This is a genomic window from Nocardioides marmorisolisilvae, assembly GCF_031656915.1.
GTDB lineage: Bacteria > Actinomycetota > Actinomycetes > Propionibacteriales > Nocardioidaceae > Marmoricola > Marmoricola terrisoli.
The window spans coordinates 1,878,954-2,105,015 of record NZ_CP134227.1; the positions used below are offsets into that span (position 1 = coordinate 1,878,954).

The window sequence follows — 226,062 nt, forward strand, 5'->3', positions numbered from 1 at the left end:
CCCCATCGGTCGAGGGGTGGGGGTGCCAAGCCACCCGAACTCATCAACCGCAGGGAGCAGCCCCGACCCGGCCTGTGGGTGACGGTCACGACCGCATGGCGCGATCACCGCACCGTCTACACAGTCGCAGTCGTCACAGACACGGGCGAGCCGATGCGCAAGCCAACCGAGCACACAACACCTGCCCGAGCACGTCGCGCAGCCAACAACCTGTACGCCCGCTACACCGAGGAGAACTGACATGGCCCGACCAACACGAGCATGGGTGCGCGCAAGCCACAGGAACAAGCTCCCAGACGGGACTACGCGAGCCCGCAAAGACTGCCGGTGGGAGGTCGTGTACCCGAACCCGGACGACCCGAAGCGCCGCAGGACCAAGGGTGGGTTTACGAGCAAGGCAGCCGCGCAGGATTGGGCCGACGAGCACATCGGCAAGGTCCGTGCTGGCGAGTGGATCGACCCGAGCAAAGGCACGATGACGTTCGGTGTGCTTGCCGATCAGTGGTTCAACTCCCAGCACTTCGACCGGGAACGGACTCGCTACAACCACAGCAAGATGTTCGAAGGCAACAACGCGCTCATGACGACGTTCCGGAACATGCCAATCGGGGACATCACGCCGACCCGAGTCAGCACCTTCATCAAGGAGACGCGACAGGTCAGGGCAGCCCAGACTGTCCGCCACCAGTTCTATGCCTTGCGGATGGTGCTGGACTACGCAGTCGCCGAGGACCTGCTGCTGGTGAACCCGGCTCGCCGTGTGGACGTGAAGCGGCTGCCCCGGCCTGCCGACATGAAGGAACACGAGCGGAAGCGCGACCGCCTCACCAACGCGGACGTTGACAGGCTCGTTGCTGTGCTCCCGGAGCTATACGACATGTACGTGCTGCTCCTCGCTGCTACCGGGATGCGTCCGGAGGAGATCAGCGGCCTGACCATTGGTGCGGTTGACACCGAGGACCACACCGTGTCTGTTCATGAGGTGGTGGTGGAGATTCGCGGTCGGATCGTTCGGGAGCCCAACACTAAGACACCCAAGAGCCGCCGCATCATCGACCTGGACCCGTACGCGGGTGAGGCGCTGGCCCGATATGTGGATGAGCACAAGCGCCGAGCCGCCAAGTGGTTCAACGAGCACCCTGAGCACGACCACCCCGGAGACGACCTGCCGCTGTTCGTCGGCACTATGACGGGCAGGCTCAACGAGAAGTCACCACTGGAACGGCTCGACTACTCAAAGCCCATCCGGCACAGCGGCTTCTACAAGCGCTACTGGCGCAAGGCGACCCGTGCCGCGGGCCTGCCTGACAGTGTGCGTGTGTACGACCTCCGCCACTTCCACGCCAGCACGCTCCTCGACTCCGGCATGTCGATCAAGGATGTGCAGGAGAGGCTTGGTCACGCCAACCCGACCATGACCATGGATCGCTACTGGCACAGTCGGACCGATGACGAGGCTCGCCGTCTGCGCATCAAGCAGGTTGCGGAAGCGATGGGCCGGACCACGCCCAAGAACGTGACGCCGCTCAATAGCAAACGCACCGGGTGACCCCAGCCGACGACCTGCCCTGCGTCACACACGACGTGGGGCAGAGTCACAGCCGGTCCCAACCCGCCGATAGGCTGACTCGGCAACCATGCCCTGGTAGCTCAGTGGATAGAGCAACTGCCTCCTAAGTAGTTGGTCGCGAGTTCGACTCTCGCCCAGGGCACTCAGTGCTCATCCGGTGGTTCGACCTTTTCCAGGTCCACTGACCAGTAGTTCTCAATCATGCGCTCGATGGTCTCCGTAGACACCCACTCGCCCGGAGGCAACGAGCGCTGGACCTTCTCCGCAATGTCTTGGTTGCGCATCACGATGGATGTGTCATTGACGATGTGGACCACGTCCTGGATCGCAGCCTCGATCCGATCCCACAACTCATCTTCGGTCACGTCGATCAATCTCCACTCTCAGTCCGGTCCGTTCCAGTCGAACTCGTGTTCATCGCACTCGCGAGCCTCACGGTCATATTCGGTGCCCATTTCGGCAGCCGTCATCTCGTCATAGTCGAGGTCGAGTCCGCACGCGTCGCAGTAGAAGTTGGCCGCATATGCGATCTGATCGATGTGTCCGCCGTGATAGATGAACTCATCGATGTCCACCTGCTCGTAGTCAAACTCCGGCTGGCCGATGTCACGCAGTTCGCATGACACGATCCCGGTCTGCTCGCATGCCGGGCACTCATACGGCTCCTCGTCGTTTGAGTAGAAGGCTCGTGTGGAGAGCGCATTCAGGACAATCGCGCGCTCGCTCGCGTCGAGTCCCGCTAGACGTGCTTCCAGACGGCTCTTGGCTGCGGCGATCTTCATCTCTAGAGCAGCACTGATCTGACTCGACTTCTCATCGAGGAGTGTGTCCACCACTGACTCCATGTCAGCCCAGAACTTGCTGCGGTCTAGTTCCAGCATCCTGATGAGCGGCTCGATGAGCCTCACCATGATCCGCGCTGACTCTCGTGCCACTTCATCCGTGGTCAAGGCCAAGTGCGCACCACCGTTGCGGGCAGTAAACAGCGCCTGGTCGGCCTGCTGTGTGTACGGAAACGAAGGGACCAGTTTGGCGCAGCGCAGACATGCTTCGTGTGCACCGATCGTCTTGATCTCATGCGGGTCGCACTTGGCGAGCATCCCCAAGCCGGTCAGGTGGAGCATCGTGTCGAGGTCACAGTTGCGGTCAGCGAGGAGCGCAGGACTCAATGACGCGAGCATTGCTTTGGCCATGTGCTCGACCGCTACCCCGGCATCAATTGCCCCACGCACCTGGCCGTGGTCGCTGGTGACGTGGATGAGTGCGGAACGTGCGTACGCAGCCGCCGACCTGCGGAACCTGCCCGAGGTCTGTTGTACGAATGTCGGAGTTGTCACGCGCGTCAGTCTCGCTTGTTCAACCCGTTAGCGCAGGCGAGTTGCGACGACCCCTCTCACGGTGTCGAGGGGTGGGGAGCCGGAATCGGACCGGACCGACCTCGCAGCCCGTGAGAGGCCCTGACACGGGCTTGTCACGAGCCCTCCCGGTCTCCCCGAGCCCGGTTCCCGCGCTCCTACGGCGCTCCTGATGGTCGGATCGGCGGAAACGATGTTTGTCGGCGCGATCCAGCGAGATACAGCCCGATCACGCGTGGATATTGGGGATTCGGTGACTCGCGGGTCTTGCCCGGATCGGACTGAATCGGGCTGGATCAACCTGCCGAGCGGACTCCTAAGCGAAAGGTCGCGAGTTCGACTCTCGCCCGGGGCACCCACCTCCTCGGAACCGGGCGAGCGGCTGCCGCGTCGAAGCGGCGTGAGGCTCGTCCACTCGCTCGTCGTGTGCACGCTCGTGCTCGCCTGCTCCGCGTGCAGCGCAAGCCCGCAGACCGCACCGCCGCGCTCGACGAGCACGCCGACCACGCGAGCATCGGCGACGACTCGGTCGGCTCCGACGACGCACGACAATCTCGTCGCGACCCAGAGGTTCTCGGCCCGACTGCTACACGCCGTCCCGATGCCGCGCGGAGCACGCGAGTGGCGGGACTCGCCGACGGCCCACTACCGGCACGGCACTGTCGGCATCGGACCGTCCGACGCCACCCTCACCCGCACCACCTGGTGGACGGTCCCGGCCTCGGCGACCTCGTTCAGCAACTGGCTGCGCGCCCATGCCCCGCATCGTCTCACCGCCGACTCCGATGGTGGATCTGTCGAGGCGGGCGGGATCTGGGAGGACGACCAGGCCTTCCGCGCGTCGGGCTCGATGACGCACACCCCCGCGTGGGTGAACTTCGCATTCATGCGGTACGGCGCTGGTCTCGTCGTGCGGGTCGACACGTTCGTGGGCGCCCGGTTCGCGCGCACCACCCTGGTGCCTGCAGACACGAACTCTGTGACCATCCGACACACGGTCCGTCACCTCGGGCCACACGCCCGGCCGCACACGACGACCCGCACCGTCACCGGGCCCGCGGCTGTCGCCCGGCTCGTCGGGATGGTCGACCATCTGCCGGGCGCGATGACCGTGCCGTTCGTCGCCTCCTGCCCGGGGGCCCTGGTGGAGGAGAGCTACCGGATGACGTTCGCCGGCCCGCACGGGAGCTATGTCGCCGCCCTCCCGAGTACGGCGTGCTGGCCCCGGCTCGTCCTGCTCCGGGACGGTCTACGGTCGTCCCCTCCCCTCGACCCGGGTCGTGTCTTCGCCCGAACGGCGGATCGCTACCTGGCGCAATTTGCTAACTCTAGTTAGGTCACCTTATGCTGATAAGCATGAGCATGACTGATCGCGAGCAGCAGATCGTCGCCCTGCTGCGCCAGGACCCGATGATCAGCTCGGCAGCCATCGCCGATCGGCTCGGCACCACCCGCGGCTCGGTGAACGTGCACCTGTCCAACTTGGGCAAGAAGGGCGTAGTCCTCGGTCGCGGCTACATCCTCGGCGAGAGCCCCGGCGTCGTCGTGATCGGTGGCGCCAACGTCGACGTGCTGGCCCGCAGCACCGCGCGTGCGCTGGCCGGCACCAGCAACCCCGGCCGGGCCTCGCTGACCCCGGGAGGCGTCGGCCGCAACGTCGCGGAGAACCTCGCCCGGCTGGGCACCCGGACCCAGCTGGTCACCGCGATCGGCCGTGACCCGATGGGCGACAACCTGCTCGCCCAGACCGCGGCCGCCGGGGTGCGCCTGGACCACGTGCACCGCACCGACCAGCCGACCGGCACCTACACCGCCGTCCTGGACACCGACGGCGAGCTCATCGTCGCGGTCTCGGACATGGGCGCGACCGCCGAGCTCGGCCCCGACTGCGTCAACGCCGCACGCGATCTGATCGCCAGCGCCGCGCTGCTGGTCCTTGACGGGAACCTCCCCCTGCCCACGCTGGCCCACGCGCTCGACCTCGCCACGGCGGCCGGGGTGCGCACGATCTTCGAGCCGGTGAGCGTCCCCAAGGCGCGACTCGCCGCGCCGTACCTCGACGTCGACCGCCCGCTGTACGCCGTCACCCCGAACCGCGACGAGCTCACCGCGTTGACCGAGCTGCCCACCCGGGGCGACCGCCAGCTGCGCGCGGCGGCCGACGACCTGCACCATCGCGGCGTGCAGCACGTCTGGGTCCGGCTCGGCGAGCGCGGGTCGATGCTCAGCACCGAAGGCGCCGAGCCGGTGTTCCTGCCGGCCCTGCCCGCCGCGCTCGAGGACGTCACCGGTGCCGGCGATGCGATGCTCGGCGCCTTCTGTCATGGGCTCCTGGATGGTCGCGACCCGGTCGACGCCGCGCGGTTCGGCCACGCCGCCGCCGCGCTCACCATCGCGAGCCCGCACACGGTCCGCGCGGACCTCACCCCACGTCTCGTCGAGTCGGCCCTCCAGGCCGGCCTCACCAACAGTCCATCCACCCGCAAGGCCAGGAGCACCGTCCGATGACACTCCCCCATCCGTCCCTCGTCCTGACCGCCGAGGTCGCCGACGCCCTGCGCGACCGCCGACCCGTGGTGGCGCTAGAGAGCACGATCATCAGCCACGGGATGCCGCACCCGCAGAACGTCGACATGGCGCGCGAGGTCGAGCAGATCATCCGCGAAGGCGGCGCGGTCCCGGCGACGATCGCGGTGCTCGACGGGCGACCGCATGTCGGCCTCTCCAGCAACGAGCTCGAGCTGCTCGGCACCGCACCGGACGTCACCAAGGCCAGCGTGCGCGACCTGCCCTACGTGATCGCCCGCGGCCTGCACGGGGCCACGACGGTCGCGGCGACGATGCGGCTCGCCTCCCTCGCCGGCATCCGTGTCTTCGTGACCGGCGGTCTCGGCGGCGTACACCGCGGCGCCCCGGAGAGCTTCGACATCAGCGCCGACCTGACCGAGCTCGGCCGAACCGACGTCGCCGTGGTGTCCGCCGGGGTCAAGAGCATCCTCGACATCGGTCTGACCCTGGAGCGGCTGGAGACCCTGAGCGTGCCGGTGCTGGCCTACGGCACCGACGAGTTCCCGGCCTTCTTCTCCCGAAGCAGCGGGCACGCCGCTCCGATGCGGGCCGACTCGCCCGCAGAGGTCGCGGCCGTGATGGCGGCCAAGTGGGACCTCGGTATCGACGGAGGCGTCGCCGTGGTCAATCCCATCCCCGAGGCCGACGAGATCCCCGCCGAGCAGATCGACGGGATCATCGCCGAGGCGCTGACCGACATGCAGGCCGCCGGCGTCCATGGCAATGAGGCCACGCCGTACCTGCTCGGCCGGATCGTCGAGATCACCGGAGGCACGAGCCTGGTCGCCAACATCGCGCTGGTGAAGCACAACGCGCGCCTGGGCACCCGGATCGCCACCGAGTACGCCGGTCTGGTCAGCTGACCGGCCCCGGAGCCAGCCAGGCCAACGCCGCGACGACGAGCGCCTCGGTGCCGGTGTCGAGGGTGGGCTGCAGGACCGGCCCGAACGCGGGCGAATGGTTCACCGGCACGTCCTGGGAGATCCGGCCGGCCTCCTCGGCGGCGCGGTAGACCTCGGGATCGACGCCGCCGATCCCCCAGTAGGTGTAGGGCACCCCGAGCGCCTCGGGCACGTCGCTGAAGTCCTCGCTCGCCGACTGGAGCGGCAGGTCCTGCGCACGGTGGCCGAAGTGAGTGTCGAACGCTGCGCGGACCAGCGCCGTGGCAGCGGCGTCGTTGTGGGTGGGCGGGAAGCGGTCGAACATCTCGAACTCCGGCTCCTGCGGGCTGCCGGAGGCCTGGCATTCGGCGGTGACGATCCGGCGGACCGCCGCGAGAATCGCCTCGCGGGTCTGCTCGCTGTAGCTGCGGATGTTGAGCTCGAGCACCGCGTGGTCGTCGATCACGTTGCTCTTGGCGCCACCGTGGATGCTGCCGACGGTGAGCACCGCCGGATCGGTGGGTGCGACCTCACGTGAGACGACGGTCTGCAGCCGGACCACGATCATCGACGCCAGCACGACCGGGTCGACCGCGGCCTGGGGCATCGAGCCGTGCGCGCCGCGGCCATGCACCGTGATCCGCATGCTGTCGGCGGCGGAGAGGACCGGCCCGGGCCGGGTGCCCACGACGCCGGAGGGCATCGGCAGCACGTGCTGGGCCAGCGCGACGTCGACATCTCCGACGAGCGCGGCCAGGCCGTCGTCCACCATCCGCCGTGCCCCGTCGCCGAGCTCCTCGGCTGGCTGGAACAGCACGACCAGCGTGCCCGCCCAGCTGTCCGTCGCCTCGGCGAGCAGGGCGGCGGCACCCACCAGGCAGGCCACATGCACGTCGTGCCCACAGGCGTGCATGACCGGGACCTCGTGGCCGTCCAGGTCGGTGGCCACCGTGGTGCTGGCGTAGGGCAGTCCGGTCTCCTCGCGCACGGGCAGCGCGTCCATGTCCGCGCGGAGCAGCACCGTCGGTCCGTCCCCGTTGCGGAGGAGCCCCACGACGCCGGTGCCGCCGATCCCCTCGCGGATGTCGAGACCGGCGGCACGCAGCCGCTCCGCCACCGCCGCGGCGGTCCGGTGCTCCTGGTGGGAGAGCTCGGGGTGCTGGTGCAGGTGCCGGTAGAGGTCCTCCTGCCACCCGCGGATGTCCGCGAGCCCGGTGAGCACGGCGCCGGCTGAAGTCCCGGTCATCAGATGTCCTCTCGAGAGGGTGGACGGGTCCGGCCGGCCCCCGCCGCGCCCGTTCGACGTCGACGGTAGCGAGCCCGGACCACGCTCGCGGGCGACCAGGCATCCGCGTCCGGCAGCACCCAACCGCGCCAGCGGGCGAGCAGGCAGAGCCCTGCGCCGACGACCAGGGCGCAGTACGACCCGGCTGTCTGGTGGTCGTGCTGGTGCAGGATCACCAGTACGCCGCTGGCCGCGATCGCACAGGTGGCGTAGAGGGTGTTCCCACCGAGCACACCGGGCACACGGCGCAGGACGACGTCACGCACCGCGCCACCGCCGACGGCCGTGATCGTGCCGAGCAGTACAGCGGGCAGCCAACCGAGCCCGACCTCGAGCGTCTTCTGGGCGCCGGCGGCCGCCCAGCAGCCGAGGGCGAGCGCGTCGACGATGGGCCAGGCTCGCTCCCAGAGCCTCCCCTCCACCCGGATCAGGAAGGCGAGCGCGGCGCCGGCGAAGGCGGTGAGGAGGTAGGCGTAGTCGGTCAGCGCGACCGGGGTGCCGTGCTGCAGCAGGGTGTCGCGGATCAGCCCGCCGCCGAGCCCGGAAAGCACGGCGAGGGTGGCGAAGCCGACAGGGTCGAGCTTCTCCTGACGGGCGATCACGCCGCCGAGCAACGCGTTGGCGAAGACGCCGGTGAGGTCGAGAGCACGGAACAGATCGGTCGTCGTTCCGGTGCTCACCATCATCGGCGGCCTACTTGACGAACGAGCAGTCGAGGACGCCGTGCTGTGTCGTACGCGTGACCGTGACCACGACGCCATTGACGGTGATCGAGCAGTCCGTGCCCGATCCGCCGTCGGCGGTCACGCGGTAGACGGTCTCACTGTGGTCGGTCGTCACGACCGTCGTCCGCCACGGCAGCCTCACCGACGGCTTGCGGGTCAGCTGTTGGGTCGCGGTGGCGGCGTACGCGACGTTCGCGGTCCCGTGGCCCGTGATCGCGTACACAACGGTGCTGGTCTTGTTGCCGGTCTGGCCCCCGCCGGGCCCCAGGTCACGGCAGCCGGCCACGCCGATCAGCACCATGGCGAGAACGGCGACGGGCAGCAGACGACGAGCCATGTCGACAGCGTAGGACTCAGTGCCCGACGACCTCGAAGGTGATCCCCGCCTTCTGCAGCCTGCCCAGCAGGTTGTCGCCCATCGCCACCGCGGTCGTCACCTGGCCGGCCGTCGGCGGATTGGCGTCGAATGCCAGGCACAGGGCCGATTCCGCCAGCATCTTGGCGGTCTCGGTGTAGCCCGGGTCGCCACCGGACACCCGGGTGCGCACCTGCTCCCCGTCTGCCTGACCGACGAAGTCGACGGTGAACCAGGACTTCGCGCGCCGTCGCTCCGACGGGCCCTGGCCGGGCTGGATCCGCTTGAGCAGTGCGTTGCGGACCGGCGGCACCTGCGCGGCCGCGGCCAGGGTCGCGGCGCCCGCCGCGCCGCCGACGGTGTAGCGCAGCGTCTTCAGGCCCGCGTAGTGGGAGTAGCGGAAGTCCGGGCCGTACGACGCCAGCGCGGCGCCCGACCGCGCGACGATGAACGGGTCGATCGTCGGCAGCGGCAGCAACCAGTAGCCCAACTGCCTGTCCCGGCCGGGCTTCCCGGCGACCGGCCGGGCCCGGCGCCCGTCCGGTCGGGGCTCTTGACGGCGACGGTCGGCCATGGCCTGGCGCATCTGCCCGGCCCGCGAGAACGCCGTCATCGCGGAGTGGAAGGTGCCGCCGGAGAAGGTCGCGTTGGAGCGCACGACGCCGCGCAGCGCGATCGGGCGGTCGTCGGGCAGCTGCTGCACCGTGAAGAAGGCCCCGAGGTCGTGCGGGATCGAGTCGAAGCCGCAGGCGTGCACCAGCCGTGCACCCGAGGCGACCGCGGTGTCGTGGTGCGCGAGGTACATCCGGTCGACGAACTCCGGCTCACCGGTCAGGTCGACGTAGTCGGTGCCCGCCTCGGCGCAGGCACGCACCAGCGGCTCGCCGTACAGCAGATAGGGCCCGACCGTGCTGATCACCACGCGCGTGGACTCCGCGAGGGCGCGCAGGGAGGTCGGGTCGCCCGCGTCGGCCTGCACCAGCGGAAGGTCGGCACAGGTCGGGTCGATGCGCGCGAGGCGCGCCCGGACCTCCTCCAGCTTGGGGATGCTTCGGCCGGCCAGCCCCCAGCGACAGCCGGCGGGCGCATGGACGGCGAGATACTCCGCCGTCAGGCCGCCGGTGAAGCCGGTTGCGCCGAGCAGGACGATGTCGAGATCGCGGTCCACCATGCCCCCATCCTCACCGTCGATCGGCTGCGGGCCAACCCCGTCTCATCGCCGGCGTCATGGCCCGTCTGATCGCCCGTCTCGTCGCAGGGGCTCCGAGCCACGGTCGCCCGACGTACGCTGGCACGCATGTGCCGCAACATCCGCACCCTGCACAACTTCGACCCTCCGGCTACCGATGAGGAGGTGCATGCCGCGGCGGTGCAGTACGTTCGCAAGGTCAGCGGCTCCACCCGGCCCTCGCAGGCCAACCAGGCCGCGTTCGACCGCGCCGTCGATGAGGTGGCCGCGGCGACCCGGACGCTGCTCGACAGCCTGCACACCGCCGCACCCCCGAAGAACCGCGAGGAGGAGGCCGCCAAGGCACGAGCCCGCGCGGCGGTGCGGTACGGCACATGAGCGTGCCTTCCGCCGACGCCGGGCTGGCAGAGGCCCTGGACCTGCTTGCCTCGCGCCGGTACGTCGTCCTCACCGGCGCGGGCATCTCCACCGACTCAGGCATCCCCGACTACCGCGGACCCCGACCGGTCGGCGCCGCGCCGGTGCGGATGCCGATGACCTACCAGGAGTTCGTCGCATCGCCGGAGAACCGGCAGCGCTACTGGGCACGCGCCCACCTGGGCTGGTCGCGGATGGGATCCGCTCGGCCCAACGCCGGGCACCACGCCCTCGCCACGCTCGATCCGGATCTGGTGGTCACCCAGAACGTCGACGGACTGCACGAGCGGGCCGGCCAGCGGTCGCTGGTGGCGCTGCACGGACGGATCAGCGACGTCGTCTGCCTGGACTGCCGCCAGGTCACTTCCCGGGTCGCGGTGCAAGAAGCGATGACCGAGGCCAACCCCGGCTGGATCGAGCGGCACCGCGGGGTGGCCGCCCGTCCCGACGGTGACGTGCTCCTCGAGCAAACCGCCGGCTTCGTCGTGCCTTCGTGCACACAGTGCGGCGGCCCGCTCAAGCCCGACGTGGTCTTCTTCGGGGAGAACGTGCCCAAGCAGCGGGTGCTTCGCTGTCAACAGGCGGTCGAGTCCGCCGAGGCGCTCCTCGTGGTCGGGTCCAGCCTGACGGTGATGTCGGGCTTCCGGTTCGTCCGGCAGGCGCACCGCGCCGGCCGACCCGTCGTGATCGTCAACCGGGGTCAGACCCGTGGTGACGCGCTCGCCACGGTCAAGCTCGAGCTCGGCTGCTCGGAGTTCCTCGAGGCGCTGCGTCCTGCTCGAGCATCGGTCACGGCAGCCGGATAGGTCAGGGCAGCGACCGGAGCCGGATCGTCGGCGGCAGCCCAGCGAGCTGCTTGAGGGTCTCGTCACCGAGCGGCGCCTCGAGGTCGATCACGGCGTAGCCCTGCTCACCGCGCGTGGCCAGCTGCTGGCTCAGCATGTTCGCGCCGGCTTCGCCGATGATCGTGACGATCTCGGCCAGAACGCCGGGGATGTTCTGGTGCAGGTGGGTGATCCGGTGCGCGCCGTCGGCGGGCGCCTGCACCTCGGGCAGGTTCACCGAGTTCGCGGTGCTCCCGGCGCGGACGTAGCTGACCAGCTTGCCGGCGACGAAGCCGCCGATCTCCTCCTGGGCCTCCTGGGTCGACCCGCCCACGTGCGGGGTGAGGATGACGTTGTCCAGGCCACGCAGCGCCGACTCGAAGGGGTCGCCCTGCTTCTTCGGCTCGACCGGGAAGACGTCCAACGCGGCGCCGGCGATGTGCCCGGACAGGATTCGCTCGCGCAGCGCGACGTCGTCGACCACCATCCCGCGCGAGGCGTTGATGAACAGCGACCGCGGCTTCATCGCGTCGAGCTGGGCGGCACCGAAGAGGCCGGCGTTGCCGGGTCGGCCGTCGACGTGCAGGCTCACGACGTCCGCCTCGGCCAGGAGCGCCTCCAGAGTCGCCATCCGGCGCGCGTTGCCGTGGGCGAGCCGGTCGGCGGTGTCGAAGTAGATCACCCGGAAGCCCAGCGCCTCGGCGACCACGGACAGCTGGGCGCCGATGTTGCCGTAGCCGACGATCCCCAGCACTCGGCCACGGACCTCGTGGGAGCCGGCGGCGGACTTGTCCCAGACTCCGGCGTGCATCTTCTGCGTCTTCTCGGTCAGCCGCCGCGCCAACGCGATGATCTCGGCGATCACCAGCTCGACGACGCTGCGCGTGTTCGAGTACGGCGCATTGAAGGCCGCGACGCCCTTGGCGGCGGTGGCAGGCAGGTCGATCTGGTTGGTGCCGATGCAGAAGGCGCCGACGGCGAGCAGATCGGAGTTCTCCACGACCTTCGCGGTCAGGTTGGTGCCGGACCGGATGCCGAGCAGCTGCACGCCCTGCAGCGCCTCGATCAGATCGTCCTCGCCCAACGCTCCGGACCGGGTCGCGACCTCGATGCCGGCGGCCGCGAAGACCTCGTGTGCGCGCGGGTGGATGTTCTCCAGGAGCAGTGCCTTCACGTCACGATGGTAGATGCCACCGCTACGCCCTCTCCCGACGTCCCAGCACTCGGGCTCAGGCTGCGGGCTCATGCTGCGGGCTCATGCTGCAGCATTCGTCGATTCTCGGCCAGGAGCCGGCGAGCTGGTCACGCGTCTGCCCACCCTGGTGGCGGCCGCATCCCACAGCCCTGGGTCCGCGTGGTGGCGGCGAGCCGCCTCACGGGTGTCCGGTCTCCGACAGCGGCGCGTGCATCGCCTGCGACAGCGGGCGGGTGTGACAGCGCTTCTCGCCGAAGTGCCCGGGGCTGTACGGCGCGCCCCTTGCCCGCACCCGGGTTTGCACTGCGTAGTCGTTGAACTGTCGGTAGAGCGTGCCGTTCTGTCGATAGGTGACCCACTCGCCCTTGATCTGCCACTTTCCCGGTCGCGCCATGTGGATGAACATGGCCAGCGCAGCACCCTTCCCGGGGCCTACCGTCTCACCGCGTACCGGCCGCAGTCGGAAGTACGTACAGGTCCCGGCTTCGCGGAACGACGGCGGCCATCGAAGAAACAGCCCGCCGACCATCTCCCCACCCGGCCCATCCATGGCGGTCTTCGCAGGGACGAAGACCGCGGTGCGGTAGACCTCGGCGGAACGCCTGCCGTAGGCGAACACTGGCTCGACGCTCACCAGGGTCAGCGACTCGTCCGACTTGTTGATGAGACTGCCCTGGGCGTCGATGTAGCGCTGGCCGAGAAGCCAGCCCTTGCCCAGACCCATCGACAGGTCGACCGGCCCGAGTGCATCGCCGGACTCAGGAGCCGCACTCCCGCAGCCCACACAGACGAGGGCCACCAGGGCAACCAGCGCAGGCCAGAGACTTCGGGGTGTCATCGTGAGCATCCGAAGCTGTAGGCGTAGACATTGCCGGACGCGTAGGGCCAGTCATCGCCATAGGCACCGAGGTAGTTGCGTCTGCAGTTGTAGTGCACGTGCCAATGGATCCTCGTGTCCCCCGAATATCCCGCGCGTGCATCGACTCCGAACCCGTGCAAGGTGAACGCCGTACCGAACCTGTGATTGTGGTGCGTGTCCTTGGTCCGGCCCTGGCCGCGACCAATCAGACTGTGGTGAAGGTCCTTCAACCGTGGGCGGGCCGCCTGTTCCCTTCTCGCTCGCAGGCCGCCGGTCCAGTGGTAGATCCGATCACGGCGGCCGATGGTGTAGTCCCAGCAGTAGCCCCGGTCGCAGATGTGCTCGGTGATCGCATAACGGTTGACCCGGTACTCCGCCTCGACGACATGGCGCCAGGGGCCATGATGAGTCGCGGTCGACGCGGAAGCGCTGCGGCTCCGCGCCTCGCTCGCCATCCCGCCCAGCTTCCACGGCCCGGAGCCGTACTCGTACGAGACTTGGGCATAGGTGTCCCTCCCCTTGCTCATCCGGAAATAGCCGGACATCCCCTTGCTGATGTAGAGCCCCGCGACCTTGACCCACCGGGTCGCCACCTGACGTGCTGCGGCGTGCGCCGAGATGCCCCGGGCCTCGGCCCGGCGTGCGGCCAGCCGGGTCTGGTCGACGATCCGATAGCTCTCGGTCATCGTGCTGCGCGCAGCGGTGCGCCGGACGATCTGGCCGCGAGGGACGTGGTAGGCCGCGGTGATCGCGACCCGTGAGGCCTTGTTGATCGGCGCCGCCAGGTGGTTGTAGCCGGCCAGGCGGCTGCCGAAGGAGACCACGTCGACATCCAGATCAACGACGTGGTCGGCATTGGTCTGCGCCTCCCTCTTGACCGTCGCGAGGCCGGCGAGGTCGAAGCCGAACCTGCCCCGGGCATCGGTGACGCCCTTGGCGACAAGCGCGGGGTGCGATCTGATTGGCGCGTTCGCGGGATCGAGATGGACCCTGACCTGGGCACCGGCCAACGGCGTGCCGCTCGGACGCACCACTGACACCCGCACCTGGTGATCCGGTGCGCCGCGGGCGTCCGACGACGCCGCTCCCGCCTGGACACCCATGAGCGCCAGAACCGCGGCCAGCACTGCGACCCCACACCTTCTCCGGACCATCGTCCGCCCCCTCTGCCGTGGCGGGGCGGCCCGATCCGCCCCGTGCGCCAGCAAGCATGCCGCGTCGGGCGGGCGGCGGGGCGGTCGTCCACAGGCACAGATTCGTGCAGTGCAGCAACCTGCGGGTGAGCTCAGACCCGGCGTACGAAGATGTGATCGGCCGCCTCTGCCAGGATCTCTGTCGTCTCCCCGGAGCTGCCCACGATGATCCCCTCTGGGCCCGCCGCCACGGTGACGACCTCGCCGGGACGGGCACCCGCGCGGCGCAGCGCCGCCATCAGGTCCTCGTCCTTCTGCATCTCCTCGCTGATCCGACGCACCCGGACCCGGGAGGGCTCTGCGAGGGCGAGCCCGCTGAGCGGCTCGACGCCCTCCATGAAGTTCTCGCCGTCGTCGTTCTCGCCGAGCTCAGACAGGCCCGGGATCGGGTTGCCGTACGGCGACTCCGTCGGATGACCGAGCAGGTCCAGGAGCCGACGCTCGACCTGCTCGCTCATCACGTGCTCCCAGCGGCAGGCCTCCTCGTGCACCTGTTCCCAGTCCATCCCGATCACGTCGACCAGCAACCGCTCGGCCAGGCGATGCTTGCGCATCACCCGGGTGGCCGCGGCCATGCCGCTGTCGGTGAGCTGCAGGTGCCGGTCGCCCTCGACGGTGAGCAGGCCGTCGCGCTCCATCCGGGCGACCGTCTGGCTGACCGTCGGACCACTCTGGTGCAGGCGCTCGGCGATGCGGGCCCGCAACGGCACGATGCCCTCCTCGACCAGCTCGTAGATGGTCCGGAGGTACATCTCAGTGGTGTCGATCAGGTCGCTCACCCGGCCATTCTTGCCCATCGACCCCACGACGATGCAGGGTGTGCGGAGTGACGACGCTCCAGATCAGCCGCCGCTTCTGCGGGCCGCCCCGCTCCGCCAACGGCGGCTACACCGCGGGATCCCTTGCCGAGGCGCTCGGCACGGACACCACCGAGGTCACCTTGCGGATGCCTCCACCGCTCGAGAGCACGATGGACGTCGAGGTCGACGGTGCCCGGGCGTCCCTCACGCACGGCCGCGCCCCGGTGGCGACCGCCACCGCGAGCGAGGTGGTCATCGATCCCGTCGAGCCGGTGTCGTACGACGACGCCGCGGCGTTCTCGGCGGCGTACCCCGGACACAGCTTCCACCCGTTCCCGACGTGCTTCGCCTGCGGGGTCGACCGTGACGACGGGCTGCGGATCTTCCCGGGTCCGGTCTCCGAGGACGAGAGGCCACGGGCCCGCGTCGCCGCCCCCTGGTGCCCGGCCGACGACGTCGACCTGGCGACGACGTGGGCGGCGCTGGACTGCGTCGGCGGGTGGGCCGGTGACCTGACCGAGCGCCTGATGGTGCTGGGCCGGATGACCGCCACCGTCGACGTCCTGCCCCGGCCCGGCGAGCCGCACGTGGTGATGGGCCGGGCGCTCGGCTCGAAGGGACGCAAGACGATGACCAGCGCGACGCTCTACGACGGCGACGGCCGGATCGTGGGCCGCGCCGCCCATGTGTGGATCGCGGTCGACCCAGCGGCCTTCCACGGGCAGACGCCTCGATGACGACGCCCGCGCCGTGGTGGCGCGACGCCGTCGTCTACGAGGTCTACGTCCGCAGCTTCGCCTCGACCGGGGACACCGGGATGGGTGACCTGCGCGGCGTCGCCGAACGACTGCCCTACCTGGTCGACCTGGGCGTGGACGCGGTCTGGCTGACGCCGTTCTACCCGTCGCCGCAGCACGACAACGGGTACGACGTGGCCGACTACCGCGACGTCGACTCCCGCTTCGGGAGCCTCGCGGACTTCGACACGCTGCTCGCGCGGGCGCACGGGCTCGGCCTGCGCGTGCTCGTCGACCTGGTGCCCAACCACACCTCGTCGGATCATCCGTGGTTCCGCGAGGCGCTGGCGGCCGGACCCGGCTCACCGGAACGGGCTCGTTACCTCTTCCGCGACAAGCCCAACAACTGGCTGTCGGTCTTCGGCGGGTCCGCCTGGCAGCGCACCGACGACGGGCAGTACTACCTGCACCTGTTCGACCGGTCACAGCCCGACTTGGACTGGACCGACGATGACGTGCACACCCTGTTCGACGAGGTCCTGCGATTCTGGCTGGACCGAGGAGTGGACGGCTTCCGTGTCGACGTCGCCCACGGCCTGCGCAAGGCCGCCGGCCTCCCTGACGCCGCGGATCCGGTTGCGGCACAGTCCGGCCTGGTCACCGGGCCCATGTGGGACCAGCCCGAGGTGCACGACATCTACCGCCGCTGGCACCGCATCCTCGGCGAGTACGACGGGGACCGGATGGCGGTGGCGGAGGCCTGGGCTGCGACGCCGGCACGGACGATGGCCTACTGCCGCCACGACGAGCTGTCGCAGTCGTTCAACTTCCACTGGCTCGAGGCGCCCTGGTCGGTCGCGGCCTTCCGTGAGGTGGTCCGCGAGACCCTGGTGGAGGTCGCGCGGGTCGATGCCTCGCCGACCTGGGTGCTGTCCAACCACGACGTCGTCCGCCATGTCACGCGGTACGGCGGCGGGGCGCGTGGCCTGGCCCGCGGGTCGGCCGCCACCCTGACCATGCTCGCGCTGCCCGGGTCGGCGTACCTCTACCAAGGCGAGGAGCTGGGCCTGGAGCAGGTCGACGTACCACCGGCGGACCGGCAGGACCCGGAGTTCCACAACGGCCGCGGGCCGGGTCGTGACGGCTGTCGGGTTCCGCTGCCCTGGTCGGGCCACGAGAGCCCGTTCGGCAATGGCACGGGTCGGCCGTGGCTGCCCCAGCCGCCCGAGTGGGCCACGCTCACGGTGGAGGCGCAGCGCAACGACCCGAGTTCGACATGGTCGTTCTACCGGCGAGCGCTGGCCGCACGCCGAGGGCTGCCGCAGGCGACGGAGGTCACGCTGGTCGACCTCGGCCCGGACGTCTTCGCGTTCCGTCGTGGGCAGGTGCTCGTCGTTCTCAACGGCGGCGACGACCCTCTGCCGATCCCTGCAGGCGAGGTGTTGATCTCCTCGGCACCGATCGAGAACGACACGCTCCCGGCGAATGCAGGCGTGTGGCTGGCGGCCCCCGCCTCCTGACCCCTCAGTCCATCGCGGCGTTGTAGCGCCCGAGCTGGACGGCCAGCTCGCGGATCTCGGCATCGGACCAGTCGGAGAGCCGCTCCTCGTACCAGCGCCGGCGCAGCCGGTCCACCTCACGGAGCCGTTCGACGGCGGCGCCGGTGGCGGTGAGGATCTGCGCCCGGCCGTCCTCGGGGTCGGGGGCCCGCTCGACGAAGCCGAACTGCTCGAGCAGCGCGACCTGGCGGCTGACCGCGCCCTTGTCGATGGCGAACACCTCGGCCAGCGCAGACGAGCGCTGCGGGCCGTTCTCGTGCAGTGACCGCAGGATGGAGTATGCCGCACTCGGTAGCTGCGGATCCACCATCCGCGCCCGGGTAGACGTCGCCCGCCGGATCCGGCGCATGATGGCGCTGAGCTCGTGCTCGAGAGCGGTGGTGGCCTCTGCGCGGTCGCGGGGCTTGGCGTTCATGTCGCCATCGTAGGGGAGGCCATGATCGCGCAGACGACCCGCAGGCGTGGCCTGGTGGCCGTCGCCGGGGGACGTGATCCCGGCGCACCTGCGGGTCGGGTGTCTGCCTGGTAGTCGCCGCGAACGACGACGCCGTTCGCTAGCGGACAGCCACCTCACGCGTCCTGAAAGAACTCATTCCTCGGACCACCTCCTTTCCCGTGTGCCACCACGGTAGGCCGCGCGACCGCAGCGCTCAACGGGTTTAGCGCGAAGAAAGCTGCCTCGTCAGACGACGGCCGCGGCGGCGAACTGGGACTGGTAGAGCCGCGCGTAGGCACCGTCCGCAGCCAGCAAGGCCTCGTGCGTGCCCTGCTCGACGATCGATCCGTGCTCCATCACCAAGATGAGGTCGGCGTCCCGGATGGTGGAGAGCCGGTGCGCGATCACGAACGAGGTCCGGTCGGTGCGAAGCGCGGCCATGGCGTGCTGCAACAACAACTCGGTGCGGGTGTCGACCGACGAGGTCGCCTCGTCGAGGATCAGGAGCTCGGGGCTGGCCAGGAACGCCCGCGCGATGGTCACCAGCTGCCGCTCACCGGCGGAGAGGTTCGATCCCTCCTCGTCGACCAGGGTGTCGTAACCGTCGGGCAGCGAGTGCACGAATCGGTCGACGAAGGTGGCCCGGGCCGCGGCGAGGATCTCCTCCTCGGTGGCGTCCGGGCGGCCATAGGCGATGTTGTCGCGAATGGTCCCCTCGAAGAGCCAGGTGTCCTGGAGCACCATCCCGATCTGGCTGCGGAGGTCGGCGCGAGGCATCGAGGTGATGTCCACGCCGTCGAGGGTGATGCGGCCCCGCCGTACGTCGTAGAAGCGCATCACCAGGTTGACCAGCGTGGTCTTGCCGGCGCCCGTCGGTCCGACGATCGCGACCGTCTGCCCGGGGCGCGCGACGAGCGAAAGGTGCTCGATCAGCGGCTCGTCGGGGTCGTAGGAGAAGGACACGTCCTCGAAGCAGACCTCGCCGTGCCGCTCCGCAGCCGGGCTGCCGGCCTCGTCGCGGCTCTCCTCCGGGGCGTCGAGCAGCTCGAAGACACGCTCGGCCGACGCGACCCCGGACTGCAGCAGGTTCGCCATCGAGGCCACCTGGGTGAGTGGCTGGGTGAACTGCCGGGAGTACTGGATGAAGGCCTGGATGTCACCCAGCGACATCGACCCGTGTGCGACCCGCAGCCCACCGACGACAGCGATCACGACGTAGTTGAGGTTCCCGACGAACATCATCACCGGCATGATGAGGCCGCTGACGAACTGGGCGCCGAAGGACGACTTGAACAAGGCCTCGTTCTCGACCTCGAAGGTGTCCTCCACCTCGTGCTGCTTGCCGAAGACCTTGACCAGGGCGTGCCCGGTGAAGGTCTCCTCGATGTGGGCGTTGAGCCGCCCGGTGCGCCGCCACTGGTCGATGAACAGGGGCTGCGAGCGCGCCATCACGGTGCGCGCCGCGATCATCGCGATCGGCACGGACACCAACGCGACCAGGGCGAGCACCCACGAGATCCAGAACATCATGCTCAACACGGCAACGACGGTGAGCAGGCTGGTCATCAGCTGGCTCATCGTCTGCTGGAGGGTCTGGCTGACGTTGTCGATGTCGTTGGTGACCCGCGAGAGCAGCTCACCGCGCGGTTGCTTGTCGAAGTAGCTCAACGGCAGCCGGTTGACCTTGTCCTCGACGTCGGCCCGCATCCGTCGGACGGTGTTCTGCACGACGTCGTTGAGCAGGTAGCCCTGCCCGAAGCTGAGCAGTGCGCCGACGGCGTACACGCCGAGCGCGAGCAACAGGACCATCGCGACGGCGTGGAAGTCGACGCCGTGGGTCAGGTGCATCGCCGAGACCAGGTCGGCCCGGGTGGAGTTGCCGGACGCCTTCAGGTGTGCCACGGCGTCGGCCTTCGAGCCGTGAGCGAGCACCTGCTTGCCGACCAGACCGCCGAAGATCAGGTCGGTCGCGCGGCCGAGGATCTTCGGCCCGAGGGCCGCGAGGGCCACCGCGCACAGCGCGAACAGCACGACGCCGATCGCCTTGGCACGGTCGGGGCGCATCCGCGCGATCAAGCGCTTGGCCGACGGCTTGAACGTGCTCGCCTTCTGGCCGACCATGCCGCCGCCCCACGGGCCGCGACCCGGCCCGCCCTGAGCCACCTGGACCCGCTCGGTCTCCTTCAGGCGGCCGCCCTGCGCGGTCGACCCTGCCTCCTGACGTCGCTCGCTCATGCCGCCTCCTCCGCGGACATCTGGGACTCGACGATCTCCCGGTACGTGGCGCAGGACTCGAGCAGCTCGTGATGGGTGCCGCTGCCGACGACCGCACCGTCCTCCACCACCAGGATCAGGTCCGCGTCGCGGATCGTCGACACGCGCTGCGCGACGATCAGCACCGTCGAGTCACGCGTCACCGGCTTGAGCGCGGCCCGCAACCGGGCGTCGGTCGCCAGGTCGAGCGCCGAGAACGAGTCGTCGAACAGGTAGATCTCCGGCCGCCGGATCAGGGCTCGTGCGATGGCCAGCCGTTGCCGCTGACCACCCGACACGTTGGTGCCGCCCTGGGCGATGTGCGCCTCCAGCCCGCCGGGCATCGCCGCGACGAAGTCGCGGGCCTGGGCGATCTCGAGCGCCTCCCACATCTCCTCCTCGGTCGCGTCGGCCTTGCCGTAGCGCAGGTTGGAGGCGACGGTCCCCGAGAAGAGGAACGCCTTCTGCGGGATCAGGCCGAGGCGGGCCCACAACGCGTCGGGGTCCAGCCGTCGTACGTCGACGCCGCCGACGTACACGGCGCCGCCGGTGACGTCGAACAGCCGCGGGACCAGGTTGACCATCGTCGACTTGCCGGCGCCGGTCGAGCCGATGATCGCGACCGTCTGTCCGGGGCGCGCCTCGAAGGTGACGTCGCGCACCACAGGGACGTCTGCTCCGGGGTAGGTCAAGCTGACCGAGTCGAAGCGCAGGGTGCCGCGCTCGGCGACGCCGGTGACCGGCTGCTCGGGCGCGACCACCGAGCTGTCGGCGTCGAGCACCTCGACGATCCGGTCCGCGCAGACCGCGGCGCGCGGGATCATCATCATCATGAAGGTGCCCATCATCACCGACATCAGGATCTGCATGATGTAGGACAGGTAGGCAGTCAGATCGCCGATCTGCATGGTGCCGGCGTCGATGCGATGCCCACCGAACCACAGCACCGCGACCGAGGACAGGTTCGCGATCACCATCACGGTCGGGAACATCGCGGCCATCCACCGCCCGGCCCGGACCGAGACGTCGGTCAGGTCGTCGTTGGCGACCCGGAACCGCTCGGTCTCCTCGGGCTCGCGTACGAAGGCCCGCACCACGCGAACGCCGGTGATCTGCTCGCGTAGCAGCCGGTTCACCTCGTCGATCCGGACCTGCATCTGGCGGAAGCTGGGCACCATGTGCGCGATCACGAACCCGATCGAGGCGGCGAGCAGCGGGACTGAGACCGCGATCAGCCAGGACAGCCCGAGGTTCACATGCATCGCCATCACGATGCCGCCGACCATCATGATCGGCGCCATCACCATGAGCGTGAAGGACATCAGCACCAGCATCTGGACCTGCTGGACGTCGTTGGTCTCGCGGGTGATCAGCGACGGTGCGCCGAAGTGCTGGACCTCGCGCTGGCTGAACATGCCGACGCGGTGGAAGATCGCCGCGCGCAGGTCACGACCGAAGCCCATCGCGGTCCGGGCCGCGCAGTAGACCGCGGCGACCGAGCAGGCGATCTGGACACACGCGACACCGAGCATCACGGCCCCGGTCCGCACGATGTAGCCGATGTCTCCGGTGACCACACCGTTGTCGATGATGTCGGCGTTCAGGCTGGGCAGGAACAGGGCCGCTACGGTGCCGACGAACTGCAGGCAGACGATCGCCACGATCCACCGGCGGTAGGTCCGCAGATAGCGGCGGACTAGCTCGATGAGCACTCAGATCCCTCCTTGGTCGGGTGCGGAGCCCTCGCGGAGCGTGCCGTGCAGCACGACGTCCACGATCTGCTCGGCGGTGAGCGGGCGCTGGTTGGAGATGTGCGGGTGGCTGCCGGAGAAGGTCAGCAGCCGCAGCAGCTGCACGACGTCCTCGACCGGAACGCGGAACCGATCGGCGTCCGGATCGAGCACCCTGCCCAGACCCTCGTTGGCGAGTCGCTTGCGCAGTTGTGGCGCGCCCATCCGGTCGGGGGGCCGGCGTACCGCCATCGCTGTCATCATCTCGAAGATCCCGATGAACCTTCGCTGGAGCAGTGCGGTGGCCTCCACGAGCCGGGCCTCCAGGGGCTCGGCCAGGTCGATCCCGGCGATCGCCTCGAGGAACGGCTCGGGATCGAACTCGGCGGCGAGCACGGCGTCGAAGAGGCCGTCCTTGGTCGGGAACACCCGGAAGATGGTGCCCTCGGCGACGCCGGCCGCCTCGGCGATCTGCCGGGTGGTGGTGTCCCGGCCGTGCTCGACGAGCAGCGGGCGCGCCGCCGCCAGGATCGCCGTACGGCGCTCGTCCGCCGGCATCGGCCGAGCACGCTCTCGGGTGGTCACGCCCGCCAGCATAAGTGAGTGAGCACTCACTCACAACGGATTTTCCCACTCTGCCGAGGCGGCGCAACGTTGCCGCCCGAACCTGCCGAGGCGGCGCAACTTTGCAAGCAGCCGCGGACGACCTGCAAATTTGCGCCGCCTCGACGTACTTCCGCTGCAAGGTTGCGCCGCCTCGACGGAGGTTCAGCGCAGCGCGGCGGCGAGGTCGCTTCCGGGGAGGACGGGAAGGCGGAGGACGGCACCGTCGGGACCGCCGACGTGGACCCGGTTGAGGCCGGGCAGGCTGGGCAGAGAGGCGGCCGAGGCACCGACCAGCTCGAGACGCAGCCGGTGACCGGCAAGGAAGCGGTTGCCGATCGGCCAGAACTCCACGTGATAGGTGCGTACGCCGAGTGGCCCGGCCGACTCCCGGACGCTGTAGTCGCCGTACGGCTGCACCAAGCGACCGGAGCTGTCGTGCAGCGACTTCGACTCGTCGACCTTCGGGAAGGCGGTGCTGAGCCGTCCCACGGTCAACGGGTGCGTGCTCCCGTCGGGGGCGACGTCGGACAGCACCGCCCAGATCGGCCCGCCGGGCGTCGTGCTCGAGAGTGGTACGTCGAGATCCGCCGGCCCGACCGTGTCCACGGCACGGGCGAACGGAGCGGTGGTGTAGGTCAGTCCGACCGACTCGGCGAGCCGCATGTCGGACAGGATCGGCAACGCGTCGGTGACCTTGTCGAACCCGGCCGCGTCGACGATCGCGGCGTTGGGAACGTCCGCGCTGGTGGGCAGCGAGGGCACCGCCGGGTAGGACTGCACGGCGATCCGGCTCGGGGGCTGCAGGCTGAGCGATCCGTCGTTGAGCGAGTGTGCGGACCCGCTCTTCGTCGGGTCGAGGTGGAGGCTGGCCCAGGTGGTCCGCGGGACCGGCCAGTCCGTGGCGTCGCGACGCACGAAGTCGCCCGCGAGGTAGGCCTTGCGATCGCCCTCGGACAGGAACATCTGCACGCGCGGGTCTGCCTGCACACCGTTGTCCACGCCACGCAGGTAGTGGTCCAGCCAGCGGCCCGCCTCGGCCACGCCATCGTCGGTGCCGGCGGGCGCGCCGTCATGCCCGCCGACCACCATCAGGTGGGCGCCGTCGCCCTTCAGCGCCTGGTACATCTGGAAGGCGCCTCGCGACTCCACGTCGAAGAACCCGTCGATGATCAGCACCGGGATGGGCTGGGCCGCGCCGCGGAAGGCCCGCTGCCGCCACCACGCGTCGAGCGTCGGGTGCAGCAGGCCCGCGTCGAGCCCCGAGGTGAACAGCCCGCGCATCACATCCAGTGAGGACGAGGGGTTGCGTTGCAACCGATCCGCACCCTGCTCGAGCGCGGGCGCACCGATCAGCGCCAGCACACCCGCGCCGGGCACGATGTTGCTGATCCCGCCGGGCACCAGCAGGTCGCGGTAGAGGTCCGACGTCCCGGACTTCATGATCGCGGCCTTCACGCACGGCAGGGGCTCGTGCATCGCGTTGTAGGCGAGGATCGCGCTGGCCGAGAACCCATTGAGGGCGAGCGCACCGTTGCTCCACGACTGGCTGCACGCCCATCGGAGCGTCTCCTGCACGTCCTGCTGCATCCGCCGGCCCATCGCGTCGAACTGCCCGTCGCTGTCGCCCGTCCCGCGGTCCTGGACCAGCAGGAAGTTGTAGTTCGGGCCGACGGTCAGGGTCTGGCTGTTGCGGCCGTACGGACTGAACTCGACCACCGTCGGGCGCGAGGTCAGCGGCGACTGCCCGGTCAGCGTCGCTGCCAGTGAGACCCCATCGGAGGTGGTGAACCGCAGGCTCTGTGAGACGGGTCCGGCGGCGCTCGCGCCGGTGGCACCGACCAACGGGAGCAGCCAGACGGGCAGCAGCGCGAGCAGGACGAGCAGACGCCTGGACCTCATCGCGTTCCTCCGATCGCCTCATCAACGACCGCGCGACGATCTCGCTACGACACGGACCGGTCCGACCGGCGGGGATCGCGGAAGGACCTCCGACACCGGTCACTCGCCGCCCCCCGCAGCGACGAGGACCCAGCCAAGGCGCTGCGCACCTCGATGAGCGACCTGAAGCGACGTCGACTCCGACGACACGACCAGCACCGTGCGCCGGAGTCGCTCAGGGCGCCAGTCGCTGCACCAGCCACTGGTCGGCCTCCTGGACGGTGGAGCGCCGGTAGACGAGCCGGTCGTGCATCCGACCCCGGCGACCCTGCCAGAACTCGACGGTGTGCGGGCTGACCACGTAGCCGCCCCAGTACGGCGGGCAGGGCACGTCGACGCCCTCGAACCGCCGCTCCGCCTCGACGTACGCCGCCTCCAGCTCGCCGCGGCCGGACACCACCGACGACTGCGCCGAGGCCCACGCGCCGAGCTGGGAGGCCCGGGGCCGGGTCGCGAAGTAGGCCTCGTCGTCGGCCCGCGAGAGTCGGGCGGCGCTCCCCTCGATCCGCACCTGCCGCTGCAGCTCGAACCAGCCGAACACCAGCGCGCACGCGGGGTCGGCGGTCAGCTCGTGCGCCTTGCGCGAGTCGTGGTTGGTGTAGAAGCGGAAGCCGATGGCGTCGTACCCCTTCAGCAGTACGGCGCGGGCGGACGGCCTGCCCCCGGAGACGGTGCTCAGCACCATCGCGTTGGGCTCGTGGACCCCACCGCGACGGGCGTCCTCGAACCAACGGTCGAACATCGTGATCGGGTCGTCGGCCAGGTCGGACTCGTCGAGCCCGCCGAGCTGGTACTCCTCGCGCATCCGGGCCAGGTCGGCGTCCATGTCGCGACCCTAGCGGCTGCTGGCACAATGCAGTCGATCACATCGACGGAGCAGCGGAACGTCCGCGGAGGAGAGACATGACCGAAGTACACGAGGGACTCGAGGGCGTCGTCGCCTTCCGGACCGAGATCGCCGAGCCCGACAAGGACGGCGGCGCGCTGCGCTACCGCGGTGTCGACATCGAGGAGATCGTCGGCCGGATCCCCTTCGAGAAGGTATGGGGTCTGCTGATCGACGGCTCCTACGAGCCGGGCATGCCTCCCGCCGAGCCGTTCCCGCTCCCGGTGCACACCGGCGACATCCGCGTCGACGTGCAGTCCGCAGTGGCCCAGCTCGCCCCGGTCTGGGGGCTGCAGCAGACCTACGACATCGACGACAGCCAGGTGCGTGAGGACCTGGGCAGGGCTGCGGTGATGGTGCTCTCTTACGTAGCCCAGGCCGCCCGTGGGATCGGCCAGCCGATGATCCCGCAGCGGCGGGTGGACGAAGCGAAGACGATCGCGGAGCGCTTCATGATCCGTTGGCAGGGCGAGCCGGACCCCCAGCACGTCAAGGCTGTCGATGCCTACTGGAGCTCCGCCGCCGAGCACGGCATGAACGCGTCGACCTTCACCGCGCGGGTGATCACCTCGACCGGCGCCGATGTCGGTGCCGCGCTGTCCGGCGCGGTGGGCGCGATGAGCGGCCCGCTGCATGGTGGCGCGCCCTCCCGGGTTCTGCACATGATCGAGGAGGTCGAGAGGACCGGCGACGCCTCGTCGTACGTCAAGGGGCTGCTGGACAACGGCGAACGGCTGATGGGGTTCGGCCACCGCGTCTACCGCGCCGAGGATCCTCGCGCACGAGTGCTTCGGCGAACGGCGCGCGAGCTCGGGGCACCCCGCTACGAGGTCGCCGAGGCACTGGAGAAGGCTGCTCTCGCCGAGCTGCGCGAGCGCCGGCCCGACCGAGTCCTGGAGACCAACGTCGAGTTCTGGGCGGCGATCGTGCTCGACTTCGCCCAAGTGCCGCCGCACATGTTCACCTCGATGTTCACCTGCGCGCGCACCGCCGGCTGGTCGGCCCATATCTTGGAGCAGAAGCGCACCGGTCGGCTGGTCCGTCCGTCGGCGCTCTACGCGGGACCCGCCGCACGTCCGGCATCCTCGGTGGACGGCTGGAACGACGCCTGGGGCATCTGACCAGGTCCGGCGTAGTCTCTCGGCATGGAGCCGTTCAGGCTTCCGACCAAGGAGCACCAATGGCCGACAAGTCGCCCCGGCAACACCTCTCCAAGAAGGCTGGGAAGTCCATCAAGGAGAAGCGCGCCGACAAGCAGGCCAAGCGGGCCGGTGCCGACGACACCGTGATCGTGCCTCCGGCCAAGCAGCGCCGGGGTCACTGACCCGACCCCGCGACGGCGCTGCGCCGCAGGTCAGCTGCGCCCGCGGCTCCGGAGCCCGGTACCGACGGCGTGGAGGTGCCGCAGCCCTGCGGCGTACGACGCCAGCGCCGCGGTCTCGGTGTAGGTGACGCCACGATCGGCACAGAACTGCCTGACGATCGGCTGCGCCAGACGCAGGTTGGGCCGCGGCATGCTCGGGAACAGGTGGTGCTCGACCTGGTAGTTGAGCCCGCCGAGCGCCGCGTCGGTGAACCAGCCACCGCGGACGTTGCGTGAGGTCAGCACCTGCCGCAGGAACGGGTCGGCTGCCTGCTCGACATCCATCACCGGCATTCCCTTGTGACCGGGCGCGAAGGACATGCCGAGGTAGACCCCCTGCAGAGCCTTCTGGAGGACGACGAAGGCGAGCACCTGCGGCCACGTCAACGTGAACACCAGCAGGGCCACGTAACCGGCCAGGTGTGCGGTCAGCAGCACCGACTCGATCGCACGCCCCTTGACCTTCGGCTTGAACATCTCCCGCACGCTGGACACGTGCAGGTTCACCGCCTCGCCGAGCAGCATCGGGAAGAACATCGCGGCCTGGTGGCGGGTCAGCCAGGCGGCCGCACCACTGCGCTGGTCGGCTTGGTCGGCGTCGAACACGAGTGCGCCCGCGCGCACATCCGGATCGGTGGCCAGGTCGTTGGGGTGGGCATGGTGGGCGTTGTGCTTGGTGACCCACCACGCGTAGCTCAGCCCGGCGAGGAGATCTCCGGAGACCAACCCGAGCGCGCGGCTCAACCGTCGGTCTCGGGTGACCTGCTGGTGCCCGACGTCATGGCCGAAGAAGCCGAACTGCACCGAGACCACGGCCAGGACGGGTGCGAGCAGAAGCAGCCACCAGGAGTCCCGCCAGACGACCATCGCCGCCACGACGAGCGCCGTCACGAGCAGATTGGCCGCGAAGACGCCCGCGTAGAACCACGGCCGCCGCCGCAGCAGGTTGCGCTCGCGCACCAGCGCGGAGAGTGCGGCGTACCCGCTGGGGGGCGCCGGTCGGGCGACAGGCGGGACGATGGGAAGCTGAACGGTCACAAGGGACTCCGAGCCAAACGAGGCGGTGCCACGTGGCGACGGAGATGCCGGATGTGGAACGTTCGAAGCCTGTCGAAGCAAACCGCGTGAAACCCCCGGCAGGCCCTGGACCTTGAGTCTACATCCCCCCTGGGCACGCCCGCCGACGTCCGCTCACGTCGGCCCGACGATGGCCGGGCGCCGACGTGTTGCCTTGGTCGCCGGGCTAGACTGAGGGCACGACTGCACGACCAGGTCACCTTGCGACGCTGGATCGGGCAGCTAGCCGAGAGACGGTGCAATGCACCCGCACCAACGGCCCTTCGATCGCCAATCAGCGTCCTTCACCGGCCGCGCCGCTCCGCAGCAGTACGGCGTCTGCGGCGGCACGCATTGATCTCCTTCATCTGGTCCCCCGGCAATCGCCTGCCCGCAGGCACCGGGGGGTCTGAGAACTACACGGTTGGCCAGGTCCGTGAGCTCAACCGCCGAGGGATCGCCGCACAGGTGGTCACGGTCGGGCTCGGCAGCGCCGACGGCAGAGACGACTTCACCGACGTCCCCTTCCGGTCCCTGGCAACCCTTGCGGCGGTCAGCGACCTGGACGGGACCGTGGTCTTCGTCAACGAGCCGCATCCGGTCGCGACCAGGCATCCGGCGTACCTGATCCTGCACAACCCTCCGCCGATCCGGGACCGCTACCGCGCGTTCGCGACCGACGGAACCCGCGACCGGGTTCTGATCGCCACCAGCCGCTACGCCGCCGCCCTGTGGTCGGACTTCCTCGACGTCGACGTGGCGACCATTCGAGTCGTTCACCCCTTCGCCGAGCCGCACTTCGCCCGAGAGCCACGCCGGGCCTCCCCGACGGGACAGACACGGATCCTGTTCGCCGGAAGGCTCAGCCCGGAGAAGGGCATCTACACCCTCCTCGAGACACTGCATGTCGACGTCATCGACCGTGACGCATCGCTCACCTTCACCGCCACGACCGCTGGCTCGGACAAGCCGCAGGGCCGCATCATCGAGAAGCTGCTCGCCGCGCACCCCGGAATCGACGTGGTGCCCGCGTGCAAGAGCCCGGCCAGGATGGCGGCGCTGATGGCTGCTCACGACGTCGTGGTGATGCCGTCGAACAGCCAGTACTGGCACGAGACCTTCGGGATCGTCGCGATCGAGGCCCAGCACGCCGGGTGTCGGGTGGTCGCGTCGAACGACGGCGGTCTGCCCGAGACCGACTGCGGCGCGGTGGTCCTGGTCGAGCCGGACAATGCCGAGGCGCTTGCTTGGGGCATTCGGGCCGCGGTCGGCCAGGGGCCGCCCACTGCAGCGGCGCGGCAGCTCGCTTCGGCGATGTACACCGTCGCCGAGTCGGTGGACACATTGCTCGACGTGCTTGCCGGCCCGCTGCCGGTCCCGCCGGCGGTCATCCTCCGTCAGCTCGAGGAGCTGGCCATGGTGCCTGCACGCGAGGCGGGCGAGCGCGCCCCTGCGTGAGGTCGGTGGTCCGGCTCAACCGCGGCGGTGCTCGCGGACCCGCCAGCCGATGACCAGCAGGACCACCGCTGCGACGAAGCCGATCGCCGCCCAGTGTCCGGCCCGGCTGGCCACCTGCTGGTACGACGAGCCCGCGACGTGGCCGAGCACCACGAACCCGGTCCCCCACACGATCCCGCCCACCGCGTTCCACTTCAGGAAGCGCAGGTAGGGCATCCGGGCGGATCCGGCGAGCGCCGGCATCACTGCCCGGAAGAACGCGGTGAACCGGCCGAGGAACACCGCGACGCCGCCTCGCCGACGCAAGAACTCACTCGCCTTCTCGATCCGCGCAGCGTGTCTGGCAAGCAGGCGGGACTCCAGCACCTTCGGGCCGACGAGGTGCCTGCCCACCTCGTAGCCCACCGTGTCGCCGATGACGGCGGCGAGCACGACGACCACGATCGCTGCGGGGAACGGAACGTGCCCGATGCTGCTGGCGACCCCGGCCACGACGGCAGCGGACTCCCCCGGGATGACGAAGCCGACGAAGACCGCGTCCTCGGCGAAGACGAGCAGGCCGCAGACGACGAGCAGCCACACCGGATCCAGGGCCAGCACATGCTCCGGGATGTGCTGGAACCAGTTGAGAAAGCCGCTCACCCGCTTGAGTCTGCCCGACCCAGGATGACGGGAGGGTGAGGACCGCCGATCAGCCCTCCGGGAGCAGTCCCGACTGGATCGCGAAGACGACCAGCTGGGCGCGGTCGCGCGCGTGCAGCTTGACCATCGCCCGCGAGACGTGGGTGCGCACGGTGTCGGGACTGACCACGAGCCGATCCGCGATCTCCTGGTTCGAGGCGCCGGTGGCCACCCAGGCGGCGATCTCCCGCTCGCGCTCGGTGAGCCGGTGGATCTCCGGATGTGCACCGACGGCCGTGCGGGTCGCACCGAAGTGCTCGATCACCCGCCGGGTGACCGACGGAGCGAGGAGCGAGCCGCCCTCGGCGACGACCCGGACGGCGTCGAGCAGGGCCGTCGGATCGGCGTCCTTGAGCAGAAAGCCGCTGGCGCCCAGCCGGAGCGCCTCGAAGACGTACTCGTCCAGCTCGAAGGTGGTCAGCATGACCACCCTGACCCCGGCCAGCGTGGGATCACCCGCGACCTCCCGCAACATCGCCAGCCCGTCGAGGCCCGGCATCCGGATGTCACTGAGCACCACGTCGGGACGCTCCCGACGCAGCAGGGCAAGGCCAGTCCGGCCATCCTCCGCCTCGCCGACGAGCTCGAGGTCGTCCTCGGCCGCGATCAGCGTGGACAGGCCCATCCGGACCAGGGGCTGGTCGTCGATGACCGCGACCCGGATCATGCCGCCACCACCGGCAGCCGAGCCTCCACCGTGAACCCGCTGCTGCCCGGTCCGACGGCCAGGGTTCCGCCCAGGGCTCCGACACGCCGCCGCATGCCACTGATCCCCATGCCCTCGACCACCTCCCCACCTTGCCCGTCATCGGCGACGGTGACCACCAGCTGACCGGAGCCGGCCAGCACGCTCACCCGTGCCCGGTCGGCGCGGGCATGTCGCAGCACGTTGGTCAGGGCCTCCTGCACGACGGCGTAGGCCGCTGCGCCGACCGTCTCGTCCACGCCCTCTGCCCGGACCTCCACGCTGACATCGAGCCCGCCGGCCCGAACTCGATCGACCAGCACGGGCAGGTCAGCGAGTCCGCGTCGAGCTGCCCGCGCCGGCGCCTCCTCCCCCGGCCGCAGCGCGGACAGCTCGGCCCGCAACGCCTCGAGCGACTCCCGGCTGGTGTCACGGATCGCCAGCAGCGAGGCCCGCGCCGACTCGACGTCCTTCTCCAGCACGTGCAGGGCGACCCCGGCCTGCATGGCGATCACCGCGAGCCCGTGGCCCACTCCGTCGTGCAGGTCCTGGGCCATCCGCAGCCGCTCCTCGGTGGCCGCACGACGGCTCCGCTCCAGGGACGCATCCCGGCGAGCCCCGATGGTGTTCCCCACGGCTGCGGCCCCGGCACCGATCGCGGCGATCGCGCAGGCTTGCCAGACCGCGGCCGACAGCGAGTACTCGGCATGCAGGCTGCGGACCAGCAGGCCGATGGTCATCAGCAGCGTCTCGACGGCCAGCGGTGGGGCCCACTCACGGGGAGCTCGGTCACGCGCGAGCACGAACCCGGTCAACGGCACGATCAAGAAGATCGGGCCGTTCGACAGGCCGACCGAGAAGTACGTCGCCGCAGCCAGCCCGCTCAGCACCACCATCGCCCACCTGTTGCGGTCGAGGAGGAGCAGGGTGAGCCCCGCGACCCCGCCGAGGACCGTGGCGCCCACCGCGTGTGCCGGGGACTGACCGTGGTTCGCGCCGGCGGACCCGACGACGAGGACGAACAGGACAGGCACCAGCCACCAGCTCAGCGGTCGTGTCATGCCAGCACCGTAGGCGAGGCGGCAGCCCGGTGCGTCCGACCGGCCGCGTAGCCGGCGTACGCAGATCTGCGCACCGAGGTGCCGCCGTACGGCGGACGCGCGAGCCAGGCGACCCGACGATCGTGGAGCCATGAACGATTTCGTGGTGGAGACCGAGGGGCTCACCAAGTGCTACGGCGACGGGGCCTCGGCCCGGCTGGCCGTCGACGCGGTGAGCATGACCGTGCGGCGCGGTGAGGTGTACGGCTTCCTGGGGCCAAACGGGGCCGGGAAGACGACCACCCTGCGGATGCTGCTGGGCCTGATCGCGCCGACGTCAGGGACCGCCCGGGTGCTCGGGTCGCCGGCGGGACAGCCGGGCGTGACCGCGCGGGTCGGGGCACTGATCGAGGGGCCGGGCTTCTTCCCCTACCTGAGCGGGCGGGAGAACCTGGTCGCGATGGCTCGCTACCGCGGCCTCGACGATCGGCTGGCCGACGGTGCGCTGGCTCGGGTCGACCTGGCCGACCGCGGCGGTGACCGGTTCAAGTCCTACTCGCTGGGCATGAAGCAGCGCCTCGGCGTCGCAGCAGCTCTGATGGGTGACCCGGAGCTGATCATCCTCGACGAGCCGACCAACGGGCTCGACCCGGCCGGGATGGCCGACATGCGCGAGCTGATCGTCGACCTGGCCGCGGCCGGCCAGACCGTGGTGCTCTCGAGCCACCTGCTCGCGGAGGTCCAGGAGATCTGCGACCGGGTCGGGGTGATCTCCCAGGGTCGGCTGCTGCGTGAGTCCACCGTCGCGGAGCTGCGCGGCATCTCCTCTCTGGTCGTGCGCGCGACCCCGCTCGAGGAGAGCCTCGCCCTGTCCATGCGGCTGGCTGGTGACCACGGTGTCGCCGTCCTCGGGGACCGGCTGCGGCTCGCACTCACCCCGGACCGGGCGCCCGACGTCGTCCGCGCCCTGGTCGCAGCCGGGATCGACGTGCACGAGGTGACCACGAGCGAACGAACCCTCGAAGAGGTGTTCTTCGAGATGACCACGACGAGCCCGGCCCGCGCCGGGGTGCAGGAGGCAGCGCGATGAGCGCGATGAGTACGACGAGCCCGCTGATCGCCAGCGTTGACGCCGAGCTCTACCGGATCCGGAAGTGGCCGGCGGTATGGGTGACCCTCGGCGCCTGGCTGCTCCTGAGCGCGCTGTTCGGCTACGTGTTCAACTATGTGGCCTACCGCACCGGGAGCAACACCTTCTCCAACGAGGGCGAGAGCGCCTCGGCCCTGCTCGGCTCGATCCTGCCGGCCGCCGTACCCCACACGCTGATCGACGGGATGCCGATGTTCGGCGGCGCGCTGATGCTGGTGCTCGGGGCGATCGTGGCCGGCAACGGCTACGGCTGGGGGACCTGGAAGACCGTCTTCACCCAGGGCCCGTCTCGACGGTCCACGGTCCTCGGTTCGCTCGGCGCGCTGACGATCTTCGTCGTCGGGGTGGTCGCGGTGACCTTCGTCTTCGACCTCGGGCTCTCGCTGCTGGTCGCGGCGAGCGAGTCCCAGGCCGTCGTCTGGCCCGGTCTCGCGGAGTCGCTGCGGTCGATGGGGGCAGGCTTCCTGGTGATCGAGATGTGGAGCCTGGTGGGGTACCTGCTCGGCACCCTCGCCCGGGGGCCTGCGCTGTCGGTCGGCCTGGGCCTGCTGTGGGCGCTGGTGATCGAGAACCTGCTCCGCGGAGTCGGGACGATGCTGCACTGGGTCGCGGTGATCACCCACTTCCTCCCCGGTACGGCGGCCGGATCGCTGGTCGGCTCTATCGTGGGCGTGGGTGGCCCGGACAGCACGCCCGGCGTCGTCGGGGCGATCTCCGGGGAGCGCGGCGCGTGGACGCTGGCGGCGTACCTGGTGCTGCTGCCCGTCGCGATCCTCTCCCTGGTCCGGCGCCGCGACGTGGCCTAGCGTTGCTCAGCCGAGGGCGGCGCCGCAGGAGTCACAGAACTTCGCGGCGCCGTCGTTCTCGACCCCGCACTGTGCGCACGTCCGCTGCTCGGCGCCGATCCCGAGCACTCCGGTGCCGTCGGTGAGGTAGCCCGCGGACTGCTTGACCACCGGGGCAGCCTCCCCCATGGCGAAACGTGCCGCGGCACCGAAGAAGCCCGCCTGGAGGCACCAGGCCGCCGGCGCGAACAGGATCACCCCCACGAACAGCATCCAGAACCTGTGCGGCGTCGAGTCCAGGGAGCTCGGGCTCATCGCCGCGAAGAAGTCGACGAGGCCCATGATGAAGAAGACCACCGAGACGACCAGCAGCACGGCGCCGACCAGCCGCAGGGTGTTCCGGACCCCGCGCTGGTGCACGAGACCGGGCCCGGGGCCTGGGACATCACTCATGGTGGACTCTCCGGAGATGCGAGGACGGGGGCTGCCAGAATAGGTGCCGGCAGCAGGACTACCTGCCAGACCGGCCAGAAGGTTGCCTTCGAAAGGTTGTGGCTCGTGAGCGACATCGTCATCCCCGCCGACCTCAAGCCCACGGACGGGCGCTTCGGGGCCGGTCCGTCGAAGATCCCGACCGGTGCGCTGGCAGCCCTCGCCGCGACCGGCACGTCGCTGATGGGCACCTCGCACCGGCAGGCCCCGGTCCGCGACCTGGTCGGCCGGGTGCGTGAGGGGTTGTCCTCGCTCTTCGACCTGCCCGACGGCTACCAGGTGGTCATGGGCAACGGCGGGGCGACGGCGTTCTGGGACATCGCCACCTTCGGGCTGATCAGGGAGCGCAGCCAGCACCTGACCTTCGGCGAGTTCTCCTCGAAGTTCGCCAAGGCGGCCGCCACGGCGCCGCACCTGGCGGATCCGACGGTCATCGCCGCGGACCCGGGCTCGCTCCCGGAGCCCAAGGCGGAGGACGGCGTCGATGTCTACGCCTGGCCGCACAACGAGACGTCCACCGCGGTGATGGCGCCGGTGCGAAGGCCGGACGGGGTGGCGGCAGGCGACGCCCTGGTCCTGGTGGATGCGACGTCGGCCGCCGGTGGGCTGCCGGTCTCGATGCCGGAGTGCGACGTCTACTACTTCGCGCCGCAGAAGTGCTTCGCCTCCGACGGCGGGCTGTGGGTGGCGCTGATGTCGCCGGCCGCCCTCGAGCGAGCGGCCTCGATCGCCGCCTCCGGTCGGTGGATCCCGGCGTTCTTCGACCTGACCACCGCGATCGACAACGCCGGGAAGAACCAGACCTACAACACCCCCTCGGTGGCCACCCTCTTCCTGATGGCCGAGCAGCTGGACTGGATGAACGGCCAGGGCGGCTTGGACGCCATGGTCGCCCGCACCACGGCGTCCTCCCGGGCGCTCTACGGCTGGGCCGAGGAGACGTCGTACACCACGCCGTACGTCGTCGAGCCCGAGCACCGCTCGCTGGTGATCGGCACGATCGACTTCGACGACGCGATCAGCGCCGATACGGTCGCGGCCACGCTGCGGGCCAACGGCATCGTCGACACCGAGCCCTACCGCAAGCTGGGTCGCAACCAGCTGCGGATCGCGATGTACCCGGCGATCGATCCGGCCGACATCGAGGCCCTCACCCGCTGCATCGACTTCGTGGTCGAGCGGCTCGGGTGAGGACTTTCCCAGGTTGAGAACCCAAAGTCCCTCTTCACCCAGCAGAGTCGGTGTGTGAAGAGGGACCTTCCTGGGTGAGGTCGTCGCCGTCGGCGGATCCTGCACTCCCCGCCGGGGACAGTCGCGCCACGATCGCGTCGTACATCGACCGACCGAAGGCCACCAGCCGGGCCTCCTCGACCCCGGTGTCGGCCGCACTCAGGGTCTCCACCGCGGCAGCGACCGCGTCCTCGCGCGGCCAGCCGTAGACGCCGGCGGAGATCAGTGGGAAGGCGACGGTCCGGGCGCCCAGCTCGTCGGCGACCCGCAGCGCGTTGGCGTAGCAGGACGTCAGCAGCGACCGGTCGCGTTGGCCGGCGGTGTGGTTGGGCCCGACGACGTGGATCACCCATCGCGCAGGCAGCTCGCCTGCCGTGGTCCAGCCCGCCTGACCGGTCGGCAGACCGTCGGGGAACCGGGCGATGCAGTCGTCCAGGATCGCCGGGCCGCCCGCGGCGTGGATGGCGCCGTCGACGCCGCCGCCGCCACGCATCGCCGAGTTGGCGGCGTTCACCACCGCGTCGACCTGTTGCTCGGTGATGTCGCCCTGGACGCAGGTGATCCTCATGCCGGCAGCGTACGACGAGGCGTCGAGGTGGCCCCGGGTCACGACTCAGGGCTTCGGGTCGGCCGGCTGCTCGAGCAGATCGGCCAACTTGGGCCGCAGGTGCCACTGCGCGACCAGCTCGTCGTACTCATCGCGGACGCCGGAGGCGCCGGTCCGCACCGCGCGGAGAAGGGTGTTGCGCGGGGTGTGCCGGCTCGGCACGAACTCGATCACCTCGACGCGATAGCCCTCGGCCCGCAGCAGCGCGGCGCGCAATGCGTCGGTCAGGGTGTCGGCCAACCGTTCGCGCAGGATGCCGTCGCGGACCAGCAGGGAGTACGGCGCCGGGGCCCCGCGGTTCCGGAGCTGGGCTGCGACGTCGTGGTGGCAGCAGGGCGCCGCCAGCACGACCGTCGCGTCCCAGTCGACCGCCCGGGCGAGCGCATCATCGGTCGCGGTGTCACAGGCGTGCAGAGCCAGCACCACGTCGGGCGGCTGGGCGAGGGTGACCCCGTCGATGGTGCCGACCACGAACTCGATGCGCTCACCGACGCCCAGACGCTCGGCCACCTCGCTGTTGTGCCTGCGCGCCTGCTCCTTGACGTCCACCCCGACCAGCCGTGCGGGCAGGTCGCGCTCGTCCAGCCAGGCCTGGGCCGCGAAGGTGAGGTAGGCGTTGCCGCAGCCGAGGTCCACCACCTGCCATGGATCGGCCGTGGTCGGCGTCCGCAGCCGGCCGCCCGACATCGCATCGTCCAGGGCGGCGGCGAGGGCGCGCAGGAACTCATCGACCTGGCGGTACTTCGCCTGCCGACTCGGCCGCACCTTGCCCGCCGCGTCGCTGATGTCGAGCTCGCGGAGCACGGGGTGGTCCGGCCGGAGCAGGCGCTCCTTGTCCCGGTCGTGCGACCGGTCGGGGGCCGCCGCCCCGTCGGTCCGGACGGTGGCGTGGGTCAGCGCGCGGCCCTTCTTGGTGACCCGCAGCTGGTATGTCGACACATCGGTCTCCACGTGCCAGTTGCCGAACGGCTCTGCCAGCAGGTCGTCGACCGCGGTGGCAGCGTCCTCGTGGTTGGTGGTGAACGCCTGGGTCTCGTCGTACGCCGTGACCTGCAGGCGGCGCCCGGCCTTCAGGTCGACGTACCGCATCTCGACCCGCCGCCAGCGGGGCTGTTCTCCGCGCCGCCGGCCGGACGCGACTGCACGCACCAGCGCGGCGTCATCGAGGAGGAAGCCTCGGATGCCGTCGAGGGCGTTGGTGAGCGAGGGGTCCATCGGAGTCACTTCAGCAGGGCGGCGATCAGGACGATCAGCAGCAGCCCCGCCAAGGCGCACGGAATCAGCAGGCGGCGGTAGCGGGGATGCACGTGGCGAGCCTAGCGACTGGGCGTTCGGCCGCGCAGCGCCGATCGCGGCGCCTCACGCGGCCATGACGGTGTCGGTGGTCTCCTCGGTGGACGTGCGTGGCCGGCCGAGCCACGGGCTGCCGGTGAGACCTCGGAACACCACCGCGGCGAGGACGATGCCCGCCAGCGACATCAGCCCGCCTCCGATCAGCGTCCAACGCGCGCCGAAGGTGGCACCGACCCAGCCGACGATCGGGGCGCCGATGGGTGTGCCGCCCATCACCAGCATCATGTAGAGCGCCATCACCCGACCGCGCATCGAGGGGCTCGTGCCCAGCTGGACCGTGGTGTTGGCGGAGTTCAGCATCGTCAGGATGCAGAAGCCGAGCACGGGCGTGGTCACGGCGAACATGAGATAGCTCGGCATCAGCCCGAGGGCGATCTCGACCAGCGCGAAGGCGATCCCCGCGATGATCACGTAGTGCGGGCGTGGCTTGGCCACCCGACGAGCGCCCAAGAGCGCACCGGTCAGCGAGCCGACGGCCAGGGTGGTGCCGAGGATGCCGTACTCCCCCGGCCCCTTGTGGAACACCTGGGTGGCCATCAGCGCCGAGGTCATCTGAAAGTTCATCCCGAAGGTGCCCGCGAAGAAGCCTGCCGTCAGGATCATCGAGAGGTCCGGCCGGCTGCGCACGTAGCGGAAGCCGTCCCGGATCATTCCCTTGCCGCGTGGCGCCCGGGGGTTCTCGAAGAGCTCGTGGTCACGCATCAGCCCCAGCGCGCCGATGACAGCGAGGTAGCTGACCGCGTTGAGCAGGATCACCAGCCCGGTGGCACGCAGCGCATGCGCATCCACCACGCGGCTGGTCTGGATCGCTCCGCCGAGCGCGGCGATCAGGAAGCCGGCGATCGCCGGTCCCATCACCCGGGCGAGGTTGAACGAGGCGGAGTTCAGGCCGACCGCGTTGGTCAGGTCGTCGGGTCCGACCATCTCGCTGACGAACGACTGCCGGGCCGGCGCGTCGAAGGCCGATCCGATCCCGAAGCTGAACGCGACCGCATAGACCATCCACGCCTCGACCACGCCGGTGATCGCCAGCATGGCAAGGACGAAGGACCAGCACGCCATCCACGCCTGGGTCAGCTGGAGCAGGCGGCGCTTGGACATCCGGTCGGCGACCAGCCCGGCGTACGGCGAGAGGAGCAGCACCGGCAGGAACTGCAGCCCGGTGGTGATGCCCAGTGATGTGCTCGCCTGGGCATGGCTGCCGCCGTGCAGCTGCAGGACCAGCCAGTCCTGGCCGATGCGCTGGATCCAGGTACCGGTATTGGAGACGACGCTGCCGCTGGCGTAGAGGCGGTAGTTGCGGACGCGGAGGGCGCGGAAGGTCGGGCTCAAGCGGTCGCCAACCCCTGCAGGATCGGCGCGGCCGCGCGCAGCACGGCACGTTCGTCGGCAGTGAGCTCGGTGAGGCGCTGGGCGAGCCAGGCGTCGCGGCGCGCGCGGTCGGCACGGAGGGTGTCCCGGCCGTGCTCGGAGAGACGGACCAGGATCTGCCGACCGTCGGTCTCGTGCGGCCGCCTCTCGACGTACCCACCCTCCTCGAGGCAGTTCACCGTGCGCGTCATGCTCGGCGGCTGCACCCGCTCCTGCCGGGCGAGGTCACCGATCGTCAGCTCGTCGTTGTGGCGGGCCAGGCAGCCCAGGACCGACATCGCCGGGATGCTCAGCTCGTTGTCGGGGTGTCGCTCGTTGGTCAACCGTCGGCGCAGCCGCATCACGGCCAGCCGCAGCTCCGAGGCCAGCCCCGCGTCCGTCCTCGCCACCTTCTCGTACGTCGGCATGTCTTTAGCCTACCTCATTACCTTGGCTAACCAATTGCGCTGTGACAGAAGGAACAGCAGGAGCAGCAGGAGCAGCGGGAGCAGCGGGCCGGCCGGCGTCGACGCCGAGGCGGCGCAAAGTTGCCGCCAGGACGCGCCGAGGCGGCTGAACTTTGCAAACGGTGTGCAAACTTCAGCCGCCTCGGCCCGATCTCAGCGCAAAGTTGCGCCGCCTCGGCGAGATCCCCGCGGAGTCAGGTGAGCCAGGAGGTGATCGGGTTGATCGCGAAGTAGACCACGAACAGGGCCGCGATCACCCACAGCAGCGGGTGCACCTGGGCGCCCTTCGCGCGGACGATCTTGATCAGCACGTAGCTGACGAAGCCGGCACCGATGCCGACCGTGATCGAGTAGGTGAACGGCATCAGCGCGATGGTGAGGAACGCCGGTATGGCGATCTCGAGGTCGTCCCAGCTGATCCCCTTGACCTGCTGCATCATCAAGAACCCGACGAGCACGAGGGCGGGCACGGCCGCCTCGCTCGGGATCACGTTGACCACCGTCGCGAAGGGCATCGCGAGCAGGAACAGCACTCCGGTCACCACGGGCGCGAGGCCGGTCCGGGCCCCTTCCCCCACGCCGGAGGCCGACTCGATGAACGCGGTGTTGGATGACACGCCCCCAAGCCCACCGGCACTGGCCGCGAGCGCGTCGACGATCAGGATGTTCCGCGAGCGTGGCGGCATCCCCTCTTCGTCAAGCAGCCCGGCCTCGGCGCCGATGGCCGTCATGGTGCCGAGCAGGTCGAAGAAGTCGGCCAGGACGAGCGTGAAAAGGAGCAGCACCGCGGTCACCACGCCCGCCGACTGGAACGAGCCGAGAAGGTTGAAGTGGCCGAGGGTGCCCAGGTCGGGCGTGCTGAAGATCTGTTCTGGCAGCTTGGGCACGTTCAGGCCCCAGCCGCCCGGGTTGTGGGCGGACTTGACGCCCTGATGACCGATCGCCTCGACGATGATCGCGACGATCGTGGTGGCCACGATCGAGATCAGGATCGCGCCCTTGACCCGGCGTACCCACAGGACCACCACCAGGGCCAGTCCGATCAGGAAGACGAAGACCGGCCAGCCGGACAGCGTGCCGGTGGTGCCGAGTTGGACCGGCGTGCCTGCGCCGGCGCCGACGAACCCGGCGTCGGCGAAGCCGATCAGCGCGATGAAGAGGCCGATGCCTACCGAGATCGCGATCTTCAGCTGACCCGGTACGGCGCGGAACACCGCCGTCCGGAAGCCGGTCAGCACCAGGACCAGGATGATCAGGCCCTCGATGACGACCAGGCCCATCGCGTCGGCCCAGGTCATCTTGCTGGCGACCGAGTAGGCGATGAAGGCGTTGAGTCCCAGACCTGCGGCGATGGACAGCGGGAAGTTCGCCACCAGCCCCATCACGATCGACATCACGCCCGCCACAAGCGCCGTGCCCGCGGCGATCATGGCGAAGTTGCCGTGGTCGGACCCGAGGAAGTGTCCCGAGTGGTCCCTGACCCCACTCAGGATGATCGGGTTGAGCACGATGATGTAGGCCATCGTGAAGAACGTGACGACACCGCCACGGATCTCCCGGGCGACGGTCGAGCCACGCTCGCTGATCTTGAAGAACTTGTCCACGGGCGCATCCTTCCAAAGCCTCGGCCTCCCGGGCGGCGACTCGACCGGAGTGAGACGCAGTAGATTTGTCGGGTGCCACCGGACCTGGACGGGCTGGGCCAGCCCGACGACTACGAGATCGGCAACCGCCACTACATCGTGGCCGATGTCGAGCCCCTGGACGTCGACGGCGTACGCACCCTCCAGGTCGGTACGGCGATCTGGGCGCTGGCGTTCCTGCTGCTGCTGCCCTTCTACGGACGGCTCCACGAGGACGGCCACCTCTGGTGGCTGTGGACCTGCGCGGCGGGGTTCGGCCTGGGCGTCCTCGGCTGGGACCACTGCCGTCGACGGCGCAATGCCCGGCGCGCCGCCGACGGCTGAGGCCGGCTCAGCGCCCGGGCGCCGGCTCGAACGCTGCCGCGTCCCCGTAGATCCGGTAGAGCCGGAAGTAGCGGGCGTACGCCGGCGCGCAGTACCCGTCGATCACCCGGTAGGCCTTGGCGCCCGCGAGCACCTGGCCGCGCATCCCGGGCTGGTCGACCATGCCCCCGAAGAACTTCCGCATCCCGGCCACCAGTGACGCGCGCTCCTCGCGAGACATCTGCTGCCACTCGAGGCATCGTGCCGTGCGCACGGTCGCCGCGGGAGCCGGCACCACGTGGGCGACCGACTGCAGGTCCGACGAGCTGCTTCCGCAGCCGCCGAGGACGAGCAGCGGCGCGAGTCCGAGCACTGCCACCGCGAGGCGCAGCATCTGTCCGCACCTCATCGCACGACCTCCTCGAGCGCCGCCCTCTTCAACACGTCCGGACAGTCCTTGCCGGCCAGCACGCCGTACACGGCGCACGCCGCGCTGGCGGCCGCCGGGTTGTGCACCAGCGCAGGCTGACTCGCTGCGAGCAGCACACGTCCGGATGACCCCGGCCTCGGCGGCGTGGTGAACCAGGGACACAGCCCGGCGTCGTAGCCGCTGGCGGTCAGCGCCCCGAAGCACCCGAGCAGCTCGGCCTCGTTGGTGCTCCCGGTGCCCATGCTCGGCAGCAGGCCGCAGTCGGGCAGCAGCGCGGGCGACGTGGTGACCTTGGTGCCCTTGGCCGCGTGGTTGTCGTACCAGCAGTTGCCGGTGTTGGTCGGGAAGTCGTCCCACCAGAAGTCGGTCCCGTTCGGGCGCACCCGTCCGCTCGGGGAGACGCCCATGGTGTTGCCGTGGAAGACGTTGTCGTAGGAGGTCGAGAACTTCGTCGGGTCGCAGCCGGGCACCGGGATGTTGCTGCCGATGACCGGGCCGCACACCGTCGCGTCCGGCACTGCGAACAGCATCACCCCGCGCCGCCAGTTGTTCCAGAAGTGGTTGTCGCGGATCACGTTGTGGTTGCCGCCGGCGATCCACAATCCGGTCCCCACCGGCTCGGGCTGAGCCGGATGGATGGGCGAGCCCTTCACGTAGGGGTTGAAGTTGTTGGAGTAGAAGTTGTTGTGGTCGATCAGGTCACCGGACTGCGGGAAGCCTGGGTGCCCTGCGGCGGTGAACACGTCGGTGGTGAAGCCGAGGGTGTTGTCGTAGAAGTTGTTGTGGTCGATGTGCGTCGCGCTCCCATCGGTGCCGGAGTAGCCGGCGAGGTTGTGGTGGGAGTCGCAGCGGGTGATCCGCTGGCTATACCGGGCCTTGGGATACCACGTCTTGTCGCGGCCGGTGTTCGTCTTGGCTCCGGCGCCCGGGTAGACGCCGGAGTCACCGCTGCCGGCGGCATCACAGTTGCGGATCAGGCCGTGGTCGCCGACGAAGGTGAGGACGCCGTACTCGCCGCCGGCGTAGGTCTTGAACCGCTCGAGCAGGTAGCCGTCCGCCTCGATCACGTAGATGTCGTGCTCGGCGGCGTGCCGCACGGTGAGGTTGCGCAGCACGAAGCCGTCGGCCCGGTCCGCCCGGATGCCGACGTCCTTCTTCGACCCGCGCGGGAAGCCGTCGCCCGACCTGGCCCGCCCCGCCTCGACGATGACGTCGTCGGCACTGACTCCGGACCCCTCGAGCTGCAGGTTGCACCGGATGCACCTGCCGAGGTTCGGGATCCCGTGCCGGTCTCGCTTGGGCGGGTGGGGGTCCTTGCCGGGCCCGAGCGCACGGCCGATCACCGCGATCAGGTTCTGGTCGTTGGGGCAGTGGAACTGGTAGGGGTAGGACACGGCACCGCTGATGTCGCCACCCTGGTTGTCGGTGATCTCGTACTTCTTGCAGGCCGGGTCGTGGGTCAGCTTGCGCCGCGACTCGGGCTCCTTGTACAGGCCCGGCATCACGATCACCCGATCGTCGTTGTTCGACGCGGTCACCGCCGGCTGGATGTTGCGGTAGTGGCAGCGCCGGAACAGGTGTCGGTTGATCCGCAGCAGAGCGCGGGCGTGCCGGGCGCTCAGGGTCCGGTGGTCGGTCGGACGGATCGCGTAGCCGTGGGCACGGGCGTGGCGCACCGAACGACGCAGCCTCGTCATCGAGTCGGGCTTGCAGACCACCCGCACGGTGGTGTGCCGGTGCCGGGTGAGCGCGCTGGCCAGCGAGCGCGTCGCCGGGACGCGGCCGCCGGCGCACGGCGTCACCGTGCAGTCAGGCTTGGGGTCGGGCCAGTACGACGGCCGCTCGATGTGCGCGTGGGCCGCGACCGGCACCAGGAGCACGACTGCGAACGCCAGCACGACGGTCAGGACGGGACCCACCCAGGGGTGTGATCGTCGGGTCGAGGGAACCACATCGCCTCCGCACAGGCCGTGTCAACGTCCCCTCCTCGCCGCCATCATGCACCGGATCGGGGCAGCCGGGAACCCCAGTGGCGCGAGAACAGTGCTGCCGACCCCGACGCTCAAGACTGCAGGGCGGGGCGAGTCGGCTCAGAACTCCTCGAGATCGTCCCGGCTGATCGAGTCGAACACGGGGTCGGGAAGCGGCGGCGGCAGCTGCTTCTTGCGCAGCTGGGCCTCGGAGTGGGCGCCACAGCCGTGGTCCAGGGAGACCGCCCGGCCGTCATCGTTGGCGAACGCGTTCGCGCACACGCCGAACATGGTGGACATCGGGCCCGCAAGCCGGACCAGGAAGCCGCAGTTGCCGCACCGGCCGGGCGCCGACTGGGCGAGCGGCACGGCAGGGCCGGCGTCGCCGTCGTACCAGCGCTGGACGGCCTGGTCGCGCCCCTCCACCGAGAGCACCCGGCTGCGACCCAGTCCGACCTCGTCGATCAGCGCCCGGGCCTCCGCCTTGTCCAGCGGCGCCGCGCCCTCGTCCTCGGGATCGCCGGCGAAGTAGCCGGGCACGAGCCGCGGGTCGTCCTCGTCGGTGGGCAGGATGTCGCCCGCCGAGAGGTCGCCGGGCCTGATCCGCTCCCGCCACGGCACCCACGCCGGAGCGACGATCGCCTCGTCACCGGGAATCAGCACGATCTCGTCGACGGTCGGGAGGGCCTCGTCGACCTGAGCGACCGTGACGGTCCACTGCCAGCCGGGGTATCCCGCCTGGGTGCTCGCGAAGCGGTGGGTGGTGACGCCGTCCCCTTCCCGCTCGGCACCGAGGTAGTCGCCGACGACGTCGCTGCCCACCTGCTCGAGAAGGGCGGCGCGCGCGGCCACGCCCGGGTCGTGCGGGGCTTCGAGCTCGGTCTTCACGCCGCGATTGTCCCCCATGGGCGTGGGACCTGTCCTCCCAGGGTTGCCAGGTTGGCAGGATGGGCACCATGAGCGACCCGAGCACTCCCCTCCCACCGGGCGGGAGTGCCCGGTCCGGGGCTGCCAGGTTCCGTTCGGGCACCGGCCGGGGAGTGCGGGCCATCGGTCGCGGGGTACGTCGGGCCGGGTCGGCGACCGGACGGGGCGCGTCGTACACCTTCCGCCAGGCGCGCCGCGCCTCGCGTGCCGAAGGAGCCGGCGAGACCGGGCTCTACCGGCTGATCGAGATGCACGTCTTCAACACCGGCGGCGACGCCGCGGTCGCGGTCGCGCTCGCCGGCACGCTCTTCTTCGCACAGCCCGGTGAGGCTCGCGGCCACGTCGCACTGTTCCTGGGCCTGACGATGCTGCCGTTCGCCGTGGTGGCGCCGCTGCTCGGGCCGTTCCTGGACCGGTTCAGCTACGGCCGGCGCTGGGCCATCGGGGTGACCATGGCCGCGCGGGCGATCCTCTGCCTGACCATGACCGGCGCGGCGAGCCACAACTCGATCGCCCTCTATCCCGCCGCGCTCGGCTGCCTGGTCTCCTCCAAGGCGTACGGCGTGGCCCGGGCGGCATCGATCCCTCGGTTGCTGCCCGAGCGGCTGACCCTGGTGAAGGCCAACTCCCGGATCTCGCTGTCGGGCGTGATCGGTGGCGCGCTGGTCGGTGGACTGGCCGCCCTGGCCTCGACGCTCGGTGGCCCCGGGTGGGCGCTCCGGGTGGCGTTCGTGGCGTTCGCGATCGCCACCGTGCTCGCCGTACTGCTGCCACCGCAGGCTGACTCGGTCGCCGGCGAGACGCCGCAGCGGCTCCGCGACGCCCTGCGCTACAAGGTCCCGGGCCCGGTGGTCCGGGCGCTGCGGGCGAACGCCGGGCTGCGAATGCTGTCGGGCTTCTTGACCATGTTCATGGCGTTCCTGCTCCGCCAGCACCCTCTGCCGGGATGGGAGCACCACGCCAACATCTTGATGGCACTGGTCATCGGCGCGGCCGGCGTCGGCAACACCATCGGGATCGGCATCGGCAACGTCCTGCGCAACGCCGAGCCCCGCGTGGTGGTGCTGGTGGTGCTGCTCGCCGACACCGCCGCAGCGGTCGTGTGCGCGGTGCTCTACGGCCTGACCACCGCGGTCGCGCTCGGACTCACCGCTGGGATCTGCCAGGGACTGGGCAAGCTCGCCCTGGACGCCACCATCCAGCACGAGGTCCCCGAGCGCAGTCGGACCAGTGCCTTCGCCCGGTCCGAGACCCTGCTGCAGCTGAGCTGGGTGATCGGCGGGTTCATCGGGATCGCGATGCCGATGGTCCCCCGGATCGGCCTGGGCGTGCTAGCCGGCCTGATGCTCGGTTGGGCCTGCTTCGTGGTGGTGAGCGGGCGCGGACTTTCCCAGGTTCAGAACTGAAAGTCCTCCTTCACACAGGAGAGTCGGTGTGTGAAGGAGGAGCTTCCTGGGTGAAGTACGGCGGACCGGCGCGCTCGCCTCGACCGATGGGTTCTGAACCTGGGAAAAGTCAGCCCAGCCGAGCGGCCGCCGCCGCGATCCGCTCGTCGGTCGCGGTGAAGGCCACCCGGACGTGGTTCGCGCCGAGCGGGCCGTAGAAGACGCCGGGGGCGACGAGGATGCCGCGCTCGGCGAACCATGAGACCAGCGACCAGCAGTCGCGGTCGTCGCCGGACCGCGCCCACAGATAGAGCGAGCCGGCGGACTCGTCGATGACGAAACCGGCCCCCTCCAGCGCCGTACGCAGGGTCGTACGACGGGCGGCATAGCGGGCGTGCTGCTCGTCGACGTGCGTGTCGTCGTCCAGCGCGGCGATCATCGCGCGCTGCTGCGGGCCGGGCAGCTGCAGGCCGAGGTTCTTGCGGACCTCGAGCAGCTCGGCCACGACGGAGGGGTCACCGGCTACGAACGCGCAACGGTAGCCGGCCAGGTTGGAGCGCTTGGACAGTGAGTGGACGGCGAGGATCCCGTCGGTCGAGCCGTCGCAGACGTCCGGGTGCAGCACCGAGATCGGGCGATGCTCGGGGTCCCAGCCGAGCTCGATGTAGCACTCGTCGGAGACCAGCAGCACGCCGCGGTCGCGGCACCACGAAACGACCTTGCGCAGGTGCTCGACCGGCAGCACCTTGCCGGTCGGGTTGGACGGCGAGTTGATCCACAGCAGCGCGGGGCGCTCCGGCCCGATCGCGGTCAGCGAGTCGGTGGCCAGCACCCGCGCCCCGGCGAGCACCGCGCCCACCTCGTACGTCGGGTAGGCCAGCGCGGGCTGGACGACCAGATCGCCGGGACCGATCCCGAGATGGCTGGGCAACGAGGCGATCAGCTCCTTGGAGCCGATCACCGGCAGGACGGCGTCGAGGCCCAGGCCGGTCACGCCGAGCCGACGGGAGAGCCAGTCCAGGCAGGCCTGCCGGGTCTCGGGCAGGCCGATGGTCTGCGGGTATCCGGGTGAGTCCGCGGCAGCGGCCAGCGCGTGCCTGACCACCTCGGGCGTCGCGTCGACCGGGGTGCCGACCGACAGGTCGACGATCCCGTCGGGGTGGGCGCGCACTCGCTCGGCGTACTCGACCAGCCGATCCCAGGGGAACTCGGGCAGCCGGTCGGAGACCGCGGACCGGGAGGAGGTCACTCCTGGTTCTGCGGGGGGAGCTCCGCGATCATCGCGTGGTCGTGGTCGATCTCACCCAGCTTGGCGGCGCCGCCCGGCGAGCCCAGGTCGTCGAAGAAGTGCACGTTCGCGTCGTAGTACTCCTTCCACTCCGACGGGGTGTCGTCCTCGTAGAAGATCGCCTCGACCGGGCAGACCGGCTCGCACGCGCCGCAGTCGACGCACTCGTCAGGGTGGATGTAGAGCATCCGCTTGCCCTCGTAGATGCAGTCGACCGGACACTCATCGACACACGCACGGTCCTTGACATCGACACAGGGCTGGGCGATGACGTAGGTCACCAGGTCCTCCTCGGGGATGATGCGCCGGATCGGGCCGACCACACGGGCCAGCACCGCGGCAAGCCTAGTATCCCGATCGTGACGCCGGATGACGGACCCGCCAAAACGGGACAGCACGGGCTGGGCCCCCACGTCGTGGGCCAGCGTGTCGTCGTACGCCGGCTGCTGCCCGGCCAGCTCGGCCCCACCGGTGGTCCGGCGTTCACCGATGTGCTCGGGATCTGCGAGTCGTGGGCCGACGGCGTCGTCGTGGTCCGCCGCGAGGACGGCACCACGGTGCCGATCAGGATCGCCGAGATCGTCTCGGGCAAGCCGGTCCCGCCACGGCCATCGCGCTTCGCGCGGTGGTCGGCCGACGAGGTGGAGGCGCGCGCCGCGCACATCGTCCGGCCCATCGAGACGGTGCACCTCGGCGACTGGCTGCTGCGCTCGACCGGCGGCTCGACCCGTCGCGCGAACTCGTTGCTGCCCGTGGGCACACCGGACCGGCCGCTGCCCGAGGCACTCGCGGCGGTGGCACGCTTCTACGGCGAGCGCGACCGTCCCGCCTGGGCCCAGGTGGTCGCCGGCTCCGAGGTCGAGGCCAGCCTGCTCGAGCACGGCTGGCGACCCGACCCCGGGAGCGACACCCACGTCATGCTCGCCGGCACGGCCGGGCTGTCCCGACGGCTGCGCGGACACGATCGCGCCGGCGTCCGCCACCAGGGTGCGGTCGACCGGGACTGGCTGGTGGGCCGGCCGGAGGCGCTGTCCGACTACGACCGCGTGGCTGCGATGTTGGAGCTGCCCGATGCGACCTTCGCCAGCATCGAGCACGACGGCCGCCAGCTTGCGCGCGGCCGGGTCAACCTCGTCGAGGACTGGGCACTGCTGGCCGACCTCGTCGTGCAGCCTGATCATCGCCTCGAGGGGCTCGCGCACCGCATCACCGCGGCTCTGACGGACTGGGCGGGCGAGCGCGGCGCCACCGCGATGCTGCTGCAGGTGCACTCGGCGAACGAACCAGCACAGCGGCTGTACGACGGTCTCGGCTTCGAGCTGCACCACACCTACCGTTACCTGGCTCCGGCGCCCCTCGCGCAGATGTGATCGCGGAACCCCGACACCGACGAGGCGCGCACCAGCCGCGAGGACTCGGGGGTCGGGTTCACGTAGACCGACCCGGGCCGGATCTGCTCGAGGTCACGAGCGCGGAAGCTCACCTGGGCTGCCTCGGCGTCGACGCCGGACTGAACCGGAAGGGCGACGTAGGTGTGGGCGGGCCGGAGCCGGGCCGGCCGCTGCCGCGACCAGTCGGCTCCCGGATGGCCGAGGTCGAGTCGGACGGTGCCGTCCAGGTGACGGATCGCGTGCCACACCTGGTTGGCCCTCGCGGACCCGCCGGCGGTCGAGTCCCACACCGTCACGGCGTCGACGTGCCCGGTGCAGACTGCGACCATCACGACGGGGTCGCCCGAGGGTGCCATCGTGACACCCGCCGCACCGAGCGCGACGGGATCGCTGCTGCAGCCGACCAGACCGCCGACGACGGCAGCCAGCCCGGTGAGTGATACGACCGTCCTGTGTGCCCTGGGCACCATCACGTCCCTCGCCCCGACGCCCAGTTGTGGGCGAGCACCATCATGACACCATCGGAGCACCCTCAGGGCTGACTCGCGGGCCGTCCGCTACTGCACCAAGGTGTCGTCTCCGCTGCCGCCGTGCAGCCGGTCATGGCCGAGCCCGCCGGTCAGCAGGTCGGCGCCCGGCCCGCCGTACAGCCGATCGGCTCCGGGACCGCCACGGAGGTGGTCGCGGCCCGCGCCGCCGTACAACCGATCGGCTCCGGCTCCGCCGTGGAGGGCATCGCGTCCACGCCCCCCGCAGACCAGGTCGTCGCCGGCACGTCCGCGCACGACGTCGCTGCCTGCGCGCGCGGCGATCACGTCCCGGCCGTTGGTGCCGACCAGCCTGTCGTCGCCCGAGGTGCCGACGATCGTGGCGGGCCAGCCGTGGCACATCGCTGCCCGCAGTGGCGTCAGCGCATTGCCCCGGCCAACGCTGGCGCAGTTGTCCGTCGGTGGCGCCCCGGCGAAGAGCTGCTCGAGATAGGCCTCCCCGAGCACGAAGAACCGCTCACCGGCCTCGGTGTGCTTGGCACCCTGAACCACCTGGAAGTCCACCGGCACGCCCTGCCGGCAGTACTCGTGAGCGAGCGCTTCGACGTCCTTGTGGACCATCACGCCGTCGCCGGTGCCGTCAGCGTCGCCGACGAGAAGCATCATCGGCATCGGCGGGTGGCCCGGGGTGCTGCCCATCTGCAGCCGATTGATGATCCGAGCCACGGCGGGAATGCCGAGGAAGTTCTGATAGCGCGGCTTCAGCAGCCTCTGGATCGTCAGCCCGGGATACGCGCCATTGAACGAGCCGATGCACTCGTCGCTCACCTTGTTGGCCAGCGTGCGGCCGTACGCCGACTCATAGTGGCTCATCGGTACGCCGAAGGCTCGGCTCAGCGAGACCAGGACTGCAGGGATCACGCCCGACCAGTCTGCGCTGCCGTTCACGTAGGGCAGGTTGTGCGCCAGATCGACGGGGATGCCGCCGATCGCAGTGCCGATGATGTTCAGCTCCGGCGCATAGCGGGGAGCCAGCTCACTGGCCCACTCCCCCGCGATCGATCCGCCGGAATAGCCGAACAGTCCCACCTTGGTCGACGGGGCCGAGCCGAGGTAGGACTCGGTGGCGCGGATGGAGTCCAGGGTGCTCCACCCGGACTCCTGGCCGGCCACCCAGTGCAGGCCCTCGCCCTCGAAGTCCGGGACCGTGACCGCGTAGCCCTGCCCCATCAGTGAGGCCACCAGCGCCTCCTCGGCATCGGCCTCCTCGGCGTTGGCAGAGCTGCCGGGGTCGCCCCCGCGCAGTGTGTAGCTCGGGTCGCACTCGTCCCCGAGCGCATCGTAGAAGCTCAGGTAGCCCACGACCCCGCGTGCGGCGCCGGCCGGGGCGAGCACGGTGGTCACCGTCACCGCCGGGCGCCCACGCTCGTCCTGAGTGCGATAGAGCAACTGCTCGGCCGGCACGGGGGTGGCAACCTTGCCCGCGACGCTGAGCGTGATCGCACGCTTCTTGAGCACGGTGCCGCGCGACACCTGCGACAGCGGCGTCGCGCCGGTGTAGGCATAGAACGGGTCGTTGTGCGGACGCGGGATGGTCGTCGCTGCCTGCAGCAGGTCCTCAGCGTCGGCCCGTGCGCCCCGGTCGGCGCTCACCGCCGGACCGATCGAGCAGGCGAGTACGACGAGCAGCACGCAGGCCGTGAAGGCGAGCAGACGTCGTAGCGGATCCCGGCCCTGCGCTGATGTACTCATCGCCTGGCTCAACGACCTCGATCCGGCGAGGGTCACGCTGCGCGGCGCTCGGGCCGGATGCGGCTCAGCCCGACGATGCGGTCGAGGTGGACGGCGGCCTCGGCACGCAGCGGATGGTGCTCACCGGTGCGTACGTGCTCACGTACTTCTCCGGGGCGAGCCGGTTGTCGCGCTCGACGACCACTCGACGGTGCACGGTGACGATGAACCCGGGCACGCCCCTGCGCGGGACGCACGAGCGCTTGTGCGACTCCACCACCGACGGCGCGGACACCTGTCGGCGAGCGCCCACGCCGAGCGTGACTCGCCGTACCGGGGTGGACCAGATGCTCACGGTCACCCGGTCAGCACCGTGCTGCCGGGCGTCGACCAGGAGCGCACCCCGTCCCGGCTGCGGCGCGACGGTCACGTCGGTCGCCTGCATGCCCACTGGCAGCGAGTCGTCGAAGGCGCTGCTCGCGGTCCAGGACGGGATCGCGACTCCGGCCCGGAGCGCGGCAGCGAAGAGCGCCGTCCCGAGGGGTCGGCTGCTCGTGCCGAGGCGGTCGGCCAGGTGCAGCGAGTCGCCGGGACGGATCAGCACGTTCTCCAGCCGTGGCAGCAGGGCGGTGCCGCCGGTGACGGTGAAGCTGCCGACCCGCTGGCGGATCCCGAGGGCACGCACGTCCGCGGTCGTCCGGCGCGGCGCGGTGATGGCGGCGTGCAGCCGCACAACCCGGTCGTCCCCGGACCTCAGCGCCTTCGAGAACAGGCTGGCCAGCTCGTCGATGTCGTAGCTGGCGCCGTAGACCGCGGGGGTCACGTGTGGTCGCCCGTCACGGATCTCCACCGATGCGTCCCGGGGCCTGGGTCCCAGAGTCCGCATCACCGGACGCAGGTCCTGGACCAGCTCGCTGCCGTTGACCAGCGGGACCAGTCGGCCGCGCTGCGGGATCATGCTGATCGCGTCGCCGAAGAGCCGAGGCGATGCCATCACCGCGTGGCCACCGATGACCAGACGCACCGGGGCCGCCATCGCGGGTCGGGCGAACTGCGTCATCGCCCGGCGCACCTCCGCACGAGAGATGTAGGGGTGGCGCACCGCGATCGGCAGCTCGGCACGGTGGTGGTCGAAGGCCAGTCGTTGGACGATCGCCTGTGCCTTGGCGTGGTTCACCGCGAGGCCGGTGCGTCCGAAGACCGGTCGCGCGGTGCCGTCGTGGAACTCGACGGTTCCCTCGATCGCCGTCCGGCCGATCTGGCGGGTGAGGCCGTCGAGCGCGTTCGCGAAGCGCTGAGGGTCGATGTCGAAGCGTGCGGTCAGGTCCCGGCCGCCGGTGTAGAAGTCCCACAGGTCCTTGGGTGACCAACGGTCGGCGCCCGCGCCTGCGGCTGCCACCGTCCCTGCCCAGTCGGCGGCCACGCCGGCCCTCGCCGGCACGAGAGGCAGCGTGCGGTCGCCGTGCACGAAGGTGATCGGCGTCTCCAGAGCCGGGTCGAGCCTGCCGGCCAGCCGATGCACGGCAGCGTCCGCGGTCAGGCCACCGACGGGCACCCCCTCGACGGTGGTGCCCAGTGGCACCCGGTCGACCGCGTGCCGGTGCAGTGCGACGTACGCCGCGGCGGCGAGCAGCACCAGCAGCCCCAGCACCAGCCAGACGCGCCGCCGGGCGGACCTCTCACGACCGGGGTCCTCGGGAACGACCTCGTCGAAGAAGCTCACCGGCGCTACTGACCGGCGAGGCCGGCGAAGAGATCCGTCTCGAGACCGTCGTCGTTCAGCGGCCCCTGCTTGCCCTTGGCGATCCTGAAGAACTCACTGCCCCAGACCTGGCTGCCGATGTTGTTGGACAGCGCGAAGAACGGGCCGTCGACCGCGATCTGGGTGGCATGCGCCCGCATCGCCGCGAGCTTGCGGTCGACGTAGTCGCCGGCGTCGACCACCGCCGCGAGGTCAGCGTCGTCGGCGATGAACGGCGGCAGCGGACCGTCGGGGTCCATCCCCTCGAACGTCGTCGTGTCGCCGGCCTCGCGGAGCCGACGCAGCCCCTCGCGCATCCGGCTCGCGGACATCGCGCCCCAGTAGACCTTGGCGATCTCGTGGGGCTCCCCCAGGTCGCGCCGGTACGACGGCACCGCGGCCAGCGCGGCGGCGTACGTCGCCACGCGGTGCGCCTGGATGTGATCGGGGTGCCCGTAGCCGCCGAACTGGTCGTAGGTGACCAGCACCTGCGGACGCACCTCGCGGATCACCGCAACCAGGTCGTCCGCGGCCTCGGTCAGGTCGGCGTTCCAGAACGCGTTGTCGTGGATGTCGTCCGCCGGGACCGCGTGGCCGTCCTCATGCCACTTCATGCCGGAGTCGCGGTACTTCCCGAAGCCACCGAGGTAGCGGTGGTCGATGCTCTGCCCTTCCCCAGGGGCGAGCTCCTTCATCGCGTTGGTGAGCTCGATCCGACGCTGGTCGGCAAGCGTGTCGTCACGGTCCGCGGCCATGTGCGCCATCTCGGGCACCAGGATCTCGCCCATCTCGCCACCGGTGCAGGTGACCAGGGTGACCCCGACTCCCTCGGCGGCGTACCTGGCCATCGTCGCCCCCTGACCGATGCTCTCGTCGTCGGGGTGGGCGTGCACGAGCAGCAGACGCTTGTCCATGCGGCCGATCCTAGGAGATGGTGCCGTGGGTGGCCGTCACCGCCGTGGGCGGCCCACGTACCGTGACGAGGTGAGTTCGTCGAGCACGGTGCCCGTCCAGCTGCACCGCACCGAGGAGAACACCGACGAGGTCGAGCGGCTGACCGACAGGTTCGGCGGAGCGACCGGTCTCGCGTCGGTGCTGGCGTCGATGAACCGTCAGGCCAGGCGTGCCAAGGTGCCCGGGTCGCGCGTCGACTCCGGCTTCGCCTGGAACGACTCCGACCAGGCCAGCAAGCGTTGGTGGCCGCAGGGGATCAGCAGCTCGGCGGACGCCGGCACCGACGAGGACGACCGGGTGGCGGGACGCCGTCTACTGGTCACCAGCTGGTGCTCGCGGCAGCTGGCCGGCGAGAGCCACGGCAGCAGAGTCACCTTCGTCGACGTCGACACCCTCGAGTACCGACACGTGCTGCTGGTGACCCCCGAGGAGAGCTTCGGCGAGATCCGGATGAAGGCGGTGACCGTGCACGCCGGCGGCCTGGTCTGGTACGGCCCCTACCTGCACGTCGCCGGAACCCGTCGGGGCCTGCTCAGCTGCCGTCTCGACGACATCGTCGAGGTGCCGCCGGGTCCGGAGTCGTTCGGGCACCGCTTCGTGCTGCCGGTCCGATTCGGCTACCGCGCCACCGCCGACGACGGTGTCGAGAAGCTGCGCTACAGCTTCGTCTCCCTCGACCGCGGCAACGCGCCGCCCGAGATGGTCGCCGGTGAGTACGGCGTCGCCGACCAGACCCGTCGACTGGCCCGGTTCGCGCTGGACCCCCGGACACACGACCTGGTCGCGGGCGCGGACGGGGCGGCGGTGCCGCTCTCCCTGGACGAGGGCGCTCCGACGAACCTCCAGGGGGCGGCGATCATCGACGGGACCTACTACCTGACCAGCAGCCGGGGACGAAGGCGGCTGGGGCGGCTGCACGTGGGAAAGCCCGGCGCACTGAAGACGATCGCCCGGGCGCTGCCGCCGGGACCCGAGGACCTCACCTACTGGCCGTCGACCGACATGCTCTGGTCGCTCAGCGAGCACCCTGGCAGGAGATTCGTGTTCTGCATGGCGCGGCAGTCACTCGCCTGAGCCGGCGCTCTCCAGGGGCCGAGGGGCGAGGGCGAGCTGGCGGGACTGGGCCACCAGCCGGTCGGCGCTGTCCCACACCTCGCAGTCCTCCTCGAAGAAGCCCCCGGCGAAGTTCCTGGTCTCATGCCGGATCCGCAGCAGCCCCGGGGCCGGCGTACAGCGCACGTGCGCGGTCAGCTCCAGGGTGGGCGCCCATCCGGGCATGCCCATCTCGAAGGTGGTCGGCGGCAGTGTGTCGACCACGGTGAGCAGCGCCACCGGGTCGATCGGTCGACCGTCGACGAGCGCGAACCAGCCTTGCAAGAAGTTGTTCCCGCTCGGCTCACCGGCCGTCCACGCCCCGCAGGCGGGATCGAGCCGCATCGCGAACCGGTCGAGCATCGGCACGAACCGCTTCATCTCCGGCGAGGCATCCGAGGTCAGCAGGCACTCCTCGACCGGCGGCAGGACGGGGGGCTTGGCGATGGTGCGGACGTCGCCGCTCATTCGCGCGAGGTCGCCGTACGTCGCCAGGGTGCTGATTCGCTCGACCTCGGCACCGTCCTGCACCTGGCTCAGGGTCGCGGTGACCGTGGAGGACCCGCGTCCGCCGCGGAGCACTCGCACCCGGACGATGCCCGGCCCCGGACGTGACGGCGAGAGGTAGTAGGCACTGATCGTGTACGGGTCGGGGTGTCCCGCGCGGTCCAGTTCGGCACGGATCCCGTTGCCGATCACCGCCAGCAGATAGCCGCCGTTCAGGCCCCCGCCGACGATCCAGCCCGCGTCGAGGTCGACGTCATACTCGCCCTCCGCGCGACGCTGCACAGCGATCGCCCGGTCGTACTCGTATGCCATGGGACAGCAGCCTATGCGTAGCCGGCAGCCGTCCCCCATGTGGTGCTGCGCGAGGTGTGATCGCTGACGACCGGGCAGTGCGTCCCGGTGAAATTGGTCGGCATGCACTGGTTGCAGTGGATGCACAGCGAGGGCGTACTGCGCTCACGGCTGATCCGGTTCACCAGGTCGGGCTCGCGCAGCAGCGCCCGTGCCATCGCGACGAATGCGAACCCCTCCCGCATCGCGGTCTCCATCCCAGCCGCGTCGACCACGCCCCCGAGCAGGATCATCGGCAGGCTCACCTCCGCGCGCACCTTCCGGGACATCTCCAAGAGGTAGAGGTCGTGGTAGGGGTACTCGCGGATGAAGCGCTTGCCCATCAGGCGTACGCCGGTGCGGATCGGCTGCGGCATCACCGCGGCGAACTCACGCACGGGAGCGTCGCCGCGGAAGAGGAACATCGGGTTGAGCAGGGATGAGCCGGCCGTCATCTCCAGTGCATCGAGGGTGCCGTCCTGCTCCAGCCAGCACGCGGTCCGGATGGACTCCTCGAGGGTGATCCCACCGCGGACGCCGTCGGTCATGTTGAGCTTGGCGATGATCGCGACCCGGTCGCCCACCTCGTCGCGGACGGCGCGCATGATCCCGCGGGCCACCTTCGCGCGGTTCGCCAGCGAGCCGCCGTACCCGTCCTTGCGGTGGTTGACCTTCGGGCTGAGGAACGCGCTGGCCAGGTAGCTGTGGCCCAGGTGGATCTCGACGGCGTCGAACCCGACCTCGACGGCACGTCGGGCGGCGTCGGCATGCGCCGCGACGATCCGCTCGAGGTCGGCACTGCTGGCGGGCCGAGTGATCCCGGCGCCCTGGTTGGGAAACGCCCAGCCGGGCCCGATGGCGGGCAGGCCGGTGCCCTTCGGGTCCGCGACCGGACCGGCGTGCCCGATCTGCGCCGACACCGCCGCGCCCTCGGCATGCACCGCCTCGGTCAGCGCACGCAGCCCCGGCATCGCTTCGTCGCGCCAGTGCACCTGGTGACCGGACGTGCGCCCCTCCGGCGAGACGGCGAGATAGGCCACGGTGGTCATCCCCACACCGCCGGCGGCGTACCTGCGGTGGAAGTCGACGAGGTCGGTGGTCACCAGTCCGTCGTGGCTGAGCCCTTCGAACGTCGCGGCCTTGATCACCCGGTTGCGTAGCCGGACCGGCCCGAGGACGGCGGGAGCGAGCGGATCTGGAACCTGTTCCATTTTCCGAAGTGTAGTGAGCGCCCCGGCGGGTATGTCCGTGCACATGGACATCACCGACGTGATCCTGCACCAGCACGCCGAGCAGCGCCGCATGTTCGCGATGCTCGACGAGGTCCCCGCCGACGACACCGAGACGCTGGCTGCGCTGTGGCGGCGGCTCGAGATCCTCCTGGAGACCCATGCGGAGGCCGAGGAGCGCTACTTCTATCCGCATCTGCTGGCGATCGGCCGCGGTGCGGCAGACGCCGACGACGCCGAGGACGAGGTCGAGGACGCGATCAAGGACCACAACGAGATCCGCGACGCGATCCGCAAGGTCCGCGACCACGACGCCGGCAGCAAGGGCTGGTGGGACGCGGTGATCGAGTCCCGGATCGCCAACAGCGACCACATGGCCGAGGAGGAGCGGCAGGACCTCGCCGACTTCCGACGGCACACCGACCTGAGGGTGCGACACGAGATCGCGGTGCAGTTCCTGCGCTACGAGTCGCTCAAGGCCGCCACCGGCGTGCCCCCGGAGGACAAGGATCCCGACCAGTACATCGAGGAGAACAGCTGACCGGCCCCTCAGGGCTCCAGCGCGGCGAGCACGTCGGCTGCCGGACCTGAGGTGGCGTGCCGGTGTCCGGTGCCGGCCCACAGGTGCAGGACATCGGGATCACCGGTGGCCGCCGCACGAGACCGGATCGGCCGGGTCAGGTGATGCACTGCCGGATAGCCGACCGGCGCCTCGTGGTCGTGCCGGTCGATGAACCCGTTGCGCAGGGCCCGTGCCGGCCGGCCGGTGAACGCCCGGGTCACCACCGTCTCGTCGTACGCCGGGTCCTGCAGCGCACTTCGGTGCGTCGCGCCGGTGCCGGCCTCGTCGGTCAACAGCAGAGCCGTCCCGACCTGGACGGCCAGGGCGCCGGCCCCGAGGACCGTGCGGACGTCGTGCGCCGTACCCACACCGCCGGCGGCGACGAGCGGAAGGCTGGTCACGGCACGCACCGACCGGACCAGATCGGGCAGGGCTAGGTCGCTGGGCGCAGCGGACTGATCGAAGCTGCCGCGGTGGCCGCCGGCCGCGGCTGACTGCACCACGAGCAGCTCGACGCCCTGTGCGTCGGCGGCCCGCGCCTCGTCGGCATCGGTGACCGTCACCGCGACCTGGGTGCCCGCCTCCTGCAGTCGATCGACCAGGCCCGTCCCCGGGAGGCCGAAGGTGAAGCTGACCCAGGGAACCGGCTCGGAGAGCAGCAGCTCGACCTTGTCCCTCCACCCGTCGTCGTCTGTCCACGGCGGCTCCGGCAGCTCGACGCCCAGCCGCTGCGCCTCAGGGCTCAGTCGCTCGCGGTAGTCGAGCACCGGGCGTCGGTCGAAGCCCCCCGGGTCCGGCACGAAGAGGTTGACCCCGAACGACTCCGTTCGGGCGCGCACCGTCTCGATGTCGACGACCAGCTGGTCAGGGGACCGGTAGCCGGCGGCCAGGAACCCGAAGGCGCCGGCGGCGGACGCAGCGACGACGAGGTCCGGCGTGCTGGGTCCGCCGGCCATCGGCGCCGCCACCAGGGGGCTGTCCGAGAGCTGCATGGGAGACACGGTGCCACGCGGCCCCCAGGGATGCCCGCCGGATCGGCGGTCATCTGCTCTCGAGTGCCTCGGTGAGGAGGGCGACCAACGCCTCGAGCTGGACGTCGAAGGAGGACGAGATCTCCTCGTCGGAGCCGTCGAGCGCACGCGCGGCCAGGCCGGCCTTGCTGTCGATCAGGTCGGCGATCTTGGTGTCGATCGTCTGTGCGGCGATGATCCGCCAGGCGGTCACCGGCTCGGACTGGCCGATCCGGTGCACGCGGTCGATCGCCTGGGTCTGCTCGGCATCGGTCCACGACAGCTCGGCGAGCACCACGTTGGAGGCGACCTGGAGGTTGATGCCCACGCCGGCAGCGGTCAGCGAGCAGACGACGATGGCGACGTCCGGGTCGTCGGTGAAGGCGTCGACGTTGCGCTGCCGTACGGCGGTGGTCTGATTGCCCCGGATCGAGGCGTAGCGGATCCCGCGCTGGGCGAAGGTCTCCTCGGCGAGGTCCATCACGTCGATGTGCTTGGCGAAGAACACCAGCTTGCCGACGTTGCGGGCCAGCTGCGCGGCGTAGTCCGCGGCCAGCTCGGCCTTCGCCTGGCCGATCCGACGCACCATGCTGAAGACGTTCTCACCACCGGAGGAGTCGCTGGTGTCGTCCAGCTCCCAGGTGGCGACCTGGCGAACCAGGTCGTGGTCGATGCCGTCGACCCTCGCGCCCGCGGACCGGGTCGCGATCGCGGTGTCGTAGCGCGCCACCAAGCGGCGCGCGAGCTCGCGCTCGGCCTCCCGGATCGAGCGGCCGACCTGGTCGTCGAGCTCGACCGGCACGTCGGCGATCCGCCGCGCGGGGATGTCCGCGGCGACGTCGACCTTGCGCCGGCGCACGATGCCGAGGTCGATCACACTGGTCCGGGCCGCGGCGTAGAAGCCGGGGTCGAGCGGGGTCAGCCCGTTGTCCTCCAGCGCGTCCATCAGCTCGGCGCGCGGCGCCTTGTCGTTGATCCAGCCCAAGAACTGCCAGATCGCTCGGAAGTCCTCGATGTCGTTGATCAGCGGGGTGCCGGTGAGCGCCATCAGCAGTGGTCGGGCGGTGCGATGCTGGATCCGCTCGGACAGCTGGAGCACGTGCTGGGAGCGCTTGGAGGTCTTGTTCTTGATGAAGTGCGCCTCGTCGACGACCATGCCGCGGAAGCCGAGGTCACCGAGCCAGCCGACGTGCCGGTCCAGCACCTCGTAGTTGACGATGATGATGTCGGCGAACCCGTCGATGTCCTCGCCGTCACCGTGGATGACCGTCGCGGTGCGCTTGGGCGTCCACAGCTCGGCCTCATGCGCCCAGTTGGTCTTGACCACGTTGGGTGCGACCACCAGCAGCGGGTAGGCGTCGGCTGCCCGGGCTGCGAGGAGCGCCTGGGCGGTCTTTCCCAGACCGGGCTCGTCGGCGAGCAGGAAGGTCCGGTGGCCCTCCGCTGCGGCCGCGACGACCTGGGCCTGGTGACGCATCAGCTCCCGACCGCCAGGCGTCTGCAGGGACTCGGGCTCCGGCAGGGGCATGCAGGAGGAGGCGCCGCCGTACTCGAAGGCACGGAAGAGCGGGCCGAGCAGCTCCCAGGTGGCCAGCATCCGCGGACCTGTTCGAGGCTTGCGAGCGGCGCTGAAGTCCGGCACCAGGAAGGGGTTCGCGAGCTGACGCGAGATCACCGACTGCGGCACCACCTTGCGCTCGGTGCTGGTCGGCTGCGCCTCCTGGACGACGACCTCCTCCGGGGGCGGATCGATGCCGGCGGCGGTGAGCATCTCGCGCTTGAGTGACCGCGCGGAGTCGGAGACCACGGCGTCCTCGGCGAGCAGCGCGAGCAGGGACGTGTCCCGGGCGGCGGTCTTGGCGAGGATCGTGGCGATGCCGTCGAGGCGCTTGAGCTCGGCCGTCCGGTGGGCCTCCGAGAGGCCGGGGTCGGCCTTCACCCGGTCGCGCTCCTCACGCACGAGAAGCGCGATCACCTGGTAGCGGGTGCGCGTGGAGCGCTCGACACGGCCACGCTCGACCGCCGCCTCGACCTCGCGCACGGCGCGGGCGAGCACAGGGATGATCCCCACGTCGTCCGCGTTGCGTGTGCGCCGTCGGTTCGAGGTGGCGGTGCGGGTTGCACCCCCGTGCTGCTGCTGGCCTCGTCTGGCCAATGTGTCCTCCTACGGACTTGTCCGGCGGTACGCCGTCACGGCTGTGCGAGCACCGAAGCCGCCCGACGGCCGGAACGTCGACGATGCGACTGACATCGCCGCCCCACTGGCCCGCACGAACGTGCGAGAGCCGGACGCCATCGCACTCGCACCGTGCCCGAACGAGTCGGATCCGCCGGTGAGGGCGGTCGGTGCTGAGTTCATCATAACGCCCGACCGGGGGCTCGTCCCACATTGCGACTTGACTCACCAAAAATGTCCGGGAACGGCAGCACGTGCCTCATCTAAGGATGTCCGCGTAGCGCGAGCGGTTCCCTGGCCTGGTGAACAGGGAGTTGTCGATGGCGACGCGGCATGAGATCACCAAGAAGTTCGCTCGTGAGTACGCCCGTGCGAACAGGGCCGAGAAGGGCGCGATGCTCGATGCGCTGGTCGAGACGACCGGGTGGACCCGCGATCACGCCCGGCGTGCGATCCGTGTGGCAGCAGCGCGCAAGGGCGCAGCCCGTGATGTCCAGCGCAGACCACGGCCGAAGAAGTACTCCTATGACGCCCTGATCGTGCTCCAGGAGGTCTGGCGGCTATCGGGCCAGCCGTCGGGCAAGTACCTGGCCGCGGTCATGGACGACACCCTCGAACGCCTGGTCCGGTTCGGTGAGCTCGGTAAGGTCGCTCCGCGCGTCAGACCCGAAGTACTCGACGAGCTGCGCTCGATGTCCGCAGCGACGATCGACCGCTACCTCAAGCCCCACAAGGACGCCGCCTACCCGAGCGCGCTCTCGGGCACCAAGCCCTCCCACATCCTGCGCTCCTCGATCCCGACGCGCACAAGCATGGACGAGCCGATCACGGTGCCTGGGTTCTTGGAGCTGGACACCGTCGCGCACTGCGGGCACACCCTCAAGGGGGAGTTCCTGCGCACCTTGACCGCGACGGACCCGCTCACCGGGTGGACGATGCTGCGCAGCATCCGCAACAACGCGTTCCTGCACGTCCACGGCGCCCTGGAGTGGATCACCGCGCAAGCACCAGTGCCAGTGGCCGGGGTGGACTTCGACAACGGCAGCGAGTTCATCAACTGGGGCGTGATCGCCTGGTGCGACGACCACGACATCCCTGTCACCCGCGCCCGTCCCTACCAGCACAACGACAACGCCCACGTCGAGCAGCGCAACGGCGACTGGGTCCGCAAGCACGCCTTCCGCTACCGCTACGAGACCGAAGCCGAACTGGCGCTACTCAACGACCTGTGGGCCCTCGTCATGGCCCGCAAGAACCACCTGCTGCCCTGCGTCAAGGCGACCGGGTGGACAACCACGAAAGCGGGCCGCAAGAAGCGCATCTACGACCCGCCACGCACCCCTTACCAGCGGCTGCTCGACGCCGGCGTCCTCGACGAAAAGATCCGAAGCAGGCTCGAGACCGAGCACGCCGCACTGAACCCGGCCAAGGTCACCAGAGCGATCAACAAGATCCAGAACCAACTCATCGACCTCGCCGCCGCCCGCACCCGAGGCACCCGCCCCGCAGCCTGACCTACGCGGACATTTCACGTGAGGCAACCGATGAACCCACGCGGACATCTTGACGTGAGGCAAGACGCATTGTGCAGGTCAGGCGCGGGAGTCGCCAGCCCTCCCCGGTGCGGCTCAGCCCCTCGCAGCCCGCCACCCGTCGATCCGCTGGGCCACCAAGCCCGCGACGAGACCGAGCAGCCCCCCGACGCATCCAGCCGGCACACCCACCTCGAACACCGCCGCCCACGCCGTCGGCGGATAGGCGCGCAGTCCGAGGACCAGTCCGACGACGCAGCCGACAAGGCCGACGGCGACCGTGCCCACGACGCACCACCGCACCGGCCTCGGCAGCGCCGCCACGTTCCGGCCGAGCGAGGTCATCCCCCACTATCGCAGAGGGCACAGCGTCCGTCCCGGTGACACGGGGGCCGGCGCCGTGCCGCCGATCGCCTACCCTCGGCCAGTGCCCGAACTGCAGTTGTTGCGTGCCGACCATGGCCCGGCGATCTTGGCGTTCGAGAGGGCGAACCGGGCCTACTTCGCCGCGTCGATCTCCGACCGCGGCGACGACTACTTCTCGCACTTCGCCGAACACCACGAGGCACGGCTGGCCGAGCAGGAGGCCGGGACCGGCGCATACTACGTGCTCGTCGCCGATGACGGATCGGTGCTCGGCCGGTTCAACCTGATCATCGACGAGGACGGGATCGCCACGGTGGGCTACCGCGTCGCGGAGGCCGTCGCCGGCCGCGGCGTCGCGACCGCGACCGTGCGTGAGCTCTGCGCGCTCGCCGCGGCCCGCCACGGGATCCGCATCCTCCGGGCCGCAACCTCCCACGCCAATGTGGCCTCCCAGCGCGTGCTGCTCAACGCCGGCTTCGTCGTGACTGGTCCGGCCGGGCCCGACGACCTGGGCGGGAAGCAGGGCATCTGGCTCCAGCGGGACCTGGCTCCCGCCATCGCCGATCGGTGACCGGGCGCCTGGCGCGAAGCCGTCAGGAGCCCGACGCCTCGACGTGGTCCGCAAGGTTCTGCAGCGACGAGGCCATGCCGCCCTCGTGATCCTCGGCCGAGATGCCCGCCGGGACGCCGTCGGCACACACCTCCACCCGGGCGCCGCCCTCAGCCGGCTGGACGCTCCAGGTCATCGTCATCGTGCCGGCGAGTTCGGGGTCGTCGCTGACGAAGTCGACGGCCTGGACGACACGCTCCCCCTGCCGGACGTCGATGAATCGGACGTCGACCACGTCGGTGCCCCCGGCCGTCTTCCCGATCGCCTGCGGATCGTCGTACTCCAGAACCATCCGGTAGGAGCCGCCGGGCCGAGCGTCGAAGTGCTCGAGCCGGCCCGTCATCCCGGCGGGCGGCAACCACCGCTCCAGTGCATCGCGGTCGACGAGTGCGGCGAAGACGCGCGCGGGGTCTGCGTGCACGATCCGGGAGGCGCGATCGACCCTGACCGATGCGGCCTCCGACCCGGTCATGGCGCTCCTCTCGTCCAGGCCCCAGCATGGCAGCGCGAGTGGGCGCCCGGAGCCGACGTGTGGGGTGATCGCGATCGAGCCGGCCAACGGCACGCCGACGAAAACCAGATGCACCGCCGCGGAGGGTGGCGTTGGATCGCCCCATGGCGATCACGCTGGAGGTCGCGGAGCCGAACGCCCTCGACGAGATCGTCGAGGCGGTGGCGTGCTGGCAGCACGACGGCGCGCCGGTCCAGATCCATCCGGGCGACCTTGGCTGGCAGTGGCGGCTGGGCGCCGAGGAGCTGGCCCGGTCCCTGCGGGTGTGGCGTCGTGACGGGCAGGTCCTCGCCGTCGGAATGGCGGACGACGCGGTGATTCGGATGGCTCTTGCGCCCGGTGTCGACCACGACGCCGCGTTCGCCGCCCGGTTGGTGGCCGACCTGTCTGAGCCGGCGCGGGGCGCGCGTCGAGTCTCCGGGACGGTCGAGGCCCGGTTCGGTGCGGCGTTCCGGGAGCTTTTGCGGGCCAATGGCTGGATCGCCGACGAGCCGTGGACGCCGCTGTGTCGTGACCTCACCGCACCGGTGGAGGGCTGCGGCCTGAGGATCGAGGTGGTCGACGAGCACCGCGCGCCGGACCGGGTCGCGGTGCACCGGGCGGTGTTCCCGAACACCACGTTCACCCTGGAACGCTGGCACACGATGGCCGCGGCCCCGCCGTACCGCCGGGCCCGATGCCTGGTGGCGTACGACGCCCACGACGCTGCGGTCGCCATCGTGACCGTGTGGTCGGCCGGGCGCGGCCGCCCGGGCCTGCTCGAGCCGCTGGGTGTCCATCGCGACCACCGCGGCCGCGGGCACGGCACCGCCATCGGCCTCGCAGCGGCCGCAGCGCTGCAGGAGCTGGGTTCATCCACGGCGACGGTGTGCACACCGAGCGCCAACGTCGCGGGCGTGGCGGCGTACGTCTCGGCGGGTTTCGAGAGGCTCCCGGACGTCACCGACTTCCGTCCGCCAGGATGACGGGCCCGCAAGGCAACCCGTGCCGGCGGCCATGGATATCACCCCAGCGCGATCGCGTGAGCCTGCAGAGTCGTGAGCCAGCACAGTCAGGTGAGCGATCGCCTGTCCAAGGCTGCGCGTTGCCGGCGGACGGGACACACGCACACATCGCGACCGCTGAGCGGGTGGTCGGGACAGTGCCTCCTCCGAGGGATAGCGTCGAAGCCATGTACACTCCGCCGTTCAACCGTGAGGATGACGAGGCCGAGCTCCGCCGGTTCGTGGCTCACGTGCGGGCCGGATGGGTGATCACCAGCCGCCCGGACAACGCCCCGTCTGCCACGTATCTGCCCATCATGTGGCGAGACGACAGGGTCATTGCCCACTTCGCCAAGGCGAACCCGCATTGGCGAGAGATCCAAGACGAGATGCCGGCACTCGTCATCGTCACCGGCCCTGACGCCTACGTGACGCCCACGTGGTATGCCGCCAAGGCCGAGCACGGCAGAGTCGTACCCACGTGGAACTACAGCGCGGTCCATCTCACCGGTCAGGCCCGCACGCATCACGACCCTGAGTGGCTGCGCCATGCGGTCGAGGACCTGACCGAGGAGCACGAGCGCTTCCGCGACGAGCCCTGGGGCATCACCGACGCTCCAGCCTCATATATCGAGGGCCAGCTGCTCGGGATCGTGGGTCTCGAAATCTCTGTCACGAGAGTCGAGGGGAAGGCGAAGCTGAGCCAGAACCGCTCGCTGGCCGACCGTGCGGGTGTGGTCGCGGGGCTGCGTCACAGCACGCGGCCGGGCGAACAGGAGGTCGCCGAGCAGATGGCAGGGACGCTCGAAGACACCTGAGCTGCGTGCGACAACGAGCTCATCCGTGGCTCTCGCCGCCCGCCGCGACCTCGCGCATCCGCGAGAACGAATCGCCGATACAGCTGGTCAGCGGGCGCGCGGTCGTCGCAGTGGCCCACTGCGCCACGGCGGCCTGGAACGCCACGAATGCCATTCCGGTGGCGAGCTCCGCGGTCGGCCCATCGACGCCACGGCGTCCCAGCGCCTCCGCCGTCGCAGCGACAACCAGCTGCTGTTTCCTCAACCCGCGCTCCTGCAGGGCAGGCTCACCACTCACGATCTCCCGCCATCGACGCATCCACTCCCGACGGGGCTCGAAGGCCTTCTCAGCAGCCGCCTTGAGTGCGTGCTCGAGCGTGGCCATCGCGGAGAGCTCGGGCGGCGCAGCACCGATGAGCTCGGCGAACAGCGTCACCAGCCCATCCTCACCCGCGAACAGCACCTCGCGCTTGTCGGCGAAATACCGGAAGAAGGTACGAGTCGTGACCCCGGCACGCGCGGCGATCTGCGGGACGGTCGTCTCAGCGAAGCCGTGCTGCGCGAACAGCTCGATCGCGGCACGCTCCAGGCGCCCGCTCGCATCCGGATCCCACCTCGCCATGCCTCCAGCCTAACTGATGATGACACGCCGTGTCATCGCGTGGTACCGTCATGACATGGCGTGTCATCACAGGAGGAGAGCAGCATGACCGACGATGTCTGGATACTGGGTGCCACCGGCAGAACCGGCGAGGGAATCGCCCGGCAGCTGACCGAACGCGGGATCGAGCCCGTGCTTGTCGGACGCAGCCGCACAAAGCTGGAGGCACTGTCGCGGACGCCGGGCTCACGAATCGTCGTCGCCGAGACACCCACCCAGATGGCAGCAGCGATCCGCCGCGAGCGTCCAGCCGTCGTCGTCAACACCGTCGGCCCGTTCCGACAGACCGCCGATGAGCTCGCCGGTGCTGCCCTGTCGGTAGGGCACTACCTCGACCTGGCGAATGACCTGCCCACGATCTTGGCGCACCGTCAGCGCGATGCCGCGGCTCGACGAGCCGAAAGGACCATCGTCACGGGTGCGGGATTTGGCGTCACGGCGACCGAGAGCGTCCTCACGTGGATCACAGCCGAACGTTCCGCGCCGCGGAAGGTGCGAGTCGACATGATCCCGTCCTTCGCACTCACAGCCGGTCGCGTCGGGGAAGCCCTCGCCGGATCGCTGCTCGACGGCATCCCCGACACGCCAGGAGGCGGCCGGTTCCAGGGCCGCATCATCTCCGGGGCAGAGCTCGCGGGTGCGCCCCTGGCTGGCAGCCCGATGTCGCTGGTCACACCCGACGGCGACATGATGACAACTGCTGTGATGCCGCTGGGCGAGCTGCTGGCTGCCCAGAGGGCTTCCGGTGCCCCGTACGTCGAATCAGCCTCGAGCGAAGCGCCGTCCGGCGTCACCCGGGTTGCCGTGCGAGGCGTGCTGCCATTGATGCACCTGGCACCTCTGCGCCGCTTCGCGGTCCGACTGCTTGCGGGCGTCAAGACTCCCGAGCGCCCAGCCCCGCGACGCCACTCGTGGGCACATGCGTTCGCCGAGTGGCCGGACGGCATGTCGGCGGCCACGAGAAACTGCCCGGAGACGGCCACGAAGCTGCCCGGTGGCGGACATGAGAACTGCCCACTGACGGTCATGGGATCTGCCCGACACGACGTCGTCTGCCTCACCGGTTCCCACGGTTGAGGCCCCTCCTCAGGTGCGGTTGGCGGTGCTGATGCGCCGTTCGCCCCTGAGGAGGGACATGTGAAGTCTGCCGAGGAGATCATGGAAATCTTGGATGCCTACGACCTGACTGGGTCGTTTCGTGATGCCGGTGAGTTGGCCGGCTGTTCGCACCACACGGTGAAGCACTACGTGGACCGCCGCGCTGCCGGCGGGGAGCTGGACCAGACCGCAGCCCGGCTGCAGTTGATCGATGAGTACCTGCCCAAGGTCGAGGAGTGGGTCGAGCGGTCGTTCGGGAAGGTCCGTGCCGATGTCGCCCACGAGAAGCTCGTGGCGTTGGGCTACAAGGGTTCGGAACGCACCACACGCCGCGCGGTCGCTAAAGTCAAGGCGTCCTATCGCTCTGGTCGGGTGCGGGTGCACCGGCCCTGGGTCACCGAGCCGGGGATGTGGCTGCAGTACGACTACGGCGACGGCCCGGTCGTCGACGGCGTCAAGACGGTGCTGTTCGTGGCGTGGCTGGCGTGGTCGCGGTTCCGGGTCGTGCTGCCGTTGCGTGACAAGACGATGCCGTCCGTGTTCGCCGCGCTGGACGTCACGTTCCGCCGACTCGGTGGAGTGCCGACCTACGTGCTGACCGACAACGAGAAGACCGTCACGGTCGAGCACATCGCCGGGATCCCGGTCAGGAACCAGCAGTTGGTCACCTTCGCCGAGCACTACTCGGTCGTGGTGCACACCTGTGTGCCCGCGGATCCGGCGTCCAAGGGCGGCACCGAGGCGTCGGTGAAGATCAGCAAGGCCGACCTCGTCCCCAAGGACACCAACCTGCGGGAGGAGTACGCGAGTTTCGCTGAGCTCGAGGCGGCCTGCGAGGCGTTCTGCGAGAAGGTCAACACCCGTGCCCACCGGACGACGAAGCGGCCGCCGATCGAGATGCTCGCCGAGGAACGAGCTCGGCTGCACCCCGTTCCGGCGCGAGCGCACACGGTCGCGTTCGGCACCACCCGCATGGTGCCGGCGAACACCCCGATGGTGATGTTCGAGTCCGGCCAGTACTCGGTCCCACACACCCTGCTCGGTGCAACAGTGTGGGTCCGCACCCACGGGGTCGGTGAGGACGAGTGGGTCGTCATCGTTCATGTCGGCGACGACGGTCCGATCGAGGTCGCCCGCCACCGTCGCGCCACGCCGGGAACGCCGAAGATCGATGACGGGCACTTCCCGCCCCAGCCGTCCGGCCCGCTGGACCGCCAGCCCCGAGCGAAGAACGCCGCGGAGTCGGAGTTCCTCGACCTGGGTGAGGGGGCCCGGCTGTGGTTGGTCGAGGCGGCTGCCGCGGGCACGCCGCGGATGCGGGTCAAGATGACCGAGGCGCTCGCGTTGGCCAAGTTGTTCGACCCCGTCGAGGTCGACTGGGCACTGGGCCACGCCGCGGTCCATGGCCGGTTCGCCGAGGCCGACCTCTCTTCGATCCTGGACCACCACGCCCGGCAGCCCGGCACAGGTGAGCATCGTGCCAGCGAGGACTCCTCGCTGACCCAGGGCACCGCCGCGTGGGCACGGCTCGGCCAGCGGTCCACCGCGGACGGCGACGGCGAGGTGACCCGATGACGACGAGGAGCCCCATCAGCACCGCGCCGCCGTTGCCGGTCGAGTTGGAGGAGCTGCTGCGCAAGCTGCGGCTGCCGCACATCCGTCGCCACGCGCCCGAGGTGGTCGCGACCGCGAAGGCCCAACGCTGGGAGCCCGCCGAGGTCCTCAAGGCCCTGTTCGCTGAGGAGGTCGCCGGCCGGGAACGCTCCGCCTTGGCCACGAGGCGGGCGGCCGCAGGGTTCCCGACCGGCAAGACGTTCGATGCGTGGCAGCCCGAGATCTCCTCGATCCCGGCCCCGACCCAGCAGGCGCTGCGGACCTTGGAGTGGGTCCACCGGCGAGAGAACCTCGTGGTCTGCGGGCCATCCGGGACCGGGAAGACGTTCCTGCTCGAAGCGCTCGGACAACAAGCCGTCGAGCAGGGACTCAAGGTCGCCTGGTTCACCCTGGAAGACCTCGGCGTCCTGCTGCGCCGGCACCGTGCGGACGACACCGTCACCAAGGCCATCGCCCGAATCCTGCGGGCCGACCTGGTCATCGTCGATGACATCGGGCTCCTGGCCGTCGCCGCCGACGCCGCCGAAGGCCTCTACCGCCTCGTCGACGCCGCCTATGAGAAGCGCTCGGTCGCGATCAGCTCGAACCTGCACCCGTCCGGGTTCGACGAGCTCATGCCCAAGACGCTGGCCACCGCCACAGTCGACCGGCTGCTCCACCACGCCCACGTCTGCCAGACCAGCGGCGACAGCGTGCGCCTGACCCAGGCACTCGCCGGCCAGGGGGTGAGCCCGTTGAGCTGAGCACCCCGGTCGGTGGTGGCCACCGCCCCCTTGGGCAGATCCCGTGGCCACCACCGGGCAGTTCTCGTGGCCGTCAGCGGGCAGGTTTCATGTCCGCCCCTGGGCAGTTCCTACTGTCCCTTGACAACGGCACAACTCGCGAAGGTTGGCTGCGCTTCGGAGATGCGAACGACGTGACCGCCTCCTTGGCTGCCGAAGTGGCGTCGCGGCTGGCCGCCGGCCGCGGCAGACCCGGCGTCTACACGCCCGCCGAGTTGTTCGGAACAGACCTCGCGGAGTCCTGCGGCGGCGTCTACTCACTCGTCACCGAGGACTCCTGACCAGCTGGCCGGACCGGCCAGGCGTGCTCATGCGGACCTCAGCGGCGTGATGGCCTCAATCTGCTCGGATACACGATCCTCAGCGGTTGTCCAGGTCGTGTTGGGTCTGCAGGTTGGGCCAGAACCGCGGACCCCACCTGCCGAGGCTTGCGGAGCGCGACACGCTCAGTTCGCGAATCCAGCGAGCGCATCCGCTCGCGCCGCCACAGCGCTAGACAGTGAAGCGGAACGATCACGCGGGATATCGGTGGTTGTTGGTCATCGCCGGTTGAGCCGGAAAACACGGTCTGACCTACGCAAACGCGTTCGCGAGACCGTTGGACGTCGTCGGCGATCGCCGGCCTCGGCTGGACTTCTTGCGGACTATTTGCGGACCGCTGGCCCTCAGTCATCGCCGTCCAGGTCGAGGATCTCGTTGGCGACCTCGGATGGGAAAAGCGTCGACCAGATGATCTCGCCCGAGCCAGGGTTCATCTCGGCCAGGGGTGACGGTTCGGGCTGCCAGTCTTCAGCCGCAACTCCGGGCACACAGTCGAGCAGCAACGCGAACATCCGCGGGTCCGGCACTCCCTCTGCAATGATGGCCAGGTAGGCCTCGTGCCCGTTCTCTGCCCGGACGAGTGCCTTGATCCGATGGTCCCGGAACTCGGCGACCGCGAGCTGGCCCCTCTTCAGCGACATCGCGACGAGCCGGATCACCATCCGCTTCATCTCGCGCCGCCACGCGACGGCCTGCTCTGCAGCGAGGCGCTTCCAGTCCCACTCGCCCGGGAGCAGGTGATCCGAGGAGACGGTCCTTCCCGTCGTGCACTCCCGCTGCACCGTGGCGTAGAAGTCGCGCTGGGCGCTGTCCGCTTGGCGCCTGCCAGCGGCGCCGATCCACCACGCCCCTCGGCTCGGGCGGACCCATTCCGGGATGTCAGTGCCGCGGAGTTCGGTCACGGCGGCGCGATGGTCTCTGGTCTTGACCTTGAACCAGACGCGGTCGGTGAGCGCGACGACGCGCTCCGCTCCGCCTGCGGCCCGCTGTTCAGGGACCGCCTGGGCGCTAACGATGACCGGCTGGTCGATCTCTTCCAGGCAGACCCCGAGGTCCGGCGGCTCGAGCCCAAGATCACCGAGGCAGCGCTTCGTTGGGCGTACGCCGACCGGTTCCGAGATCATGCGGCGAATCTAGTGGCCGGGTCCGACGCTCCAACGGACGGCGATGTGTCGGCTACTTGGGCAGGCCGCCGAGGTCGTCGAGCTCTTCGGCGCTGAGGCCGGTCATGAGCGACACAGCAGCGGCGTCAGTGCCGTTGAGTTGGCCGAGTGCAGCCTTGATGCCGGCGTTGATCTCGTCGCGGTGGGCATCGATGTACTCACGCACGGCAGCATCGACGACGTCCTTCTTCGAGCGGGACATGAAGTGAGCTGCATGCGAGACGAGTTCGTCGGTTGCAGCGTCGACCTTGATAGGGGCCGTAGCGGTAGCCATGGCAGGGAAGCTCCTTGACCTGAGGTGCCGGGTTTGAACCTCAGGTACCAAAGTACCAACCGACACAAGTTCCGGTCTACTTCGAATAGGGTTCGGCGACCTGCGAAGACACGAACTCGGGCAACGTCATCCACGGAACGCCCACACTTATGCAGGCGTCGGGGATCCTGGGCTTCCGGTCGCTGTTTGCCGGTGTCTCTTGGGTGACGACGGTGCCGCCACGAGCAAGGGCGAGGCCGACGACGAACGGGTCGGCTGAGTTCCGGTTCGCGCCGTGCTGGGCCATCAGCCGTGGGCAGGCCGCCAGCACCTCCTTGGTGCCCTTCTGGATGTCGTGCGCCAGTGCCACGAACAGCCCTCGGTGGACACGGATCCACTTCGCGACATCGTCGTCCTTCCTCCGGATCTCCCTCTTGACCTCGTCGACGGCGAGGATCATTCCGTCGTCGATCAACTGGCCGATCCTGTCCCAGAGGGCCTCGAAGGTCGGCAGCCGGTAGAGGTCGCGACGGCCGTTGATGAACGCGCTGGTGTCGAAGGAGTAGAACGGAAACGGTAGGAGACCCGGTTCAGTCACAGCCTGGCCTTCTCAGCCAGGCGGGAGATCTGGTTGACCTTGACGTCGCGGTAGGCCGCGGCGGTCGTCGAGTCGATGACGTTCCGGCTGTGAGCGTTGGTGACGGTCCGGACATAGCCCCTGCCGAGGTCACGAGCCTTGGTCACGTAGAAGTTGCCGCCACTGGACCGGTTGCCGCGCAGGTCGCGCTCGGAACGGCCCTCACGGAAGTCGCGGTAGAACTCGATCGGGACGCGGTCGAGGGTCACCAGGCGACGCAGGAACGATTCGACGCTCACGCCGAACGGTCGGGCCGCGTCGATCAACTCCTGCATGCTCCACTCGTGGCCCGGCGGCCGTTTGGCGACCAACGTGTTGTCGAGGACGTCCGCTGCGGGCATCAGGATCTCGGCGGCGAGAGCCATCTGACCTCCGGAAGCGTCTCGATTCACACGTTGAAGCGGAACCTGTCCCGCGTGAACGGTAGGAGATGGTGAGAGTTGGCACTAGGCGATCTACCTGCGGTTATGCGGATCATGACGTTGGCGGCAATCGATTCGCTACGAATGTAGCGGGGCATTCCTGGGGCAAACGCCCCAGTTCATCGTGACTGAGAAGCGATCACCCCGACCGGCATCAACCGTGACCGTCACCCCGGTGCGCACGCGCCTGCTGGCCTTCACCACTCTGGAGCTGGACCGCATAGGAAACGAAACGCATCCAGGCCCGCGACGTTGCCCCCTCCCACACGCCGATCCGCCATCGGATCACTGTGGCACCGATCGGGCGACCGTGGCATAATTGACTTATGGATGCCATGTTGACGCTGGGACAGCAAGGGCGGCTGGTGATCCCCGCCGAGGTTCGCAGCGCTTTGGGACTTTCCACTGGAGAGCAGTTGCACCTACGGATCGTCGGTCACAGCCTTGTCCTCGAGCGCCAGCAGGACGCCGCCGCGGAGCTTCGAGGTCTGGCCTCCGGGGTGCCGAGGACACGGTCACTTGTCAATGAGCTTCTCCATGAACGCCGCCTCGCAGCTGCTGCCGGCGAATGACGGTTCTGGACGCCTCGGCGGTGTTGGCCCTCGTCCACGACGAACCCGGCGCGGAGATCGTCGCAGAGGCGCTGCCGTCTGCATCGTTGGGAGCGGCGAACCTTGCCGAGGTGATCGGCAAGCTGATTGATGCCGAGGTTGAGGTCGGCCACGTCCGGGGGCTGCTCACCGCCGCAGGTGTGGTCATCGAACCCGTCACCGAAGCAGACGCAGAGCTGGCAGGTGCGATGCGGTCGCTCGACGGAGGCAAACTTCTGTCCCTGGGCGATCGCTGCTGCTTGGCGCTGACTGCACGCAGCTCGCCTGCCGACGTGCTGACCGCCGACCGCGCTTGGGCAGATCTGGACCTGCCAGTGCGGGTACGCCTGATCCGGTAGGCGATCCTGCTGTGGTCTAGCGACAGCGAGGATCGCGGCAGATCTGGTTGGCCACAGCGCACGCCATCTGTTCGTCGCCCGCATGATCGCGCAGTCTGCGAGTCATGTAACGCAAACGGTCCGCATGGGTGACAGGCCAACGATCATCGCCGAAACCGCGGACAAAGCCGCCACCCCGATCAGAGTCAGACCCTCGTCGAACAGGGTCAGCGCTAGCCCGCCGAGGACGGCGCCGAGTGCTCCCGCCGAACGGTTCGCCGAGCGTCTCGTGGCATTCGCCCGGCCGAGCAATCGATCGGGAGTGACCATCTGCCAATAGCCCGTGTCGTTGGCGTTCTCGACGCCCATCGCGAGGCCCTGGAGCACTAACGCTCCGCCAAGCAGCACCACACCGTTTGGTACGTGGGGTGCCGCGGCGACCAAGATCCATGCAACCGGGTGGATCGATCGCGTCGCGATGATCGCCGGTCCGGTGCCGAGACGGCGTCCGACCATGAGCGCGACGGTTGCGCCGACGAGGCTGGCGACCCCACTGGACGCGACCAGCAGTCCGAAAACCAACCCCGACAGACCCATCTGGCGCAGTACGACGACTGTGAGCGCCGTGAACCCTGCCGCGTTGGCGACGAACCAGACGTGGGTCGACACTGCCAATGGAGCCAGGGTGGGGTGCCGGTAGGTCCATCGCACCCCCTCACTGATCTCGCGTCGTAGGCGCCGCTCACCGGCGTGGTCGGGAGGTGACTCGTCAACGCGAAGTCCGGTGTTCAGCACGGCATCCACGAGATAGCTGACCGCATCGACCGCGATGGCGACGGGCGCACCGAGCAGACCCACCAGGCCGCCACCGAGTGCAGGGCCGAGGGTCTGCGCCGCAGCGTCGCTCTGGTCGAGCCGGGCGTTGGCCACGACCAGTCGATCGCGAGGGACCAGGTGCGGCAGCAGCGACTGCGTGGCAGCGAATGCGAAGACCGAGAACGCGCCAAACGCCAACAGCAGCACGACGAGCGTCCATACCTCCAGCGCCCCGAATGCCCACAGCACCGGTAACGCCCCCCAGCGTGGTCGCCCGTCCGAGGCTGCTCCACACCAGGATCCGCTGCCGCCGCCAGCGATCGGCGTAGACGCCGGCAACGAGTCCAAGGACCGCGTAGGGCACGAACTGGGCGGCGTTGACGACACCAACGGAGAACGACGATGCGTGCAGTTTCTGGATGACCAGGACCGGCATTGCCACAGTCGTGACCGAGGTGCCGAACGAACTGATCGTCGCGGCCGCCCAGTAGCGGCCGAACGGGGCGTCCGCCACTGTCATCTCCTGCCGCCGGTGGTTGGCTCTCATCCCATCACAGTCATTGACAGCACCGGGCTCCGGTGCGCTGCGAGTCGACCCGCCATCAGCCTGAGGTGACGTCCCGCAAGGCGAACGACGTACGGGGACGTCGCATCCAGTTCGCTGACGTCCGGCTGGAACGCCCGAAGTTTCCGGAAGGGGATCCGCTTGCGGCAACTGACCAAATCGGCGCAGCAGGGGCGTGCAGGTGCTGGCTTGGCTCAACGGCCTACTGGTTGGCCTTCACCGCTGAGACGACCACGAAGGGCGGCAAGTGTTGCAGCAGTGCAGCGTGTGGCGGTGCGTCGGAATCTGCAAGGGCCTCGGAGGGCAACGTGGGTTCTTCGATGCGTTCGAACCAGAGACCGTGCCGGCGGAGCGCATTCAAGTAGTCGCTGAGGCGCCGGTGAAAGTCAGTGGCCACGGGCCTTGGAACCGGTCGAATCTGGATGTAGTTGCTGATGCACAGTCGGCCTTCGCTTCGCCACTCGTTGTGGGCAGCGCTAACGATGGGATGGTCGATCGAGAAGATCAACCGCCCTCCGGGACGAAGCGCGCTCGCGCAGACCTCGAACGCCGACTCCCAGTCGTCGATCGACAACAGCACCATATTGGCCACGACGGCGTCGAACTGGCGGTCAAGCCGCGCGGTGGTCAGGTCCGCCTGGATCAACTCGATCCCCTGCTGCAATTGCTCTTCCATACGAACGGAGTGACCGAAGAGCGGTTCGGCCGGCTCGATCGACGTCACCAGTGCGCCCCGGCGCGCCAACAGTCGGCTCACCCTGAAGGCCATGTCACTCGCGGCACGCGACGCGACGTTTAGGGATCTCGAGTTGCGGAAGGTTCGGCCCTCCCACGTCGAGGCCTGGGTGAAAGAGATGTCCATGAGGGGCCTCGCCCCCGGGACAGTCAAGACTCGGTTCGTCAACGTCCGATCCGTATTCCGGGCCGCGATCCGCGACAAGGTGATCGCCGGCGACCCGACCACCGGCATCCGGCTCCCCGCCAGCGCAAGCGTGAAGCCTCGATGGAGATACCGACACCGGCACAGGTGCGGACGATCATCGATGCCGCCGATGAGCGGTTCGTTGCGTTCATCGCTGTCTGTGCGTTCGCGGGGCTGCGGCTCGGCGAGGCCGCCGCCTTGAAGCTCGATGACGTCGACTTCCTGCGTCGTCATCTCCGCGTCCGGCGTCAGGCCCAACGCGCAGGGGCCGGCAAGGTGGAGATCCGACTCCCGAAGTACGGGTCCGAGCGTGACGTTCCGCCCCCAGATGACCTGTTAGCGGTACTTTCGCGCCACCTCGAGCTCGGCCATCGCGGCGACTGGTTGTTCGCAGGCGGCGAGGAGAACCCGCCGCACCAGAACACGATCGGCTACTGGTGGCGCAAGACACTCGTCGCGGCAGGCCAAGAAGGCATCCGTCTGCACGATCTCCGGCACTTCTACGCTTCTGGACTGATCGCAGCCGGGTGTGACGTCGTGACCGTCCAGCGGGCACTCGGGCACGCGAAGGCGAGCACCACCTTGGAGACGTACAGCCATCTCTGGCCCTCTGCTGAGGACAAGACCAGGAAGGCCGCGGCCACGCTCGCCCAGGAGGTCCTGGCCCCTGGCGGGGGCAAGAACGGGGCAACAGGAGACAATTAGGCGTCTGAACTGGGCTTTCACACGTTGAAGCGGAACTCCACGACGTCACCGTCGGCCATCACGTAGTCCTTGCCCTCCATCCGGACCCGGCCAGCCTCTTTGGCCTTCTGCATGGAGCCGGCGGCGACCAGATCGTCGAAGGAGACGATCTCAGCCTTGATGAAGCCCTTCTGGAAGTCGGTGTGGATCACGCCGGCGGCCTCGGGGGCGGTCGCGCCCTTGCGGATGGTCCAGGCGCGGGACTCCTTGGGGCCCGCGGTCAGATAGGTCTGCAGCCCGAGGGTCTCGAAGCCGACGCGGGCAAGCACGTCCAGGCCGGGCTCGTCGACGCCCATCTCGTGAAGCATCTCCCGCGCCTCGTCCTCGTCGTCCAGCTCGACCAGCTCGGACTCGAACTTGGCGTCGAGGAAGATCGCCTCCGCCGGCGCGACGATGTCGCGCATCCGCTGCTTGAGCTCCTCGTCGGCCAGCTCGTCGGCGTCGCAGTTGAAGACGTAGAGGTACGGCTTCGCGGTGAGCAGCGAGAGCTCCCGGATCAGGTCCCGGTCGATCGACGTAGCGATGATCGGCGTACCGGCCTCCAACGTCTCCTTGGCCTCGCGTACGGCGGCCGCCTTGGCCTGCGTCTCCTTCTTGATCTTCGCCTCCTTCTCCAGCCGGGGAAGCGCATTGTCGACCGTCTGCAGGTCGGCGAGGATCATCTCGGTCTGGATCGTGGAGATGTCCGAGGCTGGGTCGACCTTGCCGTCGACGTGGGTGACGTCCTCGTCGCGGAACACCCGGGTCACCTGGCAGATCGCGGCGGACTCGCGGATATGGGCGAGGAACTTGTTGCCCAGGCCCTCGCCCTTGGATGCGCCGGCGACGATGCCGGCGATGTCGACGAACTCGACGGTCGCCGGGATCACCTTCGCGGACCCGAAGATGCCGGCGAGGGTGGTGAGCCGCTCGTCGGGGACGCCGACGACGCCGACGTTCGGCTCGATCGTCGCGAACGGGTAGTTCGCTGCGAGCACGTCGTTCTTGGTCAGGGCGTTGAAGAGCGTCGACTTGCCCGCATTGGGGAGTCCCACGATTCCGATGGTGAGGGCCACGTGGGCGAAGTCTAGGTGCCGCAGGCGACCGCGCTCGAACCGGCCGCCCGCTCAGGCCGGGATGCCGGCCCGCCCCGGGTCGAGGGAGCCCAGCTGCGACTCGGACTCGACCAGGCCCTCATCGCTGGGGGCCTCACCGGACCCAAAGACGCGCTGCTCCTGGCGAGCGCGGAGGTCGAGGTGGGCACGGGCCGGGACGTCGTACCCGTAGCGGGCCTGGGCCTCGCGCGGCGTCATCGTGACCTGCGAGCGGGCCGGGATGCCCAACAGCGGTACGGCGGCGATCGGCACCGTCGACGGAGAGATGATCCGCATGATGGTCAGTTGCACCCGCGGCAGCCGGTGCACGACGCGGTACGCCGGCCGCGACAGTACGGTGACCACCCAGTCGACGATCCGGGGCTGGCGCAGTCCGAACATTCGACGCATCCACCCGGGATAGGTCGCGATCGTCTGCATCCGCACGGCGCGCGCGAGCAGCCGACCGGCGGGCCGCTGCCACCACGGCATGTCCTCGGGGAAGATCACGTCACCGCGCAGCAAAAACGCCGTCATGGACTGGGCTGCCTCGGAGCCCGCCAGCCGCGGCCGCCACTGCTCGAAGTAGGCACGGACCTCCTCGCGGCTGCGCGGCACGTCGGCGGGGTCGATCGTCTGCAGCTCGGCCGACCGCGCGCACTCGAGCCAGTACTGCGCCTCCTCCTCGGGCGGGAGCGGTCCCGGCCCGAACCTCTCGTAGCAGTAGAGGATCGAGTGCCACGCGGTCATGTGGATCCACAGCTGCGAGTCCGACGCGTTCGCGTCGTACCGCCGGCCGGTCACCGGATCCGTGCCGATCGCCTTCGAGTGCACCTTGACCAGGACGTCCGCGGCCTTGGCCGTGGTCGCGGTGTCACCGAAGACCATCAGGGCGAAGTAGCGCAGGGTGCGGTCGTAGCGCGAGCGCGGACGCTCCCGGACTCCCCCCGACGCCTCGACCGCCGCGATCAGGTGCGGGTCGAGCTCCTCGACGGTCACCGAGCGCTGGAAGCCGGTGAGCACCGAGGTCGGGTAGCCCCAGACCTTCCACGTGACCGATCCGGGCCCGAAGAACCCGTTGTCGGCGGGCGCCTCGAACTGCTCGGCGGACCTGCGTCGGACCTTCGCCATGACGTCACTTCCTACAGTCGTGTAGTAATGTGAGAGCGAATCTACACATGTGTAGTAATCTTGGGAAGTGCCCACCTCGACGAGCCCGGCCCGGCGCCCCTACGCCAAGCGGATGCCGTTGGAGGAGCGTCGCGAGCAACTCCTCGACGCCGCGATCCGGCTGATCGCCCGCGACGGGTACGACGCCGTCTCTGTCGACGCGATCGCCCGCGAGGCCGGTGTCACCCGGCCGGTGGTCTATGCGGCGTACGGCGGCCTCGGCACGCTGCTGCACACCCTCCTCGACCGATCGCAGCAGCGCGCCCTCGCCCAGCTCGACGAGGTGCTCTCGACGGGCACCGACCTCGCCGACCCCGAGGCGCTCCTCGTCGACGTGGTGCGTGGGCTGATCGCGATGGTGCAGCGCGATCCCGACCTATGGCGCCCCATCCTCGCCGCGCCGAGCGGGACGCCGCGCGAGGTCCGCGAGCGGGTGGAGGCGGACCGGGAGCGGATCCGCGCCCGGATCGCCCAACTGGTCGACCTCGGGACGGCCGTCTGGGGCGGTCCGGTCGTCGACAGCGAGGTGGTCTCCCACCTGCTGCTGGCCACCGCCGAGCACTTCGGCCGGATCCTGCTCGACGAGCCGCAGCGCTTCGAGCCCGAGCGCATCATCGAGGCGGTGCGACTGCTGGTGGTGGGGCTGCGGCCGCGCCGGGTCAGAGGAGTCAGATGACCCGTCGGCCGCTGCGGATCCGCCAGCGCACCTCGGCCATCGCGACGCGGGCGGGCAGCCGACGCATCGCCCGCGGCATCCGCGGGTAGACGGCGCGAACGATCCTCCAGACGAGGTCGTAGCGGCGCTGGTCGCGGGCCGACCAGGTGAACCCGAGGACGTCGCGGGCATGCGGCGACAGGTTGCCGCGCGTGATCAGGCTCATCAGCGGGAGCACCGGCCGCACGAGCCACGTGGCCTCCCTGGTGGAGAGCAGGCCGGCGGCGTAGCGGCGGATCTGCTCGTCGGAGCGGAAGCCGGCCTCCTTCCGAGCCCACCACTGCTCGAACTCGGCGCGGGTCGGCGGCCACATGTCCTCGCGCACCTGCAGCGCCGTGCCGTAGATCCAGCCCTCGCGGTAGAGCCGCTCCGCGGTGTCAGGGTCCAGCGGGCCGAAGACCTTCTCGTACATCTGCAGGCCCACCTCAGCGAGCGTGGCGGCCACCCACAGCTGGAGCTCTGGGTCGAAGGCCGAGTAGCCCTCACCGCGGATCGGCACGTGCGCCCGGTTGACCATCCGGGCGATCGCCTGCCTCTCGGCGTCCGTGCCCAGGCCCATCACGTAGACGTAGCTCAGCGTGGTCCGCAGCCTGTCGAAGGGACGATCCATCGTCGTGGAGTGCTCGGCGACCCCCTTGCCGACTCCCCACTCCGCGAGCTGGAGCATCACCGCCGACCCGGAGCCGAGCAGCAGCGCCGGCTCGTGCAGCAGGTCAGCGATGCCGAGCCGCCCCCGCGCCGGGTCGGGAGCAGCCTGGGGCGCGGGCTCGGTCGTCGCGGTCATTGCGACATTGAAACAGTCTTTGTTGCAATCGTGCAATACTTCGCGGATGCAGGAGCACCCGGTCGAGGCGATCCTGGACGCCGCCCGCGACCAGTTCGTCGCCGCCGGCGTACGCCGCAGCAGTGCCGACGACATCGCCCGGCGGGCAGGGGTCAACCGGGCCACGATCTATCGCCGGGTCGGCACCAAGGAGGAGATCGTCCGCGCGACGTACGTCCACGAGGCGCAGCGGGTGCTGGCCGCGATCGAGCAGGCGATCGGGCCGGTGCCCGACCCGGGGCCGGCGTCCGCTGACTTCGACGCCGCCGAGTACGTCGCCGCCTTCTTCACCGTCACCATCACCGCGTTGCGCGAGAACAAGCTGCTGCGGCAGCTGCTCGACGTCGACCCCGACGAGACCCTGGCCGGGCTGACCCTGCGCGCCGGCGACGTGATCGCGCTGGCCAGCACGCTCGCCGCGGATCGGATGCGCCGGCTGCGGGCGTACGTCGGCAACACCCACGTCGACGACATCGACGACCTCGCCGGCACCTTCGCCCGGATCGCCCAGTCGCTGCTGCTCACCCCGGACGCACCACCACGGCTGACCACCGAGGCCAGCATGCGCGACTACGCCCGCCGGGTGATCGCACCGATGGTGCTGGGCCGGTAGTCGTCGCCGATACCCTCGCCGAATGCGCATCGCGACCTGGAACGTCAACTCGCTCCGCTCCCGGATCGGACGCGTCGAGGAGTTCCTGCAGCGCCAGGACGTCGACGTGCTGGCCGTCCAGGAGACCAAGGCCCGCGACGATCAGCTCCCGCTGATGGGTCTCCAGTCGCTGGGCTACGAGGTCGCTGCCAGCGGGTTCAACCAATGGAACGGCGTGGCGCTGATCAGCAGGGTCGGCCTCGAGGGGGTCACCGCCGGCTTCGAGGGGGCACCGGGCTGGGGCGACCCGCTGGTGACCGAGGCCAGGGCGATCGGTGCGCGCTGCGCCGGCGTACTCCTGTGGTCGCTGTACGTGCCCAACGGCCGCAAGCCCGACGACCCGCACTACGTCTACAAGCTCGACTGGCTGGGGCGGCTGCGCGAGGCGGCCGCAGGCTGGCTCGACGGGCCGACCGCACTGGTCGGCGACTGGAACGTCGCGCCCCACGACGACGACGTCTTCGACATCACCCGGTTCGCGAAGTCGACCCACGTCACCCCTCCCGAGCGCGCCGCCGTGCAGCGCTTCCTCGACGACGGGTACGTCGACGTCGTCCGCCCGCACACCCCCGGGCCCGAGGGGTTCACCTACTGGGACTACTACCGGCAGAGGTTCGAGCGGAACCGCGGCATGCGCATCGACCTAGTGCTCGGCTCGCCCGCGTTGGCCGAGCGGGTGACGGGCGCGTTCGTCGACCGTGACGAGCGCGACCCGAGCCGAGGCGCCGGCAGCCCCTCGGACCACGCACCGGTCGTCGTCGACCTGGCCGACTGAGGCTCACGCTTTCCTGACCCTGGGGACTACCGTGAGGTTGTGAGGGAGGACGACGACCGACACTGGCTGGCCGGGACCATCTACTTCAACCGCGACGATCCGCGCATCTTGGTGCCCAAGAAGCTCGGACTCGGGATCGGCCGCACCCTGAACCTCGGCCACCCCGTGTCGTGGCTGTTTCTCGCAGCGGTCTGCGTGTTCGTCGTTGTCATGGCGGTCACCGGAAACCGCTGACAACCAGTGGTTGACATGGCAACCCCAGGTTGTCATCCTCGTATCCATGACGAACTCGCCGGACCATATGGCGATAATCGAGCAGATCAAGGACGTGCGCGCGCAGGCTATCGAGCACGCCCGGCAGGCCCGACGACTCTCAGCGATGCGGCGCGACCTGATGCAGAGCCTCCTCGATGACGGCTTCTCGCAGGCCGACATCGCCCGAGAGCTGGGAGTCTCGCGCCAAGCCATCCAGAAGATGATGTCCGTGGGGTGACCCGCCTGCGCGCTGTTGTCGCTGGGACCACTACGGGCAGAGGTTCGAGCGGAACCGCGGCACGCGTGTCGGCTGGCCGACGAGACGGAGCCGAGAGCGGCGACCTCAGCAGACCCCGAGGCCGCGCAGCCAGTCGACGACCACGCCGGCGAGCTGGGGGCCCTGGTCCTCCTGCAGGAAGTGGGCGGCGCCGGTGATCGTGGTGTGCGGCTGGCCCGCGGCACCGGGAACCTGCCCGGTGAACAGCGCGTCGGCACCGCGGGTGATCGGGTCGCCATCGCTGAACGCGCACAGGAAGGGCTTGTCGAACCTCCGCAGCACCTCCCAGGCAGCCGCCGCGGGCGCGGCCGCGACGTCGTCCGGCTCCTGGGGGATCAGGTCTGGCATCGCCTGAGGGCCGGCCTTGAAGGTGACGTCGGGGAACGGCGCGTCGTACGCCGCGACCACCTCGGGAGCCAGCTCGGTGCCGGAGCCGAACTGCACCAGCAGCCCGACCGGCAGGTCCTCGGTGCGCACCACGAAGTCACGGAAGCTCCACCACTCCTCGCCCAACCGGTAGCTGCCGTCGGGGAGGCCGGTGTTGGCCGCGACGACGCGCGCGAACCGGTCCGGGTGCTCGCCGACCAGCCGCAGCCCGAGGAGGCCACCCCAGTCCTGGCAGACCAGCGTCACCTCGCGCAGGTCGAGGTCGTCGAACAGCGCGGAGCGCAGCCATTCGACGTGGCGGGCGTAGGTGTGATCGTCGACCGCGGCGGGCTTGTCGCTGCGGCCGAATCCGACCAGGTCGGGAGCGACCACGCGCAGGCCGGCGTCGAGGAACACCGGGATCATCCGACGGTAGAGGTAGGACCACGACGGCTCGCCGTGCAGCAGCAGCACGACCGGCGCGTCCCGTGGCCCCTCGTCCACGGCGGCGACGCGCAACCCGTCGGACGTGGTGAGGTACGTCGGCTGGTAGGGCCAGTCCGGTAGGTCGGCGAATCGCTCGTCCGGGGTCCGCAGGATGTCCATCCGGGGACCGTACCGCTGCCGACGGGCTCCGGGTCCCGATCAATGTCGGTGGCTCGTGCCAGCCTGACCGCATGGAGATCCTGCTGCTCGTCCTGGGTGTCGCGATCGGCGTCGTGGTCGGCCTGGTCCTGGGCCTGCTGCTCGGCCAGCGGTCCGGTCGAGACGCCGGGCTGGTCGGCGCCCTGTCGGCGCGCGGCGAGGACCAGGCCGTGATCCGCGATGGGCTCGACCGCCTCGACGAGCGAATGCGCGACCTGGAGCACCAGCGGGTCTCCTGGCAGAGCCAGCTGCGCCAACAGGTCGACGACGTGCGCCACACCACCGACTCTCTGCGGCGCGAGACCGGGGCCCTCGCGACCGCGCTGCGGCGACCACACGTGCGCGGGCAGTGGGGCGAGCTGCACCTGCGCCGCTGCGTGGAGGCGGCGGGCATGGTCGCGCACTGCGACTTCGAGGAGCAGGTGCACCTCGTCGGCAGCGAGCGCTCCCTGCGTCCCGACCTGGTCGTGCGTCTCGCCGGCGGCCGGTCGGTCGTGGTGGACGCCAAGACCCCCCTCGAGGCCTACCTCGACGCCTTGAGCGCACCCGACGACGAGCAGGTCGTGCCGCTGCAGCGGCACGCGCGACAGGTGCGCAACCACGTCGACGCGCTGTCGTCCAAGGCCTACTGGTCCGCGCTGCCGAGCACCCCCGAGTTCGTGGTGATGTTCGTGCCCTCGGAGTCCTGCCTGTCCGCCGCTCTCGGTGCCGACCCGACCCTCATCGAGTACGCCGCGACCCACAAGGTGGTGCTGGCCTCTCCGACGACCCTGATCGCGCTGCTGCGCACGGTCGCGCACGGCTGGACGACCGAGACCGTGCTGCAGTCGACCCGGGAGATCCACGAGCTCGGTCGCGAGCTGCACGACCGGCTGTCCACGATGGGCGGCCACTTCGCCCGCCTCGGCAAGGCGCTGTCCGGCGCGGTCGACGCCTACAACGGCACGGTCGGCTCCTTGGAGTCCCGAGTGCTCGTCACCGCCCGCCAGTTCGAGGACATCGGAGTCACGGACGCCCCGCTGTCGCCCGTCCCCCCGGTCGATCGCGCCGCCCGGCCGCTCACCGCCATCGAGCTGTGCGAACACCGCCGGTAGCCTGCGGCAATGACCGACTGCATCTTCTGCAAGATCATCGCCGGCGACTTGCCCGCCACCAAGGTCATCGAGGACGAGCAGACCCTGGCCTTCATGGACATCAACCCCGGCAGCCACGGCCACGCCCTGGTGATCCCCAAGGCCCACTCCAAGGATCTCACCGCGATCGGTCCCGATGACCTCGCCGCGTGCCTCTCGACGGCCCAGGAGCTGGCCCGGCGGGCGATGGAGAACCTCGGCGCCGACGGGGTCAACCTGATCAACTGCTGCGGGGCGGCTGCCTGGCAGACGGTCTTCCACTTCCACCTGCACGTGGTTCCCCGGTACGCCGACGGTCCGCATCGCGACGGACTCCAGCTGCCCTGGGTGCCCGCGCCCGGCGACCCCGGCGAGATCGCCGACGCCGCACGCGCCCTGTCCAACGGCGACTGACCCGTGGCGCGGTGCGGCGTGGCGCCCACCGCCACGCCGTGACCGCCCTACCGTGGAGACGTGAACGCACCCACGTTGTGGGAGGAGGGGCGGTGGTCCGGTAGCCGGGTCACCCGCTTCTCGGTGCTGCTGTGTGTCCTGCTCGCCGGGCTCGACCTCCTGGTCACCCAGCGGATCAGTCTCGTCTTCGACATCGGCTTCGCGCTGGTCTGCCTGCTGGCGGCGCTCGCCGTTCGCCCCCAGGACTTCTTCCGGGTGGGCGTGCTGCCTCCGCTGCTCCTCCTGGGCTGTGCCGTGGTGCTGTCCCTGGTGGCTCGTGGCGCCGTGGCCGACCAGGGCAATGGCTATGTCCAGGGCGTCATCTCCGCGCTGGCGCACAGTGCCTCGGGCCTGATGGCCGGCTACGTGCTCGTCCTGCTCGTCCTTGCCATCCGGCACCACGTCATCGGGCGCCGTGCGCTGGCCGGATCGTCGCCCGGGTCAGATCACTCGAACCGCGAAGCGTCACCCGCGCCGTACCGGGTGATCTCGGGAGCGCCGCCGGAGAAGTCGACGACCGTGGTCGGCGACGGCACCACGTCGCCGGCGTCGATCACCGCGTCCAACCAGTGATCCAGCTCCTCCTTGATCAGCCAGCCCTCGGTCATCGGCTCCTGCTCGCCGGGGAGGATCAGCGTCGATGACAGCAACGGCTCGCCGAGCTGCTCCAGCATGGCCCGCACGACCCGGTGCTCGGGGATCCGCACACCGACCGTGCGCTTCTTCGGGTGCATCAGCCTCCTGGGCACCTCGGCGGTCGCCGGCAGGATGAAGGTGTACGGGCCGGGCGTGGCGGCCTTGATCGCGCGGAACGCGGCGTTGTCGATGTGCACCAGCTGACCGAGTTGGGCGAAGTCCCGGCACACCAGGGTGAAGTGGTGCTTGTCGTCGAGGTCGCGGACCCGCCTGATCCGGTCGAGCCCCTCCCGGTTGCCGAGCTGGATGCCCAGCGCGTAGCCCGAGTCGGTGGGGTAGGCGATCAGCTTGTCGTCGCGGAGCATCGCGACGACCTGGTCGATGGCGCGCGGCTGCGGGTCGACGGGATGGACGTCGAAGTACCGCGCCACGGCCGTCAGGCCCGGTCGGCGGCCTGGGCGGCCGCACGCATGTCGCGCCGCAGCTCCGGGGGCAGCGCGAAGATCAACGACTCCTCGGCGGTGTGCACGGCGCGTGCATCGGGGTAGCCGCGGTCGGCGAGGAAGCCGAGCACGCCGTCGACCAGGTCGTCGGGCACCGACGCCCCAGAGGTCACGCTCACGTTGCGTACGCCGTCGAGCCACTCCTCGCGGATCTCGGCGGCGTCATCGACGCGGTACGCCGCTCCGGCACCGGCCTCCAGCGCCACCTCGGCCAGCCGCACCGAGTTCGAGGAGTTCGCCGACCCGACGACGATCACCAGGTCCGCGTCGGTGCTGATCTCCTTGATCGCGGACTGGCGGTTCTGGGTGGCGTAGCAGATGTCGTCGCTGGGCGGGTCCAGCAGATGCGGGAACCGGGCCCGGATCGCGTCGACCGTGGCCATCGTCTCGTCGACCGACAAGGTGGTCTGGGAGAGCCAGGCCACCTTCTCGGGGTCGCGCACGACGATGCCCGGCACGTCCTCGGGACCCTGCACCAGCTGGATGTGGTCGGGCGCCTCACCCGACGTCCCCTCCACCTCCTCGTGCCCGGCGTGGCCGATCAGCAGGATGTCGTAGTCGTCGCCGGCGAATCGCTTCGCCTCGTGGTGGACCTTGGTGACCAACGGGCAGGTCGCGTCGATGGTCTTCAGGCCGCGGGCCTTCGCCTGCTCGTGCACCACCGGCGAGACGCCGTGGGCGGAGAACACGACCGTCTGCCCCTCGGGAACCTCGTCGAGCTCCTCCACGAAGACCGCGCCGCGGGACTCCAGACCGGCCACGACATGCTTGTTGTGCACGATCTGCTTGCGCACGTAGACGGGCGCGCCGTACAGCTCCAGGGCCTTCTCCACCGTGATGACCGCACGGTCCACGCCCGCGCAGTACCCGCGCGGCGCGGCCAGGAGCACGGCGCGATCGGCCTCCTCGGGGCTGAGGACGGCCGGGGTGCCCAGGTCGGTGGTCATGGGCCCAAGTCTAGGTGCCGCCCTCCACGTCGACCCCGGGTCCCGGCAAGACGCCGCCCCCGGTCGATCGACACACGGGCGGCCAGGACTCGCCGCCGCCGGGGCGACGGGCTACACGGCCTGTCGGCCGGCGCGTCTACAGTCACATCTCGTGGCACTCGAGACCTCCCCCGAGCACCCCGCTCCGGTCCGCCAGATCAACCAGGCGATCGGGGGCTGGGTCGAGCGACTGGGTGCCGTCTGGGTGGAGGGCCAGCTCACCCAAGTGTCCCGACGCGGCGGCAGTGGCACGGTCTTCATGACCCTGCGCGACAAGCTGGCCGATATCTCGGTCACCCTCACCTGCCCACGCGCGGTGGTCGACTCGCTGCCCACAGCGCTGGCGGACGGCGCGCAGATCGTGGTCCACGCAAAGCCGTCGTTCTACCCGAACCGCGGCACCCTCTCGCTCGCCGTGCGCGAGATCCGGCTGGTCGGCGAGGGCGAGCTGCTCGCCCGGCTGGAGCGCCGCCGCCGGCTGCTGGCCGAGGAGGGTCTCTTCGCCGCCGCACTCAAACGGCCGCTCCCGTTCCTTCCGGCCGCGGTCGGCCTGGTCACCGCGCACGCGTCCGCGGCCGAGCGGGACGTGCTCGAGAACGCCCGCCGGCGCTGGCCGGGCGTCCGGTTCGAGGTGAAGTACGCCGCGATGCAGGGGGTGAACTGCGCTCGCGAGGTGATGGAGGCACTCGCCGCCCTCGACCGGGACCAGCGCGTGGACGTCGTCATCGTCGCCCGGGGCGGCGGGTCGGTCGAGGACCTGCTGCCGTTCTCCGACGAGGCGCTCATCCGGTGCGTGCACTCCATGACGACGCCCGTGGTCTCGGCGATCGGCCACGAGCAGGACACCCCGATCCTGGACCTCGTCGCCGACCTCCGTGCCTCCACGCCGACCGACGCGGCCAAGCGGGTCGTCCCAGACGTGGCGGAGGAGGCCCAGCGCGTCGCTCAGGCCCGGGAGCGGATCAGGCACGCCCTCCGCACCCGCGTGGACCGCGAGCGCGCCGCCCTCGACCAGCTGCGCAGCCGACCCGTGCTGGCCGACCCCCGCACCGGCCTGCTCGACCGCACGGCCGAGGTCGGCGCGCTGCGCGACCGCGCCCGTCGCTGCGTCGAGCACCGGCTCGACCGCGCCAACGACGACCTCAGTCACCAGCTCGCACGCGTCCGCGCGCTCTCCCCGCTGGCCACGCTGCGGCGCGGCTACGCGGTCCTCTCCGACGCGGACGGCCGGGCGCTGTCCAGCGTCGAGGCGGTCGCGGCCGGCCAGACCATCCACGTGCGCCTGGCCGACGGCCGGATCGGCGCCACCACCACGAGCGTCGAGCCGGTGCCGCTCGTCGTACCCGATCAGCAGGAGGACCTCGATGAGTGAGCAGGACCTGTCCTACGAGGAGGCCCGCGACCAGCTGATCGAGGTGGTGCGCACCCTGGAGCAGGGCGGCACCAGCCTCGCGGAGTCGCTCGCGCTGTGGGAGAAGGGCGAGGAGCTGGCCCGGACCTGCCAGACCGCGCTCGACGGCGCCCGCGCCCGCCTCGACGAGGTGCTCGGCGCCGAGCCGGAGAACTGACGGCGCGGGAGATCAGCGCAGCGAGGCGGCGTACGAGCGGACCTGCGCGGGTGCGGCCGAGCCGACCACGAGCAGGGTCTCGGGGTAGGTGCCCTTCGGCGCCTTCAGGTGCCGCACCACGGCGTAGTCGCCGCCCGAGTCGGTCCAGGTCTGCCAGCGCACGCCGTGGATGGTCACCGGCTTCCCGTGCTGCGCATTCGGGTCGACGTACTGGTGCACCATCGAGCCGACCGAGGCGATGCCCTCCTCGATCCCGACGTACTCGTTGCCGGAGGTGAGCACGCCCAGATGCCAGTGCGGGCTCACGCCCGCGGTGTACGACGCGCTGGTCGCGCGCCACCCCTTCGGCATCGGGGTCGGTACGACGATCTGCAGCCGACCGTCGGTGCGGCCGGCCCGGACCCATCCCGAGTAGTCGACCGTCGGCGTCCGAACGCCCTCGTTGTCACGGTTGAGCGCCCGCCATGCGACGAACGCACCGATGACCGCGAGCACGACCAGCATCGCGCCGACCATGCTGGACACGGGCAGCTCGTAGCGGTTCGGCTTCGCGGGTTCGGGCATGCGCCCAGTCTGCCAACACCCCTGCGGCCGTCCGCCCGTAGGCTCACGTCGTGCTCGCCGACCTGGTGCCCCTGATCGCACTGGTCGTGCTCCTCGCGGTGGCCTACGCGCATCCTCGGGGCTGGGTCGAGGCGGGCGCAGGGCTGCTGGCCGCCGGCGCGACCGTCGCCACCGGCATCCTCCCCCGGGCTCCGCTCGAGTCCGAGCTGCGCCACCTCGCCCCGGTGGTGGGCTTCCTGGTCGCGATCCTCGTGGTGGCGAACTCGTGCCGGGTCAACGGCGTCTTCGCCGCCGTCGGCGCCCGGGTCGGCGCTGCGGGCGACCGGGACCGGATGCTGCTGCTGGTCTTCGTCACGGCGACGGCGGTCACGGTCGCGCTCAGTCTGGACGCCACGGTCGTGCTGCTCACCCCGGTGGTGCTGGCCGCGACCACCACCCGCTTCGTCGCCGCCGAGCTCGCCTGTGTGCGGCTGGCCAACTCCGCCTCGCTGCTGGTCCCGGTCGCCAACCTGACCAACCTGCTGGCGATGGCGCAACTGCACCTGACCTTCGGTCGGTTCGCGGTGCTGATGGCGCCGTCCTGGCTGGTCGTGCTGGCCATCGAGTACGCCGCGCTCCGGACACGACACCGGGCCGCGACCCGAGCGGAGCAGCCGGCGGCCCCGGGCCGGACGCCGCTGGCCCGGTTCCCGGTGGCCGTCGTGGCTCTGATGCTGGCGGGCTTCGTGGTCACCTCGCCGCTGCACGTCGCCCCGGCGTGGGTGGCCGCCGTCGCCGCCGTCGTCCTGTTCGTCCACGATCTGGTTCGGGGACGTGGCGGCGCCGGGTCCGCGATGCGCAGTGCGCAGGTGCCGTTCGCGGTCTACGTGCTCTGCCTCGGCGTGGTGGTGGCGGGGCTCGGCGCGGGCTGGTTCGGAGACGTGCTCGGGCACCTGGTGCCCGGCCGCAACGACCTCGTCGGGCTGCTCCTTGTCGCGGCGCTCGGGGCAGTGCTGGCCAACGTGGTGAACAACCTGCCGGCCACGCTGCTGCTGGTTCCGCTGGTCGCGCCGTTGGGTACGACGGCCCTGCTGGCGCTGCTGATCGGCATCAACGTGGGGTCCACACTGACCTGGACGGGCTCGCTGGCCAACCTGCTGTGGCGCCGTACCCTCGTCGCGGAGCGGGTGAGGGTGCCGAGCCGCGAGTTCCACGCGACTGCCTGGCTGACCAGCCCGCCCGCGATCGTCGCCGGTGTCGTCGTGCTCGCCGGCTGGAGCAGGCTGATCTCCTGAGCGGCGCCCCCGTGAGCCCGATACGATCGGGCACATGTCCGAGAGCCTGCTGCCTGATTCACTCGCCGTCGACCGGGCTGCGCCGGACCGGAACCTGGCCCTCGAGCTGGTCCGGGTGACCGAGGCCGCCGCGATGGCGGCCGGTCGCTGGGTCGGCCGGGGCGACAAGAACGGCGCCGACGGGGTCGCCGTGAACGCGATGAGGGTGATGATCGCGACCGTCGGGATGCGCGGCACCGTGGTGATCGGCGAGGGCGAGAAGGACCACGCCCCGATGCTGTTCAACGGCGAGGAGGTCGGCGACGGCACCGGCCCCGAGTGCGACGTCGCGGTGGACCCGATCGACGGCACGACCCTCACGGCCAAGGGGATGGCCAACGCCGTCTCGGTGCTCGCCGTGTCCCCCCGGGGCTCGATGTACGACCCCTCTGCGGTCTTCTATATGGAGAAGCTGGTCACCGGGCCCGAGGCCGCCGATGTGGTCGACATCCGCAACCCCATCGGGGAGAACATCCACAACGTCGCCAAGGCCAAGGGCACCCGTCCCGAGGACGTCACCGTGGTCCTCCTCGACCGGCCGCGGCACGCGCAGATGGCCGAGGAGATCCGCGCGACGGGGGCACGGATCAAGTTCATCACCGATGGCGACGTCGCCGGCGCGATCATGGCCGCGCGGCCCGACACCGGCATCGATCTGCTGCTCGGCGTGGGCGGCACCCCCGAGGGCATCATCGCTGCATGCGCGATGAAGTGCCTCGACGGCGTCATCCAGGGACGGCTGTGGCCCACCGACGACGACGAGCGCCAGCGCGCGATCGATGCCGGCCACGATCTCGACCGGGTGCTCGCCACCGACGACCTGGTCTCCGGCGACGACTGCTTCTTCGTCGCCACCGGGATCACCGACGGCGAGCTGATGAAGGGCGTGCGCTACAAGCCGCGGGGCGCCGAGACCCACTCCCTGGTGATGCGCTCGCGCAGCGGGACGATCCGCGCGATCCACTCCGACCACAAGCTCGAGAAGCTGTCCGCCTACTCCCACGTCGACTTCGAGCACTGAGCCGGCCGGCGTCGTGATCGTCGTCGTCGGCGAGTCCCTGATCGACGTCGTCGTCGACCCCGATGGCGACGTCCACGAGGCGGTGGGCGGCTCAGCACTCAACGTCGCCGTCGGTCTGGGCAGGCTCGACACCCCCACGGTGCTGATCACCCAGCTCGGCAACGACGACCGCGGCGGGCGGATCATCGAGCACGCCACGACCAGCGGCGTCGAGCTGGTGGTGGCGCCCGCGTCCCACACGGCCACTGCGGCGGCCCGGCTCGACGAGCACGGCGGCGCCGTCTACGAGTTCGACCTGGTGTGGAACCTGCCCACCCAGGAGCTCCCGGCGTGCGACGCGTTGCACGTGGGCGCCCTCGGGGCTCTGCTCGAGCCGGGGCGGACGACCGTGCTCGACCTGGTCGACCAGGCCTACGCCCGTGGCGTACCGGTCAGCTACGACCCCAACGTGCGGGAGGCCCTGATCGAGGACCGCGACCTGGTCTGGCGCGATGTCGAGGCGCTCGCCGACCGCTCCAGCGTGGTGAAACTCAGCGACCAGGACGTCGAGGTGCTCCACCCCGGCGCCGACCCGGCCGACATCGCCCGCTCACTGCTCCGTGGCGAGCGCACCGATCTGGTGCTGCTGACCCGAGGTGCCAACGGCTCCACGGCGTACGTCGAAGGCCTCGAGGTGACCGTCCCCGCGCCCCCCACGGAGGTCGTGGACACGGTGGGCGCCGGTGACTCGTTCGTGGCGGCGACGCTGACGGTGCTGCTCGAGACCAGCGCCCTGGGCAGCTACGGCGCCGGACTCCCCCGCAGCGAGCAGGAGCTGCGCCGGCTGCTGGCCGCGGCCGGCACCGCGGCGTCCCTCACCTGCGAGCGGCGAGGGGCACAGCCCCCGACGCGTCCGGAGCTTCCTGCCGACTGGCCCTGACCAGCGCGGCGTCCCGCAGCGCCCGGAGCACCTCGTCCATCACCCGCGGGTCGACGGCCATCCCGCAATGGCTGCTGGTCACCTCGACGTGCGTCGCGAGGGGGTCGAGGCAGGCCCGCCAGTCGACGATCCCGTCGCGTCGGGAGTGGATGGCGGTGAAGGCGATGTCCGGGTCCAGCGGTGCCTGTGACTCCTCGAAGCTGAGCCGTGCGCACTCCCCGCTGGTGCAGTCCTCGGCCATCAGGCCACCGAAGCCGGCACGAGTCAGCCTGTTGAGGACGCCGACGTTGAACACCAGGAGCTCGTGCACGGCGGCGGGCGCCAGCACCGGACTCCCCATGGTGACGATCCCGTCGATGAGATCCGGCCGACGTGCCGCCAGCCCCCGAGCGAGCATGCCACCCAGGCTGTGTCCGACCACGGTGACCTTGCGTCCGCGCCGCATCGCGATCGCCTCGACACGCCGCTCGAGCCGATCGGCGGCCTCGCGGGTGCACCCGACGTTCACGTGGATCTCGGAGCGGAACGTGCGGAAGCTCTCGGCCCGCAGGAACCGCGACATCGCTCGCAGCGTCCAGTCGCCGGCCATGAATCCCGGCACCAGCAGCACCGGGTCGACGGCCGCCCGACGGTGCGGACCGGCGTACGGCCGGGCAGTCCGCCGGCGACGGTCCGTTCGGGCTCGCCGTACCATCCGGAGGCCCTCAGCCACCACGCTGCCCTCGCGGGACAGCGCGACCAGGCCGCGCGGGCCTTCATATCCGTCAGGCTGCAGGAATGCGCCGAGTGCCGGGCTCACCGGGCGAACGTAGCGGTTCCGCACCCCCGTGGCCCGGATTTCGCGTTCAACTTCCATAGACTGCACGTGCCCGATCCGCTGTGAAAGGACACCTCCCGTGGCCCCATCCCGGCCCTCATCGAAGGACGTCGTCGTCTCCGAGGAGCTCCGCGCGCCCGTGGCGACGGGCATCGAGCTGTGCTACCAGACGTACGGCGTCCCCACCGATGACCCGCTGCTGCTGGTGATGGGGCTCAGCGCGCCGATGACCTGGTGGGACGACAGGCTGTGCCGGCTGCTGGCCGGAAGCGGCTTCTACGTGGTGCGCTTCGACAACCGTGACACCGGGCGTTCGGGACGAGGCGAGGGCCGGGTCACCCGCGCCGACCTGGTCAAGGCCTTCCTCGGCCTGCCCGGCCGACCGCCGTATCCGCTGAGCGCGATGGCCGATGACGCTGTCGGCCTGCTGGACCACCTCGGCATCGACCGTGCCCATGTGGTCGGTGCGTCGATGGGCGGGATGATCGTGCAGACCATGGCGATCGAGCATCCGGACCGGGTGGCCAGCATGGTGTCGATCATGTCCACCACGGGACGTCGGACCGTCGGCTGGCAGCACCCGGCACTGCTCCCCCGGATGATCGCCCCGCGTGCCCGCAGCCGCGAGGCCTACATCGAGAACGCGCTGGCGATGGGGACGCTGATCGGCTCACCGGGATACCCCGAGGACCCTGAGGAGGCGAGCGCCCGCGCGGGCGAGACGTTCGACCGTGGGGTCAGCGCCAGCGGCGTGCTGCGGCAGATGGTCGCGATCCTGCGGCAGCCGAACCGCAGCCGCGCACTGCGCTCGGTGCGGGTCCCGGCCGCGGTCATCCACGGGAGTGCCGACCGGATGGTGCACGTTTCCGGCGGGCGCGCGACCGCCGCGGCCATCCCGGAGGCGGAGCTGGTGGTGCTCGACGGGATGGGGCACGACCTCCCCCCGGCCCTGTACGACACCTACGTCGAGGTGATCCGGCGCACCGCGGACCGCGCGCGGGCCTGACGAGGCCCAGCGAGGGCTCAGCGAAGAGCCGCCGATCGATCCGGTCGGGTCAGGCGATCCGCCGGTCCAGCAGCCAGCTCACCACGTCGACCGCCTGCGCCTCGGTCCAGGCCGTGTCGGCGGGATGGGCGACGTTCTTCCGACCGTCCTTGCTCAGGAACCGATAGACCCGCTTGGGGATCTGAGCCTTGTCGGGCACCACCGGAGCACCCTCGAGGATGAACCGCTCGCGCTGCCGGCCGTCGAGGAAGAAGACCTCGTCGGAGTGCTGGACGTCATAGGTGAGCACCTTGCCGGTGCGCCAGTTGTGCGGCGGCGGTTGGTCGGCGGGAACCTTCTTGCGGTAGACGCCGAAGTACTTCCACAGCTCGTCGACGACCTGCGGCCGACCGGTGAGGGTGAGCCAGTTCGAGGGGCCGGCGTACAGCCGCCGGTAGGCGCGCAACTGCGGCACGGTGTCCCGCTGGGGGTCGACCGTGATGGTCAGGAACTCGACCCGCGAGGAGTCGCTGGCGGCGGCCACGCGTCGCGCCGTGTGCACCACCGAGGCCGTGTCCAGCGGACAGGTCTCCTGGCAGAGCGTCATCGAGTCGGAGATGACCAGGACCTTGCCGGCGAAGTCCGACAGGTGCCGAACACGACCGGCGGAGTCCCGCAACGGCAGGTCCAGGATCGCCTTCGGGATGGCGCCGTCGAGGGCAGTGCCGACGTTGGGTCCGGGCGCGGGCACCGGGGAGGATCCGCACCCACTGGCGACCAGCAGCAGGGCGAGCACGGCCACGGCGAGCGCAGGACGTCGGAAACGGGGAAGTCTCACGGCTCTCGACGTTAGCCCACGGCCCGCCCCGGCTGGTCGGCGGCGTCGGCCACCGCGTACCTTCGGTACGTGGACGACATGCCCTCCATGACCGGACTTCCGCCGTTCGGCTGGCACGCCGTGCTGACCAGCTGGCACCTGCGACCGGGCTGGCTGGTCGCCGGTCTGATCCTCCTCGTGGTGTACGGCGCCGCCGTACGCGCCGCCCGTCGACGTGGCCGGCCGGTCCACCCGGTGCGGGCGGTGTGCTGGGTCGTCGGCGTGGTGCTGATGGTGCTCACGGTCAGCTCCGCCTTCGACATCTACGCGATGTCGGTCTTCTGGGTGCACATGATCGAGCACCTGCTGCTGATCATGTTGGTGCCTGCCTTCCTGGTGCTGGGAAGCCCGCTCGCCACGATCGGCGCCGCTCTTGGCGACGGCGCCCGGGCGCGCTACCTCGCTGCCCTCCGGTCGTCCCCGGTCGCGGGGCTGACCAGCCCGCTCACCGGCCTGGCCGTATACACGATGGTGATCGTCGGCACCCACCTGACCTCCTTCATGGACCAGATGGTGATGCACACCTGGCTGATGAGCGCCGAGCAGATCCTCTACGTCGTGGCGGGCTGGCTGCTGATGCTCACCCTGATCGGCGGGGAGCCGATCCGCTGGGAGCTGCCCTACCTCTTCCGGATCGGGCTGATCCTGGTCGGGATGACCCCGGACACCATCGTCGGCATCGTGCTGATGCAGACCGAGTCCAACCCGTGGCCGATGATGTTCAGCATGCATCCGGCGTGGGCGCCGGATCCCATCTCCGACGTGCAGACCGGTGGCGCGCTGATGTGGGCCGCCGGCGACGGACTGATGATGTGCCTGGCCCTCGGTGTGATGGTGGCGCTGCTCTCGGGCGACGGCCGACGGGCGCAGTTCCTGGGCCCGTGGCTGGAGAACGTCCGGCGCAGCACGCTCGCCGAGCACGTGGCCAGCGGCGGCGGCGAGCAGGTCGCGGCCGACATCGATCCCGACGGCGAGGACGCCCTGGCGGCGTACAACCGGATGCTCGGCCGGCTCAACGACCACGGCTGACGGGCCTCCTCCACACCGTCCCACGGGGTGCCAGCGCACCGCGATTTCCACGCCGGACTCCCGCCGCGCGATACCGAACTGGCCCCGTTCCGTCAAGCCTTGCGGAATTCCGGGATCAGTGGAGTATGTGATGCAGCACACGTTGGGAGGAGCGCATGTCACCTCAGGAGCCTCACCCGTCACGCCGGATCCGTAGGACGCTCGCGGTCGCTGCGGCGCTGGCCATGGCGGGAGGTGTTCTCACCGCGTGTGGCGGAAGCTCCGGCAAGCCGACCCTGACGTGGTACATCAACCCGGACCCGAGCCAGCCGGCGAACTTCAAGGGCCCGTTCGGTCAGGCCGGCATCGCCGCGCGTTGCAGCACGTCCAAGTACACGATCCAGGTGCAGGAGCTGCCCGGGGACGCCACCCAGCAGCGCATCCAGTTGGCCCGGCGCCTGGCGGCCGGCGACACCGGCATCGACCTGATGAGCCTCGACCCGGTCTTCACCGGCGAGTTCGCCAATGCCGGGTTCCTGGCCCCGCTGCCCGACTCGCTGCAGTCGAGCCTGAAGTCGGTGACGCTGCCTGGAGCGGTCAGCGGCGCCACCTGGGGCGGCCGGCTCGCGGTCGCACCGCTGTGGGCGAACACCCAGCTGCTGTGGTACCGCAAGTCGTTCGCCCAGAAGGCCGGCCTCGACATGAGCAAGCCGGTGACCTGGGACCAGATCATCAAGGCCGCCAGCCAGAACGGCGGCACGGTCGGGGTGCAGGCCAACAAGTACGAGGGCTACTCGGTCTGGATCAACGCGCTGGTCGCCGGGGCCGGCGGCTCGATCATCCAGAACGCCGCGAAGGGCGACAACGCCACGATCACGATCGACTCCACCGCCGGCAAGCAGGCGGCCGCGGTGATCGACGAGCTGTCCCACTCCAAGGCGGCCGAGGGTGACCTCTCGGTGTCCAACGAGGGCACCGTGCTCGGCCCGTTCGCCACGCCGCAGGGAGCGTTCCAGGTCAACTGGACGTTCATCTACGCCAACTACAAGGCAGACAAGGCGACGTTCAACGACCTCGGCTGGACGCGCTACCCGGAGACCGTCGCCGGCAAGCCGTCCCGACCGCCGCTGGGTGGGATCAACATCGGCATCAACAAGGCCACCACCCACCGCGCCGACGCGTACGCCGCCACCCGGTGCATCACCTCGGAGGCCAATCAGGTGCGCTATGCGATCGAGACCGGGAACATGCCGGCGCGGACCTCGGCGTACAACGCGCCGGATCTTCGCAAGGCCTACCCGGCCAATCTGCTGGCAGCGTTCCGGAGCAGCCTGCAGGCAGCAGCGCCACGGCCGGTGTCGCCGTACTGGAGCGACATCTCCAGCGCCATCCAGTCGACCTGGCACCCACCGACATCGGTGAACTCCTCCACCCCCCAGAAGTCGGCGAGCTTCATCTCCGACGTGCTCAAGGGAAGGAAGCTGCTATGACGACCATGGTGGCCACCGCTCAGGTGAAGGCCAAGGCCAGTGACCGGACCATCGCGGAGAATCGGCTCGGGCTGAAGCTGGTCGCACCCGCGGTCGTGGTCATGGTGCTGGTGACCGCGTGGCCGATGATCCAGGCGCTCTACCTGTCGCTGTTCAAGTACCGGCTGACAGTGCCGGACGACCGTGCCTTCACCGGCCTGGGCAACTACGCGACGATCCTGAGCGACTCGCTGTTCTGGAAGGACACGCTGAACACCATCATCATCATGATCGTCACCGTGGCGATCGAGCTGGTGATCGGGTTCGCCTTCGCGATGGTGATGCACCGCATCGTCTTCGCGCGAGGCCTGATGCGCACCGCGATCCTGATCCCCTACGGGATCATCACGGTCGTCTCGGCCTTCGCGTGGCAGTTCGCGTTCAGCCTCAACAACGGGTTCGTGGACGGCTGGTTCCACTGGTTGCCCTGGATCGGCACCGACACCAACTGGTACGGCGACCACTGGCACGCGATGTTCGCGATCATGGTCTCCGAGATCTGGAAGACCACCCCGTTCATGTCGCTGCTGCTGCTCGCGGGGCTCTCGCAGGTCAGCGAGGACATGATCGAGGCCGCCAAGGTCGACGGAGCCACCTGGACCCAGCGCCTGGTGAAGGTGATCCTGCCGAACATGCGTGCGGCGATCATGGTCGCCGTGCTGTTCCGGGCCCTGGACGCCTACCGGATCTTCGACAACATCTTCATCATGACCAAGGGCGCGCAGGACACTGAGTCCTCGTCGTTCCTGACCTACAGACAGGTGATCGAGCAGTTCCAGCTCGGCATGGGCTCGGCGCTGTCGGTGCTGCTGTTCTTGTCGGTGCTGCTGATCGCGTTCATCCTCGTCAAGCTGTTCAAGGTCGATCTGGCCGCGGCCCGAGGGGAGGCCTGATGGCCGGCAAAGGCAACGCCTCGAAGATGGGGCCGGGCCACTGGCTCGGGTTCGTGCTGATCCTGGTGTGGTGTCTGCTGCCCGTGGTGTGGATCCTGATGGTGTCGCTGAAGCCGGTCGCGGAGACCACGACCGGGAGTCCGCAGTTCCTGCCGAAGACGTGGACGATCCAGAACTACAAGGACATCTTGAAGAACCACGACTTCCTGCACGCCCTGGGCAACTCGTTCGGCATCGCGATCATCGCGACTCTGCTCGCGGTCATCTTCGCCACCCTGGCGGCGTACGCCATCGCGCGGCTCGAGTTCAAGGGCAAGCGGGTAGTGCTCTCGATCGCACTCGCGATCGCGATGTTCCCGGTCGTCTCGCTGGTCGGCCCGCTGTTCGACATGTGGCGCGTCGCCCACCTCTTCAACACCTGGCCGGGGCTGATCATCCCCTACCTGACGTTCACGCTGCCGCTGGCGATCTGGACCCTGTCGGCGTTCTTCCGCGAGATCCCGTGGGAGATGGAGCAGGCGGCCCAGGTGGACGGCGCCACCTCATGGCAGGCGTTCCGCAAGGTGATCGTGCCGTTGGCGGCGCCCGGCGTGTTCACCGCGGCGATCCTGACCTTCTTCTTCGCCTGGAACGAGTTCGTGCTCGCCATCTCGCTCACGTCCACGACCGCAGCGCGCACCGTTCCCGCCCAGATGTCGTTCTTCGTCGGGTCCGACCCGTTCAACCCGCCGTACTCACAGCTGGCCGCTGCCGCCGTCGTCGTGACGGTTCCGGTGGTCATCATCGTCCTGTTGTTCCAGCGCAAGATCGTCGCCGGTCTGACCTCCGGCGCAGTGAAGGGTTGATTCGCCATGGCAGCAATCGACATGAAGAACATCGTCAAGAAGTACGGCGACGGCTTCCCGGCCGTGAACGACGTGAGCATCGACGTCGAGGACGGGGAGTTCATGATCCTCGTCGGGCCGTCCGGCTGCGGCAAGTCGACCCTGCTGCGGATGATCGTCGGCCTCGAGGACATCACCTCGGGCGACATGATGATCGGCGACAAGCGGGTCAACGACCTCGCCCCCCGCGACCGGAACCTCGCGATGGTCTTCCAGAACTACGCGCTCTACCCGCACCTGACCGTCTACGAGAACATCGCCTTCCCGCTGCGCCTGCAGGGCCACATCCCTGAGGCGGAGATCGACGCCAAGGTACGGGAGGCCAGCCGGACCCTGGAGCTCGACGAGCACCTGGAGCGCAAGCCGGGCAACCTCTCCGGCGGCCAGCGCCAGCGGGTGGCGATGGGCCGGGCGATCGTCCGCAACGCCGACGCGTTCCTCTTCGACGAGCCGCTGTCCAACCTCGACGCCAAGCTGCGCGGCCAGATGCGCACCGAGATCTCACGGCTGCAACGACGGCTGGGCATCACCACCGTCTATGTCACCCACGACCAGACCGAGGCGATGACCCTCGGAGACCGGGTCGCGGTGCTCAAGCGTGGCGTGCTCCAGCAGCTGGCCACGCCGCGCGAGCTCTACACCCAGCCGGTCAACCTGTTCGTGGCCGGTTTCATCGGGTCTCCCCCGATGAACTTCCTGCCGGCGACCGTCGAGGGCACCTCGGTCAAGCTGCCCTTCGGCACCGTCACCATCCCGCAGGCGAAGGCGGAGAAGGCCCAGGACCGGGGCCTGCTGATCGCCGGGATCCGTCCCGAGCACTTCGAGGACGCCTCGGTCGTCGACCCGCAGAAGTCGTCCTCGGGCTCGGCCTTCGAGGCGACGGTGGACGTCGTGGAGTGGCTCGGCAACGAGGCCTACGCCTACATCCCCTTCGAGGCCCCTCCCGAGGTCCAGCAACAGCTCGACCAGCTCGAGAAGGATCTCGACGGCGAGGCGATGCGCACCCAGCTGGTCGTGTCGCTGGACGGCAGCAGCCAGATCCAGAAGGGCGAGGAGGCGAAGATCTGGATGGACGCCGCCAAGATGCACCTCTTCGACCCGGGCACCGGCGAGAACCTCACCGTCGGGCTCTGAGCCGGGCCGGCCGGGCTCAGCCTGAATCCACCGGTCGGTTGAGGGCTCCGCGGCGCGTCTGAACCAAGAGGGTGCTCTTGACCTGCACGATCACGGTTACCACGCCGATGAACGTTCAGAGTCAAAGGAGCACCCTCTTGGTGTCGAAGTCTTGCACGCTCGATCGTGTCGATGTCCGTGCTGATGATGAGAACGGCGTGTCTGATGCCGGTCTGCTGGTCGCGGCCACGCTGGGGCAGCGACTTGGGCTGCCTGAGTTGTTGCGCGAGCGGGTCACGGTGCCCGGAAGCGTGGGCGCCAATGCTGATGAGAAATGCCTGACCGTGATCCACTCCCTGCTCGCCGGCGCAGACTGCATCGACGACCTCGACGCGCTGCGTGCCGGGTCGACCGGTGCGGTGCTGGGTCATCGGGTCGCGGCGCCCTCGACGGTGGGCTCGTTCCTACGTGCCTTCGGGTTCAACCACGCCCGCCAACTCGACGCCGTCTCACGTGAGCTGCTCGCCCGATCGGTCACGGCCGGGGCGCATCGCGGCATCGCTGAATCGGTCACCGTCGATATCGACTCGACGCTGTGTGAGACCTACGGACTGGGCAAGGACGGCGCCAGGGAGGTGATGCGCACCGGCCGCCGCGGCTATCACCCACTGCTGGCGGTCATCGCCGGCACCGGCGACGTCGCTCACGCCCGGCTGCGGCGGGGCCGGTCCAACGACGCCACCGCGGCGCCGGTGTTCATCAAGGAGACCATCTCTCGGCTGCGCGGTGCTGGCGCAGCCGGGGAGGTTGTGCTCCGCGCCGACTCCGGGTTCTACATGCACGGCGTGGTGGCGGCCTGTCGGGCCGCTGACGTCCGGTTCTCGGTGACTGCTCGGATGATCGGACGGCTGCGCGGCGCGATCGAAGCGATCCCCGAGCAGGCCTGGACGCCGATCGACTACTTCCTGCCCGGTGCCGGGGTCGCCGAGATCAGCTGGACACCCTTCACCCAAGACGGCCGCGGCCACGACCGGACCGATGCGGTCCCGGTGCGGCTAATCGTGCGCCGCACCCCGCCCACCGACGCACTGGCCAGAAACCGCGGCCAGGACCCGCTGTTCCCGATCTTCGACTACCACCCGATCATCACCGACCGGCCCGGCCAGATGCTCGAGCTCGAGGCCGACCACCGTCGCCACGCCGAAGTTGAGCTGACCATCCGCGACCTCAAATACGACATGGGCATGAGCCACTTCCCGACCAAGAGCTTCGGTGGCAACGCCGCCTGGCTGATCCTCAACACCATCGCCCACAACCTCACCCGATGGACCACCCGGCTCGGCCTGGAGCTTGGACATGTGATGACCAAGAAGATCCGCCGACGCATCTACAACGTCACCGGCCGCCTGGTCCGCACCGGACGACGCGTGATCCTCCGCCTTCCTCGCCGCTGGCCATGGGCCCGCCAGATCACCGCCGCCCTCGAACGACTCCGAGCCATCCCGGCCGCCAGCGGCTGACCAGAGCGAAACCGCCCCGACGACCCGAGGAACAGGAGAAGCCGGCAGACCGGCAGAACAACCGCGCCCTCAACACCAACCACGACGACAGCCTGCCGATTCAGCACACGAAAGCTGAATCCGCATCCCCATCGGTGGATTCAGGCTCAGCCGACCAGCCGCTCCCCCGTCGTGCCGTCGAAGACGTGCACGTCGACAGGGTCGGTGCTGACGTGCACCACATCGCCCTTGCCGACGACATTGCGACCGGACACGCGGATGGTGAGCGCCCGCGGCGTCCCCTCGACGTCGCTGGTGCCGTAGAGGAAGGCGTCCGCACCGAGATCCTCGACCACCGAGACCGTGACCGGGATCGCGGCCGGGTCGGCGGGGACGATCCGCCAGGCCTCGGGACGCACACCGATGGTGACCGGGCCGGTGTGCGCGGTCCGCAGCGGGAGGACACGGCTGCCCAGCCGCAGCTCGCCGTCAGCCGCCGTACCCTCCAGCAGGTTCATCTGCGGCGAGCCGATGAAGCCGGCCACGAAGACGTTGACCGGGCGGTCGTAGAGGTTCAGCGGAGTGTCGACCTGCTGGAGCACGCCGTCCTTCATCACCGCGACCCGATCGCCCATGGTCATCGCCTCGACCTGGTCGTGCGTGACGTAGACGGTCGTGATGCCGAGGTCGGTCTGCAGCTTCGCGATGTCGGTGCGGGTCTGGACCCGCATCTTCGCGTCGAGGTTGGACAGCGGCTCGTCCATGCAGAACACCTGCGGCGCCCGCACGATCGCCCGGCCCATCGCCACCCGCTGCCGCTGGCCGCCGGAGAGCGCCTTGGGCTTGCGCTGGAGGTAGTCGGTGAGGCCGAGCATCTCGGCCGCCTCGCTGACCCGGGCCTTGCGCTCGGCCGCGGGAGCGCCGGCGAGCTTGAGCGCGAAGCCCATGTTCTCCTCAACCGTCATGTGCGGGTAGAGGGCGTAGTTCTGGAACACCATCGCGATGTCGCGGTCCTTGGGGGCGAGGTCGGTGACATCGCGGTCCCCGATCAGGATCCGGCCCTCATCGACCTCCTCGAGGCCGGCGAGCATCCGCAGGGTCGTGGACTTCCCGCAGCCGGACGGTCCCACGAGGACCATGAACTCGCCGTCCTTGATCTCCAGCTCCAGCCCGGCGACGGCTGGAGCGTCGGCGCCGGGATACCAGCGTTGGGCGCGGTCGAACGTGATCGATGACATGGTGCTTCCTCGCCTTCACCGGCAGGTACGTGCCGGACGATCCGTAGTGAAGTGACGGGGGTCACAGTAGCCCACCTCGGCGCGAGCGGCCGGCTCGCGCGATCGTCAGCGCCGGTGCTTGCGGGCGACGCTGACTCCGCCCCAGAAGGCGAATCCGCGCACCCGCACCGTCGGCGAGTCCGCCGTCAGCTCGAGCGGGATGCGCGAGGTCGGTCCGCTGAAGCCGCCCATGATCCCGGTGCCCTCGATCACCACGTTGGTGCCGGGATTCACCACGATCTCGGCGCCACCCATCACCACGTGCAGGTCGACGACCACCTCGCGTGCGGAGAACTGAGCGTCGCGCATGTCGATCTGGGTGCCACCCATCACCGCCACCACGGACATCTGCGCGGGGACCACCCATCGGCCGCCCCGGTCGAAGCCACCAAGGATCGCCAGGTGCCGCTCGCTGGAGGCTGCGGCGCCGGACGGCACCGGGTCGGTGGACCCGGACGACTGCGTAGGCAGGTCGCCGGTGATCGGGACCAGCTCGGCGTACGTCTTGGCGGCGTACGTCGCCTCCAGCCGCTCATCGAGCTCGGTCAGGTCGATGCGCCCGTCCCCGGCCGCCACTCGGAGCAGCTCGGCCACCCGGTTCCGGTCCGCATCCGAGATGCGCTGTTGCGACGGCTCCAACGGCTCCAGGGGTCCGGCCATGGTCGACAGACTATGTCCACTCACGGTGGACTAACCTGCCGTCGTGAACGACGAGCCGGAATTCCGCTACTCCGACCTGCTGCCCATCGGTGCCGACGAGACGCCGTACCGGCTGATCACCACCGAGGGCGTGTCCACCTTCGAGGCCGGCGGGCGCACGTTCCTGCAGGTCGAGCCCTCAGCGATCCAACGGCTCACCGCGGAGGCGATGCACGACATCGCGCACTACCTGCGTCCCGCCCACCTCGCGCAGCTGCGGCGCATCATCGACGACCCCGAGGCGTCGGGCAACGACCGCTTCGTGGCGCTCGACCTGCTCAAGAACGTCAACATCTCCGCCGGCGGCGTGCTGCCGATGTGCCAGGACACCGGCACCGCGATCGTGATGGGCAAGAAGTCCGAGGGAGTGGTCACCGGCGTCGAGGACGGCGAGTGGATCAGCCGGGGCGTGTACGACGCCTACACCAAGCTCAACCTGCGCTACTCCCAGATGGCGCCGCTGACCACCTTCGAGGAGAAGAACACCGGCACCAACCTGCCCGCGCAGATCGAGATCTACTCGACCCCGACCAGCGGCGACCCGTCCTACAAGTTCCTGTTCATGGCCAAGGGCGGAGGGTCGGCGAACAAGTCCTTCCTCTACCAGGAGACCAAGGCCGTGCTGAACCCCGTGCGGCTGCTGGAGTTCCTCGACGAGAAGATCCGCTCGCTCGGCACGGCCGCGTGCCCGCCGTACCACCTGGCGGTCGTGATCGGCGGGACCTCGGCGGAGTTCGCTCTGAAGACGGCGAAGTACGCCTCGGCGCACTACCTCGACTCGCTGCCGAACTCCGGATCCCTTGCCGCGCACGGGTTCCGCGACGTCGAGCTGGAGGAGAAGGTCTTCGAGCTGACCCAGTCGTTCGGGATCGGCGCGCAGTTCGGGGGCAAGTACTTCTGCCACGACGTCCGGGTCGTCCGGCTGCCCCGGCACGGCGCCTCCTGCCCGGTGGCGATCGCCGTCTCGTGCTCCGCGGACCGGCAGGCGCTCGGGAAGATCACGGCCGAGGGCGTCTTCCTCGAGCAGCTCGAGACCGACCCGGCGCAGTACATGCCCGACGCCGGCCTGGCGCACGAGATCTCCGGCGGCGAGGTCGTCTCGATCGACCTCAACCGGCCGATGCCCGAGATCCTCGCCGAGCTGTCCAAGCATCCGGTCAAGACCCGGCTCTCGCTGACCGGTCCGCTCGTCGTCGCCCGTGACATCGCGCACGCCAAGATCAAGGAGCGGCTGGACGCCGGCGAGGAGATGCCGGCGTACCTCAAGGACCACCCGGTCTACTACGCCGGGCCCGCCAAGACGCCCGACGGGATGGCCTCCGGCTCCTTCGGCCCGACCACGGCCGGGCGGATGGACTCCTACGTGGGTCAGTTCCAGGCCGCCGGCGGGTCGATGGTGATGCTGGCGAAGGGCAACCGGTCCAAGCAGGTCACCGAGGCGTGTGCCGAGCACGGCGGCTTCTACCTCGGCTCGATCGGGGGGCCGGCCGCGCGGCTGGCCCAGGACTGCATCAGGTCGGTCGAGGTGCTGGAGTACCCCGAGCTCGGCATGGAGGCGATCTGGAGGATCGAGGTCGAGGACTTCCCCGCCTTCATCGTCGTCGACGACAAGGGCAACGACTTCTTCACCGACCCCGCAGGGTCGGTCACCGTCCCGCTGAGCTCACTGGCCCCTGCCGGCCTGCGGGTGCGCTCGGCGGAGTGACCCCGTACCGCCCGCGCCGCAAGACCCGAGAGGCCCGGGAGGCCCACCAGCCATGGAGTACGTCGAGATAGCCCGCGCGACCAGCTCGCGGGGCGACGTACTGCTCCGCGAGCGTCGTACGCCGGGGGCACCGGCCGTGCTCGAGCTTCGGGTCAACGGGGTCTTCGTGATGGACACCCGCGAGACCGGGAGCGAGCGGGCGCTCGCCACCGAGTCGCTCGCCCTGGTTGCGGACCCGCGCAACGTCCTCGTCGGGGGTCTCGGGCTGGGCTTCACCGCACGCGAGGTGCTGGCCGACCGACGCGTCGAGCGGCTGGTGGTGGTCGAGATCGAGGAGCCCCTGATCGAGTGGATGCGCGACGGCACCGTCCCCGGCGGGCCCGAGCTGCTGGCCGACAGACGGCTGCGCATCGTGCCCGGCGACATCCGGCTGCTGGTCGAGGAGATCGTCACCACGGCCTACGACCTGGTGCTGTTGGACGTGGACAACGGCCCCGGCTACCTGGTGCACGACACGAACGCCGAGGTCTACCGGCCCGGCTTCCTCCAGCGGGTCCGCGGGCTGCTCGCCCCGGACGGCGTGCTGGTCGTGTGGTCGGCCGCGCAGGCGCCGGACCTCGAGGCCGCCATGCGAGCGACATTCGGGAGTTGCCGCCGGCAGGCGCACCCGGTCCGGCTGGGCGAGCGGGACGAGGACTACTTCCTCTACCTCTCGCGCGGCGGAACCGCCGCTGGGTAACGTCGAGGCCATGAGTGAGCATGAGGGCAGTCCCGGGACAGGCTTCCGGATCGAGCACGACAGCATGGGCGAGGTCCGGGTGCCCGAGGGCGCCCTCTGGCGCGCACAGACCCAGCGGGCCGTGGAGAACTTTCCGATCTCCGGGAGCACCATCGAGCCGGCCCTGGTCGTGGCGATGGCCCGCGTCAAGAAGGCGGCGGCGCACACCAACGTCGACCTCGGCGTCCTCGACGAGGCCAGAGGCGCGGCGATCGTGCACGCGGCTGACGAGGTCATCGCCGGCGAGCATCGCGACGCGTTCCCGGTCGATGTGTTCCAGACGGGCTCGGGCACCAGCTCGAACATGAACATGAACGAGGTGCTGGCCACTCTGGCCAGCCGTGCCGGGACCGACGTACATCCCAATGACCACGTCAACGCGAGCCAGTCCAGCAACGACACCTTCCCCACCAGCATCCATGTCGCGGCCGCCGAGTCGACCACGACCGACCTCGTCCCGGCCGTGGAGCACCTCGGCGAGGCCTTCGGCCGCAAGGCGGAGGAGTTCGCCGGCCTGGTGAAGTCCGGTCGCACCCACCTGATGGACGCCACCCCGGTGATGCTCGGCCAGGAGTTCGGCGGCTACGCGGCGATCTGCCGGATGGCGGTCGAGCGGCTGCAGGCCAGCTTGCCGAGGGTGCTGGAGCTCCCGCTGGGCGGCACCGCCGTCGGCACCGGCATCAACACCCCGCCGGGCTTCGCCGCGCAGGTGATCGAGGAGCTCGGTCGCGACACCGGCCTGCCCTTCACCGAGGCACGCGACCACTTCGAGGCCCAGGGCGGCCAGGACGCGCTCGTGGAGCTGTCCGGGCAGCTGCGCACCATCGCCGTCGGGCTCACGAAGGCCTGCAACGACCTGCGCTGGATGAGCTCCGGGCCGACGGCGGGGCTCGCCGAGATCCACCTGCCCGACCTGCAGCCGGGATCGAGCATCATGCCCGGGAAGGTCAACCCGGTGCTCCCCGAGGCCACGCTGATGGTCTGCGCGCAGGTCATCGGCAACGATGCGGCCGTCACGGTCGCCGGCGCCAGCGGCAACTTCGAGCTCAACGTGATGATGCCGGTCCTCGCCCGCAACCTGCTCGAGTCGATCCGGCTCCTGGCCAGCGCGACCCGCGTCCTCGCCGACCGATGCGTCGACGGCATCACCGCGGACGCCGACCGGATGCGGGGGTACGCCGAGTCCTCGCCCTCGGTCGTCACCCCGCTGAACAAGTACATCGGCTACGAGGAGGCTGCGAAGGTCGCCAAGGCGGCGATGAAGGAGGGGAGGACCATCCGGGAGCAGGTGCTGGCCCTGGGGTACGTCGACCGGGGTGATCTGACCGAGCAGCAGCTCGACGATGCCCTCGACGTCGAGAGCATGACCCACCCCTGAGCGCGCGAGACGACACCGTGCACACCCGGGCCGGGGTCCGGCTGACCGTCCTCGCCGTCGCGACCGCGATCGTGGCCGGACTGGCGTTGGTGCTGTGGGGCTCGATGAGCGGTCCGGTGCGGGTGACCACCCACGCACGGCCGCCGGGGGTCCACACGCCGAGCCCCTCTCCGCAGCCGAGTCCCACGGCCGCACCCACGACGCAACGTCAGCGTCCCACGCCGGCCACCGGGCCGAACCTGCACTGGGTCGGCGAGTCCCTCGCGGTGGTCTTCGGGATCGGCCTCTGCGTGCTCGCTCTGCGGCTCCTGCGACTGCTCCTCGACGCGGCGCCCCGCCGGCTGCCGCGGCCCGAGGAGGGGGACTTCGACGTCCCGCCGCCCGGCGTGGACGACGCCGCGGTCCGCGCCGGCCTGACCGACCAGCACGCCGCTCAGCTGGCCGCCCTCGCCGACCTCCCGGCGCGCAACGGGATCGTGCAGGCCTGGGTGCTCTTCGAGCAGGCGGCGGCACACGCGGGCGCTGGCCGAAGACCGACCGAGACCTCGGCCGAGTTCGTGGTGCGGTTGTTGCACCTCCTCGACGTCGACCCGGGCCCGGTCGGGCGACTCCGCGGGCTCTACGTCGAGGCGCGCTTCTCCGCCCACCCCCTCGGTGACCGGCACCGCGACGAGGCGGCGGCCGCACTCGACGCCATCCACCGCGAGCTCGGCGCGCTCGGGCCGGCGGTGTCGCGATGAGCCGGCTGGCCGCCCTCGGGATCGCTGCCGTGGTCGCGGTGGCGCTCGACGTGATCCTCGTCCTGCGCGGCGGTGACCTGGTGGTGGCGACCGTCGCCGTGTTCGCCGGCGTCGCCGTCGTCGCGGTCGTTCTCGACGTCACGAGCCAGTCGCCCGCGGGATGGATCCGGCCGAGCGGGCCCGCACCGACCGAGGCTGCGCCCGACCCGGGCCTGTCGGCCCTGCGTCGGCTGATCGACGACAACCAGAGCGCCAAGCTGCCCGACGACCGGCTGCGCCAGCGGCTGCTCCACCTGGTCCGGGCCCGGCACCGTCCCGACCGACCGCTGGACGACGTGCTGACCCGGCTCGACGAACGCGACCACCCGGTCCGCCTCACCCCGGCCCAGCTGGCTGGGATCATCGACAGAATCGAGAAGCTGTGACCACGACGTACGACGTTCCCACGACTGCTGCGCGTGCCGGTCAGGTCCTCGACCAGGTCGGCACCGCGGTGATCGGCAAGGCGGCGTCCCTGCGGCTGGTGCTGGCCGGCATCCTCGCTGGCGGACACGTCCTGCTCGAGGACTTCCCCGGACTGGGCAAGACACTGGCCGCGCGCTCGTTCGCGCAGAGCCTCGGCCTCGACTTCACCCGTGCCCAGTTCACCCCGGACCTGCTGCCCGCCGACCTGACCGGCTCCTTCGTCTACGACCAGGGCCGGCACGAGTTCGAGTTCCGCAAGGGGCCGGTCTTCACCGGGCTGCTGCTCGCCGACGAGATCAACCGGACGCCACCGAAGACCCAGGCCGCCCTGCTCGAGGCGATGCAGGAGAGGCAGGTGACGGTGGAGGGCACGACCTTCCCGCTCGCTGCGCCGTTCCACGTGCTGGCCACCGCCAACCCGATCGAGTACGAAGGCACCTACCCGCTCCCCGAGGCCCAGCTCGACCGGTTCCTGCTCCGGGTGGGCTTCGGCTACCCGACCGCCGCCCAGGAGGACGACGTCCTCGCCGCTCGCCTGGCGCGCCGCCGCGAGCAGATCGATCTGCGCGCGGTCACCGACGCCGACGGCCTGCTGGCGATGCAGGCCTGCGTCGAGACGGTCGAGGTCGACCCGACCGTGCGGGAGTACTGCGTCTCGCTCGCCCACGCGACCCGGCAGCACGCCGACGTCCTCACCGGCGCCTCCCCGCGCGGGTCGCTCGCGCTGGTGTTGACCGCTCGGGCGCTGGCAGTGATCGCCGGGCGCGACTTCGTCCTGCCCGAGGACGTGAAGGCCGTCGCAACGGCGGTGCTCGCGCACCGGCTCACCCTGCGCCCGGAGCTCTGGATGTCCACGGTGACCACGGCCTCGGTGATCGACGACGTCCTCGGCCAGATCGCGACCCCACCGGCAGTCCGCGGCGTCCGGGAGGCCGAGGGGCTCGGGACGCCCGGATGACGGGCTGGCAACCCACCCCGGCGCTGCTGCGCGGATGCGCGGTGATGCTGGCGGCCCCGCTCATCGGGGTGCTGATCGGACGCCCGGCCCTCGTCGTCCTGGCGGTCCCCTTCGTCGTGCTCACCGCCGCCGGGTTGTGGCACCGGCCGCTCAGCAACCCCGGCGTCACCAGCCGGCTCCGACGCCGCACCGTCCGCGAGGGCGAGACCAGCGTGGTGGAGACGACAGTCGGCGGACTCGACGCGGACGCCATCGGCTGGCTGGTCCTGCCGGTCCGGTACGTCGTCCCTCGCACCGGCGGGGCAGCGACCACCCTGGCTGCGACCGGCCCGACGATGCAGCTCCATACGGACCTGCGCGCGCTCCGGTGGGGCCGGCACGAGGTCGGCGGCGGCCAGCTGGCCGTGACCAGCCGCTGGGGCGGGTTCCGCTGGGGTCCCGACCTGGTGGCGACGTCGCGGCTGGTCGTGCTCCCCCAGGCCGCTCCGTTCGACTCCACCGCCGAGGCACCGCACCCGGTTGGCCTCGTGGGCGCGAACCGGTCACGGCACCAGGGCGACGGCCGAGAGTTCGCCTCGATCCGGGAGTTCGTGTCGGGCGACCGGCTGCGCCGGATCCACTGGCGGACCTCCCTGCGCACCGGCACGCTGCACGTGGTCACCACCACCGTGGAGCAGGACAGCGCCGTGCTGCTCCTCGTGGACGCGATGGCCGACCTGGGCCACAGCGGAGGCATCGACGGCCAACAGAGCAGTCTCGACGTGACGATGCGCGCCGCCGGCGCCCTGGCCGAGCACCATCTCCGCATCGGCGACCGGGTCGGTCTCCGGGTGATCGCTCGCAGCGGCCAGATCATCGCGCCGCGGGCCGGGATGCGTCAGCACCGTCTCATCCTCGAGTCCCTCACCCAGGTCGAGCCCGGACGACCCGACCATTTCGACGCGGCCCGGATCCAGCTCGGCCTGTCCGCGGGCACGGTCGTGCTCGTACTCTCGCCGCTGCTCGCACCCGAGGTCGGCGCGACCCTGGTGGCGCTGTCGCGCAGCGGACTGCCGGTGGTGGCGATCGACACCTCGCCGCCCGGACTCGACGAGGTGGGCGACTCCGCCCGGCTGAGCACGGCGGCCCTGGCCTGGCGGCTGCGTCTCCTGGAGCGCGAGGTGCAGCTGCGCGGGATCGTCGCCACGGGCACACCGGTGGTGCGCTGGCAGGGTCCTGGGACGCTGGACGAGGTGCTCCGCCGACTCGGCCGGCGTGCGCGGATGCCGCGAGTGGCGACCCGATGAGCGCGCCGCGCAGGGCCCCGATGCGAGGGCGGGTGCGGACGTGGCCAAGGGAGCAGCTGCTCCTGCGAGCGGGCCTGCTCCTCGCCGCGGCCCTGGGCCTGCTGGCCGGCCGCCTCGGGGGCGGCAGCACCCCGACGTGGCTGCTGGTCGCGGCAGGGCTCACAGCGCTGACCGCGGCCTGCTGGCCCGACTCTCTCGCCGTGCTGGTGCTGCTGGGCGAGCTCGCCGTGCCGTGGCTGGGCTCGCGAGCTACGGCGACCAGCGCCTGGGTGCTCCTCGGTACGGCGGCCCTGCTGGGCGTCCATCTCGCGGCACTGGCCGCCACCCAGGGGCCGCCCACCGCCCGGATCGACCACGCCCTGCTCTGGCGCTGGGCCGCCCGCGGGCTGATGCTGTGGTCGACCGCGGTCCCGGCCTGGCTGCTGGCGCGCCTCGCCGGGTCACCCGCCCGACGGCTGGCCACCGACGGTCAGGCCGCGCCGTACGCCGGTCTCGCCGGGCTGGTGGTGATCGCAGTGGCGGCGTTCTGGCTCTTCGGCCGGTTCAGCACGGTACGGCGCCCTGGGCGCGCGAGGTCCTGACCCGGCCTGACCCGGGCGCGGAGGCGCGGCTCACCGACCCACCATCGACCCAGCGCCGGAGAACCGCCGGCGGAGCCGCAGCGCGACGTACACGAGCCCGACCAGTGCCGGCACCTCGATGAGCGGGCCGACGACCCCCGCCAGCGCTTGGCCGGAGGTCACCCCGAAGACCCCGATCGCCACGGCGATCGCGAGCTCGAAGTTGTTGCCTGCGGCGGTGAACGCCAGCGTGGTGGTGCGTTCGTAGGACATCCCGATCGCCCTGCCGAGCGCGAACGATCCGCCCCACATCACCGCGAAGTAGGCCAGCAGCGGTAGCGCGATCCGGGCGACGTCGAGCGGCCGGCGGGTGATCGCGTCGCCCTGCAGCGCGAACAGGATCACGACCGTGAAGAGCAGTCCGTAGAGCGCCAGCGGGCCGATGCGCGGCAACAGCCGGGTCTCGTACCCGTCCCGCCCCATCGCGCTCTCACCGGTGACGCGGGTGAGGAACCCCGCGACGAGTGGGATGCCCAGGAACACCAGCACAGATCTGGCGATCCCCCACACCGAGACGTGCAGGCCGGCGCCGGTGGCAAGACCCAGCCAACCCGGCAGCACCTGCAGGTAGAACCAGCCGAGACCGGCGAAGGCCACGATCTGGAAGACCGAGTTGATCGCCACCAGGATGGCGGCCGCCTCGCGGTCCCCGCAGGCCAGGTCGTTCCAGACCAGCACCATCGCGATGCAACGGGCCAGGCCCACGATGATCAGCCCGGTCCGGTAGGCAGGCAGGTCCGGGAGCATCAGCCAGGCGAGCGCGAACATCACCGCCGGTCCGATGACCCAGTTCAGCACCACCGAGCTGAGCAGGAGCCGCCGGTCGGCGGAGACGTGGCCGAGCTCGTCGTAGCGCACCTTGGCGAGGACGGGATACATCATCACCAGCAGGCCCACAGCGATCGGCAGCGAGACCGAGCCGACCTCCACCGTCGACAGCGCGTCGTCGAGCCCGGGCACGAGACGACCGAGCAGGAGCCCGAGCGCCATCGCGGCGAGGATCCAGACCGGCAGGAACCGATCCAGGGTGGAGAGCCGCCGGAGGACGGCGGTGTCCTCCGGCGCCCGGCTGGTCTCGCGGGTGTCGGTCATCAGCAGGTGGCCCCGGCAGCGAAGAGCGCGCTCATCGCCTGCATCGCCTCCGGCCTGGCCTGGTAGTAGACCCAGGTGCCCCGCTTCTCCCGGTCCAGCAGACCCGCCTCGTGCAGCACCTTGAGGTGGTGGCTGATGGTGGGCTGGGAGAGGTCGAAGGCCGGGATGAGATCACAGACGCAGGCCTCGCCACCCTCGTGGGAGAGCACGATGGACATCAGCCGCAGCCGCACAGGGTCCGCGACCGCCTTGAGCAACGGGGCGACGGTCTCGGCCTGCTGGCTCGTCATGGGCTGGCGTGCCAGCGGGGCACAGCAAGCCAGAGCGGCATCGCCAGTGACGACGGGAAGCGCAGAGGATTTCGACACACATAAATATTGACAGACATCAATCTGTGCGGCAACCTTCGATATAGATCACCATCAATATCTCCGGACCGCGTCCGGACCTCACGGAAGGGACCCGTCATGTCTCGTGTGCAACTGGCACTCCGCGTCGCCGACCTCGACGCCTCGATCGCCTTCTACTCCCGACTCTTCGCCACCACCCCGGCCAAGCGTCGACCCGGCTATGCCAACTTCGCGATCGCGGAGCCGCCGCTGAAGCTCGTGCTGCTCGAGGGCGAGCCGGGCCAGGAGACCCGGATGGACCACCTCGGCGTCGAGGTCGAGAGCACCGGCCTGGTGTCCGCGGCCACCGAGCGGCTCGCCGCCGCCGGGCTCGCCACCAGGGTGGAGGACGACACCAGCTGCTGCTATGCCGTGCAGGACAAGGTGTGGGTCACCGGCCCGGGCAACGAGCCCTGGGAGGTCTACACCGTCACCGGGGACGTCCGCCCCGACCTCGAGGGCCTCAGCGACCTCGGGCTCTCCGAGGTCGCCGGCGACGGCACCTGCTGCCGCAGCGCCACGACGACGGACGCGGACGTCACCGCCCAGCCGGCCTGCTGCTGACGTCGGCCAGCGCCCGGCGGCATCGCAGCCCGACGCGGGAGAGTCAGTACCAGCCGTGGGCGCGCTTGAAGGCCCATGCCGAGCACGCCGAGCCGTAGCGATCCCGGATGTAGCCGAGACCCCAGCGGATCTGGGTCTCCGCGCTGTTCTGCCAGTTGGCGCCGGCCGAGGCCATCTTCGAGCCGGGCAGGGCCTGCGGGATCCCGTACGCCGACGAGCTGGGGTTGGCCGCATGGACGTTCCAGCCGGACTCCTGGGACCAGATCGAGTCGAGGCAGCTGAACTGCGAGGAGGACATGCCGTACTGCGGCATCAGGGTCCGAGCCAGGGTCTGCGGGTCGGACGTGCTCAGGTCCTCAGAGCTCGTGTGCGCCACGCCGGAGGCGTTCGACAGCGCCCGCTCCTTGAGCTTGTCGGCGGCGGCACGCCGATCGTCGGAGGAACGGGAGGCGCTCTGCTCGCGAGCAGCGAGGTCGGCTGCGGAAAGGTGGTGGGTGGTTCCCGAAGCGGTCAGGGCCGCGGCCGCGCCGTCGATGGGACCGTTGCTGGTCACTACTCCGGTGGACACCGCGATGCCGGTCGCGGCGACGGCCACCCCGGAGAACACGGCAGCGTTCTTCACACCCTGACGGGTCGCGGCATGGGTCTTGACCGGTGCGCCCCGGTGCTTCGGGGCGTACTTGGTTTTGGGCACAGCTAAAGACTCTCGGGTCGACGACGGGGGGCGTCGGGCACGCGGGCTACACGTGGGGAAGAGGCTCCACCATGTCGGAAACCGGAGCAGCGCGCAACTCGAACGCAGGAATCTGTGGGCGGCGACACACGGGTTCGCGGGCGCCGGCCCACCTCCCGCCGCTCACATCGTGACGTGCTCGAGCATCTCGGTGACCAGGGCCGCGATCGGCGAGCGCTCGGACCGGGTCAGCGTCACGTGCGCGAAGAGGGGGTGCCCCTTGAGCCGGTCGACCACCGCGACCACCCCGTCGTGACGACCGACGCGCAGGTTGTCGCGCTGCGCCACATCGTGGGTGAGCACCACCTTGGAGTTGGCGCCCATCCGCGACAGCACGGTCAACAACACGTTGCGCTCGAGCGACTGGGCCTCGTCGACGATCACGAACGCGTCGTGCAGCGAACGCCCGCGGATGTGGGTCAGTGGCAGCACCTCCAGCATGCCGCGGTCGAGCACCTCGTCGACGACGTCGGAGGTCGTGATCGCGCCGAGGGTGTCGAACACCGCCTGCCCCCACGGCGACATCTTCTCCGACTCGCTGCCCGGGAGGTAGCCCAGCTCCTGCCCGCCGACCGCGAACAGCGGTCGGAAGACCACGACCTTCTTGTGCTGACGGCGCTCGAGGACGGTCTCCAGCCCGGCGCACAGCGCCAGCGCGGACTTGCCGGTGCCGGCACGGCCCCCCAGCGAGACGATCCCGACCTCGGGATCCAGCAGCAGGTCCAGGGCGATCCGCTGCTCGGCGGAGCGACCGTGAATCCCAAAGACCTCGCGGTCCCCGCGTACGAGGTGGACCCGCTTGTCCGGGCCCACCCGACCCAGGGCGCTCCCCCGCTCCGACATCAGCACCAGACCGGTGTGGCACGGCAGCTCGCGTGCCTCGTCGAGGTCGAGCACCTGGTCGTCGTACAGCTCGTCGAGGTCGGCGCCGGCGAGGTCGAGCTCGGCCATCCCGGACCAGCCGGAGTCGGAGTCGTGCACCTGCTCACCGCGATACTCCGCGGCGTCCAGGCCGACGGCCGACGCCTTGATCCGCAGCGGCAGGTCCTTGGAGACCAGGGTGACCCGGTGGCCCTCATCGGCCAGGTTGCGGGCCACGGCGAGGATGCGCGTGTCGTTGTCGCCGAGCCGGAACCCGGAGGGGAGCGCAGCGGCGTCGGTGTGGTTGAGCTCGACCCGGAGGGTGCCCCCGCTGTCCCCGATCGGCACCGGTTGGTCGAGGCGACCGTTGGCCACCCGCAGCTCGTCGAGCATCCGCAGCGCGGACCGGGCGAAGTAGCCCAGCTCGGGGTGGTGTCGCTTGCCCTCGAGCTCGGTGATGACGACCACCGGGAGCACCACCTCGTGCTCGTCGAACCGGCGCAGTGCGGCCGGGTCGGCGAGCAGCACCGAGGTGTCGAGGACATAGGTACGGCGGGCCGGGTCGGGCGTGGTGGACCGGGTGCGGCGCGTCGTACCGGGGGCGGGCTTGGCTGTGACCACGGGGGTTCCCCTTACACAGACCGGCACGCGCACTCAGCGCCCCGGTCCTAGCTCTTGCGCTCGGACCGGGATCCATCCCGGAGGCCTGAGTGCCGACCTCCGGCTGGGCGTCGATAGTGATCTCTCACCGATCTCCTGTTTCCCCGGGTCGGCGAGCTTCCCCGCTCGCCAACAGTGGAAACGTACGACGCAGCGCGCACCGAATGCTGCTCCGACACGCCCGTCAGCGGGGGCTCAGGTGCGGCGGGCCGGTTGGCTCAGGTCCCGTGCCGACGCTCTCGCTGCGCGTAGGCGCGGACCGCGCGCAAGAAGTCGACGCGGCGGAAGTCGGGCCAGTAGGCCTCGCAGAAGTAGAACTCGCTCTGCGCGCTCTGCCAGAGCAGGAAGCCGCCCAGCCGCTGTTCGCCGGAGGTGCGGATCACCAGATCGGGATCGGGCTGGCCACGGGTGTAGAGGTGCTCGGCGATGTGGTCGACGTCGATCACCTCAGCCAGCTCCTCGATCGTCATCCCCTGGCTGGCGCGCTCGTGGAGCAGGGACCGGACCGCGTCGGCGATCTCCCGGCGGCCGCCGTACCCGACGGCGACGTTGACGATCATGCCGTCGACCTCGCGAGTGGCCTCCTCGGCCGCCTTCAGGCGCGCGGCGAGGTCGTCGGGCAGCAGGTCCAGCGCACCCACCGGGTGCAGCCGCCAGCGGCGCTGCTCGGCGAGGGTCTCGACGGCGTCGGCGATGATCCCGAGCAGCGAGTCGACCTCCTCGGCGGCCCGATTGAGGTTGTCGGTGGAGAGCAGCCAGAGCGTGACGACCTCGACCCCGACCTCCTCGCACCAGCCGAGCAGCGGCTCGATGTTCGCGGCTCCGGCGCGGTGGCCGTGCGCGGTGTCGGCGCCCACGGCGCGGGCCCAGCGACGGTTGCCGTCCAGCATCACACCGATGTGCTTGGGGAGCTGGCCCTCCGGGAGCCGGCGTACGACGCGGGCCTCGTAGGCCGGATAGAGCACCCGCCTGAGTCCACGTTTGAGGTCCACCACGGGGATCGACTCTACCGCCCGATGTGATCCGAGACGCGAAAACACCCGCTGTCTCCGCCAGTCACGTAAGTTGGCAGGGTGGCCGATCTTCCGAACCGCTTCGACGCCGCCGTCGACCGCGCGGTCGACACGGCCGGCCGCGCCCGCGAGAGGGCAAGCGGGGTCGTCAGCTACACGTTCGCCGAGGTGAAGCCCAAGCTGCGTGGCTGGATGCACGCCGGCACCGTCCCGCTGGCGCTGGCCGCGTTCATCGTGCTGATCGTGCTCTCCCCCACCGAGGGCACCAAGATCGGGTCCGCGGTGTACGCCGGCAGCGCCCTGCTGCTGTTCACCGTCTCGTCGGTCTACCACCGGGGCAGCTGGTCACCGCGGATGTGGGCGTTCCTGCGGCGCTTCGACCACGCGAACATCTTCGTGCTGATCGCCGGGTCCTACACGCCGTTCGCGATCTTGTTCCTGCACGGCGGCGCCCGGCTCACCCTGCTGGCGATCGTGTGGGGTGCCGCGCTCGCAGGGGTGTTCTTCCGGGTGTTCTGGACCGACGCGCCGCGCTGGCTCTACGTGCCGATGTACGTCGCCCTGGGGTGGGCGGCGGTGTTCTTCATCCCGAACTTCATCGACGGCGCCCACCGGTTCACTGCCGGGGTGGCCGTCGCAGTGCTGGTGCTGGTCGCGACCGGCGGAGTGCTCTACACCCTGGGCGGGGTCGTCTACGGCCTGCGGCGCCCGGACCCGTGGCCGCGCTGGTTCGGCTTCCACGAGGTCTTCCACAGCTTCACGATCGCGGCGTTCGTCTGCCACTACGTCGCCGTGTCGCTCGCGACCTACCAACTGCGCTGACGCTGCCGCCGGGGCGCCAACGCGAACGCGACGAGCTCGTCGTCAGGATGAGCACGAGCGCCCACCACCACACCTCCTCGCCATCCTCACTCCCTCTAATACTACAGCCGCACTTATTTTGGCCGTGATCGGTGTGTCGCCTGTGTGAGACTGGTGTTCGCCGGCATGTTGCTGGTGTGACTGGTGAGGTTTGTGTGTCTGAGGTCGAGGAGTGGGCGGCGGGGCTTGCGGAGGTGCATGCCCGGATCGCGCCGCGGTTCGCGCGCTCGGAGCCGCGTGAGCGGGTGTTGGCCTATGTGCGGGGGTTGTTGGCGCCGTTGGAGAAGAAGAACTCCTGGACGCTGGCCGAGTCTGCAGGTGAGGCGATCCCCGACGGGATGCAGCGATTGTTGGCCTATGCCGATTGGGACGCCGACGCGGTGCGCGACGATGTGCGTGACTACGTGGTCGAGCACCTCGCCCCTGCGCCTGGCGACCCTGCTGGGGTGCTGGTGGTTGATGAGACTGGCTTCTTGAAGAAGGGCACGAAGTCCGCGGGGGTGGCGCGGATGTACTCCGGCACTGCGGGACGAATCGAGAACTGCCAGATCGGCGTCTTCCTCGGCTATGCCACTGGTCCTGGCCAGGGATCCGCACGGACGTTCTTGGACCGTGAGCTCTACCTGCCCAAGGCCTGGGCCGAGGATGCTGCCCGACGCGCTGAGGCGCATATCGGGGACGAGGTGGAGTTCGCGACCAAGCCGGAGCTGGCGATGCGGATGATCGGGCGCGCGATCGACGCCGGGGTGCCGGCTGGGTGGGTCACCGGCGATGAGGTCTATGGCCAGCACTACCGATTGCGCGCGATGCTTGAAGAACGTCAGATGCCTTACGTGATGGCGGTTCCGGTGAACCAGCGCGTCATCGCCGCCGTCGACGACGGTGACGGACCGAAAGTGCGTGAACTGCGCGCCGATGCGCTGGCCGCGATGCTTCCCGCCCAGGCGTGGAAGAAGATCTCCGCCGGGCGCGGCGCCAAGGGTCCGCGCCTGTATCACTGGGCCCGGGCGCCGATCCGCCCCCTGGAGGACAGCCCCAGCTACTGGTTGCTGGCCCGCCGCAGCCTGACCGACCCCGATGATGTCGCCTACTACCTGTGCTTCGGGCCCGAACGCACCCCATTGCGTGAACTGGTCCGGGTGGCCGGTGCCCGCTGGGCGATCGAGGAGACGTTCCAAACAGCCAAGGGCCAAGTCGGCCTCGACCAGTACCAGGTACGCCGCTACGACTCCTGGTATCGGCACATCACCTTGGCGATGCTCGCGCACGCCTTCTTGACCATCACCACCGCCCAGACCAACACCGCCGCCGGCGGCGGAAAAAGGGGGACCTCCGGCCGGTCGAGGAACTGATCCCCCTCACCGTGCCCGAAGTCAGACGGCTCCTCGCTGCCCTGATCTGGCAGCGCCAGCCAGACACCACCGTCGTCCTGGACTGGTCACGCTGGCGACGCCGCCACCAAGCCCGCGCCCGACGATGCCACTACGCCAGGCGCAGCGCTGTTCCCTAAGTGCGGCTGTAGTACTAGAAGGCTTGGTCCGGCGGAGCCGGAATTTCGGGTCAAGTCTCAGGCTGCGAGTCCAGATTCCTTCGTGAGTTGGTCGAGGGCGTGCTGGTAGGTGCGGCTCGCGGCCTGTAGGGGGTGGGGTTCGGGTCCGGCGAGTTGGGCCATGCCGGTGCGCAGCAGTCGGTCATGGGCGCGGGTGAGGAACAGGGCGTGCTCGATTCCGGTGTCGGTGACTTGGTAGTGGTTGCTGTGCGCACGACGGACGATGAGTCCGTGGACGCGGAGTCTGCGCAGGTCGTAGGTCATTTGCCCTGCCGACATGACGGTGCCGAGCAGTTGCCCAACGAGGTCGCGCAGGTCGCGGTTGGTGAACCCGTCGGGTAGCAGCCGGAATACCAGGAGGGCGTGCAGCAACGCCATCGCGCGGGTATCGGCGAACTTCAGCCCGGCGACCCGGGCCCCGGTCTCGGTGGTGACCGGGTCGTTGAGCGTGGTGAAGACCTGTTGTCCTCGGGCCGGGTCGTGGCTGAGTCGTTGGACGTCGAGCAGACGCCTGTTGGCGGTGAAGCCGATCTCGCACAGGGCGGGCAGATTGGTCAGTCGTTTCCGGATGTCGAAGTCGTAGGTGTTGTTGATCGTGGTCTCGGTGCGCAGCGCTCTCCCTTCCTTGTGGTACTGCTTGATGGTGGTCGCCTTGTAGTCCACGTGCAGGCTGGGAGTCACGCCTTGGGTGATCACTCGAGTCCGGAACCGTCCTGGCGTCTGGTGCTTCTTCCCGGCGTGGATGCGGCGGTTGAAGACCAACCCGACCTGGTCGGGGCGGCCCAGGTCGAGGTTGTCGCGGATGACTTGTTCGAAGAAGATCCGCCCGCTCACGGGCCGGTCCAGCATCTGGGTCAGCGAGAACTCCGCCTGCAGGATCGAGATGTCGTAGCGGTAGCCGGCCGCCCGGTCCGCCTTCGAGTAGGGGTGTGGCACCTTGGCCAGCCACTTGCGCAGCAGCGCATCGATCTGGTCGGGGCCCAGACTGGCGCAGATTGCCTGAACGGTGGCGACATCGGCGGGGTCATCGAAGGAGGCAAACGCGTTGTCCAACGCGGTGAACCCGATCCCCGCCTTCGCGGCCTGTCGCTTGGCCCACTCGTTGCCGTTGATGCACAACCGGGCGTTGTAGGGAAAGTAGGAACAGAACTTGAGGAAGAACGGCCCGAAGTCGGCATCGACGGCGTAGACGTAGAAGTGGTTGACCATCCCGGTGGTCTTCACGATCCACGGATACGCCCGCCCCTCGACGTTGCGGCGCTTCTCGGTGCGAAACAGCGACGTCTTCTCCTGCGCACGGCCGATGAACAACACTCCCTCGGTGTGCCCGGCTGCTTCGAACCGCGCCAGACGCTCGTGCATGATGTCGTCCTTGCGTTGGCCCTTGACGAAGTCGACCCACGGCACGCCCTGGTCCACCGCGAAGCGGCGCATCTGTTTGCTGAACGCATCGGTGATCTTGCTCAGCGGCGCGGTCGAGGCGACCGGAAGCCCGAGCTGGCGCTGCACATAGCCCACCAGTCCGGCCGCGTACTGCAACTGCGGAACGTAGACGTTGAGATACATCCGATCGATGCACTCGACCTCAAAGACGGTGTGCTCGGAAACGACATCGGACACGGTGCGCGGTAGCGTCATGAGAAGGCTCCGGTCAGGCGGGACGGCTCACCTTGAGCCAACCACCGCCAAGCAGGCGGTCACAACACGGGCCCCCGGGCACCGTCAACCCGCCGACCGGAGCCGCCAGCACCACCCCGGGACACCACGCACGGCTCGTCGGGCTGGGGCGATGCCCCGTTAGTACTACAGCCGCACTTATTTTGGCCGTGATCGGTGTGTCGCCTGTGTGAGACTGGTGTTCGCCGGCATGTTGCTGGTGTGACTGGTGAGGTTTGTGTGTCTGAGGTCGAGGAGTGGGCGGCGGGGCTTGCGGAGGTGCATGCCCGGATCGCGCCGCGGTTCGCGCGCTCGGAGCCGCGTGAGCGGGTGTTGGCCTATGTGCGGGGGTTGTTGGCGCCGTTGGAGAAGAAGAACTCCTGGACGCTGGCCGAGTCTGCAGGTGAGGCGATCCCCGACGGGATGCAGCGATTGTTGGCCTATGCCGATTGGGACGCCGACGCGGTGCGCGACGATGTGCGTGACTACGTGGTCGAGCACCTCGCCCCTGCGCCTGGCGACCCTGCTGGGGTGCTGGTGGTTGATGAGACTGGCTTCTTGAAGAAGGGCACGAAGTCCGCGGGGGTGGCGCGGATGTACTCCGGCACTGCGGGACGAATCGAGAACTGCCAGATCGGCGTCTTCCTCGGCTATGCCACTGGTCCTGGCCAGGGATCCGCACGGACGTTCTTGGACCGTGAGCTCTACCTGCCCAAGGCCTGGGCCGAGGATGCTGCCCGACGCGCTGAGGCGCATATCGGGGACGAGGTGGAGTTCGCGACCAAGCCGGAGCTGGCGATGCGGATGATCGGGCGCGCGATCGACGCCGGGGTGCCGGCTGGGTGGGTCACCGGCGATGAGGTCTATGGCCAGCACTACCGATTGCGCGCGATGCTTGAAGAACGTCAGATGCCTTACGTGATGGCGGTTCCGGTGAACCAGCGCGTCATCGCCGCCGTCGACGACGGTGACGGACCGAAAGTGCGTGAACTGCGCGCCGATGCGCTGGCCGCGATGCTTCCCGCCCAGGCGTGGAAGAAGATCTCCGCCGGGCGCGGCGCCAAGGGTCCGCGCCTGTATCACTGGGCCCGGGCGCCGATCCGCCCCCTGGAGGACAGCCCCAGCTACTGGTTGCTGGCCCGCCGCAGCCTGACCGACCCCGATGATGTCGCCTACTACCTGTGCTTCGGGCCCGAACGCACCCCATTGCGTGAACTGGTCCGGGTGGCCGGTGCCCGCTGGGCGATCGAGGAGACGTTCCAAACAGCCAAGGGCCAAGTCGGCCTCGACCAGTACCAGGTACGCCGCTACGACTCCTGGTATCGGCACATCACCTTGGCGATGCTCGCGCACGCCTTCTTGACCATCACCACCGCCCAGACCAACACCGCCGCCGGCGGCGGAAAAAGGGGGACCTCCGGCCGGTCGAGGAACTGATCCCCCTCACCGTGCCCGAAGTCAGACGGCTCCTCGCTGCCCTGATCTGGCAGCGCCAGCCAGACACCACCGTCGTCCTGGACTGGTCACGCTGGCGACGCCGCCACCAAGCCCGCGCCCGACGATGCCACTACGCCAGGCGCAGCGCTGTTCCCTAAGTGCGGCTGTAGTACTAACGGGGCCGGCACCTCATCGGTTGGCCCTTCCGCAAACTAGAACGAGTTCCTAAGGTGTCGGGCATGGCACCCGGATCCGCTGACCACGATCTTCCCGTCCACGGCAGCTGCGATCCGGCGTTCGAGCCGCTGCGCGAGCTCCTCGCCCGCAACCTCGCCACCGGCAGCGACATCGGCGCCTCGCTCGCCGTGGTCCGCGACGGCGAGACCGTCGTCGACCTGTGGGGCGGCCGGGCCCGGGACGACCAGGAGTGGCAGCACGACACCATCGTGCAGGTCTGGTCCGTCACCAAGGTGATGGCGGCGCTGACCACGCTGATCCTGGCCGACCGTGGCGAGATCGACCTCGACGCGCCGGTCTCGTCGTACTGGACCGACTTCCGCGACTCCCGGGTCCTGGTGCGGCACCTGCTCGGGCACACCTCAGGGATGGCCGGCTGGACCGAGACCCTGGACATGGACGGCCTGCTCGACCTCGAGCGCAGCGAGAAGATGCTTGCCGAGCAGGAGCCGTGGTGGGAGCCGGGCACGGTTTCGGGATATCACATGATCTGCTACGGCCACCTGCTCGACGGGCTGGTGCGCGGCGCGACGGGGCGAACCCTCTCCGAGCAGTTCCGCGATCTGGTGGCCGGTCCGCTCGGCGCCGATTTCCACCTGGGAGTCCCGGAGGCCGACCTGGGGCGCTGCGCCGACCTGGTCCCCCCGCCACCGGGAGGGATCGACTTCTCGGCGCTGCCACCGGACAACCTGCTGCTGCGCACGCTGGTCAACCCCGTGCTCGACATCGGCGGCTTCTGCAACACCGCGCCGTGGCGCCGGGTCTCGATCGCCGGTGCCAACGGTCACGGCAACGCGCGGTCGATGGCACGCATCCAGTCCGTGGTCTCCCACGGCGGTGAGATCGACGGCGTCCGCCTGCTCTCGCCGTCGATGGTCGAGCGGATCTTCGACGTGCAGGCCGACGGCACCGACCTGGTGCTGATGGTGCCGGTCCGGTTCGGCACCGGCTACGCGCTGTCGCAGCCCGCATCGGCCCCCGCCGTACCGGAGGGCCGGGTGTGCTGGTGGACGGGGTACGGCGGCGCCATCGTGGTCAACGACCTCGACCGCAAGGTGACCGTGGCCTATGCGATGAACAAGCTCGACCAGCACTTCACCTCCTCGCCGCGCACCGACGAATACCTGCGCACCGCCTTCGGCTGCGTGGAGGCGTCGTGAACGCTCCGCTCGTGTGCCTGATCGGCGCCGGCTGCTCGGGCATCACCACCGCCAAGCGGTTGAAGGAGTACGACGTCGCCTACGACCAGTTCGAGCTGTCCGACGACGTGGGCGGCAACTGGTACTACGGCAACCCCAACGGGCGCTCGTCGGTCTACCAGTCGCTGCACATCGACACCTCGACCACCCGGCTGCAGTTCGAGGACTTCCCGGCGCCCGAGGAGTGGCCGGACTTTCCCCACCACAGCCTGGTGCACGAGTACTTCCGGGACTACACCGACCACTTCGGGCTGCGTGACCACATCAGCTTCGGCACCGGTGTCGAGCACGCCGTACGACGGCCCGACGCGACCTGGGACGTCACCCTCTCCACCGGAGAGACCCGGCACTACGCCGACCTGGTGGTCGCGAACGGGCACCACTGGAGCCCGCGCCTGCCCGACTACCCCGGCCACTTCGACGGCATGCTCATGCACAGCCACGACTACCTGTCCCCGTTCGAGCCGGTCGACCTGCGCGGCAAGACCGTGATCGTCGTGGGGATGGGCAACTCCGCGATGGACATCGCCAGCGAGCTCTCCTCGGCCTGGATGGCCGAGAAGCTCTACGTCTCGGCGCGGCGCGGCGTCTGGGTGCTGCCGAAGTATCGCAACGGTCAGCCTGCCGACAAGGTGATGGCGCCGCCGGACATCCCTCGCGAGGAGGGCCTGAAGGCCTCGCGAGCGCTGATCCGTGAGCTGGTCGGCAACATGGCCGACTACGGTCTGCCCGAGCCCGACCACGAGCCGCTCTCCGCGCATCCGTCGGTCAGCGCCGACTTCCTGACCAAGGCGGGCTCCGGCGACATCCACATGCTCCCGGCGATCGCCCGGCTCGACGGTCGCACCGTGCATCTGGTCGACGGCGACGAGGTCCAGGCGGACGTGATCATCTGCGCGACCGGCTATCGGATGGAGTTCCCGTTCTTCGACCCCGGCGAGGTCGACCTCCACCCCGACGCCGAGCACCGCTACCCGCTGTTCAAGCGGATGATCAAGCCGGGCGTCGAGCACCTCTTCTTCATGGGTCTGGCCCAGTCGTCCCCCACGATCGTCAACCTCGCCGAGCAGCAGTCCAAGCTGCTGGCCAAGCTGCTCGTCGGCGACTACGTGTTGCCGTCGGTCGAGGAGCAGGAGCAGATCATGCGCGCCGACGAGGCCGACCACCTCGGGCAGTATTACGCGGTCCCGCGGCACACCATCCAGATCGACTTCGGCCGCTATTGCCTGGACCTGCACCAGGAGATCGCCGCCGGGGAGGAACGCGCCAGGGCGATGTCAGTCGCCCAGTAGCCCGCGCAGCTCGTCCGGCTCGGTGACCGGGCGCTGACAGACCAGGTTGCGACACACATACGCCGCTGCGCGGCCGTCCACCAGCGTGCGGCCCTCGAGCAGCGGGATCGTCGGGTCGACCGCGTCGGGGTGTACGACGAGGCTGACTGCGCCGATCGTGTTGCGGGCGATCCGGGCCAGCGGGTCGCCCTCGCCGTCCTCGGTGACCACGACGAGCTCGGCCGGCCCGTCGAGCATCTCCTCGGCGGCGGCCAGCGACCACCCGGCGAACCTCGGAGCCCGCTCGGCGAGGGCCCGGACCGCACCCAGGGCCCGCTCCGCCGCAGCGCGGTGCCGGGCCGAGCCGGTGAGTGCGGCGTACCTCGCCAGCGCACGCACCATCGCCGAGTGACCGCTCGGACTCGCGTTGTCGGACGGATCGCGCGGACGCGCGACGAGCGCCTCGGCGTCGTCGGCGGTGTCGAAGAAGCCGCCGTCATCGGCAGCGAAGTGCTCCAGAGCGACGTCGAGCAGCGCACCGGCCCGCTCGAGCCATCGCTGGTCGGCGGTCGCCTCGAGCAGGGCGAGGAAGCCGTCGGCGACGCACGCATAGTCCTCGAGCACACCCTGTGGCTCCCCCACCGTCCCGTCCCGCGAGACCCTGCGCAGCCGGCCATCGACCCAGTGCAGCCGCCAGAGCAGATCCGCGGCCCGTTCGGCGGCCTCGATCAGACCGTGGTTCTCCAGCACGAGCCCGGCGCGCACCAGGCCGGAGATGGCCAGCCCGTTCCAGGCTGCGACGACCTTGTCGTCGCGGGCTGGCCGGGTGCGCCGACTGCGGGCACGGGCGAGCCTGTCCCTCAGGGTGAACCAACGAGAGAGCTCGGTCGCAGCCGGATCGGCGCGCAGCTGCAGGGTCGACCTCCCGTGCTCGAAGGTCCCGGGCTCCGTGGCGCCGAGCAGCTCGGCGACCCAGCGACCGTCGTCCCCGCCCAGCACGTCAACGAGCTCGCCGGGCGTCCAGATGTAGAAGGTGCCCTCGGCGCCGTCGGAGTCCGCGTCCAGCGCCGAGGCGAGGCCGCCCTGGTCGGTGAGCAGCTCGGTCAGCAGGAAGTCGGCGGTCTCCTCCACGACCCGCCGGGCGAGGTCGTCGCCGGAGACGGCGTACCAGTCGGCGTACACACCGAGCAGCTGGGCGTTGTCATAGAGCATCTTCTCGAAGTGCGGCACCACCCAGCGCGCGTCGACGGAGTAGCGAGCGAACCCACCGCCGAGCTGGTCGTACATCCCGCCGCGGGCCATCGCGGTGCAGGTCTTGTCGATCATGTCCTTCGCTTCGGCTCCTGAGCGCGACGAAGGTCCGGTGCGCGCCAGGTGCCGCTGCAGGAACGCCAGCACCATGCTCGGCGGGAACTTGGGCGCGCCGCCAAAGCCACCGTTCGTCGCGTCGAACTCGCGAGCCAGCGTGTCCACCGCGCCGGCGAGCAGGTCCTCGTCGAACGCGCCAGACTGCAGCGACGCCTCCTTGCGAAGGAAGTCGCGGATCTTGTCCCCGCTGGACCGCACCTCGTCGCGGCGGTTGGTCCAGGCGTCGGTGATCGCCTCGAGCAGCTGACGGAAGCTCGGCTGGCCGTGTCGCGGCTGGTCGGGGAAGTAGGTGCCCGCGAAGAACGGGGTGCCGTCGTGGTCGAGCACACAGGTCATCGGCCAGCCGCCGTTGCCGGTCATCGCGACGGTCGCCTGCATGTAGACCGCGTCCACGTCGGGCCGCTCCTCGCGGTCGACCTTGATGGCCACGAAGTGCTCGTTGAGGTAGGCCGCGGTCGCGTTGTCCTCGAACGACTCGTGCGCCATGACGTGGCACCAGTGGCAGGCGGCGTACCCGACGGACAGGAGAATCGGTGTATCCCGACGCTTCGCCTCGGCGAACGCGTCAGGCCCCCACTCCCACCAATCCACCGGATTAGCTGCATGTTGGAGCAAATATGGGCTCGTCGCGGAGGCCAGTCGATTGGCCAATTCTGTCACTCCTACCAGTGGCACGTGTATCACTCTTCGATCAAGTGATACACGAGAGTGATACACGAGATCGGCGTATGGTGGTTTCCCCAGCGTAGGAGGTCTCGTGGCGAAGCGAACTCAGCCGACCCTGCTCGCGCAGGGCAAGCTGCGCACTGCGCGCGGCAGCCAGCGGCCGTGGCGAGTCCGGCTGTATGCCCCGACGGTGGGCACCAACAAGTTCCAGGTGATGTTCCGCGCCCCCGCCGGCGACGGCGAGCCGTGGAAGCGGGTGCTTCGACGGGCAGCGTCGGAGGAGGAGGCGCGCGCGATCTTCGCCCAGGCCGAGGCGGCGCTGGACACGGAATCAGCGACGCCCGTGGGTGCCGATGTCCGGGCCTCCCGAACGATCCGGATGCTCGGCGAGGAGTACCTCAAGGAGTCGATCGCGCGCGGCAAGCAGCCGCGGACGATGGAGGGACGCGAGTCCCGGCTCAACGCCCACATCCTGCCCACCATCGGCGAGGTGCCGGTCACGAAGTGGCGCGTCGAGCACAGCCGCAAGGTCATGGAGAAGGGATCAAAGACGCTCTTCTCGCAGCGCGGCCGCGAGGACCTGCGCGGCCAGCTCGCGGCGATGCGCAAGCTCGCCTGGCGACTCGGCTGGCTCGACCGCTCGATCGACCCGCTCGACGGCCTGGAGATCGGGCGCGCCAACGTCCTGCACGGAGCGACGGCCCAGTATGTCGACCCGCGCCTGCGTCCCGAGACCCGCCAGGTTCGGGCGATGGCCGCGGCGGCCGACAAGCTGTGCGGCCCCGAGGGCACCGATCCGCTGATGACCCGGCTGCCGTTGTTCGGCACCAAGATCCGCGTGGCCGGCTTCGGTGGCCTTCGCCTCGGCGAGCAGAACGGGCTGCGCGCGATAGACGTCTTCTTCCAGGAGGGCTACGTCCACGTGAACGGCGCCTGGATCACCCCGCGCAAGGCCGCGGGCTTCCGTGGCCCGGTGAAGAACCACACCCTCCACGAGGTCCCTCTCCCCCGGTCCTTGATGCGCGACGAGCTCCTCCCCCGCGTCGCCGTGCTGCTGGGCCTGCCGGCGGATGCCGCCCTGCAGCGTGTGCTCAACGTCCAGGAGGAGGAGCGCCAGCGGCGGGCTTCACTCGCGCAGCGCGAGAAGGACCGCAACCTCGCCTGGTGGAACTATCCCATCCCGCCGGAGGACGAGCAGTGGCTCTTCGTCGACACCGTCACTGGTCTGCCCGTCAAGCCCGAGATGCACAACGATCGCTGGCACCGAGTCCGCGCATGGGTCGACGAGAACGACCCCGACAACGCCTGGCCGCGCACGATCGTCTACCGCAACCTCCGCCACCACGCCGCGACGAAGTGGTTCCACGAGGAGCTCGGCGAGCCCTGGGAGGTCGTCGCCCAGTACCTTGGCGACAAGCTCACGACGGTGCTCAATCACTATGTCCGTGCCGGCGAGGACGCCCTCCGCGACTCGGTTGGGAAGCTCGCCAAACTGTGAACAAGACTGATGAGCAGGTTGGGGCTGATCGACGACATCTGAGGGGACATGGCCTCCGACCCGTGCTTATGCGGATCACATGCACTCGGGGACACATCTGGGCCACAACGCAGCAGGCCCTCGATCCTCGGATCCGGGGCCCGTTCGAAACTCCATCAACCCGTGATGCGTGCTTGAGAACACTTCTTCAGCGAATGACGCCGTGGTTCCGTAGTCTCCAAGTGTGTATGTCGCAGAGAAACTGGGCACTCCTCCTGGGTCAGTTGCTGCCAGCCTGGCTGCAAGAGCGCATGCTGGCCGTTTGACGATCTACGCGGGTGCTGGGCTCTCCCAAGGTGAGCCGACTCTTCTACCCGGGGCAGCGGGCTTGGCTGAGCTGATTGCAGCCAGGTTGGAGGGCATAGTCGACTTTGACGGAGTCAAGCGGTACGACCTGCTCGCGGTCGCCGACACGGTCGCGGCGCAACCTTTCGGAGCAAAGTTGCTCTGCGAGACTGCGCTCGAGGTCGCGGATTTCGTGAACGCGCCATACAACTATGCACACGAAGTAGCTGCGATGCTCCTGTGTGAGGGCGCCGCGACCATCCTCGAAACCAATTACGACGATTGCATCGAGCGGGCTGCGCAGCCGGAGCGACCGCCAGTCGCCCGGAATGCGGACGAGCTCCTGAATGGGCCATCAGGGCCACTGCTCAAGGCGCACGGATGCGCCACATTGCGAACCACGATGCTGTTGACAACAGCGCAGTTGGCGAGCGTCGACCTCTGGGCGAGCGCTACCGTGACCGCGCGGCTCGCCCAAGACACGGTGGTCTTTGTCGGAATCGGCAGTGTTGCAGATTACGGGCTCTCCTGACGTACCTGTGGGTGCCTGAGCGCGCCTGAACGAGCCACACGCCGCTTCCTGTCTAGGTTTCTGAGCTGTCTAGGAACAGGAACCAGGTGCACAGGAGAGCGGCGTGCGTGATGTCAGCCTATGGCGGGGCGTGTTCGGGGTCGAGAAGACGGTGATCGAGCGGGTCGAGTTCGACGAGGACGACCAGGTGCTGGTCGCCTACGTGCGGCCGACCAAGCGGCAGCGTGGCCGCTGCGGGCGTTGTCGGCGACGCTGTCCGGGTTATGACGCCGGTGCGGGCAGGAGGCGTTGGCGGGCGCTGGACCTGGGCACGATGGTCGCGATGGTCGAGGCTGACGCGCCGCGGGTGACCTGCCGGGCCCATGGCGTGGTGGTCGCCCACGTGCCCTGGGCCCGCCACGACGCCGGCCACACGCTGAGCTTCGATGATCAGGTGGCATGGCTGGCCACCCAGGCCTCGAAGTCATGCGTGGTCGAGCTGATGCGGATCGCCTGGCGCACCGTGGGTTCGATCATCTCCCGGGTCTGGGCCGACATCGAGACCCAGCACGACCGCTTCGCCGGGCTGCGGCGCATCGGGATCGACGAGATCAGCTACAAGCGCGGGCACAAGTACTTGATGGTCGTCGTCGACCACGACCAGCGGCGACTGGTCTGGGCCGCACCGGGACGCAACAGCGCCACCGTCGCTGAGTTCTTCGATCTCCTCGGCGAAGAACGCTGCAAGCTGATCACCCACGTCTCGGCTGATGGGGCCGACTTCATCGACACCATCGTCGCCGGGCGGTGCCCGAACGCGGTCCGGGTGGCCGATCCGTTCCACATCGTCAAATGGGCGACCGAGGCGCTCGATGAGGTCCGGCGTGAGGCGTGGAACGACGCCCGCAAGCAGGCCAGAACCGAACCCAAGCGGCCGCGTGGACGTCCTCGCGCCGACGCACCGCCGCGACCGGGCAGCGAACGGGCCAAGTCGTTGAAGGGAGCCCGCTACTCGTTGTGGAAGAACCCCGAAGATCTCACCGAGAACCAGCAGACCAAGCTGGCTTGGATCGCGGCCACCGATCCGCGGTTGTATCGCGCCTATCTGCTCAAAGAAGGCCTGCGGCTGGTCTTCCGACTACCCCACGCGGCAGCCGCCGAGGCCCTGGACCGGTGGATCAGCTGGGCGCGACGCTGCCGGATCCCGGCGTTCGTGAAACTGCAGAAGAGCATCGTCAAGCACCGTTCCCGGATCCTCGCCGCGATCGAGCACAACCTGTCCAACGGGCTGATCGAGTCGACCAACACCAAGATCCGGCTGCTGACCAGGATGGCGTTCGGGTTCCACTCCGCCGAGGCATTGATCGCGCTGGCGATGCTCACCCTCGGCGGGCACCGACCCGCCCTCCCGGGCCGCAACTAACCCACAGATCAGTCAGGAGGGCCAGATTACGTTCGATCTTCGATCGAAGAGGTCTTGAGGGTGACGGGGGTCGATCACCTCCTTTTGGTGGGGCCAGCACTCGACGAATGGGACACGAATCCAGACTTGGACTGGCGCAAACTGCTTCCAGACCTTCCCGCGGACCACCGCGATTCATCTACCGCTGAGGTGTTCTGCGATGCACTGTTGCGTGCCTACCTGCTTCGCATCCGTAACGAGTTGCGGGACTTAGTCGCTGGCCTTGATCCCGTTCACCCACAGCGTGCTGGCCTGACTTCGCTCATCGATGCCTTCGAAGACCAGGCCGCCATTCCAGTCATGCGCTGGCTAAGGCGAGCGTGCTGGCGTCTGGGCGTCGGCCAGAGCGCAGCGACGCTATCGTCGGCGACCGTCGGGCTTGTCGCCCTGGCCGCACTGATTGGCAACACTTGGAATATCTCAGGGCTGGGTCCGTGCTGGCTCTCAGTGACGCCGCGGACTCCTGCCGGGAGCGATCAGGTCGTACATCTGCTTCCTCTATTCGCGGCCGAGCCAAAAGCAGGAACTGCCGTGATGAGGGAGATCGAACGACGCATACAAGTCGCTCGGACGGACGGCACGATCTCGAGCGATTCGACAATCATCGCCGTGTGTTCAGGTCACGTCGGCTCGCTTGGATCACAGGAGTTGCCTGTGTCTCGAGATGCTGACCTCGACGCCGTCCTGCGGCTAGTGACTGCGTCCGCTGCAGCGGACATGCCCGTAAGCGTGGTCGACGAATTCGGCAGTGACCACCTGATCGACGGAACAACCGCTCGAGGCGTAGTCGCGATAAGTGCTGCCACCGTGGGGATAGTCGAGTGAGCGATAGTTCGGGCGCAATCGGCACGGACTCGGGACTGCTCGAGTTGGCGGAGATGGTCTTGCGCGACGCTGGCTACGAACTCACCAGTGATGCAGCGGACGACGAACCCGTGCTCTTGGCAGAGAATCATGACAACGTCGCGGTCGTCACCGCACCAATCACTCTCGAGCGGCTGCTCGACGCGGATTCGTCCCTCACACGATTCCTGGTCGAGCGCCTCGCCACAACTGATCCAGGCAGGAAGCGTTGGGACGCATATGTGGTGTTCCTATGCGCTCAGCCAGGCACCCCGAATCAGACAGAAACGCTCTCTGGAGTGTCGAACAACTTGAGGAAGGTCCGTCGTCTGCTCAGAGTTGGAGTCGAGCCCACGACGGCGGGGGTATCTCGTGCGCTGCGGCCGCTCTTACCGCTGCCCACACTCTCGAGGCCCACCGCTATTGCAGATCCGCTCCAAGAACTTGAGAGCTTCTTACTCGCCGACGGGATCGAACCGGAGGTCTTGCATGCAGCGCTGACGGACTTCCTCATCGGAGGCCCCTATCGAGCTCGGGAAGTGGGCGAGGACCAGGACTGGGACAATGACTCTGAGGATGACCCATGGCAGATCTGAGCGATAGCGGGGGCATGTCTCCTCGAGGACGGATCCTGTCGCTGACAGTTACCAACTTCCGTGGCTTCAACGAACCCATCAAGTTCAACTTCGACGCTTCTGCCGTGCTGCTACGCGGCCCAAATGGAAGCGGAAAGACCAGTCTCTTCGACTCCATCCAATGGCTGCTGACGGCCGATCTACCGCGCCTCGGCTTGTATCGCATGCGGAAAGCCGACCTGTACTTGACCAACGCGTTCTTCGGAAATGGTCCGGCCTCGGTGGAGGCGACTTTCAGGATCGGCGCAGAGTTCGTGAGCGTGAAGCGCAGAGGTGATGCGAGAGGCTCAGTGCTCGAGTTCGAAAGCCCGTCCGGCCGACTTGAAGGTGATGCCGCCGTCACCGAACTGCAGCGAGTACTGGCCCCGGGCGCCCTTCCACTTGACGAAGTACTGCACACGAGCGGCCTCTTGCAACAGGACGACCTTAGACAGATGCTTCAAACCAAGCCCGACGCTAGGTACAGGCAGCTGATGCGCTTGCTCGGGCTTGAGATCCTCGATCAGTTCGAGCGATCCGTGCGGGCCCGCCGGAATGACGCTCGAGATCGTGCGAAGGCCGGCGCCGTCGAAGTCGACCTCCTGAGGAAGGAACGGGACAGCGTCGCGGAGCAACTCGCCACCGCCGAAGCGCAGGTTCAGAGAGTCACTGAGCCGATCGCATTGCGGGCTGTTGTCGAAACCACGCTGGCTCAATACCCGCGCACTATCGAACTAGCGTCGAACCATCCTGAGGAACTATCTGAACGTCAGGTACCTGCAGATCTCGCACGCCTTCGGTCAACGGCTGAGCGTACGCTGCAATCGGTCACTGGCCTTCCACGAGCACTCCCGCCGAGCGGCCAAAATGAACTGATTCGGGTCGACTCATTGATCGAGCAAGCCGAAGCCAGAGCTCTCGTGGCCAAACAGGCTGTTGCACAAGCCGAGTCGTTACGCAACGCAGTCGTGGCCGCGACCGATGCGCTTGGCCGACTCACGGCAGCAGCATTGCCGCTGCTCCCGACGGACGATGCAGCCTCGCCCTGCCCGGTGTGCTTGACCCTAATTGATCCGAATGCGGTCCGGCATGCGCTAGAAGCACGCTCGGCCAACTCCGATGCATTTGCGCAAGCAGAAGCAAGCCTGGCTAGGGCCACTGCCGAACGCGACGTCAGTGAGCATGAGCTATCTGAGGCGCGGACAACCAAGTCCGATCTACTTCAAAACGAGCAAGCTCGCGCGAATGTAGTACGTCGATTCGAAGATGCGCGCAGAGGTTTCGAGGATCTCGAGACTGGGATGCTTTTCCGCGCCCGACCTGAAGGAGACCTTCCTGGCGTCACGCTAGAGACGACGGAGCTTGCCTATGCCGAGGCAGTATCAACACTAACTGCGCACAATGAGTGGTTAACGAGTGTTCGCAACGCCTGCGACGCGATGAACTCGGCATTGTCAGACTGGAGCCAACGGCTGGCGGCTAGCCGACTTGCTACGGAGCGCTCCAATGCCGTCCCACGTTTGCGAGAAACGTTGAGCCTGTGTCAGACGCGCCTTGACGCGACGTCGCATGCAAGTGAACAGGCGCGACGGGAGGCTACCAACGCAGTCGGGCTACACGAGGCAACGAAGGCCGCCAACGAAGACATCTTCCGCAGCCGGTTTGCGGCCCTGGAGCCCCTAATGAATGATGTGTACTCGCGGCTAGATCCTCACCCCGCATTCAAGAACCTGAGTTTCAGCATCGAATCATTTCGTTCGAAGGGCACAGCAACTGCCACCGTGACGGACACGGAGCGAAATATCACGGTGAACCCCATGCTGGTGTTCTCCTCAGCTCAAGCGAACATAGTTGTCCTGTCGGCCTTCCTCGCTCTCGGGTGGGCAGCCGGCACCTCGAGTCTGCCGTTCGTGCTCCTCGACGACCCTCTGCAGGCCATGGACGACGTGAACGTCCTTGGCTTCGCAGACCTCGCTCGGCACCTTCGACGCGAGCGTCAAATCGTGATTGCCACGCACGAAGCACGGTTCGCTGAACTACTCGAGCGAAAATTGTCGGGCCGGCAGCCGGGCGAGGACCTAATCGTCCACGACTTCGTCGGATGGAGTCGTAGCGGTCCCGAGGTCGAAACCAGAAGCATTCCGATTTCAGAACTCGCTGGATTGCCCGTGCTCTCCGCGTGAGGAGGAGGCCATTGCAAGCAAGACCGCCTCGTTGACCGGTGAACTTTGTGGGGGTCTGCCAGAGTCTTGATACCTCACGAGCGTGCGCGGAGGGTCTGGGAGTCCGGGTCGTAAACATAGTCGACGATCCCGCCGGAGACGATTAACTCAATCGCCTGGTCGATCACCGTGAGCGGCACAACGAACCACTCCGATGGGTCGTAGTTGCGGCCCTTACGGTCGATCTGCGTGATCTCGAGCCTGACCTCGGCGAACACCCGATGAAGCAGGTTCTCCAGCGCCGAGATCTTCAGGTTGTACGCGCGATAATCCACGACGATCTTGACCGGGGCCATCAGGTAGGTCGGTTGCTTGGCCGCGTTGGCGACCCGCGTCTCCACTGGCCCGCGCGAGAAGCCGATCTTGTAGAGATCCTTCAACCCGGCGATCTGAGGATCGTCGCTCAGCGTGCGAAGTACGTAGATGTGGCCGCTGACCTCGTCGTCGGTGAGGATCTCGGTCATCTGGGCCTGCGTGACGATCTGGCCGTCCTCGTCGCTGAGGCGGATCGCCAGCGACTGGCGATACATGGACGACTCGGTGCCGTTCTCGAAGATGCAGCGCAGCCGTTCACGCTTGTTCTCGCGCACAGTCGACTTCTTGTACTCGGTATCGCCAACCTCAGCGATGAAGAGCATCACGCCGTTGAGCACGAAGAACGCACCCGGGATGATGTGCCCGAGGCCGGGATACGGAAGAAGCTTGCTCGTGCCCTCGCGAAGTTCTGCATGCTTCTGTTTGAACAGCGGATCGAACTGCTCGAAGTCGTCAGCGGGCTTCCGACGGGCCGCGTCACCTGTGTCGAACTGCTGACGCCGTACGGGCAAGCCGGAGACATCCAGCAGCCCAGACTCGTCGCCGAGCAGGTCGAAATCGTCGCCCTCCAACAGATCGTCGATCGAGCTCGGCGCTTCGGGCACGTCCAGAAGCCCGAACTCATCGAGATGCTTCAGCGCGGCGATCTTCTCCTCGTTGGCGAGGATCCCGTCGAGGCGGGCGCCGAGTTTGCGTTCGGCGATCTCGCGGGTCTGCGAATCCGGGACGCGACCATGTGCGCGCCGGAACTCCACGATCTGCAGGAACGCGCGCTCAAGCCGGTCACTCGAGGTGATCTTCTTCGGCTTCTCCGGCGCATCCAGCAGGCCGTCAACATCAGATTCGAGCAAGACCTCGATGCTGGAGGGGTAGACGAAGTCGACCTGCCCGACGTCGTCGGCGCTGCTCATGCCTCATCCTCCATCTGCGCGGCCCTCTGCTCGGCGAGGTGTTGCTGCTTGCGCCTTTGCAGGTACAGCAGCGCCTCGGCATACCGTTTCTCCGTCGGGTCCTCGGTACGCACGTCGGGCTTCCGTCCGTTGACCTTGGCCCAGGCCTGGATCTTCGGGAACAGGGCGAAGGCTTCCTCGTCCGTAAACTCGACCCGTGTCGCGGTGATCGCATCGGAGATGATCCGCAGCACCGAGGGCGTGACCGACTTTGACATGACCTCGAAAGCGCGCTGGAACGGATTGACTGAGTCAATGAGGTTGATGTTGATGTCGTCGATGTTGACGAACTTCTCGGCCATCTTGATGAACCGCTTGTCGCCGACCTCGCGGACCTCTCCGTTTTTGATCACCGAGTCCACGACGACCTGCTGCCGCAGTTCCTCGACCTGCGACTCATCCAAGTCGGGGTACCGCTCGCGGATGATCTTCGGGATCAGCACCTTGTTGGTCGTCTCGGGATCCACCGATCCTGCCGCGGCCCGCGCGAACGTGTCATCTTGCAGGATCGTCGCCTTCAGATCGTTGAGGTCGGTCTCCACGATCTGCTTGACGCGGTCCGACGACGGCTCCTTGAAACCTTTGATCTTGATGACACCCGGCGCCTTCGGGTCATCATCGTCACCGGTGCGCTTGGTCTTGAACGTGAAGTTCTGCGCCAACACCTGCTCCATCAGCAGCGACGCGGTGATGGCCTTGAGCATGTTGTTCACCGACACCTTCACCTCGCCCTGCGAAGCGTCAGGCTCGGCGATCAGGTTGGTGAACTGAGCGTGCTCCTTGCCGGGACTGTCCCGGGTGACGCGACCGATGATCTGGATGACCTCGGTGAGGGACGCTCGGTAGCCAACCGTGAGGGCGTGCTCGGCGAAGGGCCAGTCGAAGCCCTCCTTCGCCATACCGAGCGCGAGGATGACGTCCACGGCGTCGCTGTCCTTGGAGGCGAAGGTAGAGAGGTAGTGCAGGATGTCGGCACGCTTCTTCTGTTCGGTGTCGTCGACGAGATCGGCGACTCGAACGATCGCCCCGTTGTCGGCCCGGCGGATGCTGATGATCCCGGTGTCGGGGTCGGTGGACTCGACGTGGCCGATCGAGTCAATGATGAAGCCGACCTCTTCGATCTTGTCCTTCGTGGACTCTCCCGAGTTCACGTTGGGGATGTGGATGATCGTCTTCTTGTCCAGGTCGAACACCTCGCCGATCGCGTCGGTGTAGCGGCCCTGGTAGAAGTGGTGGCCGATGCCGAGCGACTTCAGATGCTCATAGCCGTTGAGCTGGTCGTAGTAGTTGAAGGTGACCGGCGTGAACCGTGCCTCGTCCTCGGCGGACAACACTGGCACCGAGTCGCCGCGGAAGTATGAGCCCGTCATCGCGACGATGTGGACATCGGAGCCGTTCATCACCTCCCGAAGCAGGGCACCGAGGCGGTTGGCTTCGGTGTCGGCGGAGACATGGTGGAACTCGTCAATCGCAAGTACGGTGCCGTTGAACGCCTCCGGGGCGAGCTTCTCGAACGCAAACCTCAGGGTCGCGTGCGTGCAGATCAAGCTCGCGTCGGGACCTTCAAGGAACTCAACGAAAGCTCCGACTTTGCCCTGCGAGGAGCCGGGGTCGCACAGGTTGTGCTCGGACTTGACCTCCCAGTCAGCAAAGAAGCCGAATTTGGTCAGGCTGGTCGAGGAGAACGATGCGCCGATCGAACGCTCGGGGACCGCGACGATGACCTTCTTGCGGCCCTGGTTGTAGAGCTTGTCCAGAGCGACAAACATCAGCGCACGGGACTTGCCCGAGGCCGGCGGCGCCTTGACCAGAAGATGCTGGGCATCGCGCTGGGCGAAGACGCGCTGCTGCATCTCGCGCATCCCCAAGGCGTCGATCTTGACCGACGCCCCGGTCTGGGCGTAGGTCACGTCCACGACGTTGAGCAGCTTGTTCACTTCTTCGTCCCCTTCGAGGCCTCGGCCGCGGTCATCGCCTCATACATAGCGAACAGGTCCGACAACCTCTGCTCGTCGGTCTCGTAGCCGCGCCTGGAGTAGATCGAGTCGACTAGCGCATCCACCTCAGCATGGACTGCACGTAGGTCGGCCGGCATCCACTCCGGGTCGTACAACTCAGCGAGAGTCCGCTCGCAGTGGTATTCCCTGACGTCGAGCACCCGCAGAGCCGCGATCGTGAGCTTCTCCTTCACCGCATCTGACAGTGGCGGAACTGGGAAGTTGTTGTAGACGATCGTGTTTGAGTACTGATAGTTGATGCGCATCCGTCCCGACACCGCGTTGACCCACGTCATATGCATTTGCGATGTCAACACGGCGAACAGCCACGGCGCGGCGTCGTAGATAGCGAAGCCCTTGTTTGAGATCACCGTCTCGGGGTCCAGGTAGCCAATGGGGATGTACCTCCTGAGGCCGGAGGAGATACTCGGCACGACGATCGACTCAGTTGGCCGGTATCGAATCTCGCCGAATCGATGTGGGGTCTCGGCGAGTTTCCTCGTGGCCAGTCGTTCGCTCTGCTCGCGATGCCGCCTCACTCGTTCGACCCGGTCAGCGATCGGCCCAATGCGACAGGCGTCGGACGCCTCGGCATCGTCAATCCAGAGAGCGAAGCGATCCTCGCCTGCGATGAATTCGCTGGCGCCTAGGAAGCGCTTCACGTAGGCCTCGGCTCCCGAGTCCGAAGCGATCAGCCGCTCGCGTTCCACCTCCGTGAGTACGAGCGCTCCGCCATCATTGGGCATGCTCCCGAAAGACATGGCCGGCAGTTGCGACAGCGGCTTCTTGCGGGCCATCACGAAGACGTTCGCGCCGTCAGCGAGATAGCCGTTGATGTTGGCGGCAGCAATCTGCAAACCGTCGTCGTAGATGTACTTCGGCTCGTCCCCCGCGTTACGCAGGCCGATAACGGCGACGGTGACGTCAGCATTCTTCTTGGCGTTGTTGTCCCACTGGAACCCCGGGTAGGCGAACCCGATCTCAAGTCCCTTGTCAAAGATCATGGGGAAGAGCAGGCCAACGTGTTCGCCTTGAGAGACGGTCTTAGTGGTCACGAACGCGAGCGCGGCCCTCGTGCCCTCGATGTAATCCGCCCCCTTCACGAACCACAGTGAGATGTAGTTCAGGTTCTTTGAGTGCGGGCGATCGCCAAAAACGAAGGCGTAGTCCGCCTTCTGGTCCGGCGTCTGGCGCTTTGACCCGTAATACGGAGGGTTGCCGATGAGATAGATCTCCTCGTCTCCGCCGTTAGGGCACACCGCTTCCCAGTTGATCCGGGAGGCGTTCCCCTCACAAATCTGGCCAGTCTCCTTGAGCGGGATCAGTGGGATCGAGAGGTTGAACTTCTCCTTGAACTCCGCGTTCATCTGGTGCTTCGCGATCCATAGCGAGAGGATCGCGACCTCGACCGCAAAGTCGTCAAGTTCGATGCCGTAGAAGTTCTCGATGCTGATCTTCGACTCGGCGTAGAGGACCTGGTGGTTGACGTCGATCTCGGCGAGCCGCTCGAGGATCGCGTGCTCAAGGCGTCGCAGCTCCTTGTAGGCGATGACCAGGAAGTTCCCTGAGCCACAGGCAGGGTCGAAGACCTTGATCGCGCTGATGCGCTCCAGAAGCGCCTCGAGCTTTCGCCGCGAGTCGTAGGCCGCATCGAACTCGTCTCTTAGGCCATTGAGGAACAGAGGCTCGATGGTCTTAAGGATGTTTGGGACCGACGTGTAATGCTGACCGAGGTCGGACCGCTCCCCGGGGGCGACGATCGCCTGAAACATTGAGCCGAAGATATCGGGGTTGATCTCGCGCCAGATCAAGGTTCCGGACTCGATCAGGAGCTCGCGAGCCTTCTTCGTGAATCTCGGGACCGTGTGCTCGGCCGCGATCGTGAACAGCCGTCCGTTGACGTAGGGGAACTCTCGAAGGTGCTGTGGCTTGTCACCGGCGTGAGGAGTGTCCAGCGCCTTGAAGAGATCGGTCAGGAAGTCAGCGACGTCGGACCCGTCGGCCTGGGTGTGACTGCCGATCGCATTGGTGAACTGGTTCTCACCAAAGATGCCGGTGTCCTCGGCGAAGAAGCAGAACAACAGCCGGGTAAAGAAGACGTTGAGCGAGTGCCTCCCGAAGGGGTTGCCGAGGATTTCAGGGTTCGCGGCGAGCAGCTCGTCGAAGAGCTTGCCCATCCGCTCCGCAGCCTTGACGTCGGCGTGCGCCTCAGCGACGTACTGCGCCTTCTCCATGCCTGCCCAGGGCAGGAAGAACGTGAAGTGCTGGTCAATGTCGGCGATCGGCACCATCAGGTTCTCGCCGGTCTTCGTGTCGACCGCGAGCAGCTCTGAGTAGTCGGTGACGATGACGAAGCGCGGGCGGTAGCGCACGACCGTTGGCGCGGTCCGCAGTTCGTCGATGACGGCCAGCGGGTCGCCCGTCGTCTCCTTGAAGTAGACGACGTTCTTCTGTGCAACCTCTGTTGCCGGGTCGTCGGCAACGTTGAGCGACCCGTTGCGCAGGCGCGTGACGTTGCCCTGCGAGCGGCCGTAGGCGAGAAGCAACTCGAGGATGAACTCGCGGCTATACGACGGCCGCCCGCCGAGCGGAGCGACCCGCTCCTCGACGGCCTTCAGATTGAGCTTCACTATCGAATCTTCTCAGTCGTCGATCGGGTCGGAGTGGTCACCAGCGCACAGCGGTCTGTTGATGCCGATCCTGCCAGCAGGAGCCGACTCATCGCCGGAGTTTCTACCCCACCCAGCCTTGGGATGCCCCCTCCCCTTCTGCCTCTCGCCTCTCGCCTTCCACAACACCCCGTCCCTCAACACTCACTGACAACCATCAACGGCTCCCAGATCCACCCTCCAGATCACCCTTCTCACCCTCCTCAACAAGCGGCACGCATGCTACGAAAGTAGGGATACCTGACCGGCCGAAAACCGGTCCTGACCTGCGGGTTTGCGGTTGTCGATGGTTGTTGGCGGAGGCGAGTTCGGTGCATGGCGGGATGAAGATTTACCGCGGAGCGGCAGCCGCTGCTCGGCACTACGTCGAGGCCGATCGCTCTCGCGCGGACGACTACTACCTCGCCGAAGGAAGCGGGATCGCGATGCGGTTCGTCGCACAGCGCGACGCCGTCGCTAACGCCGTCGTCCTCGAGCGGCGACAGGACATGGACGGCGAGGCCTACGAGCAGTGGGTCGCCGGCTACGACGTCGAGACGGGTGCGGCGAAGGGGCGGCTGCTGAAGGACGAGCATGCGGTGCGGTTCGTCGAGGTCACTGTCAACGGGCCGAAGACCTGGTCGCTCGCGGCTGCGCTGCATCCCGAGATCGCCGACGCCTACGACGCCGCGCAGATGGCGGCCGCCGAGGAGATCATCGGCTGGCTCGCAGCGCACGCGACGACGCGAGTCGGGCCGCGCGGCAGGCAGGTGCAGGTTCCGGTGGAGCAGATCGAGGCGGCCGTCGTACGCCACTTCACGTCACGGGCGGGCGACCCCCACAGACACCTTCATCTCCAGATCAACTCGCGGGTCTTGGTTTCGACAGGCTCAACCAGCGGGGTGGCGTGGCGAGGGCTGCACACCGTGGGCGTCCGCGACAGTCTCGAGGCGATCAACGGGATCGGGCACGCGGCGGTGATGACCAATCCGGAGTTCCGCGCCGCGCTCGCGGACCATGGCTACGACCTGGATCCAGAGACCGGCGAGGCCACCCAGCTGGCCGGCTACATCGGAGCGTTCAGCTCGCGGTCGCGGCAGATCGAGGCGAACGTCGATCGGTACGAGGCGGAATGGCGACGGGATCACCCCGGCGAGGAGCCCGGGCCTGAGATCAAGCAGGGATGGGACCGCCGCGCATGGGCCGACGCGCGGCCCGACAAGGTCGAGCCGGTCTCCGGCGCCGACCTCCGCATCCGCTGGATCGAGGAGCTGCTCGAGCTCGGCTTCCGGTCTCCCACCCGGCGCGCCAAGCCCGGTCGGACCCAGGTCGGCTCACTGGACCGCGACGCCATCGCCGAGCGAGCCGTCGATCGACTCGGCGCCCACCGCTCCGCGTGGAATGCGGCCGACATCCGTGGCGAGGTCGAGAAGCTGATCGCCGCCTCCGACGTGGTCGCGCGAAGCGGCGTACGTCGAGAGCTCGCCGAGGACATCACCGCACGCGCCGTGTCCGCGTGCGTGCCGTTGGTGGGGCGCGACGACGTACCCGAGCATGTTCGGGCCCTCTCCTCGCCGCAGGTGATCGCGGTCGAGCAGGACCTCATCGCCCAGATCCTCCGCGGCGACCGGCGCGAGAGGATCAGCGTTGTCGAGGGTGCCGCGGGCGCCGGCAAGACCCGTCGGCTCGCCGCTACGCGCGAGCAGGTCGAGGCGCGCGGCGGGCGGATGGTCGTGGTGACGCCGACCCGCAAGGCCGCACAGGTCGCAGCTGGGGAGGTCGGCGCCGAGACGAGCTCGGTCGCCAAGCTGCTGCACGAGCACGGCTTCCGGTGGGACGACGAGGGCCACTGGACTCACAGCCCGGCCGCAGCGACCGCGCACCAGCTGGATCGCCGCACGCTGCTCGTCGTCGACGAGGCGGGCATTCTCGACCAGGACAGCGCCCGCGCCCTGCTGGCCCTGGCGAACGAGGGAGGCGCGTCGGTCGCGCTCGTTGGCGACCGACACCAACTGCCCGCGGTCGGTCGCGGCGGCGTACTCGATCTCGCCGCGCGCTACGTACCCGACCGATGCATCGAGTACGGCGGCGTCCACCGCTTCACCGACCCCACTTACGCCGAGCTGTCGCTGAAGATGCGCTCGGGAGAGCGGCCGGGCGAGGTCTTCGATGCGCTGGTGGAGCGCGGCGAGATCGTCGTCCATGCCAGCGATGTCGAGCGGCAGAACGTCCTGTCGGTGAAGGCATCGCTGGGCGACCTGGTCGTGGCCGACACCCGCGAGGAGGTGTCCCGCATCAACCTGCTCGCTCATCGCGTGCGCGTCGACATCGGGCAGGCGACCGACGGCGTCACCACACGCGCCGGTGAGCGAATCGGCGCCGGCGACACCATCGCCACCCGGAAAAACGACTCCGCGATCGACGTCGCAAACCGCGAGCCGTGGAAGGTGATGTCGGCCGGTTCCGACGGGCTGGTTGTCGCGGGCGAGTCCGGGCAACGGGTGCTGCCGCCTGCCTATGTGCGCGAGCACGTCGAGCTCGCCTACGCCACCACGGCGTACGGAGCCCAAGGCTCCACCGTCGATGTCAGCAACGTGCTCATCGGCGACCACACCGGCGCTGCCTCGGCGTACGTCGGGATGACCCGTGGCCGAGAGCGCAACGTAGCCCACCTGGTCGCGGAGTCGGTTGACGATGCGCGCCGGCAGTGGATCGAGGTCTTCAGCCGCGACCGCGCCGACCTCGGACCCGCACATGCGCGGATCCTCGCCGGCGAGGCGATCGAGCGATACGGACCGAAGGCGCGACGGCGTCGGCCGGCGCCGCCTGTCGCACGGCATCCCTTCCCCGAACCGGTGTATCGCCCGCCGTCACGCAGTGGCCCCGGGCTGAGTCTCTAGTCAGGCTCCGGAGGTCGCGGATCGAACCGAGTGCGTCGCTGTTTCCGCAGCTTGGGCGGTGGATGCGGAGGAGGCTTGGGCAGAGGTTCAAGCCTCCGGTTCCGCGCCATCGTCGTGAGCATCGCGTCCCCGCCGAGGTGGTAGATGTTCGCCTTGATCGGCTCCCGCCCGATTCTGATCGGCCACTTCCATGCATCGCGGACGGGATCGGGGAGGTCGAGCTCGTCCCACAGGTCGAGGAGCAGCGCTCCATCCATCCAGCGGATCATCTGCTCGGGCCGCCCACGACGGATCAGTTGCTCGTAGGCGCCCTTGCGCTGCTCACGGTCGCGCATGTCCCACTCGGTCTGCGCGGTACGACCGATGGCGTCGTACATCTCCAACGTCGCAAAGCAGTCGGACATCTCGACGCGCCACAGGATGTTCGGCGTCCAGAAGGGAACGATCCCGGTCGGATGGCGCTCCTTCCAGTCGATGTGCACCCGCAGGTTGAGGTCGAAGCCCACCGCCTCGAGGACCCGCGAGGCGACCTTGAGCGACGGCGACTTCAACCCTCGCTCGTACGCCGACAGGGTCGCCTGCGACGTACCCGAGATCTGAGCGAGCTGGACCTGCGTCAGGCCCCTTGCCCGGCGCGCCGTCCTGAGCAGGAACGAGCGGTCCATCGACCCACGATATGTCCGATCGAACGTATTTAACCCTCCGATTGGCACGGCTCGCGCACCTGACGATTGTCCGCAACTCTTGCGGGCCTTCGCCTTCCAGGAGGAACCATGCACAGCAACACGAACGACGTCCCGTTCCACGCCCGTCACGAGGACGAGCTGCTGACCCTCGACGACGTCGCCGAGATCCTGACGACCTCACCGAACACCGTCCGCTGGTGGCGCCAGATGGGCACCGGGCCCGAGTTCTTCAAGATCGGCCGGCGGCTCTACACGACCGTCGGCGACCTGCGCGCCTGGATCCGCTCACAGCGGCTCGCGTCCAAGCCAGCACTCCCCCGGCCGAAGGCGGTGTGACGGAGATGGATGACCCGCGCAACGTCTTCATGTCCGCGCACGACGTGCTCGAGCGTTACGGCTGGGGCAAGACGAAGGGCTACCAGAACCTCAAGAACCGCGATCTCGTGCCGCCGCCGGTGATGACACATCCGGATCGCTGGCGGCTCGATCAGCTGCTCGCGTGGGAGGAGAAGCGGATTGCCCTGGCCGAAGCTGCGCTGGAGACGCTCGTTGCGCCCGAACGGGAGGAGGTGAAGCTCGTGGAGATGCTCCCCCAACCCAAGCGACGGTCGCACTCAGCGTGAGGCGGCGATGCTGTCGATGAAGTTCTGTACACGGCCGACGGCTTGGCCCACGTCCGCAGCGAGCCCGATCTGTTCGAGACCTTCGAGTGCTCGGACGTAGATCGCCTCCCATCCGGGTTGGGCCGCCAGCGTCGGTGGCCAGCCGTGCTTGCCCCGGGCCTCGAATACCGCACGGCAGGCCGACTCCGTCTCGGCGAGCGGGTCATCGACCGTGAGCGCTTCGAGCAGTTGAAGATCGACCAGGTCGCGGGCTCGGTCGTTGGTACGCGGTGGCTCGACGGGCTCGCTGCTGGCGTGGATCTTCTGCGCGATCTGCCAGGGCGTTGTCATACAGGGGACCGCGACCGCGGACGGCAGACCGACGAGCGCCAGCGCATCGGACTCGACCATGTCGTGCGCCTCGGCGTTGCCCGCCTCGGTGGGCGAGATCTCGATCGGGACGGAGACGAACGGCTTGCCCCGGTAGGCCAGCTTTGCCGTCAGGCGGTGCGGCGTGCCCACCAGCCCGGGCACCTCGAAAGGCACTGGAGTCGTGAAGGTCGCGGTGAACCCTTCCCAGCCATCGGCGCCGACGTCAACGAGTCGCTCGTAGGCCGTTTCGATGTCACCGCGAAGGACCGCGTCGAGATCCTTCGACGTACGCGACTCGGGGATGCCGCGCCGCAGCTCGAGCGAGGCTCCGCCCTTCACCAACAGGATCGGCGCGCCGCGGTCATCCGCTGCGAGATTCATGAACTGCGCGACGACGAGGACTCCGACGTGCTGCTGTAGTCGCCCGAAGACGACGCCCTCCCGCTTCGCCGCCGCAGTGAGTCGGTCCCGCAGTGCGCGCAGGTTCGACGGCGAGGAGTCGTAGCGTGCCGTCATCCGTCCGTCCTTCCCGAGATGTGGTGGAGGTCGATCTCGCCGCGAAGCGCCTCGACCTCGCGAGGACGAACCACCCCCCCGGCCGCAGCTTGGTCAATCGCCCGACGGAGCTGCGCCGGGTCGACGCCGGCACCGAGACAGTCGCGGATGGTACGCACGACGGTCGTCACCGGCAGGTCGTCCTTCTCCGTCACGTCTGCGTCGGAAAGCAGTCGACGATGCAATCGATACAGGTCACCACCGGCCGCCCGTGGATGGTTGTCGCGTGGGACGGTCAGATGGATCCGCGACGGGTTGACATCCGACAGACCGTGCAGCACCAGCGCCGACTCATGAGAGACCACTCCCCGGCCCAGGGTCCAGGCAACCGCCTCCGCCAGTTCGTCATGCTCAGTCCTCGGCAGAACCGGCACGCGATAGACACCCCGCGCCACGCGCTCCAGGCGACCCCGGGCCGCCATCAGCCGGAGCTGGGTAGGGTCGATCCCGAGATCGCGAGCATCACGGGTCGTCACGTACCCGTGTTGCTCAATGGCTCGCTCAAGAACCTGGTCTCGGATGGTCATGTGCTAGAGCGTATCAAATTGATACGGAATAGCCCACACCGCTTTCAGTCACCCAACTCGCTTCCCCGCCAGGATGTCGGCCTGCTCGGCCATGCGATCGATGCCGCCGTACGCGTCGATGATCACCTGGTTGCGAGCAACGACCGTGACGCCGTCAAGATCGACGCGCCCGATCTCACTCACACCGTCGAACGGAATGAGGGTGACCCGCGTCCCGAACGACCCGGGCTCCTTTCGCACGAGGCCGGCCGCCTCGGCTGCACGCGCGATATCCCTCACGTAGAGCACCGGCCAAGCCTCACCGGCGCTCGATCGGTACAGGTTTGCACCGGCGTCACCAGTCAATGCATAGTCGATCCCGGACCTGCTGAAGGAGTCGGCGATGTCGCATGAGGACGCACCAGCCTCGAAGTCCACCGACCCAGCGCGTCGGGTCAGCCTGGCGGCGCGTCCCGCGCGGAAGAGCAGGTCCGCTTCCTTGCCCGCGGCGACCCGACCAGTGCCGTCCACGAGTCCGATCCGCGACCACCGCTGGCGCCACACGTCAACACCAGGCGTTACTGCGACGCCGAGCCCTGGGTCGAGCGCGAGACGCGCGGTTGCGATCGCATCCACATCCGCGAGGCCGGTGAAGCCGATCGGCTCCCCCAAGACCGTCAGGATCTCCTGTGCCAGATCGAAGGAAGGGCTGACCGCACCGGACTCGATCCGCGTGACCGTGGTCGGGGCAACGTCGACCAGCGCCGCAACCTGACGCGCACTCAGCCCGTTCACGCGGCGCAGTGTCGAGATGCGCTCTGCCAGGTCCACATCCACCAGTCTACGAAGCTGTTGCAAATTCGCAACAGGTTAAGAATCGGCTGGAAAGCTAACATGTCTTCGCGACGTGTCAGGTCACCGAACACGTCGAGATCGGCTGCCACAGGGTCACCAGTGATGGGCCCGAGTGATACACGAGAGTGATACACGAGGCCCCGGAATCGGCGTCAAACGGCGGCGCCATACGAAACAGGGCTAGACGCGAAACCCCTTCTGACCTGCGGTTTCGCGGATTTCCGTCGACAGCCGTTGAAGGTTAAACCTCGTGGCACCAGTGGCAGGCGGCGTACCCGACGGACAGGAGAATCGGTGTATCCCGACGCTTCGCCTCGGCGAACGCGTCAGGCCCCCACTCCCACCAATCCACCGGATTTTGGGCGTGCTGGAGCAGATACGGGCTTGTCGCGCTGGCGAGCCGGTTGGCCATTTCCCATGACTCCTGACGACTGCGTACGTGCATCACTGTTCCGTGACGCACAGGAGTGGTACCCGAACCTGAGGTATCAGGGATACCAGCCGGAATGAGGCGGCTCGTCAGGGGGCTGGGTGCTTCGCCGAGTTGGCCTGCATCTTGCGCATCGCGGCCTCGCCCAGGTCGACGCCGACGACGTCCGCAAGCCGCACCAGATAGAGCAGCACATCGGACAGCTCCTCACCGAGCCGCGAGCGCAACGGTTCCTTCTCGGCCAACGCGACGACGTCGCCGGCCGGGAGCCATTGCAGCAGCTCGGTTAGTTCGCCGACCTCGCCCACGAGGGCCAGCGCCAGAGACTTGGGATCGTGGAACCGCTCCCAGTCGCGATCGTGGGTGAACTTCCGCATCGCGTCGCGCAGTGAATCCAACGAGGTCATGACGGCACCCTCGCAAATACCAGGCCCTCGAGCAGCGCCTGGGTCTCCGGATCGGTGGAGAAGATCGTGGTCCCGCGCATGCCCCGGGTCAGCAACACCTTGTAGGTGTTGCGCACCGCCCGGTCGAACTCGTCGGCGGTCCCACGCTTGGCTTGGGTGTCGAAGCTCCGCTCCGGGTGCGACTCCCACCGGTCCCCACGCCAGACGAAGTCGGCGCCCATGATCACGCCCGCGTAGTCGTACTCGAAGCCTTGCGCGGTGTAGACACAACCGACCTGCTCGAAACCGGCGGGGTCGGACGCCCAGTAGGGCGTGCCCGGGGCCCCTGCATGCGATGTGTCCTTCTTGTTGTTCCACGGTCGCGACCAGTCCCCAATCACGACGTCTGGAACGAGCCCGCCTCCAACGATCGGGTCACTCCACTTCCAGGTGTATCCGGCGGCGATGCGGGCGCCGAATCCCTGATCGACGAGGTCACGAAGCCGCTGCTCCATCAGGGAGGGTGTCGGCGCCACGGCGACCGCAAAGTTCGCGTCACCCTCCCACACAGTCGGGCCACCCGGCGCGAGCCCGAGCAGCCGCAGCACCCACTCCTCGTAGGCACGACTGCCCCCGCAGCGGAACTGGGCATCCAAGTCGACCACCACCGAGGAGACCCCGGCCGCCGAAGCAGCGGCACGGATGTCCGCCACCGTGCCGATCTCGCCCGGCCTGACCACCTGGTGCTGGTCGAGCAGGAACACCGGGACCCGAGCGGCATCGATCAGCTCGGCGACCTGCTGCTTACCTGTCCTCAACGCAGCCCTCGTATACCGATTGGCCGAGGTCTCGCGAAGCCGGTGCGCCTCGTCGAGGATGAGCACCTCGAGACCGTTCGGGTCGGCGCCGCCGAACTGGTTGAAGTACTTGAACATCGACCGCACCCGTCTGTCCCGCGCCCCCGCCACCTTGCGCAACGTCGAGGTGAACGCTTTCGAACCGGTCGCGTGCAGGACCGAACGCCCTTGGCGCGACAACTCGCCCAGCAACGACAGGGCTATCACGCTCTTGCCGGAGCCTGGGCCACCCGTGATCACTACGACCTCTTTGGTGTTGGCGGTCCGCGCCCGCTCCACCGCGCGCATCACCATGGAGTACGCCGCCTGCTGCTGGTCGAGCAACACGAACTGCTCGCGCCGTTGCACCTCATCCGCAGCCAGAGTGAGCAGCTGCTTGCTGGGCTTGACCGCGCTTCCAAGGAGCAGATCCGCTGCATCCACACCGCTGGCCGGTGCCAGCCGCGACCGCAGGTAGTCGTGGAACTGCCCCCGGCGCTGCCCGGTGAACAACCGGCCCTGGTCGTCCTCGGGCATCAGCCAAAGTGCCGCCACGTCCTGGTCGGTCGCATTGTGAAGGTAGGCGACTCCAGCAATCTGCTCCGGGTCCTGGGACAGGGTGGCCACGTAGTCAGTGAGGTAGCGGCAATACCCACGCACCTGCTCAACCGGATGCAGGCGCGTGCCCTGCCCCTCGAACTCGACCAGGTCATCCGATCCATCGAGCAGGAGGGCGCGACTCCACTGCTTGAGCTCCACCACGACGTACGACGGCCCACCTGTCACCGGATGTGTCCCGCAGAGGATCGCGTCCGCCCGCTTGCTGGTCAGTGGCAGCTGGTACTCCACCAGCACCTCGACCTCGCCCAGTCCGGCGTCGTGCAGGTCATCCGCCAGCACGGTCAGGCTCCGCTCCCACGAGCGCTGCTCAGCCGGTGCAGGCGAACGCCCCAGCTGGTGGCGGTACTGCTCGGTCAGCACGTTGACCAGCCTGTCAGCCCCCAAGGCAGAACGCAGCGACTGCGCAGACGCGCGATACAGCGGCACGAACACCCCAGGAAGACATGAATGACTTCCCGCACGGGTGGAGGCTTGTCAGAAGACGCGCGCTGTCGGGCCGTTGCGGATTACGAGAACAGCGTACGGCGATGCAGGAGGGGTCGTGCGCGATTGCGCGAGTACTCCCTAGGCCGCGTAGAGCAGTTTCGGTAGTCCCCGCCGGCGCAGCATTGACAGGCGGTGAAGTGACACTGCCCCGCTGTCGCGGCGTAACGGGTCACCGATGCCTGCGGCCGACCCCGTCATGTGAATGCGGGCGACGTCTCCGAGCCTGAACGCCGATCACCACCAGGACCACCACGATCGTCAGGAGCGTGGAGTAGTGGTTGATCCGGTGGACCACGTCCACGGCGGGCTGGCCGATGGCGTAGCCCAGTCCGACGCTTGGGCCGATCCAGAGCAGCGTGCCGACCACATCCAGCGCCAGGAAGGTCCGCAAGCGCATCCCAGACAGGCCCGAGGCGGCGTAGATCAGCACCGTCGGCACCGGTAGGTAGTAGGCCAGCACGACCGCCGCCGGCCCGAACCGTTCGGCCGTCCGCTCGAGCCGGGCCGAACGCGCCTTGCGTCTCGCGACACCACTCGGCGACGACGCGCGGCCCAGGAAGATGTGCAGCGCGCGGTCACCCCACCGCCGTCCTGCCCACCAGAAGACCCAGTCGAACATCATCGAGGCGGGCACTCCGGCGACCACCGCGAACCACAGCGGCAGTTCGCCCAGCCGGCTGTGCGCCCCGACCGTCACTTCGGCCAAGGTCGACCCGCTGATGATCTCGAGCAGCAGTGGGTGCGACCCGATCAGCGCGGGGACGAGCGGCCACAATGCGAGCGAGTACGCGAGGGACAGGCCGATCAGCAGCGCGATCACGATGTCTGCCCGTCTTGCGGTGCCACCCCACGGCGCGGGCACCCGCCTCGGTCCCCGCGGCTCCAGCCCATCCGTCGCAAGTGTCATCGGGTCGATTGTCCCACCGCCGTGGCCACTCCCTCGCCTCGCCAGGTCGGGTGCCCAACGGGGTCGGACGCACCGGTGGCGCTGGGCTGCGAACTGCCTACTGAACCGTTGCCGGGGCACGTACGTGTTCATCTATGAGGCACCCGTTCGGGGTTCTCGTCACCAGATATGAGGTTCCACATGTCATCGACCTTTGTAGGCAAATTGGTCCTGGGCACAGCAGCAGCCGCCGCCGTCGTGACCCTCGCCACCGGGTGTTCCAGTTCAGCCTCCAACCCCCCGACGCACAGCGGTACCCACAGCGGCACGCACAGCGGCACGCCCAGCGGCACATCCAGCAGCAGCCCGGCCCCGGGAGGCGGCGGCCCGGCGTTCTGACGACAGCCGGACAGGATCCCAGGGCCGGAAGGTGGTGCAGAAGATGGTGCAGGAGAGCTATGGCACAGCGGTGCCGACACAGGTTGTGACGAAGCCTCACGCAGCGGTCCGAGCAGGCACGAGGACGGCGCGGCTTCGCGTGTCGTCCGTCGTCTATCTCCCCGCCCTGTTGATCCCGGCGGTCGCGCTGCTCCTGGTGGGGGTCGGCTGGGCGACCCGGTGGGGTGGGGCGGACTTCGCCAGTTCGATGACGAGCCTCCGCGCCGAGACGATCGGCCCGCTCGCGTCAGCGCTGATCGTGCTGTTCCTCATCACTGAGCGGGTGCGCCCGGCCCAGTCGCGACCGTTCGCGGCCCGTGGCCACCGTCATGACGTGCTGTTTGCCGTGCTCAACGTCGTCTTCGTCGTCCCGATGGTGACCGCGCTGACTCTTGCGTTTGCCGATGTGGCACGCCGGCTGGCGCCTTGGGTGGTCCTTCCCAGATTCGGTGTGGTGCCGCGGTGGGTCGTGATCCTGGTGATCCTGATCGCGATGGACTTCTGTAACTGGCTGGTGCACCTGGCCAATCACCGGGTGCGAATGTTGTGGCGCTTCCACGAGCTTCATCACTCGCAAGAGGACATGAATGTCCTCACGGTCTTCCGAACACATCCACTCATCCACGTTTCGTATGTGCTTGCTGTGGTCCCGGCGCTGGTGCTGCTGGCCAATGGGGAACTGCCGACTCTGCTGCTCGTCGTGTACGGCGGCTCGGTCGCATTCGCCCACTCCAACACCAACCTGAGCTTTGGGCCGCTGGACCGAGTGTTCGTCAGCCCGAACTACCACCGAATCCACCACAGGAGCAGTGGTCCCCAAGACGTGAACCTCGGGTTCGCGCTGACGATCTGGGATCAGCTCACCCACCGTGCGGTGTTTCCCACCCCCGAGACCATCGGGGCCGACACGGGGCTGGCGCAGCGCCCCCTCCGGGTCGAACAGCAGGGACCTCGTGCGGATCACCTCAAGGTCTTCGCCGCCCAACTCCTCGGACCGTTCCGGCCGATGAACGAGCCCGTCAGGCTCGCGTCCGTCAAGGAAGCCGCGCCGAAGACGCCGAAGACACCGACGGAGCCGAGAGCGGCGAACGAGTCGTCCGAGGCACGGTGGTGAGCGTGGCCGCGCCCCAGCGCCGTACGCACTGGACGCGTCTGCTGCTCGGCACCGCATCAACCGGGCCGGCGGTGGACCTCGCGCTCCTGGTGGTGCGCGTCGTCCTCGCCTGGATCTTCATCGCCTATGGTGCCGCGAAGCTGTTCGGCGCGTTTCCCGGCTCGGGTCCGCACGGCATCCAGCAGACCGCGAGCTACATGTCCCAGGGGGCGCATCTTCGACCGGGCGAGCTCTTTGCCGTTCTGGCCGGACTGATCGAGTTCGGCGGTGGAATCGCGATGGCGCTCGGCCTCTGCACGCGTCTTGCCGGGTTGGCGTTGTTCGGGGACATGGTCATGGCGATGATCACCGTGACCTGGGCGACCGGACTCAACCCGGTCGCCTCCGGGCCGGGGTACCAGCTGAACCTGGCGCTCGCCGGGTTGGCACTCGCCGCAGCGCTGATCGGCGCCGGTCGATTCAGCATCGACGCTCTGATCGACCGCGCATGCGCTCGGCGACCAGACCTCACGTCGGCCGGCGCTGGGTCCAGAAGCTGACCCCGGCCCCATTCGCGGACCGGCGAAGCAGGTGTACGGCATCGGGTACGGATCGGTCTGCCGCACAGATGGCTGGCTCCCGGTTGCCGCGCCGGCCGCCCGCGAGCGGCCTTGGCAGCAGTCGCATGCGGCGACCACAGACCGGCGCGGCCGACCAGGAGAGCACCGTCAGCGGATCTCGGCACCCAAGGCGAGATCGAAGCCGGCGCCGTTGCGGGCCAGGCCCATCAGCAGGATCCCGGCCCACTCAAGGACATGAGTCATCTCGGGCCCACCAGCGTCGAGGGGCCGCAGGTCCAAGCTCTGCAGAAACGCCGCAACACGTGACCTCGCCTCGGCGCTACCGCCTGCGAAGAGTGCGTCCAGGGGCACATCTTGAGCAAGGACGTGGCCGAAGATCGAGTTCAGCGCCTTCACGACCTGTGTTCCCTCCGGCGCGGCGGCGGCGAGCTGTTGGGACACCGAGCTGCCTGGGGTCGTCGCGAGGCCGGTGGCGTCGGCGTTGAACGGGTTGGTGATGTCGATGAGGATCTTGCCGGCGAGCGCATCGCCGTAGTGGGTGACCACGTCAACCGCGCTCGCATAGAGGACGGCGACGATGACGATGTCACCCGCCGGCCTTGCGCCGAAGGTGCCGACGGTGGCTCCATTCCCGATCTGCTGGGCAAGGGCCTGAGCCTTCGCGGCGTCACGGCTCATGAGCTCAACGGTGTGGCCGTGCTTCGCCGCCCGGGTGCCGATGGCAGTGGCCATGTTGCCCGAGCCGATGATGCTGATGGCGGTCATGATGAAGGTCCCTTCGTGGTGGCCGGGTGAGGGCCTAGGTGAGGCACTCTCCGGTCGTGGCGTCATCCATAACCGGAGGGGAGCCTCATATTATTCCGGAGGGGCCCCTCATGTGGCAGAGGAACTCTCGAGCCCCGCGCCTGCAGCGACCCGTGAGCGGCGCCAGAAACGGAGGCCGCCCTCATCATCGTCGGTAGGCTGACGACGTGGGCGATGTCGAGCAGATGCGTAGGCCCCTGCGCCGCGATGCCCGGGAGCGCCGCGACAAGCTCATCGATGCGGCCCAGCTCGAGTTCGCCGCGCGCGGTGTGGATGCCTCCTTGGAGAAGATCGCACGTGATGCCGGCGTCGCCATCGGCACGCTGTATCGCCACTTCCCGACACGCTTGGACCTGCTCATGGCCGCCTTCGAGCCGCGGCTCCAGGAGTTTCTGGACGGAGCCAACAAGGCGCTGGAGATGGCCGATCCGTGGGAAGGGTTCGTCTGCTACCTGGAGAACCTGTTCGCGGTGCAGGCAGGTGACCGAGGCTTCAACGACTTCCTCTCCCGCCGGTTTCCTGGCAACGCCGAGACCGAACACATCCACGACCGCGTCTGCCAACAGATCGAGGACGTGCTCACCCGAGCCCAAGAGGCCGGCGAGGCCCGCCTCGACATCACCCAGGCCGACATCGTCAATCTGATCTGGTCCAACGGCCGGATCATCGACGCCACCAGCGCCACGGCGCCCACGGCCTGGCGACGTCAGCTCTACCTCATGCTCGACGCCTACCGGGCTGAGCGGGCACATCAGATCCCCGAACCGCCGATGACGGACGAGCAGCTCTACGACGCCATGGTCCATCTCAGCGAGGCGAAGTAAGGCTCAGGCCACACGTGCGACATGCGGAGACTCGACTCCACCAGTCCACCGGTCAACCACCGCCGGTGCGGACCTGCGCAACCAACCGCGCCGGCGCCTGCAGGCAGTAAGAATCGGTGAGCAGCTCGGCGAGCTCCTCCCAGTCCGTGCTCGTGTCGAGGATCAAACCGACCACATTGCCGCCCCAGCCGGCCTTGAAGTACGGCGGGCCCAGGTGCCGGAACGCCATCACCTCGTCGGGCTCGGCACGGAACACGATCCGGAACAGCTGGTCCTCACCGCCGAACGCGTGCGCCACCGTGGACCTGGCCACGCGCCAGCGCACACCGACCCAGGCGTCTTCCTCATGGACCTCCGGGAACGCCTCGAGCAGGCCGCGGAGGCGACGGACCCACTCCACCGGGACGTCGGGGCGCTGCGTCATTGCAGCAGTCTGCCCCCGGGCACCGACAACGACGAGGCCGACCTCAGATCGTCGTACGGCGGGGCCTCTTGTCCGAGGGGTCGTACTTGCCCTCGTCCTCGGCCCTCTGCGCCTTCTTGAGCTGCTTGCTCAGGCTCCACCCGAGAAAGGCGACCGCGAGAGCAAGTCCGATGAAGAGGGCGAACGCGCCCCAGCCAGCCTTCACGTCGTTGGGCTTGGGGGTCTTGTCGACCAGGCCGATCAACAACAGGGCGAACTGTGCGTACATGTCACCCATTGTCTCAGGTTTCCAGCTCGGCGTGACCCCGGATCCCCGCAAACAGGTCGTTCTCGGGAATCTGGGTCTCGACCAACGAGCGGGCGAGTTCGAAGTCCTCGGTCGGCCAGACCTGCTGCTGGAGCTCGCGGGGTACGGCGAACCAGTGCCCGTCGGGGTCGATCTGGGTGGCGTGGGCCAGCAGGGCCTGGTCTCGGACACCGAAGTAGTCGGCACAGGGCACCCGCGTGGTGATCCGGGCGTCGTGGGCCGGGTCGGGCTTCCAGTCCTTGAGCCGTTCGGCCCACGGCGACTCCAGGCCGTGCTCGAGCATCGCGTCGTGCAGCGCCTGGGTCCGCGGCCGGTTGAAGCCGTGGTGGTAGTAGAGCTTCAGCGGCTGCCACGGCTCGCCCGCATCGGGATAGCGGGCGGAATCGCCGGCCGCCTCGAAGGCGGCCACGGTCACCCGATGGCACTGCACATGATCGGGGTGCGGGTAGCCGCCGTTCTCGTCGTACGTCGTCACCACGTGCGGCCGGAACGCCCGCATCAACCGCACCAGGGGCGCTGCTGCCTCCTCCACCGGCACCAGCGCGAAGCAGCCCTCGGGTGGCGGCGGCAGCGGATCACCCTCCGGCCAGCCCGAGTCGACGAAGCCGAGCCAGTCCTGGCGCACGCCGAGGATGTCGCGGGCCCGCTCCATCTCCTGGCGCCGGATCTCGCTGATGTTCGCGAGCACGTCGGGCCGGTCCATCTTGGGATTGAGGATCGAGCCGCGCTCCCCGCCGGTGCAGGTGACCACGTGGACGTCGACCCCCTGGGCGACGTACATCGCCGTCGAAGCGGCTCCCTTGCTGGACTCGTCGTCCGGGTGCGCGTGCACGTGCATCAGGCGGAGCATGGGGGCCATCCTAGGGTCCGGGCCGCAGCCCTAGAGTTGCAGCGTGACGGACCTGATGAGCGACCGGTACGGCCATGGCCGGGTGAAGCGTTGGCCCGTCGTCTTCGGGGCTGTGCTGGGGCTGGCCGGGCTCGGCTGGCTGGTCTGGGCGGTCTGGGGGCAGAGCACCCCGGAGGTCACCTCCGAGGCGGTGTCCTTCGCCGTACCTGACGCTCATCACGCGCGGGCGACCATCAACGTGCACCTCGCCAACAGTGACGTCCGGGCCACCTGCCTGCTCCGTGCGACCGCGTTCGACCACACGATCGTCGGCGAGCTGCACTTCCGCGTGCCGAGCGATCGAGGCACGGACTTCAAGGTCACCAAGACGCTGCGAACCGAACGGCGGGCGACTACCGTGGAGTCGATCGGATGCACGGCACCCGGGCAGCGTCACCCACGCTGATTTGGGTACCGGCCTGTCCCGGTTGCTAGACTTGTCCACTTGCCCGTCCGGCTGGTCGAGACCTCCCACCGGATCAAGGAACCCCCCCGTACCACAGGAGTTGCGCACATGACTCAGCACACCGGGTCCGAGAAGATCTGGCTCACCCAGGCGAAGTACGACGAGCTCAAGGCCGAACTCGAGCACCTGCAGGGGCCTGGTCGCGCGGCCATCGTCCAGCGCGTGAGCGATGCCCGGGACGAGGGTGACCTGAAGGAGAACGGCGGCTACCACGCCGCGCGCGAGGAGCTCGGCAAGTGCGACGGCCGGATCGTGCAGCTCAAGGACATCCTCACCCGCGCCGAGGTCGGCGAGACGCCGCCCGACGACGGTGTGGTCGAGCCCGGCATGAAGGTGACCTACCGCTTCGCCGGCGACGACGACGAGGAGACCTTCCTGCTCGGTGCCCGGGAGATGGGCGGCGAGGACATCGAGGTGTTCTCTCCCCAGTCCCCGCTCGGCTCGGCGATCATGGGTGCCACGGTCGGCGACACCGTCGAGTACGAGGCCCCCAATGGCAAGACCCTCAAGGTCGAGATCGTCAACGCGGTGCCGTACAGCGACTGAGCGACGGCTCGTCGCCCACTTCCCACAGCAAGGTCACTCTTCACACACCGACTCTCCTGTGTGAACAGCACCGTTGGGTTCTGAACCTGGGAAAGGTCAGCCCGGCTGCTCGACGCGGTAGCCGTGCTCGCGGAGGCGGGCGACGACGGTCTCGGCGTGGTCGGTGCCGCGGGTCTCGAGCTGCAGCAGCACCTCGACCTCGTCGACGCTGAGGGTGGTCGAGAGCCGTTCGTGGACCACCTCGAGGACGTTCGCGCCGGCGTCCGCCAGCTCGACGAGGAGCCGGGCAAGCCCACCTGGACGGTCGGGAATGCGCACGCGCAGCTGCAGGTAGCGGCCGGCCGAGGCCATGCCGTGCCGGATCAGCTTGCCCAGCAGCAGCGGGTCCACGTTGCCGCCGGAGAGGACGGCGACGGCGGGCAGTCGCAGCGTGGCCGCATGGTCGAGTACGGCGGCCACGGCGACGGCGCCCGCGGGCTCGACCACGAGCTTGGCACGCTCGAGGAGCAGCACCAGCGCCCGTGAGATGGACTCCTCCGAGACCGTCACCACCTCATCGACGTACTCTGCGATCGAGCGGAACGGCACCTCGCCGGGCCGGCCGACCGCGATCCCGTCGGCCATGGTGTTCATCGTGGCCAGCGCGACCGGATGGCCCTGCGCCAGTGAGGCGGGGTACGCCGCTGCCTGCTCGGCCTGGACGCCCACCACGCGGACGTCTGGCCGCAGCTCCTTGACCGCGGTGGCGATCCCGGCGATCAGGCCACCTCCGCCGGTTGGGACCAGCACGGTCGCGGCCTGCGGGGCCTGCTCGATGATCTCCAGTCCGCAGGTGCCCTGGCCGGCGACGATGTCCGGGTGGTCGAAGGGATGGATCAGCACCGCTCCGGTGCGGTCGGCGAAGGCCAGCGCCTCGACGAGCGCCTCGTCGATGGTGGAGCCGTGGAAGACGACCTCGGCGCCGTACCCGCGGGTCGCGTTCAGCTTCGGGATCGGCGCGCCGTCGGGCATGAACACGGTCGCGCTGATGCCGAGCATCTGCGCCGCCAGCGCGACCCCCTGGGCGTGGTTGCCCGCGGAGGCGGCGACCACACCGCGGGCCCGCTCGTCCTCGGTGAGCCGCGACATCCGCGTGTAGGCACCGCGGATCTTGAACGACCCGGTGCGCTGCAGGTTCTCACATTTGAGCTGCACGGTCCCCTTCACGAGGGAGGAGAGCCACCGTGACTCCTCCATCGGTGTGCGGATCGCGACGCCACCGAGAAGCGTTGCGGCGGACTCGATGTCGGCGAGGGTCACCCGAGGGATCGTGGTCATGAGGGCAGCGTAGAGCCGGATCACTCCTCGGAGCCGTCGGACCCGCTCCCGGGACGTTCGACGGCCCGTTCGCCGGGATCGCGCTCCGGATCGTCCTCGAGCGACTCCTCCCCGGCGCTGTCGACCGTGACCGCGTCCAGGCGGTCGTCGGCCAGCGCCGGGTCCGGCCCCGGATCGCCCTCGGCCGCCTCATCCGGCTGCTCGCCGATGTCGGTCTCCTCGGCGAGGTACTGCACCACCGCGTTCACCGCCGCCACGAACGGCACCGCGATCAGTGCGCCCGGGATGCCCGCGATGATCACGCCGGTGGCGATCGCCACGATCACACCCAGCGGGTGGACCGAGACGAAGCGGCCCATCAGGAACGGCTGCAGCACGTGCGCCTCGACCTGCTGGACGACGACCACCCCAGCGAGCATCAGCAACGCGGTGATCGGGCCCTTGGCCACCAGCGCCACCAGGACCGCGACCGTCCCGGACAGGGTGGCGCCGATCATCGGGACGAAGGCGCCCAGGAAGACCAGCACACCGATCGCGCCGAGGAACGGCAACCCGAGCACCAGGGCCCAGATCACGATCCCGATCGCGTCAGTGGCGGCAACCAGCACCGTGGCGCGGACGAACTGGGTGAGGGAGCGATGGGCGACCTGGCCCGACGCGTCGGCACGGAGCCTGGCCGCCCTCGGGAACAGCCGCACGATCCAGGCCCAGATCACCTTGCCGTCGGCCAGGAAGAAATAGGTCGCGAACAGCACGATGAAGAAGCCGGCGACGATGTGCCCGACCGCCGTACCGATCTCGGTGACCTTGCCGGCCAGGTGCTTGCCCTCGCGGGAGACCACGTCCTGGGCGTTCTGGATGAAGTCGTTGATCTGGGAGTCGGAGGCGTTCAACGGACCGGTGCGCAGCCAGTCACGGATCTTCTCCAACCCGTCGACGACCTGGTCGGAGAGGTGCCCGATGCCGGCGCTCACCTGCTGGCCGACGAAGGCGAGGAGCAGCGCCACCGCGGAGACGCTGATCAGCACGACGATCAGAGAGCCGAGCTTGCGGGGCACGTGGACCCGCTCGAGCCATCGCACCAGCGGGGCCAGCAGCGCGGCGAGGAACAGCGCCAGGATCAGCGGCAGCACCACCAGGGCGGCGTGCCGCAGCCCCCACAGGATCATCACCAGGGCCACCGTGATCACGATGAACCGCCATGACCAGGCCGCCGCGAGGTCGACGCCGTACGGAACCTCGGCCCGGGTGAAGTTCGACGCGCCGCCCTCGATCCGCGGCTCGGCCTGGTGCCGCGTCGAGCGTGCCTCGGCCCATTGCTGGGCCAGCCGCTCGCGCAGCTTCTCCTCGCGTGCCCGCGAGCTGGCGAGCCGCTGCTCAGCCTCGGAGCGCGCCCGGGCACTGCGCTGCCGGCGTCGGGCGCGCCAGCCACCGGACAGTGCCGGTCGGGATTCCCTCACCACGGTGCACAGGCTATGCCAGCAGTCGGGCCAGTCCGGCCGCCGCGGCGGGATGGTCCCCGGCGAGCAGGCCGACCGCGACGAGCAGATGGACCCGGTCGACGACGACCCGTGGCCGCGCGGGCTGTTGCCAGCCGTCCGTCGACTCGCCGGTCGCCGCTGCCAGGATCGCCGACGCCGTGGCAGCCGAGGCGTTGCGCAACACGCCGCCGGAGCCCACCATCAGGTCGATCTCACGCAGGTCCTTGCCGCTGCGCTCGACCACGCGGCCGTCGGGGGACATCACCACCCGGGACCGGCCGACGTGCCGGCGTACCGCGAGCACGACCGCCGCTCGGGCGATCGTCTCCTCGTCGACGCGTTGGGCCTCCGTGGTCGGCAGGAAACCGGGGTCGGCGGTACGTCGCTCCCCCGCGGGCACCAGCATCGGATCGGCCAGCCCGGCGTCGATCGCGGCGGAGACGGTCGACACCGCGCTCCATCTCATCCCGAGGTCCCCCTCGACCGTGCGCGTCACCGGGGTCACCGCGACGACGTCTCGGCGCAGCTCAGCGGTCTCGGGATCGAGACGGACCACCGAGTGGACGTCGGTGGTCGCGCCGCCCACGTCCACCACCGCGACGCCAGTGCCCAGGTCGAGCGCCTCGGCGAGCACCTCGACCCCGGTGAGCACCACGTCCGGCGTCGCTCCGCGGACCATCGACACGAACTCGGGCCGGGCACTGAGCTGCTTGCCGCCGATCACGTGCGCCAGGAACATCTCCCGCACGGCGGACCGGGCAGGCTCCGGGTCGAGCTCACCGATGCGCGGCAGCACGTTGCCGGTCAGTACGACGGGCAGACCGGCGTCGGTCAGCGTCGCGCTGACCTGCTCCCGCGCCGCGGCATTGCCGGCGACCACCACGGGCCCGCGCCAGCTTCCCGCAGCGAGCTCGGCCGCGTTCTCGAGCAGCGGGGCGGCGTTGCCCCCGTCGGTCCCGCCGGTCAGCAGGACCACATCCGGGCGGGCCTCGGCGGCGAGCTCCTGCCACGACCCGGGCGGGTGCGGGTGACTGAGCACGCCCACGACGATGCCCCCGCTCGACAGCGCCACTCGACGTCCGGCCTCCGCAGTGACCAGCTCCTCCTGACCGACCACAACGATCCGCAGCCCACCACCGGCCGACGAGCAGGCCCGTTGCTCGGCCGCGTCCACGTCGGGGTGGTCGGCACGCAGGGCGGCAACGCAGCCGTCGTACCCGTCCATCAGATCGGTGTCGATGGTGGTCCGGTGGGTGGCCGTGCCCAGCAGTCCCCCGCCGTCCACGTCGACGAGAAGCGCCTTGGTGAAGGTCGAGCCGAAGTCGACGCAGAGGACGAGCTCAGCCACCCAACGCCCGCTCGAGGTCGGCGAGGAGGTCGTCCGCGGTCTCGATGCCGACACTGAGCCGGATCAGGTCGGCGGGCACCTCGAGGTCGGTCCCGGCGACCGACGCATGGGTCATCCGGGCCGGATGCTCGATCAGCGACTCGACGCCGCCGAGCGACTCGCCGAGGGTGAAGACGTCGGCGCGCTCGCAGACCTGGAGCGCCTGGGCCTCGCCGCCGTTGACCCGGAAGGAGACGATCCCGCCGAAGCGCCGCATCTGACGGGCGGCGGTCTGATGGCCGGGGTGGGTCTCGAGACCGGGGTAGATCACCTGCCCGACCGATGGGTGGGCGCTGAGGAAGTCGACCACCCGCTCGGCGTTGTCGCAGTGCCGGTCCATCCGCACGCCCAGCGTCTTCAGCCCACGGAGCACCAGCCACGCATCGAACGGACCCGCCACCGCGCCCATCGAGTTCTGGTGGAAGGCGACCTTCTCGGCCAACTCGAGATCACGGACCACGAGGGCGCCGCCGACCACGTCGGAGTGGCCGCCGCAGTACTTCGTGGTGGAGTGCACCACCACGTCCGCGCCGAGCGTGAGCGGCTGCTGGAGGTACGGCGAGGCGAAGGTGTTGTCGACCACCAGCAGCGCCCCGGCGTCGTGGGCGGCGGCGGCCAGGGCCTCGATGTCCCCGATGTTGAGCAGCGGGTTCGTCGGCGTCTCCAGCCAGACGAACCGGGTCGTCCCGGGCCTGATCGCCGCGCGCACCGCGTCGACGTCGGACACCGGCGCCGAGGAGTGCTCGACGCCCCAGCGCAGGGCCACCTTGTCGAACAGCCGGAAGGTGCCGCCGTACGCGTCATCGGGGATGACCACATGGTCACCGGGCGCGCAGACGGTGCGGATCAGGGTGTCCTCGGCCGCCAGCCCGGAGGCGAAGGCGAAGGCGCGCTCCCCCTCCTCGAGCGCGGCCAGGTTCCCCTCCAGCGCGGTGCGGGTCGGGTTGGCCGATCGGCTGTACTCGTAGCCGCCCCGCAGGCCGCCGACACCGTCCTGCTTATAGGTGCTGGTCGCGAAGATGGGCGGGATCACCGCCCCCGTGGTGGGGTCGGGCTCGTAGCCGGCATGGATCGCACGCGTCTCGAAGCCGGCCTTGTTCGCCTGTTCCCGGGTGCTCACGCGGGGTCGCCGTTCCCTGGTGCGGAGGACCGCAACGGAGCAGCAGGACGTCGTGGGGTGCTCATGACCCCGACCCTATGCGCCGACGCGGAGCAAAGCAGGCCCTGCTCCGCGCGGCCCGTAGCCGCAGCCGACGCTGCTCGTTGCGGCTTCCATGAGACTGCTCAAGGTCCTGCTCGTCCTCAGCGTGCTGATCGTGCTCGCCTGCGCTCCGGCACACGCGACCGCGACGGGTCCCGGCGGCGGACCCGGCAACCCCCTGGGGACGCTGGTCACGCCAGAGCTGACCGACCCGGTGATCGCGGCGCTGCCCGCGCTGCCGACGCCGTACCGGCCCTATCGCAGCAGCATCTGCCGCAGCGCGAAGCCGGCGTGCATCGATCGGGTGATCACCACGATGCAGCGGCGCCTGCAGCCGCTGGCCCGCTCGTGCAGCCACGACGCGATCTTCGCCCTCGCCTACCTGCGCGTCACACAGAACGTCAAGAACGCCACCGATCACGGCTACTTCGCCGACCGGCGCTGGCTGACCCGGCTCGACGCGGTCTTCGCGCACATGTACTTCCGCACGATGGACCGCTATCGCGACGGCCGGGGCGTGCCGCCGGCTTGGAAGGTCGCACTCGACGCCTCGCACGACCGCCAGATGAACGGACTGGGCGACTTCATGCTCAACATGAACGCGCACATCAACAACGACTTCCCCCGGGCGCTCGTGGTCGACGGTCTCACCGCGAAGGACGGCACCAGCCACAAGCCGGACCACAACGCCTACAACGACCGCCTCGACACCCTCTACGGGCCGGTGTTCGGCGAGGAGGCGCGTCGGTTCGACCCGACGTTCAACACCTACGACGTCCCTCCGTTCACACTGACCGCGGCCGGCACGATCATGCGGCTGTGGCGGGAGGCGGTCTGGCGCAACGCCGAGATGCTCGCGGACGCCAGGACGCCGCAGCAGAGGGCGATGGTCGGCCACTACATCGACCAGTACGCCGCCACCCAGGCCCGGATGATCAAGGCGATGCCGATCTTCCGCAGCACCGACCACTCGAAGGCGCGCGACGCCTACTGCGCCACCCACCGGTAGTGCGTCAGCCGCGGTCCGGACCGACGCCCGACCGCTCCGTCCACGATCGGCCGAACCGGTCGCCGGCGCGATCGCTTGCGCGGCCGGAGAGAATGGAACCGTGCTCTTCAACCGCTCCAAGACCCAGTTGCCCTCCGCCGACGACGCGCTGCCCGGCCGGGACGCTCCCGCCTTCCCGCTGCCCGACAGGCACGTGGTGCTGGACGCGCCGGTGATGACCGACGAGGTGCCCGCGGGTCTCGAGGTCGCGCTGTTCGGCCTGGGCTGCTTCTGGGGCGCCGAGGAGATCTTCTGGCAGGTCCCCGGCGTCTGGTCGACCTCGGTCGGGTACGCCGGCGGGCTCACCCCGCACCCGACCTACGAAGAGGTCTGCACCGGGCGCACCGGTCACACCGAGGCCGTCCGGGTGGTCTACGACCCGACGAAGGTCTCCTACGAGGACCTGGTGGTGACCTTCTTCGAGGTGCACGACCCGACCCAGGGGATGCGTCAGGGCAACGACCTCGGCACGCAGTACCGCTCGGCGATCTACTACACCGACCCGGCGCAGGAGAAGGTCGCACGCTCGGTGATCGAGCGCTACCAGCCCGAGCTGACCCGGCGCGGATACGGCCCAATCACCACCGAGGTGGCCCCCGCACCGACGTACTACTACGCCGAGCCCGCGCACCAGCAGTACCTGGCGAGGAACCCGTTCGGGTACCGCTGCCACGCCGCCACGGACGTCCCGGTCCCCCGCTGACGGCCCCGATCGGGGCCTGCGCATCGCAGGGAACCGTCGGCGCTGGGATGCGGCGGTGTGAATTGCCTCCCCTTGGGCACCTGCACGCCGCGGTCAACGGCGACCGCCTTGGGAAGGGAGAGGAACTCGCATGATCATCCTCGGTGTCATCCTCTTGATCCTGGGAGCGGTGTTCAACATCGCGATCCTGTGGACCATCGGCATCATCCTCGTGATCATCGGAGCCGTGCTCTGGATCCTCGGCACGATGGGGAGGGCAGTGGGTCCGCGCCGCCACTACTGGTGAGGTGTAGGAACGACCACGCACACGATGCACCGGCCGGCCGTGTCACACAGACACGCCGGCCGGTGTCACCATGTCGAACCCCCGAGAACCTGGACACACGAGGAGGAGCGAGATGAGTGCGAAGGTCTACGACAGCGCGCAGGCGCGTCGGTCCGCGGTGCGGGTGCCGCTCGACACCGGTGACTCGCTGATCGGCAAGATGATGAGCTGGTACTCGCGTCGTACCTATGGCGACGTCCTCGACAACGGCCTGGCCATGCTGCACAACCGGCCGGTGCTCTGGTCGGTGCTGAGGTTCGAGAAGGGCGTCGCGAAGTGGAAGCGCCTCGACCCGGACCTCAAGACGCTCGCCCAGATGGCCGCCGCGGCCATGATCGGCTGCAGCTGGTGCATGGACTTCGGCTACTTCGCTGCGCACAGTGCCGGGCTGGACACCAGCAAGCTCGAGGAGGTGCCGCGCTGGCGCGACTCCGACGTCTTCACCGCACAGGAGCGCCGGGTCCTGGAGTACACCGAGGCGGTGACGTCCACCCCGCCCACGGTGACCGACGAGATGGCCGAGTCGCTGCGCTCCGAGTTGGGCAATGATGCCTTCGTGGAGCTGACCATGATGATCGCGGTCGAGAACGAGCGGTCCCGGTTCAACAGCGCGCTGGGGCTGACCAGCCAGGGCTTCAAGGAGCACTGCGAGCTCCGGCGGTGAGCACCGACCCGTTCACCGAGCACCGCGGCCTGCTGTTCACCGTCGCCTACGAGATGCTCGGCAGCGCGGCCGACGCCGAGGACGTCCTCCAGGACTCGTGGCTGCGCTGGGACGCGGTCGACCAGGACCAGGTGCGCGACCCGCGGGCCTACCTGGTCCGGATCGTCACCCGCCAGTCCCTCAACCGGCTGCGCACCCTGCAGCGCCAGCGGGAGACGTATGTCGGACCGTGGCTGCCCGAGCCCCTCGTCACCGCGCCGGACGTCTTGGAGGACATCGAGCTCGCCGACTCGGTGTCGTTCGCGATGCTGCTCGTCCTGGAGACGCTGACCCCCCTGGAGCGAGCGGTGTTCGTGCTGCGCGACGTCTTCGGCTTCGAGTACGACGAGATCGCGACCGCGACCGACCGCAGTCCCGCAGCGGTCCGCCAGCTCGCCAGCCGCGCCCGCAACCATGTGCAGGCGCGGCGGCCCCGAGTGACTCCTGCCGAAGATGTCCGCGAGGTCACCGAGCGGTTCCTGGCCGCCTCCGTGACCGGTGAGATCCAGCCGCTGCTGGACCTGCTGGCCCCGGACGTCGTGCTGCTCAGCGACGGCGGCGGCAAGAAGCAGGCCGCGCTGCGACCGTTGCACGGCGCCGAGAAGGTCGCGCGGTGGCTGATCGGCGTGATGCGCAAGGAGGCGGGCAAGGAGTTCGACTTCGCCTGGACCACGGCCAACGGGCGTCCGGCGATGCTGCTCTACGCCAACGGCGAGCTGGACTCGATCGGCACGGTGCACGCCGTCGACGGCAAGATCACCGAGGTCTACCTGGTCCGCAACCCCGACAAGCTCGCTGGCCTCGAGCTGCTCCGCGAGGTGCGCCGCTGACGGCGGGTCGCCGGATCAGTCGTCGCGGTCACGGACGTAGGCCCCGAAGCCAGGCAGCGTGAACCGCACCAGGCCATGCCCGACCGGCTCGATCACGCCCTTCTCGATCAGCCGGTCGCGCGGGACGCTGATCGACCGCGACTCCATGCCCATCCCCTCGGCGATCGCCGCCCGGGTCACGTTGCCGGTGCCCGAGCCGGCCGCCTCGGCCTGCGCCATCGCCAGGAGCAGGGCCTGCTCGGCCCGGGTCGCCGAGTTCCACCGCGCCCGGTGCATCGCCTCGATCTGCCGGCGAGCGGCCGGGATGCCACGCCGTACGTCGACCAGCGTGAGCCGGCCGCCCGGTTCGGGACCCGCCGCCGTCCACGTCGTGCTGCCCAGCAGCTGGAGGAAGTACGGGTGTCCCCGCGCCTCGTCGACCACCGCGCCCAGCGCCGCTGCCGTCCATCCGACCTCGAGCGCGTCGGCCGGGTCGGCCAGGGCGGCTCGGGCGTCCGAGGGAGCGAGCAGGTCCAGCGGCACGAAGGAGCTGCGCTCACCGAAGGTGGCTGCGCGGGTCAGCGCCTCGGGGGTGACCGGAAGCCCGGCCGTCACCACCGCGAGCGGGTTGTCCTCACGGTCACCGTCGAGGTTCTGGAAGGCGTTGAGCAGGATCGACATCTCGTCGGCGGACGCGGCGTGGAGCTCGTCGACGAACAGCACCAGGCCGGCGCCGCCGCGGTTGCGCACCCGCACCGCGGTGTCGTGGAGGAGGTCCTCAAGGGCGCCGATCGGTGCCGAGCCCGGGTCGGGTGCCGGCCGGTCGCCCGACGCGAGGGTCGCGCTCACCTTCACCGGGACGCCGGGGACGCCGAGCTCGAGCGTGATCCGGTCGAGGAAGGAGCGCCACCGACGGGCCTCGTTGCGGGGCACCACGTCGGCGCGTTGCAGGCTCCGCTCCACGGCCCGCAGCAGCTCGGGCAGGAAGGTCCGCGACCGCGAGCAGGAGATCCAGGCGGTCAGGCATCCCTGCGCCTGCGCCTGGCGCTGGGCCGTGCGCAGCAGCGAGGTCTTGCCCACCCCGCGAGGCGCGTGGAAGACCAGCAGCGGGCCGCCGATCTCACCGTACTGCGCGACGCGTGCGATCTGGCTGCGAATCGTGTCCAGCTCGACGGCTCGCCCGGCCAGCACGCGCGGCACCTGCCCGGGCGTGTAGGGGTTGGGCAGCGCAGCCATCCGGCTCCTGACGGGATAGGTTGAGATACTTGGACGAAGTATAACAACGTATCCACCCGCGCCGGACTCACCCCTCGCGGAGCCACGGGATCATCCCGCCGGCGAGCACCATCGCGATCTGCCGCTCGGAGAGTCGGTGCCGAACGGCGTAGACCTCGTCACGGGTCTCGTTGCGCACGGTGAGCTCTGGACCCGAGGCAACGGCCTCGCGGACCTCGTCGAGGACGAGAACGTCCCCCTGCTGGATCCGGTCGTGGTCCGCGGGATCGACGAACTCCAAGGCGAGCACGCCGAAGTTCGCCAGGTTCTGCCAGTGGATCCGGGCGTACGACGCCGCGAGCACCAGCCTGAGCCCCAAGTGGCGCGGGGCGAGCGCCGCGTGCTCCCGCGACGAGCCCTGGCCGTAGTTCGAGCCGCCCACGATGGCGTGTCCGTCGCCGGCGGCTGCCCGGCCGGCGTACTCCGGGTCGACGTCGGTGAAGGTGAACTCCGCGAGCCGCGGGATGTTGCTGCGGAACGGCAGCACGCGGGCCCCGGCGGGCAGGATCTCGTCGGTGGAGACGTCGTCGCCCACGACGAGCTCCACCCGCAGCTCGAGGCGGTCGGGCAGCGGGTCGAAGTCGGGCAGCGAGGAGATGTTCGCGCCCTTGACCAGAGTCACCCTGCTGGCTTCGTCCGGTGGCAACGGCGGCTCGAGCATCGATGTGTTCACGCTGGCGACCGCCGGCAGTGCCAGGGCCGGGTAGTCGATGCCGAGCAGGTCGGGCAGTTCGCGGGGGTCGGTGATCCTGCCGGTCAGGGCGGCCGCAGCGGCGGTCTCCGGCGAGCACAGGAAGACCGAGTCGTCGGCGGTGCCCGAGCGGCCCGGGAAGTTGCGCGGCATGGTGCGCAGGCTGTTGCCGGTGCTGGTCGGCGCCTGGCCCATGCCGATGCAGCCCATGCAGCCGGACTGGTGCAGCCTGGCCCCGGCTGCGATCAGGTCGAACGCGCTGCCCATCCGCATCAGGTCCTCGAGACTCTCCCGCGACGTCGGGTTCACGTCGAGCGAGACCCCGGGAGCCGTCTGCCGTCCCTTGACGATCTCGGCGACGATGGCGAAGTCGCGCAGCCCCGGGTTGGCCGACGACCCGACCACCACCTGCTCGACGGGCTTGCCCTCGACCTCGCGGACCGGCACCACGTTGCCCGGAGAGCTGGGCAGGGCGATCAGCGGCTCGACCGCGGCCAGGTCGATCGCCTCGCGTACGTCGTACTCTGCGCCGTCGTCGGCCAGCACCTCGACGAAGTCGTCGGACCGCTGCTCGGCGTCGAGGAACTCGCGCACCCGGTCGTCGGCCGGGAACACCGTCGTGGTGGCCCCCAGCTCCGCGCCCATGTTGGCGATCACGTGCCGGTCCATCGCGGTCAGCGTGTCGACTCCGGGACCGTAGTACTCGATGATCCGGTTGACCCCACCCTTGACGCCGTGGCGGCGCAGCATCTCGAGGATCACGTCCTTCGCGCTCACCCACGGCCGGAGCTCGTTGGTCAGCCGGACGCCCCAGATCTGCGGCATGGTGAGGTAGAGAGGCTCGCCGGCGATCGCCCGTGCCACCTCGAGTCCGCCGACACCGATCGCGAGCATCCCCAGCGATCCGGCAGCTGGCGTGTGGCTGTCGGAGCCGACCATCGTCCTGCCCGGCACCCCGAACCGCTGCATGTGGGTCGGGTGCGAGACACCGTTGCCCGGCTTGGAGAACCACAGCCCGAACCGCTGACACGCCGAGCGCAGGAAGGCGTGGTCCTCGGCGTTGTTGCTGTCCGCCTGGAGCAGGTTGTGGTCGACGTACTGGACGGAGACGTCGGTCTGGGCGCGCTCGAGCCCCAGCGCCTCGAGCTCGAGCATCACCAAGGTCCCGGTGGCGTCCTGGGTGAGGGTCTGGTCGATGCGCAGTGCGATCTCGTCACCCGGTACCATCTCGCCTGACACGAGGTGGTCGGCGATCAGCTTGTGGGCGACGGTGCGCGCGGCCATGCAGCCTCCTGTTGACGGACTCCCGGGAGGTACCCAGCAGCGGGACTCGCTAACTTGTGCCGCATGGCCACGTCCGCGGAGCACCAGCCGCTGCAGCCGCTGCTGACCCGCTGGGGGCGTGAGGTCGACCCGGACGCGCCGTGGCCCGAATACCCACGGCCACAAATGGTCCGCGACGTCTGGCAGAACCTCAACGGTCGCTGGGAGTACGCGTTCGGGACGGCGCCGGACCGACCCGAGCAGTGGGACGGTGAGATCGTCGTGCCGTTCTCGCCGGAGGCTCCGCTCTCGGGTGTCGGTCGGCAGCTGCGGCCCGACGAGTGGCTCTTCCAGCGACGCGTGTTCACGGCGCCGCGGCCACCGGAGGGAGGCCGGCTGCTGCTGCACTTCGGCGCCGTCGACCAGTCCTGCACGGTGTGGGTCAACGACGTCGAGGTGGGCCGACATATCGGTGGCTACCTGCCGTTCACCATCGACGTCACCGACGCCGTGACCTACGATGAGGACACGCTGGTCGTCCGGGTGCGTGACCTCTCGGAGACGGGCCCGCACGCACGCGGCAAGCAGCGCCTGGACCGCGGCACCATCTGGTACACCGCGCAGTCGGGCATCTGGCAGACCGTCTGGCTCGAGCCGGTGCCGACGCCGTACATCCGCGAGCTCACCATCACCCCCGATCTGCCCGGTGGCCGCTTCGACGTCGTCGCGCACACCAGTGACGGCAGGGAGCACCACCGGCGGGTCGTGCCTCAGCACCCCCACCCGTGGACGCCGGAGGACCCTCACCTGCACCACTTCGACCTCACCGTCGGTGACGACACCGTGCACGCGTACGGCGCGCTGCGCAGCTTCGGCGTCGGCCCGGACGAGGACGGCCGACCGCGGCTGCTGCTCAACGGTGCGCCCTACCAGCACGTCGGCGTGCTCGATCAGGGCTACTGGCCCGACGGGCTGCTGACGCCGCCGTCAGACGCGGCGATGGTGCACGACATCGCCACGATGAGGTCGCTCGGCTTCACCATGCTGCGCAAGCACGTGAAGGTCGAGCCGCTGCGCTGGTACCACCACTGCGACCGGCTCGGCATCCTGGTCTGGCAGGACATGGTCAACGGCGGCGGCCGCTACCGCCGTCTCGTCGCGGACCTGCCCGCGAGGCGACCGGTGCGCCTCTCCGACCGGCGGCACCGGCTCTTCCACCGCGACGACGCCGACGCGAGGGCGGAGTTCCGCGACGAGGTCCGACGTACCGTCACGCTGCTGCGCAACACGGCCTGCATCGCGGTGTGGGTGCTGTTCAACGAGGGCTGGGGACAGTTCGACTCCGAGGAGATCGCCGCCGAGGTGGTCGGCCTGGACACCGGCCGGCAGATCTGCCAGGTGAGTGGCTGGATCGACCAGGGCGGCGGCGACCTGCGCGCGTTCCACCGCTATGTGCGGCCGTGGCGGATGCCGCGCCCGGACCGTCGGGGGAGGGTCATCGCACTGAGCGAGTACGGCGGCCACAGCCTGCGCATCGAGGGCCACGACTGGAGCGACCGCGAGTTCGGCTACCGCCGGTTCCGGACGCCGGCCGAGCTGGCCGAGAGCTTCACCAGGCTGCACGCGGACGTCGTCGCACCGACAGTGCCACGCGGGCTTTCGGCCACCGTCTACACCCAGCTCAGCGACGTCGAGGACGAGCTCAACGGGTTGCTCACCTGGGACCGCGAGGTGCTCAAGATCCCTGCTGACACGGTGCGCGCGGCCCTGGCCCTGCTGCGACCCTCGACCTAGACCTGGACCGGGCCGCCGACGGCGTCCTCGTCATCCCCGCCTTCGGGCCGTCGGAGCACCAGCAGCGCGACGTCGTCCTCGGCGCCCTCCTGCCCGATCAGCTCCGACATCAGCAGCGCGGCCAGCTGGTCCGCGCTGTCGTCCGCCGCGGCCGCGACGACACGTCGCATGGTCCACAGGCCGGTGTCGATGTCCTGCCCGCGACGTTCGACGAGCCCGTCGGTGTAGAGGCAGATCCGAGTGCCCGGGAGCACCACCATCTCCGTGGTGCGCCGCTCGACCTCGTCGACCGTCCCCAGCGGTGGGTCCTCGCCCAGGGCCAGCAGCAGCGACGACTCGCGATGCCCCACCATCGGAGGCAGATGACCGGCGGAGGCGATCAGGGCCAGGCCGGTCCGCTTCTCATAGACGAGGTACACCGCCGTCGCCATCTGGTCGGGCTCGAACGCCCGCATCAGCTGGTCGAGCCGGTCCAGCACCCGGCCGGGATCGTCCTCGACCAGCGCGTAGGCCCGCAAGGCGCTGCGCAGCCGGCCCATCACGATGGCAGCCAGGAGACCGTGCCCGGCCACATCGCCCACCACGATGCCGAGTCGCTCCCCTGGCAGGTCGAACACGTCGTACCAGTCACCGCCGACGCCCAGCTGGCCGCCCGGGACGTACCGGGCGGCCAGCTCGAGACCCGACTGGCGGGGCAGTCCGCTGGGAAGCAGGCCGCGCTGCAGGACGCCGGCGGCCTGACGCGAGGTCCGAGCACGGAGCTGACTCACCGCGCTGGCGGCGCGCTCCGCGGCCAGCTGCAGCAGGGCCACCTCGTCGGGGCTGAACTCCCGCGGCTGCAGCGAGCCGACATGGAGCACGCCGAGGACCTCGTCGCCCACGAGCAACGGCACGCCCAGCATCGAGCGCACCCCCTTGTGGAGCAGCACCGGGTTGACCACGGTCGCCGGGCTGACCTCCGTGACGACCACGGGCTCGCGGCTGTTCGCGACCATCCCGGCGAACCCGCGCCCCACCGGGATCCGAGACCCCTGGAACACCTCCTCCTCGAGCCCGCGGGCGGCCGTCGCGAGGAGGTGCTGGCCGGAGTCGTCCATCAGCAGCACCGCGGCGGTGTCGGCGCGGAGCAGGTCGCGGACCCGGTCGAGCAGCTCGGGCAGCAGATCGTCGAGGTCGAGCTGGGTCAGCGCCAGGTCCGTGACCGCCTCGAGACGGTGCAGCTGCCCGCCGGGATCGTTGCTTGGGTCGGTCGAGGACACGGGTCTCCTCCCACGCCTTGTTGCGCCGGCCCCGGCTGCTGGAGAGCCCGCGACGCACGTTGTCGGTGACGATACTGCCGACGAGGTCCGGCCACCGGGTTTCCCTGACTCAGGGGTACCCGGGTCGGCGATCGGTCACGCAGAGCTCCATGCCAGCGGGGCCGCGCAACGTCGTCCAGCCCGCCGTACGGCGTACCTCCGTGGCACCGAGCCGCCGCAACCGGGACACCTCCGCGTCGCGATCGTCGCAGGCCAGATCGAGGTGCGCCCGGGTCGTGTCGCCGCTCTCGAGCCGCTGCAGCAGCACCCGGAGGGAGTCGCCCGAGTGCCGGGCGAGGCTCGCGAACTCGTCGTACCCCGGTGAGGGCTGCAGTTCACGGTCGAGCAGCCTCGACCAGAACATCGCCTCCTGGTCGAACAGCGCCGGCGGGATGTCGATGCAGACCTGGTCGGCCAGGCTGCTGTGCCCGTCCCAGGTGCGTGGCCGGGGCGGGCGGCGCTCGGCGCCGGTCACGGCGCAGAACGGAAGGCCGCCGGGCGAGGCCATCACGACCACGTCGGACTCGTCGACCAGGCGGGCACCCAGGGGGATCGCATGGTCACGCACCCGCGCCGGGTCATCGCTGTGCACGTCGAGGTGGACGCGCGGGCCGCCAGCACCCACGCGTTGCACCCGGAGCCAGTCGTCGGAGTCGTCCGCCACGAGGGTGGCGAACTGGCCCGAGTCGCCGCGGGTGCCAGACAGCCCGAGTCCGGTGACCGCCTGCCAGAAGGCGACACCGTCGTCGAAGCCGTCCGCGGGGAGGTCGAGGAACGCGGTCAGCCACATGCCACCGAGTCAAGCACCCGTAGGGTCGTTCTCGTGCGCATCGTGTCCCTGCTGCCCTCGACCACGGAGATCCTGTTCGCGCTCGGCGCCGGCGACGACGTCGTCGGCGTCACCTTCGAGTGCGACTTCCCACCCGAGGCCCGGCGGCGCACCATCGTGTCCACCAGCGCCATGCCCGAGGGACTGCTGCCCGAGGAGATCGATGCCTTCGTGGTCGAGGCGATGCGGCGAGGGGACGACCTCTACCACCTCGACGAGGGCGCGCTGTCCGGCCTGGACGCGGACCTCGTCGTCACCCAGGACCTGTGCGCGGTCTGCGCGGTCGACGTGTCCGTGGTCGACGACGCTCTCGCGCACCTGGGGTGTACGGCGCAGGTGCTGACCGTCGACCCCCACACCCTCGACGAGGTGCTCGCCTCCGTGCTCACCCTCGGGCAGGTCACCGGTCGGGAGCGATCGGCCGCGGCCCTCGTCGACGGGCTGCGGCGACGGATCGAGGCGGTCCGGTCGGCGGTGGCCGGCCGGCCTCGTCCCCGGTTGATGCTGCTCGAGTGGACGGATCCGCCGTACGCGCCGGGGCATTGGGTCCCGGAGATGGTCGAGCTCGCCGGCGGCGTACCCACGTTGGGGACGGCCGGGGAGAAGTCGGTCCGGGTCACCTGGGACGACGTACACGCGTCGGCGCCCGACCTGGTGGTGTGCGCGCCCTGCGGCTTCGACCTGGCCGGGTCGCTGGAGCTGGCCGGTCGGGTGCTCGACCGGCTACCTGATGTCCCGGTGTGGGCGGTGGATGCCAACGCGTCGTACGCCCGGCCGGGGCCGAGGCTGGTCGACGGGATCGAGGCACTGGCCGGCATCCTGCACCCGGGCGTGGTCGCGGCCTCGCCGATCGCCCAGCAGCTGCGCTGAGGTCACACCGCGCTCGGCAAAGTTGCGCCGCCTCGACGGGCTACGGCTGCAAAGTTGCGCCGCCTCGACGACCTCGGCGGAGCATACGGCGGGGAGACCCGACACGAGTTTGGGCCTCCCCGCCCTGCCCGTCAGCCCGGAGATGTGGAGGGACCTCCGTGTGGGCTCGATGCCCGACAACGCGGGCAGTGGCACAGGCCGGAAGGGGTTGAGGTCCCGGCTGATGCACCTGTCCAAGCGTAGGAGGGCGGCGAGGGGCTTGGCAGCGAAACGGACTTTTTGCCCGGATCGGCTCAGGCCCGGGCGAGGAAGCCGAGCAGGTCCTGACGGGTGAGCACACCGATCGGACGGCCGTCCTCCTGCACCAGCAGGGCATCGGCGTTCGCCAGGGCCGCCACCGCCTCGGCGACGGGAACGCCCGAGCCGACGGTCGGCAGCGGGTCGCTCATGTGCTCCTCCACCTGGTCGGCCAGCTTCGCGCTTCCGGCGTACAGCGCGTCGAGCAGGACCCGCTCGGAGACCGAGCCGGCCACCTCGGCCGCCATCACCGGCGGCTCCGCGCGGACGACCGGCATCTGCGAGACGCCGTACTCGCGCAGGATGTGCACGGCCTCGGCGATGGTCTCGTTGGGGTGGGTGTGCACCAGCGCCGGGATCTCCCCGCTCTTCCCGCGCAGCACCTCCCCCACGGTGCGGCCGGACGCGGCCGGGAGGAAGCCGTACTGGGCCAGCCACTCGTCGTTGAAGACCTTGGTGAGGTAGCCACGACCGGAGTCCGGCAACAGCACCACGATGACCGCGTCGTCGCCCTCCCGGGTGCCCTCGAGCTCCTTGGCCAGCTGTACCGCGGCGAAGGCGGCCATCCCCGAGGAACCACCGACGAGGAGCCCCTCCTCGCGCGCGAGCCGGCGAGTGAACGCGAAGGAGTCGGCGTCGGAGACCTCGATCACCCGGTCCGCGATGTCCCGGTCGTAGGTGTCGGGCCAGAAGTCCTCCCCCACGCCCTCGACCAGGTAGGGCCGGCCGGTGCCGCCCGAGTAGACCGATCCAGCCGGATCGGCGCCGACCACCTGGACCCCGCGCCCGCCTCGTTCGGCGCTGCGGTCCTTGAGGTAGCGACCGACCCCGGTGATCGTCCCCCCGGTGCCCATGCCGGTGACGAAATGCGTGATCCGGCCGTCGGTCTGCTCCCAGATCTCCGGCCCGGTGGTCTCGTAGTGCGAGCGTGGGTTGTTCGGGTTGGAGTACTGGTCGGGCTTCCAGGCGTTCGGCGTCTCCCGGACGAGCCGGTCGGAGACGTTGTAGTAGGAGTCGGGGTGCTCCGGGGCCACCGCGGTCGGGCAGACGACCACCTCGGCGCCGTACGCCTTCAAGACGTTGCGCTTGTCCTCGCTGACCTTGTCGGGGCACACGAAGATGCAGCGGTAGCCGCGCTGCTGGGCGACCAGGGCCAGGCCCACGCCGGTGTTCCCCGAGGTCGGCTCGACGATGGTGCCGCCGGGCTTGAGCTCGCCGGACGCTTCGGCGGCGTCGATCATCCGGACCGCGATCCGGTCCTTCACCGACCCCCCGGGGTTGAGGTACTCGACCTTGGCGAGCACGAGCGGGCCACGGTCGGCGGCCCCGGCACCCGCGTCCGGCCTCCTGTCCAGGGTCCGGTCGAGCCGGACCAGCGGGGTGTTGCCGATCAGGTCGAGCAGTGAGTTGGCATAGCGCATGGCCTCAACATAGTCGGCGCCGTCCGTAGGCTGTGCCCATGAGCAAGGCCGCCGCCGCACGTCGCCTCGCTGCTGCCGCCGTGTACGGCGGGGGCGGCCTGTCGGTGCTGGGCGCCTCGCTGTACGGCGTGCTGCGCGCCGAGGCCACCGTGGCGCGGCGAGTGATCGGCTACTTCGACGGGCGGGTGCCCGACTCCTCCGGCTGGTACGGCCGCGGCCGCCCGGGTCCGGCGATCAAGATCGCCTTCCTCGGCGACTCCTCCGCCGCCGGGTACGGCGTGCACAGCGTCGAGGAGACGCCCGGGGCGCTGATCGCCTCCGGCATTGCCTGGCACGCGGACCGCCGGGTGCACCTGCACGAGTTCTGCAAGGTGGGCGCCCAGTCCGCCGACCTGGCTGCTCAGGTCGAGGCAGCACTGGGCACCGAGCCGGACGTCGCGCTGATCCTGATCGGTGCCAACGACGTCACCCACCGGGTCCGGCCGTCGGTGTCGGTGCGGCACCTCGGCGAGGGGGTCCAGCGCCTGCACAGCGCCGGGGTCGCCGTGCTGGTCGGAACCTGTCCCGACCTGGGCACGGTCCGGCCGATCCCGCAGCCACTGCGCTCGGTCGCCCGAGCCTGGTCCCGCAGGCTCGCCGCGGCGCAGACCATCGCGGTCGTCGAGGCGGGGGGCCGCACGGTGTCGCTCGGATCCGTGCTGGGTCCCGAGTTCGCCGCCGCACCCGCGCTGCTGTTCGGGCCCGACCAGTTCCACCCGTCCGCGGCCGGCTATCGGTCGCTGGCCGCCGTACTGGTGCCATCGTTGCTGGCGCTGCTGGGTCTGGCACCCGACGACGAGGCCGAGCCCGTGGCCCTGCGCGGCGAGGGCGTGCTGCCGATCAGCTACGCGGCCGTCGAGGCGAGCAAGCACCCGGGCACCGAGCTGGGCGGCACCGAGGTCGCCGGCACCAGGCACGGCGCCGGTGGCCGATGGGTGATGCTGATGCGCCGCCGCCGGCCACGGCACGTGGACAGCGAGACGCCCGAGGAGTCCGAGGACTCCCCGGGCGTGCCCGAAGGTTCTGCCGGCTGACCCGGCGACGGTGCGCTAGTTGCCGCGCAGCGCGGCCAGGATGCGCAGCATCTCGATGTAGATCCAGACGATGGTCACGGTCAGGCCGAAGGCCGCGCGCCACGACTCTCGTTCGGGAAGGCCCGCGGCGATGCCCTTCTCGACGTAGTCGAAGTCCAGGATCAGCATCAGCACACCCAGGCCGAGACCGATGATGCTGGCCACGAAGCCCAGTCCGTGCAGACCGTTGAACCCGAAGCTGGCGTGGAAGAAGCCGAGCACGAAGTCGAGCACCACGACAGCGACGAAGCCGAACATCGCCGCGGTGACCCACTTGCGGAACTTGTCGCTGACCCGGATGTTGAAGAACTTGTACGCCGCCAGCGTGCCGCCGACCGCCGCCACGGTGCCGAGCACCGCCCCGACGACGACGCCGGGCCACATCGCCTCGAACACCTTGCTCATCGCGCCGATGAACACGCCCTCGCAGACGGCGTAGGCGAGCACCAGTGCCGGGCTGACCAGGCGCTTGAAGGAGTTCGCCATCGCCAGGCCGAAGCCGACGATGGCGCCGCCCATGGCGAGCATGTTCACGGTCTGCTGCGCGTGGGCGTCGGTGGCCACGTTGCCGGTCAGCAGCCAGGTGGCGGCGGCGGCCAGGACGACGACCAGCATGGTGAGGCCGGTCTTCTGGACCACCGAGTCGATGGTCATCGGGCCGGTGGACGCCGGCGCGTGGGTGGGCGGCGCCGCGTGCCCGGCGCCGGTCGGAGCTCCGCCGCCGACACTCCAGGTCGAGGGGTCACCGTAGCCGGCGTAGGTCTGCCCGTTGCCGGCGTAGGTCGGGTTGCCGTTGGCGTTGCGGCCGTTGAAGCCCGCTGCTCGCGCGAAGACGGGGTTGCGACTCTGCATGGTCTCCTCCTCTGGAGGCCGGAACGATCCGCCCACGGTGGCGGTCGCCTGACCACCCCGACTCTATCGGGGCGTCATCTGTGCAACGAATCCGTGGCCACGCTCGTTCCCGACGGGTACGGCTGGCTGTGCGTGGGGTGCTGGGGCGGCGCAGGAGCGGGGTTCGTGCCGGCGCCGGCCTCGGCACGCGCGAGCTGCGCGCCCACGACCAGCACACCGACCACGGCCAGCACCCGGATCCTCACGAGAACGGGAACGAGTTCTCCCCCAGATTGGTTACTGGCTTCCGACAATTCCGTCACCTTTCGGCCCGACGCACGCTGCCGCGCGCCGTACGTGCATGATCTGTCGAGTGAGTGGACCCGCAGCCGACGAGCACCCCACGGACGCCGTGCTCCCCGTGGAGGCCTTCGGGGAGGAGTTCCTCCGTCGGGTGCTGCACCTCGAGCGGGTGCTGGAGTCGATCGACCGGATCCTGGGCACCGAGTTCGCGCTCGGCCCGATAGGCGCGGGTCCGGGTCGCAAGGTCGCCCAGATCACCGCGACCGGTTCCTTCCTGCCCTGCACCGGCGAGCCCCTCGACGGCCCGGAGGTGGGCTATCGCGTGCTGGTACCGGTCGAGGTCGACTTCGACCTCGACCTGCGGGTGGACTCCCACCGCTTCCACGCCGAGGTCGTCGTGCCGCTGCGGGTGGTGATGCGGACCGTCGAGCCGCTGACGATCCTGTGGGACATCGACCCTCCGACGGCAGAGGACCTCGAGATCACCATCCGTGGCGAGACCCGGCGCTCGACGGTGCTGCAGAAGGTGTCCGGGATGGACTCGGAGCTGCGCCGGTTCCTGCTCCGGTTCGTCCAGCGCGAGCTCGAGAAGCCCCATGTCCGTCGGGCTCAGCGCATCGACGTGGCGTCGGTGATCGACGGCGCGTGGCCGCAGATCGCCGCCCAGTTCCTGCCCAACGGTCCCGAGGACCGCGCAGGCTGATCGGCTTATCCCTGGTGGGCGGAGAGGTTCGTGAAGTCCGCGGGACGATGGATGAGCTCGGCACGACTCGGAGGCCACACGAGCGCGAAGACCTTGCCGACGACGAGGTCGTCGGGCACGAACCCGCCGCCGGGATCGCCCATGTGCGCCCGTGAGTCGGCCGAGTCACCACGGTTGTCGCCCATCACCCACAGGTCGCCCTGCGGGACCCGGATGTGGAAGGCGCCGTACAGCGCGCAGGGGCGCGTCCCCTTCGGGAGATAGGAGCGCTCGTGCAGCGGGTGGCCATTGACCTCCAGGGGGCCGGCCGCACCCGGGCAGTCGACCCGGTCCCCACCGATGCCGATCACCCGCTTCACCAGGTGGCCGCCGGCGGGATAGAGACCGATCGCGGACAACGCCTCGGTCAGACTGTTCGACGGCGTGCCGTCCTCCTCGGCCGGCAGCCACCCACCCGGGTCCTTGAAGACCACGATGTCGCCACGCTGAGGCGTTCCGCTCCCCCAGTACGACGGCTTCTCCACCAGGATCCGGTCGTTCTTGATGAACTGCGGCTCCATCGACGGCGACGGGATGTAGAACGCCTGGACGAAGAACGACTTGATCACGACCGCGAGCACCAGCGCGATCACCAGCAGCAGGATGGTCTCCATCCACAACGGAAGCGGCTTCTTCTGCTTCTTCTCCCTGGCCGGCTTGCTGGGGAAGGGCGCGTCGGCATGGGTCACGCAGTGAGGCTAGCCCGCGCCGCCACGAAGCCGGCGACGGCCCACGGTCATGGGCGTCGGGAGGTGCCCCGGGTGGGGGTCGAACCCACACTGAGTCGCTTTTAAGGCGACCTCCTCTGCCGATTGGGATACCGGGGCGCTGGGCACAGTCTTGCCGATCGGGGCGCGGCCCTGGGTCACAGGTAGGTCTTGCGCGGAAAGTCCGCGTGCGCGCCGGCCAACCGGTCCAGGAACAGCAACCCGTCGCAGTGGTCGATCTCGTGCTGTCGTGCACGCGCCTCGAGGGCCTCCGCCTCGAGGGTGACGGTCTCGACTCCTCCGGGCAGCTGTCCACGGACGACGAGCCTGCTGGAGCGCCTCACGTCGCCGGTGAGGTCGGGCACGCTCATGCATCCCTCGCGGGCCTTCTCGTTCCGGGTGCCGCGGACGATCTCGGCGTTGCCGAGCACGAAGGCGCCGTGGTGGTCGCGGGCTCTCGGGTGCTGCGAGACGTCGACGCAGAAGATCCGCTGTGACGTCGCCACCAGGTCGTGCCCGAAGACGGTGATGGCGAGCTGGCTCATCCGGTCGATCCCCCCAGCTCTGCGGCGCGGCCGAGCACGGCGTCGATCATCTCCTCGGTCAGCCGGCCGGTGAAGGTGTTCTGCTGGGAGGGGTGGTAGCAGCCGAGCAGGGTGAGCGTCTGCGAGCCTCGCGACAGCGACACCTCGACGCCGTGCCCGAAGCGCGGCTTGGGCCGGGGAATCTCGAACCCGACCGCACGCAACGCCCGTAGCGCGGCGTCCCAACCGAACCCCCCGAGGCACACCACGGCGCGCACCGAGTCGACGACCAGCTCCACCTCCCGGTTCGCCCACGGCGCACAGGTGTCGCGCTCGGCCGTGGTCGGACGGTTGTCGGGCGGGGCGCACCGCACCGCAGCCAGCATCCGGGCACCCAGCAGCCGCTGACCGTCGCCGGCGTGGGTGGACGTGGGTCCGCTGGCCAGGCCGATCCGGTGCAGCGAGGCGAACAGCCAGTCGCCGGAGCGGTCGCCGGTGAAGATCCGGCCGGTCCGGTTCCCGCCGTTGGCCGCGGGAGCCAGCCCCATCACGAGTACGCCGGGCCGCGGGGCGCCCCAGCCCGCGATCGGACGGCCCCAGTAGGGCTCGCCGGCGTACGACGCCCGCTTGGTGCGTGCGACGTCCTCGCGCCACCGCACCAGCCGGGGACAGGCCGCGCAGACCGAGACCCGGGCGTCGAGCGCGTCGAGGTCGTCGATGCGGGCCAGCCGGGCCACGTCGGCCGCGGACCGTGCCACCGGCGTGGTCGCGTCGGCCGGGTCGTCCGGCCACCCGGTCCCGGGCGGCACCGGGCTGGTGAACTGCTGTCCCGTCAGCGGGTGCGGCAGCGGCGCGGCGGGCTCGTCCACGGACCGTCCACCCCCTCCGGTCACCGAGCGGTCGGCACGACGTCGAGGCGGGTCAGGGCGTCGATGACCGCGCGGACACGAGGGACCTCGTGGGTACGCAGGACGCCGGTGCCGCCGAGCGCGGCGAGCACCGCGAAGAACGACTCGGCCGTGCGGAACTCGTCCTCGAAGAGCATGAAGGCGTGCGGCAGGGCGTGGCAGACCGGCAGGCCGAGCCGGCGCAGCCGGAACGTGGAGAGGATGACCGAGGTCTGGTAGCGCAACCGCACCATCGGCTCGGTCAGGTTTCCGTAGTAGAACCCGAGCCCCGGGTCGACGGCCAGATGCTCGACCCCGCGGCGCCGGGCGAGCTCGATCCGAGGCCCGAAGTGGTCGAGCATGCTCGGGAACGGATCGGAGGCGACGGGGGCGTCGACGACCTCGCGGACGTTGGCGCCGGTGACCTGGCACAGGACCAGGCTCGCGCCGTGCCGGGCGACCGTCTCGAAGACCGCCTCGTCGTCGGCGGAGCCGGTCAGGTTCACCACCCGGGCACCGGCCTTCAGTCCGGCCTCGACCACGTCGACGTCGTACGCCTCGACCGAGACGACGATCCCCTCCGCGGCCAGCGCCTCGATGACGGGGACCAGCGCTGCGGCCTGGTGCGAGGGCTCGACCCGTGCCGCGCGCAGGGTGCTGGACTCCGCGCCGATGTCGACCAGGTGGGCGCCCTGCGCGATCTGGACCCGGGCCTTGCGGATGGCCGACTCCGTGGAGAGCGCCACACTCTCGCGGTAGGTCGAGTCCGGTGAGAGGTTCACCGTGCCCATCAGCACGGGTTCGGCGTCGGTGTCGACGAGTCGATCGCCGACCCGGAACGGGGCGACCGGCAGGTCGAGGTCGGGCCCATGCTCTTGTGCGAGTCGGGCCAGTGCCCGCAACGAGATCACAAGGGGACTCTAGAAGGGCCGGTCCGTGGGGTCGCCGGCACCCACGCGGGCCTCGCGGATCGCCCGTCCGCGGGCGGCGTCCTTCTCGCGCCGAGCAGCCGCCCGGACGATGCCACGCTCACTGCGCATCGGCAGCTGCAACTGCTCCTCGGCCGCCAGCCCGCGGTGCAGCTCGCGCGCACGCTCGAGCTCGGTGTCCAGCTCGGCGCCGAACAGCAGCGCCAGGTTGGTCAGCCACAGCCAGAGCAGCGCGATCACCACACCCGCCACGGAGCCGTAGGTCTTGTCGTAGGAGGAGAAGTTCGCGACGTAGAACGCGAAGCCCACCGACGCCGCGATCCAGACGAGGATCGCGACGAAGGCCCCGACCGAGAGCACGCGGAGCTTCGGCGTTCTCACGTTCGGGGTGAAGTGGTAGAGGATCGCCACGACGGCGACGACCACCAACGCCAGCACCGGCCACTTGGCGTAGCTCCAAGCGGTCACCGCCTGGTCGCCGAGCCCGATCTGGTCGCCGATCGCGGTGGCCAGCCGGCCGGAGACCACCAGGATCACCAGTGCCACGGCACAGAGCACGACGGAGGCCAGCGTGACCAGCAGGTTCATCGGGCGCAGCCGCCAGAAGGGTCGGCCCTCCTCCACCTCGTAGATCCGGTTCATCGCGCGACCGAAGGCACCGACGTACGCCGAGGCGGACCACAGCGCACCCACCAGCCCGACCACCAGCGTCCAGCCGGCGGCCTCGGAGTTGGCGAGCCGCTCCAATGGCCCCTGGATGTTCTGCAGCGTCGAGGCGGACACCAGCGGCGAGATCACCTTGAGGACCACGTTCAGCGACTTGTCGCCCTGCCCGAAGACACCCAGGAGTGAGAGCAGCGCGAGGGTCGCCGGGAAGATCGCCAGCACCGAGAAGTAGGTGAGCGCCGCGGCGAGGTCGGTGCACCGGTCGTCGGCGAACTCGCGGACGGTCTTGCGCAGCACGTACCAGACCGAGCGCCGGTCGAAGCTCTCGTCCTGGCCGAAGTCGGTCTCCTGGCCCTCCACCGCATCGTCGTCCTGGGACTGCATCGTGGCGCTCTCCGATGGGGTCGTGTCGGTCGTGGTCGTCATTGCGATGTACCTCCGTGGTGCGTCATGACATCGACCATGCGATGCCGTCGAGGATGTCCTGCTCGGAGACGAGGATCGAGTAGACCGACGTACGCCGCAGCAGCCTGGCGAGGATCAGCCCGCCGCCGCCGATCACGTCGGCACGGCCCGGGTGCATGTAGCCCTGGGCCCGGCGCTCCTGCTGGCCCATCGCGAGCAGCAGCGTCACGGTGCCCTGCACGGACGCCACGTCGATCACGGAGTGGTGGATCAGGTCCCGCTCGTAGCTGCGCAGCCGCAGTGCCCCGGCGGCCACCGTGGTGACCGTGCCGGCCACCCCGATCACCGACCCGGCCGAGGCCAGGTCGATCTCGACGGTGTCCAGCACTGCGTCGATGTCCGCGATCGCCGCCGCGACCTGCTCGCGGGTGGGCGGCGAGGAGTGCAGGTGCCGCTCGGTGATCCGGACCGAGCCGATGTCCAGGGACGCCGCCTGCTGGACGGCCTGCTCGCCGAGGATCAGCTCGGTCGACCCACCACCGATGTCGACGACGAGGTACGGCGACTTCAGCGAGCCGGGCATCGACCGGACCGCGCCGGTGAAGGACAGCCGGGCCTCCTCCTCGCCGGTGAGCACCTCGGGAGCGACCCCCACCCGGGAGCGCACGCCCGCCATGAAGCTCTCGGCGTTCTCCGCGTCACGAGCCGCCGACGTGGCACAGAAGCGCACCCGTTCGACGTCGTGCTTGCGAGCGATCGCGACGAAGTCGTCGACGGCCGCCAGGACCCGCCCCATCGCCACGTCGGAGATCCGTCCGGTGCGGTCGACACCCTCCCCGAGCCGGACGATCCGCATCTCGCGGGCGAGCTCCCGAGCCCGACCGGCCGCGGGATCCAGGTCCGCGACCAGCAGCCGCAGGGAGTTGGTGCCGCAGTCGAACGCGGCCACCCGAGTCATCGGGCCACCACCGATGCATCGCCGGCGGAGGAGGGCGGGGGGACGCATGGGCCCTTCGCCCACCAGCTCCCCAGCGAGGCGAGCACCTCGTCGCCCAGCGGGTTCACCCCGGGCCCCTCGACCAGCGACTGCCCGGCCAGGGCATGCAGGCACTTGACCCGGTCGGGCATGCCGCCTGCCGAGACCCCGGCGATCTCCGGCACCTCGGCAATCTCGTTCCGGGCGGCGAGGTAGCGGCGGTGCGCCTCGGCGTACGCCGCGGCCAGCGCATCGTCCTCGGCCAGCCGCTCGGTCATCTCACGCATCAGCCCGGAGGCCTCCAGCGTGCCGATCAGCGAGGCCGCGCGCGGGCAGGTCAGGTAGAAGGTCGTCGGGAACGGCGTGCCGTCGTCGAGCCGCGGCTCGGTCGTCACCACATCGGGGTTGCCGCACGGGCAGCGGTGCCCGACGGCGTGGATCGACCGCGGCGGCCGCCCCAGCTGCGCGTACACGGCCACTCGGTCCGTCTCGTCGAGCGCAGTCATCGTCGGCTCACTGACCCGTCGAGCGCGGCGGCACGATCTTGGTGATCGGACCCGGCCGGTCACCGGGCCTGGGCGGATGGTCGGCGGTCTCGAGGGTCGCGTACGCGGTGGTCCACCAGGCCGTCGGCTTCGCCGGCCGGACCAGTGGGGCGCTCAGCTCGTCGGTTCCGCGCAGCGGCTTCCCGTCAGTGCCGATCACCTGGTAGGCGGTCTCGCCGGGAAGGACCCAGCCGAAGCGAGCGCGGGCCTGCTGCTCGACGTACGACTTCTCGTGCCAGCGCCGCACCTCCTGCTTCATCTCTCCGATGCGCGCCCGGGAGCTGGCGATCTGCGCGGTCAGTCCGTCGATGTCGGAACGCTGCTGCCAGAAGGCACGAAGTGACGAGGCGTAGGAGACGACCAGCACGGCGAAGACGATGACCAGCACCGCCATCCGGTTGGTGAACCGCGCCCGCCGCTGCGACCCCGGGGCGTCGACGCGCGCCCGGGCGGTGCCTCGCCCGCCGGGTCGGGTCCGCGGCGCAGCGATCCGACCGGCGCGGGACCGGCTGCTGCTGCGCGGAGGGGTACGACGCGGTGCGGGCAACGCCTCAGCCTCCGAACCTCGGGAAGGCGGACCGGCCGGCGTACCTGGCGGCGTCGCCGAGCTCCTCCTCGATGCGCAGCAGCTGGTTGTACTTGGCGACCCGCTCGGAGCGGGCCGGGGCACCGGTCTTGATCTGCCCACAGTTCACCGCGACCGCGAGGTCGGCGATCGTGGTGTCCTCGGTCTCGCCGGAGCGGTGGCTCATCATGCAGCGGTAGCCATTGCGGTGGGCGAGCTCGACGGAGTCGAGGGTCTCGGTCAACGAGCCGATCTGGTTGACCTTGACCAGCAGGGCGTTCGCCTGACCGCCGTCGATCCCACGCTGGAGCCGCTCGACGTTGGTGACGAACAGGTCGTCGCCGACGATCTGCACCCGTCCCCCGAGCTCGCCGGTGATCGTCTTCCAGCCCTCCCAGTCGTCCTCGTCGAGCGGGTCCTCGATGCTCACGATGGGGTACGCCGAGACCAGGTCCGCGTAGTAGGCGCTCATCTCGGCCGCGCTCCGGGCGGCTCCCTCGAACCGGTAGCTCCCGGAGGAGAAGAACTCGCTGGCGGCCACGTCGAGGGCCAGCGCGATGTCGTCGCCGACCCTGAGCCCCGCACTGGTGATCGCCTCGGCGATCAGGTCCAGCGCCGCCCGGTTGCTCTCGAGGTTCGGGGCGAAGCCGCCCTCGTCGCCGAGACCGGTGCCCAGGCCCTTCTGCTTGAGCACCGCCTTCAGCGCGTGGTAGACCTCGGCGCCCTGCTGGAGCGCCTCCGCGAAGGTGGCCGCGCCCACGGGCGCGATCATGAACTCCTGGATGTCCACGTTGGAGTCGGCGTGCGAACCGCCGTTGAGGATGTTCATCATCGGCACCGGGAGCAGGTGGGCGTTGGGGCCGCCGACGTACCGGTAGAGCGGCAAGCTCGCGGACTCGGCAGCGGCACGGGCTACGGCCAGCGAGACGCCGAGGATGGCGTTCGCGCCCAGCGTCGCCTTGTTGGGCGTGCCGTCGAGGTCCAGCATGATCTGGTCGATCGCCCGCTGGTCGGCGGCATCCTCGTCCTCGACGGCCGGTCCGATCCGGTTGACCACCGCGCCGACCGCGTCCTGAACGCCCTTGCCCTGGTAGCGGTCGCCGCCGTCGCGCAGCTCCACCGCCTCGAACGCCCCGGTGGAGGCGCCCGAGGGCACCGCCGCGCGACCGAACGCGCCGTCCTCGAGCAGGACCTCGACCTCGACCGTCGGGTTGCCCCGGGAGTCGAGGATCTCGCGGGCGTGGACGGACTCGATGGCGGCCAAGTTCGGCTCCTCCGGAGGGTGCGGTGCGGGGCAGGCGGTGCTGCGGTTCAGCCTAACCAAGCAGGGGGCCGATCCCGTGGAGGCACGAGACGTCGGCACGGCACATCCGACGTCCTGTCCGGGCCCGACGGAACGGCCGGGCTCAGCCGGGGGGCGCCACCAGGGCTGCGTCGAGGAGGACCTGCGGGCCGTGAGGGTCCTTCGGCGGGAGGTACTGCACCAGACGGACCTCGAGCCACATCCCGCCGACGTGGCAGCGGTAGCTCGTCTGCCGGCCCAGTGCCACCCGGGCGTGGGTCGCCTGGTCGCAGTGCAACGCCGCAGCGACGCCATCGGCGACGTCCGCGGTGACACCGCGGAGGTGGAGCTCGACCCCCGCGTCCATGCCTCCCGAGCAGTAATCGGTCAGCCGTGGCCGACCGATGATCGCGTCGACCTTGCCGGCGATCAGTCGTCGCAGCGCCGTGCGTTGCGCCAGGGCCTGGTCCGTGCAGGAGAACTGGTGCGACTTGATCGTGGTCGGCTCCGACCGGGTGCCTCCGCAGCCGGCGAGCGCGGCGACCGCGACCAGGCTGCCGGCCAGCACCACGACCGCGTTGGCTGGCACGGCTCCGGGTCGGGCCGGGCAGGGTCTCGGGCGGCGGTGCATGCGGGCAACCTAGCCGGTCGGCGAGGGCCGGGACCCGTCGAGGGGGTAGCGCCAACGCCCGGACGACGTCCTCGCGAGCAGGGCGTCACCGCGGAAGCTGAGGGCGGTGGGAGTGGTCTGTGCGTAGCGCTCCCGCACCCGGCCATCCGCGGTACCCATGCCGGCGTACGACCGGAGCAACACCTTCCCGGTCCTGGTGTCGACCACGACCACGGCCGCGACCGGGTCATCGCCGCTCAGCCGGGGTCCATGGTTGCGGTCCACGAAGCCGAGGAAGACCCCATCGGGCGACGCGACCACGTGCGTGACGTGCTCGAACCCGGTTGACCGAGCCCTTCCGGCGGCGGTGAACCAGAGCTCGCCGTCATTGAGGAAGAAGGTGCCGCCCCGGGTGGCCACGGCCTCGTCGGCCCGGAGCGGGGCGACGCTGATGACGCGGCGGCCGAGGTGGATTCGGCCGCCCTCGACACTGACCATCCGGTCATGGCGGTACGACGACCTCCCGTGCGGGAGGACCGGAAGCGTCGCGGCAGCACGCATCACGGTGGTCCGCTCGACGACGTGCGGTTCGATCTGGTCGTGGGCGGACGCGGCGCACCCCGCAGCCAGGACCGACACGAGTGCGAACAGCGCTACGACGGCCGCGGGGAACCTCGCCGCGTCACCCGCCACGTTGCGCGCGTGCATGGTCCTGCCTCGCCCCACTCGCTCCCGCGGTCCGGCGCCCTCAGCGGGTCGGACCGGTCACCTCACGCAAAGTGTCGCGCAAGGCCTGCTCGGGGTCGACACCGGCTCGACGGGCCTCGTCGACGAGGCCGAGCAGCCGGGCACCGAAGTCGGCGTCGTCGACCGGATCGGGCGCGCGAGCGCCGGACCGATCCAGCCGCTCGAGCATCTTCAGCGCGCGCAGCAGTACGGGCAGGTCCTGCGGGATGCCCGTCCCCAGGTCCGTATCGGGGCCCGGCCCGCCAGCGCCGTGCCGCCGCTCGCTCGCCTTGATCTGCTGCCAGCGCTCGTTGATCCGGGCCGGATCGTCCTCGACCTCGTCGCCGAAGACGTGCGGGTTGCGGCGGATCATCTTGTCGCGCAGGCCCGCGGCGACGTCCTCGATGTCGAACTCGCCCGACTCCGCGGCGATCGCCGCGTGCAGATACACCTGCAGCAGCACGTCGCCGAGCTCGTCTTGGACCCGCGCTGGATCGCCGACGTCGATCGCGTCGACCGCCTCGTGCGCCTCCTCCAGGAGATAGCGGGTCAGGCTGCGATGGGTCTGGGCAGCCTTCCAAGCGCACTCACGGCGCAGTCGGGCGATGATCGGAACCAGCTCGAGCAGTGCGGGGGTCGTGGTGCACTCCCCGAACGTCCCGGGCTCGTCGGGAGCGGGCTGCTCAGCCACACTTCTGGCCGGCGGGCAGGTTCGCCACCCAACTCGCGTCGGGCTGGGCGCTGACGGAGTTCTTCGCGTCGCTCGAGACGGCGCGCGAGAGGGAGCCGTGGCCGTCGCCGCCGTGACCGGGCCCGGACGTGTCGTACTGCGGGTTGACCGTGATGTCGACCTTCTTGGCGGTCGCGGACTCGATCGCACCGACCTGCTGCTGCACCAGCTGCTGGGTGGGCGCCTGCCCGGACGCACGGACCTGCGCCGTCGCTGCCTGGTAGACCTGCATCTGCCCCCGGAAGAGATCGCTGATCAGCTGACGGGTGCGGGCCTGATCGGCCGCGGGCAGCTCGGAGATCAACGGATCGAGCCGGTTCACCTCCTGGGCGAGGGTGAGCTTGTCGTAGCTCACCGCGTGCTGGTCGCCGTACCGCCGGTCGATCGCGCTCTCGATGAGCGCGCCGAGAGCGGAGTTGGAGACCGTCGAGATCGCGCTGGGGGGCTGCGCGGACGCCCCGGTCGCGTGCCGCTGCTCGGTGCACAGCGCCTGGGTCATCAGGTGGAGGTCGCTGGTCGAGATGGTCTGGGACCCCACCTGTGCGGCCGTCTGGCTGGACTGGGCACACCCGCTGAGTGCGACCAGCGCGAGCGCGGCACCGGCCATCGGGAGCAGTCTCGTCTTCACGCCCAGCATGGTACGCAGCGGCCTTGTGAGCGGGGTCACGGGGCCGCGGGACTACGGTCGGGGTCATGACGTTGGTGGCCGGGATCGACTCGTCGACCCAGTCGTGCAAGGTCGTCGTACGGGAAGCGGACGACGGCGCACTGGTCCGCACGGGCTCGGCACCACACCCGGACGGCACCGAGGTGGACCCCCGAGCCTGGTGGGGCGCGCTCGAGGAGGCCGCCCGGCGTGCCGGCGGCTTCGACGACGTCGCCGCCGTCTCGGTCGGTGCCCAGCAGCACGGCATGGTGCTGCTGAACGAGGACGGCGACGTGGTGCGCGACGCCCTGCTCTGGAACGACACACGCTCCGCGGCCCAGGCGGCCCGGCTGGTCGACGAGCTGGGTGGCGCGCACGCCTGGGCCGACGCGGTGGGCGTGATCCCGGTCGCCGCGGTGACCGCGACCAAGCTCCGCTGGGTCGCCGACGAGGAGCCGAGGCACGCCGACGCGACCGCCGCGGTGTGCCTTCCCCACGACTGGCTCACGTGGCGGCTCGCGGGAGCGCCGGGGATCGCCGCACTGACCACCGACCGGGGCGATGCGAGCGGGACGGGCTACTTCTCGGCACGCGAGGAGCGCTATCGCACCGACCTCCTCGAGCTGGCCTTCCGCAACCGGGCTCCGCTGGTCCCCCGGGTCCTCGCCCCGGCCGAGACGGCGGGGCACACGCCGGCCGGAGCGGTGCTGGGGCCCGGCACCGGCGACAACGCGGCAGCCGCTCTCGCCCTCGACGCGGGCCCGGGTGACCTGGTGGTCTCGCTCGGGACGTCGGGCGTGGTCAGCGCGGTGTCCGAGGTCCCCACGGCCGACCCGGATGGCTACGTCGCCGGATTCGCCGACGCCACCGGACGGCAGCTGCCACTGGTCTGCACGCTGAACGGAGCCCCGGTGCTGGCCCGGGTCGCCCGACTGCTCGGCGTCGACCTCGACACGCTGTCGGACCTCGCGCTCAGCGCGCCGGCCGGCGCGGACGGCCTCGTCCTCGCGCCGTGGTTCGCGGGCGAGCGCTCACCCGACCTGCCGACCGCCCGAGCGTCGGTGCACGGCCTCGGCGTGGACAACACCACCCCTGCCCACCTGGCTCGGGCAGCGGTCGAAGGGCTGCTGTGCTCCCTGGTGGTCGGTGCCGACTACATCCGTGCGCAGGGGGTGCCGGTGGAGCGGGTCCTGCTGGTGGGAGGCGGCGCCCGCTCACCGGCCGTCCGCGAGATCGCGCCGACGATGTTCGGGCTGCCGGTCGTGGTGCCGGCGCCGGGTGAGTACGTCGCCGACGGTGCCGCCCGGCAGGCGGCCTGGACGCTGACCGGCGTACTGCCACGCTGGCAGGTCGGGGGCAGCGAGATCCGTCACGGCGAGCACCGCCCGGACGTGGTCGCCCGCTACCGCGAGGTCACAGAGCGGTTGGCGGCCGACCTGGTGGCCGGCTCCTCCGAGGCCTGAGGCGGTCAGCCGACCAGCGCCGCGAGCGTCGCCCGGGCGCCCACGGTGCGCAGCAGCCCGAGGGTGTGCAGGTAGGGCTCGGTGAACCCCGGTTGCCGGGCGAGGTCACCGAAGAGCTCTTCGTCCTGCAGGAAGGCGAGCGGCTCCTGGCGGCTTCGTCTGGCCAGGGGCACCAGTCGGTCGGCCAGCCGGTCCACCACCTCGAAGGAGCGGCCGTGCTCGTCGACGCCCTCGGCGTACCGCGTCCAGGCGGCCACCACCGCCGCGCTCGCGCGCACCGGTCCCCCGGCGAGGAGCTGGTCGCGGACCACCGGGACCACCCATTTGGGGATCCGGTCGGAGGCCTCGGCGGCGAGGCGTGGCACGGTATCGGCGATGTGGTGGTTGCCGAACCGCTCGAAGAGGGTGCGCTTGTAGTCGGCGAGGTCGATGCCGGGGACCGGACCGAGGGTGGGCTCGGCCTCCTCGTCCATGTAGACCCTGACCAGCTCGTGCAGCAGAGGGTCCTCCGTCGCGTCGTGGACGAAGCGGTGGCCGAGCAGGTGGCCGAAGTAGGCGAGCGCCTGGTGGCTGCCGTTGAGCAGCCGCAGCTTCATCCGCTCGTAAGGCGCCACGTCGTCGACGATCTGGACACCCACCCGCTCGAGCCGGGGCCGACCGGCGACGAAGTGGTCCTCCAGGACCCACTGCGTGAACGGCTCGGTCACCACCGGCGACCGGTCCACGAGGCCGGTGCGTCGCTCGACGTCGTCGACGAGCTCCGGAGATGTCGCCGGCGTGATCCGGTCGACCATCGAGCTGGGGAACGCGGTGTGCTCGGACATCCAGTCGGCGAGGTCGGGATCCTTGAGGCACGCGAAAGAGGTGAACATCTCGCGGGCCACCTCGCCGTTTCCGGCGATGTTGTCGCACGACATCACCGTGAACGATCCCAGGCCGGCCTCACGACGGCGACGGAGCGCTTCGACGACGTAGCCGAACACCGTCCTCGGGACGGCGCCGGGTTCCAGGTCGGCGCGGACGCCGGGGTCGCGCTCGTCGAACCTCCCCGTGGCCGGGGCGAAGTTGTAGCCGCCCTCGGTGATGGTCAGCGAGACGATCCGGGTGTCGGGCGATGCCAGCCGGTCGAGCACGGCCTCGGGGTCGGCGGGGGCGAAGAGGTAGTCGACCAGGGACCCGATGACCCTGGTCTCCTCGTGCCCGTCCGGATGGCGCTGGGTGAGGGTGTAGAGCCCGTCCTGCGGCGCCAGCGCGTCGCGCATCCTGGCGTCGTCGGGCATCAGCCCGACCCCGCAGATCCCCCAGTCGACCGCCGATCCGTCGGCCTCCTCGAGCAGGCGGTCGACGTACATCGCCTGGTGCGCGCGGTGGAAGCCACCGACGCCGACGTGCACGATCCCGCAGCCAGGTCGACGGCTGCGGTACGCCGGTGTCGGGACTGTGCCGATCGAGGAGAGCGAATCCAGGCCCAACGAGACTGTTGCGTGCGTCACATCGCGATGTTAGCGTGTTGAGCGAACGAGCACCAGTTGAGCAAATGCTCACAGGAGGCGTGACAGATGAGCCGAGGAACGGTGCGGATCGGCGCCGAGCAGCCGGCCGAGGGCGGCCAGGACCTGCGCCTGATGCTCCGCGCGGCCTCGATGTACCACCTCGAAGGCGCCACCCAGGCCGAGATCGCCCGCCGCCTCGGGGTGAGTCGAGCCACCGCCGGTCGCCTGATCGCCCGCGCCCGCACCCGTGGACTGGTGCGCGTCGTGTTCGACGTGCCCGCCCACCTCGCGACCTCGCTGCGCACCGACGTCGAGGAGGAGGTCGAGCGGCGATTCGGCCTCGACGAGGTCGTGCTCGTGGACGACGACCTCGGGGACTCGGCGACCAACGCCCCGGCCTCCGCCCTGGCATCGCTCGGCAGGGCCGCCGCCGAAGCGCTCACCCGCAGGCTCCGGCCCGACGACGTCCTGGGGTTCACCTGGGGTCCCGAGACGATCGCCGTCGCTGACGCCGTGACCGGCCGCAGCGCGAGCTGCCGGCGGGTCGTCCAGCTCGACGGCTCGATGAGCCGCGTGCACTACCGCACCGGCGTCGACCATGTGTTCGGCCAACTGGTCGACAAGCTCGGCGCGGAGCAGGTGCGCCTCCCGGCGCCGTTGTACGCCGACGCTGCCACCGTGGTCGCCCTGCGTGCCGACTCGCTGCTCTCCCAGGCGATGCAGATCGGTGACTCCGCGGACGTGATGGTCTTCGGCTGCGGGCCGGTCGACACCGACACCACCCTGTTCCGCGGCGCCTACATCAGCGAGGCCGACCTCGAGGACCTCGCCGGACTCGGCGCGGTGGGTGAGGTTGCCGGCCGCTTCTACGACGCGCACGGGCGCGACGTCGACTCCCCCCTCGCGGCCCGCACCGTCGGCGTCGATCTCGACCGCATCCGCCACTGCCCGACGACGGTGCTCGCCAGCGGTGGAACCGCCAAGTACGCCGCGGTGCTGGGCGCCGTCCGTGGCGGGCTCGCCAATGTCCTCGTCACCGATGCCGGCTGCGCCCAGTGGCTGCTCGAGCAGCCCCAGCTCCCCGAGGAGGAGGAACGAGCATGAGCTTGTCGACGATGAGGACGCGCGCGACCGGGCTGCTCGGGGCGCTGGCACTCGCGCTGGCTGCCTCGGGTTGTGCGGCCGGTGCGGGATCGCTCGGCAGCAGCGGGCGCACGCTGACCATCGCGATCGTGTCCAACTCCCAGATGCAGGATGCGATCAGCCTGTCCCACGAGTTCTCGAAGGTCGACCCGGGCGTGCACCTGAAGTTCGTCAGCCTCGCGGAGAACGAGGCGCGCGCGAAGATCACCGCGTCCGTGGCGACCGGTGGCGGCGAGTTCGACGTCGTGATGATCAGCAACTACGAGACCGCGATGTGGGCGAAGAACGGCTGGATCGTCGACCTGCAGCCCTACATGGAGCGGACAGCGGGCTACGACCCGCAGGACTTCCTGCCGACCCTGCGCCGAGCACTGTCGTACCAGGGAGACATGTACTCCGCGCCGTTCTACGGTGAGTCGTCATTCCTGATGTACAACAAGCAGATGTTCGCCCGGGCCGGGCTGACCATGCCGGCCCACCCGACCTGGCCGCAGGTGGCACAGCTGGCCGCGAAGCTGGACAAGGGCAACACCTACGGCATCTGCCTGCGCGGGGATCCCGGGTGGGGCGAGGTGCTGGCTCCGCTCGACACCGTGATCAATGCCTTCGGCGGACGCTGGTACGACCAGCACTGGAACGCGCAGCTCACCTCGAAGCCGGTCGAGAGGGCGGTCAGCTTCTACGTCAACCTGGTCCGCCGGCACGGCGAGCCCGGCGCGGCGTCGACCGGGTTCCAGGAGTGCGCCAACCTGATGTCGCAGGGCCAGACCGCGATGTGGTACGACGCCACCTCCGCGGTCTCGGTGCTCGAGGATCCGGCCACCAGCAACGTGGCCGGCAAGGTCGGCTACGTGCCCGCCCCGACGGCGGTCAAGGGTGACGACGGCTGGCTCTACACCTGGTCCCTCGCCATCCCGACGGCCAGCAAGGATCGTGCCGACGCGTGGAAGTTCATCTCATGGATGACCAGCAAGGCCTACATCCGCAACATCGCGCAGGCGAAGGGCTATGGGCCCTCGCACGTCCCGCCCGGGAGCCGGCTCTCGACGTACCGGCTGCCGTCGTACAAGAAGGCCGCGAAGGCGTACGCCACTCCGACGCTGACCGCGATGAATGCCGCCAACCAGCTCAAGCCGACCGTGCAGTCGGTCCCCTACACCGGGGTCCAGTTCCTCGCGATCCCTGAGTTCCAGGACCTCGGCACCCGCGTGAGCCAGCAGATCAGCGCGGCGATCGCGGGCCGCGAGTCCGTGCACAGCGCCTTGCAACAGTCCCAGCAGTACGCCCAGACCGTGGGTGACGCGTACAAGAAGGGGAACTGACGATGGCCACCGCGATCGCACAGCCCGACGTCACGTCGACCGGCATCGCACCCTCGCACTCCGGCCGCGACCGGATCAGCCGGGCCGAGGCGTGGCGCCGACGCGGCCCGCTGATGCCCGCGCTCATCTTCATGATCATCGTGACCCAGGTGCCGTTCGTGTTCACGCTGTTCTACTCGACCCAGTCCTGGAACCTGGTCCGCCCGGGCTCCCGCAGCTTCATCGGGTTGAGCAACTACGCAGCGGTCTTCGAGGACAGCCAGTTCCGCCAGGTCGCGATCAACACGGTGGTGATGATCGTCGGCACGGTGATCATCTCGGTGGTCATCGGGCTGATCTTCGCGCTGCTGCTCGACCGCGCCTTCCGGGGCCGTGCGGTGGTCCGCACCTTGCTGATCACGCCGTTCCTGGTGACCCCGGTTGCGTCGGCGCTGCTGTGGAAGACGAGCATGCTGAGCCCCACCAACGGGTTCCTCAACTGGATCCTGGGCGGGATCGGCATCCACGGCGTCGATCCGCTCAGCGCGCACCCGCTGGCCGCGGTGATGGCGGAGATGGTCTGGCAGTGGACGCCGTTCATGATGCTGCTGATCCTCGCCGGGCTGCAGTCCATGCCCCGCGACATCCTCGAGGCAGCGCGGGTCGACGGTGCGACCAGCTGGCGGCTCTTCCAGGAGCTCACCCTGCCGCACCTGCGCCGCTTCATCGAGCTCGGATCGGTGCTGGGGGCGATCTACCTGGTGAACACCTTCGACGCCGTCTACATGATGACCAGCGGCGGGCCCGGAGTGGCCAGCTCCAACCTGCCCTTCTACATCTACCAGCGCGCCTTCCTCGGCTTCGACATCGGCCAGGCGGCCGCCATGGGCGTGGTCACGGTGGTCGCCACGATCATCGTCTCCTCGCTGGCGCTGCGGCTGATCTTCAAGAGCTTCACCGGAAACGAGGAGGCAGCCTGATGGCCACGGCCAACCCCGCCGCACCTGTCACCGCCCCGGCCCCGGAGCCGGACGTCGCTCGCAAGCGCGTCGACGGCAAGGGCGTCGGACTGAGCGCCCTGACCTGGATCCTCGGCATCGGGTTCTTCTTCCCGGTGCTCTGGATGGTCCTGACCGCCTTCAAGCAGGAGCGCGACGCCGCAACCCCCACCCCGAAGTTCTTCTTCAGCCCGACCCTCGACGAGTTCCGGTCGGTGCTCGAGAGCGGCATCGGCACGGCGCTGCTCAACTCGCTGTTCGCGACCGTGGTCTCCACGGTGATCGTGCTCGCCCTCGGCGTACCCGCAGCGTTCGCGCTCTCGCTCCGCCCGGTCCGCAAGACCAAGGACGCGCTGTTCTTCTTCATCAGCACGAAGATGCTGCCCGTCGTCGCCGCGATCATCCCGCTGTATGTGATCGTCGGGAAGCTCGGCATGCTCGACAACGTCTGGACACTGGTCATCCTCTACACGGCGATGAACCTGCCGATCGCGGTCTGGATGATGCGGTCGTTCTTCCTTGAGGTCCCCGGCGAGCTGCTCGAGGCGGCCAGCCTCGACGGCGCCAGCACCTTCCGGTCCGTGCGCGAGGTCATCTTGCCGCTGGTCTCTCCGGGCATCGCCGCGACCTCGCTGATCTGCGTGATCTTCGCCTGGAACGAGTTCTTCCTGGCGGTCAACATGACCGCGGTCCAGGCGCAGACGATTCCCGTCGCGCTGGTCGGCTTCGAGTCGGGCGAGGGCCTGTTCTGGGCCAAGCTGTCCGCCGCCTCGGTACTTGCCGCCCTGCCGGTCGTCGTGTGCGGCTGGATCGCCCAGAACAAGCTCGTCCGCGGCCTCAGCTTCGGCGCCATCAAGTAACCGACCCACCCAGGAGCTCCCATGTCTTCCATCACCTACGACCAGGCCTCGTGCATCTACGCGGGCACGGACCGGCCCGCAGTCGACGACCTGAGCCTCGACATCGACGACGGCGAGTTCGTCGTCCTGGTCGGTCCCTCCGGCTCGGGCAAGTCGACCGCCCTGCGGATGCTCGCCGGGCTCGAGCCGATCGACCGCGGCGCCATCCGCATCGGGGCCCGCAACATGGTCGGGGTGCCGTCGAAGGACCGCGACATCGCGATGGTGTTCCAGAACTACGCGCTGTACCCCAACAAGACCGTCGCGGAGAACATGGGATTCGCGCTGAAGATGCGCGGCGTTCCGGTCGAGGAGCGCAGGCGCAAGGTCAACGACGTCGCCAAGCTTCTCGACCTCGAGTCCTACCTCGACCGCAAGCCGGGCAAGCTCTCCGGCGGCCAGCGCCAGCGGGTCGCCATGGGGCGCGCGATCGTGCGGGAGCCGCAGGTCTTCTGCATGGACGAGCCGTTGTCCAACCTCGACGCGAAGCTACGGGTGCAGACCCGCACCCAGATCGCGGCCCTGCAGCGCAGGCTCGAGACCACCACCGTCTACGTCACCCACGACCAGGTCGAGGCGATGACGATGGGCGACCGCGTTGCCGTGCTGAGGCTGGGCGTGCTCCAGCAGTTCAGCACCCCGGCCGAGCTCTACGACCGTCCGGTGAACGCGTTCGTCGCCGGCTTCATCGGGTCGCCATCGATGAACCTCTTCACCGCGCCCCTGACCTCCTCCGGTGCCGCCGTCGGAGGGACCACCGTTCCGATTCCCCGCGCCGTGCTCGACGAGCTCGGCCGGGACGGCACCAAGGAGATCACCATCGGCATCCGGCCGGAAGCGCTGGAGGTCGCCGGTGACGGCGACGGGATCGCCGTCACCGTCGCCCTGCTCGAGGACCTCGGCAGTGAGAGCTTCGTCTACGGCACCCTTGACGACACCGCCGTGCGCGGCCTGGACGGCGAGTCGCTCACCGTCACCGCGAAGTCCGCCCGCCGGGCGCCGGTGAAGGTCGGCGCGAGCGCACGGCTGCGGTTGCGTGGCGAGGACCTGCATCTCTTCCATCCCTCCACCGGCGAGCGCCTCGGCAGCTGACTGTCCCTGCGATCGCGACGCCCTCGGCTTGAGGCGCCTCAGGCGCCGTCGGGCTCGAGGATCTGGCGTACGACGTCACCGGCGAACGCCAGCAGGTCCGCGTCCCGGCCAGGACGGGGCACGAGCAGGGTGCTGGTCGCCGGCTTGAGCATCGCCTTCGGGTAGAGGCGCTTGAGCCGGACCGCGCGCGAGTCCGGGAGGGTCACCGGGGCGAGTCGCAGGTAGCTCCCCGGGGCACTCAGCTCGGCCACCCCGACCGCACGCATCCGGATCCGCAGCGCAGCGACCCGGAGCAGCCGCTCGACGGGCTCCGGCGGCGCGCCGTACCGGTCGGTGAGTTCCTCGCGAAGCTCCTGGACGTCCTCGTCGGTGCGCACCTCGGCCAGCCGCTTGTACATCTCCAGGCGCAGCCGGTCGCTGGGCACGTAGCCGTGCGGCAGGTGCGCGTCGACCGGGATCTCGATCCGCACCTCCTGCAGCTCCTCGGGCGCGCCCTCGTTGCGGAACTCGCTCACCGCCTCACCGACGAGCCGCACGTAGAGGTCGAACCCGACGTCGGCGATGTGGCCGGACTGCTCCCCGCCGAGCAGGTTGCCGGCGCCGCGGATCTCCAGATCCTTCATCGCGATGGCCATCCCGCCGCCGAGGTCGGAGTGCTGGGCCAGGGTGGCCAGCCGTTCGTGGGCGGTCTCGGTCAGCGGCTTCTCTGCCGGATAGAGGAAGTAGGCGTACGCGCGCTCGCGGGACCGGCCCACGCGTCCGCGCAGCTGGTGCAGCTGGGACAGGCCCAGGGTGTCGGCCCGCTCGATGATCATCGTGTTGGCGTTGGAGACGTCCAGGCCGGACTCCACGATCGTGGTGCACACGAGCACGTCGAAGCGCTTCTCCCAGAAGTCCAGCATCACCTGCTCGAGCTGGTGCTCCCCCATCTGGCCGTGCGCGGTGGCCACCCGCGCCTCCGGGACCAGCTCCTTGATCCTGGCGGCGGCCTTCTCGATCGAGTTGACCCGGTTGTGGATGTAGAACACCTGACCGTCGCGGAGCAGCTCACGCCGTACGGCGGCGACGATCTGCTTGTCGTCGTAGGCACCCACGTAGGTCAGCACCGGGTGCCGCTCCTCGGGAGGCGTGGTGATCGTGGACATCTCGCGGATGCCGGTGATCGCCATCTCGAGCGTCCTCGGGATCGGGGTCGCGGACATCGCCAGCACGTCCACGCTGGTGCGCAGCCGCTTCATCAGCTCCTTGTGCTCGACCCCGAAGCGCTGCTCCTCGTCGACGATGATCAGACCGAGGTCCTTGAACCGGATGTCTGCGTTGAGCAGCCGATGGGTGCCGATCACGATGTCGACCGAGCCGTCGGCCAGCCCGGCGACGACGTCCGCGGCCTCCTTGTCCGTCTGGAAGCGGCTCAACGCCTTCAGCACGACCGGGAAGCCGCTCATCCGCTCGGCGAACGTGGCGGAGTGCTGGGTGACCAGCAGGGTCGTCGGCACCAGCACCGCGACCTGCTTGCCGTCCTGAATCGCCTTGAACGCCGCCCGCACCGCGATCTCGGTCTTGCCGTAGCCGACGTCGCCGCAGACCAGCCGATCCATCGGCACCGTGCGGCGCATGTCGGCCTTGACCTCTTCGACGGTGGTCAGCTGGTCGGGCGTCTCGTGGAAGGGGAACGCGTCCTCGAGCTCGCGCTGCCAGGGTGTGTCCGGGCCGAACGCATAGCCCTTGGTCGCCTGCCGGGCGGCGTACAGCTTGATCAGCTCTGCGGCGATCTGCCGGACCGCCTTGCGCGCCCTCCCCTTGCGCTTGGCCCAGTCGGCGCCGCCCAGCCGGTCCAGGTTGGGCTGTTCGCCGCCGACGTACCGGGTGACCTGGTCCAGCGCGTCGGTGGGCACGAACAGGGTGTCATTGGGCATCCCCCTCTTGCCGCCGTACTCGAGCACGAGGTACTCGCGCACCGCCCCCTGCACCTCACGCTGCCGCATCTCCACGAAGCGGCCGACACCGTGCTGCTCGTGGACGACAAAGTCGCCGGGCTTGAGCTCGAGCGGATCGATCTGCTTCTTGCGCCGCGCCGGCATCTTGCGCATGTCGCGGGTCGAGGCGGCCTGTCCGGAGATGTCCTCGCCGGTGAGCAACAGCAGCCGGTCCGTGGAGAGCCCGGACTCCAGGCAGCCCTGCGCGACCAGCACGACGCCCTCGCCGGTCGTCGGCGGGTCGGTGATCTCCTCGACGTAGCGCGCGGGAATGTCATGCTCGCCGAGCACCTCGACGATCCGGTGGGCGGGCCCGTGGCCCTGGTGGACGACGACGACCGATCGGTCCGGCAGTGCGGCGCGGATGTCGGCGATCGCGTGCTCGACCTCGCCGCGGTACGGCGTGATGGCCTGCACCGGATGGTCCGCGCGCGGCCGATCCTCGTCGGGGACTGCGTCCTCGGCCTCGGCGTCGTCCAGACCGAACGGCCCCATCCCCCACCAGGCCTTGCCCTGGGACAGAGTGTGCGCCTCGACGTCGTCCAGCTGCCGCAACGAGGCGGCCCCGAGGTCGATCGGCGAGCTGCCTCCGGAGGAGGCCGCTGCCCAGCTGGCGGCCAGGAACTCCTCACTGGTGGCGACGAGGTCATGGGCTCGGGTGCGGACCCGCTCGGGGTCGAGGACCAGCACGTGAGTGGACTCCGGGAGGAGGTCGACGAGCATCTCCATCTCGTCGACGAGCACCGGCGCCAGGGACTCCATCCCCTCTGCGGCGATGCCCTCGGCGAGCTTTTCGGTGATCTCGCGCAGCTCGGGGTGGGCGCGGCCGAGCTCGGCCGCGCGCCTGCGCACCTCGTCGGTGAGCAGCAGCTCGCGGCACGGTGGCGCCCATACCCGGTCGACCGACTCCACGGTGCGCTGGTCGGCCACCGCGAAGGTGCGGATCTCGTCGACCTCGTCGCCGAAGAACTCCACCCGGCGCGGGTGCTCCTCGGTCGGTGGGAAGACGTCGACGATGCCGCCTCGTACGGCGAACTCGCCGCGCTTCTCCACCAGGTCCACCCGGGAGTACGCGGCATCGGCGAGCCGGCGGACCACGTCGTCGATCTCGATCGTCTGGCCGACGGTCAGCTCGACCGGCTCCAGGTCGGCGAGTCCCTTGACCTGGGGCTGCAGCACGCTGCGCACCGGGGCCACGACCACCCGCAGCGGCCCGGTCCCGGCCCCGGCCCCGGTCCCTGAGCCTGAACCGGTCCCTGAGCCTGAACCGGTCCCTGAGCCTGCCCCGGTCCCTGAGCCTGCCCCGGTCCCTGAGCCTGCCCCAGCCCCTGAGCCTGCCGAAGGGCCTTGCGCCGGTCCGAGGGAAGGGTGCCGCAGTCGCCGCAGCACGGCCAGCCGGCGGCCGACAGTGTCGCTGCGCGGGCTCAGCCGTTCGTGCGGCAGCGTCTCCCAGGCGGGGTAGAGCGCGACGGTCTCAGGGTCGACGAGATCGCCCAGCTGGTCGACGAGGTCCTCGGCCTCGCGCACCGTCGCGGCGACAGCGAGCACGGTCCGGCCGGCCTCCACCAGCCCAGCGACGAGGTGCGGGCGCAGCGCCACCGGCCCGGTCAGCCCGAGGGTGGGACGCAGGTTGCTGCGGGCGTCGGCCATGGCCTCGGCGAGGACGGGCTCGGCGAGGACGGCGGCGGAGAGGCCGGAGAGGCGCAACGGGGGCTCCTGGACACAGGCAACACGACGGCCCCCTGTCGGGTCGACGAGGGGGTGTGGCGGAACCGGGACGGCCCGCGATGGCCGAGTCTAGTCGGCCGCGGTCAGCGGGTGGGCACCCTGTCGGTGCGCCAGACCTTCGCGTGGGCGATCACCACGGGGTGGTCGGTGGTGCGTCGTACCAGCGGACCGGCGTCCCAGGTGTAGCCGCTGAACTGAACCCCCGGGGAGCCGAGGATCCAGTCGAAGCCGTAGGGCCGCGGCTGGACCGCGGGCATCCGGCACCCGCCGGCGCCGGAGCCGCCGTTCGCCGCGTGCATCGCGCTGCCGGTGGCGAACGGGCACCAGAAGCCGGCGTGGTCGTTCATGTCCCCGGCGATGATCAGCGGCGCGTGTCCAGGCTGGCGCAGCAACGCGTTGGCGTTGGCGACCTCCTCAGCCACCGCGCGATGCCGCCAGCCGACGTTCTGCGGGAACGCCGGGTTGTGATAGCTGGTCACCCAGAACTCCACGCCGTTGGCGCGGTCCCGCAGCAGCACCTGCGGGTAGGGCCGACGGTGACCGTGGAAGTAGGGGTAGGACCTCGTCTCGGCCTTCACCAGCTCGAAGCGGCTGCGTCGCCAGGCCACCGAGTTCTGGCCGTCCCAGCCTCGCCGTGACGTGCCCGGCCAGAGACTGAACGTGCCTCCGAAGGCACGGCTGAACGCCGCCGACTGCGGTGCCTGCCACTCCTGCAGCGAGACCACATCGGCGTGGTGCGCCTGCAGGATCTGGCCGACCCAGTGGGCCCGGACCGCGCCCGGCGCCATCCGGGCCCGGTCGCCGTGGCCGCCGGTGTGCGACGCACCCAGAGCGTTGAAGGACACCATGGTGAACTGGGTGGAGCTGCCGAGCAGCCGGCTGTGCGCCATCACCTTCGCCGCCAGCGCCCGGGCGGCCCGACTGTGCCTCCTCTGGGCCTTGCGGAGCGTGGCGTCGGCCCGGTTGCCGGCGCGGCCAGCGCGCATGCTCGACGGGCTCGACGTGCGTCCGGAGGGCGTCGCCGACGGGCTCGGCGTCCCCTGCGCTCCTGGCTGCGAGTCCTGGGGGACGAACAGTGCGTCCCGTTGCTCCCACCCGACCACGATGACGGCGGCGGAGAGTACGGCGGCGACGGTCACCTTCATCCACGTGCCGTAACGCAACTGCCGCATCATCCAAGCCTATCCGGATCGCGAGCGCCGCGGGCCGCTGTCCGGGGGCTGCTCGCCGCGCACCGGCTCCCTCCTGATCGTCGCTCGGACGGCGCCGCGGCCGGTCAGGTGTTCCAGGGCCCTTCTGGCGCGCTGACCCGGGCCTCGTCGGCCTCCCGGTCCGTGAGCTGCTCCTGGCTCTGCCGCTCGGCCTCGACCCGTCGGAGGTAGTGGTCGACCTCCTCGGCGATCCGCGCCTCGTCCCAGCCCAGCTCGCCGCCCATCAGCGTGGCGACGGGTAGGGCGGCCTCGATGCCGCGGTCGAAGGTCTCGATGGAGATCCGGGTGCGGCGGGCCAGCACGTCGTCGAGGTGGCGGGCCCCCTCGTGGGTGACCGCGTAGACGACCTCGGCCGCCAGGTAGCCCTGGGCCCCGTCGATCGGCCGTCCCAGCGTGGGTCGCTCGGCGACCAGGTCAAGGACCTCGTCGACCAGGCCGCCGTACCGGCCGAGCAGGTGGTCGATGCGGCCGACGTCCAACCCCGATCCGCGGGCAAGGGACACGCGTTGGTTGGTGCGGGTCTCGAACCGGCTGGCGCCCGCGAGCAGCACTCGCTCGGTGATCGACGGGCCGACGTCGTCGCGCTCGCGCACGGCCATGTCGACGGCGTCGGCGGCCATCACCCGGTATGTCGTCAGCTTGCCGCCGGCGATCAGGACCAGGCCCGGTGTCGGACTGACCACGGTGTGCTCTCGGGAGATCCTGGTGGTCGCGGCGGCGACGTCGCCACGGTCCTCGTCGTGCGGCACCGTGCCGCGCAGCAGCGGTCGCAGCCCGGCGTACACACCTTGGACGTCACCGTGGTCCAGCGGGTCTCGCAGGATCTTGTTGACGTGACCGAGCAGGTAGTCGATGTCCGCCCGGGAGGCCGCCGGGTGCGCGAGGTCGAACTGCCACGGGGTGTCGGTGGTGCCGATGATCCAGTGCGCGCCCCACGGGATGACGAACAGCACCGACTTCTCGGTGCGGGTGATGAAGCCGCACTCCGAGCGGATCCTGGCCCGCGGCACGACCAGATGGATCCCCTTGCTCGCCTCGACATCGAGCGCACCGGCTCCACCGACCAGCTCCTGGATCGCGTCGGTCCACACCCCGGCCGCGTTGATCACCACCCGGGCTCGGACCTCGAAGTCGACGTCGTCCTCGAGGTCGCGCACCGTGACGCCGACGACCCGCCCCCCGGACCCCGAGCCGCTCGAAGGGTCGCGCAGGAACCCGGTCACCTTGGCGCGGGTCGCGACGTGGCCGCCGTACGACGCAGCGGTGCGGGCGATCGTGGAGACCAGCCGGGCGTCGTCGACCTGACAGTCGTAGTAGCGGATCGCCCCGTGCAGCTCGTCGGTGCGCAGGTCGGGCGCCAACCGGGCGAGCTGCTTGCGGAAGACGTGGCTGTGCTTGGGAACGCCCGTCTCGTGGTGGCCGGCGCGAGCTCCGAGCTGCGCCATCGCGTCGTAGAGCAGCAGCCCCGCACCGACGTACGGCCGCTCCCAGGCCGCCTTCAGGGGGTAGAGGAACGGCACCGGACGGACCAGGTGCGGGGCGAGCCGGGTCTGCAGCAACCCGCGCTCCTCGAGCGCCTCCTTGACGAGAGCGAAGTCGAGCATCTCCAGGTAGCGCAGACCGCCGTGCACCAGCTTGCTGCTCCGGCTGCTGGTGCCGCTGGCCAGGTCGCGCTGCTCGACCAGGGCCGTCGACAGGCCGCGGCTGACGGCGTCCAGGGCGGTACCGGTGCCGACGACTCCGCCACCCACGACGAGGACGTCCAGCGGTTCGGCCGGCGTGGTCGCGCTCATTGCCGCGATCGCGGCTGCGCGGGCGCCGGGGCCGAGCTGGATGGTGCGGACCATGCCCCCAACATAGGGGGGCGGCCGAGCGCTACTGGACGACGACCTCGATCCGCTGGAACTCCTTGAGCTCGGTGTAGCCGGTGGTGGCCATGGCGCGACGCAGCGCGCCGACGAGGTTCATCGTCCCGTCCGCGACTCGCGACGGGCCGAAGAGGATCTCCTCCAGCGAGCCGATCGTGCCGAACTCCACGCGCTGGCCACGGGGCAGCTGCGCATGGTGCGCCTCGGCTCCCCAGTGGAAGCCCTTGCCCGGCGCCTCGGTCGCCCGGGCCAGCGGCGAGCCGACCATCACCGCGTCGGCACCGCAGGCGATCGCCTTGGCGATGTCCCCGCTGCGGCCGATCGACCCGTCGGCGATCACGTGCACGTAGCGGCCACCGGACTCGTCGAGGTAGTCCCGGCGGGCCGCAGCCACGTCGGCGACCGCGCTCGCCATCGGCACTGCCACGCCCAGCACCGACCGGGTGGTGTGCGCGGCGCCGCCGCCGAAGCCGACCAGTACGCCCGCGGCTCCGGTGCGCATCAGGTGCAGCGCCGCCTGGTACGTCGCGCAGCCGCCGACGATCACCGGCACGTCGAGCTCGTAGATGAACTCCTTGAGGTTCAGCGGCTCGGCCTGGCCGGAGACGTGCTCCGCGCTGACGGTCGTGCCCCGGATCACGAACATGTCGACGCCGGCGTCGACGACCGTCTTCGCGAACTCCTTGGTGCGCTGGGGACTCAGCGCGGCGGCCACGGTCACGCCCGCGTCGCGCACCTGGCGGACGCACTGGGTGATCAGCTCGGGCTTGATCGGCTCGCTGTAGATCTCCTGCAGCCGCGACACCGCCGCCACACCCTCCAGCCCGGCCACCTCGTCGAGCAGGTCCGTGGGGTCGTCGTACCGGGTCCACAGCCCCTCGAGGTTGAGCACCCCGAGGCCGCCGTACTGCCCGAGCGCGATGGCGGTGGCCGGGGAGACCACCGAGTCCATCGGTGCCGCGAGGATGGGCAGCTCGAACCGGTAGGCATCGATCTGCCAGGAGACGTTGACCTCCTCGGGGTCGCGGGTGCGCCGGCTCGGCACGATCGCGATGTCGTCGAAGGCGTAGGCCCGGCGACCGCGCTTGGCGCGGCCGATCTCGATCTCGCTCATGCGGTGTCCCCAGGATGTTGATCGTCAGTGGAGCGGAGCGGCGGAGCCGAAGGGCGTGGTGGCGTGCTCACCGTCCAAGGCTATCCGGATCCGGGGGTGGTGCTCCGTACGGTGGGTGCATGCCGACCAGTCCCGCCGCTCCCACGCTCCTCGACCAGGCCGTCGTCACCCGGGTGATCGAGGCCCTGGCCGGGCCGGGCGCCCGGCTGCGCGAGGACCAACAGCGTGCCGTCGAGGCGCTGGTCGCGCCGGGCTCCCGGGTCCTCGTGGTGCAGCGCACCGGTTGGGGCAAGTCGGCGGTCTACTGGTGCGCCACCGCGCTGCACCGGGCGGTCGGCCGCGGGCCGGCCCTGGTGGTGAGCCCGCTGCTCTCCCTGATGCGCGACCAGGTCGCTGCCGCCGCCCGTGCCGGCCTGCGGGCCGCCACGATCAACAGTGCGAACATCGGCGAGTGGTCCCAGATCGAGGGCCGGCTGGCCGCCGACGAGCTCGACGTCGTCCTGGTCTCGCCGGAGCGGTTGGCGAACCCCGGCTTCGGCGCCCGGGTGCTGGACGCGCTCGCCGGCCGGCTCGGGCTGCTGGTCGTCGACGAGGCGCATGCCGTCTCCGACTGGGGCCACGACTTCAGGCCCGACTACCGCCGCGTCTCCGACGTGCTGCAACGGCTCAACCCCGAGACGCCGGTGCTGGCGACGACGGCGACCGCCAACGAGCGGGTCACCGCCGACGTCGCCGCCCAGCTCGGGGAGGCGACGCTGGTGCTGCGTGGCCCGTTGGCGCGGGCATCGCTGGAGCTGGCCGTGGTGGACCGACTCACCCCGATCCAGCGCTACGCCTGGGTGGTCGACCATCTGCCGCGGCTGCCCGGCTCGGGCATCGTCTACGTGCTGACCGTGGCCGATGCCCAGCGGCTGGCGGAGGCGGTCCGGCTGGTGCACGGTGACGCCGTACCGGTCGCGGCCTACACCGGACAGCTCGACGCCGACACACGACACCGCCTCGAGGATGCGCTGCGCGCCAACGAGGTGAAGGCGCTGATCGCCACCTCCGCCCTCGGGATGGGATACGACAAGCCCGACCTCGGCTTCGTCGTCCACGTCGGGTCGCCGCCGTCGCCGGTCTCCTACTACCAGCAGGTCGGCCGCGCGGGCCGCGCGATCGAGCACGCCTCGGTGGTGCTGCTGCCCTCGGACGCCGACGAGGGGGTGTGGGACTACTTTGCGACCGCCACCATCCCGGTCGAGGCCGAGGTCCGGTCCCTCCTCACCATCCTGGCGGCGGCGACCGAGCCGATGACGGTGCCCGCCCTGGAGGCCGAGACCGGGCTGCGTCGCACCAAGGTCGAGCTCTACCTCAAACAGCTCGCGGTCACCGGCGTGACCGAGCGCACCGCCGACGGTTGGTCGGCCACGGGGGCCACCTGGGAGCACGACGCCGAGCACTACGACGGGGTGCTCGCGGTGCGTCGCCGCGAGGCCGACATCATGCGCGCGTACGTCCGCGGCGAGGGCTGCCTGATGCAGTTGCTCCAGGAGTCGCTGGACGACCAGACGGCTGCCCCGTGCGGACGCTGCTCGGTGTGCCGCAGTGGGCTGCCCGACCCCCTCGAACCGGAGCCCCGCGCGGAGACCGCCCGCACGGTCGCCACCGGCCTGCGCACCAGCGCGCATCTGCTGGAGCCACGCAAGATGTGGCCCGGAGGCGAGTTCGGCACCCGCGGGCGCATCCCAGCGAACCTGCTGGCCGAGTCCGGACGCGTGTTGGTCCATGCCGACGCGCCCGAGTGGGCCGACACCCTGGCCGCCGCCCGTCGGGGTGAGGAGGCGGCGATCGAGGAGATCACGTCCGCCTGCGTCGGCGTGCTCCGCCGGTGGCGCGGGGAGTGGTCGGCCCGGCCGGAGGTGACGGTCGCCCTCACCGCCGGCGGCGACGCGCTCGCCGACCGGGTGGCCGGTCACCTCGCCGAGGTCGGCCACCTCGACCGGGGCAGGCTCGCCATCGCCGGCGGCTCCCCGCCCGATCGCGACGTCCCCAGCGATCGCGAGGCGGCGTACTGGCGGACGGCGCTGTCCGTGGCCGATCCGGCCGACGTCGCCGACCGGGTGGTGCTGCTGGTGGTCGACCGGAGTTGGAGCCAGTGGCCGGTCACCGTCGCGGCGGCCAAGCTCCGCGAGGCCGGCGCCACCGCGGTGCTGCCGCTGCTGGTGCACCGGCAGGCGTGAGGTCGCAGAGCCGCTGACTGCCTTCAGTCGGTCAGGTCGAGATGCATCACGTGCAGGCCGACGTACTCGCCCGTGGGCCGACGGAACGCGCCGGGCACCGTGCCGACGATCGTGAAACCGAGCGACCGCCACAGGCGTACGGCGGCGGCGTTCGTCTCCACGACCGCGTTGAACTGGATGGCGCGGAAGCCCTCCGTGCGGTGCCAGTCCACGGCGTACTCACCGAGGGTGCGGCCGACCCCGCGACCGCGGGCCGAGGAGGTGACCAGGAACGACGCGGTGCCGACGTGGGCGCCGTTGAACGGCCGGTTCGGACCCATGTGCGCGGTGCCGAGGAAGACGTCGTCCGCCTCGGCGACCACCGTGTGCCGATCGGAGAGCCAGTACGCCCGCAGCGCGGCGTCCGGCATCGCCGGGTCACCGGTGTAGGTCTCGCCCTCGGTCAGGACGGCACGCAGCAACGCGCCCACGGCCGGCCAGTCGTGCTCGCAGTAGACCCGCACCCGCACCGGCGCCGGCGTCATCTGGCCGAGTAGTTCGGCGCCTCGACCGTCATCTGCACGTCGTGCGGGTGCGACTCGGCCAGTGAGGCCGAGGTGATCCGCACGAAGCGGCCCTTGTCCTGCAACTCGGGCACGGTGCGTGCCCCGACATAGAACATCGACTGGTTGAGCCCGCCGATGAGCTGGTGTGCGACCGCGGCGAGGGGCCCGCGGTAGGCGACCTGGCCCTCGATGCCCTCCGGGACGATCTTGTCGTCGCTGGTGACCTCCGCCTGGAAGTAGCGGTCCTTGGAGTACGACTTCTTGCCGCGGCTCGACATCGCGCCGAGCGAGCCCATCCCGCGGTAGGACTTGTACTGCTTGCCGTTGACGAAGACCAGCTCGCCGGGGCTCTCCTCGCAGCCGGCCAGCAGCGAGCCGATCATCACCGAATCGGCCCCGGCGACGATCGCCTTGGCGATCTCGCCGGAGTACTTCAGCCCGCCGTCGGCGATCACCGGCACCCCGGCCGGCCTGGCCGCCAGCGATGCCTCGTAGACCGCGGTCACCTGCGGTGCACCCACCCCCGTGACCACCCGGGTGGTGCAGATCGAACCGGGCCCGACGCCGACCTTGATCGCGTCGGCCCCCACGTCGATGAAGGCCTGGGCGCCGGCGCGGGTCGCCACGTTGCCGCCGATCACCTGGACGTGCCGGGTCGCCGGGTCGGTCTTGAGGCGCTGCACCATGTCGAGCAGCATCCGGACGTGGCCGTGAGCGGTGTCTGCGACCAGGACGTCGACGCCGGCGTCGATCAGGGTGGTGGCCCGCTGCCAGGCGTCACCGAAGTAGCCGATCGCGGCGCCCACCATCAGGCGGCCGTTCTCGTCCTTGCTGGCCAGCGGGAACTGCTCGGACTTCACGAAGTCCTTGACGGTGATGAGCCCAGCGAGGCGGCCATCGCCGTCGATGATCGGCAGGCGTTCACGCTTGTGCTGGCGCAGCAGCACGGTCGCGTCCTCGTGCGAGATGCCCACGGGTGCGGTGATCAGCGGCATCGGCGTCATCACCTCGTCGACCTTGGTGGTGGCCCACTCCGCGACCGGGGTGAATCGCAGGTCGCGGTTGGTGATGATCCCGATCAGCCGGTTGTCCGGGTCGACCACCGGGAAGCCGGAGATCCGGTACTCCCCCGCCAGGTGATCGAGCTCCTCGAGGGTGGCGTCGGGCCCGATCGTGACCGGGTTCGGGATCAGTCCGGTCTGGGTCCGCTTGACCAGGTCGACCTGGTAGGCCTGGTCCTCGATCGACAGGTTGCGGTGCAGCACGCCCAGGCCGCCCTGGCGGGCCATCGCTATCGCCATCCGCGACTCGGTCACCGTGTCCATCGCGGCGCTGATCAACGGCACCCTGATCTCGATCTCCCGAGTGAGCCGGGTGGTGGTGTCGATGTCGCTCGGCGCCAGATCGGACTCGCCAGGAAGCAGCAGCACGTCGTCGTAGGTCAGGCCGAGCGAGGCGAACTTCGCGGGGACTTCGGGGGCGTGGACGTCGGGGTCAAGGGGCGCGCCGGAGGTCATGCTCCAGTCTAATCAGCCGCCGGGTCGAGGCCGCGGACGGGATCGTGCCCGCGTCGTCTCCGCACCGAGCGCCCTGCGTGCTTGACTGGAGCCATGGATGCCGTGGACACGGCGTTCGCCGCCGTCCCGCGCTCGGGGTTCCTGCCGCCCGCAGACCGCGACCGAGCCGACTTCGACGGCCCGGTCCTGATCGGTCACGGGCAGACCAACTCCCAGCCACGCACGGTCGCGGCGATGCTCCGGCTGCTGGAGGTCGGGATCGGCATGCGGGTGCTCGACGTGGGTGCCGGCTCGGGCTGGACCACGGCGCTCCTCGCGGAGCTGACCGGTCCCGGCGGAAGGGTCGTCGGCGTGGAGCGAGTGCCCGCGCTGGCGCAGTGGGGTGCGTCGAACGTCCGCGCTGCCGGGTACCCCCACGCCACGGTGGTCGAGGCCGCTGAGGGTGTGCTCGGGCTGCCCGCGGAGGCGCCGTACGACCGGATCCTGGTCTCCGCCGATGCCCCCGCGGTTCCCGGCGTACTCCTCGACCAGCTGGCGGAACCCGGCCGGATGGTGCTTCCGGTGCGCTCGACCATGACGCTGGTACGCCGCCACGACGGGCGCGACGAGCTCAGCCAGCACGGCGGCTATCGATTCGTGCCCCTGGTGGGCTGACCCTGGAGCCCGAACCGCCGGGTCGCCGGACTTTTCCCAGGTTCAGAACCCATCGGTCACGGCTGGACACAGGAAGGTCCCTGTTCACACACCAACTCTCATGTGTGAACAGGGACCTTGGGTTCCTAACCTGGGAAAAGTCCAGGAGCGTCAGTGACCGTGGCCGTGGCCGTGGCCGGCGTCGGGCTCCTCGTCCTCGGGCTTGTCGACCACCAGGGTCTCCGTGGTGAGCAGCATGCCGGCGATCGAGACGGCGTTGGTCAGCGCGGCCTTGGTGACCTTGACCGGGTCGAGGACGCCCTGGGCGACCAGGTCGCCGTACTCGCCGGTGGCGGCGTTGTAGCCCGTGCCGGGCCCGGCCTCGCGCACCTTGGCGGTGATCACGTAGCCGTTGTCACCACCGTTCTCGGCGATCCAGCGCAGCGGCTCGTCGGCTGCCTTGCGGACCACCCGCACACCGATCGACTCGTCTCCGGTGAGGCCTAGGTCGTCGGAGAGGACCGAGACGGCGTGGATCAGCGCGGAGCCACCGCCGGGGACGATGCCCTCCTCGATGGCGGCGCGGGTCGCGGAGACGGCGTCCTCGATGCGGTGCTTCTTCTCCTTCAGCTCCACCTCGGTGGCGGCGCCGACCTTGACCACGCAGACTCCGCCGGCCAGCTTGGCCAGCCGCTCCTGCAGCTTCTCGCGGTCCCAGTCGGAGTCGGACTTCTCCACCTCGGCCTTGATCTGGTTGACCCGGCCGGCGACCTCGGCGGTGTCGCCGCCACCCTCGATGATCGTGGTGTTGTCCTTGGTGACCACGACGCGGCGGGCGGTGCCGAGCACGTCGAGACCGACCTGGTCGAGCTTGAGGCCCACCTCGGGCGCGACGACCTGGCCACCGGTCAGGATCGCGATGTCCTGCATCATCGCCTTGCGGCGGTCACCGAAGGCCGGCGACTTCACCGCGACGGCGTTGAAGGTGCCGCGGATCTTGTTGACCACCAGCGTCGAGAGCGCCTCGCCCTCGACGTCCTCGGCGAGGATGAACAGCGGCTTGCCCGACTGGATGACCTTCTCCAGCAACGGCAGCAGGTCGGCCACCGCGGAGATCTTGCCCTGGTGCAGCAGGATGTAGGGGTCGTCGAGCACCGCCTCCATCGACTCGGGGTCGGTGACGAAGTACGGCGACAGGTAGCCCTTGTCGAACTGCATCCCCTCGGTGAAGTCGAGCTCGGTGCCCATCGTGTTGGACTCCTCGACGGTGATCACACCGTCCTTGCCGACCTTGTCGAAGGCCTGCGCGAGCAGTGAGCCGATGGTCTCGTCACGGCTGGAGACGGTGGCCACCGCGGCCATGTCCTCGACGGAGTCCACGTCGCGCGACGCGTCACCCAAGGCGGCGACGACGGCGGCGCAAGCCGCATCCATGCCGCGCTTGAGGCCCATCGGGTTGACGCCGGCAGCGACGGCCCGCAGGCCCTCGTGCACCATGGCCTGGGCGAGCACGGTCGCGGTGGTGGTGCCGTCACCGGCGACGTCGTTCGTCTTGGTGGCGACCTCCTTGGTGAGCTGGGCACCGAGGTTCTCGAACGGGTCGTCCAGCTCGATCTCGCGCGCGACGGTCACGCCGTCGTTGGTGATGGTCGGGGCGCCCCACTTCTTGTCCAGCACGACGTAGCGGCCCTTGGGGCCGAGCGTCACCTTGACCGCGTTGGCCAGGGCGTCGACGCCCCGCTCGAGCGCGCGGCGGGCGCTCTCGTCGAACTCCAGGATCTTCGGCATTGCTTCAAACTCCTTCGGGGAAAACGGCGATCGCCCGGGAAACGTCCTGCGGCGCGGTCGTCAGGGAGACCAGGTCGCAGGACGTCCCGGGCGATTCGGGGTGGATCAGGAAACGACAGCGAGGACGTCGCGGGCCGAGAGGATCAGGAACTCGTCACCGGCGTACTTGACCTCGGTGCCGCCGTACTTGCTGTAGATGACCTTGTCGCCGACATTGACGTCGAGCGGGACACGGTTGCCGTTGTCGTCGATGCGGCCGGGGCCGATCGCCAGGACCTCGCCCTCCTGGGGCTTCTCCTTGGCCGTGTCCGGGATCACCAGGCCGGACGCGGTGGTCTGCTCCGCGTCGAGCGGCTTGACCACGATCCGGTCCTCGAGGGGCTTGATGTTGACCGACACGCTTGATCAACCTCCACTTTCCAGTGATGTCGTTGGGATTTGCGAAGTTCGCTGGCAAACTCACGGGGAGAGTGCCAATGAGAAAACTAGCACTCAACGCAAACGAGTGCCAGAGCACCCCGGGTTCCGCCCCCACTGACAAGATGACCCGGTGGACGTCGCGACCTTCGAGTGGCTGCTCACCGACGAGGGACGGGCGCTGCTCGACGCAGCCGGGCGGGCCGAGGGCGACGCCCTGACGGTGGGGGCGACCCTGCGCCGAGAGCACGATGGCGACCGGGTCGCCGCCGCGCTCACCCAGGTGGAGCTGCGCCGCCGGGCCGCGTCGAAGTTCGGCCCACTCGCCGCTCAGATGTTCTTCACCACCGACGGGCTCGAGCAGGCCACCCGGCTGCGTGTCGCCGAGCACCGGGCAGCACGGCTGCAGGCCGCCTCGGTGGCGACCGCGGTCGACCTCGGCTGCGGGATCGGCGGCGATCTCGTCGCGCTGGCCCGAGCCGGGCTGACCGTCGCAGGCGTCGACCTGGACCCGGTGAGAGTTGCCGTGGCCCGCGCGAACCTCGCCGCGCTGGGGCTCGGCGGCGCGGTCGAGGTCGCCGATGCCACCCTGGTCGACACAGCACCGTTCGAGGTCGCGTACGCCGATCCGGCGCGACGCTCGGCCCGCGGCCGGAGCTTCCGCGTCGACGAGTGGACCCCGCCGTGGTCGTTCGTCGAGCAGCTGTTCGCCCGGGACGCCTGCGTCAAGGTCGCTCCCGGCATCCCCCACGCGCTCGTCCCCGCCGGTGTCGAGGCCGAGTGGGTCAGCGACCACGGCGAGGTCAAGGAGGCCGCACTCTGGTCCGGCCGGTTGGCCACCGATGCCCGCCGGGCCACGGTGATCGGCGATGGTGGCCTGGTCACCGTGACCGACTCCGACCCCACCACCAACGAGGTCCGGCCGGTGGGACGCTGCCTCTACGAGCCCGACGGGGCAGTCATCCGAGCGGGGCTCGTCGGTGCTGTCGCAGCCGGGGTGAACGGCGGCCTCATCGACCCGAAGATCGCCTACGTGACCGCGGACCACGCGTTCGTGACGCCACTGGCCCGCTCCTACGAAGTCCTTGAGGAGCTGCCCCACCGCGAGAAGCAACTGCGTACGGCGCTGCGGGAGCGCCACATCGGCAGGCTGACCATCAAGAAGCGTGGGGTCTCCGTCGTGCCCGACGAGCTGCGCCGACGGCTGGACCTGAGCGGCGACGAGGAGGCCACGATCGTGCTGACCCGCGCCGAGGGCCGAGGCGTCTGCTGGCTGGTGCGGCCCTTCGGCGCGGCGAGGTGAGCGAGCCCGCCTCCGGCTCCGAGGTCGGCTTCGCACCGATGCCGGGGCGCTGGGTGGCGCTGTTGCTGTGCTGCTCGGCGCTGTTCATGACCCTCCTCGACGTCAGCGTCACCAACGTCGCGCTGCCGTCGATCGGACGAGCGACCGGCGCCGGACCGTCCCAGCTGCAGTGGGTGATCAGTGGCTACACCCTCGCCTTCGGCCTGGTGCCGGTGCTGGCCGGACGGCTCGGCGACGACCACGGCCGGCGCCGGATGTTCCGGGTGGGCGTCGCCGGGTTCCTGCTCACCAGCGCATGCGCCGGGCTGACACCGACGAGCACCCTGCTGATCGTCGCGCGGGTACTGCAGGGGCTCTTCGGTGGGCTGATCAACCCGCAGGTGTCCGGCCTGGTCCAGCAGCTGTTCCGCGGCTCCGAGCGCGGTCGGGCCTTCGGCGTGCTCGGCACCACGGTGGGCGTCGGCACCGCGCTGGGGCCGATCGTCGGCGGCGGTCTGATCGAGCTCGGTGGCCCACATCTCGGCTGGCGCCTGGTGTTCTTCATCAACGTGCCGATCGGGCTGACGATCCTCGCGCTGAGCCGGCGGCTGCTCCCCGAGGACCCGGCGCGAGGCAAGCACCGGCTCGACGTGCTCGGCTCGCTGGTGCTCGGTACGGCCACGTTCTGCGTGCTCTTCGCCGCGGTCGAGTACGACTCCTTGCACGACGCCCGGCTCGCCTGGCTGGGCGTGCCCGCCGTCGTGCTGCTCGGTCTGTTCTGGCGCCGCGAGCGTCGGCTGACCCGCGACCGGGCCGATCCGCTGGTCGACCTCCGGTTGTTCCGGCAGCCGTCGTACACCGCGGGCGTGGTGCTGGCGCTGGCCTACTTCCCCGCCATGGCAGGGCTGCCCCTGGTGATGGCGCTGTACTACCAGTACGGGCTCGGGTTCAGCGCGATCCACTCCGCGCTCGGGGTGACCGCCTACGCCCTCGGCAACGCCGTCGCGGCGCCGCTCGCCGGTCGGGTGGTCACCCGGGTCGGTCGACCGCTCGTGGTCGGCGCTGCGCTGACCTTCGGTCTCGGGGCGGTGGCTCTCGCGCTGGTCGCCCGCAGTGGCCCGCAGTGGCCCGGACAGCCTCGCCGCCTGGGAGATGGCCGGTCCGCTGTTCGTGATGGGCTGCGGCAGCGGCGCCCTGATCACCCCCAACCAGACGCTGACGCTGATGCACGTGGACCCCGTCGTCGGGAGTACGGCGGGCGGCGTGCTGCAGACCTCCCAGCGGATCGGCCTGGCGATCGGCCAGGGCGTCATCGGCGCCGTCTTCTTCGCATCGGTCGCCGGCACCGGCCCGCAGGCCTACGGCCACGCGGTGGCGATGGCCGTGCTGGCGGCCCTCGGCTTCGTGGTCGCTGCGGTGGCCGTGGGGACGGCCGACCTCGTCCAGGCCCGGCGCCGCGAGGCGCGGTGAAGCGGCATCACCGCGGCCGCCCGGTGAGCGACCGGCCCACCAGGGCAACCAGGGCCAGCCCCACCCCGACGCCGACCACGTCGGCGACCACGTCGTGCCAGTCACCGTCGCGGTGGATCGGCAGCACCGCCTGCAGCACCTCACTGACCACCGCGTAGCCGACCAGGCCGGCGCCGAGGCGGCCGGCGCCGAGGCCGGCCAGCCGGCCGGTCAGCGCGAGCACCACGAAGATCGCGGCGTGCTCGGCCTTGTCGGAGATGTCCGGCCCCGCGGGCAGGTCCGGGCCCGGGGTGAAGAACGCGAGCAGGGACAACAAGAGCACGCCCCCGAACGGATAGACCTCCCAGCGCTGGCCCACGGTGCAGGTCGGACCTCAGCCGGCCACGGGAAGGTGCATCGTCGGTCGCCCGGCGGCCACCCGGCGCCGCTCGGTGGCGATGACGAGGTCGTGCAGCCCACGGTTGTCGCCCAGACGCAGGCGGTCGGGCACGACCGCCTGCGACCGCCGTACGCCGGCGGCAGCGGCCCGGAACGCGCGCTCGTGAGCCGGGGTCCAACGAAGGCCATAGAGGCGCCGCACCGAGGCCGGCAGCATCCCCTGGACTACAAGGTTGGTCGCCCGGATCCCGACCCGCAGGGTGATCGGCACCGGCATGTCGCGGGCGATCGCCCGACCGACCACCCGTGCCTCGTCAGTCAGGTGCATCCGGTCGCTGCGGAACCAGGCGGCCATCCACTCCTCGAAGTCCAGGCCGGTGGCCGGCGCCGCCGAGCGTGGCATCCCGAACAGCTGCCCGAACCGCACCCAGTCTGCCCATAGGTCCTCGCGTTCACCCCGGCTCAGCGGCCGCACCAACGTCTCGAACGCCACCCGGGACGAGTCCGCAAGCATCGCCATCGTCCAGAACATCAGCGTCGGGTCATAGGCGTCGTACGGCGTGCCGGCCGCGAAGCTGCCCTCGTCGCGCTCCAGCCGCCCCCGCACCTTCCGGTGCATCGCCGCCACCTGGGCAAGCACCCGGTCAGCCTCAGCCGTGCTGCCGAAGAAGACCGTCTCGAACACCTTCGCCGTGCTCGCCAGCCGGCCGAACGGCCGCTCCTTGGCATGGGTGGAGTCGGAGGTGCCGACGTAGGGCACCGGATGGGTAGCACCGATGATCAGGGCCCGCTGGCCGTAGGTGTGCCCCACGGCGCGGTGGGACTGCACGAACCGGAGCATCGACCCCTCGGGGAAGTATCCGTCCGCCATGGACGCGAGCCTAGCCGACCGTGACAGTTCTGCTGTCAGGCTTGCCCGGATCAGTCGAAGAGCACGACGGAGCGCAGCACGCTCGGCCCGTCGTCGGAGGAGTGCTGCATCGTGGCGAAGGCGGCCTCGACGTCGCCCAGCCCGATCTCCTCGGAGACGAACGCGTCGAGGTCCAGCCGGCCCTGCCGGTAGAGGTCGATGAGCATCGGGAAGTCCCTGCTGGGCAGGCAGTCGCCGTACCAGCTGGACTTGAGCGCGCCACCCCGCCCGAAGACGTCGATCAGCGGGATGTCCGGCAGCTTCATGTCCGGCGTGGGTACGCCGACCAGCACGACCGTCCCCGCGAGGTCCCGGGCATAGAAGGCCTGCTTCCACGTCTCCGGGCGCCCGACCGCGTCGATGACGACGTCACACCCGTTGCCCCCGGTCAGCGCCCGGATCTCCTCGACCGGGTCGCTCCGGGTGGAGTTGACGGCGTGGGTGGCGCCCATCCGGCGGGCGATCTCCAGCTTGCGGTCATCGACGTCGACCGCGATCACCGGCGAGCCACCGGCCAGCACCGAGCCGGCGATGGCGGCGACGCCGACCCCTCCGCAGCCGATCACCGCGACCGACGTGCCTCGGCTGACCCGGCCCGTGTTGATCGCCGCCCCGAGGCCGGCCATCACCCCGCACCCGAGCAGGCCCGCAGCAGCGGGTCGGGCGGACGGGTCGACCTTCGTGCACTGGCCGGCGGCGACCAGGGTCTTCTCGATGAAGGCGCCGATGCCGAGCGCGGGCGTCAGCGGGGTGCCCGCCTCCGGGCCCTCGGCGAGCGTCATCTGCTGGGTGGCGTTGTGGGTGGCGAAGCAGTACCACGGCTCGCCGCGCTCGCAGGCGCGGCAGCTGCCGCACACCGCACGCCAGTTGAGGATCACGAAGTCGCCGGGCGCGACCGTGGTGACGTCCGGGCCCACCTGCTCGACGACGCCGGCCGCCTCGTGCCCGAGCAGGAACGGGAAGTCGTCGTTGATGCCGCCCTCGCGGTAGTGCAGGTCGGTGTGACAGACCCCGCACGCCTGCACGCGTACGACGGCCTCGCCGGGGCCGGGATCAGGAACGTTCACGAGCTCGATGCTGACCGGGGCGCCCTTCGCACGGGCCACCACTCCTCTGACCTGCTGCATGCCCCGAGCCTCGCCGGTGAAGCGGCTCTTGTCGAGATGCAACCTCGGCGCGCCGTGATGCGTGTGTAGGGCAGCAGACCAGACGGGGTGAGGTGATGATGGGACAGACCACGACGGCGACCAGGAGCGGGGTGTCGATGCGCAGCGCGCGCGCGGCTCGGGAGGCTGACTTCGAGGCCTGGATGACAGCTCGCCAGCCGGCGCTGCTGCGCACGGCGTACCTGCTCTCCGGGGACACCCACACCGCCGAGGACCTCGTCCAGACGACCCTGGCCAAGCTCTACCTCGCGTGGGACCGGATCAGCGACCACGAGCACGTCGACGCCTACGCGCGGCGCGCGCTGGTCAACGAGCACCGTTCCGGCTGGCGGCGTCCGTTCCGCCGGCGCGAGGTCCTCAGCGAGCAGTTGCCCGAGCGCGGGCACCACGACAGCCCGGACGACGGGACCCACACCGCGCTGTGGTCGTTCGTGGGCACCCTGCCACCCAAGCAGCGCGCAGTGATCGTGCTGCGCTACTACGAGGAGCTCAGCGAAGCGGAGACGGCCGAGGCACTCGGGATCTCGGTCGGCACCGTCAAGTCACAGGCCAGCCGTGCGTTGGCCGCGCTCCGAGACCGACTTCCCGACCATCCCGAGCTCGACCGCCGGGAGGAGGACCGATGATGAACACCGAGGACCAGCTGCAGCAGATGCTGCGCCGCCAGGCGGACCGCTTCGACGACCTGCCGGGGGCCGGCTCCGACTTCGGCCAGGTCCGTGCCCGGGCCCGTGGCATCCGTCGTCGCCGTCGCCAGCGCGCGGCCGGACTGGTCGCCGCCGCCGTCGTGGTCGTCACCGTGCCGACCGCGGTACTGCTGCACCCCGGAGGCACCACCGTGCCCACGCCGTCCCACCACGGCACCCCGCTGCCGTCGCCGAGCCCGAGCCCGAGCCCGACGCACGCCCCGCACCGGACGCAGGGATCGTCGCCAGCGATCCACGACCTCGCCGCGATCCCCCGCGGTGCCGATGCGACGGTGGGGTACCTCGACCAGAACGGCGTCGTCCACTACCAGGGCCAGACCGGTCGACTTCCGGGCGACCCTGCCACCGTGACCCAGTTCCACGACTTCCGGGGCGGCTGGGTCGTCGCCCGCGATCTCAAGATCACCCAGTACGACCAGAACGGCAACGTGGTCCGCACCGGCGCCAACAACGGGATCAAGGTCTCGTCCGACCGCGTAACGGTGGCGTGGCAGTCCGGTCGCACGGTCTTCTACGGGCCGGACAACACCATGGGCAACGGCGGGCCGACTCAGGCCACCGCCCCCGCCGGCGAGTCCATCATCGGCTTCCTGCCCTACGGGCCGGCGCTCGCCGGGGACGGCAACAAGATCACCACGATGGACAACGCCGGGCGGTTCGTGACACAGACGGTCGGGCTCATCGCCACGACCACCTCTCAGTCCGCGAACCTGGTCGGCGGCCTGACCGGGAGCGTCGCGAAGTCGACCCTCGCCGGGGGGGTCTACGACATGGCCGCCCACACACTTCTGTGGAGCGGCCCGTGGCGGCCGGTGTCGTTCAGCGACGACGGCAAGTACGTCGCGGCCTTCCCGGTCGCCCACAACGGCGACGTCGGCACCTGGGCGATCCTCGATGCTCGCACCGGCAAGGTGATAGCCCGCACCCCGAAGCTGAGGAAGGTCTATCTGGGCTACACGCCGGCCTGGCAGGACGACGACACGCTGACGTTCACCGGTGCCACTCTCACGCAGAGCGCCTTGCTGACGCTGAAGACCGACGGGACGTTCTCCCGGGCCAGCGACATCGTCCCGACCAAGTACACGAAGAGCCCCTTCGTCTTCGAGGCGCAGCCGTGAGCCTGGCTGCGGGCTGCGGACGCGTCGCCTAGGCGAGGACCAGCTCGACCGGCATCGAGGAGTCGGCGGGCAGGTCGATCGCCGACGGGGTGCGCCCGCGGGCCACCATCTCCGATCCGAGCGCGGCGACCATCGCGCCGTTGTCCGTGCACAGCCCTGGTCGTGGCACCCGGACCCGGATGCCGTGCCCGGCCGCCCGCTCCTCGGCGAGCACCCGCAGCCGGGAGTTGGCCGCGACGCCGCCGCCGATCAGGATCGTGTCGATGCCCTCGGTGGCTGCGGCATCGACGGCCTTGCGGGTGAGCACGTCACAGACCGCTTCCTGGAAGGACGCGGCCACGTCGGCCACCGGCACCGGCTCACCGGCCGCCTCGCAGGCCTCGACCCAGCGCGCGACCGCGGTCTTCAGCCCCGAGAACGAGAAGTCGAACCGGTGCCGCTCGAGGTCCCGCCGTGAGGTCAGCCCGCGCGGGAAGTCGACGTACACACTGCTGCCCTCACGGGCGGCGCGGTCGATGTGCGGACCGCCGGGGAAGGGCAGCCCGAGCAGCCGGGCGACCTTGTCGAAGGCCTCGCCGGCCGCGTCGTCGATCGTGGCGCCGAGTGAGTGAACGTCGCCGGTGACGTCTCCGACCCGCAGCAGCGAGGAGTGTCCGCCGGAGACGAGCAGCGCCAGGCAGGGGTCGGGCAGTGCGCCGTGCTCGAGCTGGTCGACGGCGACGTGCGCTGCCAGGTGGTTGACGCCGTACAGCGGCTTGTCGAGCGACAGCGCGAGCGCCTTGGCGGCCGCGACCCCGACCAGCAGGGCACCAGCCAGCCCCGGCCCGGCGGTCACCGCGATCGCGTCGACGTCGCCCAGGGCCACGCCCGCGGTCTCGCAAGCCCGCTCGAGCGTCGGAGTCATCGCCTCCAGGTGCGCGCGGGCCGCGACCTCGGGCACGACTCCGCCGAACCTGGCGTGCTCCGCCACCGAGCTGGCCACCGCGTCCGCCAGCAGCGTGTGCCCGCTGACGATCCCCACCCCGGTCTCGTCGCACGAGGTCTCGATGCCCAGCACCAGCGGTTCGTCGGCCATGCCGCCGATTGTCGCTCAGCACCGCACCACCTGGGCGCGGGGGTACGGCGGCTCGCTCAGCCGCAGCCCTTGATCAGGGGCAGCCGCATCACCACGGCCGTCGACCCGTCGCGGTAGTAGCGCGGCCGCCGATCGATCTCCACGAAGCCGCTGCGTGCGTAGAAGCCAAGTGCGCCGGCGTTCTCCGCACGGACCTCGAGCAGCAGCCGATCCGCGCCCCCACCGCGTCCGGCGTCCTGGACCGCGGCGAGCAAGGAGGTGGCGACGCCGCGACGACGCCACGACGGCGCGACCGCGATCCGCTGCAGCTCGGCGATGTCGCCGGCCACAGACACCACGGCGTGGCCCACCACGCCGTCGACCGCATCGTCGGCGACCAGGTAGCGCACCGTCGGCAGCGTCCCGGCAAGTCCCTCCTCGACCAGCCCGCGCGGCCAGGCGTCGGCGCCCAGGCAGCCGTCCTCGAGGCCGACGACGGCGTCGCCGTCGGCGGGGGTCGCCGCCCGCACGGCCACCACGTCACTCACGAGACGCGCTTGGGCCGGTGCGGCTCCATCGCATCAGGCCTGCGCAAGTAGAGCGGCTCCGGATCCAGGAGCTCGAAGCGCTCGTGCACGACCACGTCGCACAGGACCGCCGCGCTCGGGTGCTCCGGCGCGGCAGTGTGCGGGAACGCCTCCGGGTAGAGCACCGCGCCGCGGCCGACGACCAGCCGCTCCGTCGCGGCGTCCGCGGGCCGAATCACCTGCGGGCCGTCGACGCGCGCGGCATCGTCGTACGACGCCAGGTAGACCTCCTTGCGGCGTGCATCGGTGGCGACCAGGAATTCTTCGTGGCCCGCATCGACGGCCTCCGCCGCCAGGATGTCGAGGCTGCAGACGCCGTAGACCGGGATGCCGAGCGCCAGCGCCATCGTGCGGGCGGTGACCAGCCCGACCCGCAGGCCGGTGAACGGGCCCGGGCCCACGCCGACGGCGACGGCGGTCACGTCCCGGTTGGTCGCACCGGCCGTGCCGAGCACGTCCGCGATGCCGGGCGCCAGCATCTCGCCGTGCCGCATCGTCTCGGCGGAGGAGTACGACGCCACCACCCGATCGCCGTCGTGCAGCGCGACGGTGACGTGGGGGGTGGCGGTGTCGAAGGCCAGCAGCACGCTCCCGAGGGTATCCGTGTGGCGCGAGGTCGCCGAGCCGGGCTCAGACCGGGGGCGGCTCCTCGAACCAGCGCGGCCCGACCGCGGTCACGCGCGCGGTCCGGACGTCGTCGGGAGCGCGCTCCAGATCGATCTCGAGCCGGCTGCCGGCCAACGCCTCGGCCAGTCCCGAGCCCCATTCGACGATGGTCACCGCGTCGTCGAGGTCCGTGTCGAGATCGAGGTCGTCGAGCTCCGCCCGGTCGCCGAGCCGGTAGGCGTCCACGTGTACCAGTGCCGGGCCGTCGACCAGGGACGGATGCACGCGGGCGATGACGAAGGTGGGCGAGGTGATGGGTCCGCGCACGCGCAGTCCTGCGCCCAGGCCCTGGGCCAGCGTGGTCTTGCCGGCCCCGAGCTCGCCGGTGAGCACCACCAGGTCGCCAGCGCCGAGGGCCTCCCCGAGCCGTACGCCGAAGGCTCGGGTGTCATCGGCACCGGGAAGCGTCGAGATCCGGGGCAGCTGGCGGGCCATCCGCAGTCGCGGCCCGTCCCGGCCCACCTCGGCGTACCCGTTGCGCACCCAGAAGCGCACCGTGTCCGGAAGCTCCTCGCGGGCCTCCAGGACCAGCCCGTCGAAGTGCTCGGCCTGGGCGATCTCCGCCGCCCGCTCGGCCAGGTGGTGGGCAACACCGTGGTGCCGCGCCTCGACGAGCACGCCGACGCGGCGCAGCCCCAGCCAGCGTCCGTGCGGGCGGAACAGCAGCGACCCGGCCGGGTGCCCATCCACCTCGGCGACCAGCCCCCCGTGGAGGGCGAGCTCCGCGGTCACCGCCTCGAGGTCGTCCTCCAGTGCGTTCGAGGGCGGGTCCAGCACCGGCCGGCCGGCGAACGTGCTGTGGATCAGCTCCAGCACGGTCGCCGCGTCCTCGCTGCCGGCGCGGCGGATCGCGATCGTGGTCACCGACCCACCCACACGCGCTGCTGGCGGCCGCCCATCCGGGTGACGATCTCGTAGCTGATCGTGTCGCACCAGTCCGCCCACTCCTGGGCCGTCGGCTCGCCGTCATCCCCGGGGCCGAACAGCACCACCTCGTCGCCCGCCTGCGCATCCGGCGCGTCGACGACGAACTGGTCCATGCAGATTCGGCCCAAGACGTCGGCGCGTCGGCCGTTCACCTGCACCTGGGCTGTGGACGAGGCGTGCCGGGGGATGCCGTCGCCGTACCCCATCGGGACCAGGCCGACGTGCATCGGAGCCGGCGCGACGTAGGTGTGCCCGTAGGAGATGCCGTCGCCGGCCGCGACGTCCTTGCCGAGCACGATGCTGCCACGAACGGTCATCGCGGGAGCCAGGCCTAGCGCGGCGGACGAGGCCACCGCCGGAGCCGGGGTCAGCCCGTAGCTGGCGATGCCGAACCGGACCAGGTCGAAGCGGATGCTCGGGCGCAGCAGGCCCCCTGCGGAGTTCGCCAGGTGTCGGACCTCTGGGTGCAGGCCGGCCTCCTCAACCATCGCCAAGACCTCACGGAAGGCCCGTTCCTGGGCGTCGTTGGCGGGGTGGTCGGGCTCGTCGGCACAGGCCAGGTGCGACCAGACCCCGACCGGGTCGAGGTGCGGCAGCTCGACCGCGGCCGCGATGAAGCGCTGCCAGTCGGCGCGGGCGGATCCGCCACGGGTGAGCCCGGTGTCGAACTTCAGGTGCACCCGGGCCGTCGTACCGATGCGGGCGGCGGCCTCGGCGATCTCCGCCAACTGCTCGACGGTGGAGGCCGAGACGTCGATGTCGTGGCGCAGCGCCGGGTCGTAGTCCTCCCCTGGTGCGGCCAGCCAACACATCAGCCTGCCCTCGTCTCCGGCCTCCCGCAGCGCCACTGCCTCGGGCAGGGTCGCCGCGCCCAGCCAGTCCGCGCCGGCCTCGCGCGCGGCCCGGGCGACCGGGACCATGCCGTGTCCGTAGCCGTCGGCCTTGACCACGACCATCACCGCTGCCGGCACCACCTGCTCGCGCAGCCGCCGGACGTTGTGCCGGATCGCGTCGAGGTCGACGACGATCTCGGCGCGCGGGCGCGGTGCGGCAGGGCTGGTCATGTCACGCCATCCTTCCACCGGGCGGGCCGGCCGACGTCAGCGGACCAGCGCGCGAACCACACTCGGGATCGCTCGTGCCACCTGAGAGGCGTTCAGCGGGCCACCGGCGTACGTCGCGGCCGCGCCGTGCAACCACGACCCGACCGAGGCCGCGTCGAACGGCCCCAGCCCTGAGGCGAGCAGGGCACCGACCAGTCCGCCGAGCACGTCGCCGGAGCCAGCCACCGCGAGCCAGGCATTGCCGGTGGTGGTCGCTCGCGCCCGACCATCGGGTGCCACGGTCAGGGTGTGCCTGCCCTTGAGCAGCACCACGGCGTCGTACCTCTGTGCGGCCTCGCGGGCGTAGCGCAGCTGGTCGGCCTCGACCCTGCCGCGATCCACTCCCAGGAGGGATGCGAGCTCCCCCGCGTGCGGGGTGAGCACCAGTCCGGCGCGCTCCGTCCCCGCGGCCGGGTCGAGATGCAGCAGCGCGTCCGCGTCCACCAGGACCGGGACGTCGTCCTGCAGCGCCCGCTCGAGCCCCGGGCCCGCGTCGTCCCCACTACCCGACCCGACTAGCCAGGCCTGGACCCGGCCCTCGCCGACCACCACCTCCGGATGCGCCGCGCGCACCGCCTCGGGAGCAGCGCCGGAATAGCGGACCATGCCGCACAGCCCACCGTTCGCAGCCGCCGTGCCCAGCACGGCTGCGCCGGGATAGCCGGGCGAGCCGGTGCGGATGCCCAACACCCCGCGGGTGTACTTGTGGTCGAAGGCGCGTGGCAGCCGCAGCAGGCCGGCCACGTCGTCCGGGCCGAGCGCCTCGACGACCGGCTCGGGCAGGTCGAGGCCGATGTCGACGAGGTGGACGGTGCCGCAGGCCTCGGCCGCCGGATCCACCAGGTGGCAGACCTTGTGCGTCCCGAAGGTGACGGTCAGGTCGGCGCGTACGTGGTCGCCGTCGAGCCGGCCGGTGTCCACGTCGACGCCGCTCGGCACGTCGACCGCCACCACGGGCACGCCCTCGTGCCGGGCGAGCACTGCCGCCGCGTCCGGACGCAGCCCCGGACAGCCGCCGATGCCGACGATCCCGTCGACGAGCACGTCGGGTCGACGTACGTGGGCGGGGTCGACGACCCGGCCACCGCGCCGGCGCAGCTCGGCGAGCCCGGCCGGGTGGACCCGTTCGGAGAGCAGCACCGCCTGGACGCCGGCCCCGCGGGCGGCCAACCGCGCGCCGGCGTACAGCGTGTCGCCGCCGTTGTCACCCGACCCGACCAGGAGCAGCACCCGGGCGCCGTACACGGTGCCGAGGAGGTCCGCCACCGCGGTTGCCAGTCCGGCCGCCGCCCGCTGCATCAGCGTCCCCTCCGGCAGCCTCCCCATCAGCTCCGCCTCGGCCGCCCGCACCTGCTCCACCCGATGTGCTCGTCGCATCCCGCCATTATCGGCCCCCCGCCGAGTGGTCCGATCCTGCCCGCGAGTGGTCAGAAAGCGCGGTCCCGGACGACAGCGGACGGCCATTTGGGACCACTCGCGCGCCATTGGCGACCACTCGGCGGATCGGGGGGGCGGGAGGGGATCAGGTGGCGGACTCGAGGACGACGACGGCCGAGGCGATGCCGGCGTCGTGCGAGAGCGAGAGGTGTACGGCGGCAGCGGACAGGGACTCGGCACGCGCCCGGACGGTGCCGCGCAGCGCGAACGTCGGCCGGCCGTCGGGCAGCGAGACCACCTCCGCGTCGTGCCACTCCAGACCGGCCGGGGCGCCGAGTGCCTTGGCCAGTGCCTCCTTGGCAGCGAAGCGGGCCGCCAGCGACTGCATCGGCAGCGCCGCCTCGGCCTCGGTGAACAGCTTGTCCCGCAGTCGCGGCGTGCGCGCCAGGGACTCCTCGAAGCGGCCGAGGTCGACCACGTCGATGCCGACGCCGACGATCACGGACGGGCCCCCGGGACGGTCATTCGACGGTGACGGACTTGGCGAGGTTCCGGGGCTGGTCGACGTCGTGGCCGAGCAGTGTCGCCAGTTCGCAGGCGAACAGCTGCAGCGGGACGGCCGCGACAAGCGGCTGCAGCAGAGTGGGTACGACGGGCAGCGTGATCCGTACGTCGGAGTACGGCGTCACCTCGTCGTCGCCCTCCTCGGCCAGCACGATCGTGCGTGCACCCCGAGCGCGGATCTCCTGGATCGCGCTGACCATCTTGGCGTGCAGCTGGTCGCGTCCGCGCGGAGGCACCACGCAGAACACGGGCAGGCCCTGCTCGATCAGGGCGATCGGGCCGTGCTTGAGCTCGCCCGCCGCGAACCCCTCGGCGTGCAGGTAGGCCAGCTCCTTGAGCTTCAGCGCACCCTCCAGAGCGATCGGGAAGCCGACGTGGCGACCGAGGAAGAGCACCGATCGGACCGACTGCAGCTCGGCAGCGAGCTCGTAGACGGACTCGGCGTCGTCGAGCATCCGCTGCACGTGGGCGGGCATCTTCTCCAGCTCGCCGACGATCGAGCGGATCTCGTCGCCGTACTTCATCCCCCGCACCTGGGCGAGGTAGAGGCCGAGCAGATAGCAGGCGATCAGCTGGGTGAGGAATCCCTTGGTGGAGGCGACGGCCACCTCAGGGCCGGCGTGCGTGTAGATCACCGCGTCGGACTCACGCGGGATCGTCGATCCGTTGGTGTTGCAGATCGCGAGCACCTTCGCCCGCTGGGTGCGGGCGTGCCGG

The 226,062-nt window shown here is 69.8% G+C and carries 222 protein-coding genes, 2 tRNA genes and 3 pseudogenes (2 of these 227 running past the window's edge); 102 read left to right on the forward strand and 125 right to left on the reverse strand.

Annotated features, from left to right (window positions below; translation table 11 throughout):
- The 3 genes from Q9R13_RS08945 to Q9R13_RS08955 form a co-directional block, all read left to right on the forward strand.
- A protein-coding gene (locus Q9R13_RS08945; RefSeq protein ID WP_310964754.1) for a hypothetical protein crosses the window boundary here: on the forward strand, positions 1-240 show its 3' end. 255 nt of this gene lie to the left of the window's left edge; the window shows 240 of its 495 coding nt (coding positions 256-495); its start codon lies beyond the left edge, outside the window; its stop codon occupies positions 238-240.
- A 97-nt stretch (positions 241-337) separates the two neighbouring features.
- Entirely contained in the window at positions 338-1,549 is a 1,212-nt protein-coding gene (locus Q9R13_RS08950) for a tyrosine-type recombinase/integrase (RefSeq protein ID WP_310964755.1), read from the forward strand.
- A gap of 90 nt (positions 1,550-1,639) precedes the next feature.
- Positions 1,640-1,712, forward strand: a tRNA-Arg gene (locus Q9R13_RS08955).
- 1 nt (position 1,713) lies between these two features.
- Here the strand turns inward: Q9R13_RS08955 and Q9R13_RS08960 are convergent.
- Both Q9R13_RS08960 and Q9R13_RS08965 read right to left on the reverse strand, forming a co-directional pair.
- The gene (locus Q9R13_RS08960; RefSeq protein ID WP_310964756.1) at positions 1,714-1,935 is read right to left on the reverse strand and encodes a hypothetical protein; all 222 of its coding nucleotides are present in this window, start codon (positions 1,933-1,935) and stop codon (positions 1,714-1,716) included.
- A gap of 18 nt (positions 1,936-1,953) precedes the next feature.
- Positions 1,954-2,907, reverse strand: a complete 954-nt coding sequence (locus Q9R13_RS08965; protein ID WP_310964757.1) for a hypothetical protein — start codon at positions 2,905-2,907, stop codon at positions 1,954-1,956.
- Between the two features lie 619 nt (positions 2,908-3,526).
- On the opposite strand from Q9R13_RS08965, the gene Q9R13_RS08970 reads away from it, so the two are divergent.
- From Q9R13_RS08970 to Q9R13_RS08980, 3 genes are read left to right on the forward strand one after another with little or no spacing between them, the layout of a single operon-like run.
- Positions 3,527-4,261 (forward strand): hypothetical protein, encoded by a 735-nt coding sequence (locus tag Q9R13_RS08970; protein WP_310964758.1) that lies wholly within the window; start codon positions 3,527-3,529, stop codon positions 4,259-4,261.
- Between the two features lie 20 nt (positions 4,262-4,281).
- Complete coding sequence (locus tag Q9R13_RS08975) at positions 4,282-5,433, forward strand: carbohydrate kinase (protein ID WP_310964759.1); 1,152 nt, start codon at positions 4,282-4,284, stop codon at positions 5,431-5,433.
- Complete coding sequence (locus Q9R13_RS08980; RefSeq protein ID WP_310964760.1) at positions 5,430-6,356, forward strand: pseudouridine-5'-phosphate glycosidase; 927 nt, start codon at positions 5,430-5,432, stop codon at positions 6,354-6,356. Before Q9R13_RS08975 ends, Q9R13_RS08980 begins: the two co-directional genes overlap by 4 nt.
- Here Q9R13_RS08980 and Q9R13_RS08985 read toward each other — a convergent pair.
- From Q9R13_RS08985 to Q9R13_RS09000, 4 genes are read right to left on the reverse strand one after another with little or no spacing between them, the layout of a single operon-like run.
- On the reverse strand, positions 6,349-7,620 hold the full coding sequence (locus Q9R13_RS08985; protein ID WP_310964761.1) for an amidohydrolase: 1,272 nt from the start codon (positions 7,618-7,620) through the stop codon (positions 6,349-6,351). The genes Q9R13_RS08980 and Q9R13_RS08985 overlap by 8 nt on opposite strands.
- Positions 7,620-8,345, reverse strand: coding sequence for a trimeric intracellular cation channel family protein (locus tag Q9R13_RS08990; protein ID WP_310964762.1), 726 nt, complete (start codon positions 8,343-8,345; stop codon positions 7,620-7,622). Before Q9R13_RS08990 ends, Q9R13_RS08985 begins: the two co-directional genes overlap by 1 nt.
- 7 nt (positions 8,346-8,352) lie before the next feature.
- Positions 8,353-8,721, reverse strand: a complete 369-nt coding sequence (locus Q9R13_RS08995; protein WP_310964763.1) for an MmpS family transport accessory protein — start codon at positions 8,719-8,721, stop codon at positions 8,353-8,355.
- A gap of 16 nt (positions 8,722-8,737) precedes the next feature.
- Positions 8,738-9,910 carry a saccharopine dehydrogenase family protein gene (locus tag Q9R13_RS09000; protein ID WP_310964764.1) on the reverse strand — a complete coding sequence of 391 codons (1,173 nt, stop codon included), beginning with the start codon at positions 9,908-9,910 and terminating at the stop codon, positions 8,738-8,740.
- Between the two features lie 126 nt (positions 9,911-10,036).
- Between Q9R13_RS09000 and Q9R13_RS09005 the strand changes: the two genes are divergently transcribed.
- Entirely contained in the window at positions 10,037-10,306 is a 270-nt protein-coding gene (locus Q9R13_RS09005; RefSeq protein WP_310964765.1) for a DUF2277 domain-containing protein, read from the forward strand.
- Entirely contained in the window at positions 10,303-11,151 is an 849-nt protein-coding gene (locus tag Q9R13_RS09010; RefSeq protein ID WP_310964766.1) for an NAD-dependent protein deacetylase, read from the forward strand. The genes Q9R13_RS09005 and Q9R13_RS09010 overlap by 4 nt, the downstream gene beginning before the upstream one ends.
- 1 nt (position 11,152) lies before the next feature.
- On the opposite strand, the gene serA is transcribed toward Q9R13_RS09010, so the two are convergent.
- The 4 genes from serA to Q9R13_RS09030 all read right to left on the reverse strand — a co-directional run bounded on the left by serA (position 11,153) and on the right by Q9R13_RS09030 (position 15,195).
- A complete protein-coding gene (gene serA / locus Q9R13_RS09015; RefSeq protein ID WP_310964767.1) occupies positions 11,153-12,343 on the reverse strand; it encodes a phosphoglycerate dehydrogenase in 1,191 nt (396 codons plus the stop codon).
- Positions 12,344-12,542: 199 nt separating this feature from the next.
- Positions 12,543-13,202: a hypothetical protein gene (locus Q9R13_RS09020; RefSeq protein WP_310964768.1), complete on the reverse strand. Its 660-nt coding sequence runs from the start codon at positions 13,200-13,202 to the stop codon at positions 12,543-12,545.
- A complete protein-coding gene (locus Q9R13_RS09025) occupies positions 13,199-14,377 on the reverse strand; it encodes a hypothetical protein (protein ID WP_310964769.1) in 1,179 nt (392 codons plus the stop codon). The genes Q9R13_RS09020 and Q9R13_RS09025 overlap by 4 nt, the downstream gene beginning before the upstream one ends.
- 131 nt (positions 14,378-14,508) lie before the next feature.
- The gene (locus Q9R13_RS09030; RefSeq protein ID WP_310964770.1) at positions 14,509-15,195 is read right to left on the reverse strand and encodes a metal-dependent transcriptional regulator; all 687 of its coding nucleotides are present in this window, start codon (positions 15,193-15,195) and stop codon (positions 14,509-14,511) included.
- Positions 15,196-15,242: 47 nt separating this feature from the next.
- Between Q9R13_RS09030 and Q9R13_RS09035 the strand changes: the two genes are divergently transcribed.
- Positions 15,243-15,953: a hypothetical protein gene (locus Q9R13_RS09035; RefSeq protein ID WP_310964771.1), complete on the forward strand. Its 711-nt coding sequence runs from the start codon at positions 15,243-15,245 to the stop codon at positions 15,951-15,953.
- Positions 15,950-17,473: a glycoside hydrolase family 13 protein gene (locus tag Q9R13_RS09040; RefSeq protein ID WP_310964772.1), complete on the forward strand. Its 1,524-nt coding sequence runs from the start codon at positions 15,950-15,952 to the stop codon at positions 17,471-17,473. The genes Q9R13_RS09035 and Q9R13_RS09040 overlap by 4 nt, the downstream gene beginning before the upstream one ends.
- 4 nt (positions 17,474-17,477) lie before the next feature.
- Here Q9R13_RS09040 and Q9R13_RS09045 read toward each other — a convergent pair whose 3' ends face one another.
- From Q9R13_RS09045 to pdxH, 6 genes are all read right to left on the reverse strand, one after another.
- Positions 17,478-17,927, reverse strand: coding sequence for a MarR family winged helix-turn-helix transcriptional regulator (locus Q9R13_RS09045; protein ID WP_310964773.1), 450 nt, complete (start codon positions 17,925-17,927; stop codon positions 17,478-17,480).
- Positions 17,928-18,194: 267 nt separating this feature from the next.
- Positions 18,195-20,183, reverse strand: a complete 1,989-nt coding sequence (locus Q9R13_RS09050) for an ABC transporter ATP-binding protein (protein ID WP_310964774.1) — start codon at positions 20,181-20,183, stop codon at positions 18,195-18,197.
- Positions 20,180-21,913 carry an ABC transporter ATP-binding protein gene (locus tag Q9R13_RS09055; RefSeq protein WP_310964775.1) on the reverse strand — a complete coding sequence of 578 codons (1,734 nt, stop codon included), beginning with the start codon at positions 21,911-21,913 and terminating at the stop codon, positions 20,180-20,182. The genes Q9R13_RS09050 and Q9R13_RS09055 overlap by 4 nt, the downstream gene beginning before the upstream one ends.
- Positions 21,914-22,516 (reverse strand): TetR/AcrR family transcriptional regulator, encoded by a 603-nt coding sequence (locus Q9R13_RS09060; protein ID WP_310964776.1) that lies wholly within the window; start codon positions 22,514-22,516, stop codon positions 21,914-21,916. It abuts the gene before it with no gap.
- Between the two features lie 183 nt (positions 22,517-22,699).
- On the reverse strand, positions 22,700-24,436 hold the full coding sequence (locus tag Q9R13_RS09065; RefSeq protein WP_310964778.1) for a CocE/NonD family hydrolase: 1,737 nt from the start codon (positions 24,434-24,436) through the stop codon (positions 22,700-22,702).
- Between the two features lie 214 nt (positions 24,437-24,650).
- Positions 24,651-25,301 carry a pyridoxamine 5'-phosphate oxidase gene (pdxH, locus tag Q9R13_RS09070; RefSeq protein ID WP_310964779.1) on the reverse strand — a complete coding sequence of 217 codons (651 nt, stop codon included), beginning with the start codon at positions 25,299-25,301 and terminating at the stop codon, positions 24,651-24,653.
- 77 nt (positions 25,302-25,378) lie between these two features.
- Here pdxH and Q9R13_RS09075 point away from each other — a divergent pair, with 77 nt between their 5' ends.
- Together Q9R13_RS09075 and Q9R13_RS09080 are read left to right on the forward strand one after the other, a co-directional pair.
- On the forward strand, positions 25,379-26,482 hold the full coding sequence (locus tag Q9R13_RS09075) for a citrate synthase 2 (RefSeq protein WP_310964780.1): 1,104 nt from the start codon (positions 25,379-25,381) through the stop codon (positions 26,480-26,482).
- Between the two features lie 59 nt (positions 26,483-26,541).
- Positions 26,542-26,685: a hypothetical protein gene (locus Q9R13_RS09080; protein WP_310964781.1), complete on the forward strand. Its 144-nt coding sequence runs from the start codon at positions 26,542-26,544 to the stop codon at positions 26,683-26,685.
- 30 nt (positions 26,686-26,715) lie between these two features.
- Here the strand turns inward: Q9R13_RS09080 and Q9R13_RS09085 are convergent, their stop codons facing one another.
- Positions 26,716-27,762 (reverse strand): fatty acid desaturase family protein, encoded by a 1,047-nt coding sequence (locus Q9R13_RS09085; protein ID WP_310964782.1) that lies wholly within the window; start codon positions 27,760-27,762, stop codon positions 26,716-26,718.
- Between the two features lie 372 nt (positions 27,763-28,134).
- Between Q9R13_RS09085 and Q9R13_RS09090 the strand changes: the two genes are divergently transcribed.
- Entirely contained in the window at positions 28,135-29,238 is a 1,104-nt protein-coding gene (locus tag Q9R13_RS09090) for a glycosyltransferase family 4 protein (protein ID WP_310964783.1), read from the forward strand.
- Between the two features lie 15 nt (positions 29,239-29,253).
- Here Q9R13_RS09090 and Q9R13_RS09095 read toward each other — a convergent pair whose 3' ends face one another.
- From Q9R13_RS09095 to Q9R13_RS09105, 3 genes are read right to left on the reverse strand one after another with little or no spacing between them, the layout of a single operon-like run.
- On the reverse strand, positions 29,254-29,880 hold the full coding sequence (locus tag Q9R13_RS09095; protein WP_310964784.1) for a DedA family protein: 627 nt from the start codon (positions 29,878-29,880) through the stop codon (positions 29,254-29,256).
- A gap of 49 nt (positions 29,881-29,929) precedes the next feature.
- The gene (locus Q9R13_RS09100) at positions 29,930-30,586 is read right to left on the reverse strand and encodes a response regulator transcription factor (RefSeq protein ID WP_310964785.1); all 657 of its coding nucleotides are present in this window, start codon (positions 30,584-30,586) and stop codon (positions 29,930-29,932) included.
- Positions 30,583-31,665: a sensor histidine kinase gene (locus Q9R13_RS09105; protein WP_310964786.1), complete on the reverse strand. Its 1,083-nt coding sequence runs from the start codon at positions 31,663-31,665 to the stop codon at positions 30,583-30,585. Before Q9R13_RS09105 ends, Q9R13_RS09100 begins: the two co-directional genes overlap by 4 nt.
- A 130-nt stretch (positions 31,666-31,795) precedes the next feature.
- Here Q9R13_RS09105 and Q9R13_RS09110 point away from each other — a divergent pair, with 130 nt between their 5' ends.
- Positions 31,796-32,734, forward strand: coding sequence for an ABC transporter ATP-binding protein (locus tag Q9R13_RS09110; protein WP_310964787.1), 939 nt, complete (start codon positions 31,796-31,798; stop codon positions 32,732-32,734).
- Positions 32,731-33,600, forward strand: coding sequence for an ABC transporter permease (locus Q9R13_RS09115; RefSeq protein ID WP_310964788.1), 870 nt, complete (start codon positions 32,731-32,733; stop codon positions 33,598-33,600). The genes Q9R13_RS09110 and Q9R13_RS09115 overlap by 4 nt, the downstream gene beginning before the upstream one ends.
- 6 nt (positions 33,601-33,606) lie before the next feature.
- On the opposite strand, the gene Q9R13_RS09120 is transcribed toward Q9R13_RS09115, so the two are convergent.
- On the reverse strand, positions 33,607-34,032 hold the full coding sequence (locus tag Q9R13_RS09120; RefSeq protein WP_310964789.1) for a zinc ribbon domain-containing protein: 426 nt from the start codon (positions 34,030-34,032) through the stop codon (positions 33,607-33,609).
- Positions 34,033-34,137: 105 nt separating this feature from the next.
- Here Q9R13_RS09120 and serC point away from each other — a divergent pair, with 105 nt between their 5' ends.
- Positions 34,138-35,262 carry a phosphoserine transaminase gene (serC, locus tag Q9R13_RS09125; RefSeq protein WP_310964790.1) on the forward strand — a complete coding sequence of 375 codons (1,125 nt, stop codon included), beginning with the start codon at positions 34,138-34,140 and terminating at the stop codon, positions 35,260-35,262.
- Between the two features lie 34 nt (positions 35,263-35,296).
- Here serC and Q9R13_RS09130 read toward each other — a convergent pair whose 3' ends face one another.
- The 5 genes from Q9R13_RS09130 to Q9R13_RS09150 all read right to left on the reverse strand — a co-directional run bounded on the left by Q9R13_RS09130 (position 35,297) and on the right by Q9R13_RS09150 (position 40,682).
- Positions 35,297-35,869 carry an O-acetyl-ADP-ribose deacetylase gene (locus Q9R13_RS09130; protein WP_310964791.1) on the reverse strand — a complete coding sequence of 191 codons (573 nt, stop codon included), beginning with the start codon at positions 35,867-35,869 and terminating at the stop codon, positions 35,297-35,299.
- A 45-nt stretch (positions 35,870-35,914) separates the two neighbouring features.
- Positions 35,915-37,123: a class I SAM-dependent methyltransferase gene (locus Q9R13_RS09135; protein ID WP_310964793.1), complete on the reverse strand. Its 1,209-nt coding sequence runs from the start codon at positions 37,121-37,123 to the stop codon at positions 35,915-35,917.
- 144 nt (positions 37,124-37,267) lie between these two features.
- Positions 37,268-38,593 carry an MFS transporter gene (locus tag Q9R13_RS09140; RefSeq protein WP_310964794.1) on the reverse strand — a complete coding sequence of 442 codons (1,326 nt, stop codon included), beginning with the start codon at positions 38,591-38,593 and terminating at the stop codon, positions 37,268-37,270.
- A complete protein-coding gene (locus tag Q9R13_RS09145; protein WP_310964795.1) occupies positions 38,590-39,039 on the reverse strand; it encodes a MarR family winged helix-turn-helix transcriptional regulator in 450 nt (149 codons plus the stop codon). The genes Q9R13_RS09140 and Q9R13_RS09145 overlap by 4 nt, the downstream gene beginning before the upstream one ends.
- 233 nt (positions 39,040-39,272) lie before the next feature.
- The gene (locus Q9R13_RS09150) at positions 39,273-40,682 is read right to left on the reverse strand and encodes an NCS2 family permease (protein WP_310964796.1); all 1,410 of its coding nucleotides are present in this window, start codon (positions 40,680-40,682) and stop codon (positions 39,273-39,275) included.
- 72 nt (positions 40,683-40,754) lie between these two features.
- Here Q9R13_RS09150 and Q9R13_RS09155 point away from each other — a divergent pair, with 72 nt between their 5' ends.
- Positions 40,755-41,045 carry a DUF2530 domain-containing protein gene (locus tag Q9R13_RS09155; RefSeq protein ID WP_310964798.1) on the forward strand — a complete coding sequence of 97 codons (291 nt, stop codon included), beginning with the start codon at positions 40,755-40,757 and terminating at the stop codon, positions 41,043-41,045.
- 7 nt (positions 41,046-41,052) lie between these two features.
- On the opposite strand, the gene Q9R13_RS09160 is transcribed toward Q9R13_RS09155, so the two are convergent.
- From Q9R13_RS09160 to Q9R13_RS09170, 3 genes are all read right to left on the reverse strand, one after another.
- Entirely contained in the window at positions 41,053-41,433 is a 381-nt protein-coding gene (locus Q9R13_RS09160; protein ID WP_310964800.1) for a hypothetical protein, read from the reverse strand.
- Positions 41,430-43,373, reverse strand: coding sequence for a right-handed parallel beta-helix repeat-containing protein (locus Q9R13_RS09165; protein ID WP_310964801.1), 1,944 nt, complete (start codon positions 43,371-43,373; stop codon positions 41,430-41,432). Before Q9R13_RS09165 ends, Q9R13_RS09160 begins: the two co-directional genes overlap by 4 nt.
- A gap of 171 nt (positions 43,374-43,544) precedes the next feature.
- A complete protein-coding gene (locus Q9R13_RS09170; RefSeq protein ID WP_310964802.1) occupies positions 43,545-44,312 on the reverse strand; it encodes a DUF3027 domain-containing protein in 768 nt (255 codons plus the stop codon).
- A 68-nt stretch (positions 44,313-44,380) separates the two neighbouring features.
- On the opposite strand from Q9R13_RS09170, the gene Q9R13_RS09175 reads away from it, so the two are divergent.
- Positions 44,381-45,757, forward strand: coding sequence for an MFS transporter (locus tag Q9R13_RS09175; RefSeq protein ID WP_310964803.1), 1,377 nt, complete (start codon positions 44,381-44,383; stop codon positions 45,755-45,757).
- A 109-nt stretch (positions 45,758-45,866) separates the two neighbouring features.
- Here the strand turns inward: Q9R13_RS09175 and dapC are convergent, their stop codons facing one another.
- Together dapC and fdxA are read right to left on the reverse strand one after the other, a co-directional pair.
- On the reverse strand, positions 45,867-46,985 hold the full coding sequence (gene dapC / locus Q9R13_RS09180; RefSeq protein WP_310964804.1) for a succinyldiaminopimelate transaminase: 1,119 nt from the start codon (positions 46,983-46,985) through the stop codon (positions 45,867-45,869).
- Entirely contained in the window at positions 46,982-47,305 is a 324-nt protein-coding gene (gene fdxA, locus Q9R13_RS09185; RefSeq protein ID WP_310965066.1) for a ferredoxin, read from the reverse strand. Before fdxA ends, dapC begins: the two co-directional genes overlap by 4 nt.
- Positions 47,306-47,383: 78 nt before the next feature.
- Between fdxA and Q9R13_RS09190 the strand changes: the two genes are divergently transcribed.
- Complete coding sequence (locus Q9R13_RS09190) at positions 47,384-48,394, forward strand: GNAT family N-acetyltransferase (RefSeq protein WP_310964805.1); 1,011 nt, start codon at positions 47,384-47,386, stop codon at positions 48,392-48,394.
- Here the strand turns inward: Q9R13_RS09190 and Q9R13_RS09195 are convergent.
- The 4 genes from Q9R13_RS09195 to mshB form a co-directional block, all read right to left on the reverse strand.
- Complete coding sequence (locus Q9R13_RS09195; RefSeq protein WP_310964807.1) at positions 48,361-48,882, reverse strand: hypothetical protein; 522 nt, start codon at positions 48,880-48,882, stop codon at positions 48,361-48,363. The two genes, Q9R13_RS09190 and Q9R13_RS09195, sit on opposite strands and share 34 nt — an antisense overlap.
- A 90-nt stretch (positions 48,883-48,972) precedes the next feature.
- Positions 48,973-50,655 (reverse strand): lipase family protein, encoded by a 1,683-nt coding sequence (locus Q9R13_RS09200; RefSeq protein ID WP_310964808.1) that lies wholly within the window; start codon positions 50,653-50,655, stop codon positions 48,973-48,975.
- A gap of 64 nt (positions 50,656-50,719) precedes the next feature.
- The gene (locus Q9R13_RS09205) at positions 50,720-52,357 is read right to left on the reverse strand and encodes a peptidoglycan binding domain-containing protein (RefSeq protein ID WP_310964809.1); all 1,638 of its coding nucleotides are present in this window, start codon (positions 52,355-52,357) and stop codon (positions 50,720-50,722) included.
- Positions 52,358-52,362: 5 nt separating this feature from the next.
- The gene (gene mshB, locus Q9R13_RS09210) at positions 52,363-53,289 is read right to left on the reverse strand and encodes an N-acetyl-1-D-myo-inositol-2-amino-2-deoxy-alpha-D-glucopyranoside deacetylase (protein WP_310964810.1); all 927 of its coding nucleotides are present in this window, start codon (positions 53,287-53,289) and stop codon (positions 52,363-52,365) included.
- A gap of 70 nt (positions 53,290-53,359) precedes the next feature.
- Between mshB and Q9R13_RS09215 the strand changes: the two genes are divergently transcribed.
- The gene (locus Q9R13_RS09215) at positions 53,360-54,403 is read left to right on the forward strand and encodes a hypothetical protein (RefSeq protein WP_310964811.1); all 1,044 of its coding nucleotides are present in this window, start codon (positions 53,360-53,362) and stop codon (positions 54,401-54,403) included.
- On the opposite strand, the gene Q9R13_RS09220 is transcribed toward Q9R13_RS09215, so the two are convergent.
- A complete protein-coding gene (locus Q9R13_RS09220) occupies positions 54,392-55,240 on the reverse strand; it encodes a thioesterase family protein (RefSeq protein ID WP_310964812.1) in 849 nt (282 codons plus the stop codon). The two genes, Q9R13_RS09215 and Q9R13_RS09220, sit on opposite strands and share 12 nt — an antisense overlap.
- An 11-nt stretch (positions 55,241-55,251) precedes the next feature.
- Positions 55,252-56,469, reverse strand: a complete 1,218-nt coding sequence (locus Q9R13_RS09225; protein ID WP_310964813.1) for an NADH:flavin oxidoreductase — start codon at positions 56,467-56,469, stop codon at positions 55,252-55,254.
- Between the two features lie 43 nt (positions 56,470-56,512).
- Between Q9R13_RS09225 and Q9R13_RS09230 the strand changes: the two genes are divergently transcribed.
- A complete protein-coding gene (locus Q9R13_RS09230) occupies positions 56,513-57,028 on the forward strand; it encodes a hemerythrin domain-containing protein (protein WP_310964814.1) in 516 nt (171 codons plus the stop codon).
- Between the two features lie 8 nt (positions 57,029-57,036).
- Here Q9R13_RS09230 and Q9R13_RS09235 read toward each other — a convergent pair whose 3' ends face one another.
- Together Q9R13_RS09235 and Q9R13_RS09240 are read right to left on the reverse strand one after the other, a co-directional pair.
- Positions 57,037-58,041, reverse strand: a complete 1,005-nt coding sequence (locus tag Q9R13_RS09235; RefSeq protein ID WP_310964816.1) for a nitronate monooxygenase — start codon at positions 58,039-58,041, stop codon at positions 57,037-57,039.
- Between the two features lie 49 nt (positions 58,042-58,090).
- Positions 58,091-60,130 carry a DEAD/DEAH box helicase gene (locus Q9R13_RS09240; protein ID WP_310964817.1) on the reverse strand — a complete coding sequence of 680 codons (2,040 nt, stop codon included), beginning with the start codon at positions 60,128-60,130 and terminating at the stop codon, positions 58,091-58,093.
- Positions 60,131-60,555: 425 nt separating this feature from the next.
- Between Q9R13_RS09240 and Q9R13_RS09245 the strand changes: the two genes are divergently transcribed.
- The gene (locus Q9R13_RS09245) at positions 60,556-61,749 is read left to right on the forward strand and encodes an integrase (protein WP_310963069.1); all 1,194 of its coding nucleotides are present in this window, start codon (positions 60,556-60,558) and stop codon (positions 61,747-61,749) included.
- Between the two features lie 114 nt (positions 61,750-61,863).
- Here the strand turns inward: Q9R13_RS09245 and Q9R13_RS09250 are convergent, their stop codons facing one another.
- Complete coding sequence (locus tag Q9R13_RS09250) at positions 61,864-62,112, reverse strand: hypothetical protein (protein WP_310964818.1); 249 nt, start codon at positions 62,110-62,112, stop codon at positions 61,864-61,866.
- 82 nt (positions 62,113-62,194) lie between these two features.
- On the opposite strand from Q9R13_RS09250, the gene Q9R13_RS09255 reads away from it, so the two are divergent.
- On the forward strand, positions 62,195-62,704 hold the full coding sequence (locus Q9R13_RS09255; RefSeq protein WP_310964819.1) for a GNAT family N-acetyltransferase: 510 nt from the start codon (positions 62,195-62,197) through the stop codon (positions 62,702-62,704).
- Between the two features lie 22 nt (positions 62,705-62,726).
- Here the strand turns inward: Q9R13_RS09255 and Q9R13_RS09260 are convergent, their stop codons facing one another.
- Positions 62,727-63,329, reverse strand: coding sequence for an SRPBCC family protein (locus Q9R13_RS09260; RefSeq protein ID WP_310964821.1), 603 nt, complete (start codon positions 63,327-63,329; stop codon positions 62,727-62,729).
- Between the two features lie 29 nt (positions 63,330-63,358).
- Here Q9R13_RS09260 and Q9R13_RS09265 point away from each other — a divergent pair, with 29 nt between their 5' ends.
- Together Q9R13_RS09265 and Q9R13_RS09270 are read left to right on the forward strand one after the other, a co-directional pair.
- Positions 63,359-64,219 (forward strand): GNAT family N-acetyltransferase, encoded by an 861-nt coding sequence (locus Q9R13_RS09265; RefSeq protein ID WP_310964823.1) that lies wholly within the window; start codon positions 63,359-63,361, stop codon positions 64,217-64,219.
- Between the two features lie 206 nt (positions 64,220-64,425).
- The gene (locus Q9R13_RS09270; protein WP_310964824.1) at positions 64,426-65,055 is read left to right on the forward strand and encodes an FMN-binding negative transcriptional regulator; all 630 of its coding nucleotides are present in this window, start codon (positions 64,426-64,428) and stop codon (positions 65,053-65,055) included.
- Between the two features lie 19 nt (positions 65,056-65,074).
- Here Q9R13_RS09270 and Q9R13_RS09275 read toward each other — a convergent pair whose 3' ends face one another.
- Positions 65,075-65,656 carry a TetR family transcriptional regulator gene (locus Q9R13_RS09275; protein WP_310964825.1) on the reverse strand — a complete coding sequence of 194 codons (582 nt, stop codon included), beginning with the start codon at positions 65,654-65,656 and terminating at the stop codon, positions 65,075-65,077.
- 84 nt (positions 65,657-65,740) lie between these two features.
- Here Q9R13_RS09275 and Q9R13_RS09280 point away from each other — a divergent pair, with 84 nt between their 5' ends.
- The 4 genes from Q9R13_RS09280 (at position 65,741) to Q9R13_RS09295 (ending at position 69,470) form a co-directional block, all read left to right on the forward strand.
- A complete protein-coding gene (locus tag Q9R13_RS09280) occupies positions 65,741-66,772 on the forward strand; it encodes an NAD(P)H-binding protein (RefSeq protein ID WP_310964826.1) in 1,032 nt (343 codons plus the stop codon).
- A 60-nt stretch (positions 66,773-66,832) separates the two neighbouring features.
- Entirely contained in the window at positions 66,833-68,368 is a 1,536-nt protein-coding gene (istA, locus tag Q9R13_RS09285; RefSeq protein ID WP_021473522.1) for an IS21 family transposase, read from the forward strand.
- Positions 68,365-69,150, forward strand: a complete 786-nt coding sequence (istB, locus tag Q9R13_RS09290; RefSeq protein ID WP_021473521.1) for an IS21-like element helper ATPase IstB — start codon at positions 68,365-68,367, stop codon at positions 69,148-69,150. Before istA ends, istB begins: the two co-directional genes overlap by 4 nt.
- A 173-nt stretch (positions 69,151-69,323) precedes the next feature.
- Complete coding sequence (locus Q9R13_RS09295) at positions 69,324-69,470, forward strand: hypothetical protein (protein ID WP_310964827.1); 147 nt, start codon at positions 69,324-69,326, stop codon at positions 69,468-69,470.
- A 384-nt stretch (positions 69,471-69,854) separates the two neighbouring features.
- Here the strand turns inward: Q9R13_RS09295 and Q9R13_RS09300 are convergent, their stop codons facing one another.
- The 4 genes from Q9R13_RS09300 to Q9R13_RS09315 all read right to left on the reverse strand — a co-directional run bounded on the left by Q9R13_RS09300 (position 69,855) and on the right by Q9R13_RS09315 (position 71,928).
- The gene (locus Q9R13_RS09300; RefSeq protein ID WP_310964829.1) at positions 69,855-70,634 is read right to left on the reverse strand and encodes a hypothetical protein; all 780 of its coding nucleotides are present in this window, start codon (positions 70,632-70,634) and stop codon (positions 69,855-69,857) included.
- 52 nt (positions 70,635-70,686) lie between these two features.
- Complete coding sequence (locus Q9R13_RS09305) at positions 70,687-70,947, reverse strand: hypothetical protein (RefSeq protein WP_310964830.1); 261 nt, start codon at positions 70,945-70,947, stop codon at positions 70,687-70,689.
- Positions 70,948-71,023: 76 nt separating this feature from the next.
- Positions 71,024-71,524 carry a DUF4411 family protein gene (locus Q9R13_RS09310; RefSeq protein WP_310964832.1) on the reverse strand — a complete coding sequence of 167 codons (501 nt, stop codon included), beginning with the start codon at positions 71,522-71,524 and terminating at the stop codon, positions 71,024-71,026.
- Positions 71,521-71,928, reverse strand: a complete 408-nt coding sequence (locus Q9R13_RS09315) for an ImmA/IrrE family metallo-endopeptidase (RefSeq protein ID WP_310964833.1) — start codon at positions 71,926-71,928, stop codon at positions 71,521-71,523. The genes Q9R13_RS09310 and Q9R13_RS09315 overlap by 4 nt, the downstream gene beginning before the upstream one ends.
- A 383-nt stretch (positions 71,929-72,311) precedes the next feature.
- Between Q9R13_RS09315 and Q9R13_RS09320 the strand changes: the two genes are divergently transcribed.
- Positions 72,312-72,557, forward strand: coding sequence for an AbrB/MazE/SpoVT family DNA-binding domain-containing protein (locus Q9R13_RS09320; protein ID WP_310964836.1), 246 nt, complete (start codon positions 72,312-72,314; stop codon positions 72,555-72,557).
- The gene (locus tag Q9R13_RS09325; RefSeq protein ID WP_310964838.1) at positions 72,554-72,934 is read left to right on the forward strand and encodes a type II toxin-antitoxin system VapC family toxin; all 381 of its coding nucleotides are present in this window, start codon (positions 72,554-72,556) and stop codon (positions 72,932-72,934) included. Before Q9R13_RS09320 ends, Q9R13_RS09325 begins: the two co-directional genes overlap by 4 nt.
- Before the next feature lie 102 nt (positions 72,935-73,036).
- On the opposite strand, the gene Q9R13_RS09330 is transcribed toward Q9R13_RS09325, so the two are convergent.
- The 3 genes and pseudogenes from Q9R13_RS09330 to Q9R13_RS09335 all read right to left on the reverse strand — a co-directional run bounded on the left by Q9R13_RS09330 (position 73,037) and on the right by Q9R13_RS09335 (position 75,156).
- On the reverse strand, positions 73,037-73,978 hold the full coding sequence (locus Q9R13_RS09330; RefSeq protein ID WP_310964840.1) for an MFS transporter: 942 nt from the start codon (positions 73,976-73,978) through the stop codon (positions 73,037-73,039).
- Positions 73,979-73,994: 16 nt separating this feature from the next.
- Positions 73,995-74,276 (reverse strand): annotated as a pseudogene (locus tag Q9R13_RS20260) (MFS transporter); the annotation flags it as partial.
- A 220-nt stretch (positions 74,277-74,496) separates the two neighbouring features.
- On the reverse strand, positions 74,497-75,156 hold the full coding sequence (locus Q9R13_RS09335) for a class I SAM-dependent methyltransferase (protein WP_310964841.1): 660 nt from the start codon (positions 75,154-75,156) through the stop codon (positions 74,497-74,499).
- Here Q9R13_RS09335 and Q9R13_RS20265 point away from each other — a divergent pair.
- Complete coding sequence (locus Q9R13_RS20265; RefSeq protein ID WP_397219320.1) at positions 75,062-75,418, forward strand: phage integrase N-terminal domain-containing protein; 357 nt, start codon at positions 75,062-75,064, stop codon at positions 75,416-75,418. The two genes, Q9R13_RS09335 and Q9R13_RS20265, sit on opposite strands and share 95 nt — an antisense overlap.
- On the forward strand, positions 75,304-75,921 hold the full coding sequence (locus Q9R13_RS09340) for a site-specific integrase (RefSeq protein ID WP_397219419.1): 618 nt from the start codon (positions 75,304-75,306) through the stop codon (positions 75,919-75,921). The genes Q9R13_RS20265 and Q9R13_RS09340 overlap by 115 nt, the downstream gene beginning before the upstream one ends.
- A 17-nt stretch (positions 75,922-75,938) precedes the next feature.
- Here the strand turns inward: Q9R13_RS09340 and ychF are convergent, their stop codons facing one another.
- Positions 75,939-77,015 carry a redox-regulated ATPase YchF gene (gene ychF / locus Q9R13_RS09345; protein WP_310964843.1) on the reverse strand — a complete coding sequence of 359 codons (1,077 nt, stop codon included), beginning with the start codon at positions 77,013-77,015 and terminating at the stop codon, positions 75,939-75,941.
- 51 nt (positions 77,016-77,066) lie between these two features.
- Positions 77,067-78,164 carry an oxygenase MpaB family protein gene (locus tag Q9R13_RS09350; RefSeq protein WP_310964845.1) on the reverse strand — a complete coding sequence of 366 codons (1,098 nt, stop codon included), beginning with the start codon at positions 78,162-78,164 and terminating at the stop codon, positions 77,067-77,069.
- A gap of 67 nt (positions 78,165-78,231) precedes the next feature.
- On the opposite strand from Q9R13_RS09350, the gene Q9R13_RS09355 reads away from it, so the two are divergent.
- Positions 78,232-78,879: a TetR/AcrR family transcriptional regulator gene (locus tag Q9R13_RS09355; protein WP_310964846.1), complete on the forward strand. Its 648-nt coding sequence runs from the start codon at positions 78,232-78,234 to the stop codon at positions 78,877-78,879.
- Here the strand turns inward: Q9R13_RS09355 and Q9R13_RS09360 are convergent.
- Positions 78,872-79,702, reverse strand: a complete 831-nt coding sequence (locus Q9R13_RS09360; RefSeq protein ID WP_310964847.1) for an oxygenase MpaB family protein — start codon at positions 79,700-79,702, stop codon at positions 78,872-78,874. The genes Q9R13_RS09355 and Q9R13_RS09360 overlap by 8 nt on opposite strands.
- 46 nt (positions 79,703-79,748) lie before the next feature.
- On the opposite strand from Q9R13_RS09360, the gene Q9R13_RS09365 reads away from it, so the two are divergent.
- The 4 genes from Q9R13_RS09365 to Q9R13_RS09380 are packed head-to-tail and all read left to right on the forward strand — an operon-like array spanning position 79,749 to position 81,661.
- Positions 79,749-80,354, forward strand: coding sequence for a TetR/AcrR family transcriptional regulator (locus tag Q9R13_RS09365; protein WP_310964848.1), 606 nt, complete (start codon positions 79,749-79,751; stop codon positions 80,352-80,354).
- A 22-nt stretch (positions 80,355-80,376) separates the two neighbouring features.
- Positions 80,377-81,168: an exodeoxyribonuclease III gene (locus Q9R13_RS09370; RefSeq protein WP_310964850.1), complete on the forward strand. Its 792-nt coding sequence runs from the start codon at positions 80,377-80,379 to the stop codon at positions 81,166-81,168.
- Between the two features lie 39 nt (positions 81,169-81,207).
- Complete coding sequence (locus tag Q9R13_RS09375) at positions 81,208-81,402, forward strand: DUF5808 domain-containing protein (RefSeq protein ID WP_310964851.1); 195 nt, start codon at positions 81,208-81,210, stop codon at positions 81,400-81,402.
- Positions 81,403-81,448: 46 nt separating this feature from the next.
- Positions 81,449-81,661: an HTH domain-containing protein gene (locus Q9R13_RS09380; RefSeq protein WP_310964852.1), complete on the forward strand. Its 213-nt coding sequence runs from the start codon at positions 81,449-81,451 to the stop codon at positions 81,659-81,661.
- A gap of 105 nt (positions 81,662-81,766) precedes the next feature.
- On the opposite strand, the gene Q9R13_RS09385 is transcribed toward Q9R13_RS09380, so the two are convergent.
- Entirely contained in the window at positions 81,767-82,672 is a 906-nt protein-coding gene (locus Q9R13_RS09385; RefSeq protein ID WP_310964853.1) for a haloalkane dehalogenase, read from the reverse strand.
- A 71-nt stretch (positions 82,673-82,743) separates the two neighbouring features.
- Between Q9R13_RS09385 and Q9R13_RS09390 the strand changes: the two genes are divergently transcribed.
- From Q9R13_RS09390 to Q9R13_RS09400, 3 genes and pseudogenes are all read left to right on the forward strand, one after another.
- A complete protein-coding gene (locus Q9R13_RS09390; RefSeq protein ID WP_310964855.1) occupies positions 82,744-83,805 on the forward strand; it encodes a DNA recombination protein RmuC in 1,062 nt (353 codons plus the stop codon).
- A gap of 9 nt (positions 83,806-83,814) precedes the next feature.
- Positions 83,815-84,237, forward strand: coding sequence for an HIT family protein (locus Q9R13_RS09395; RefSeq protein ID WP_310964856.1), 423 nt, complete (start codon positions 83,815-83,817; stop codon positions 84,235-84,237).
- Between the two features lie 123 nt (positions 84,238-84,360).
- Positions 84,361-84,669 (forward strand): annotated as a pseudogene (locus Q9R13_RS09400) (DUF6542 domain-containing protein); the annotation flags it as partial.
- 53 nt (positions 84,670-84,722) lie between these two features.
- Here Q9R13_RS09400 and Q9R13_RS09405 read toward each other — a convergent pair.
- Both Q9R13_RS09405 and Q9R13_RS09410 read right to left on the reverse strand, forming a co-directional pair.
- Complete coding sequence (locus tag Q9R13_RS09405; protein ID WP_310964857.1) at positions 84,723-85,343, reverse strand: L-threonylcarbamoyladenylate synthase; 621 nt, start codon at positions 85,341-85,343, stop codon at positions 84,723-84,725.
- Positions 85,344-85,348: 5 nt separating this feature from the next.
- Positions 85,349-86,362, reverse strand: a complete 1,014-nt coding sequence (locus Q9R13_RS09410) for a 4-hydroxy-3-methylbut-2-enyl diphosphate reductase (RefSeq protein WP_310964858.1) — start codon at positions 86,360-86,362, stop codon at positions 85,349-85,351.
- Between the two features lie 151 nt (positions 86,363-86,513).
- On the opposite strand from Q9R13_RS09410, the gene xseA reads away from it, so the two are divergent.
- Both xseA and Q9R13_RS09420 read left to right on the forward strand, forming a co-directional pair.
- Positions 86,514-87,773, forward strand: coding sequence for an exodeoxyribonuclease VII large subunit (gene xseA / locus Q9R13_RS09415; RefSeq protein ID WP_310964859.1), 1,260 nt, complete (start codon positions 86,514-86,516; stop codon positions 87,771-87,773).
- Positions 87,766-87,969, forward strand: a complete 204-nt coding sequence (locus tag Q9R13_RS09420; RefSeq protein ID WP_310964860.1) for an exodeoxyribonuclease VII small subunit — start codon at positions 87,766-87,768, stop codon at positions 87,967-87,969. The genes xseA and Q9R13_RS09420 overlap by 8 nt, the downstream gene beginning before the upstream one ends.
- 12 nt (positions 87,970-87,981) lie before the next feature.
- Here Q9R13_RS09420 and Q9R13_RS09425 read toward each other — a convergent pair whose 3' ends face one another.
- The gene (locus Q9R13_RS09425) at positions 87,982-88,533 is read right to left on the reverse strand and encodes a DUF4245 domain-containing protein (protein ID WP_310964862.1); all 552 of its coding nucleotides are present in this window, start codon (positions 88,531-88,533) and stop codon (positions 87,982-87,984) included.
- Between the two features lie 50 nt (positions 88,534-88,583).
- Between Q9R13_RS09425 and Q9R13_RS09430 the strand changes: the two genes are divergently transcribed.
- The 3 genes from Q9R13_RS09430 to Q9R13_RS09440 are packed head-to-tail and all read left to right on the forward strand — an operon-like array spanning position 88,584 to position 91,786.
- Positions 88,584-89,807, forward strand: coding sequence for an SLC13 family permease (locus Q9R13_RS09430; protein WP_310964864.1), 1,224 nt, complete (start codon positions 88,584-88,586; stop codon positions 89,805-89,807).
- Positions 89,808-89,841: 34 nt separating this feature from the next.
- Positions 89,842-90,867: a class II fructose-bisphosphatase gene (glpX, locus tag Q9R13_RS09435; RefSeq protein ID WP_310964865.1), complete on the forward strand. Its 1,026-nt coding sequence runs from the start codon at positions 89,842-89,844 to the stop codon at positions 90,865-90,867.
- A 13-nt stretch (positions 90,868-90,880) separates the two neighbouring features.
- Complete coding sequence (locus Q9R13_RS09440; RefSeq protein ID WP_310964866.1) at positions 90,881-91,786, forward strand: carbohydrate kinase family protein; 906 nt, start codon at positions 90,881-90,883, stop codon at positions 91,784-91,786.
- On the opposite strand, the gene Q9R13_RS09445 is transcribed toward Q9R13_RS09440, so the two are convergent.
- Positions 91,722-92,585 (reverse strand): alpha/beta fold hydrolase, encoded by an 864-nt coding sequence (locus tag Q9R13_RS09445; RefSeq protein WP_310964867.1) that lies wholly within the window; start codon positions 92,583-92,585, stop codon positions 91,722-91,724. The genes Q9R13_RS09440 and Q9R13_RS09445 overlap by 65 nt on opposite strands.
- Before the next feature lie 97 nt (positions 92,586-92,682).
- Here Q9R13_RS09445 and Q9R13_RS09450 point away from each other — a divergent pair, with 97 nt between their 5' ends.
- Entirely contained in the window at positions 92,683-93,609 is a 927-nt protein-coding gene (locus Q9R13_RS09450) for an alpha/beta fold hydrolase (protein ID WP_310964868.1), read from the forward strand.
- A 49-nt stretch (positions 93,610-93,658) separates the two neighbouring features.
- Here Q9R13_RS09450 and Q9R13_RS09455 read toward each other — a convergent pair whose 3' ends face one another.
- Positions 93,659-94,426, reverse strand: a complete 768-nt coding sequence (locus Q9R13_RS09455) for an SCO family protein (RefSeq protein ID WP_310964869.1) — start codon at positions 94,424-94,426, stop codon at positions 93,659-93,661.
- 78 nt (positions 94,427-94,504) lie between these two features.
- Here Q9R13_RS09455 and Q9R13_RS09460 point away from each other — a divergent pair, with 78 nt between their 5' ends.
- The 6 genes from Q9R13_RS09460 (at position 94,505) to Q9R13_RS09485 (ending at position 101,412) form a co-directional block, all read left to right on the forward strand.
- Positions 94,505-95,494, forward strand: a complete 990-nt coding sequence (locus tag Q9R13_RS09460; RefSeq protein WP_310965067.1) for a cytochrome c oxidase assembly protein — start codon at positions 94,505-94,507, stop codon at positions 95,492-95,494.
- A gap of 155 nt (positions 95,495-95,649) precedes the next feature.
- The gene (locus Q9R13_RS09465; RefSeq protein WP_310964870.1) at positions 95,650-96,963 is read left to right on the forward strand and encodes an extracellular solute-binding protein; all 1,314 of its coding nucleotides are present in this window, start codon (positions 95,650-95,652) and stop codon (positions 96,961-96,963) included.
- A complete protein-coding gene (locus tag Q9R13_RS09470; protein ID WP_310964871.1) occupies positions 96,960-97,895 on the forward strand; it encodes a carbohydrate ABC transporter permease in 936 nt (311 codons plus the stop codon). Before Q9R13_RS09465 ends, Q9R13_RS09470 begins: the two co-directional genes overlap by 4 nt.
- Complete coding sequence (locus Q9R13_RS09475; RefSeq protein ID WP_310964872.1) at positions 97,895-98,740, forward strand: carbohydrate ABC transporter permease; 846 nt, start codon at positions 97,895-97,897, stop codon at positions 98,738-98,740. The genes Q9R13_RS09470 and Q9R13_RS09475 overlap by 1 nt, the downstream gene beginning before the upstream one ends.
- 6 nt (positions 98,741-98,746) lie before the next feature.
- A complete protein-coding gene (locus Q9R13_RS09480) occupies positions 98,747-99,913 on the forward strand; it encodes an ABC transporter ATP-binding protein (protein ID WP_310964873.1) in 1,167 nt (388 codons plus the stop codon).
- Between the two features lie 140 nt (positions 99,914-100,053).
- A complete protein-coding gene (locus tag Q9R13_RS09485) occupies positions 100,054-101,412 on the forward strand; it encodes an IS1380 family transposase (RefSeq protein WP_310965068.1) in 1,359 nt (452 codons plus the stop codon).
- Between the two features lie 146 nt (positions 101,413-101,558).
- Here the strand turns inward: Q9R13_RS09485 and Q9R13_RS09490 are convergent, their stop codons facing one another.
- Both Q9R13_RS09490 and Q9R13_RS09495 read right to left on the reverse strand, forming a co-directional pair.
- Positions 101,559-102,629: an ABC transporter ATP-binding protein gene (locus Q9R13_RS09490; protein WP_310964874.1), complete on the reverse strand. Its 1,071-nt coding sequence runs from the start codon at positions 102,627-102,629 to the stop codon at positions 101,559-101,561.
- A 105-nt stretch (positions 102,630-102,734) separates the two neighbouring features.
- The gene (locus tag Q9R13_RS09495) at positions 102,735-103,328 is read right to left on the reverse strand and encodes a DUF1707 SHOCT-like domain-containing protein (RefSeq protein ID WP_310964875.1); all 594 of its coding nucleotides are present in this window, start codon (positions 103,326-103,328) and stop codon (positions 102,735-102,737) included.
- Positions 103,329-103,371: 43 nt separating this feature from the next.
- Here Q9R13_RS09495 and Q9R13_RS09500 point away from each other — a divergent pair, with 43 nt between their 5' ends.
- The 8 genes from Q9R13_RS09500 to Q9R13_RS09535 are packed head-to-tail and all read left to right on the forward strand — an operon-like array spanning position 103,372 to position 111,258.
- Complete coding sequence (locus tag Q9R13_RS09500) at positions 103,372-105,072, forward strand: fumarate hydratase (RefSeq protein ID WP_310964876.1); 1,701 nt, start codon at positions 103,372-103,374, stop codon at positions 105,070-105,072.
- Positions 105,073-105,124: 52 nt separating this feature from the next.
- A complete protein-coding gene (locus Q9R13_RS09505) occupies positions 105,125-105,811 on the forward strand; it encodes a spermidine synthase (protein ID WP_310964877.1) in 687 nt (228 codons plus the stop codon).
- Between the two features lie 10 nt (positions 105,812-105,821).
- The gene (locus Q9R13_RS09510; protein ID WP_310964878.1) at positions 105,822-107,228 is read left to right on the forward strand and encodes a class II fumarate hydratase; all 1,407 of its coding nucleotides are present in this window, start codon (positions 105,822-105,824) and stop codon (positions 107,226-107,228) included.
- A gap of 17 nt (positions 107,229-107,245) precedes the next feature.
- Complete coding sequence (locus Q9R13_RS09515; RefSeq protein WP_310964879.1) at positions 107,246-107,968, forward strand: DUF4129 domain-containing protein; 723 nt, start codon at positions 107,246-107,248, stop codon at positions 107,966-107,968.
- On the forward strand, positions 107,965-108,393 hold the full coding sequence (locus Q9R13_RS09520) for a hypothetical protein (protein ID WP_310964880.1): 429 nt from the start codon (positions 107,965-107,967) through the stop codon (positions 108,391-108,393). The genes Q9R13_RS09515 and Q9R13_RS09520 overlap by 4 nt, the downstream gene beginning before the upstream one ends.
- A complete protein-coding gene (locus Q9R13_RS09525) occupies positions 108,390-109,391 on the forward strand; it encodes an AAA family ATPase (protein ID WP_310964881.1) in 1,002 nt (333 codons plus the stop codon). The genes Q9R13_RS09520 and Q9R13_RS09525 overlap by 4 nt, the downstream gene beginning before the upstream one ends.
- Entirely contained in the window at positions 109,388-110,677 is a 1,290-nt protein-coding gene (locus Q9R13_RS09530; RefSeq protein WP_310964882.1) for a DUF58 domain-containing protein, read from the forward strand. Before Q9R13_RS09525 ends, Q9R13_RS09530 begins: the two co-directional genes overlap by 4 nt.
- Entirely contained in the window at positions 110,674-111,258 is a 585-nt protein-coding gene (locus tag Q9R13_RS09535) for a hypothetical protein (RefSeq protein WP_310964883.1), read from the forward strand. Before Q9R13_RS09530 ends, Q9R13_RS09535 begins: the two co-directional genes overlap by 4 nt.
- A 30-nt stretch (positions 111,259-111,288) precedes the next feature.
- On the opposite strand, the gene arsB is transcribed toward Q9R13_RS09535, so the two are convergent.
- A complete protein-coding gene (gene arsB, locus Q9R13_RS09540) occupies positions 111,289-112,389 on the reverse strand; it encodes an ACR3 family arsenite efflux transporter (protein ID WP_310964884.1) in 1,101 nt (366 codons plus the stop codon).
- Entirely contained in the window at positions 112,389-112,679 is a 291-nt protein-coding gene (locus Q9R13_RS09545) for a metalloregulator ArsR/SmtB family transcription factor (protein WP_310964885.1), read from the reverse strand. Before Q9R13_RS09545 ends, arsB begins: the two co-directional genes overlap by 1 nt.
- A gap of 177 nt (positions 112,680-112,856) precedes the next feature.
- Between Q9R13_RS09545 and Q9R13_RS09550 the strand changes: the two genes are divergently transcribed.
- The gene (locus tag Q9R13_RS09550; RefSeq protein WP_310964886.1) at positions 112,857-113,342 is read left to right on the forward strand and encodes an ArsI/CadI family heavy metal resistance metalloenzyme; all 486 of its coding nucleotides are present in this window, start codon (positions 112,857-112,859) and stop codon (positions 113,340-113,342) included.
- A gap of 43 nt (positions 113,343-113,385) precedes the next feature.
- Here the strand turns inward: Q9R13_RS09550 and Q9R13_RS09555 are convergent, their stop codons facing one another.
- The 3 genes from Q9R13_RS09555 to Q9R13_RS09565 form a co-directional block, all read right to left on the reverse strand.
- Entirely contained in the window at positions 113,386-114,036 is a 651-nt protein-coding gene (locus Q9R13_RS09555) for an aggregation-promoting factor C-terminal-like domain-containing protein (protein WP_310964887.1), read from the reverse strand.
- Positions 114,037-114,198: 162 nt separating this feature from the next.
- Complete coding sequence (locus tag Q9R13_RS09560; protein WP_310964888.1) at positions 114,199-115,557, reverse strand: PhoH family protein; 1,359 nt, start codon at positions 115,555-115,557, stop codon at positions 114,199-114,201.
- Positions 115,558-115,814: 257 nt separating this feature from the next.
- Complete coding sequence (locus Q9R13_RS09565) at positions 115,815-116,591, reverse strand: isoprenyl transferase (protein WP_310964889.1); 777 nt, start codon at positions 116,589-116,591, stop codon at positions 115,815-115,817.
- 78 nt (positions 116,592-116,669) lie between these two features.
- Here Q9R13_RS09565 and trhA point away from each other — a divergent pair, with 78 nt between their 5' ends.
- Together trhA and Q9R13_RS09575 are read left to right on the forward strand one after the other, a co-directional pair.
- A complete protein-coding gene (gene trhA / locus Q9R13_RS09570; RefSeq protein ID WP_310964891.1) occupies positions 116,670-117,431 on the forward strand; it encodes a PAQR family membrane homeostasis protein TrhA in 762 nt (253 codons plus the stop codon).
- Between the two features lie 194 nt (positions 117,432-117,625).
- On the forward strand, positions 117,626-118,822 hold the full coding sequence (locus Q9R13_RS09575; RefSeq protein WP_397217824.1) for an IS701 family transposase: 1,197 nt from the start codon (positions 117,626-117,628) through the stop codon (positions 118,820-118,822).
- A gap of 215 nt (positions 118,823-119,037) precedes the next feature.
- Here the strand turns inward: Q9R13_RS09575 and Q9R13_RS09580 are convergent, their stop codons facing one another.
- Positions 119,038-120,657 (reverse strand): hypothetical protein, encoded by a 1,620-nt coding sequence (locus Q9R13_RS09580; protein WP_310962799.1) that lies wholly within the window; start codon positions 120,655-120,657, stop codon positions 119,038-119,040.
- Between the two features lie 258 nt (positions 120,658-120,915).
- Here Q9R13_RS09580 and Q9R13_RS09585 point away from each other — a divergent pair, with 258 nt between their 5' ends.
- The 3 genes from Q9R13_RS09585 (at position 120,916) to Q9R13_RS09595 (ending at position 124,840) form a co-directional block, all read left to right on the forward strand.
- Positions 120,916-122,112, forward strand: a complete 1,197-nt coding sequence (locus tag Q9R13_RS09585) for an IS701 family transposase (RefSeq protein WP_397217824.1) — start codon at positions 120,916-120,918, stop codon at positions 122,110-122,112.
- 239 nt (positions 122,113-122,351) lie between these two features.
- Positions 122,352-123,509 (forward strand): serine hydrolase domain-containing protein, encoded by a 1,158-nt coding sequence (locus Q9R13_RS09590; RefSeq protein ID WP_310964892.1) that lies wholly within the window; start codon positions 122,352-122,354, stop codon positions 123,507-123,509.
- Positions 123,506-124,840: a flavin-containing monooxygenase gene (locus Q9R13_RS09595; protein WP_310964893.1), complete on the forward strand. Its 1,335-nt coding sequence runs from the start codon at positions 123,506-123,508 to the stop codon at positions 124,838-124,840. The genes Q9R13_RS09590 and Q9R13_RS09595 overlap by 4 nt, the downstream gene beginning before the upstream one ends.
- On the opposite strand, the gene Q9R13_RS09600 is transcribed toward Q9R13_RS09595, so the two are convergent.
- Positions 124,826-126,871 (reverse strand): thioredoxin domain-containing protein, encoded by a 2,046-nt coding sequence (locus tag Q9R13_RS09600; RefSeq protein ID WP_310964894.1) that lies wholly within the window; start codon positions 126,869-126,871, stop codon positions 124,826-124,828. The two genes, Q9R13_RS09595 and Q9R13_RS09600, sit on opposite strands and share 15 nt — an antisense overlap.
- Positions 126,872-126,944: 73 nt before the next feature.
- Between Q9R13_RS09600 and Q9R13_RS09605 the strand changes: the two genes are divergently transcribed.
- The 6 genes from Q9R13_RS09605 to Q9R13_RS09630 all read left to right on the forward strand — a co-directional run bounded on the left by Q9R13_RS09605 (position 126,945) and on the right by Q9R13_RS09630 (position 134,288).
- A complete protein-coding gene (locus tag Q9R13_RS09605; RefSeq protein ID WP_310964895.1) occupies positions 126,945-128,351 on the forward strand; it encodes a hypothetical protein in 1,407 nt (468 codons plus the stop codon).
- A 367-nt stretch (positions 128,352-128,718) separates the two neighbouring features.
- The gene (locus Q9R13_RS09610) at positions 128,719-129,207 is read left to right on the forward strand and encodes an SIR2 family protein (RefSeq protein WP_310964896.1); all 489 of its coding nucleotides are present in this window, start codon (positions 128,719-128,721) and stop codon (positions 129,205-129,207) included.
- Positions 129,208-129,310: 103 nt separating this feature from the next.
- Complete coding sequence (locus Q9R13_RS09615; RefSeq protein ID WP_310961331.1) at positions 129,311-130,609, forward strand: ISL3 family transposase; 1,299 nt, start codon at positions 129,311-129,313, stop codon at positions 130,607-130,609.
- A 60-nt stretch (positions 130,610-130,669) separates the two neighbouring features.
- Positions 130,670-131,473, forward strand: coding sequence for a hypothetical protein (locus Q9R13_RS09620; RefSeq protein WP_310964897.1), 804 nt, complete (start codon positions 130,670-130,672; stop codon positions 131,471-131,473).
- The gene (locus tag Q9R13_RS09625) at positions 131,470-132,087 is read left to right on the forward strand and encodes a hypothetical protein (RefSeq protein ID WP_310964898.1); all 618 of its coding nucleotides are present in this window, start codon (positions 131,470-131,472) and stop codon (positions 132,085-132,087) included. The genes Q9R13_RS09620 and Q9R13_RS09625 overlap by 4 nt, the downstream gene beginning before the upstream one ends.
- Positions 132,075-134,288, forward strand: a complete 2,214-nt coding sequence (locus Q9R13_RS09630) for an AAA family ATPase (RefSeq protein WP_310964899.1) — start codon at positions 132,075-132,077, stop codon at positions 134,286-134,288. The genes Q9R13_RS09625 and Q9R13_RS09630 overlap by 13 nt, the downstream gene beginning before the upstream one ends.
- A 74-nt stretch (positions 134,289-134,362) precedes the next feature.
- On the opposite strand, the gene Q9R13_RS09635 is transcribed toward Q9R13_RS09630, so the two are convergent.
- The 3 genes from Q9R13_RS09635 to Q9R13_RS09645 are packed head-to-tail and all read right to left on the reverse strand — an operon-like array spanning position 134,363 to position 140,219.
- Positions 134,363-135,553 (reverse strand): GIY-YIG nuclease family protein, encoded by a 1,191-nt coding sequence (locus Q9R13_RS09635; protein WP_310964900.1) that lies wholly within the window; start codon positions 135,551-135,553, stop codon positions 134,363-134,365.
- Positions 135,550-137,529 (reverse strand): DEAD/DEAH box helicase, encoded by a 1,980-nt coding sequence (locus tag Q9R13_RS09640; protein WP_310964901.1) that lies wholly within the window; start codon positions 137,527-137,529, stop codon positions 135,550-135,552. The genes Q9R13_RS09635 and Q9R13_RS09640 overlap by 4 nt, the downstream gene beginning before the upstream one ends.
- The gene (locus Q9R13_RS09645) at positions 137,526-140,219 is read right to left on the reverse strand and encodes a DNA methyltransferase (protein ID WP_310964902.1); all 2,694 of its coding nucleotides are present in this window, start codon (positions 140,217-140,219) and stop codon (positions 137,526-137,528) included. The genes Q9R13_RS09640 and Q9R13_RS09645 overlap by 4 nt, the downstream gene beginning before the upstream one ends.
- 362 nt (positions 140,220-140,581) lie before the next feature.
- On the opposite strand from Q9R13_RS09645, the gene mobF reads away from it, so the two are divergent.
- Positions 140,582-143,137 (forward strand): MobF family relaxase, encoded by a 2,556-nt coding sequence (mobF, locus tag Q9R13_RS09650; RefSeq protein ID WP_310964903.1) that lies wholly within the window; start codon positions 140,582-140,584, stop codon positions 143,135-143,137.
- Here mobF and Q9R13_RS09655 read toward each other — a convergent pair.
- Positions 143,134-143,802: a helix-turn-helix domain-containing protein gene (locus Q9R13_RS09655; RefSeq protein ID WP_310964904.1), complete on the reverse strand. Its 669-nt coding sequence runs from the start codon at positions 143,800-143,802 to the stop codon at positions 143,134-143,136. The two genes, mobF and Q9R13_RS09655, sit on opposite strands and share 4 nt — an antisense overlap.
- A 108-nt stretch (positions 143,803-143,910) precedes the next feature.
- Between Q9R13_RS09655 and Q9R13_RS09660 the strand changes: the two genes are divergently transcribed.
- Positions 143,911-144,159: a helix-turn-helix transcriptional regulator gene (locus Q9R13_RS09660; RefSeq protein WP_310964905.1), complete on the forward strand. Its 249-nt coding sequence runs from the start codon at positions 143,911-143,913 to the stop codon at positions 144,157-144,159.
- A 5-nt stretch (positions 144,160-144,164) separates the two neighbouring features.
- Positions 144,165-144,446 carry a hypothetical protein gene (locus Q9R13_RS09665; RefSeq protein WP_310964906.1) on the forward strand — a complete coding sequence of 94 codons (282 nt, stop codon included), beginning with the start codon at positions 144,165-144,167 and terminating at the stop codon, positions 144,444-144,446.
- On the opposite strand, the gene Q9R13_RS09670 is transcribed toward Q9R13_RS09665, so the two are convergent.
- From Q9R13_RS09670 to Q9R13_RS09700, 7 genes and pseudogenes are all read right to left on the reverse strand, one after another.
- Positions 144,438-145,313: a nucleotidyl transferase AbiEii/AbiGii toxin family protein gene (locus tag Q9R13_RS09670; protein ID WP_310964907.1), complete on the reverse strand. Its 876-nt coding sequence runs from the start codon at positions 145,311-145,313 to the stop codon at positions 144,438-144,440. The two genes, Q9R13_RS09665 and Q9R13_RS09670, sit on opposite strands and share 9 nt — an antisense overlap.
- On the reverse strand, positions 145,310-145,879 hold the full coding sequence (locus Q9R13_RS09675) for a type IV toxin-antitoxin system AbiEi family antitoxin domain-containing protein (protein ID WP_310964908.1): 570 nt from the start codon (positions 145,877-145,879) through the stop codon (positions 145,310-145,312). The genes Q9R13_RS09670 and Q9R13_RS09675 overlap by 4 nt, the downstream gene beginning before the upstream one ends.
- Before the next feature lie 48 nt (positions 145,880-145,927).
- A complete protein-coding gene (locus Q9R13_RS09680) occupies positions 145,928-146,689 on the reverse strand; it encodes a helix-turn-helix transcriptional regulator (RefSeq protein ID WP_310964909.1) in 762 nt (253 codons plus the stop codon).
- 274 nt (positions 146,690-146,963) lie between these two features.
- A pseudogene (locus Q9R13_RS09685) lies at positions 146,964-147,125 on the reverse strand (DUF255 domain-containing protein); the annotation flags it as partial.
- A 107-nt stretch (positions 147,126-147,232) separates the two neighbouring features.
- Entirely contained in the window at positions 147,233-147,550 is a 318-nt protein-coding gene (locus Q9R13_RS09690) for a nucleotide pyrophosphohydrolase (protein WP_310964911.1), read from the reverse strand.
- Positions 147,547-149,346, reverse strand: coding sequence for a DNA/RNA helicase domain-containing protein (locus tag Q9R13_RS09695; protein ID WP_310964912.1), 1,800 nt, complete (start codon positions 149,344-149,346; stop codon positions 147,547-147,549). The genes Q9R13_RS09690 and Q9R13_RS09695 overlap by 4 nt, the downstream gene beginning before the upstream one ends.
- A 295-nt stretch (positions 149,347-149,641) precedes the next feature.
- Positions 149,642-150,379, reverse strand: a complete 738-nt coding sequence (locus Q9R13_RS09700) for a DedA family protein (RefSeq protein ID WP_310964913.1) — start codon at positions 150,377-150,379, stop codon at positions 149,642-149,644.
- A 517-nt stretch (positions 150,380-150,896) separates the two neighbouring features.
- Here Q9R13_RS09700 and Q9R13_RS09705 point away from each other — a divergent pair.
- On the forward strand, positions 150,897-151,910 hold the full coding sequence (locus Q9R13_RS09705) for a sterol desaturase family protein (RefSeq protein WP_310964914.1): 1,014 nt from the start codon (positions 150,897-150,899) through the stop codon (positions 151,908-151,910).
- A gap of 2 nt (positions 151,911-151,912) precedes the next feature.
- Positions 151,913-152,449, forward strand: coding sequence for a DoxX family protein (locus tag Q9R13_RS09710; protein WP_310964915.1), 537 nt, complete (start codon positions 151,913-151,915; stop codon positions 152,447-152,449).
- 168 nt (positions 152,450-152,617) lie between these two features.
- Here Q9R13_RS09710 and Q9R13_RS09715 read toward each other — a convergent pair whose 3' ends face one another.
- A complete protein-coding gene (locus Q9R13_RS09715) occupies positions 152,618-153,235 on the reverse strand; it encodes an NADPH-dependent F420 reductase (RefSeq protein ID WP_310964917.1) in 618 nt (205 codons plus the stop codon).
- A gap of 206 nt (positions 153,236-153,441) precedes the next feature.
- On the opposite strand from Q9R13_RS09715, the gene Q9R13_RS09720 reads away from it, so the two are divergent.
- Complete coding sequence (locus Q9R13_RS09720; protein ID WP_310964918.1) at positions 153,442-154,098, forward strand: TetR/AcrR family transcriptional regulator; 657 nt, start codon at positions 153,442-153,444, stop codon at positions 154,096-154,098.
- Positions 154,099-154,150: 52 nt separating this feature from the next.
- Here Q9R13_RS09720 and Q9R13_RS09725 read toward each other — a convergent pair whose 3' ends face one another.
- From Q9R13_RS09725 to mca, 3 genes are read right to left on the reverse strand one after another with little or no spacing between them, the layout of a single operon-like run.
- Positions 154,151-154,522 carry an MmcQ/YjbR family DNA-binding protein gene (locus Q9R13_RS09725; RefSeq protein WP_310964919.1) on the reverse strand — a complete coding sequence of 124 codons (372 nt, stop codon included), beginning with the start codon at positions 154,520-154,522 and terminating at the stop codon, positions 154,151-154,153.
- 43 nt (positions 154,523-154,565) lie between these two features.
- Positions 154,566-154,790 (reverse strand): hypothetical protein, encoded by a 225-nt coding sequence (locus Q9R13_RS09730; RefSeq protein ID WP_310964921.1) that lies wholly within the window; start codon positions 154,788-154,790, stop codon positions 154,566-154,568.
- A 13-nt stretch (positions 154,791-154,803) separates the two neighbouring features.
- Positions 154,804-155,688, reverse strand: a complete 885-nt coding sequence (gene mca, locus Q9R13_RS09735) for a mycothiol conjugate amidase Mca (RefSeq protein WP_310964922.1) — start codon at positions 155,686-155,688, stop codon at positions 154,804-154,806.
- Positions 155,689-155,722: 34 nt separating this feature from the next.
- Between mca and Q9R13_RS09740 the strand changes: the two genes are divergently transcribed.
- On the forward strand, positions 155,723-156,124 hold the full coding sequence (locus Q9R13_RS09740; RefSeq protein ID WP_310964923.1) for a DUF4307 domain-containing protein: 402 nt from the start codon (positions 155,723-155,725) through the stop codon (positions 156,122-156,124).
- Positions 156,125-156,232: 108 nt separating this feature from the next.
- Positions 156,233-156,730 (forward strand): transcription elongation factor GreA, encoded by a 498-nt coding sequence (gene greA / locus Q9R13_RS09745; RefSeq protein WP_310964924.1) that lies wholly within the window; start codon positions 156,233-156,235, stop codon positions 156,728-156,730.
- Positions 156,731-156,826: 96 nt separating this feature from the next.
- On the opposite strand, the gene ilvA is transcribed toward greA, so the two are convergent.
- From ilvA to Q9R13_RS09765, 4 genes are read right to left on the reverse strand one after another with little or no spacing between them, the layout of a single operon-like run.
- The gene (gene ilvA, locus Q9R13_RS09750) at positions 156,827-158,047 is read right to left on the reverse strand and encodes a threonine ammonia-lyase (protein WP_310964925.1); all 1,221 of its coding nucleotides are present in this window, start codon (positions 158,045-158,047) and stop codon (positions 156,827-156,829) included.
- Positions 158,048-158,067: 20 nt separating this feature from the next.
- Positions 158,068-159,510 carry an AI-2E family transporter gene (locus tag Q9R13_RS09755; protein WP_310964926.1) on the reverse strand — a complete coding sequence of 481 codons (1,443 nt, stop codon included), beginning with the start codon at positions 159,508-159,510 and terminating at the stop codon, positions 158,068-158,070.
- A 10-nt stretch (positions 159,511-159,520) separates the two neighbouring features.
- Entirely contained in the window at positions 159,521-160,876 is a 1,356-nt protein-coding gene (locus Q9R13_RS09760) for a glutamate mutase L (RefSeq protein ID WP_310964928.1), read from the reverse strand.
- Positions 160,869-162,035 (reverse strand): cystathionine gamma-synthase, encoded by a 1,167-nt coding sequence (locus Q9R13_RS09765; protein ID WP_310964929.1) that lies wholly within the window; start codon positions 162,033-162,035, stop codon positions 160,869-160,871. Before Q9R13_RS09765 ends, Q9R13_RS09760 begins: the two co-directional genes overlap by 8 nt.
- Positions 162,036-162,189: 154 nt before the next feature.
- On the opposite strand from Q9R13_RS09765, the gene Q9R13_RS09770 reads away from it, so the two are divergent.
- The 5 genes from Q9R13_RS09770 to Q9R13_RS09790 all read left to right on the forward strand — a co-directional run bounded on the left by Q9R13_RS09770 (position 162,190) and on the right by Q9R13_RS09790 (position 165,725).
- Positions 162,190-163,125 carry a DUF5995 family protein gene (locus Q9R13_RS09770; protein ID WP_310964931.1) on the forward strand — a complete coding sequence of 312 codons (936 nt, stop codon included), beginning with the start codon at positions 162,190-162,192 and terminating at the stop codon, positions 163,123-163,125.
- A 100-nt stretch (positions 163,126-163,225) separates the two neighbouring features.
- A complete protein-coding gene (msrA, locus tag Q9R13_RS09775; protein WP_310964932.1) occupies positions 163,226-163,867 on the forward strand; it encodes a peptide-methionine (S)-S-oxide reductase MsrA in 642 nt (213 codons plus the stop codon).
- Between the two features lie 130 nt (positions 163,868-163,997).
- Positions 163,998-164,153: a DUF6131 family protein gene (locus Q9R13_RS09780; protein WP_310964933.1), complete on the forward strand. Its 156-nt coding sequence runs from the start codon at positions 163,998-164,000 to the stop codon at positions 164,151-164,153.
- 112 nt (positions 164,154-164,265) lie between these two features.
- Complete coding sequence (locus tag Q9R13_RS09785; RefSeq protein ID WP_310964934.1) at positions 164,266-164,856, forward strand: carboxymuconolactone decarboxylase family protein; 591 nt, start codon at positions 164,266-164,268, stop codon at positions 164,854-164,856.
- Positions 164,853-165,725 (forward strand): RNA polymerase sigma-70 factor, encoded by an 873-nt coding sequence (locus Q9R13_RS09790; RefSeq protein ID WP_310964935.1) that lies wholly within the window; start codon positions 164,853-164,855, stop codon positions 165,723-165,725. The genes Q9R13_RS09785 and Q9R13_RS09790 overlap by 4 nt, the downstream gene beginning before the upstream one ends.
- A gap of 15 nt (positions 165,726-165,740) precedes the next feature.
- Here Q9R13_RS09790 and Q9R13_RS09795 read toward each other — a convergent pair whose 3' ends face one another.
- Positions 165,741-166,940 (reverse strand): ATP-binding protein, encoded by a 1,200-nt coding sequence (locus Q9R13_RS09795; protein ID WP_310964936.1) that lies wholly within the window; start codon positions 166,938-166,940, stop codon positions 165,741-165,743.
- A 67-nt stretch (positions 166,941-167,007) separates the two neighbouring features.
- On the reverse strand, positions 167,008-168,954 hold the full coding sequence (locus Q9R13_RS09800) for an aconitate hydratase (RefSeq protein ID WP_310964937.1): 1,947 nt from the start codon (positions 168,952-168,954) through the stop codon (positions 167,008-167,010).
- Positions 168,955-169,017: 63 nt separating this feature from the next.
- Between Q9R13_RS09800 and Q9R13_RS09805 the strand changes: the two genes are divergently transcribed.
- Positions 169,018-170,727 carry a glycoside hydrolase family 2 protein gene (locus Q9R13_RS09805; protein ID WP_310964938.1) on the forward strand — a complete coding sequence of 570 codons (1,710 nt, stop codon included), beginning with the start codon at positions 169,018-169,020 and terminating at the stop codon, positions 170,725-170,727.
- On the opposite strand, the gene Q9R13_RS09810 is transcribed toward Q9R13_RS09805, so the two are convergent.
- Together Q9R13_RS09810 and Q9R13_RS09815 are read right to left on the reverse strand one after the other, a co-directional pair.
- Positions 170,724-171,986, reverse strand: a complete 1,263-nt coding sequence (locus Q9R13_RS09810; RefSeq protein ID WP_310964939.1) for a PP2C family protein-serine/threonine phosphatase — start codon at positions 171,984-171,986, stop codon at positions 170,724-170,726. The genes Q9R13_RS09805 and Q9R13_RS09810 overlap by 4 nt on opposite strands.
- A gap of 109 nt (positions 171,987-172,095) precedes the next feature.
- Positions 172,096-172,815 carry a VOC family protein gene (locus Q9R13_RS09815; protein ID WP_310964941.1) on the reverse strand — a complete coding sequence of 240 codons (720 nt, stop codon included), beginning with the start codon at positions 172,813-172,815 and terminating at the stop codon, positions 172,096-172,098.
- Positions 172,816-172,848: 33 nt separating this feature from the next.
- Between Q9R13_RS09815 and Q9R13_RS09820 the strand changes: the two genes are divergently transcribed.
- Positions 172,849-173,724, forward strand: coding sequence for a cobalamin-binding protein (locus tag Q9R13_RS09820; RefSeq protein WP_310964943.1), 876 nt, complete (start codon positions 172,849-172,851; stop codon positions 173,722-173,724).
- A 293-nt stretch (positions 173,725-174,017) separates the two neighbouring features.
- Here Q9R13_RS09820 and Q9R13_RS09825 read toward each other — a convergent pair whose 3' ends face one another.
- Positions 174,018-175,442, reverse strand: coding sequence for a cystathionine beta-synthase (locus Q9R13_RS09825; protein ID WP_310964944.1), 1,425 nt, complete (start codon positions 175,440-175,442; stop codon positions 174,018-174,020).
- 38 nt (positions 175,443-175,480) lie between these two features.
- Between Q9R13_RS09825 and Q9R13_RS09830 the strand changes: the two genes are divergently transcribed.
- Positions 175,481-176,515: an SGNH/GDSL hydrolase family protein gene (locus Q9R13_RS09830; protein ID WP_310964945.1), complete on the forward strand. Its 1,035-nt coding sequence runs from the start codon at positions 175,481-175,483 to the stop codon at positions 176,513-176,515.
- Between the two features lie 15 nt (positions 176,516-176,530).
- On the opposite strand, the gene Q9R13_RS09835 is transcribed toward Q9R13_RS09830, so the two are convergent.
- Positions 176,531-177,406 carry a Bax inhibitor-1/YccA family protein gene (locus tag Q9R13_RS09835; RefSeq protein WP_310964946.1) on the reverse strand — a complete coding sequence of 292 codons (876 nt, stop codon included), beginning with the start codon at positions 177,404-177,406 and terminating at the stop codon, positions 176,531-176,533.
- A gap of 352 nt (positions 177,407-177,758) precedes the next feature.
- Between Q9R13_RS09835 and Q9R13_RS09840 the strand changes: the two genes are divergently transcribed.
- Complete coding sequence (locus tag Q9R13_RS09840) at positions 177,759-178,391, forward strand: hypothetical protein (RefSeq protein WP_310964947.1); 633 nt, start codon at positions 177,759-177,761, stop codon at positions 178,389-178,391.
- A gap of 5 nt (positions 178,392-178,396) precedes the next feature.
- Here the strand turns inward: Q9R13_RS09840 and lepB are convergent, their stop codons facing one another.
- From lepB to Q9R13_RS09910, 14 genes are all read right to left on the reverse strand, one after another.
- Positions 178,397-179,119 (reverse strand): signal peptidase I, encoded by a 723-nt coding sequence (lepB, locus tag Q9R13_RS09845; protein ID WP_310964948.1) that lies wholly within the window; start codon positions 179,117-179,119, stop codon positions 178,397-178,399.
- Between the two features lie 64 nt (positions 179,120-179,183).
- Positions 179,184-179,257: transfer RNA gene (locus Q9R13_RS09850), tRNA-Leu, on the reverse strand.
- A 38-nt stretch (positions 179,258-179,295) separates the two neighbouring features.
- Positions 179,296-179,682 (reverse strand): peptide deformylase, encoded by a 387-nt coding sequence (locus Q9R13_RS09855; RefSeq protein WP_310964949.1) that lies wholly within the window; start codon positions 179,680-179,682, stop codon positions 179,296-179,298.
- Positions 179,679-180,530 carry a uracil-DNA glycosylase gene (locus Q9R13_RS09860; protein ID WP_310964950.1) on the reverse strand — a complete coding sequence of 284 codons (852 nt, stop codon included), beginning with the start codon at positions 180,528-180,530 and terminating at the stop codon, positions 179,679-179,681. Before Q9R13_RS09860 ends, Q9R13_RS09855 begins: the two co-directional genes overlap by 4 nt.
- 20 nt (positions 180,531-180,550) lie before the next feature.
- The gene (locus Q9R13_RS09865) at positions 180,551-181,459 is read right to left on the reverse strand and encodes a dihydropteroate synthase (RefSeq protein WP_310964951.1); all 909 of its coding nucleotides are present in this window, start codon (positions 181,457-181,459) and stop codon (positions 180,551-180,553) included.
- 9 nt (positions 181,460-181,468) lie between these two features.
- On the reverse strand, positions 181,469-182,569 hold the full coding sequence (locus Q9R13_RS09870) for a YihY/virulence factor BrkB family protein (RefSeq protein ID WP_310964952.1): 1,101 nt from the start codon (positions 182,567-182,569) through the stop codon (positions 181,469-181,471).
- 22 nt (positions 182,570-182,591) lie between these two features.
- Positions 182,592-183,506: a Ppx/GppA phosphatase family protein gene (locus Q9R13_RS09875; protein WP_310964954.1), complete on the reverse strand. Its 915-nt coding sequence runs from the start codon at positions 183,504-183,506 to the stop codon at positions 182,592-182,594.
- On the reverse strand, positions 183,503-184,030 hold the full coding sequence (locus Q9R13_RS09880; protein ID WP_310964955.1) for a DUF501 domain-containing protein: 528 nt from the start codon (positions 184,028-184,030) through the stop codon (positions 183,503-183,505). The genes Q9R13_RS09875 and Q9R13_RS09880 overlap by 4 nt, the downstream gene beginning before the upstream one ends.
- A gap of 7 nt (positions 184,031-184,037) precedes the next feature.
- Positions 184,038-184,616, reverse strand: a complete 579-nt coding sequence (locus Q9R13_RS09885; RefSeq protein WP_310964956.1) for an FtsB family cell division protein — start codon at positions 184,614-184,616, stop codon at positions 184,038-184,040.
- 4 nt (positions 184,617-184,620) lie between these two features.
- Positions 184,621-185,898 (reverse strand): phosphopyruvate hydratase, encoded by a 1,278-nt coding sequence (gene eno, locus Q9R13_RS09890; protein ID WP_310964957.1) that lies wholly within the window; start codon positions 185,896-185,898, stop codon positions 184,621-184,623.
- Positions 185,899-186,040: 142 nt separating this feature from the next.
- Entirely contained in the window at positions 186,041-186,547 is a 507-nt protein-coding gene (locus tag Q9R13_RS09895) for a hypothetical protein (RefSeq protein WP_310964959.1), read from the reverse strand.
- A gap of 9 nt (positions 186,548-186,556) precedes the next feature.
- The gene (locus tag Q9R13_RS09900) at positions 186,557-187,234 is read right to left on the reverse strand and encodes a hypothetical protein (protein ID WP_310964960.1); all 678 of its coding nucleotides are present in this window, start codon (positions 187,232-187,234) and stop codon (positions 186,557-186,559) included.
- A 40-nt stretch (positions 187,235-187,274) separates the two neighbouring features.
- Positions 187,275-187,943 (reverse strand): MazG nucleotide pyrophosphohydrolase domain-containing protein, encoded by a 669-nt coding sequence (locus Q9R13_RS09905; RefSeq protein ID WP_310964961.1) that lies wholly within the window; start codon positions 187,941-187,943, stop codon positions 187,275-187,277.
- Positions 187,936-188,610, reverse strand: a complete 675-nt coding sequence (locus Q9R13_RS09910; protein ID WP_310964962.1) for a hypothetical protein — start codon at positions 188,608-188,610, stop codon at positions 187,936-187,938. Before Q9R13_RS09910 ends, Q9R13_RS09905 begins: the two co-directional genes overlap by 8 nt.
- A gap of 65 nt (positions 188,611-188,675) precedes the next feature.
- Here Q9R13_RS09910 and Q9R13_RS09915 point away from each other — a divergent pair, with 65 nt between their 5' ends.
- On the forward strand, positions 188,676-190,091 hold the full coding sequence (locus Q9R13_RS09915; RefSeq protein WP_310964963.1) for a xylulokinase: 1,416 nt from the start codon (positions 188,676-188,678) through the stop codon (positions 190,089-190,091).
- A 5-nt stretch (positions 190,092-190,096) separates the two neighbouring features.
- Here the strand turns inward: Q9R13_RS09915 and Q9R13_RS09920 are convergent, their stop codons facing one another.
- A complete protein-coding gene (locus tag Q9R13_RS09920; protein WP_310964964.1) occupies positions 190,097-191,584 on the reverse strand; it encodes a mannitol dehydrogenase family protein in 1,488 nt (495 codons plus the stop codon).
- A gap of 66 nt (positions 191,585-191,650) precedes the next feature.
- Here Q9R13_RS09920 and Q9R13_RS09925 point away from each other — a divergent pair, with 66 nt between their 5' ends.
- The 5 genes from Q9R13_RS09925 to Q9R13_RS09945 are packed head-to-tail and all read left to right on the forward strand — an operon-like array spanning position 191,651 to position 197,017.
- Positions 191,651-192,688, forward strand: a complete 1,038-nt coding sequence (locus tag Q9R13_RS09925; RefSeq protein ID WP_310964965.1) for a sugar-binding transcriptional regulator — start codon at positions 191,651-191,653, stop codon at positions 192,686-192,688.
- Positions 192,685-194,049 carry an ABC transporter substrate-binding protein gene (locus tag Q9R13_RS09930; RefSeq protein WP_310964966.1) on the forward strand — a complete coding sequence of 455 codons (1,365 nt, stop codon included), beginning with the start codon at positions 192,685-192,687 and terminating at the stop codon, positions 194,047-194,049. Before Q9R13_RS09925 ends, Q9R13_RS09930 begins: the two co-directional genes overlap by 4 nt.
- A 2-nt stretch (positions 194,050-194,051) precedes the next feature.
- Positions 194,052-195,008: a carbohydrate ABC transporter permease gene (locus Q9R13_RS09935; RefSeq protein ID WP_310964967.1), complete on the forward strand. Its 957-nt coding sequence runs from the start codon at positions 194,052-194,054 to the stop codon at positions 195,006-195,008.
- Positions 195,008-195,886: a carbohydrate ABC transporter permease gene (locus Q9R13_RS09940; protein WP_310964968.1), complete on the forward strand. Its 879-nt coding sequence runs from the start codon at positions 195,008-195,010 to the stop codon at positions 195,884-195,886. Before Q9R13_RS09935 ends, Q9R13_RS09940 begins: the two co-directional genes overlap by 1 nt.
- Positions 195,887-195,907: 21 nt before the next feature.
- Positions 195,908-197,017: an ABC transporter ATP-binding protein gene (locus Q9R13_RS09945; protein WP_310964969.1), complete on the forward strand. Its 1,110-nt coding sequence runs from the start codon at positions 195,908-195,910 to the stop codon at positions 197,015-197,017.
- A gap of 38 nt (positions 197,018-197,055) precedes the next feature.
- Here the strand turns inward: Q9R13_RS09945 and mfd are convergent, their stop codons facing one another.
- The 4 genes from mfd to Q9R13_RS09965 all read right to left on the reverse strand — a co-directional run bounded on the left by mfd (position 197,056) and on the right by Q9R13_RS09965 (position 204,914).
- Entirely contained in the window at positions 197,056-200,643 is a 3,588-nt protein-coding gene (gene mfd / locus Q9R13_RS09950) for a transcription-repair coupling factor (protein ID WP_409340248.1), read from the reverse strand.
- Between the two features lie 161 nt (positions 200,644-200,804).
- On the reverse strand, positions 200,805-201,893 hold the full coding sequence (locus Q9R13_RS09955) for an endonuclease/exonuclease/phosphatase family protein (RefSeq protein WP_310964971.1): 1,089 nt from the start codon (positions 201,891-201,893) through the stop codon (positions 200,805-200,807).
- A 104-nt stretch (positions 201,894-201,997) separates the two neighbouring features.
- Complete coding sequence (locus tag Q9R13_RS09960; protein WP_310964972.1) at positions 201,998-203,779, reverse strand: glycerol-3-phosphate dehydrogenase/oxidase; 1,782 nt, start codon at positions 203,777-203,779, stop codon at positions 201,998-202,000.
- Between the two features lie 28 nt (positions 203,780-203,807).
- Positions 203,808-204,914 (reverse strand): GuaB3 family IMP dehydrogenase-related protein, encoded by a 1,107-nt coding sequence (locus tag Q9R13_RS09965; RefSeq protein WP_310964973.1) that lies wholly within the window; start codon positions 204,912-204,914, stop codon positions 203,808-203,810.
- 119 nt (positions 204,915-205,033) lie between these two features.
- Here Q9R13_RS09965 and Q9R13_RS09970 point away from each other — a divergent pair, with 119 nt between their 5' ends.
- Entirely contained in the window at positions 205,034-207,136 is a 2,103-nt protein-coding gene (locus tag Q9R13_RS09970; protein ID WP_310964974.1) for a RecQ family ATP-dependent DNA helicase, read from the forward strand.
- Positions 207,137-207,159: 23 nt separating this feature from the next.
- Here the strand turns inward: Q9R13_RS09970 and Q9R13_RS09975 are convergent, their stop codons facing one another.
- On the reverse strand, positions 207,160-207,660 hold the full coding sequence (locus tag Q9R13_RS09975) for a GNAT family N-acetyltransferase (RefSeq protein WP_310964976.1): 501 nt from the start codon (positions 207,658-207,660) through the stop codon (positions 207,160-207,162).
- Complete coding sequence (gene guaB / locus Q9R13_RS09980; RefSeq protein ID WP_310964977.1) at positions 207,657-209,198, reverse strand: IMP dehydrogenase; 1,542 nt, start codon at positions 209,196-209,198, stop codon at positions 207,657-207,659. Before guaB ends, Q9R13_RS09975 begins: the two co-directional genes overlap by 4 nt.
- Positions 209,199-209,291: 93 nt before the next feature.
- Between guaB and Q9R13_RS09985 the strand changes: the two genes are divergently transcribed.
- Positions 209,292-209,852, forward strand: a complete 561-nt coding sequence (locus Q9R13_RS09985) for a protein-L-isoaspartate O-methyltransferase family protein (RefSeq protein ID WP_310964979.1) — start codon at positions 209,292-209,294, stop codon at positions 209,850-209,852.
- Positions 209,853-210,002: 150 nt separating this feature from the next.
- Here the strand turns inward: Q9R13_RS09985 and groL are convergent, their stop codons facing one another.
- Together groL and groES are read right to left on the reverse strand one after the other, a co-directional pair.
- Complete coding sequence (groL, locus tag Q9R13_RS09990) at positions 210,003-211,619, reverse strand: chaperonin GroEL (protein WP_310964981.1); 1,617 nt, start codon at positions 211,617-211,619, stop codon at positions 210,003-210,005.
- A 105-nt stretch (positions 211,620-211,724) separates the two neighbouring features.
- A complete protein-coding gene (gene groES / locus Q9R13_RS09995; protein ID WP_310964982.1) occupies positions 211,725-212,018 on the reverse strand; it encodes a co-chaperone GroES in 294 nt (97 codons plus the stop codon).
- Between the two features lie 151 nt (positions 212,019-212,169).
- Between groES and Q9R13_RS10000 the strand changes: the two genes are divergently transcribed.
- Positions 212,170-213,339 carry a class I SAM-dependent methyltransferase gene (locus tag Q9R13_RS10000; protein WP_310964983.1) on the forward strand — a complete coding sequence of 390 codons (1,170 nt, stop codon included), beginning with the start codon at positions 212,170-212,172 and terminating at the stop codon, positions 213,337-213,339.
- Positions 213,336-214,946 (forward strand): MFS transporter, encoded by a 1,611-nt coding sequence (locus Q9R13_RS10005; protein WP_310964984.1) that lies wholly within the window; start codon positions 213,336-213,338, stop codon positions 214,944-214,946. Before Q9R13_RS10000 ends, Q9R13_RS10005 begins: the two co-directional genes overlap by 4 nt.
- Positions 214,947-215,161: 215 nt before the next feature.
- Here the strand turns inward: Q9R13_RS10005 and Q9R13_RS10010 are convergent, their stop codons facing one another.
- Both Q9R13_RS10010 and Q9R13_RS10015 read right to left on the reverse strand, forming a co-directional pair.
- Positions 215,162-216,037: an oxygenase MpaB family protein gene (locus Q9R13_RS10010; RefSeq protein ID WP_310964985.1), complete on the reverse strand. Its 876-nt coding sequence runs from the start codon at positions 216,035-216,037 to the stop codon at positions 215,162-215,164.
- Between the two features lie 50 nt (positions 216,038-216,087).
- Positions 216,088-217,203 (reverse strand): S-(hydroxymethyl)mycothiol dehydrogenase, encoded by a 1,116-nt coding sequence (locus tag Q9R13_RS10015; RefSeq protein ID WP_310964986.1) that lies wholly within the window; start codon positions 217,201-217,203, stop codon positions 216,088-216,090.
- Positions 217,204-217,298: 95 nt separating this feature from the next.
- Here Q9R13_RS10015 and Q9R13_RS10020 point away from each other — a divergent pair, with 95 nt between their 5' ends.
- The gene (locus Q9R13_RS10020; RefSeq protein WP_310964987.1) at positions 217,299-217,868 is read left to right on the forward strand and encodes a SigE family RNA polymerase sigma factor; all 570 of its coding nucleotides are present in this window, start codon (positions 217,299-217,301) and stop codon (positions 217,866-217,868) included.
- Positions 217,865-219,067, forward strand: a complete 1,203-nt coding sequence (locus Q9R13_RS10025) for a hypothetical protein (RefSeq protein WP_310964988.1) — start codon at positions 217,865-217,867, stop codon at positions 219,065-219,067. Before Q9R13_RS10020 ends, Q9R13_RS10025 begins: the two co-directional genes overlap by 4 nt.
- A 28-nt stretch (positions 219,068-219,095) precedes the next feature.
- On the opposite strand, the gene tsaD is transcribed toward Q9R13_RS10025, so the two are convergent.
- From tsaD to glmS, 8 genes are all read right to left on the reverse strand, one after another.
- Positions 219,096-220,142: a tRNA (adenosine(37)-N6)-threonylcarbamoyltransferase complex transferase subunit TsaD gene (tsaD, locus tag Q9R13_RS10030; protein ID WP_310964989.1), complete on the reverse strand. Its 1,047-nt coding sequence runs from the start codon at positions 220,140-220,142 to the stop codon at positions 219,096-219,098.
- A 56-nt stretch (positions 220,143-220,198) separates the two neighbouring features.
- Positions 220,199-220,669, reverse strand: a complete 471-nt coding sequence (locus Q9R13_RS10035; RefSeq protein WP_310964990.1) for a GNAT family N-acetyltransferase — start codon at positions 220,667-220,669, stop codon at positions 220,199-220,201.
- The gene (tsaB, locus tag Q9R13_RS10040) at positions 220,666-221,295 is read right to left on the reverse strand and encodes a tRNA (adenosine(37)-N6)-threonylcarbamoyltransferase complex dimerization subunit type 1 TsaB (RefSeq protein WP_310964991.1); all 630 of its coding nucleotides are present in this window, start codon (positions 221,293-221,295) and stop codon (positions 220,666-220,668) included. The genes Q9R13_RS10035 and tsaB overlap by 4 nt, the downstream gene beginning before the upstream one ends.
- 43 nt (positions 221,296-221,338) lie before the next feature.
- Positions 221,339-222,238 carry a tRNA (adenosine(37)-N6)-threonylcarbamoyltransferase complex ATPase subunit type 1 TsaE gene (tsaE, locus tag Q9R13_RS10045; RefSeq protein WP_310964992.1) on the reverse strand — a complete coding sequence of 300 codons (900 nt, stop codon included), beginning with the start codon at positions 222,236-222,238 and terminating at the stop codon, positions 221,339-221,341.
- On the reverse strand, positions 222,235-223,365 hold the full coding sequence (gene alr / locus Q9R13_RS10050) for an alanine racemase (RefSeq protein ID WP_310964993.1): 1,131 nt from the start codon (positions 223,363-223,365) through the stop codon (positions 222,235-222,237). Before alr ends, tsaE begins: the two co-directional genes overlap by 4 nt.
- Before the next feature lie 36 nt (positions 223,366-223,401).
- Complete coding sequence (locus Q9R13_RS10055; protein ID WP_310964994.1) at positions 223,402-224,781, reverse strand: NAD(P)H-hydrate dehydratase; 1,380 nt, start codon at positions 224,779-224,781, stop codon at positions 223,402-223,404.
- Between the two features lie 145 nt (positions 224,782-224,926).
- Entirely contained in the window at positions 224,927-225,283 is a 357-nt protein-coding gene (locus Q9R13_RS10060; protein WP_310964995.1) for a holo-ACP synthase, read from the reverse strand.
- A gap of 19 nt (positions 225,284-225,302) precedes the next feature.
- Positions 225,303-226,062 carry the final stretch of a glutamine--fructose-6-phosphate transaminase (isomerizing) gene (gene glmS, locus Q9R13_RS10065; RefSeq protein WP_310964996.1) on the reverse strand. 1,085 nt of this gene lie beyond the right edge of the window, so 760 of the gene's 1,845 nt are visible here — the last part of the coding sequence; the start codon falls outside the window, past its right edge; the stop codon is at positions 225,303-225,305.

Coding starts and splice junctions, on each gene's coding strand:
- Q9R13_RS08970 (WP_310964758.1), top strand. CDS start 3,527: ATGCCGCGCGGAGCACGCGAGTGGCGGGACTCGCCGACGGCCCACTAC.
- Q9R13_RS08975 (WP_310964759.1), top strand. CDS start 4,282: ATGAGCATGACTGATCGCGAGCAGCAGATCGTCGCCCTGCTGCGCCAG.
- Q9R13_RS08980 (WP_310964760.1), top strand. CDS start 5,430: ATGACACTCCCCCATCCGTCCCTCGTCCTGACCGCCGAGGTCGCCGAC.
- Q9R13_RS08985 (WP_310964761.1), bottom strand. CDS start 7,620: ATGACCGGGACTTCAGCCGGCGCCGTGCTCACCGGGCTCGCGGACATC.
- Q9R13_RS08990 (WP_310964762.1), bottom strand. CDS start 8,345: ATGATGGTGAGCACCGGAACGACGACCGATCTGTTCCGTGCTCTCGAC.
- Q9R13_RS08995 (WP_310964763.1), bottom strand. CDS start 8,721: ATGGCTCGTCGTCTGCTGCCCGTCGCCGTTCTCGCCATGGTGCTGATC.
- Q9R13_RS09000 (WP_310964764.1), bottom strand. CDS start 9,910: ATGGTGGACCGCGATCTCGACATCGTCCTGCTCGGCGCAACCGGCTTC.
- Q9R13_RS09005 (WP_310964765.1), top strand. CDS start 10,037: ATGTGCCGCAACATCCGCACCCTGCACAACTTCGACCCTCCGGCTACC.
- Q9R13_RS09010 (WP_310964766.1), top strand. CDS start 10,303: ATGAGCGTGCCTTCCGCCGACGCCGGGCTGGCAGAGGCCCTGGACCTG.
- Q9R13_RS09020 (WP_310964768.1), bottom strand. CDS start 13,202: ATGACACCCCGAAGTCTCTGGCCTGCGCTGGTTGCCCTGGTGGCCCTC.
- Q9R13_RS09025 (WP_310964769.1), bottom strand. CDS start 14,377: ATGGTCCGGAGAAGGTGTGGGGTCGCAGTGCTGGCCGCGGTTCTGGCG.
- Q9R13_RS09040 (WP_310964772.1), top strand. CDS start 15,950: ATGACGACGCCCGCGCCGTGGTGGCGCGACGCCGTCGTCTACGAGGTC.
- Q9R13_RS09045 (WP_310964773.1), bottom strand. CDS start 17,927: ATGAACGCCAAGCCCCGCGACCGCGCAGAGGCCACCACCGCTCTCGAG.
- Q9R13_RS09050 (WP_310964774.1), bottom strand. CDS start 20,183: ATGAGCGAGCGACGTCAGGAGGCAGGGTCGACCGCGCAGGGCGGCCGC.
- Q9R13_RS09065 (WP_310964778.1), bottom strand. CDS start 24,436: ATGAGGTCCAGGCGTCTGCTCGTCCTGCTCGCGCTGCTGCCCGTCTGG.
- pdxH (WP_310964779.1), bottom strand. CDS start 25,301: ATGGACGCCGACCTGGCCCGGATGCGCGAGGAGTACCAGCTCGGCGGG.
- Q9R13_RS09075 (WP_310964780.1), top strand. CDS start 25,379: ATGACCGAAGTACACGAGGGACTCGAGGGCGTCGTCGCCTTCCGGACC.
- Q9R13_RS09080 (WP_310964781.1), top strand. CDS start 26,542: ATGGCCGACAAGTCGCCCCGGCAACACCTCTCCAAGAAGGCTGGGAAG.
- Q9R13_RS09100 (WP_310964785.1), bottom strand. CDS start 30,586: ATGATCCGGGTCGCGGTCATCGACGACCAGCCCCTGGTCCGGATGGGC.
- Q9R13_RS09105 (WP_310964786.1), bottom strand. CDS start 31,665: ATGACACGACCGCTGAGCTGGTGGCTGGTGCCTGTCCTGTTCGTCCTC.
- Q9R13_RS09110 (WP_310964787.1), top strand. CDS start 31,796: ATGAACGATTTCGTGGTGGAGACCGAGGGGCTCACCAAGTGCTACGGC.
- Q9R13_RS09115 (WP_310964788.1), top strand. CDS start 32,731: ATGAGCGCGATGAGTACGACGAGCCCGCTGATCGCCAGCGTTGACGCC.
- Q9R13_RS09120 (WP_310964789.1), bottom strand. CDS start 34,032: ATGAGTGATGTCCCAGGCCCCGGGCCCGGTCTCGTGCACCAGCGCGGG.
- Q9R13_RS09130 (WP_310964791.1), bottom strand. CDS start 35,869: ATGAGGATCACCTGCGTCCAGGGCGACATCACCGAGCAACAGGTCGAC.
- Q9R13_RS09135 (WP_310964793.1), bottom strand. CDS start 37,123: ATGGACCCCTCGCTCACCAACGCCCTCGACGGCATCCGAGGCTTCCTC.
- Q9R13_RS09145 (WP_310964795.1), bottom strand. CDS start 39,039: ATGCCGACGTACGAGAAGGTGGCGAGGACGGACGCGGGGCTGGCCTCG.
- Q9R13_RS09160 (WP_310964800.1), bottom strand. CDS start 41,433: ATGAGGTGCGGACAGATGCTGCGCCTCGCGGTGGCAGTGCTCGGACTC.
- Q9R13_RS09175 (WP_310964803.1), top strand. CDS start 44,381: ATGAGCGACCCGAGCACTCCCCTCCCACCGGGCGGGAGTGCCCGGTCC.
- Q9R13_RS09200 (WP_310964808.1), bottom strand. CDS start 50,655: ATGAGTACATCAGCGCAGGGCCGGGATCCGCTACGACGTCTGCTCGCC.
- mshB (WP_310964810.1), bottom strand. CDS start 53,289: ATGGACAAGCGTCTGCTGCTCGTGCACGCCCACCCCGACGACGAGAGC.
- Q9R13_RS09220 (WP_310964812.1), bottom strand. CDS start 55,240: ATGGCATACGAGTACGACCGGGCGATCGCTGTGCAGCGTCGCGCGGAG.
- Q9R13_RS09225 (WP_310964813.1), bottom strand. CDS start 56,469: ATGGAACAGGTTCCAGATCCGCTCGCTCCCGCCGTCCTCGGGCCGGTC.
- Q9R13_RS09230 (WP_310964814.1), top strand. CDS start 56,513: ATGGACATCACCGACGTGATCCTGCACCAGCACGCCGAGCAGCGCCGC.
- Q9R13_RS09235 (WP_310964816.1), bottom strand. CDS start 58,041: ATGCAGCTCTCGGACAGCCCCCTGGTGGCGGCGCCGATGGCCGGCGGA.
- Q9R13_RS09245 (WP_310963069.1), top strand. CDS start 60,556: ATGGCGACGCGGCATGAGATCACCAAGAAGTTCGCTCGTGAGTACGCC.
- Q9R13_RS09250 (WP_310964818.1), bottom strand. CDS start 62,112: ATGACCTCGCTCGGCCGGAACGTGGCGGCGCTGCCGAGGCCGGTGCGG.
- Q9R13_RS09265 (WP_310964823.1), top strand. CDS start 63,359: ATGGCGATCACGCTGGAGGTCGCGGAGCCGAACGCCCTCGACGAGATC.
- Q9R13_RS09270 (WP_310964824.1), top strand. CDS start 64,426: ATGTACACTCCGCCGTTCAACCGTGAGGATGACGAGGCCGAGCTCCGC.
- Q9R13_RS09275 (WP_310964825.1), bottom strand. CDS start 65,656: ATGGCGAGGTGGGATCCGGATGCGAGCGGGCGCCTGGAGCGTGCCGCG.
- Q9R13_RS09280 (WP_310964826.1), top strand. CDS start 65,741: ATGACCGACGATGTCTGGATACTGGGTGCCACCGGCAGAACCGGCGAG.
- istB (WP_021473521.1), top strand. CDS start 68,365: ATGACGACGAGGAGCCCCATCAGCACCGCGCCGCCGTTGCCGGTCGAG.
- Q9R13_RS09300 (WP_310964829.1), bottom strand. CDS start 70,634: ATGATCTCGGAACCGGTCGGCGTACGCCCAACGAAGCGCTGCCTCGGT.
- Q9R13_RS09305 (WP_310964830.1), bottom strand. CDS start 70,947: ATGGCTACCGCTACGGCCCCTATCAAGGTCGACGCTGCAACCGACGAA.
- Q9R13_RS09315 (WP_310964833.1), bottom strand. CDS start 71,928: ATGGCTCTCGCCGCCGAGATCCTGATGCCCGCAGCGGACGTCCTCGAC.
- Q9R13_RS09320 (WP_310964836.1), top strand. CDS start 72,312: ATGGATGCCATGTTGACGCTGGGACAGCAAGGGCGGCTGGTGATCCCC.
- Q9R13_RS09325 (WP_310964838.1), top strand. CDS start 72,554: ATGACGGTTCTGGACGCCTCGGCGGTGTTGGCCCTCGTCCACGACGAA.
- Q9R13_RS20265 (WP_397219320.1), top strand. CDS start 75,062: ATGTCACTCGCGGCACGCGACGCGACGTTTAGGGATCTCGAGTTGCGG.
- Q9R13_RS09335 (WP_310964841.1), bottom strand. CDS start 75,156: ATGGACATCTCTTTCACCCAGGCCTCGACGTGGGAGGGCCGAACCTTC.
- Q9R13_RS09350 (WP_310964845.1), bottom strand. CDS start 78,164: ATGGCGAAGGTCCGACGCAGGTCCGCCGAGCAGTTCGAGGCGCCCGCC.
- Q9R13_RS09360 (WP_310964847.1), bottom strand. CDS start 79,702: ATGACCGCGACGACCGAGCCCGCGCCCCAGGCTGCTCCCGACCCGGCG.
- Q9R13_RS09365 (WP_310964848.1), top strand. CDS start 79,749: ATGCAGGAGCACCCGGTCGAGGCGATCCTGGACGCCGCCCGCGACCAG.
- Q9R13_RS09370 (WP_310964850.1), top strand. CDS start 80,377: ATGCGCATCGCGACCTGGAACGTCAACTCGCTCCGCTCCCGGATCGGA.
- Q9R13_RS09380 (WP_310964852.1), top strand. CDS start 81,449: ATGACGAACTCGCCGGACCATATGGCGATAATCGAGCAGATCAAGGAC.
- Q9R13_RS09385 (WP_310964853.1), bottom strand. CDS start 82,672: ATGGACATCCTGCGGACCCCGGACGAGCGATTCGCCGACCTACCGGAC.
- Q9R13_RS09390 (WP_310964855.1), top strand. CDS start 82,744: ATGGAGATCCTGCTGCTCGTCCTGGGTGTCGCGATCGGCGTCGTGGTC.
- Q9R13_RS09395 (WP_310964856.1), top strand. CDS start 83,815: ATGACCGACTGCATCTTCTGCAAGATCATCGCCGGCGACTTGCCCGCC.
- Q9R13_RS09410 (WP_310964858.1), bottom strand. CDS start 86,362: ATGACCACCGACCTGGGCACCCCGGCCGTCCTCAGCCCCGAGGAGGCC.
- Q9R13_RS09420 (WP_310964860.1), top strand. CDS start 87,766: ATGAGTGAGCAGGACCTGTCCTACGAGGAGGCCCGCGACCAGCTGATC.
- Q9R13_RS09425 (WP_310964862.1), bottom strand. CDS start 88,533: ATGCCCGAACCCGCGAAGCCGAACCGCTACGAGCTGCCCGTGTCCAGC.
- glpX (WP_310964865.1), top strand. CDS start 89,842: ATGTCCGAGAGCCTGCTGCCTGATTCACTCGCCGTCGACCGGGCTGCG.
- Q9R13_RS09460 (WP_310965067.1), top strand. CDS start 94,505: ATGCCCTCCATGACCGGACTTCCGCCGTTCGGCTGGCACGCCGTGCTG.
- Q9R13_RS09465 (WP_310964870.1), top strand. CDS start 95,650: ATGTCACCTCAGGAGCCTCACCCGTCACGCCGGATCCGTAGGACGCTC.
- Q9R13_RS09470 (WP_310964871.1), top strand. CDS start 96,960: ATGACGACCATGGTGGCCACCGCTCAGGTGAAGGCCAAGGCCAGTGAC.
- Q9R13_RS09475 (WP_310964872.1), top strand. CDS start 97,895: ATGGCCGGCAAAGGCAACGCCTCGAAGATGGGGCCGGGCCACTGGCTC.
- Q9R13_RS09480 (WP_310964873.1), top strand. CDS start 98,747: ATGGCAGCAATCGACATGAAGAACATCGTCAAGAAGTACGGCGACGGC.
- Q9R13_RS09490 (WP_310964874.1), bottom strand. CDS start 102,629: ATGTCATCGATCACGTTCGACCGCGCCCAACGCTGGTATCCCGGCGCC.
- Q9R13_RS09495 (WP_310964875.1), bottom strand. CDS start 103,328: ATGGCCGGACCCCTGGAGCCGTTGGAGCCGTCGCAACAGCGCATCTCG.
- Q9R13_RS09505 (WP_310964877.1), top strand. CDS start 105,125: ATGGAGTACGTCGAGATAGCCCGCGCGACCAGCTCGCGGGGCGACGTA.
- Q9R13_RS09510 (WP_310964878.1), top strand. CDS start 105,822: ATGAGTGAGCATGAGGGCAGTCCCGGGACAGGCTTCCGGATCGAGCAC.
- Q9R13_RS09520 (WP_310964880.1), top strand. CDS start 107,965: ATGAGCCGGCTGGCCGCCCTCGGGATCGCTGCCGTGGTCGCGGTGGCG.
- Q9R13_RS09530 (WP_310964882.1), top strand. CDS start 109,388: ATGACGGGCTGGCAACCCACCCCGGCGCTGCTGCGCGGATGCGCGGTG.
- Q9R13_RS09535 (WP_310964883.1), top strand. CDS start 110,674: ATGAGCGCGCCGCGCAGGGCCCCGATGCGAGGGCGGGTGCGGACGTGG.
- arsB (WP_310964884.1), bottom strand. CDS start 112,389: ATGACCGACACCCGCGAGACCAGCCGGGCGCCGGAGGACACCGCCGTC.
- Q9R13_RS09545 (WP_310964885.1), bottom strand. CDS start 112,679: ATGACGAGCCAGCAGGCCGAGACCGTCGCCCCGTTGCTCAAGGCGGTC.
- Q9R13_RS09550 (WP_310964886.1), top strand. CDS start 112,857: ATGTCTCGTGTGCAACTGGCACTCCGCGTCGCCGACCTCGACGCCTCG.
- Q9R13_RS09580 (WP_310962799.1), bottom strand. CDS start 120,657: ATGACGCTACCGCGCACCGTGTCCGATGTCGTTTCCGAGCACACCGTC.
- Q9R13_RS09590 (WP_310964892.1), top strand. CDS start 122,352: ATGGCACCCGGATCCGCTGACCACGATCTTCCCGTCCACGGCAGCTGC.
- Q9R13_RS09630 (WP_310964899.1), top strand. CDS start 132,075: ATGGCAGATCTGAGCGATAGCGGGGGCATGTCTCCTCGAGGACGGATC.
- Q9R13_RS09635 (WP_310964900.1), bottom strand. CDS start 135,553: ATGAGCAGCGCCGACGACGTCGGGCAGGTCGACTTCGTCTACCCCTCC.
- mobF (WP_310964903.1), top strand. CDS start 140,582: ATGAAGATTTACCGCGGAGCGGCAGCCGCTGCTCGGCACTACGTCGAG.
- Q9R13_RS09655 (WP_310964904.1), bottom strand. CDS start 143,802: ATGGACCGCTCGTTCCTGCTCAGGACGGCGCGCCGGGCAAGGGGCCTG.
- Q9R13_RS09660 (WP_310964905.1), top strand. CDS start 143,911: ATGCACAGCAACACGAACGACGTCCCGTTCCACGCCCGTCACGAGGAC.
- Q9R13_RS09665 (WP_310964906.1), top strand. CDS start 144,165: ATGGATGACCCGCGCAACGTCTTCATGTCCGCGCACGACGTGCTCGAG.
- Q9R13_RS09670 (WP_310964907.1), bottom strand. CDS start 145,313: ATGACGGCACGCTACGACTCCTCGCCGTCGAACCTGCGCGCACTGCGG.
- Q9R13_RS09675 (WP_310964908.1), bottom strand. CDS start 145,879: ATGACCATCCGAGACCAGGTTCTTGAGCGAGCCATTGAGCAACACGGG.
- Q9R13_RS09690 (WP_310964911.1), bottom strand. CDS start 147,550: ATGACCTCGTTGGATTCACTGCGCGACGCGATGCGGAAGTTCACCCAC.
- Q9R13_RS09700 (WP_310964913.1), bottom strand. CDS start 150,379: ATGACACTTGCGACGGATGGGCTGGAGCCGCGGGGACCGAGGCGGGTG.
- Q9R13_RS09715 (WP_310964917.1), bottom strand. CDS start 153,235: ATGACCGCCATCAGCATCATCGGCTCGGGCAACATGGCCACTGCCATC.
- Q9R13_RS09725 (WP_310964919.1), bottom strand. CDS start 154,522: ATGACGCAGCGCCCCGACGTCCCGGTGGAGTGGGTCCGTCGCCTCCGC.
- Q9R13_RS09730 (WP_310964921.1), bottom strand. CDS start 154,790: ATGTACGCACAGTTCGCCCTGTTGTTGATCGGCCTGGTCGACAAGACC.
- mca (WP_310964922.1), bottom strand. CDS start 155,688: ATGGCCCCCATGCTCCGCCTGATGCACGTGCACGCGCACCCGGACGAC.
- greA (WP_310964924.1), top strand. CDS start 156,233: ATGACTCAGCACACCGGGTCCGAGAAGATCTGGCTCACCCAGGCGAAG.
- ilvA (WP_310964925.1), bottom strand. CDS start 158,047: ATGACCACGATCCCTCGGGTGACCCTCGCCGACATCGAGTCCGCCGCA.
- Q9R13_RS09770 (WP_310964931.1), top strand. CDS start 162,190: ATGAGACTGCTCAAGGTCCTGCTCGTCCTCAGCGTGCTGATCGTGCTC.
- Q9R13_RS09780 (WP_310964933.1), top strand. CDS start 163,998: ATGATCATCCTCGGTGTCATCCTCTTGATCCTGGGAGCGGTGTTCAAC.
- Q9R13_RS09785 (WP_310964934.1), top strand. CDS start 164,266: ATGAGTGCGAAGGTCTACGACAGCGCGCAGGCGCGTCGGTCCGCGGTG.
- Q9R13_RS09795 (WP_310964936.1), bottom strand. CDS start 166,940: ATGGCTGCGCTGCCCAACCCCTACACGCCCGGGCAGGTGCCGCGCGTG.
- Q9R13_RS09800 (WP_310964937.1), bottom strand. CDS start 168,954: ATGGCCGCGCGCACCGTCGCCCACAAGCTGATCGCCGACCACCTCGTG.
- Q9R13_RS09805 (WP_310964938.1), top strand. CDS start 169,018: ATGGCCACGTCCGCGGAGCACCAGCCGCTGCAGCCGCTGCTGACCCGC.
- Q9R13_RS09815 (WP_310964941.1), bottom strand. CDS start 172,815: ATGTGGCTGACCGCGTTCCTCGACCTCCCCGCGGACGGCTTCGACGAC.
- Q9R13_RS09825 (WP_310964944.1), bottom strand. CDS start 175,442: ATGCGCTATGCCAACTCACTGCTCGACCTGATCGGCAACACCCCGCTG.
- Q9R13_RS09830 (WP_310964945.1), top strand. CDS start 175,481: ATGAGCAAGGCCGCCGCCGCACGTCGCCTCGCTGCTGCCGCCGTGTAC.
- Q9R13_RS09835 (WP_310964946.1), bottom strand. CDS start 177,406: ATGCAGAGTCGCAACCCCGTCTTCGCGCGAGCAGCGGGCTTCAACGGC.
- Q9R13_RS09855 (WP_310964949.1), bottom strand. CDS start 179,682: ATGAGCCAGCTCGCCATCACCGTCTTCGGGCACGACCTGGTGGCGACG.
- Q9R13_RS09870 (WP_310964952.1), bottom strand. CDS start 182,569: ATGACGACCACGACCGACACGACCCCATCGGAGAGCGCCACGATGCAG.
- Q9R13_RS09875 (WP_310964954.1), bottom strand. CDS start 183,506: ATGACTCGGGTGGCCGCGTTCGACTGCGGCACCAACTCCCTGCGGCTG.
- Q9R13_RS09880 (WP_310964955.1), bottom strand. CDS start 184,030: ATGACTGCGCTCGACGAGACGGACCGAGTGGCCGTGTACGCGCAGCTG.
- Q9R13_RS09895 (WP_310964959.1), bottom strand. CDS start 186,547: ATGCACCGCCGCCCGAGACCCTGCCCGGCCCGACCCGGAGCCGTGCCA.
- Q9R13_RS09900 (WP_310964960.1), bottom strand. CDS start 187,234: ATGCACGCGCGCAACGTGGCGGGTGACGCGGCGAGGTTCCCCGCGGCC.
- Q9R13_RS09915 (WP_310964963.1), top strand. CDS start 188,676: ATGACGTTGGTGGCCGGGATCGACTCGTCGACCCAGTCGTGCAAGGTC.
- Q9R13_RS09925 (WP_310964965.1), top strand. CDS start 191,651: ATGAGCCGAGGAACGGTGCGGATCGGCGCCGAGCAGCCGGCCGAGGGC.
- Q9R13_RS09930 (WP_310964966.1), top strand. CDS start 192,685: ATGAGCTTGTCGACGATGAGGACGCGCGCGACCGGGCTGCTCGGGGCG.
- Q9R13_RS09935 (WP_310964967.1), top strand. CDS start 194,052: ATGGCCACCGCGATCGCACAGCCCGACGTCACGTCGACCGGCATCGCA.
- Q9R13_RS09940 (WP_310964968.1), top strand. CDS start 195,008: ATGGCCACGGCCAACCCCGCCGCACCTGTCACCGCCCCGGCCCCGGAG.
- Q9R13_RS09945 (WP_310964969.1), top strand. CDS start 195,908: ATGTCTTCCATCACCTACGACCAGGCCTCGTGCATCTACGCGGGCACG.
- mfd (WP_409340248.1), bottom strand. CDS start 200,643: ATGGCCGACGCCCGCAGCAACCTGCGTCCCACCCTCGGGCTGACCGGG.
- Q9R13_RS09955 (WP_310964971.1), bottom strand. CDS start 201,893: ATGCGGCAGTTGCGTTACGGCACGTGGATGAAGGTGACCGTCGCCGCC.
- Q9R13_RS09960 (WP_310964972.1), bottom strand. CDS start 203,779: ATGGTCCGCACCATCCAGCTCGGCCCCGGCGCCCGCGCAGCCGCGATC.
- Q9R13_RS09965 (WP_310964973.1), bottom strand. CDS start 204,914: ATGAGCGAGATCGAGATCGGCCGCGCCAAGCGCGGTCGCCGGGCCTAC.
- Q9R13_RS09970 (WP_310964974.1), top strand. CDS start 205,034: ATGCCGACCAGTCCCGCCGCTCCCACGCTCCTCGACCAGGCCGTCGTC.
- Q9R13_RS09975 (WP_310964976.1), bottom strand. CDS start 207,660: ATGACGCCGGCGCCGGTGCGGGTGCGGGTCTACTGCGAGCACGACTGG.
- guaB (WP_310964977.1), bottom strand. CDS start 209,198: ATGACCTCCGGCGCGCCCCTTGACCCCGACGTCCACGCCCCCGAAGTC.
- Q9R13_RS09985 (WP_310964979.1), top strand. CDS start 209,292: ATGGATGCCGTGGACACGGCGTTCGCCGCCGTCCCGCGCTCGGGGTTC.
- groL (WP_310964981.1), bottom strand. CDS start 211,619: ATGCCGAAGATCCTGGAGTTCGACGAGAGCGCCCGCCGCGCGCTCGAG.
- Q9R13_RS10010 (WP_310964985.1), bottom strand. CDS start 216,037: ATGGCGGACGGATACTTCCCCGAGGGGTCGATGCTCCGGTTCGTGCAG.
- Q9R13_RS10015 (WP_310964986.1), bottom strand. CDS start 217,203: ATGCAGCAGGTCAGAGGAGTGGTGGCCCGTGCGAAGGGCGCCCCGGTC.
- Q9R13_RS10020 (WP_310964987.1), top strand. CDS start 217,299: ATGATGGGACAGACCACGACGGCGACCAGGAGCGGGGTGTCGATGCGC.
- Q9R13_RS10025 (WP_310964988.1), top strand. CDS start 217,865: ATGATGAACACCGAGGACCAGCTGCAGCAGATGCTGCGCCGCCAGGCG.
- tsaD (WP_310964989.1), bottom strand. CDS start 220,142: ATGGCCGACGAACCGCTGGTGCTGGGCATCGAGACCTCGTGCGACGAG.
- alr (WP_310964993.1), bottom strand. CDS start 223,365: ATGACCAGCCCTGCCGCACCGCGCCCGCGCGCCGAGATCGTCGTCGAC.
- Q9R13_RS10055 (WP_310964994.1), bottom strand. CDS start 224,781: ATGCGACGAGCACATCGGGTGGAGCAGGTGCGGGCGGCCGAGGCGGAG.